The organism is Marinobacter sp. PE14 (assembly GCF_053566155.1).
This window is the reverse complement of the sequence record NZ_JBQXNY010000001.1, coordinates 1-230,686: the sequence shown is the minus strand read 5'-3', so window position 1 is coordinate 230,686 and position 230,686 is coordinate 1. Positions and strand designations below refer to the sequence as shown.

At 56.7% G+C, this 230,686-nt stretch carries 211 protein-coding genes, 2 tRNA genes and 1 pseudogene (1 of these 214 cut by a window edge); 103 read left to right on the top strand and 111 right to left on the bottom strand.

All coding sequences use genetic code 11. The annotated features are described in order from the left end of the window. The 4 genes in view from ACWJ62_RS01070 to ACWJ62_RS01055 are tightly spaced (at most 24 nt apart) and all read right to left on the bottom strand, a layout consistent with a single transcriptional unit that may run on beyond the window. Positions 1-1,283, bottom strand: partial view of a TonB-dependent receptor family protein gene (locus tag ACWJ62_RS01070; RefSeq protein ID WP_449284529.1) — the 5' portion only. It extends 793 nt beyond the left edge of the window; only the first 1,283 of its 2,076 coding nucleotides appear in the window; it begins with the start codon at positions 1,281-1,283; the stop codon falls past the left edge of the window. Positions 1,284-1,307: 24 nt separating this feature from the next. Next, on the bottom strand, positions 1,308-2,045 hold the full coding sequence (locus tag ACWJ62_RS01065) for an LrgB family protein (protein ID WP_349517658.1): 738 nt from the start codon (positions 2,043-2,045) through the stop codon (positions 1,308-1,310). Further along, the gene (locus ACWJ62_RS01060; protein ID WP_449284528.1) at positions 2,038-2,418 is read right to left on the bottom strand and encodes a CidA/LrgA family protein; all 381 of its coding nucleotides are present in this window, start codon (positions 2,416-2,418) and stop codon (positions 2,038-2,040) included. Before ACWJ62_RS01060 ends, ACWJ62_RS01065 begins: the two co-directional genes overlap by 8 nt. A gap of 15 nt (positions 2,419-2,433) precedes the next feature. Beyond that, positions 2,434-3,318 carry a bile acid:sodium symporter family protein gene (locus ACWJ62_RS01055; protein ID WP_449284527.1) on the bottom strand — a complete coding sequence of 295 codons (885 nt, stop codon included), beginning with the start codon at positions 3,316-3,318 and terminating at the stop codon, positions 2,434-2,436. Positions 3,319-3,534: 216 nt separating this feature from the next. Here ACWJ62_RS01055 and ACWJ62_RS01050 point away from each other — a divergent pair, with 216 nt between their 5' ends. Beyond that, positions 3,535-5,004, top strand: coding sequence for a WS/DGAT/MGAT family O-acyltransferase (locus ACWJ62_RS01050; protein ID WP_449284526.1), 1,470 nt, complete (start codon positions 3,535-3,537; stop codon positions 5,002-5,004). Positions 5,005-5,016: 12 nt separating this feature from the next. Here ACWJ62_RS01050 and ACWJ62_RS01045 read toward each other — a convergent pair whose 3' ends face one another. Beyond that, positions 5,017-5,643: a TetR family transcriptional regulator gene (locus ACWJ62_RS01045; RefSeq protein ID WP_449284525.1), complete on the bottom strand. Its 627-nt coding sequence runs from the start codon at positions 5,641-5,643 to the stop codon at positions 5,017-5,019. Between the two features lie 197 nt (positions 5,644-5,840). On the opposite strand from ACWJ62_RS01045, the gene ACWJ62_RS01040 reads away from it, so the two are divergent. Both ACWJ62_RS01040 and ACWJ62_RS01035 read left to right on the top strand, forming a co-directional pair. Then, a complete protein-coding gene (locus ACWJ62_RS01040; RefSeq protein WP_449284524.1) occupies positions 5,841-6,944 on the top strand; it encodes a ferredoxin reductase in 1,104 nt (367 codons plus the stop codon). A gap of 54 nt (positions 6,945-6,998) precedes the next feature. Beyond that, positions 6,999-8,072: a fatty acid desaturase family protein gene (locus ACWJ62_RS01035; RefSeq protein ID WP_449284523.1), complete on the top strand. Its 1,074-nt coding sequence runs from the start codon at positions 6,999-7,001 to the stop codon at positions 8,070-8,072. A gap of 42 nt (positions 8,073-8,114) precedes the next feature. Here the strand turns inward: ACWJ62_RS01035 and ACWJ62_RS01030 are convergent, their stop codons facing one another. The 3 genes from ACWJ62_RS01030 to ACWJ62_RS01020 are packed head-to-tail and all read right to left on the bottom strand — an operon-like array spanning position 8,115 to position 9,212. After that, positions 8,115-8,552 (bottom strand): RrF2 family transcriptional regulator, encoded by a 438-nt coding sequence (locus tag ACWJ62_RS01030; RefSeq protein ID WP_449284522.1) that lies wholly within the window; start codon positions 8,550-8,552, stop codon positions 8,115-8,117. Positions 8,553-8,580: 28 nt separating this feature from the next. Beyond that, a complete protein-coding gene (locus ACWJ62_RS01025) occupies positions 8,581-8,949 on the bottom strand; it encodes a YbaN family protein (protein WP_449285334.1) in 369 nt (122 codons plus the stop codon). Positions 8,950-8,996: 47 nt separating this feature from the next. Further along, positions 8,997-9,212 (bottom strand): hypothetical protein, encoded by a 216-nt coding sequence (locus ACWJ62_RS01020; protein WP_449284521.1) that lies wholly within the window; start codon positions 9,210-9,212, stop codon positions 8,997-8,999. A gap of 164 nt (positions 9,213-9,376) precedes the next feature. Here ACWJ62_RS01020 and ACWJ62_RS01015 point away from each other — a divergent pair, with 164 nt between their 5' ends. Both ACWJ62_RS01015 and moaA read left to right on the top strand, forming a co-directional pair. Next, entirely contained in the window at positions 9,377-9,868 is a 492-nt protein-coding gene (locus ACWJ62_RS01015) for a hemerythrin domain-containing protein (protein ID WP_449284520.1), read from the top strand. Positions 9,869-9,965: 97 nt separating this feature from the next. Then, a complete protein-coding gene (gene moaA / locus ACWJ62_RS01010; RefSeq protein ID WP_449284519.1) occupies positions 9,966-10,958 on the top strand; it encodes a GTP 3',8-cyclase MoaA in 993 nt (330 codons plus the stop codon). A 70-nt stretch (positions 10,959-11,028) separates the two neighbouring features. Here moaA and ACWJ62_RS01005 read toward each other — a convergent pair whose 3' ends face one another. From ACWJ62_RS01005 to ACWJ62_RS00935, 15 genes are all read right to left on the bottom strand, one after another. Next, positions 11,029-11,565, bottom strand: a complete 537-nt coding sequence (locus tag ACWJ62_RS01005; protein ID WP_449284518.1) for a nitrous oxide reductase accessory protein NosL — start codon at positions 11,563-11,565, stop codon at positions 11,029-11,031. Between the two features lie 14 nt (positions 11,566-11,579). Next, on the bottom strand, positions 11,580-12,410 hold the full coding sequence (locus ACWJ62_RS01000) for an ABC transporter permease (RefSeq protein ID WP_449284517.1): 831 nt from the start codon (positions 12,408-12,410) through the stop codon (positions 11,580-11,582). Further along, the gene (locus tag ACWJ62_RS00995) at positions 12,407-13,339 is read right to left on the bottom strand and encodes an ATP-binding cassette domain-containing protein (protein ID WP_449284516.1); all 933 of its coding nucleotides are present in this window, start codon (positions 13,337-13,339) and stop codon (positions 12,407-12,409) included. The genes ACWJ62_RS01000 and ACWJ62_RS00995 overlap by 4 nt, the downstream gene beginning before the upstream one ends. Then, positions 13,336-14,604 carry a nitrous oxide reductase family maturation protein NosD gene (locus ACWJ62_RS00990; RefSeq protein ID WP_449284515.1) on the bottom strand — a complete coding sequence of 423 codons (1,269 nt, stop codon included), beginning with the start codon at positions 14,602-14,604 and terminating at the stop codon, positions 13,336-13,338. Before ACWJ62_RS00990 ends, ACWJ62_RS00995 begins: the two co-directional genes overlap by 4 nt. 233 nt (positions 14,605-14,837) lie before the next feature. Beyond that, a complete protein-coding gene (gene nosZ / locus ACWJ62_RS00985) occupies positions 14,838-16,703 on the bottom strand; it encodes a TAT-dependent nitrous-oxide reductase (protein ID WP_449285333.1) in 1,866 nt (621 codons plus the stop codon). 94 nt (positions 16,704-16,797) lie between these two features. Then, entirely contained in the window at positions 16,798-18,897 is a 2,100-nt protein-coding gene (gene nosR / locus ACWJ62_RS00980) for a transcriptional regulator NosR (protein WP_449285332.1), read from the bottom strand. Between the two features lie 156 nt (positions 18,898-19,053). Then, positions 19,054-19,455: a ribonucleotide reductase subunit alpha gene (locus ACWJ62_RS00975; RefSeq protein ID WP_148609065.1), complete on the bottom strand. Its 402-nt coding sequence runs from the start codon at positions 19,453-19,455 to the stop codon at positions 19,054-19,056. A gap of 36 nt (positions 19,456-19,491) precedes the next feature. Continuing rightward, the gene (locus tag ACWJ62_RS00970; protein ID WP_421865454.1) at positions 19,492-19,878 is read right to left on the bottom strand and encodes a putative zinc-binding protein; all 387 of its coding nucleotides are present in this window, start codon (positions 19,876-19,878) and stop codon (positions 19,492-19,494) included. Between the two features lie 43 nt (positions 19,879-19,921). Further along, the gene (locus ACWJ62_RS00965; protein WP_449284514.1) at positions 19,922-20,671 is read right to left on the bottom strand and encodes a Crp/Fnr family transcriptional regulator; all 750 of its coding nucleotides are present in this window, start codon (positions 20,669-20,671) and stop codon (positions 19,922-19,924) included. A 238-nt stretch (positions 20,672-20,909) separates the two neighbouring features. Continuing rightward, positions 20,910-21,716: a peptidylprolyl isomerase gene (locus ACWJ62_RS00960; RefSeq protein WP_449284513.1), complete on the bottom strand. Its 807-nt coding sequence runs from the start codon at positions 21,714-21,716 to the stop codon at positions 20,910-20,912. 64 nt (positions 21,717-21,780) lie between these two features. Continuing rightward, positions 21,781-22,458 carry a respiratory nitrate reductase subunit gamma gene (narI, locus tag ACWJ62_RS00955; RefSeq protein ID WP_449285331.1) on the bottom strand — a complete coding sequence of 226 codons (678 nt, stop codon included), beginning with the start codon at positions 22,456-22,458 and terminating at the stop codon, positions 21,781-21,783. A 23-nt stretch (positions 22,459-22,481) separates the two neighbouring features. Then, positions 22,482-23,222, bottom strand: coding sequence for a nitrate reductase molybdenum cofactor assembly chaperone (gene narJ / locus ACWJ62_RS00950; RefSeq protein WP_449284512.1), 741 nt, complete (start codon positions 23,220-23,222; stop codon positions 22,482-22,484). Positions 23,223-23,232: 10 nt separating this feature from the next. Beyond that, positions 23,233-24,807: a nitrate reductase subunit beta gene (gene narH / locus ACWJ62_RS00945; RefSeq protein WP_148609060.1), complete on the bottom strand. Its 1,575-nt coding sequence runs from the start codon at positions 24,805-24,807 to the stop codon at positions 23,233-23,235. After that, positions 24,804-28,547 (bottom strand): nitrate reductase subunit alpha, encoded by a 3,744-nt coding sequence (locus ACWJ62_RS00940; protein ID WP_449284511.1) that lies wholly within the window; start codon positions 28,545-28,547, stop codon positions 24,804-24,806. The genes narH and ACWJ62_RS00940 overlap by 4 nt, the downstream gene beginning before the upstream one ends. A 130-nt stretch (positions 28,548-28,677) precedes the next feature. After that, a complete protein-coding gene (locus ACWJ62_RS00935) occupies positions 28,678-29,946 on the bottom strand; it encodes an MFS transporter (RefSeq protein ID WP_449284510.1) in 1,269 nt (422 codons plus the stop codon). A gap of 179 nt (positions 29,947-30,125) precedes the next feature. Between ACWJ62_RS00935 and ACWJ62_RS00930 the strand changes: the two genes are divergently transcribed. The 4 genes from ACWJ62_RS00930 to ACWJ62_RS00915 all read left to right on the top strand — a co-directional run bounded on the left by ACWJ62_RS00930 (position 30,126) and on the right by ACWJ62_RS00915 (position 33,673). Beyond that, a complete protein-coding gene (locus ACWJ62_RS00930; protein ID WP_449284509.1) occupies positions 30,126-31,985 on the top strand; it encodes a histidine kinase in 1,860 nt (619 codons plus the stop codon). Between the two features lie 17 nt (positions 31,986-32,002). Next, positions 32,003-32,662 carry a two-component system response regulator NarL gene (gene narL, locus ACWJ62_RS00925; RefSeq protein WP_449284508.1) on the top strand — a complete coding sequence of 220 codons (660 nt, stop codon included), beginning with the start codon at positions 32,003-32,005 and terminating at the stop codon, positions 32,660-32,662. 68 nt (positions 32,663-32,730) lie between these two features. Continuing rightward, a complete protein-coding gene (gene ubiT, locus ACWJ62_RS00920) occupies positions 32,731-33,204 on the top strand; it encodes a ubiquinone anaerobic biosynthesis accessory factor UbiT (protein WP_449284507.1) in 474 nt (157 codons plus the stop codon). A gap of 142 nt (positions 33,205-33,346) precedes the next feature. Beyond that, positions 33,347-33,673: a carboxymuconolactone decarboxylase family protein gene (locus ACWJ62_RS00915; protein ID WP_449284506.1), complete on the top strand. Its 327-nt coding sequence runs from the start codon at positions 33,347-33,349 to the stop codon at positions 33,671-33,673. Between the two features lie 77 nt (positions 33,674-33,750). On the opposite strand, the gene ACWJ62_RS00910 is transcribed toward ACWJ62_RS00915, so the two are convergent. Next, complete coding sequence (locus tag ACWJ62_RS00910) at positions 33,751-34,113, bottom strand: DUF488 domain-containing protein (protein WP_449284505.1); 363 nt, start codon at positions 34,111-34,113, stop codon at positions 33,751-33,753. Positions 34,114-34,280: 167 nt separating this feature from the next. Here ACWJ62_RS00910 and ACWJ62_RS00905 point away from each other — a divergent pair, with 167 nt between their 5' ends. Then, the gene (locus ACWJ62_RS00905) at positions 34,281-34,751 is read left to right on the top strand and encodes a cytochrome c (protein ID WP_449284504.1); all 471 of its coding nucleotides are present in this window, start codon (positions 34,281-34,283) and stop codon (positions 34,749-34,751) included. Between the two features lie 6 nt (positions 34,752-34,757). Here the strand turns inward: ACWJ62_RS00905 and ACWJ62_RS00900 are convergent, their stop codons facing one another. Both ACWJ62_RS00900 and ubiU read right to left on the bottom strand, forming a co-directional pair. Next, positions 34,758-35,648: a U32 family peptidase gene (locus ACWJ62_RS00900; protein WP_449284503.1), complete on the bottom strand. Its 891-nt coding sequence runs from the start codon at positions 35,646-35,648 to the stop codon at positions 34,758-34,760. Between the two features lie 13 nt (positions 35,649-35,661). Next, entirely contained in the window at positions 35,662-36,657 is a 996-nt protein-coding gene (gene ubiU, locus ACWJ62_RS00895; RefSeq protein WP_449284502.1) for a ubiquinone anaerobic biosynthesis protein UbiU, read from the bottom strand. Positions 36,658-36,950: 293 nt separating this feature from the next. On the opposite strand from ubiU, the gene ACWJ62_RS00890 reads away from it, so the two are divergent. After that, positions 36,951-38,966, top strand: a complete 2,016-nt coding sequence (locus ACWJ62_RS00890) for a methyl-accepting chemotaxis protein (RefSeq protein ID WP_449284501.1) — start codon at positions 36,951-36,953, stop codon at positions 38,964-38,966. A 128-nt stretch (positions 38,967-39,094) separates the two neighbouring features. Here ACWJ62_RS00890 and hemN read toward each other — a convergent pair whose 3' ends face one another. After that, positions 39,095-40,513 (bottom strand): oxygen-independent coproporphyrinogen III oxidase, encoded by a 1,419-nt coding sequence (gene hemN, locus ACWJ62_RS00885; RefSeq protein WP_449284500.1) that lies wholly within the window; start codon positions 40,511-40,513, stop codon positions 39,095-39,097. Between the two features lie 220 nt (positions 40,514-40,733). Here hemN and ACWJ62_RS00880 point away from each other — a divergent pair, with 220 nt between their 5' ends. Beyond that, positions 40,734-42,266, top strand: a complete 1,533-nt coding sequence (locus tag ACWJ62_RS00880; protein ID WP_449284499.1) for a cryptochrome/photolyase family protein — start codon at positions 40,734-40,736, stop codon at positions 42,264-42,266. Positions 42,267-42,281: 15 nt separating this feature from the next. Here the strand turns inward: ACWJ62_RS00880 and ACWJ62_RS00875 are convergent, their stop codons facing one another. The 7 genes from ACWJ62_RS00875 to ACWJ62_RS00845 form a co-directional block, all read right to left on the bottom strand. Continuing rightward, positions 42,282-43,400 carry an ABC transporter ATP-binding protein gene (locus ACWJ62_RS00875; RefSeq protein WP_449284498.1) on the bottom strand — a complete coding sequence of 373 codons (1,119 nt, stop codon included), beginning with the start codon at positions 43,398-43,400 and terminating at the stop codon, positions 42,282-42,284. A gap of 18 nt (positions 43,401-43,418) precedes the next feature. After that, on the bottom strand, positions 43,419-44,288 hold the full coding sequence (locus tag ACWJ62_RS00870; protein ID WP_014578203.1) for a carbohydrate ABC transporter permease: 870 nt from the start codon (positions 44,286-44,288) through the stop codon (positions 43,419-43,421). Beyond that, positions 44,281-45,207 carry a carbohydrate ABC transporter permease gene (locus ACWJ62_RS00865; RefSeq protein ID WP_449284497.1) on the bottom strand — a complete coding sequence of 309 codons (927 nt, stop codon included), beginning with the start codon at positions 45,205-45,207 and terminating at the stop codon, positions 44,281-44,283. The genes ACWJ62_RS00870 and ACWJ62_RS00865 overlap by 8 nt, the downstream gene beginning before the upstream one ends. Before the next feature lie 54 nt (positions 45,208-45,261). Beyond that, positions 45,262-46,521, bottom strand: coding sequence for an ABC transporter substrate-binding protein (locus ACWJ62_RS00860; RefSeq protein WP_449284496.1), 1,260 nt, complete (start codon positions 46,519-46,521; stop codon positions 45,262-45,264). Positions 46,522-46,557: 36 nt separating this feature from the next. Continuing rightward, positions 46,558-48,006, bottom strand: coding sequence for a carbohydrate porin (locus tag ACWJ62_RS00855; protein ID WP_449284495.1), 1,449 nt, complete (start codon positions 48,004-48,006; stop codon positions 46,558-46,560). 110 nt (positions 48,007-48,116) lie between these two features. Then, positions 48,117-49,583: an ATP-binding protein gene (locus ACWJ62_RS00850; protein ID WP_449284494.1), complete on the bottom strand. Its 1,467-nt coding sequence runs from the start codon at positions 49,581-49,583 to the stop codon at positions 48,117-48,119. Next, complete coding sequence (locus ACWJ62_RS00845; RefSeq protein WP_449284493.1) at positions 49,570-50,286, bottom strand: response regulator; 717 nt, start codon at positions 50,284-50,286, stop codon at positions 49,570-49,572. Before ACWJ62_RS00845 ends, ACWJ62_RS00850 begins: the two co-directional genes overlap by 14 nt. 120 nt (positions 50,287-50,406) lie before the next feature. Between ACWJ62_RS00845 and ACWJ62_RS00840 the strand changes: the two genes are divergently transcribed. Further along, complete coding sequence (locus ACWJ62_RS00840; RefSeq protein ID WP_449284492.1) at positions 50,407-51,651, top strand: substrate-binding periplasmic protein; 1,245 nt, start codon at positions 50,407-50,409, stop codon at positions 51,649-51,651. 33 nt (positions 51,652-51,684) lie between these two features. Here the strand turns inward: ACWJ62_RS00840 and ACWJ62_RS00835 are convergent, their stop codons facing one another. Next, a complete protein-coding gene (locus tag ACWJ62_RS00835; protein WP_449284491.1) occupies positions 51,685-53,373 on the bottom strand; it encodes an HAD family hydrolase in 1,689 nt (562 codons plus the stop codon). A 126-nt stretch (positions 53,374-53,499) separates the two neighbouring features. On the opposite strand from ACWJ62_RS00835, the gene ACWJ62_RS00830 reads away from it, so the two are divergent. The 5 genes from ACWJ62_RS00830 (at position 53,500) to ACWJ62_RS00810 (ending at position 57,633) form a co-directional block, all read left to right on the top strand. Further along, positions 53,500-54,339, top strand: coding sequence for a cytochrome c oxidase assembly protein (locus ACWJ62_RS00830; RefSeq protein ID WP_449284490.1), 840 nt, complete (start codon positions 53,500-53,502; stop codon positions 54,337-54,339). Next, complete coding sequence (locus ACWJ62_RS00825) at positions 54,336-54,929, top strand: SCO family protein (protein WP_449284489.1); 594 nt, start codon at positions 54,336-54,338, stop codon at positions 54,927-54,929. Before ACWJ62_RS00830 ends, ACWJ62_RS00825 begins: the two co-directional genes overlap by 4 nt. Before the next feature lie 74 nt (positions 54,930-55,003). Then, positions 55,004-55,918: a cation diffusion facilitator family transporter gene (locus tag ACWJ62_RS00820; RefSeq protein ID WP_449284488.1), complete on the top strand. Its 915-nt coding sequence runs from the start codon at positions 55,004-55,006 to the stop codon at positions 55,916-55,918. A 54-nt stretch (positions 55,919-55,972) separates the two neighbouring features. Further along, a complete protein-coding gene (locus tag ACWJ62_RS00815; RefSeq protein WP_449284487.1) occupies positions 55,973-56,119 on the top strand; it encodes a DUF2256 domain-containing protein in 147 nt (48 codons plus the stop codon). Next, entirely contained in the window at positions 56,116-57,633 is a 1,518-nt protein-coding gene (locus ACWJ62_RS00810) for an FAD-binding domain-containing protein (RefSeq protein WP_449284486.1), read from the top strand. The genes ACWJ62_RS00815 and ACWJ62_RS00810 overlap by 4 nt, the downstream gene beginning before the upstream one ends. A gap of 14 nt (positions 57,634-57,647) precedes the next feature. On the opposite strand, the gene ACWJ62_RS00805 is transcribed toward ACWJ62_RS00810, so the two are convergent. Then, the gene (locus ACWJ62_RS00805; protein WP_449284485.1) at positions 57,648-58,160 is read right to left on the bottom strand and encodes a hypothetical protein; all 513 of its coding nucleotides are present in this window, start codon (positions 58,158-58,160) and stop codon (positions 57,648-57,650) included. 237 nt (positions 58,161-58,397) lie between these two features. On the opposite strand from ACWJ62_RS00805, the gene cadR reads away from it, so the two are divergent. From cadR to ACWJ62_RS00785, 4 genes are all read left to right on the top strand, one after another. Then, complete coding sequence (cadR, locus tag ACWJ62_RS00800) at positions 58,398-58,856, top strand: Cd(II)/Pb(II)-responsive transcriptional regulator (protein ID WP_349517606.1); 459 nt, start codon at positions 58,398-58,400, stop codon at positions 58,854-58,856. Between the two features lie 237 nt (positions 58,857-59,093). Next, entirely contained in the window at positions 59,094-61,370 is a 2,277-nt protein-coding gene (locus ACWJ62_RS00795; protein WP_449284484.1) for a copper amine oxidase, read from the top strand. Between the two features lie 71 nt (positions 61,371-61,441). Then, a complete protein-coding gene (locus ACWJ62_RS00790; RefSeq protein ID WP_449284483.1) occupies positions 61,442-62,785 on the top strand; it encodes a hypothetical protein in 1,344 nt (447 codons plus the stop codon). Between the two features lie 108 nt (positions 62,786-62,893). Then, a complete protein-coding gene (locus tag ACWJ62_RS00785; protein ID WP_449284482.1) occupies positions 62,894-64,303 on the top strand; it encodes an aldehyde dehydrogenase family protein in 1,410 nt (469 codons plus the stop codon). 63 nt (positions 64,304-64,366) lie between these two features. Here ACWJ62_RS00785 and feaR read toward each other — a convergent pair whose 3' ends face one another. Then, complete coding sequence (feaR, locus tag ACWJ62_RS00780) at positions 64,367-65,281, bottom strand: transcriptional regulator FeaR (protein ID WP_449284481.1); 915 nt, start codon at positions 65,279-65,281, stop codon at positions 64,367-64,369. A 260-nt stretch (positions 65,282-65,541) separates the two neighbouring features. On the opposite strand from feaR, the gene ACWJ62_RS00775 reads away from it, so the two are divergent. Further along, on the top strand, positions 65,542-66,195 hold the full coding sequence (locus ACWJ62_RS00775; RefSeq protein WP_449284480.1) for a cation transporter: 654 nt from the start codon (positions 65,542-65,544) through the stop codon (positions 66,193-66,195). On the opposite strand, the gene ACWJ62_RS00770 is transcribed toward ACWJ62_RS00775, so the two are convergent. After that, a complete protein-coding gene (locus ACWJ62_RS00770) occupies positions 66,192-67,109 on the bottom strand; it encodes an AEC family transporter (RefSeq protein WP_449284479.1) in 918 nt (305 codons plus the stop codon). The genes ACWJ62_RS00775 and ACWJ62_RS00770 overlap by 4 nt on opposite strands. 194 nt (positions 67,110-67,303) lie before the next feature. Here ACWJ62_RS00770 and ACWJ62_RS00765 point away from each other — a divergent pair, with 194 nt between their 5' ends. The 6 genes from ACWJ62_RS00765 to ACWJ62_RS00740 are packed head-to-tail and all read left to right on the top strand — an operon-like array spanning position 67,304 to position 72,856. Further along, positions 67,304-67,753 (top strand): c-type cytochrome, encoded by a 450-nt coding sequence (locus tag ACWJ62_RS00765; RefSeq protein ID WP_064227586.1) that lies wholly within the window; start codon positions 67,304-67,306, stop codon positions 67,751-67,753. A gap of 10 nt (positions 67,754-67,763) precedes the next feature. After that, entirely contained in the window at positions 67,764-69,179 is a 1,416-nt protein-coding gene (locus ACWJ62_RS00760; RefSeq protein ID WP_449284478.1) for a cbb3-type cytochrome c oxidase subunit I, read from the top strand. A gap of 57 nt (positions 69,180-69,236) precedes the next feature. Next, positions 69,237-70,193: a 4Fe-4S binding protein gene (locus ACWJ62_RS00755; protein ID WP_449284477.1), complete on the top strand. Its 957-nt coding sequence runs from the start codon at positions 69,237-69,239 to the stop codon at positions 70,191-70,193. Positions 70,194-70,202: 9 nt separating this feature from the next. Further along, positions 70,203-72,026 carry a VWA domain-containing protein gene (locus ACWJ62_RS00750; RefSeq protein WP_449284476.1) on the top strand — a complete coding sequence of 608 codons (1,824 nt, stop codon included), beginning with the start codon at positions 70,203-70,205 and terminating at the stop codon, positions 72,024-72,026. A gap of 5 nt (positions 72,027-72,031) precedes the next feature. Then, complete coding sequence (locus tag ACWJ62_RS00745) at positions 72,032-72,604, top strand: cytochrome c oxidase subunit 3 (protein ID WP_449284475.1); 573 nt, start codon at positions 72,032-72,034, stop codon at positions 72,602-72,604. A 12-nt stretch (positions 72,605-72,616) separates the two neighbouring features. Beyond that, entirely contained in the window at positions 72,617-72,856 is a 240-nt protein-coding gene (locus tag ACWJ62_RS00740) for a cytochrome C oxidase subunit IV family protein (RefSeq protein WP_449284474.1), read from the top strand. A gap of 38 nt (positions 72,857-72,894) precedes the next feature. Here ACWJ62_RS00740 and ACWJ62_RS00735 read toward each other — a convergent pair whose 3' ends face one another. The 5 genes from ACWJ62_RS00735 to ACWJ62_RS00715 are packed head-to-tail and all read right to left on the bottom strand — an operon-like array spanning position 72,895 to position 76,359. Continuing rightward, positions 72,895-73,269, bottom strand: a complete 375-nt coding sequence (locus ACWJ62_RS00735) for a hypothetical protein (RefSeq protein ID WP_449284473.1) — start codon at positions 73,267-73,269, stop codon at positions 72,895-72,897. After that, positions 73,235-74,023, bottom strand: a complete 789-nt coding sequence (locus ACWJ62_RS00730) for an AAA family ATPase (RefSeq protein ID WP_449284472.1) — start codon at positions 74,021-74,023, stop codon at positions 73,235-73,237. Before ACWJ62_RS00730 ends, ACWJ62_RS00735 begins: the two co-directional genes overlap by 35 nt. Further along, positions 74,020-74,766 carry a PhnD/SsuA/transferrin family substrate-binding protein gene (locus tag ACWJ62_RS00725; RefSeq protein WP_449284471.1) on the bottom strand — a complete coding sequence of 249 codons (747 nt, stop codon included), beginning with the start codon at positions 74,764-74,766 and terminating at the stop codon, positions 74,020-74,022. The genes ACWJ62_RS00730 and ACWJ62_RS00725 overlap by 4 nt, the downstream gene beginning before the upstream one ends. A 1-nt stretch (position 74,767) precedes the next feature. Then, positions 74,768-75,994 carry a cytochrome D1 domain-containing protein gene (locus ACWJ62_RS00720; protein ID WP_449284470.1) on the bottom strand — a complete coding sequence of 409 codons (1,227 nt, stop codon included), beginning with the start codon at positions 75,992-75,994 and terminating at the stop codon, positions 74,768-74,770. Positions 75,995-76,020: 26 nt separating this feature from the next. Beyond that, a complete protein-coding gene (locus tag ACWJ62_RS00715; protein WP_449284469.1) occupies positions 76,021-76,359 on the bottom strand; it encodes a c-type cytochrome in 339 nt (112 codons plus the stop codon). Positions 76,360-76,601: 242 nt separating this feature from the next. On the opposite strand from ACWJ62_RS00715, the gene ACWJ62_RS00710 reads away from it, so the two are divergent. The 9 genes from ACWJ62_RS00710 (at position 76,602) to ACWJ62_RS00670 (ending at position 84,694) form a co-directional block, all read left to right on the top strand. Continuing rightward, positions 76,602-78,326, top strand: a complete 1,725-nt coding sequence (locus tag ACWJ62_RS00710; protein ID WP_449284468.1) for a cytochrome D1 domain-containing protein — start codon at positions 76,602-76,604, stop codon at positions 78,324-78,326. 27 nt (positions 78,327-78,353) lie between these two features. After that, positions 78,354-78,818 carry an AsnC family transcriptional regulator gene (locus ACWJ62_RS00705; RefSeq protein WP_449284467.1) on the top strand — a complete coding sequence of 155 codons (465 nt, stop codon included), beginning with the start codon at positions 78,354-78,356 and terminating at the stop codon, positions 78,816-78,818. A gap of 29 nt (positions 78,819-78,847) precedes the next feature. Further along, on the top strand, positions 78,848-79,360 hold the full coding sequence (gene ahbB, locus ACWJ62_RS00700) for a siroheme decarboxylase subunit beta (RefSeq protein ID WP_449285330.1): 513 nt from the start codon (positions 78,848-78,850) through the stop codon (positions 79,358-79,360). Further along, complete coding sequence (locus ACWJ62_RS00695) at positions 79,344-79,826, top strand: Lrp/AsnC family transcriptional regulator (RefSeq protein ID WP_449284466.1); 483 nt, start codon at positions 79,344-79,346, stop codon at positions 79,824-79,826. Before ahbB (ACWJ62_RS00700) ends, ACWJ62_RS00695 begins: the two co-directional genes overlap by 17 nt. Further along, entirely contained in the window at positions 79,801-80,316 is a 516-nt protein-coding gene (ahbB, locus tag ACWJ62_RS00690) for a siroheme decarboxylase subunit beta (protein ID WP_449284465.1), read from the top strand. The genes ACWJ62_RS00695 and ahbB (ACWJ62_RS00690) overlap by 26 nt, the downstream gene beginning before the upstream one ends. A gap of 13 nt (positions 80,317-80,329) precedes the next feature. Next, positions 80,330-81,526: a heme d1 biosynthesis radical SAM protein NirJ gene (nirJ, locus tag ACWJ62_RS00685; RefSeq protein WP_449284464.1), complete on the top strand. Its 1,197-nt coding sequence runs from the start codon at positions 80,330-80,332 to the stop codon at positions 81,524-81,526. Positions 81,527-81,537: 11 nt separating this feature from the next. Beyond that, complete coding sequence (gene cobA, locus ACWJ62_RS00680; protein ID WP_449284463.1) at positions 81,538-82,398, top strand: uroporphyrinogen-III C-methyltransferase; 861 nt, start codon at positions 81,538-81,540, stop codon at positions 82,396-82,398. Next, positions 82,395-83,891 carry a cytochrome D1 domain-containing protein gene (locus tag ACWJ62_RS00675; protein WP_449284462.1) on the top strand — a complete coding sequence of 499 codons (1,497 nt, stop codon included), beginning with the start codon at positions 82,395-82,397 and terminating at the stop codon, positions 83,889-83,891. Before cobA ends, ACWJ62_RS00675 begins: the two co-directional genes overlap by 4 nt. A 101-nt stretch (positions 83,892-83,992) precedes the next feature. Beyond that, a complete protein-coding gene (locus ACWJ62_RS00670; RefSeq protein WP_449284461.1) occupies positions 83,993-84,694 on the top strand; it encodes a Crp/Fnr family transcriptional regulator in 702 nt (233 codons plus the stop codon). A gap of 98 nt (positions 84,695-84,792) precedes the next feature. On the opposite strand, the gene wrbA is transcribed toward ACWJ62_RS00670, so the two are convergent. Continuing rightward, positions 84,793-85,392, bottom strand: coding sequence for an NAD(P)H:quinone oxidoreductase (gene wrbA, locus ACWJ62_RS00665; RefSeq protein ID WP_449284460.1), 600 nt, complete (start codon positions 85,390-85,392; stop codon positions 84,793-84,795). 166 nt (positions 85,393-85,558) lie between these two features. On the opposite strand from wrbA, the gene trhA reads away from it, so the two are divergent. Continuing rightward, complete coding sequence (trhA, locus tag ACWJ62_RS00660) at positions 85,559-86,254, top strand: PAQR family membrane homeostasis protein TrhA (RefSeq protein WP_449284459.1); 696 nt, start codon at positions 85,559-85,561, stop codon at positions 86,252-86,254. On the opposite strand, the gene ACWJ62_RS00655 is transcribed toward trhA, so the two are convergent. Then, on the bottom strand, positions 86,255-86,818 hold the full coding sequence (locus tag ACWJ62_RS00655) for a Yip1 family protein (RefSeq protein WP_449284458.1): 564 nt from the start codon (positions 86,816-86,818) through the stop codon (positions 86,255-86,257). Between the two features lie 564 nt (positions 86,819-87,382). Between ACWJ62_RS00655 and ACWJ62_RS00650 the strand changes: the two genes are divergently transcribed. Continuing rightward, complete coding sequence (locus ACWJ62_RS00650) at positions 87,383-88,975, top strand: antiporter (RefSeq protein WP_449284457.1); 1,593 nt, start codon at positions 87,383-87,385, stop codon at positions 88,973-88,975. A 161-nt stretch (positions 88,976-89,136) separates the two neighbouring features. Next, entirely contained in the window at positions 89,137-89,553 is a 417-nt protein-coding gene (locus ACWJ62_RS00645; protein WP_424005630.1) for a globin, read from the top strand. 106 nt (positions 89,554-89,659) lie between these two features. Here the strand turns inward: ACWJ62_RS00645 and ACWJ62_RS00640 are convergent, their stop codons facing one another. Beyond that, a complete protein-coding gene (locus tag ACWJ62_RS00640; protein WP_449284456.1) occupies positions 89,660-91,159 on the bottom strand; it encodes an MFS transporter in 1,500 nt (499 codons plus the stop codon). A 46-nt stretch (positions 91,160-91,205) separates the two neighbouring features. Further along, positions 91,206-91,667 carry a universal stress protein gene (locus ACWJ62_RS00635; protein ID WP_449284455.1) on the bottom strand — a complete coding sequence of 154 codons (462 nt, stop codon included), beginning with the start codon at positions 91,665-91,667 and terminating at the stop codon, positions 91,206-91,208. A gap of 309 nt (positions 91,668-91,976) precedes the next feature. Between ACWJ62_RS00635 and ACWJ62_RS00630 the strand changes: the two genes are divergently transcribed. Then, positions 91,977-93,299, top strand: coding sequence for an MFS transporter (locus tag ACWJ62_RS00630; RefSeq protein WP_449284454.1), 1,323 nt, complete (start codon positions 91,977-91,979; stop codon positions 93,297-93,299). 88 nt (positions 93,300-93,387) lie between these two features. Further along, the gene (locus tag ACWJ62_RS00625; protein WP_449284453.1) at positions 93,388-93,846 is read left to right on the top strand and encodes an EVE domain-containing protein; all 459 of its coding nucleotides are present in this window, start codon (positions 93,388-93,390) and stop codon (positions 93,844-93,846) included. A 24-nt stretch (positions 93,847-93,870) separates the two neighbouring features. Here the strand turns inward: ACWJ62_RS00625 and ACWJ62_RS00620 are convergent, their stop codons facing one another. After that, positions 93,871-95,223: a hypothetical protein gene (locus ACWJ62_RS00620; protein WP_062781106.1), complete on the bottom strand. Its 1,353-nt coding sequence runs from the start codon at positions 95,221-95,223 to the stop codon at positions 93,871-93,873. A 219-nt stretch (positions 95,224-95,442) separates the two neighbouring features. On the opposite strand from ACWJ62_RS00620, the gene ACWJ62_RS00615 reads away from it, so the two are divergent. Continuing rightward, complete coding sequence (locus tag ACWJ62_RS00615) at positions 95,443-96,264, top strand: ion transporter (protein WP_449284452.1); 822 nt, start codon at positions 95,443-95,445, stop codon at positions 96,262-96,264. A 1-nt stretch (position 96,265) separates the two neighbouring features. Here ACWJ62_RS00615 and ACWJ62_RS00610 read toward each other — a convergent pair whose 3' ends face one another. After that, on the bottom strand, positions 96,266-96,637 hold the full coding sequence (locus ACWJ62_RS00610) for a SirB2 family protein (RefSeq protein WP_008169360.1): 372 nt from the start codon (positions 96,635-96,637) through the stop codon (positions 96,266-96,268). Between the two features lie 122 nt (positions 96,638-96,759). Between ACWJ62_RS00610 and ACWJ62_RS00605 the strand changes: the two genes are divergently transcribed. Beyond that, positions 96,760-97,944, top strand: coding sequence for an NnrS family protein (locus ACWJ62_RS00605; RefSeq protein ID WP_449284451.1), 1,185 nt, complete (start codon positions 96,760-96,762; stop codon positions 97,942-97,944). 8 nt (positions 97,945-97,952) lie between these two features. Here ACWJ62_RS00605 and ACWJ62_RS00600 read toward each other — a convergent pair whose 3' ends face one another. Further along, positions 97,953-98,468 carry an SRPBCC family protein gene (locus ACWJ62_RS00600; RefSeq protein WP_449284450.1) on the bottom strand — a complete coding sequence of 172 codons (516 nt, stop codon included), beginning with the start codon at positions 98,466-98,468 and terminating at the stop codon, positions 97,953-97,955. 219 nt (positions 98,469-98,687) lie between these two features. On the opposite strand from ACWJ62_RS00600, the gene fabA reads away from it, so the two are divergent. Together fabA and fabB are read left to right on the top strand one after the other, a co-directional pair. Further along, positions 98,688-99,197 (top strand): bifunctional 3-hydroxydecanoyl-ACP dehydratase/trans-2-decenoyl-ACP isomerase, encoded by a 510-nt coding sequence (fabA, locus tag ACWJ62_RS00595; protein ID WP_449284449.1) that lies wholly within the window; start codon positions 98,688-98,690, stop codon positions 99,195-99,197. Between the two features lie 11 nt (positions 99,198-99,208). Next, positions 99,209-100,420, top strand: coding sequence for a beta-ketoacyl-ACP synthase I (fabB, locus tag ACWJ62_RS00590; RefSeq protein ID WP_449284448.1), 1,212 nt, complete (start codon positions 99,209-99,211; stop codon positions 100,418-100,420). A 6-nt stretch (positions 100,421-100,426) separates the two neighbouring features. Here fabB and ACWJ62_RS00585 read toward each other — a convergent pair whose 3' ends face one another. Next, the gene (locus ACWJ62_RS00585; RefSeq protein ID WP_014578227.1) at positions 100,427-100,783 is read right to left on the bottom strand and encodes a helix-turn-helix transcriptional regulator; all 357 of its coding nucleotides are present in this window, start codon (positions 100,781-100,783) and stop codon (positions 100,427-100,429) included. A 158-nt stretch (positions 100,784-100,941) separates the two neighbouring features. Between ACWJ62_RS00585 and trhP the strand changes: the two genes are divergently transcribed. From trhP to ACWJ62_RS00545, 8 genes are all read left to right on the top strand, one after another. Beyond that, a complete protein-coding gene (gene trhP / locus ACWJ62_RS00580) occupies positions 100,942-102,261 on the top strand; it encodes a prephenate-dependent tRNA uridine(34) hydroxylase TrhP (protein ID WP_449284447.1) in 1,320 nt (439 codons plus the stop codon). A gap of 334 nt (positions 102,262-102,595) precedes the next feature. Then, on the top strand, positions 102,596-104,044 hold the full coding sequence (gene sufB, locus ACWJ62_RS00575; RefSeq protein WP_449284446.1) for a Fe-S cluster assembly protein SufB: 1,449 nt from the start codon (positions 102,596-102,598) through the stop codon (positions 104,042-104,044). 85 nt (positions 104,045-104,129) lie between these two features. After that, positions 104,130-104,903: a Fe-S cluster assembly ATPase SufC gene (sufC, locus tag ACWJ62_RS00570; RefSeq protein ID WP_449284445.1), complete on the top strand. Its 774-nt coding sequence runs from the start codon at positions 104,130-104,132 to the stop codon at positions 104,901-104,903. 12 nt (positions 104,904-104,915) lie between these two features. Then, the gene (gene sufD / locus ACWJ62_RS00565) at positions 104,916-106,202 is read left to right on the top strand and encodes a Fe-S cluster assembly protein SufD (protein WP_449284444.1); all 1,287 of its coding nucleotides are present in this window, start codon (positions 104,916-104,918) and stop codon (positions 106,200-106,202) included. 6 nt (positions 106,203-106,208) lie between these two features. Next, a complete protein-coding gene (locus ACWJ62_RS00560) occupies positions 106,209-107,462 on the top strand; it encodes an aminotransferase class V-fold PLP-dependent enzyme (protein ID WP_449284443.1) in 1,254 nt (417 codons plus the stop codon). A 13-nt stretch (positions 107,463-107,475) separates the two neighbouring features. Continuing rightward, the gene (locus ACWJ62_RS00555; RefSeq protein WP_148608981.1) at positions 107,476-107,829 is read left to right on the top strand and encodes a HesB/IscA family protein; all 354 of its coding nucleotides are present in this window, start codon (positions 107,476-107,478) and stop codon (positions 107,827-107,829) included. A gap of 79 nt (positions 107,830-107,908) precedes the next feature. Then, positions 107,909-108,451, top strand: a complete 543-nt coding sequence (gene sufT, locus ACWJ62_RS00550; RefSeq protein WP_088827054.1) for a putative Fe-S cluster assembly protein SufT — start codon at positions 107,909-107,911, stop codon at positions 108,449-108,451. Beyond that, positions 108,452-108,922, top strand: a complete 471-nt coding sequence (locus ACWJ62_RS00545; protein WP_449284442.1) for a SufE family protein — start codon at positions 108,452-108,454, stop codon at positions 108,920-108,922. It begins immediately after the preceding gene. Positions 108,923-108,934: 12 nt separating this feature from the next. Here the strand turns inward: ACWJ62_RS00545 and ACWJ62_RS00540 are convergent, their stop codons facing one another. Both ACWJ62_RS00540 and ACWJ62_RS00535 read right to left on the bottom strand, forming a co-directional pair. Next, positions 108,935-110,140, bottom strand: a complete 1,206-nt coding sequence (locus tag ACWJ62_RS00540) for a flagellar assembly protein T N-terminal domain-containing protein (protein ID WP_449284441.1) — start codon at positions 110,138-110,140, stop codon at positions 108,935-108,937. 36 nt (positions 110,141-110,176) lie between these two features. Continuing rightward, positions 110,177-110,725, bottom strand: a complete 549-nt coding sequence (locus tag ACWJ62_RS00535) for an LPP20 family lipoprotein (protein ID WP_449284440.1) — start codon at positions 110,723-110,725, stop codon at positions 110,177-110,179. Positions 110,726-110,973: 248 nt separating this feature from the next. Between ACWJ62_RS00535 and traF the strand changes: the two genes are divergently transcribed. The 5 genes from traF to trmL all read left to right on the top strand — a co-directional run bounded on the left by traF (position 110,974) and on the right by trmL (position 116,105). Further along, positions 110,974-112,278: a conjugal transfer protein TraF gene (gene traF, locus ACWJ62_RS00530; protein WP_449284439.1), complete on the top strand. Its 1,305-nt coding sequence runs from the start codon at positions 110,974-110,976 to the stop codon at positions 112,276-112,278. Between the two features lie 175 nt (positions 112,279-112,453). Next, positions 112,454-113,575 (top strand): multifunctional CCA tRNA nucleotidyl transferase/2'3'-cyclic phosphodiesterase/2'nucleotidase/phosphatase, encoded by a 1,122-nt coding sequence (locus tag ACWJ62_RS00525; protein WP_449284438.1) that lies wholly within the window; start codon positions 112,454-112,456, stop codon positions 113,573-113,575. Positions 113,576-113,584: 9 nt separating this feature from the next. Continuing rightward, a complete protein-coding gene (locus ACWJ62_RS00520) occupies positions 113,585-114,331 on the top strand; it encodes a pteridine reductase (protein WP_449284437.1) in 747 nt (248 codons plus the stop codon). A 125-nt stretch (positions 114,332-114,456) separates the two neighbouring features. Beyond that, complete coding sequence (locus ACWJ62_RS00515) at positions 114,457-115,635, top strand: acetyl-CoA C-acetyltransferase (protein ID WP_449284436.1); 1,179 nt, start codon at positions 114,457-114,459, stop codon at positions 115,633-115,635. A gap of 5 nt (positions 115,636-115,640) precedes the next feature. Then, entirely contained in the window at positions 115,641-116,105 is a 465-nt protein-coding gene (gene trmL / locus ACWJ62_RS00510) for a tRNA (uridine(34)/cytosine(34)/5-carboxymethylaminomethyluridine(34)-2'-O)-methyltransferase TrmL (protein WP_449284435.1), read from the top strand. 47 nt (positions 116,106-116,152) lie between these two features. Here trmL and secB read toward each other — a convergent pair whose 3' ends face one another. Together secB and ACWJ62_RS00500 are read right to left on the bottom strand one after the other, a co-directional pair. Then, positions 116,153-116,656 carry a protein-export chaperone SecB gene (gene secB, locus ACWJ62_RS00505; protein ID WP_405417116.1) on the bottom strand — a complete coding sequence of 168 codons (504 nt, stop codon included), beginning with the start codon at positions 116,654-116,656 and terminating at the stop codon, positions 116,153-116,155. 145 nt (positions 116,657-116,801) lie between these two features. Continuing rightward, on the bottom strand, positions 116,802-117,218 hold the full coding sequence (locus tag ACWJ62_RS00500) for a rhodanese-like domain-containing protein (RefSeq protein WP_008169323.1): 417 nt from the start codon (positions 117,216-117,218) through the stop codon (positions 116,802-116,804). A 147-nt stretch (positions 117,219-117,365) separates the two neighbouring features. Between ACWJ62_RS00500 and gpmM the strand changes: the two genes are divergently transcribed. The 4 genes from gpmM (at position 117,366) to ACWJ62_RS00480 (ending at position 122,383) form a co-directional block, all read left to right on the top strand. Beyond that, positions 117,366-118,913, top strand: coding sequence for a 2,3-bisphosphoglycerate-independent phosphoglycerate mutase (gene gpmM, locus ACWJ62_RS00495; RefSeq protein WP_449285329.1), 1,548 nt, complete (start codon positions 117,366-117,368; stop codon positions 118,911-118,913). A 20-nt stretch (positions 118,914-118,933) separates the two neighbouring features. Then, the gene (locus ACWJ62_RS00490) at positions 118,934-120,067 is read left to right on the top strand and encodes a murein hydrolase activator EnvC family protein (RefSeq protein ID WP_449284434.1); all 1,134 of its coding nucleotides are present in this window, start codon (positions 118,934-118,936) and stop codon (positions 120,065-120,067) included. A 97-nt stretch (positions 120,068-120,164) separates the two neighbouring features. Continuing rightward, on the top strand, positions 120,165-121,571 hold the full coding sequence (locus ACWJ62_RS00485) for a S41 family peptidase (protein WP_449284433.1): 1,407 nt from the start codon (positions 120,165-120,167) through the stop codon (positions 121,569-121,571). Beyond that, positions 121,568-122,383, top strand: a complete 816-nt coding sequence (locus ACWJ62_RS00480) for a divergent polysaccharide deacetylase family protein (RefSeq protein WP_449284432.1) — start codon at positions 121,568-121,570, stop codon at positions 122,381-122,383. The genes ACWJ62_RS00485 and ACWJ62_RS00480 overlap by 4 nt, the downstream gene beginning before the upstream one ends. Positions 122,384-122,490: 107 nt before the next feature. Here the strand turns inward: ACWJ62_RS00480 and hisF are convergent, their stop codons facing one another. The 5 genes from hisF to ACWJ62_RS00455 form a co-directional block, all read right to left on the bottom strand. Continuing rightward, complete coding sequence (hisF, locus tag ACWJ62_RS00475) at positions 122,491-123,264, bottom strand: imidazole glycerol phosphate synthase subunit HisF (RefSeq protein WP_449284431.1); 774 nt, start codon at positions 123,262-123,264, stop codon at positions 122,491-122,493. 9 nt (positions 123,265-123,273) lie between these two features. Next, positions 123,274-124,011 (bottom strand): 1-(5-phosphoribosyl)-5-[(5-phosphoribosylamino)methylideneamino]imidazole-4-carboxamide isomerase, encoded by a 738-nt coding sequence (gene hisA, locus ACWJ62_RS00470; protein ID WP_014578248.1) that lies wholly within the window; start codon positions 124,009-124,011, stop codon positions 123,274-123,276. Further along, positions 124,005-124,646 carry an imidazole glycerol phosphate synthase subunit HisH gene (gene hisH, locus ACWJ62_RS00465; RefSeq protein ID WP_449284430.1) on the bottom strand — a complete coding sequence of 214 codons (642 nt, stop codon included), beginning with the start codon at positions 124,644-124,646 and terminating at the stop codon, positions 124,005-124,007. The genes hisA and hisH overlap by 7 nt, the downstream gene beginning before the upstream one ends. 71 nt (positions 124,647-124,717) lie before the next feature. After that, positions 124,718-125,311: an imidazoleglycerol-phosphate dehydratase HisB gene (hisB, locus tag ACWJ62_RS00460; RefSeq protein ID WP_014578250.1), complete on the bottom strand. Its 594-nt coding sequence runs from the start codon at positions 125,309-125,311 to the stop codon at positions 124,718-124,720. A gap of 138 nt (positions 125,312-125,449) precedes the next feature. Next, the gene (locus ACWJ62_RS00455; protein ID WP_449284429.1) at positions 125,450-125,911 is read right to left on the bottom strand and encodes an SRPBCC family protein; all 462 of its coding nucleotides are present in this window, start codon (positions 125,909-125,911) and stop codon (positions 125,450-125,452) included. 193 nt (positions 125,912-126,104) lie between these two features. On the opposite strand from ACWJ62_RS00455, the gene ACWJ62_RS00450 reads away from it, so the two are divergent. The 4 genes from ACWJ62_RS00450 to ACWJ62_RS00435 all read left to right on the top strand — a co-directional run bounded on the left by ACWJ62_RS00450 (position 126,105) and on the right by ACWJ62_RS00435 (position 129,882). Beyond that, positions 126,105-128,270: an AsmA family protein gene (locus ACWJ62_RS00450; protein WP_449284428.1), complete on the top strand. Its 2,166-nt coding sequence runs from the start codon at positions 126,105-126,107 to the stop codon at positions 128,268-128,270. Then, complete coding sequence (gene mutY / locus ACWJ62_RS00445) at positions 128,270-129,337, top strand: A/G-specific adenine glycosylase (protein ID WP_449284427.1); 1,068 nt, start codon at positions 128,270-128,272, stop codon at positions 129,335-129,337. The genes ACWJ62_RS00450 and mutY overlap by 1 nt, the downstream gene beginning before the upstream one ends. Positions 129,338-129,412: 75 nt before the next feature. Next, positions 129,413-129,685, top strand: coding sequence for an oxidative damage protection protein (locus ACWJ62_RS00440; RefSeq protein ID WP_008169302.1), 273 nt, complete (start codon positions 129,413-129,415; stop codon positions 129,683-129,685). A gap of 121 nt (positions 129,686-129,806) precedes the next feature. After that, a tRNA-Phe gene (locus ACWJ62_RS00435) sits at positions 129,807-129,882 on the top strand. Positions 129,883-130,193: 311 nt separating this feature from the next. On the opposite strand, the gene ACWJ62_RS00430 is transcribed toward ACWJ62_RS00435, so the two are convergent. Together ACWJ62_RS00430 and ACWJ62_RS00425 are read right to left on the bottom strand one after the other, a co-directional pair. Then, entirely contained in the window at positions 130,194-131,036 is an 843-nt protein-coding gene (locus tag ACWJ62_RS00430) for a hypothetical protein (protein WP_449284426.1), read from the bottom strand. Then, positions 131,029-132,684, bottom strand: a complete 1,656-nt coding sequence (locus ACWJ62_RS00425; RefSeq protein WP_449284425.1) for an AAA family ATPase — start codon at positions 132,682-132,684, stop codon at positions 131,029-131,031. Before ACWJ62_RS00425 ends, ACWJ62_RS00430 begins: the two co-directional genes overlap by 8 nt. A gap of 859 nt (positions 132,685-133,543) precedes the next feature. On the opposite strand from ACWJ62_RS00425, the gene ACWJ62_RS00420 reads away from it, so the two are divergent. Next, complete coding sequence (locus ACWJ62_RS00420; RefSeq protein ID WP_449284424.1) at positions 133,544-133,675, top strand: hypothetical protein; 132 nt, start codon at positions 133,544-133,546, stop codon at positions 133,673-133,675. Positions 133,676-133,727: 52 nt separating this feature from the next. On the opposite strand, the gene ACWJ62_RS00415 is transcribed toward ACWJ62_RS00420, so the two are convergent. Beyond that, positions 133,728-134,954, bottom strand: a complete 1,227-nt coding sequence (locus tag ACWJ62_RS00415; protein ID WP_449284423.1) for a hypothetical protein — start codon at positions 134,952-134,954, stop codon at positions 133,728-133,730. Between the two features lie 639 nt (positions 134,955-135,593). On the opposite strand from ACWJ62_RS00415, the gene ACWJ62_RS00410 reads away from it, so the two are divergent. Both ACWJ62_RS00410 and ACWJ62_RS00405 read left to right on the top strand, forming a co-directional pair. Continuing rightward, positions 135,594-135,959 carry a nucleotide pyrophosphohydrolase gene (locus ACWJ62_RS00410; protein ID WP_449284422.1) on the top strand — a complete coding sequence of 122 codons (366 nt, stop codon included), beginning with the start codon at positions 135,594-135,596 and terminating at the stop codon, positions 135,957-135,959. Beyond that, positions 135,959-136,933: a hypothetical protein gene (locus ACWJ62_RS00405; RefSeq protein ID WP_449284421.1), complete on the top strand. Its 975-nt coding sequence runs from the start codon at positions 135,959-135,961 to the stop codon at positions 136,931-136,933. Before ACWJ62_RS00410 ends, ACWJ62_RS00405 begins: the two co-directional genes overlap by 1 nt. A 123-nt stretch (positions 136,934-137,056) precedes the next feature. Here the strand turns inward: ACWJ62_RS00405 and ACWJ62_RS00400 are convergent, their stop codons facing one another. Further along, a complete protein-coding gene (locus tag ACWJ62_RS00400; protein ID WP_449284420.1) occupies positions 137,057-137,902 on the bottom strand; it encodes a hypothetical protein in 846 nt (281 codons plus the stop codon). A gap of 974 nt (positions 137,903-138,876) precedes the next feature. Here ACWJ62_RS00400 and ACWJ62_RS00395 point away from each other — a divergent pair. Together ACWJ62_RS00395 and ACWJ62_RS00390 are read left to right on the top strand one after the other, a co-directional pair. After that, complete coding sequence (locus ACWJ62_RS00395) at positions 138,877-139,296, top strand: HNH endonuclease family protein (protein ID WP_449284419.1); 420 nt, start codon at positions 138,877-138,879, stop codon at positions 139,294-139,296. Positions 139,297-139,462: 166 nt separating this feature from the next. Next, positions 139,463-140,497: a beta family protein gene (locus tag ACWJ62_RS00390; RefSeq protein WP_449284418.1), complete on the top strand. Its 1,035-nt coding sequence runs from the start codon at positions 139,463-139,465 to the stop codon at positions 140,495-140,497. Between the two features lies 1 nt (position 140,498). Here ACWJ62_RS00390 and ACWJ62_RS00385 read toward each other — a convergent pair whose 3' ends face one another. Next, positions 140,499-141,056: a sce7726 family protein gene (locus tag ACWJ62_RS00385; protein ID WP_449284417.1), complete on the bottom strand. Its 558-nt coding sequence runs from the start codon at positions 141,054-141,056 to the stop codon at positions 140,499-140,501. Positions 141,057-141,249: 193 nt separating this feature from the next. On the opposite strand from ACWJ62_RS00385, the gene ACWJ62_RS00380 reads away from it, so the two are divergent. Together ACWJ62_RS00380 and ACWJ62_RS00375 are read left to right on the top strand one after the other, a co-directional pair. After that, positions 141,250-142,287, top strand: coding sequence for an ImmA/IrrE family metallo-endopeptidase (locus tag ACWJ62_RS00380; protein WP_449284416.1), 1,038 nt, complete (start codon positions 141,250-141,252; stop codon positions 142,285-142,287). Between the two features lie 10 nt (positions 142,288-142,297). Next, a complete protein-coding gene (locus ACWJ62_RS00375) occupies positions 142,298-142,948 on the top strand; it encodes a hypothetical protein (RefSeq protein WP_449284415.1) in 651 nt (216 codons plus the stop codon). A 307-nt stretch (positions 142,949-143,255) separates the two neighbouring features. On the opposite strand, the gene ACWJ62_RS00370 is transcribed toward ACWJ62_RS00375, so the two are convergent. From ACWJ62_RS00370 to ACWJ62_RS00350, 5 genes are all read right to left on the bottom strand, one after another. Continuing rightward, positions 143,256-145,235 (bottom strand): hypothetical protein, encoded by a 1,980-nt coding sequence (locus ACWJ62_RS00370; RefSeq protein WP_449284414.1) that lies wholly within the window; start codon positions 145,233-145,235, stop codon positions 143,256-143,258. Further along, a complete protein-coding gene (locus ACWJ62_RS00365) occupies positions 145,216-145,566 on the bottom strand; it encodes a hypothetical protein (protein WP_449284413.1) in 351 nt (116 codons plus the stop codon). Before ACWJ62_RS00365 ends, ACWJ62_RS00370 begins: the two co-directional genes overlap by 20 nt. Positions 145,567-145,857: 291 nt before the next feature. Beyond that, on the bottom strand, positions 145,858-146,520 hold the full coding sequence (locus ACWJ62_RS00360; protein ID WP_449284412.1) for a hypothetical protein: 663 nt from the start codon (positions 146,518-146,520) through the stop codon (positions 145,858-145,860). A gap of 3 nt (positions 146,521-146,523) precedes the next feature. After that, positions 146,524-146,787 carry a hypothetical protein gene (locus ACWJ62_RS00355; RefSeq protein WP_449284411.1) on the bottom strand — a complete coding sequence of 88 codons (264 nt, stop codon included), beginning with the start codon at positions 146,785-146,787 and terminating at the stop codon, positions 146,524-146,526. 35 nt (positions 146,788-146,822) lie between these two features. After that, positions 146,823-148,115 (bottom strand): tyrosine-type recombinase/integrase, encoded by a 1,293-nt coding sequence (locus ACWJ62_RS00350; RefSeq protein WP_449284410.1) that lies wholly within the window; start codon positions 148,113-148,115, stop codon positions 146,823-146,825. 436 nt (positions 148,116-148,551) lie between these two features. On the opposite strand from ACWJ62_RS00350, the gene ACWJ62_RS00345 reads away from it, so the two are divergent. After that, entirely contained in the window at positions 148,552-148,917 is a 366-nt protein-coding gene (locus ACWJ62_RS00345) for a hypothetical protein (protein ID WP_449284409.1), read from the top strand. 125 nt (positions 148,918-149,042) lie between these two features. Here ACWJ62_RS00345 and ACWJ62_RS00340 read toward each other — a convergent pair whose 3' ends face one another. After that, complete coding sequence (locus ACWJ62_RS00340) at positions 149,043-149,231, bottom strand: hypothetical protein (protein ID WP_449284408.1); 189 nt, start codon at positions 149,229-149,231, stop codon at positions 149,043-149,045. A 273-nt stretch (positions 149,232-149,504) separates the two neighbouring features. Here ACWJ62_RS00340 and ACWJ62_RS00335 point away from each other — a divergent pair, with 273 nt between their 5' ends. Together ACWJ62_RS00335 and ACWJ62_RS00330 are read left to right on the top strand one after the other, a co-directional pair. Beyond that, a complete protein-coding gene (locus tag ACWJ62_RS00335; RefSeq protein ID WP_449284407.1) occupies positions 149,505-151,313 on the top strand; it encodes a Na/Pi cotransporter family protein in 1,809 nt (602 codons plus the stop codon). A 62-nt stretch (positions 151,314-151,375) separates the two neighbouring features. Continuing rightward, the gene (locus ACWJ62_RS00330) at positions 151,376-151,621 is read left to right on the top strand and encodes a hypothetical protein (protein WP_449284406.1); all 246 of its coding nucleotides are present in this window, start codon (positions 151,376-151,378) and stop codon (positions 151,619-151,621) included. Here the strand turns inward: ACWJ62_RS00330 and ACWJ62_RS00325 are convergent. Together ACWJ62_RS00325 and ACWJ62_RS00320 are read right to left on the bottom strand one after the other, a co-directional pair. Continuing rightward, on the bottom strand, positions 151,599-153,170 hold the full coding sequence (locus ACWJ62_RS00325; RefSeq protein WP_449284405.1) for an inorganic phosphate transporter: 1,572 nt from the start codon (positions 153,168-153,170) through the stop codon (positions 151,599-151,601). The two genes, ACWJ62_RS00330 and ACWJ62_RS00325, sit on opposite strands and share 23 nt — an antisense overlap. Positions 153,171-153,261: 91 nt before the next feature. Further along, positions 153,262-153,702, bottom strand: a complete 441-nt coding sequence (locus ACWJ62_RS00320; protein ID WP_449284404.1) for a universal stress protein — start codon at positions 153,700-153,702, stop codon at positions 153,262-153,264. A 188-nt stretch (positions 153,703-153,890) separates the two neighbouring features. Between ACWJ62_RS00320 and ACWJ62_RS00315 the strand changes: the two genes are divergently transcribed. Both ACWJ62_RS00315 and rhtB read left to right on the top strand, forming a co-directional pair. Then, complete coding sequence (locus ACWJ62_RS00315; protein ID WP_449284403.1) at positions 153,891-154,853, top strand: calcium/sodium antiporter; 963 nt, start codon at positions 153,891-153,893, stop codon at positions 154,851-154,853. Between the two features lie 3 nt (positions 154,854-154,856). Then, positions 154,857-155,477 (top strand): homoserine/homoserine lactone efflux protein, encoded by a 621-nt coding sequence (gene rhtB, locus ACWJ62_RS00310; RefSeq protein ID WP_449284402.1) that lies wholly within the window; start codon positions 154,857-154,859, stop codon positions 155,475-155,477. A 12-nt stretch (positions 155,478-155,489) separates the two neighbouring features. Here the strand turns inward: rhtB and ACWJ62_RS00305 are convergent, their stop codons facing one another. From ACWJ62_RS00305 to dctP, 8 genes are all read right to left on the bottom strand, one after another. Then, the gene (locus tag ACWJ62_RS00305) at positions 155,490-155,930 is read right to left on the bottom strand and encodes a DUF4124 domain-containing protein (protein WP_449284401.1); all 441 of its coding nucleotides are present in this window, start codon (positions 155,928-155,930) and stop codon (positions 155,490-155,492) included. A gap of 103 nt (positions 155,931-156,033) precedes the next feature. Continuing rightward, on the bottom strand, positions 156,034-157,242 hold the full coding sequence (gene glcF / locus ACWJ62_RS00300) for a glycolate oxidase subunit GlcF (protein WP_449284400.1): 1,209 nt from the start codon (positions 157,240-157,242) through the stop codon (positions 156,034-156,036). A 2-nt stretch (positions 157,243-157,244) separates the two neighbouring features. Beyond that, on the bottom strand, positions 157,245-158,312 hold the full coding sequence (gene glcE, locus ACWJ62_RS00295; RefSeq protein ID WP_449284399.1) for a glycolate oxidase subunit GlcE: 1,068 nt from the start codon (positions 158,310-158,312) through the stop codon (positions 157,245-157,247). Continuing rightward, a complete protein-coding gene (locus tag ACWJ62_RS00290) occupies positions 158,305-159,777 on the bottom strand; it encodes an FAD-linked oxidase C-terminal domain-containing protein (protein ID WP_449284398.1) in 1,473 nt (490 codons plus the stop codon). The genes glcE and ACWJ62_RS00290 overlap by 8 nt, the downstream gene beginning before the upstream one ends. Positions 159,778-159,816: 39 nt before the next feature. Continuing rightward, positions 159,817-160,242: a GlcG/HbpS family heme-binding protein gene (locus ACWJ62_RS00285; protein WP_008169282.1), complete on the bottom strand. Its 426-nt coding sequence runs from the start codon at positions 160,240-160,242 to the stop codon at positions 159,817-159,819. A 22-nt stretch (positions 160,243-160,264) separates the two neighbouring features. Then, positions 160,265-161,797, bottom strand: coding sequence for a TRAP transporter large permease (locus ACWJ62_RS00280; RefSeq protein ID WP_449284397.1), 1,533 nt, complete (start codon positions 161,795-161,797; stop codon positions 160,265-160,267). Further along, the gene (locus ACWJ62_RS00275) at positions 161,794-162,498 is read right to left on the bottom strand and encodes a TRAP transporter small permease subunit (RefSeq protein WP_449284396.1); all 705 of its coding nucleotides are present in this window, start codon (positions 162,496-162,498) and stop codon (positions 161,794-161,796) included. Before ACWJ62_RS00275 ends, ACWJ62_RS00280 begins: the two co-directional genes overlap by 4 nt. 100 nt (positions 162,499-162,598) lie before the next feature. Next, positions 162,599-163,645 carry a TRAP transporter substrate-binding protein DctP gene (gene dctP, locus ACWJ62_RS00270; protein WP_449285328.1) on the bottom strand — a complete coding sequence of 349 codons (1,047 nt, stop codon included), beginning with the start codon at positions 163,643-163,645 and terminating at the stop codon, positions 162,599-162,601. 344 nt (positions 163,646-163,989) lie between these two features. Between dctP and ACWJ62_RS00265 the strand changes: the two genes are divergently transcribed. The 6 genes from ACWJ62_RS00265 (at position 163,990) to astE (ending at position 169,220) form a co-directional block, all read left to right on the top strand. Continuing rightward, positions 163,990-164,748: an FCD domain-containing protein gene (locus ACWJ62_RS00265; protein WP_449284395.1), complete on the top strand. Its 759-nt coding sequence runs from the start codon at positions 163,990-163,992 to the stop codon at positions 164,746-164,748. A 155-nt stretch (positions 164,749-164,903) separates the two neighbouring features. Beyond that, entirely contained in the window at positions 164,904-165,674 is a 771-nt protein-coding gene (locus ACWJ62_RS00260) for an ABC transporter ATP-binding protein (RefSeq protein ID WP_449284394.1), read from the top strand. Positions 165,675-165,774: 100 nt separating this feature from the next. Next, on the top strand, positions 165,775-166,527 hold the full coding sequence (locus ACWJ62_RS00255; protein WP_449284393.1) for a transporter substrate-binding domain-containing protein: 753 nt from the start codon (positions 165,775-165,777) through the stop codon (positions 166,525-166,527). Positions 166,528-166,578: 51 nt separating this feature from the next. After that, positions 166,579-167,283, top strand: a complete 705-nt coding sequence (locus tag ACWJ62_RS00250; RefSeq protein WP_148608940.1) for an ABC transporter permease — start codon at positions 166,579-166,581, stop codon at positions 167,281-167,283. Between the two features lie 3 nt (positions 167,284-167,286). Beyond that, entirely contained in the window at positions 167,287-168,009 is a 723-nt protein-coding gene (locus ACWJ62_RS00245) for an ABC transporter permease (RefSeq protein ID WP_449284392.1), read from the top strand. A 158-nt stretch (positions 168,010-168,167) separates the two neighbouring features. Then, on the top strand, positions 168,168-169,220 hold the full coding sequence (gene astE, locus ACWJ62_RS00240; RefSeq protein WP_449284391.1) for a succinylglutamate desuccinylase: 1,053 nt from the start codon (positions 168,168-168,170) through the stop codon (positions 169,218-169,220). On the opposite strand, the gene ACWJ62_RS00235 is transcribed toward astE, so the two are convergent. Continuing rightward, a complete protein-coding gene (locus tag ACWJ62_RS00235) occupies positions 169,186-172,212 on the bottom strand; it encodes an efflux RND transporter permease subunit (RefSeq protein WP_449284390.1) in 3,027 nt (1,008 codons plus the stop codon). The two genes, astE and ACWJ62_RS00235, sit on opposite strands and share 35 nt — an antisense overlap. Next, positions 172,212-173,291 carry an efflux RND transporter periplasmic adaptor subunit gene (locus tag ACWJ62_RS00230; protein WP_449284389.1) on the bottom strand — a complete coding sequence of 360 codons (1,080 nt, stop codon included), beginning with the start codon at positions 173,289-173,291 and terminating at the stop codon, positions 172,212-172,214. The genes ACWJ62_RS00235 and ACWJ62_RS00230 overlap by 1 nt, the downstream gene beginning before the upstream one ends. 166 nt (positions 173,292-173,457) lie before the next feature. On the opposite strand from ACWJ62_RS00230, the gene ACWJ62_RS00225 reads away from it, so the two are divergent. Next, the gene (locus ACWJ62_RS00225; RefSeq protein ID WP_449284388.1) at positions 173,458-174,093 is read left to right on the top strand and encodes a TetR/AcrR family transcriptional regulator; all 636 of its coding nucleotides are present in this window, start codon (positions 173,458-173,460) and stop codon (positions 174,091-174,093) included. Between the two features lie 15 nt (positions 174,094-174,108). Here the strand turns inward: ACWJ62_RS00225 and astB are convergent, their stop codons facing one another. The 6 genes from astB to ACWJ62_RS00195 form a co-directional block, all read right to left on the bottom strand. Beyond that, positions 174,109-175,449 (bottom strand): N-succinylarginine dihydrolase, encoded by a 1,341-nt coding sequence (gene astB, locus ACWJ62_RS00220; protein ID WP_449284387.1) that lies wholly within the window; start codon positions 175,447-175,449, stop codon positions 174,109-174,111. Positions 175,450-175,463: 14 nt separating this feature from the next. Continuing rightward, positions 175,464-176,939 (bottom strand): succinylglutamate-semialdehyde dehydrogenase, encoded by a 1,476-nt coding sequence (gene astD / locus ACWJ62_RS00215; RefSeq protein WP_449284386.1) that lies wholly within the window; start codon positions 176,937-176,939, stop codon positions 175,464-175,466. Then, positions 176,927-178,027: an arginine N-succinyltransferase gene (gene astA, locus ACWJ62_RS00210; RefSeq protein ID WP_449284385.1), complete on the bottom strand. Its 1,101-nt coding sequence runs from the start codon at positions 178,025-178,027 to the stop codon at positions 176,927-176,929. Before astA ends, astD begins: the two co-directional genes overlap by 13 nt. Positions 178,028-178,088: 61 nt before the next feature. Beyond that, complete coding sequence (locus tag ACWJ62_RS00205; RefSeq protein WP_449284384.1) at positions 178,089-179,108, bottom strand: arginine N-succinyltransferase; 1,020 nt, start codon at positions 179,106-179,108, stop codon at positions 178,089-178,091. A 9-nt stretch (positions 179,109-179,117) separates the two neighbouring features. Further along, the gene (locus ACWJ62_RS00200; protein WP_449284383.1) at positions 179,118-180,332 is read right to left on the bottom strand and encodes an aspartate aminotransferase family protein; all 1,215 of its coding nucleotides are present in this window, start codon (positions 180,330-180,332) and stop codon (positions 179,118-179,120) included. Positions 180,333-180,431: 99 nt separating this feature from the next. Then, positions 180,432-181,892: an exonuclease domain-containing protein gene (locus ACWJ62_RS00195; protein WP_449284382.1), complete on the bottom strand. Its 1,461-nt coding sequence runs from the start codon at positions 181,890-181,892 to the stop codon at positions 180,432-180,434. Between the two features lie 162 nt (positions 181,893-182,054). Here ACWJ62_RS00195 and ACWJ62_RS00190 point away from each other — a divergent pair, with 162 nt between their 5' ends. Next, entirely contained in the window at positions 182,055-183,194 is a 1,140-nt protein-coding gene (locus ACWJ62_RS00190; protein WP_449284381.1) for a DcaP family trimeric outer membrane transporter, read from the top strand. A 331-nt stretch (positions 183,195-183,525) separates the two neighbouring features. Here the strand turns inward: ACWJ62_RS00190 and aceF are convergent, their stop codons facing one another. Together aceF and aceE are read right to left on the bottom strand one after the other, a co-directional pair. Next, a complete protein-coding gene (aceF, locus tag ACWJ62_RS00185) occupies positions 183,526-185,187 on the bottom strand; it encodes a dihydrolipoyllysine-residue acetyltransferase (RefSeq protein WP_449284380.1) in 1,662 nt (553 codons plus the stop codon). A 10-nt stretch (positions 185,188-185,197) separates the two neighbouring features. Next, positions 185,198-187,861 (bottom strand): pyruvate dehydrogenase (acetyl-transferring), homodimeric type, encoded by a 2,664-nt coding sequence (gene aceE, locus ACWJ62_RS00180; protein ID WP_148608926.1) that lies wholly within the window; start codon positions 187,859-187,861, stop codon positions 185,198-185,200. Positions 187,862-188,522: 661 nt separating this feature from the next. Between aceE and ACWJ62_RS00175 the strand changes: the two genes are divergently transcribed. The 4 genes from ACWJ62_RS00175 (at position 188,523) to ACWJ62_RS00160 (ending at position 195,963) form a co-directional block, all read left to right on the top strand. Further along, complete coding sequence (locus tag ACWJ62_RS00175; protein WP_449284379.1) at positions 188,523-189,887, top strand: KamA family radical SAM protein; 1,365 nt, start codon at positions 188,523-188,525, stop codon at positions 189,885-189,887. A gap of 96 nt (positions 189,888-189,983) precedes the next feature. Beyond that, on the top strand, positions 189,984-193,856 hold the full coding sequence (locus ACWJ62_RS00170) for a hypothetical protein (protein ID WP_449284378.1): 3,873 nt from the start codon (positions 189,984-189,986) through the stop codon (positions 193,854-193,856). Positions 193,857-193,991: 135 nt separating this feature from the next. Continuing rightward, positions 193,992-195,113 carry a helix-turn-helix transcriptional regulator gene (locus ACWJ62_RS00165; protein WP_449284377.1) on the top strand — a complete coding sequence of 374 codons (1,122 nt, stop codon included), beginning with the start codon at positions 193,992-193,994 and terminating at the stop codon, positions 195,111-195,113. Position 195,114: 1 nt separating this feature from the next. Then, positions 195,115-195,963 carry an alpha/beta fold hydrolase gene (locus ACWJ62_RS00160; RefSeq protein ID WP_449284376.1) on the top strand — a complete coding sequence of 283 codons (849 nt, stop codon included), beginning with the start codon at positions 195,115-195,117 and terminating at the stop codon, positions 195,961-195,963. Positions 195,964-195,996: 33 nt separating this feature from the next. Here the strand turns inward: ACWJ62_RS00160 and ACWJ62_RS00155 are convergent, their stop codons facing one another. From ACWJ62_RS00155 to trxA, 4 genes are all read right to left on the bottom strand, one after another. Continuing rightward, a complete protein-coding gene (locus ACWJ62_RS00155; RefSeq protein WP_449284375.1) occupies positions 195,997-197,091 on the bottom strand; it encodes a hypothetical protein in 1,095 nt (364 codons plus the stop codon). Then, positions 197,091-199,523, bottom strand: a complete 2,433-nt coding sequence (locus ACWJ62_RS00150; RefSeq protein WP_449284374.1) for a hypothetical protein — start codon at positions 199,521-199,523, stop codon at positions 197,091-197,093. Before ACWJ62_RS00150 ends, ACWJ62_RS00155 begins: the two co-directional genes overlap by 1 nt. A 421-nt stretch (positions 199,524-199,944) precedes the next feature. Next, complete coding sequence (locus tag ACWJ62_RS00145; protein WP_449284373.1) at positions 199,945-200,259, bottom strand: hypothetical protein; 315 nt, start codon at positions 200,257-200,259, stop codon at positions 199,945-199,947. Between the two features lie 70 nt (positions 200,260-200,329). Then, the gene (trxA, locus tag ACWJ62_RS00140) at positions 200,330-201,193 is read right to left on the bottom strand and encodes a thioredoxin (protein ID WP_449284372.1); all 864 of its coding nucleotides are present in this window, start codon (positions 201,191-201,193) and stop codon (positions 200,330-200,332) included. A gap of 207 nt (positions 201,194-201,400) precedes the next feature. Between trxA and lon the strand changes: the two genes are divergently transcribed. Then, positions 201,401-203,854: an endopeptidase La gene (gene lon, locus ACWJ62_RS00135; RefSeq protein ID WP_449284371.1), complete on the top strand. Its 2,454-nt coding sequence runs from the start codon at positions 201,401-201,403 to the stop codon at positions 203,852-203,854. Between the two features lie 105 nt (positions 203,855-203,959). On the opposite strand, the gene ACWJ62_RS00130 is transcribed toward lon, so the two are convergent. Further along, on the bottom strand, positions 203,960-204,454 hold the full coding sequence (locus ACWJ62_RS00130) for a MarR family winged helix-turn-helix transcriptional regulator (protein ID WP_430415568.1): 495 nt from the start codon (positions 204,452-204,454) through the stop codon (positions 203,960-203,962). 166 nt (positions 204,455-204,620) lie between these two features. Here ACWJ62_RS00130 and ACWJ62_RS00125 point away from each other — a divergent pair, with 166 nt between their 5' ends. The 9 genes from ACWJ62_RS00125 (at position 204,621) to ACWJ62_RS00085 (ending at position 214,124) form a co-directional block, all read left to right on the top strand. Next, positions 204,621-205,529 carry a TPR end-of-group domain-containing protein gene (locus ACWJ62_RS00125; RefSeq protein ID WP_449284370.1) on the top strand — a complete coding sequence of 303 codons (909 nt, stop codon included), beginning with the start codon at positions 204,621-204,623 and terminating at the stop codon, positions 205,527-205,529. Positions 205,530-205,683: 154 nt separating this feature from the next. Further along, entirely contained in the window at positions 205,684-206,796 is a 1,113-nt protein-coding gene (locus tag ACWJ62_RS00120; protein WP_449284369.1) for a branched-chain amino acid ABC transporter substrate-binding protein, read from the top strand. Positions 206,797-206,958: 162 nt separating this feature from the next. Then, a complete protein-coding gene (livH, locus tag ACWJ62_RS00115) occupies positions 206,959-207,882 on the top strand; it encodes a high-affinity branched-chain amino acid ABC transporter permease LivH (protein WP_449284368.1) in 924 nt (307 codons plus the stop codon). Beyond that, positions 207,882-209,153 carry a high-affinity branched-chain amino acid ABC transporter permease LivM gene (locus ACWJ62_RS00110; protein WP_449284367.1) on the top strand — a complete coding sequence of 424 codons (1,272 nt, stop codon included), beginning with the start codon at positions 207,882-207,884 and terminating at the stop codon, positions 209,151-209,153. Before livH ends, ACWJ62_RS00110 begins: the two co-directional genes overlap by 1 nt. Before the next feature lie 6 nt (positions 209,154-209,159). Next, complete coding sequence (gene livG, locus ACWJ62_RS00105) at positions 209,160-209,915, top strand: high-affinity branched-chain amino acid ABC transporter ATP-binding protein LivG (RefSeq protein ID WP_062781018.1); 756 nt, start codon at positions 209,160-209,162, stop codon at positions 209,913-209,915. A gap of 9 nt (positions 209,916-209,924) precedes the next feature. After that, positions 209,925-210,626, top strand: a complete 702-nt coding sequence (locus tag ACWJ62_RS00100; RefSeq protein WP_449284366.1) for an ABC transporter ATP-binding protein — start codon at positions 209,925-209,927, stop codon at positions 210,624-210,626. 239 nt (positions 210,627-210,865) lie between these two features. Further along, complete coding sequence (locus ACWJ62_RS00095) at positions 210,866-211,330, top strand: DUF3015 domain-containing protein (protein WP_449284365.1); 465 nt, start codon at positions 210,866-210,868, stop codon at positions 211,328-211,330. An 89-nt stretch (positions 211,331-211,419) separates the two neighbouring features. Beyond that, positions 211,420-213,285: an Lnb N-terminal periplasmic domain-containing protein gene (locus ACWJ62_RS00090; protein WP_449284364.1), complete on the top strand. Its 1,866-nt coding sequence runs from the start codon at positions 211,420-211,422 to the stop codon at positions 213,283-213,285. After that, positions 213,255-214,124, top strand: a complete 870-nt coding sequence (locus tag ACWJ62_RS00085; protein ID WP_449284363.1) for an alpha/beta hydrolase — start codon at positions 213,255-213,257, stop codon at positions 214,122-214,124. The genes ACWJ62_RS00090 and ACWJ62_RS00085 overlap by 31 nt, the downstream gene beginning before the upstream one ends. A gap of 87 nt (positions 214,125-214,211) precedes the next feature. On the opposite strand, the gene pnp is transcribed toward ACWJ62_RS00085, so the two are convergent. The 13 genes from pnp to ftsH all read right to left on the bottom strand — a co-directional run bounded on the left by pnp (position 214,212) and on the right by ftsH (position 228,847). Then, the gene (gene pnp / locus ACWJ62_RS00080) at positions 214,212-216,326 is read right to left on the bottom strand and encodes a polyribonucleotide nucleotidyltransferase (protein ID WP_449285327.1); all 2,115 of its coding nucleotides are present in this window, start codon (positions 216,324-216,326) and stop codon (positions 214,212-214,214) included. Positions 216,327-216,683: 357 nt separating this feature from the next. Next, positions 216,684-216,953 carry a 30S ribosomal protein S15 gene (gene rpsO / locus ACWJ62_RS00075; protein WP_064230008.1) on the bottom strand — a complete coding sequence of 90 codons (270 nt, stop codon included), beginning with the start codon at positions 216,951-216,953 and terminating at the stop codon, positions 216,684-216,686. 78 nt (positions 216,954-217,031) lie between these two features. Further along, positions 217,032-217,973: a tRNA pseudouridine(55) synthase TruB gene (truB, locus tag ACWJ62_RS00070; RefSeq protein WP_449284362.1), complete on the bottom strand. Its 942-nt coding sequence runs from the start codon at positions 217,971-217,973 to the stop codon at positions 217,032-217,034. Next, complete coding sequence (rbfA, locus tag ACWJ62_RS00065) at positions 217,970-218,392, bottom strand: 30S ribosome-binding factor RbfA (RefSeq protein ID WP_449284361.1); 423 nt, start codon at positions 218,390-218,392, stop codon at positions 217,970-217,972. The genes truB and rbfA overlap by 4 nt, the downstream gene beginning before the upstream one ends. A gap of 25 nt (positions 218,393-218,417) precedes the next feature. After that, positions 218,418-220,955, bottom strand: coding sequence for a translation initiation factor IF-2 (gene infB, locus ACWJ62_RS00060; protein WP_449284360.1), 2,538 nt, complete (start codon positions 220,953-220,955; stop codon positions 218,418-218,420). A gap of 18 nt (positions 220,956-220,973) precedes the next feature. Further along, entirely contained in the window at positions 220,974-222,467 is a 1,494-nt protein-coding gene (gene nusA, locus ACWJ62_RS00055) for a transcription termination factor NusA (RefSeq protein ID WP_449284359.1), read from the bottom strand. Positions 222,468-222,522: 55 nt separating this feature from the next. Then, the gene (rimP, locus tag ACWJ62_RS00050; RefSeq protein ID WP_088559066.1) at positions 222,523-222,984 is read right to left on the bottom strand and encodes a ribosome maturation factor RimP; all 462 of its coding nucleotides are present in this window, start codon (positions 222,982-222,984) and stop codon (positions 222,523-222,525) included. A 320-nt stretch (positions 222,985-223,304) separates the two neighbouring features. Continuing rightward, a tRNA-Leu gene (locus ACWJ62_RS00045) sits at positions 223,305-223,389 on the bottom strand. Positions 223,390-223,396: 7 nt separating this feature from the next. Then, on the bottom strand, positions 223,397-223,777 hold the full coding sequence (gene secG / locus ACWJ62_RS00040; protein WP_008171532.1) for a preprotein translocase subunit SecG: 381 nt from the start codon (positions 223,775-223,777) through the stop codon (positions 223,397-223,399). Positions 223,778-223,801: 24 nt separating this feature from the next. Beyond that, positions 223,802-224,560, bottom strand: a complete 759-nt coding sequence (gene tpiA / locus ACWJ62_RS00035) for a triose-phosphate isomerase (protein ID WP_449284358.1) — start codon at positions 224,558-224,560, stop codon at positions 223,802-223,804. Between the two features lie 75 nt (positions 224,561-224,635). Continuing rightward, positions 224,636-225,979, bottom strand: a complete 1,344-nt coding sequence (glmM, locus tag ACWJ62_RS00030) for a phosphoglucosamine mutase (RefSeq protein WP_449284357.1) — start codon at positions 225,977-225,979, stop codon at positions 224,636-224,638. Further along, complete coding sequence (gene folP, locus ACWJ62_RS00025) at positions 225,979-226,809, bottom strand: dihydropteroate synthase (protein ID WP_449284356.1); 831 nt, start codon at positions 226,807-226,809, stop codon at positions 225,979-225,981. The genes glmM and folP overlap by 1 nt, the downstream gene beginning before the upstream one ends. A gap of 94 nt (positions 226,810-226,903) precedes the next feature. Continuing rightward, positions 226,904-228,847: an ATP-dependent zinc metalloprotease FtsH gene (gene ftsH, locus ACWJ62_RS00020; RefSeq protein WP_449284355.1), complete on the bottom strand. Its 1,944-nt coding sequence runs from the start codon at positions 228,845-228,847 to the stop codon at positions 226,904-226,906. Positions 228,848-229,233: 386 nt separating this feature from the next. On the opposite strand from ftsH, the gene yhbY reads away from it, so the two are divergent. After that, positions 229,234-229,545: a ribosome assembly RNA-binding protein YhbY gene (gene yhbY / locus ACWJ62_RS00015; protein WP_148608902.1), complete on the top strand. Its 312-nt coding sequence runs from the start codon at positions 229,234-229,236 to the stop codon at positions 229,543-229,545. A gap of 75 nt (positions 229,546-229,620) precedes the next feature. On the opposite strand, the gene greA is transcribed toward yhbY, so the two are convergent. Continuing rightward, complete coding sequence (greA, locus tag ACWJ62_RS00010; RefSeq protein ID WP_449284354.1) at positions 229,621-230,100, bottom strand: transcription elongation factor GreA; 480 nt, start codon at positions 230,098-230,100, stop codon at positions 229,621-229,623. A 4-nt stretch (positions 230,101-230,104) separates the two neighbouring features. Beyond that, positions 230,105-230,686 (bottom strand): annotated as a pseudogene (carB, locus tag ACWJ62_RS00005) (carbamoyl-phosphate synthase large subunit); the annotation flags it as partial.

The window sequence follows — 230,686 nt, the reverse complement described above, 5'->3', positions numbered from 1 at the left end:
GAATCATCGTTACCGTCTTGCAGCCAGTCGTCGTCAATGGCCAGACGCAACCGGTCGAACCGCACGCCAAGGGAGACGTTGAGTGCGTCGCTCAACGCCAGGTCGCCCTGGCCAAACACCGCCACATTGGTAGCACTCTGGTTTTCCGCCTGGGTCTGGCCGGTGATATCGCCATCGATAGACACCGAATAGCGGCGCCGGTCGTCGGACTGATGGTGAACATCCAGGCCGGTAACCCACACCAGGGGCAATCCGGCCAGAGTCGATTCCTGCTGGTACTGGGAACTGATGCCGTAAAAGTGCCGGTCGTAGGCTATGCGGCTGCTTCCGGGGAACGGCAACTGCTGCGCGAAATCCCGGTGAGTGTAGAAGGTATCGAGGGTGAGTTGGCCGGGAAGGACGCCCGAGTCTTCAAATCTTACACCCAGGGTCTGCTGGTTCACGGTCTGGCCACTGTCCAGCCTCTTGGCCAATGCGGTGGCCTGCTCCGGATCTTCTTCGGCCTGGGCCAGGGTGAGCCCACCCGGATCTTCGGATTTGGGGTTATGCAGCGCGTTGAATGTGGCGGTTACCCGCCGTCCAGAATCCAGATCCCTTGCCACACGGGCGTTGAACAGGGCTTTCTCTGCCTTGCTCTGTTCCCGGTGGCCATCAAACGTCAGCCAGGAAAGCGTTGCGATACCGCTGGTATCCCCATCAACGCCATTTCCCTGTATCGCGGCCTTGCGATAATCGTCACTGCCGCCATCGAGCCGCAGCCGACCGCCCTGGGGTAGCTCATTACCCAGCGCAGTGGAAATATCGATCACACCGCCCGCGGCATTCCCATACTGAACCGAGGCAGGCCCCCGAATGACCTCGATTCGCTGGGCGGAATCCAGATCAATGGCATCAATCTGGGACTGGCCATCGGGCAGCGTGTAGGGGATGCCATCCACCTGAATCCGGATACCCCGAATACCGAAGGGCGCTCTGGCACCAAACCCGCGAGTCGACAATCTTAGATTCTGGGCGAAGTTGTAGCGGTTCTGGAAAAACAGGCCGGGGACCGTATCCAGCGATTCATCCAATTGCAGGCGTTGCTGACCCTTGCGGATGTCTGGAGCGTTCACCACAGAGACCGCCGCAGGCGTTTCATAGAGGTCCCGAACCAGCCTCGGAGAGGTCACCTCAAGTACCAGCTCCTCGTCCGAGCCCCCTGATGACTGAGCCAGCACTGCGGAAGGCGTGGAAAACAAGATAGGCGACATCGCCATCGCTGCAAGGTACTTATTGCTGTTCAAAGGGTCTCCTCAGGGTTGGCAGGCTCACGCGGGGATCCAGGCCTCAAGCAGATCAACCAGCCAGGGCACAAGCAAGGCGGTGGCGAAGGCGGAGAGCGCCATCGCCAGGCCGGAAAAAGCGCCCATCTGCGAACTTACCTGAAACGCCCGGGCCGTCCCGATGCCGTGTGCCGCGACACCCATGGCAATGCCCTTGGCTGTGTCATCCCGAACCCGGATCCACTCGAACAGCTTGGTGCCCAGAACGGCACCGGTAATGCCCGTGATGACCACCAGCACGGCAGTCAGTGACGGAAGCCCGCCTATTTTTTCAGAAATACCCATGGCCACCGGCGCCGTTGCCGATTTCGGTGCCAGGGACATCTGGATCTCCGTGGAGCCGCCCAGAAGACGGGCCAGGCCAATGGAGCTGCCAGCGGCGATCACCACGCCGCAAAAGAGCGAAATGGTCACCGGCAACCACAGCTGTCTAAGCCTGGAAAACTGCTGATACAGGGGAACGGCCAACGCCACCGTCGCCGGCCCCAGCAGAAAGTGAACAAACTGGCCGCCTTCAAAATAATCACTGTAGGAGGTACCTGTCGCAAGCAGCAGGATAATGAGCATGGCGACGGACGTGACCACCGGGTTGGCCAGAGGGTTGGAGTTGGTTTTCAGATATAGCCGGTAGGCCAGGCCATAGGCCACCAGGGTGATCGTGAGCCCCAATAGCGGTGATGCGGAGAGATATACCCAGATATCTTGCAGGCCCGGCTCATTCATCGCCGCCCTCCTTTTCAGCAAGCGGCTTGGCAAACCAGCGGGTGGTCACCTGCATAATCAGGGCGGTGGCGACCATAGTAATTACCGTGCTCAACAGCAGCGCCAGGGTTATCGGAACCCACTCGTCGGCGATGCGGCCAAAATGCGCCATCATGCCCACGCCGGCGGGAACAAACAGAAGCGAGAGATGGCTGAGCAAGGCCGTGGATGCCTGATCCACAGATTCGGGCGCCTTGCCACGGATCATCAGAGTCACGAACAGCATCACCATGCCAAGCACCGGCCCGGGGATAGGCAGGCCCAGCAATCGGACGGTAATCTCCCCCACCAGTTGATAAACCAACAGCAGGGTAATGCCGTTCAAGAACTGCATAACGCAGGACTCCAGTCAGTTTTTGCTCTGTACCGTCGAAATGGGAATGATGCTCCGGCCATACATGGCGAGAACAAACCCGATCGGGAACATCAGCACCCCGTATACCGCAGCCGGGATCGACATGGCGCTGGACTCCAGCAGCGTCAGGGTGACCATGAGGGCAATGGTGCCGTTCTTTACACCCAGCTCCACCGCCACTGCCAGGGATTCCCGCTGGGTCAGGCCCGCCATACGGCCCGCCGCAAGACCCAGGCCGATACCGGCCACATTCAACAGAATGGTCGCCGGCCCGGCCTGTTTCAGAAGCTCCCAGATCTGGTCACGAACCCCATAAACCAGGGCCACAATCAGCAACGCCAGAACAATGCCGCCGAAGATACTCACAATGCCCTCGGCCTTGCGGGCAACTTCCGGCTTACGGGTACGAACCACCATCCCGATGGCTACCGGGAAGAGCACGATGCCAATCAGCATGCCCACGGTTTTCCATACCGGCAACACAATGTTTTCCTCGGTTCCCATGTAGTGCTGAAGGGCAATATTGGTAAACAACGGCAGGGTAAGAATGGTGATCAGGCTGGCGCTGACGGTCAGTACTATGGAGAGGGCAATGTTACCCCGCGAGAGCAGCACGAACAGATTCGAGGTGGTCCCTCCAGGGCAGGCGGCGATGATCACCAGTCCGACCGCTATGGCCGGCGGAACCGCCAGCAACGTGGCCAGCATGAAGGCGATGAGCGGCATGACAAGAATCTGGGCAATGGTGCCTACGATCATCCCTTTCGGATACACCGCCACCTGGCGGAAGTCTCGTATCGTCAGGGTCATGCCGATACCGATCATAATGATGAACAGAGCAATCGGCAGACCTGCCGAGATAAGCGGGCTGGATTCCACAACGCCTCCGGATGTTTTTGTTTTTACTGCAACCAACCGATGAAAAGTAGCACACACTCGCCTCTTTCGGGAGACTAAAACGGCAAACGTTTGAGGCGATAAAGCACTGCAAAACCGGGGAACTTTATGACCTGAAACATCGTGTCACGAAGCAGTTGCAAGTATACTTGCCTTAGATAACTAAAATACGTGGATACTGGTGGAGACACACAAGGAATGAAACGCCTGGGAACGCTGGATGCCTCTTGGCTGGCCGTAGAATCTGAAGACACCCCCATGCACGTGGGAAACCTGCAGATCTTTTCGCTACCGGAGGGCGCCCCTGAAACCTTCCTCCGGGACATGGTGACCCGCATGAAGGAAACCGGCGATGTCGCACCTCCCTGGGGTTTAAAGCTTGCCTGGTCCGGGCTGTTGGGTCGGGTGCTGGCGCCGGGCTGGAAAGTCGACAAGAAAATCGATCTGGATTACCACGTGCGTCACTCGGCACTGCCGCGCCCCGGCGGTGAACGGGAACTGGGTATACTGGTATCGCGCCTGCACTCCAACCCCCTGGATTTTGCCCGCCCGCTCTGGGAATGCCACGTTATCGAGGGCCTCGAGAACAACCGTTTTGCACTCTATACCAAGATGCATCATTCCATGATTGATGGCATCAGCGGTGTGCGCCTGATGCAACGGGTACTGACAACCGATCCCGACAAACGGGACATGCCGCCACCCTGGTCGGTTCGGCCGGAGCGCAGGCGCGGCAGCAAATCCGATTCCGAGGCCAGCGTGCCCGGCGCGGTCTCACAGGCCATGGAGGCACTGAAACTGCAGGCGGATATGGCGCCACGTTTGTTACAAGCAGGCAACAGGCTGGTGCATTCGGTCCGTCACCCCGAGGATGGCCTCACGGCACCGTTTACCGGGCCCGTGTCCAAGATCAATCACCGGGTTACCGGCCAGCGCCGGTTTGCCACCCAGCATTATCAGCTCGACAGGATCAAGGAGCTTGCCCACGTTTCCGGCGCTTCCCTTAACGATATCGTTCTGTACCTGTGCGGAACTGCCCTCAGGCGTTTTCTGCTGGAACAGGATGAACTGCCGGACGCTCCCCTCACCGCTGGCATACCGGTCAACATCCGGCCGTCCGATGACGAAGGGACAGGCACCCAGATCAGTTTCATGATCTCTTCGCTTGCGACCGACGAAGCCGATCCACTGACCCGCCTGCAAAACATCAAAGCATCAACGCGAAGGGCCAAAGAGCATTTGCAGAAGCTGCCCAAGAGCGCACTCACCCAGTACACCATGCTCCTGATGTCGCCCTACATACTGCAACTGATGTCCGGCCTTGGCGGTCGGATGCGTCCGGTATTTAACGTCACGATTTCCAATGTGCCGGGGCCCCAGAGAACGCTTTACTACGAGGGCGCGAAACTGGAAGCCATGTACCCTGTATCGCTGATTACTCACGGTGGCGCTTTGAACATCACCTGCCTGAGCTATGATGGATCACTGAACTTCGGCTACACGGGCTGCAGGGATACCCTGCCAAGCATGCAGAGACTTGCGGTTTACACGGGTGAAGCACTGGACGAACTGGAAAGCCTGATTCTGCCGCCAAAGGCCAAACCGAAAGCTGCTACCAAGCCCGGAGCGCCGCGCAAACAGGCGACGAAAAAGAGTAAAGCGGACTGATACAACGGACAATCAGCCCGCGCTTTGCCAGTGGGCCGCGCCCACGAAAATCAATTGCAGGAAGCGGGTGGTCCGCTTCCTGATCTGCTCGATCTGGTAGTCGTCGTCGGCGGATACGCCGAGCAGATCGGTCAGGCTGAAGGCGACACTTCGCACCACCAGATCACTGGTCATGTCCAGATCCTGGTCGGTCAGATGGTCCACCAGCCTCAGCCTGCGCAAATCGTTGGCAAGCTCACTGGCAAAGAAACGCATCTCGCTCCGGATACCTTCCTGCACCGCCCTGCTCTCACCGGCCAGCCCCTGAGCCATGAACAGAAAAAAACTCCGGTTGGCCTGGGCGTGGCTAATAAAGATGGCCACCGATTCCTCGATCAGTTTGTCCGCCTGCAGCACGTTCGCCCGGGCTTCTCGCATCATCCTGCGCAGCACCAGCCCCAGCTCATCCACGAGCTGAAGCCCCAGATCGTCCATATTGCGGAAATGCCGGTAAAACGAGGTTGGCACCACGCCTGCCTGACGTGTCACTTCCCGGATACCAAGGCTGGCAAAATGCCGGCCCTTGCCAACCAGGGTTAACGCCGCGGTCATCAGTTTCTCACGGGTTTCACCGGGCTTTCTTCGCTGTTTTTCCGCCATCTTGGGTCCGTACTGCCTGCCATTAGCCAATGGTTCACAAGTGTACACAGTCGTAAAAATAAAAGTACAGAATGCTTGTCATTTTGAGCCATTACGAGCTCAGCCGTTGTCAGCCCCCCGTAGTCGTGTGTACATTCGTACACATTAGTGAACACTTGTACACACGGACAGAAGGAAGCCTCAGGGAGGCAATGATCATGTTAGTGAAACAGACCCAGCAAAAAGCCCTTCACTGGCTCGGCAGGCAGCTATTCAACCGGGATGACCCGCAAGCGTTTTTTGACCCACTGCTGGAACGCATCAACCCCATGTGGGTACAAGAGTACACACCAGCCAGAGTGGAGCAGATCCTTTCTGAAACTCGGGACACCAAAACCCTGGTATTGAAACCCGCCAGACGCTGGTCGGGTTTCAGCGCGGGCCAACATGTGAACATCTGCGTTGAAATTGATGGAATCCGCCGAAACCGTACGTTCAGTCTCTCGAGCTCACCCCTGCTCTGGCAGGAACAGGGGTTGGTCACGCTGACCATCAAACGCCTTCCCGGCGGCCTGGTGACCAACTGGCTCCACGATCACCTGCACACGGGTGCGGTCATCGGGCTAGGTGAGGCCTTTGGCGAGTTTCAGATACCCGAACCGGCCCAACCGGTGCTGTTCATTGCCGGTGGCAGCGGCATCACGCCAGTGCTGAGCCAGCTTGAGACCATGGCGGCCCGGGATTACCGGGCACCGGTTACATTGCTGTATTTCGTTAGAACCCGTGATGACGTTATCGCCCGGGAGAAACTGCTGGCCCTGGAGGCACGTTATAGCGCCCTCACGCTTAACATCATCGCCACCAACGAGTCCAAGGAACCTCGCTACCTGCGTGGCCGGGATCTGGACGCAGTGCCGGGTATCAAGGCCCGACAGATCTATCTCTGCGGCCCCAAAGGCCTGATGGATCTGGCTCAGGGCCTTCTCTCCGAGAGAGGCTTTGCTGACGCGGATATCCACAGCACTTTCTTCTCCGTGCCAAGTGCCGATCTGGGAAACGAGACGCTCGGTGGTGAGGTTCAGTTTGAAGGCAGCCAGATGATGGTCGGTTCCGAGGGCGATGCCACCTTGCTGGAAATCGCAGAGGCCGCCGGACTGACCCCGCGCCACGGATGCCGCATGGGCATCTGCCACCAGTGCAGTTGCCGGAAAACCACGGGTACCGTCATCAACCGTCTGACCGGCCAGGCTTCCGGCCCCGGCGAGGAGACTGTCCAACTTTGTATCTCCGTTCCCCGCGGCCCGGTCTCACTCGACCTTTAAGAACCCACACCCGATTTTATCGCGGGGCCTAGGTGCACCGCAGGGAGTATGACCATGAAAAAGATGACCGAAGCGCAACTCGCAGAACTTGAAACAGATCTGAACGCAATCAGGGATGAGGTACTGGCGGATCTCGGAGAACGGGACGCACGTTACATCCGGAGGATGGTCCGGCTGCACCGGAGTCTCGAAGCCGGTGGCCGGATCATGATGCCGTTCGGCTTCCTACCGCCGGTGTTCGTTGCCGCCACGGCAACCCTGGGCATTGCCAAAATTCTGGAAAATATGGAGATCGGCCACAATGTCATGCACGGCCAGTATGACTGGATGAACGACCCGAGCCTGCACTCTCAGACCTACGAGTGGGATACGGTCTGCACAGGTGATTCCTGGCGCCGCACCCATAACTATGAACATCACACCTACACCAACATCATCGGCAAGGACCGTGACTATGGCTACGCCGTGTTACGACTGACCGATGACGAACCCTGGAAACCCTGGCACACGCTGCAGTTCATCAATTACATCCTGCTGAGCGTGTTCTTCCAGTGGGGCGTGGGCCTGCACGAACTTGAAACCGAGAAGCTGCGGAGCCGGGAAATAAGTTGGCGAGAAAAACTGCCGTTTCTGAAGGAATTCGCCCGCAAGGGTGGCCGCCAGGCCTTCAAGGATTACGTGTTCTTTCCGCTGCTCACCTTACCGGTGGCGCCCATTGTTCTGGCGGGAAATGTTGGCGCCAACCTGATCCGCAACCTTTGGTCATCCACCGTGATTTTCTGCGGCCATTTCACACAGGATGCGGAAACCTTTACCGAGGAGGAGTGTGAGGGCGAGAGCAAAGGCCACTGGTATTTGCGACAGCTCACCGGGTCCTCAAACTTCACCGGGGGCCGCTGGCTGCATATTCTGAGCGGCCATCTGAGCTATCAGGTGGAGCATCACGTGTTTCCGGACCTGCCCGCCCACCGCTATCCGGAGATTTCCGGGAAGGTGCAGGCGGTCTGTCGAAAGCACGGTATTCACTACAACACCGGGAGTTTTGCGAAGCAGTACGGCACGGTGGTTAAGCGGGTCCTGCGGTATTCGCTGCCGGAGAAGTTGATGGGAATAGCCAGAGCGGCATGACAGGGCCCGACCGGCCAGGCGCCTTTTCGGCGCCTGGCCGCGTCAGGCTATCTGAAGCAACCTCAAGAGCTGTGGCCGGTGCTGGTCCTGGATAACATCGGCCAGAGTGTACGTGTCTAGCACCTCCAGGAACGCTTTCAACGCCTCACCAAACATCGATTTCAGGCCACACACCGGCGTTATCTTGCAGGCATTCTTGGAAGAAAAACACTCGACGATACTCAGGTCCTGTTCGGTTTCCCGCACCAGGATGCCAACGTTTATATCCGAGGGTGCGCGATGCAGACGCATCCCCCCTTTCTTGCCCCGGATGGTTTCGATATAGCCTTTTTTGTTCAGCTGATGCACCACCTTCATAAGGTGGTTTTTGGAGATATCATAGCTGTCGGCGATTTCCTGAATGGTCGCCAGACGATCACCCTGCACTGCCAGATATATCAGTACGCGAAGTGAATAATCCGTGTAACGGGTGATGTGCATTCAAAACTCCAGTCGTTATGACAATCGTTCAATAAGAAGGTCGTGTTACCAGGTAACAGGCGGTGCCGCACAAAAATACGCCAGAAATGCCCAAAACCATCCCCGACGCTCCCAGCGCAAACAGCATCCCCCAACTCAGCGCCATCATGCTGCACGCCAGAATCTTCGCCCGTGCCGGCACTGCCCTCCGTGTGCGCCATTGATCAATGGCAGGGCCGAATCTGGGATGGTCTTCAAGCCACTGAGCAAAGGCCGGAGACCCCTTGCTGGCAAAAAATGCGGCCAGCAGAACAAAGGGTGTTGTGGGCAACAACGGCAGGACAACTCCTGCAGCCGCCAGCGTAATTGAGATATACGCAAGAATACGAAATCCGGTTTTCCCAAAAAGATCGCCCATCACGGGGTTCTCACCAAGGTTCATATCTGCATCTATTCTACCGAGAATCAATGAACAGGTCTGCCCAAACGGCTGAGAAATACGAGTCGTGCCACGTAGGCCACTTTGATACCCACGGCGAACAACAAAGTTCCCACATGAGCCAGAATCTGAACGGCCATCGAAAAATGTTGCGCCAGCGGATAAGCAACCAGGACTGTTACGACCAGCCCCAGCAGTGACCAGACCATCGCGCTGTTTGCCCTGAAAAGCAGAATTTCCATTTGAAACCTCCAAAATACATCTTTAATATGTATTTTATAGACTTCTTTTTGTCGGCTTTCAACCCTGAATTCTTTCTATCATTGATCTAAACAAGGATATGAGCTGAGAACCGAAAAAGATCAATCGAAAATATACATATATTTAAAATGTTTTGGAGAAAACTATGTCTGAGCAAATCTGGCTTGAAAAAGCGTCCGACCAGGAACTGATCGAACACATCCTCACCAGATATCACGATACTCACCGGGACCAGCTCCCCGAGCTGATCCGGATGGCACAGAGGGTGGAACGGGTTCATGGCGGTCATCCTGCCTGCCCCTCGGGCCTGAGCGCGCATCTCGAGACCATGCATAGGGAGCTCGAGAATCATATGGCCAAGGAGGAGCAGATCCTGTTTCCGATGATCTCCCGCGGCATATCGGGCATGGCCCTTGGCCCCATATCAGTTATGCGGGCAGAGCATGAGGGACATGATTCCGCCCTCGCCCACCTTGACGCTCTCACTAACAAACTGAGCTTACCAGACGGTGCCTGCAACACCTGGTGCAAGCTCTATGACCAGATTGGCGTTTTTCGCGAAGACCTGAAGGAGCACATTGCTCTGGAAAACTCGGTGCTGTTTGCCCGGATAGACGGCCTGACTGCCCAAGGGTAGTGGGCTTACCTCCCGAGGGGTATCGGAATTGGTGATCCAATCTGCAATACTTGGGCTATACTCAGGTTAAAAAACAATCGGCAACAGGACCAACCCGATGCCCCAGAGCAAGCTGACAGACCGTTTTGGTCGGACCGTCAATTACGTGCGCCTGTCCGTCACTGACCGGTGCGACTTCCGCTGCGTGTACTGTATGGCTGAAGACATGACGTTTCTGCCCCGTCAGCAGGTTCTCACTCTTGAGGAAATCGCCCGGGTTGCCCGCAATTTTGTTGATCTGGGTACGGAAAAAATCCGCCTGACTGGCGGCGAGCCGCTGGTACGCAAGGACATTCTGGAGCTGGTAAAGGAAATCGGCACCTACGGGCTGCGCGACTTTGCCATGACCACCAATGGCAGCCAGCTCACCACCATGGCCGAGCCCCTGCGCAAGGCCGGCATGCATCGCCTGAACATCAGCCTGGATTCCCTGGACGCCGAGAAATTCCGCAACATTACCCGCACTGGCAAACTCAGCCATGTGCTGGATGGTATTGACGCCGCCCGCGAGGCCGGCTTCCGGGGCATCAAGATCAATACGGTGGTGATGAAGGGCCGCAACGACGAAGAGATTCCCGAGCTGATCGAGTTCGCCCGCAAGAAAAAGGTGGATATCAGCTTTATCGAAGAGATGCCCCTTGGTGAGATTTCCGAGCACGACCGGGGCCTGGCGCTGTGTACCAGCGAAGAGGTGCGGGACATTATCCGCAAGCACCATGAGCTGATACCCGCTACCGAAGATTCCGGCGGTCCCGCCCGGTATTACCGGATGGAGGATAGCGAGACCCGGGTCGGTTTCATTTCTCCCCATTCCCACAACTTCTGCTCTACCTGCAATCGGGTGAGGGTAACCGTTGAAGGTCGATTGCTCCTTTGTCTCGGTAACGAGCATTCAGTCGATCTGATGCGCGTCTTGCGTGGCAACCCGGTGACCGATGACAAGCTCCGGGAAACCATCATCAATGCCATGGACCTGAAGCCGGAGCGGCATCACTTCTCCACCAATGGGGATGTGCAGATCCTTCGGTTCATGAATATGACCGGCGGCTAAGCGGCCGGCACAACAACTAACACAACAAAAGGGGTCAGATGAAAGCTTTCGTCTGACCCCTTTTTCATTTCTAGTGGTCCATTCCATCCATACTATGCATCGCCATGCCCGTATTCAGCTGATCCATGGTGATTTCGCTGTAAGCCATTACCTCACCACCATTTTCGTTGGCAAAATTTTCTGCATTACTCTGACTGGCAAATGATGCCAGAGTCGGGCCCATGGCGCCTTTTCGGCTGGAACCGACTACGTAGAATGCCTCGCGGGCATCAATCAGTGCAGCGTCGTTCGGGCTTTCCCATTCGGTCTGGGCCATGTCGTGGACGTACAGGGTGTGATCCCGGTTCACGTTCTCTGGCTGAAGGGTCCAGGCGAACATGTCCCGGGTGGAGCAGAATTTTCGGACGTGCTGGTCTTTTTCGGTGATGGCTTCGCCTTTCGGGCCCGGGAAGCCTACGATGACCATGCCGCAGACGTGGCATTCGTCGCCGCTTTCGAAATGGATCGGGTCGGGTTTGGCGGTGGTTTGTTCCTCGTTGCCCGAGCAGGCTGTCAGTGTGACGGCTGCAAGGGCGGCGAAGAGCCAGTTGAGTTTGTTTCTGTTCATCGGGACAACTCCGTTCAGATACGGCGGTTTCGGAAAAGTAACAAGGCGCCTGCCAGCGGAATGACAAACCACAACACCAGTCCAGCCCATAGGCCGGCTGCGCCGATAGGGAGGTCGGCTCCCAGGCTAAGAACGCCACTGAGCTGCGCGCTGTCGCCAAAGGCAACAATATTGAGCAGGCGATAGATGTCGGTGGGATTGAGCATCAACAACCAGGGCAGGAGCTCCGCGCTGAACTGGCCTTCGCTGGCCACGAGGGTGCCCAGTAGCATCAGGTCGAAGATCAGCACAAAGAAAAACCAGATCGCCAGGGCCAGGCCGGCGGCAATGGGTTTTTCGCTGACCCGGACGCTGATCACATAGGCAAGGGCAATAAAGCCCCATCCCAACAGCACGGTGGAGGCGATAAAACGGAACATCGCAGTGGCAAGGCTTACAATGGCCACGTCTTCCACAAGCAGCGCGATCGCCACACCGGCAACTCCGAAGCCGATCAGCGTAGCCAGGGCCAGGGTCAGGCCGTGGCCCAGGAACTTACCCAGCAGCAATTGGCTGCGACTGATCGGATAGGTCATCAGCAACAGCAGGGTGCCGCCCTCCTCTTCGCCAACGATCGCGTCGTAGGCCAGCAACAGAGCAATCAGCGGGATCAGGAAAATCCCCAGGCTCGCGAGGCTGGCAATGGTGGCCGGCGTGGAGGCATAGCCTACCTGACCCGAGGCTGCGGCGCCGAACCAGGCAATGCCCAGTGCCAGGGTGGCAAAGACCAGGGAAATGGCCATCAGCCAACGGTTGCGCAGACTATCGCTGAGTTCTTTACGGGCAATGGTCCAGATACTGTTCATTGACTGCCTCCCCGGTGAGCCAGACCACCCGAACCGATGAAGTGTACGTAGATGTCTTCCAGGCTGGGCTGGTGGATGCTGACATCCGCCAGCTCGCCCGACGCCATCACCGCGTTCAGCAAGGCCATTTTCTCCCTTGGTTGCACGTCGACCTTCAGTCGGCCGCTCTCGGTCTTGATGATCAGGCCACCATTGTTCGACGCCCGGTCGATCACTTGTTCCAGCGCCGAGATACTGTTGGCCGGATCCAGAGACAGGGTCACCGGCATATTGGCCTGCCGCCTTAGTGCGGCCAGATCTCCGGCGGCCTTCAGTGCGCCATCGGTGAGGATGGCTGCACGATCAATGTAGGGTTCAACACCGGGCAGGACATGGGAACACAACACAATGCCCGCCCCCCCATCTCGCAGCTCCCGGAGAAGCCGGTAAAGGTCTGCCGTGGCAACCGGATCCAGGCCTACGGTAGGCTCATCCAACATCAGCAGCTTCGGCTTGCCCAACAACGCCTGGGCCAACCCTAGACGCTGGCGCATGCCTTTTGAGTAAGTCTTGGTGCGCGAATCCATTGCGTCGCTAAGGCCAACCTGTTCGAGCAGCGGAGACACCTGTTGCAGGGACGCCCCCTTCAGACGCGCAAAATGGCTCAGAATCTCCCGCCCGGTCAGTTGGGGGTAAAACATCACGTTTTCCGGCAGGTAACCAATGTGCTGGGTTACCTGAGGGTCCCCCGCGTGACCGCCGAGCACAGACAACGCGCCCTGATTGGGCTGCATCAGCCCCAGGATCAGCTTGATACAGGTCGTCTTACCGGCCCCGTTGTGGCCGAACAACCCCAGAATCTCACCGGGCTCCAGGCTCAGATCAATGCCCTGCAGCACCGGGCTCTTGTCGTACCGGTAACTCACATTCTCAAGACGAAAACAGCTCATCGGTTCTCCGGTTTCAGATCAGAGGGAAGTCGCATAAGGGGGTGGGAATCGGCAACCCCGGCGGCCTTGATCACCGGAAACGCATCCTGGACCCAACGCAGGGTATCCACCGCCGGACTGAACATCAGCACCTTGGCTTCCGGGTACTTCCAGAGCAGTCGATCAACATTGTCATTGGGCTCGTACGGCACATCTCCAATACCGTCCTGGTTCCGGTCCCATCCAAGGTAGTCACTCCAGTAATTGCCCTTACCATCACTGGACCACTCCTGAGTGCGGGTTGCCACATACTTCACCTGTCGCTGGTTATTCACGAAGGCGTTCCCGAATACCTCGTTATCTTCAGAACCGGCCGTCAGGTGAATACCAATATTGCTATCCGCAAACAGATTGCCTTCAAAAATGTTGTACAGGGAGTTATAGATAAACACCGCCTTCCCTTCGGCTCCCTCAATCGTCACCCCGCCGGTGCGGCCCTGGGACACCCCGGTCACCACATTACCCCGCAGCTCCGACTGGGTAATGAAATTCATCAGAATCCCGTAGTTCTCATCATTCACCGACCGGTTATTGATCACCTTCAGGCGCTTGCTCTGCATCAGCGCATAACCGGTCCGAGTATTACGGGTGACATTGTTCTCCAGCAGATTGTTCATCGAGTACATGTAATGGATGCCATAACGCAGATCCGCCATCTCATTACCCCGGATCGTATTGTTATTTGCCGTCTCGATATAGATCGCATCCCGGGTCTGACGAATGTCATTGCCCTCAATCAGCGCCCCGGTGGTATTGAACAGGTGAATCCCATTGCCCCGGTCATTCGGACGCAGACTGTCATCACCGCGAATTGTATTATTTCGGACCGTCACATCCGGCGTTGCATCCAACCAGACCCCGAACGCAGGCCCCTGCAAACGGTTGTTCTCAACCACCGCGCCCCTGGCCTCCCTAGCCACAAAAATCCCCGCATCCAGCTCGTTCAGGTCTCGGCCCCAGTTGCGAACGGCACAGCCGGAAAACGTCACCCCCTCGGCAGCGATATCCACTGCATTACCCTGCCCGCCCGGGTCTATCACCGTCTCTTCATGGCAAGACACAGACACCCTGGGCACCCGGATAGCCAGAGACGAAATCTGCTCAGGGGGAAGCTCGAAGCTCGCGCCCGGTTCCAGGGCATCAAGCTGTTCTTGCAGGTCCGCTTGCACGGTCAGCGATAACAGAGCGACTGTCAGGGCCACTCCATAACGCAAAAGTGAATACATCAATGTCTCTCTAGAAAGCGATAAAGTTGCAGAGGCCTGCACTCAAGCTTGGCGAACCAAGAGGGAAGGCCTTTCCAAAACTGTGCGGAGCCATGGATGGCGGAGCCCAAGCGTCACATGGACGTGCCGCAAGGAGCGTGTTTTGGAAAGGCCTTCCCTCTTGGTTTGCTTCTCCGAAATCGGTAAAAGGAACACCGGGACCCACACACGGGTCCCGGTGAAAGAACGACCTATCAGGCCTTCTCTACAATCATGCGACCCCGCATCTCCATATGCAGCGCATGACAGAACCAGTTGCAGTAGTACCAATGCACCCCGGGACGATCCGCCTTGAAGGTCACAGAAGACGTCTGCTGTGGACTGACCTCCATGCTCACACCATGGTTGACCATACAGAAACCATGGGTCACATCCTCAATGGTGTCGAGGTTGGTCACGTAAACCGTCACCTCATCGCCCTGCTTCACCTTGAACTCGGTCATCCCGTACTGTGGCGCAATCGACGTCATATAGACGCGAACCTTGTTGCCGTCCCGGATCACCTTGTTGTCAGCTTCAAGCGTGACACCATCCTTTTCCGCCTGCTCTCGGGCAGATGCGAAGAACGGATCGTTGCGATCGTAGATTTTCTTGGTCTTGATCTGATCACGGCGGACCAGAATACAGTCGTGGGGCTCAGCAAAGGTCGGGCCATCGTGAACCAGCTTCATCTCCTCACCGGAGATATCGATCAGCTGGTCGTTCTCTGCGTGCAACGGCCCAACCGGCAGGAACCGGTCCTTGGAGAACTTGGACAGCACCACCAGCCATTTGCCATCAGCATCCCGCGATTCGGTCAGGGACGCGTGGTTGTGTCCAGGCTGATAATGCACGTCGAGCTTCTGACGGATGTAGTTCACATCCTCGCCGTTGTAGTGCTTGATGGCATCCGCGATGTTCCACTTCGCCACCTGGCTGTCGATAAACAGAGTGGTATAGGCATTGCCACGGCCATCGAAGGTTGTGTGCAGGGGCCCAAGGCCCAGTTCCGGTTCGCCTACCACCGTATCGCGCGGCTCAATCTTGCCATCGAACAGATCATCCAGCTTGTCGATGGCAATAATGGTGGCCGTTGGTGACAGCTTGCCATTGGCAATAAAGTACTTGCCGTCCGGGGAGGTATTCAGACCATGCGGATTTTTCGGAACCGGGATGTAACGGGTCAGTTCCGAGCCGGCACGACCGTCTACCACAGGCACCTTGGAGTCACCCAGGGTCTTGTAGTTGCCATTCTTGACCGCCTGCTCAATGCGCTCGATGTTGAACACCACCGCCCAGTCGCGATCGTTGCGCATGGTGCCGGCCAGATCCAGCGCCTTCTCCGAGTTGTAGCAGGTGGAGCAGGCGTACTTGCCGGTGTAGTCCGCATCGGTGTTGTCCAGGTTGCCATCAACAATCACCTGAAAGGCCACCTCCATGGTTTCCGCGTCTACCGCGTTAAACATGGTGAAGCTGCTTTCAAGGCTGGTGTCGCTGCCATCGTTCGGATGGGGAATGACATACTCGGCGTTGCAGAACACGTACTTGGTTTTGGGCACCTTCTGAAGACGCAGGCCGTGAATGGCCTGAACATTCGGAATGGTGGTGATCTTGTCACACTTCATGATGTCCAGGCGGATCCGTGCCACCCGGGTATTGGCCTTGTCGTTAATGAACAGGTACTTGCCATCGTAACGACCATCCGTCATGGAAATATGGGGATGGTGAGAGTCGCCGTTCAGATGGGTGTTGTCATGACCCAGCACGTCTTTGCTCTCGTTGCTAATGCCCCACCCGGTTGCAGAGTCCACGTTGAACACAGGGATACGCATAAGCTCCCGCATGGAAGGCACACCCAGAACCCGTACTTCACCGGAGTGACCACCGCTCCAGAAACCGTAGTACTCGTCCAGCTCACCGGGGTGCACGACGAATTTGTTACGGGCCTCCTCGGCGGCCGCGGCAAACGACTCCCGCGACATCACCGCGGTGCCCAGGCCAGTTGCACCAGCAACACCGGCGAGTGCCGCGGCACCCATAAACCGACGGCGGCTCCGGCCACTTTCCGGAAGCTCCGGCATGTCGTTGGTCAGATCATCTCTTTTTTTCATAACATCCAACTCCGTTATTGGTAATGGCGGTTTTGCTTCTCATTCTTTCTTTTTATGGGACTACTCATGACACCTGAACCACAGGTATTTCCTCCGGGTGGCCCGGTGCGTTATGCCCACGGCGCTTGCCGCGTCGCTTGACGATCAGCGGCGGGCACTTGTGGTCATCGAAATACGTCATCTGGCAATCCAGGCAGTAATGACACTCCATATAGTTGATGTGGCCGTCCGGATGGATCGCCTGAACTTCACATTCGTGATCACACAACCGACAGGGATTGCCACATTCTTTGCGCCGCTTGAGCCAGTCGAACACTCGTAATTTGGTCGGCAACGCCAGTGCCGCCCCCAGCGGGCACATGTAACGACAGAAAACTTTGCGGGTGAACAGGTTGACCACTAGCAACAGGACGGCGTAGGTCACGAAAGGCCAGCTGCGATCAAACTTGAGCGTAATCGCGGTCTTGAACGGCTCCACCTCGGCAAGCCGTTCAGCGGTTGCCATGGAATCCAGCGACACCCCGAACAGCACCAGCAGAACGATGTATTTGATGGCCCAGAGCCGCTCATGCACAGCAAAGGGAACGGTGTATTGGGGCACCTTCAGCTTGCGGGCAATTTCATTCAGCAGCTCCTGCAGGGCGCCGAATGGGCACAGCCATCCACAGTAGACCGCCCTTCCCCACAGAAGAACGATGCCGGCCACCACGGCCCAGAGAATGAAAATCACCGGGTCAATCAGGAAGGTGTTCCAGCTGAAGCCACTGATAAGACTGTTGGCAAACGTCAGCACGTTGACAATCGACAGCTGACCCATGGCATACCAGCCAATGAAAACAAGGGTGTAGGTGAGAAACGCGTGGCGGATCCAACGCATCATTTTTGGCTTTTTGACCAGCCAGTCCTGGAAAAACAGAATGAACAGCAGCACACCAATGCCTATGCCCAATACCGTGATCTGGAACTCCCGCTGGTACCATACCTGCACCCACATGGGCTGGCTCTCCAGCCATTCTTCCTCGGAAACGACGAGCTCCGGACGGGTGTAATACTGTTCCGGCAACTGATACTCCAGCGGAAACACCTGGAATTCGCTGTCCAGAGGGCCGGTCTGGCGCTTGACCGTGAGCTCGAGTGTCCAGGGAGTGCCGGGATCGAAGTTGTACTGCTGGCGAATAATGAATATCGCCATCTCAGTGAATTCCGGCATGCCTTCGGCATAGACGTCGCTCAGCCGGTAGAAATCCAGGTCCCGGAAATTGAAAGTGTCTCCGAACTGACGAATCTGGATGCGATCGAAAATGCCGCCGCGAACATAACCCGAGCCCTTGAAGGAGTATTCACCGTTGGCCATCACGGCAATGGCATGCTCACCCTCCTGCAGCTCGGACGTCAGCCACTGGTACTGACTCTCTCCCAGCAGATTCCGGCCAATGGTGGGCACATCCAGGTAGGCGGCATACAGTTCAATCAGCGGCTCATTTCGCTCTTCCGGGCCTGCGGTATCAACACCCTCGGCTTCAGTGCCTTTGAATGAATCATCTACCTGGCCCTTGGTGAGCAGTAACCGGCGGACAGAACCGTCACCGGTCAGTTCCTGCCAGGATTTCTGCTCATAAGCCTGTTTGTTCACCGTGGCCAGCGGCGGACGGGTTCCGTCCTCGCCCTCGACCATTCCCAGTTCCACGGCCACCCGGTGGGCGGTGCGCATAATCACTTCGTTGATCACCATCACGGTAACCGTGGCCCCGGACAAACCATCAACGGCAACCTTGCGTTCGGAGGACGTTCCGCCAACGGTTACCCGTTGATCTGCTTTCAGGCCCGTGTACTGATCGGTAAACGCGTGCATCTTGCTTTCGGGAATACCCACCAGAAGAATGGGCTCATCGTGATGGATCACCTTGGCGGCCTTGATAGTGCCTTCGGTATCCAGCACAACCATGGCGTTGACGGGTTTGCCCGAATAAGCGGGCGTCTGGACAAAATCCAGGGACTGATAGGCGTAGCCCACCAGTTCCTTACGGGCATAGAGCTCCTGGATGGCTCGATTGCCTTTCCGATGCTTTACCCTGGTGACATCCGGAAACGTCTGCTTGATGACCTGACGACCGGCAACAGGCTCATACTTGGCCAGAGGCGCTGCATTCAGGGCCATGGCCATGATCGATGCGAAAAAGAAAAAAGTGAAGCGGGAAAAAACGGACACAGAAGACTCCCTGAGAAAAGCGCCTTATTGCTCTAGCCTAGGCAAATTAGAGGAAAATCAAATACCTCTTATTGAATACACCTGGCGGAGGAACTGATCGGATTCTCGCTGTCAGCCCAGGCTGACAGCGTTTCCTTGTGAATCGAGCGGGAGGTAATTACTGATATGACCGAGGCGGATGGACTCCACCATCATGGTCAGCGGCTGCTGCGCCTCATCGGTGGATGGGGGCGTGCCGCCGCGGCCGGACATGGCGGCAACGAAAACAACGTCCCAGGGTTGGCCAGTGGCCCGGGATTCTTCGGCAAGCGCCTCAAAATCCGGCGCTTCATCCGGCGTCTTGTCCACACAGATCACTGGTGTCAACGCGCCGCCCTCACCCCGTTCAAAGGCCGCTCTTTCTTCGGCTGAAGCATCATCGGGCAGTTCCGCCCGGCAAAATACGAATAACAGGCGCTGGGCTTCCTGCTGACTGCGGGAGGCCTGAATCAGGTCACTGTAACTGCTGATCATTTTGATAAATCCTTACTGATACGGGACCGCTGCGATTTACGCCTTGCGGGCAATGAGCTGATCGGACGAGGTGAGCCTGCGAACTTCGTCGCAAACGTCTTCCACGGCGTCTTCGCCGTAGCTCTGTCCATAGTGTTTCTTGAAGCCGAATTCGTAGAGCCGGACATGCTCATCGGGCTCGACACCGATGTTCTCAAGGCATGCCCGGGCACAATGCAGGGGGCAGCCATCAATCACGGTGATCGGGCGACCGGATCTGGCGGTTTTCAACAGTGACGGCACCTTGCCGCCAACACCGGAGATGCAGGACATTTCGAATTCACCGGCGTGATCCAGCCGCACGGCTACATTGTTGGCCAGCTGCGCCACATCGGAACAGCCGGAACATGAATAGATCAGCGGTCGTTGCTTTCTTGCTGTCACGCTTCCTCCTTGTCCGGGAGCCTGGAGGCCTGAGTGTGGGCTGCTACTGGCTGATTTCGATCAACCGACGGGGATCCGAAATGAACAGCCGGCTGCGGTTGACCCGCACCAGACCGTTGGCCTTCAGATCCGCCAGAATTCGGGAGAAGGTTTCCGGCTGCATGGCCAGCCTGGAGGCCACCAGGCACTTGGGTAGCGGCAACTCTACTTCTCCACCCTCCTCTGCACCGTTGGGCAACAGATCGATCAGGTAACGGATCAGCCGGTCACGGGCGTTCTGGACGGTCATGATTTCCAGGTCGTGAAACCGGGAGACGGCCCGTTTGGCGTAATGCCGCAGGGCTGCCTGGGCGTATCCAGGATTGCTTTCCAGCATGTCCTGGTAGGCTTTGACTGGGATCATCAGCACTTCGCTGGACTTCAGGGCTTCTGCATAGCAGGCATACCGGGGCGGATCGGCGTAGATCATGACTTCGGCGAAACAGTCACCGGGGGCGATGCTGTCGAGGGTTCGATCAATGCCGGAGGAGTCCAGGCGGTAAAGACGCAGGCGGCCGGAGATCACGAAGAAGAAGTGGTGCGCGGGCATATCCTGGCGGTACAGCAACTGGTGATGGCCAAGCCGGATTCTTCGGGATTGCTGGATCAGGTGCTGCAGGTCTTTGCCATTGAGTTCCGAGAACAGTGGATGGCTGCGCAGGGCCTGGAGGCCGTCCTCGTCGTCAAAGGGTTTGTTGATGGCGACGAGCACGGGTTTGGTGTAGCGGGTTTCGGCCGTTTGGGTCAGTGCCATTGGTGTATCCTCTCTGCATATTCATGCATTCGAAATCATGTTTTAAATGATAGAAGGATACGGGGTGAAAATCGCTCCCCCCATGGGGGTAGTTGGGGGGTTATTCGGGAGTAATTGATCTAACTCAAAGTGTTTTGTTACTAACTATTTCGAGTCAAAAAGGCTGCAGCCATCCATGGCTGCAGACAGTTTTGGAAGGGGTGTTCCCGCCAGTCTCCAGGCTTTGGTCGCGCGCCTTTTACTGCATTAGTGGCGAGTCGGGCAGCTCGAGATCTACTCCTGCTACGCCAGTTTCCGCCGCCAGAACCTGCAGGTACTGACGGAATGCCCGGCGGGTTACACTCTCGCTCAGGTACTGTCGGATCTGGGGTTTGACGTGTTCATACGGGAGCTGCTGGCCGTCGATTCGCTGGTCAACGCGGACTATGTGCCAGCCGTAGCGGGTTTCGATCAGTTCCGGGTTCAGGCCTTCTTCCAGGGACAGGACGGGGCGCTCGAACTCTTCCACTGTCTGGCCCTTGCTGATCTGGCCGAGGCTGCCGCCCTGATGCCGGGATTCGCAGGCGGAGTATTGTTTGGCCAGTTGCGCGAACTGGGAGCGGCCGTCGATCAGAGATGACAGCAGCTGGTGGCCGGCTTCTTCCTGGCGGATGCGTTCCTGGACGTCGTCCGGGGCGGCGGCGAGGAGGATGTGGCTGACGGCCATCAGCGTTGGGCTGCGGAAGCGGGCCGGGTTGGCGTTATAGAAGCGTTCGCAGTCTTCCTCTGTGGGATCCGGGACGTTGAGCTCGAGTTCCAGTACCCGCGCGATGCGGTCTTCTTCATCAGCGATGTCATCGAGTTTCAGGCGACTGGCCTGTTGCAGGAGCAACTCGCGGATAACGAGGCTTGTGGCGGCTTCGTGCCAGGCTTCGGCGACTTCTTCGGCCGGGTGGTGCTGCATTTCCCGGGCGATGTCGTCTTCGCCGATGAGGGTGTCACCCACGGTGACCGGCGGGAACTGGTTTCTGGGTTTTTCGGCTTCGCCGACGGGAATGAGTTGCATAGCAATAACCTCAGTGAACATGGGGTCAGATGAACGCTTTCATCTGACCCCGTTTTCATTTACATCAAGCGCGCTTGCGAACCACCTGGTACTTCCGCCCAAAATACTCCACCGGCACGCTGAGCATGTGCACCAAGCGGGTGAACGGGAAGAGTACAAAGATGGTCAGGCCCAGGAAGATGTGGGTCTTGTAGATCCAGTGCACGTCGTCAATGTAGCCGGCCACGCCGCCCTGGAGGGTAACAATACCCTGAGCCCAGGCAGAGAACTTGAGCATGGTGCTACCGTCCAGGTGACCCATGGTAGGCAGGATAGTGAGCATGCCCAATGCCAGCTGGACGACCAGGATGATAATAATCATGTTGTCGGCAAAGGTACTGCTGGCCTTCACACGCGGGTCCGTGAGCCGACGCCAAGCGAGCATGCCACCGCCGATGATGGCCATGATTCCAGCAATACCACCCACCACGATCGCCATGACCTGCTTGGTGCCGGGGGTCATGAACGGCTCGTAGAACGCGTGCGGAGTCAAGAGCCCGACCAGGTGGCCGAAGAAGATCACCAGTACGCCAACATGGAACAGCACGCTGGCCATGACCATGTTTTTCTTGCGCAGCATCTGGCTGGAATGGGCTTTCCAGGTGAACTGGCCCTGGTCATAGCGGGCCCAGGTGCCAATCACGAGGATCGCGATGGCGATGTAGGGATAAACCCCAAACAGCAATGTATTCAGATAGGACATCATTTCCGTTTCCTCCTGCGCCCTCAGGCGCGCCCTGCCTGACGGGGTGTTGCGTCCGTCATCAGCTGATCACTCAGGTGAATGGTCTGGGTCTGTTCCAGTTCGCGGCGGCGCTGGCCTACAACGCTTCCGGTACTGCAGGAGCTGCCCTGATCATCAACAAACTTCACCATTTCCTCTTCCCAGACTTTGTCCAGTGCCTCCGGGGTGTCGTCGCGTTCTTCCGAGGCGACGATCTGGGCCAGCTCCTGGCGGTTTGCCGCGCGTCCGGACAGATTAAGCAGCGAATCCATCACCACGTGATAGAAGCTTTCCCGCTGGTACAAGCGTTCACCCAGCAAGCCCAGGATATGGTGGATGTCCTCCAGCCAGTTCTGGATCTCGTCCCAGGGGCGGGTGGAGAGGTATTCCAGGAACAGGGGTAGGTAATCCGGCAGTTCCCGGGCGTCGATTTCCAGACCGTTGGTGCGATATTCCTCCATCAGGTCCACCATGGCCTGGCCACGATCCCGGGACTCGCCGTGCACGTGCTCGAACAGCAGCAGGGACGTGGCCCGGCCTTTGTCGAACATGCCGACGTAGTTTTCCTGAATGTCCAGGAGGTCGCCATCGCACAGCATCTCCACACAGCGCAGCAGTTGCTCCTTGTTCTGCCTCGGCAGCCGGCTGTCCTCGAGGACAGCGGCAATCAGGGCGTCTTTGGAGGCCTGAAGTTCTTCGGTCGGGTACTCAAGCACCCGTGCCAGTACTTTTAAAAGTTGCATCTCCGCCTCCTTATTCCTGCAGCTGTTTCGGGTCAACCTGCTTCACGGTCGACAGCTTCTGGACCATGCTGGTGGTCTGTTTGCGGCCACCGAACATGTTGAATTTGCTGTCGCCGTTGCAGCCTTCACCAAAGCTGAAGCCGCAGCCGTTGCGCTCGCCATGAGCGGTGGCATCAGGGAAGGCTTCTTTCGCCAGCTCGCGGTGGCTGGTGGGAATCACGAAGCGATCCTCGTAGTTGGCGATGGCCAGGTAGCGATACATTTCGTCCGCCTGGGCCTTGGTCAAACCGGCTTCCTCAAGGGCGCGCAGGTCTTCCTTGCCTTCAACGGTCTCGGCACGCTTGTAAAGGCGCATGGCCATAATCCGCTTGAGGGCCCGGACAATCGGCTTCTCGTCACCTGCGGTGAGCAGGTTGGCCAGGTACTTCACCGGGATCCGCAGGCTTTCGATCTTCGGCAGTATGCCGTCGAATTCGACCTTGCCGGCTTCCGCCGCGGACTGGATCGGGCTCAGGGGCGGCACGTACCAGACCATGGGCAGGGTGCGGTATTCCGGGTGCAGAGGCAGGGCCAGTTTCCAGTCCACCGCCATCTTGTACACCGGGCTCTGCTGGGCGGCTTCGATCACATTCATCGGAATGCCGTCTTTCTTCGCCTGCTCGATCACTTTCGGATCGAACGGGTCCAGGAAGATTTCCAGCTGCTTCTCGTACAGCTCGTGCTCGCCCGGGGCGCTGGCCACTTCCTCGATGCGGTCTGCGTCATACAGCAGCACACCCAGATAGCGAATCCGGCCGACGCAGGTCTCCGAGCACACAGTGGGCATGCCGGCTTCGATCCGCGGGTAGCAGAAAATGCATTTCTCGGACTTACCGGTTTTCCAGTTGAAGTAGATCTTCTTGTACGGGCAGCCGGAGACACACATCCGCCAGCCACGGCACTTGTCCTGGTCGATCAGGACGATGCCGTCTTCCTCACGCTTGTAGATGGCACCACTCGGGCAGCTGGCAACACACGCCGGGTTCAGGCAGTGCTCGCACAGGCGCGGCAGGTACATCATGAAGGTGTTTTCGAACTGGCCGTAGATATCCGCCTGCACCTGGTCAAAGTTCTTGTCCTTGCGACGCTTGGCGAACTCGGTACCGAGAATCTCTTCCCAGTTCGGGCCCCATTCGATTTTCTGCATGCGCTGGCCGGAGATCAGCGAGCGCGGCCGTGCAACCGGCTGGTGCTTGGTATCGCCGGCGGTGTGCAGGTGCTGGTAATCGAAATCAAACGGCTCATAGTAGTCGTCGATCTGGGGCAGATCGGGGTTGGCGAAGATGTTCGCCAGCACCCGGAAACGGCCACCGATCTTCGGACGGATCTTGCCGGAGCTGTCACGCATCCAGCCGCCCTTCCACTTGTCCTGGTTCTCCCACTCTTTCGGGTAGCCGATACCAGGTTTGGTCTCGACGTTGTTAAACCAGGCGTATTCCATGCCTTCACGGCTGGTCCATACGTTTTTGCAGGTTACTGAACATGTGTGGCAACCGATGCACTTGTCCAGGTTCAGCACCATGCCGACTTGGGAACGGATTTTCATTTTACAGCCTCCTGAACAGTGTCATTGCCTTCACCGTCGAGCCAGTCGACGTTGTGCATCTTGCGAACCACCACGAATTCGTCGCGGTTGGAACCTACGGTGCCGTAGTAGTTGAAGCCGTAGGAATACTGGGCGTAACCGCCGATCATGTGGGTCGGCTTCGGGCACACCCGGGTGACCGAGTTGTGGATCCCACCCCGGGTACCGGTGATTTCTGACCCCGGAATGTTCACGATCCGCTCCTGGGCGTGGTACATCATCACCATGCCGGGCATCACGCGCTGACTCACAACCGCCCGGGCTGCAATGGCGCCATTGGCGTTGAACAGCTCGATCCAGTCGTTGTCCTCGATGGCCAGTTCTTTGGCGTCGTCTTCACTCAGCCACACGATTGGCCCACCGCGGGACAGGGTCAGCATCAGCAGGTTGTCACTGTAGGTGCTGTGAATACCCCACTTCTGGTGCGGTGTGATCCAGTTCAGCGCTTTCTCGGCATTGCCGTTGCTGCGCTGGTTCAGCATGCTGCTGACCGTCTTGGTGTTAATGGGCGGACGGTAGACCAGCAGGCTTTCACCGAAGGCGCGCATCCACTCGTGATCCTGGTAGAACTGCTGCCGCCCGGTGAGGGTGCGCCATGGGATCAGCTCGTGAACGTTGGTGTAGCCCGCGTTGTAGGACACATGTTCGTCTTCCAGACCAGACCAGGTCGGGCTGGAGATGATCTTGCGCGGCTGAGCCACAACGTCCCGGAAGCGGATTTTTTCCTCTTCCTTGTTCTTCGCCAGATGGGTGTGATCCAGCCCGGTAAACTCGGACAGGGCCGCCCAGGCTTTTACCGCCACCTGGCCATTGGTTTCCGGCGCCAGGGTCAGAATCACTTCCGCGGCATCAATAGCACTCTCAATCTTCGGACGGCCTGCATTGGCTCCGTCAATGTGCTTGTAGTTCAGCTCACCCAGGAACTTCACTTCTTTCTCGGTATTCCAGTTGATGCCCTTGCCACCGTTACCCAGCTTGTCGAGCAGCGGCCCGAGCGAGGTGAAACGTGCGTAGGTGTTCGGGTAATCCCGCTCAACGGTGATGAAGTTGGGCGCGGTCTTGCCCGGGATCAGGTCACACTCACCGCGCTTCCAGTCCTTCACATCGAACGGCTGGCCCAGCTCGGCCGGCGCGTCGTGCAGCAGCGGCAGGGTGACCACGTCTTTCTCGACACCCAAGTGGCCCTCGGTGGCCTTTGAGAACGCCTTGGCAATGCCCTTGTAGATTTCCCAGTCACTGCGCGCTTCCCAGGCCGGATCGGTGGCTGCGGTCAGTGGGTGGATGAACGGGTGCATGTCCGATGTGTTCAGGTCGTTCTTCTCGTACCAGGTGGCCGTCGGCAGAACGATGTCGGAATACAGACAGGTGGTGGACATGCGGAAGTCCAGGGTCACCAGCAGGTCGAGCTTGCCTTCCGGCGCTTCGTCATGCCATTTGACCTCTTTCGGTTTTGCACCACCCTCGTGGCCGAGATCCTTGCCCTGCAGGCCACTCTTGGTGCCCAGCAGGTACTTGAGCATGTACTCGTGGCCCTTGCCGGAGGAGCCCAGAAGGTTGGAGCGCCAGATAAACATATTGCGCGGATGGTTCTGGGGCGCTTCAGGATCCTCGGCGGCGAAGGCCAGGGAGCCGTCTTTCATGGACTGCGCCACGTAGTCCGACACTTCCATGCCCGCTTTTTCAGCTTCTGCGGCAATACCCAGGGGGTTGCGGTTCAGCTGGGGGGCAGACGGCAACCAGCCCATGCGCTCTGCACGAACGTTGTAATCGATCAGGCTGCCACTGAATTTGGACTTGTCCGCCAACGGCGACAGGATCTCGTCAACACCCAACTTCTCATAGCGCCACTGGCCGGAGTGGGCATAAAAGAAGGAGGTGGAGTTCATGTGCCGGGGCGGACGCTGCCAGTCCAGACCAAAGGCCAGGGGCTGCCAGCCGGTCTGCGGACGCAGCTTTTCCTGGCCAACATAGTGGGCCCAGCCGCCACCGCTCTGGCCGATACAGCCACACATGATCAGCATGTTGATCAGACCGCGGTAGTTCATGTCCATGTGGTACCAGTGGTTCATACCGGCACCGACGATGACCATGGAACGGCCTTTGGTCTTGTCAGCGTTGTCCGCGAACTCGCGGGCAATGCGGATTACTTTGTCTGCAGGAACACCAGTGATCTTTTCCTGCCACGCCGGTGTGTACGGCTTCACTTCATCGTATGACGTAGCGCCGTCATCCTCGCCCAGACCTCGGCTGATGCCGTAGTTGGCAACCATCAGGTCATAGACGGTAACCACGCGACCTTCAGAGCCATCCGCCAGTTGCACCTTGCGGGTACCCAGTTTGTGCTTGAGGATGTCCTTGATTTCCACGTGCTGGAAGTGGTCGTGCTCGATGCCACCGAAGTACGGGAAGGCGACATCGACAACATCATCGTGCTTTTCGACCATGGACAGCTGCAGGTTTACATCGGAGCCCTTGGCGGTCTGCTTCAGGTTCCACTTGCCCTTCTCACCCCAACGATAGCCAATAGAGCCGTTAGGCGCAGTCAGCTCACCGGAGGCTTCATCAATGGCGATGGTTTTCCACTCGGGGTTGTTTTCTTCACCCAGTCCATCCACCAGGTCACTGGCGCGCAGGAAGCGGCCCGGCACGAAGCTGCCGTCATCCTTCTCTTCCAGCATGACCAGGTAAGGCATGTCGGTGTAGCGACGTACGTAGTCAGTGAAGTACTCGCTCGGCTTGTCGACATGGAACTCTTTCAGGATCACGTGACCCATGGCCATGCCCAGAGCGGCATCGGTACCCTGCTTGGGGTTCATCCACTCGTCGGACAGCTTGGAGACTTCGGCGTAATCCGGAGTAATGGCGACGGTTTTGGTGCCCTTGTAGCGAACTTCCGTAAAGAAGTGGGCGTCCGGGGTACGGGTCTGGGGTACGTTGGAGCCCCAGGCAATAATGTAGCCGGAGTTGTACCAGTCGGCGGATTCCGGCACGTCGGTCTGCTCACCCCAGGTTTGCGGGGAGGCCGGCGGCAGGTCGCAGTACCAGTCATAGAAGCTCATGCAGACGCCGCCGATCATGGACAGGTAACGGCTGCCGGCCGCGTAGGACACCATGGACATGGCGGGAATCGGCGAGAAGCCAATGATGCGGTCCGGGCCATGCTTTTTGGCGGTGTAGACGTTCGAGGCGCCAATCAGCTCGTTGACTTCGTCCCAGCTGGAGCGCACGAATCCGCCCATACCACGGCGGGGCTTGTACTCAGCGGTTTTCTTGGGGTCTTCCACGATAGAAGCCCAGGCTTCCACCGGGTCATTGAACTGCATGCGCGCGGCACGCCAAAGCTTCATCAGATGCTTGCGCATCAACGGGTACTTCAGGCGGTTAGCACTGTACATATACCAGGAGTAGCTGGCGCCACGGGGGCAGCCACGGGGTTCGTGGTTGGGCAGATCCGGACGGGTACGGGGGTAATCGGTTTGCTGGGTTTCCCAGGTAACCAGGCCGTTCTTGACGTAAATTTTCCAGCTGCAGGAGCCGGTGCAGTTTACGCCGTGGGTGGAACGCACGATCTTGTCGTGCTGCCAGCGCTGGCGATAGCTGTCTTCCCACTCGCGACTGACTTCGTGGGTTTCGCCATGGCCGTTGGCGAACGGCTCGCGCTTCTTCCTGAAGTAATTCAGTTTATCGATCAAATGACTCATGGTCTCTTTCTCCATCAACCCGTCTGCTGGATCGTTGCTCCGATTTGAGACCATTGTGTTTGAGAAAAACCGCAAAATCTGCGTGGTTACTACCTCATAACCCGCTTCTACCACCCAGGGGGTAGGCGGCTTATATCCCCGGGTGGAGAAGGTGCTCACGCTCGTGCCGACGACTTTCCCTGGCAAACAGGAAAAGACAGCCCACAAGCAACAGGAATAGAATCATGAAGACCGCACTGCGGATGCCCAGCCAGTGGTTGACGCTGCTGAAAATCACCGGCAGCACGAAAGCCACAGAACAGGCGCTCACCAGAAGCAGCCCGGCGACAAACGCCGCCACCGAACGATTTTCCACAATAACCAGCCGCTGGAGGCTACCCATGGTGCAGCCCATGGCCAGCCCGAGGGTGACGACAAACACACCCTCGACTTGCATGGGCAAGGCAAATTCAACGCGGATTGTGGCGTCAACGCCCTGGATAAACAGCGTCATGGGTGGGTAGGACAAAACAAACAGTGCGATCAGACAGACCATCAGTGCCCGGGTGACAACCCTTGCACTGCCGAATCGATCGGAAAACCCGCCTCCCACAATCTGGGCCAGGGCTCCGGGAATAACAAACCATTGCGCCAGGCGCGCACCGGAATCCACTGACAAATCGAACTGTGACGACAGATAATCCGGCAGCCACAAAGCCAACGCAAAGAAGCTGCCGGCGACAACGCCAAAATAGCCACAAAGCTGACCGGCCCGCTTCGTCTGCATGCGGTGCAGCAGCACCCGGACTGACGTTTCGGCGGTCGGGTCCGCCTCGGCGTCTTCCGGATCGGTGAGCATGACCAGCAGCGCAAGCACCAGGACCAGCACGATCAGATAGGCCAGCGGAACCCCGTGCCAGGAAAAGGCCTCATGGAAAAGTGGTACCAGGTAGTAGTTGAATCCCGCGCCGGTCACACCCGCGCCAAAGACACCCAGCACAAGGCCCAGGCGCCTGGATTCACAGTGCCCCGTCACGAACTGCAGCCCGGCACTGTAGAAACCGCCAGCCAGGCCGAGGCCGCCGGCGGCAATCAGGTACCCGGGGAAGGTATCAGTGGTCAGAAGTATCACCATGCAGCCTGCCAGCCCGGCCAGACAGCTCAGCATGATCCGGCGGGCACCGAATTTCTGTGCCGCCAGGCCCGCTGGAACTGCCAGGACCGCGCCTACCGCCATCGGCATCGCCAGCAGGAACCCAAACTGCAAGTCGCTGAGATCCAGTTCCGAACGCAGATGGACCCCGGCCACCGCAAACAGGGTCCAGCAGCCGGCGGCGACAACAAAGCCCGCCACCGCCAACGGCAATACCACTGCCAATGACGCCAGCCGGTCATCTGCACGATCCGTTTCGGACTTCATTACTGTCGCTCTTCTGGAAACCTGCTTTTCAGTTTCATCTTTTGATCATAAAAGGGTCAAAGATTATGATGGGTTACCAACCATTGGGGTAATTGACTATCCTCAAGGAGGTATCACGGAATCCCGGTGCGGGGCATAATTCCCAGCCCCGCCACACGCATTGATGCGCAAGAGACTGAATGAAATCCAGAAGCCCGCTTGTAAACCGAATCGCCCTCGTTGTTGGCGCCGTGGTGGTGACAGCCCTTGTCAGCATGGCGACCACGCTTGCGGTTTCCAAAAGCATCGAAGGCAATGCCACCGCGATCAATCTGGCGGGCGCCCTGCGCATGGGGGCCTTTCAGCTGCTTGCCCGGAGCGCGGGGCCTGTTGCGCCAGAATCCGGAGAGGACTCAATCGGGCAGATGCTGGAGCGCTACGATACCAAGTTGGGTGACGCCAGCATTACCAATGCCATACCCGAGAGCCGCGACCATCCACTGGCCGCCCAGTACCAGACCATTCTTCAGTCCTGGGAAACCATGCTCCGGCCTGCCCTGCAGGAACACGACCAGAGCACCCCGGTTTCCGCGTCCATGCTCGCTTCAACGCAGCAATACGTTGATAACGTAGACCAGCTGGTGAAGATGCTGGAACAGCGAACCGAAGCCCGGATTGACCTGCTGCACCTGATCCAGATCATCAGCCTGGCTTTCTCCATCCTGATCATCGTGGCGCTGTTCATCGATCTGAAAAACCGTATTTTGCGGCCATTGCGCAAGCTGGTCAGTATCGCCATCGCGGTGGGCGATCAGGACTTTTCCCGTAAGGCCAACCTGAGCGGCTCCGACGAACTGGCACAGCTGGGCCAGGCCTTTGACCAGATGACCAGCGAGCTGGCTCTGACCTACTACGAGCTGGAAGAAAGGGCCCGCCTGAAAACGGAAGAGCTCGAAAAAAGCCATGCAGCCCTTCAGCTGCTGCACTCCGCGAGCCGCGACCTGTTCGCCAACCACGATCTGTGCAATGGGGCGATTCCCATGCTTCAGGAGCTTGAGCAGCTACTGGGCATTGGCCCGATCCGCCTCTATCTCCACGACAAACAATCCGCGGAGCCAGTACAGGCGATCACGACAGCCACCCGGGAGCGGCCATTTTACTGCCGTGATCATCACTGCAATGCCTGCCTGGTGACGCCGGAGGCCTATGACGAACTGCCCGTGGAATCCAACGACGGGCGTCGGCTGCTGCTTCCGATCCGGACCCCCGGGCAGCTGCTGGGCACGCTGGAAGTCTGGTACCCGGCCGAAGAAGGCCTGTCGAAAACTTCTCGTCGGCTGCTGGAAACCCTCAGCGACCAGTTGGCCACCGCCATTTTCCTGGAACGACAGATTACCGAGGAGCAACAGCAGACCCTTGCTGAAGAACGCACCGTGATTGCCCGGGAACTCCATGATTCTCTGGCCCAGTCACTTTCATACCTGAAAATGCAGGTTGCCCGGCTGCGACGCCTCAACATCGACGGCGAGCAACAAAAAACTCACGAGGCAATTCTCGACGAACTCAGTACCGGCCTGAACAGTGCCTATCGCCAGTTGCGGGAGCTGCTGGCGACGTTCAGGCTGAAGCTGGACACGCCGGATCTTGCTACTGCCCTGCAAAAGACCATTGAAGAGTTTTCCGAGCGGCTGGGTAAGCCGGTTGGGCTGCAGTACAATCTGCCGCCCCAGACCCTGTCGCCGAATGAAGAGATCCATACCCTGCAGATTGTGAGGGAAGGCCTTGCCAACGCGGTCAAGCATGCGGATGCCACGGACATAACCGTGGATGTCCTGTTCGAATCACCGCAGGTACGGGTGCGGATCCGGGATAATGGCAAGGGCCTGCCCGGTAGCGACCAGCCCGTCAATCATTATGGCCTGATCATCATGCAGGACCGCGCCCGGACCCTCGGCGGCAAGGTCGAAGTAATCAACCGGGATGAAGGGGGCGTGGAAGTCACTTTGGGCTTTGTCCCCAAAAGCCGAAACCTGATTCCCACAGAAGCATCAAATGCCTGACAACAAGAGAGAACCCGATGTCTGAGTCACCCGCAAGTATTCTGTTGATCGACGATCACCCGCTTCTTCGCCAGGGCATCAAACAGCTGATCGACATGGAAGACGATATGGTTGTTGCCGGGGAGGCCAGCAACGCCGCCGACGGCATTCGGCTGGCCACTGAACTGGAGCCCGACCTGATCCTGATGGACCTGAACATGCCCGAGATGGACGGCATTGAGGCCCTGAGGAAACTGCGGGAACAGAACATCAGCTCCCGTATTGTGATGTTCACCGTGTCGGACCAGGAAGACGACGTTGTGGCGGCACTGCGGGCCGGTGCAGACGGCTACCTGCTGAAGGACATGGAACCGGAAGACATGATCAACCAGCTCCATCAGGCGGCGGTCGGCAAAATGGTGATCAGTGACCGACTGACCACCCTGTTGGCAGAGGCATTGCGCTCCAACAAACCCCAGCAGGCATCACGCCCCGATTTCGACAGTCTGACACCCCGGGAAAAGGATATTCTGCGCCTGATTGCCGAAGGCCTCTCCAACAAAATGATTGGTCGCAAACTCGACATCAGCGACGGCACCGTAAAAGTCCACGTGAAACACCTGCTGAAGAAACTGAACCTGCGCTCCCGGGTGGAAGTGGCCGTTTGGGCGGTGGAAGAAGGCCTGCACAAGGGCTGAGTTATATCAAATCGTTCCAGAGCCCTTTGCTTTACTCTAGGCCGGTTACTGACCGCCCGGAGTAAAGCATGGCTTTTCCACTAGCTTCCATCACCTCCCTGAACTCTCCCCTCGTGGGGCAAACGCTTTCGGTCCTTCGGGAGTACCTGCCCTCCCCCGTGCCCATGCTAGGCGCTATTGATCGCCGAATCCCGGTGCCCCTGAAGCAGCTGGCTGCAGAAGCGCCGCTTAATAGCATTTTTGCCCAGGCAATCGATGACGGAGAATTCGATGACTTCGAAGGCCGCCGTATTCGCCTGGAGGTAAACGGCGGACAACCCGGTATCACCATTGGCTTCTGGGCCCGCCGGCTCCGGGTCATTGACGGACCGGGAGAGGCCACCATCCGGGGTTCCCTGTTCGCATTCAGAACTCTCGCCAGGCGCGAGCAGGATCCGGACCAGTTATTCTTCCAGAGAAAACTCGTGATTGAGGGCGATACGGAACTCGGCCTGGGGCTGAAAAACCTGCTGGACAGCCTTGAATGGCAACGTCCGTTTTAGCCCCCAACCGGCTGATTTTCCTGCATGCACCGATTCTATAATCCGGCTATGTGGACTAAGGTTTATGTGAAAGATCAAAACCTGTCCACCACTCTCAAAACGACCCTTGAGACAGGGCGCAACTCACAAGCGAGGAAATCCAATGGATAAACATGACAGCGAACTACCCAAAACCTTCGTTGACTTCAGCGAACGGTTTCCAGAGCTGCAACAAGCGCACAAACAGCTTGGTAAAGCCCTCGCCGATGCCGGCCCTCTGGATGAAAAAAAGCGCGCTTTGGTAAAGCTGGGCGTTTGCGTGGGCGCCGGGCGCGAATCCGCGTTGAAATCCCACATTCGTCGCAGTCTGGAACTGGGCATTACACGTGAGGAAATTGAACACGCGCTGGTGCTGGGCATGAATTCAATAGGCTTTCCGGCGACGGTTGCCGCCTGGCAGTGGGCTCAGGAAGCACTCAGCCAAGAATAAGGTTCGCCGACAGATCAAGAAGGTGCGAGCGTTTTCAGCAATCTGGGCGGCCCAGAAGGCCGCCATCCTCCAATGATTCAGAGTTGGTCGTTCAGAATATAATCCCGGAGCGCCACAGCATTGTTGTGCTCGGTGTCCTTCGCGGCAAACACGAGCGTTATTCGCTCATGCTCATCAAGCAGCTTCTTCAGTGCCTCAAGATCCTTGCTGGCATCACCTGATGTCAGCTCTTCAAGGTACCGCTCCCGAAACTCCGGCCATTTTTCCGGATCGTGACCGAACCACTTTCGCAGTTCAGTTGACGGCGACAGGTCCTTCAGCCAGTGGGCTATGTTCGCATCTTCTTTGGCCACTCCCCGAGGCCAGACACGATCCACAAGCACCCGTGGGCCATCTGAGCGTGAGGGTTCTGCATAAGCGCGTTTCAGTCGGATATCCATGACTGATCACCTCTTCAGCGGACTTATGAAATTTGCTCGGCTCACAATCGGGTGCCTACACATCATCGGATGCCAGTGTTGAACAATTAACATATCTCAACAGGCACACCACCCAAGAGTGATAGCCTGAATGATGCTCACCATTCATCGTTAGAGGGGGCATCCTCATGATAAAAACAAACAGCTCGCTTCTGAGCATCGTCATCCTGAGCATCACTGTATCATTCACTGCCGCTGCCGCTGAACCGGTCACTCCCAAGCTGACCGACAAGCTGGATCGTCTGCTGCGCGAAGAGATGCGGTCTATTCAGGCGGCCATGGGTCAGATTCATTCGGCCATCGTTATGGGGCAGCATGACAAGGTTGCAGAGCAGGCCCAGAACATCCACGACAGTTTCATCCTGCAGCAGTCCCTCACTGAACAGGATCGTAAGGACCTGATGTCGGCAGTACCAAAAGGCTTTATCAAGCTGGACAAGGAATTCCACCAGCTTTCTGCATCGCTGGCTGATGCGGGCAGGAATGACGACACCAGGAAGCAACACAAGCTATTCGGCAAAATGACCAACAGCTGCATTCAGTGCCACAGCACGTATGTGTCTGACCGTTTTCCTGGCGTCAAACCTGTCAGAGACTGATCGGAGTCAGCCGATCAGGTCCATCCCCGGCTGGCCATACCAGTATCCGTTGCAGGGTGGTGCCTCAACCAACTGCAGAGGGTCGGTGGCCGGCAGTTCGCCCCGGCGTATCTGGTCAAAGCGTCTGACCACCTCCTCCATGCCCATATGTTCCGGGCTCAGGCGTACGGTGCTTACCCCCATACGCTCCATCTCCGGTAACTCCCGCATCAGGTCGTAACGGGAGCCAGACAAGGTGGAAATGCCGTTAACGCGGAACAGCTCCTGGCTTTCCCGGGAGCGCAACTCCATGCCATCCGGATGCTGCAGGCAGCGGAACTCGCAGTTGTCTTTGGGCAGGTTGTAATGCCGGGCGGTAAAGCATCGGGAGGACCAGGCCAGGGGCAGGAAACCCCAGGAAAACACTTCGGCAGGAAGATCCAGTCCTTCCTGCTGCAGCTCCTTGATTAGCTGCTCGAGGGTTTCCTTGCCCAGTTCCACCGGCAGGTTCCATTCTTTCAGGCCCTGCCTGGCGAGGATCTTCAGAGTGGCTGTGTTGTAGATGTTCATTGAGGGACCGGTGACAAACGGAATCCTGTTCCGAATGGCTACCTGCAGGGCGCTCTGATCGTTGGCCTCTACCAGGAATTCATCCTGCTCACAGAACCGGCGCAAGCGACGCAAATCAGCCTCCGACTCAATCAGCGTGAGCGTGGAGAGCACCACATTCTTGCCACAGGCTTTCAGATCACGAGCGAGATCAAGCCAGTCATCCGGTTTCAGTTCCCGCCGACGAGAACACACCACCTCGCCCAGATAGATGGTATCCACCGGCCACTCGGCGGCATTGGCGTAGAAATCGAAAACGGTCTGCCTGGACCAGAACCATAGGATCGGCCCCAAGGATAACTTCAGCATGGATGGTGAAACCTTATTTCCATTTGCGATGGTAGGCGCCTAGCGTTGTCAGGCCGCCCTCGGAAAGCCCCGCCAGTGTCTGCTGCCATTGAGGTTCAACAGTAAAGCCGTCGGTGTCGGCTTCAAGATTGTCCAGGGCATGGCGCCAGGTTCTGGCTACGTCTGCGATGTAGGCCGGGCTTCGTTGGCGCCCCTCAATCTTCACGGCACTGATACCCAGCGCCTGAAGCTCCGGCAACAGGTCCAGGGTGTTCAGGCTGACCGGCTCCTCAATGGCGTGATAAACATTACCCTCAACCTCAAAACGGCCTTTGCACAGAGTCGGGTAGCCGGCGGATTCGCCCTGGCCATAACGGTCAATCAGGACATCGTTGAGGCGGGACTCAAGCCCCTGCGGGGTTTCCTGCCAACGCACAGCTTTGGCCGGGGAACAGGCGCCCCGGGTATTCGGGGACTCATCGGTCAGGTAGGAAGACAGGTAGCAGCGGCCCTCAGCCATGATGCACAGGCTACCGAAGGCAAACACTTCCAGTTCCACCGGGCTGTGTTTGGCCACACCACGAACCTGGTCCAGCGACAGAACCCGGGGCAGCACGGCCCGGCGAATATCGAAGTTGTCCTTATAAAAGGAGAGCGCTTCGTGGCTGGTGGCAGACCCCTGAACCGACAGATGCCGGGGGATGTGCGGATATCGGTTGGCGGCATAATCCAGCAGGCCCATGTCGGCCAGGATAATGGCATCCACGCCAAGACTCGCAGCGCGGTCTACCGCCCCCTTCCATTGCTCCCAACCGTCTGGCTGCGGGTAGGTATTGATGGCACAGAAAACTCTCGCGCCCCGGAGGTGGGCGTATTCAATCCCTTCAGCGGCGCGTTTGTCATTGAAGTTCAGGCCGGCAAACTGACGAGCGTTGGTGCTGTCTTTAAAACCGAAATACACGGCGTTGGCGCCGTTATCAACGGCGGTTTTCAGGGCCGGGAGGCTGCCGGCCGGGCACACAAGTTCCATGGTTTTCTCCGCCTTGGATTAACGGCATCGACCATATCGGACACATCACCCGGGTACCTTGACCTTTGTCAGCAGGATAACCGCAGTCTGCTGAATACCTCTGTGGTAGTACTCTACGCGGTATTACGGATGCCACAGTTAATTGATAATTATCAGAAAGTTAACAAGCAGAAACATAAGCTTACCTGCCCGTAACTACCTCCACTGCTACTCCTTCACGCTGATAGAGAGCGACCTTGCTATGCCGGGATAATAGCGGCATATCCCGACACGGACAGCCAAGGCAGAACGCTATGAAATTTATCAACAATCTCTCCATGCGGGGCAAACTGATCACTCTGGTGGTGCCGGCCCTGCTTGTTATCCTGTTTTTCGCGGCAGAAAGCGTCGTTCTGAATCAAGGCGAATTGGATGACATGCGACAACTGCTCTCAAAGATCGAACTGGCTGAAGCCGGTGATCCTCTCACCGAAGCCCTTCAGAAAGAGCGTGGTCGCTCCGCGGTTTTCCTTGCCAGCAGCCCGGGAAGCGATGCCGCCCGGCAGGCCGAAAGAGATCTTGCGGAACAGCGGCGACAAACCGACACTCGGATTTCAGACTATCAGCGCCACATCAATGCCCTGATGACAGATGCATCGTTTGACAGGACGGTTGAAACGAGCATTCAGACGGTTCGCCAAGGACTCGACAACATAGACGCCCTGCGCCGCTCCGTTGACAACCGCAGCGATGCCAGCAGGGGCTACACGACGCTGATTACGGGTTTGATAGAGCGCATCGGCCTTATTGTCCGGCGCTCAACCGATCCGGAATTGACCCGCGAGGTTAATGGCTATTATGCCCTTGCAAAAGTCGCCGAGATGGCCGGCCGCGAAAGAGCCGCAGGCGCCTCCATGATTCGCGGCGGTGACTTCGATCTGCCCACCATGGCCCGAATTGCGGGTCTCGGCGGGCAGCAGGAAGCCTTTCTCAACGAAGCCATAACAATGCTGGCCGCTGACAATGAGATCCGGGCAACCCTGGAAAACCAGAGCCTCAGCGTTGCAAGCCAGGCGCTGGCGCAGCGTCGTGAAACGCTGTTCAGCAGCCCGTCAGGCATGTATGCACTGGACGCTTCTGACTGGTTCACAACCACCACCCAGCGAATCGGCAACCTCAATCAGGCGAGAAAGGATATGCTATCCGACGTGATGAGCCTGGCATCAGACGGTGTTGCCGATGCCCGTAACGACCTGATGCTGGCCTCCGGCATTTCCGCAGGTGCCGTTCTGGCTGTACTGGTTCTGATGCTGGTGATTATCCGTGCCATCAATCTCCAGGTCGGCCGCCTGCTCGATGGCGTTCGGTTTGCCATGGACAACAAGGACCTGACCCGCGAGATTGAAATCTCCAGCCGTGATGAGGTGGGCACCATTGGCAAGGCCATTAACGAGCTGTTCGGACGCTTCGGCAATGCCCTGCTCCACATCGACAAATCCAGCGTCCAGCTGGCCACCGCCACGGAAGAGACCAGCTCTACGGCCGGTCAGAACGCCAGCCAGGTGAAAAACCAGCAGCAACAGATTGAGCAGGTGGCTGCGGCGACCGAAGAAATGTCGGCCACCTCCGAGGAAATCTCCCGGAACACCCAGCAGGTGGCCGATGCTGCCCGCAGCGCCATGGAGAAAAGCCGCAGTGGCGAGCAGGTGCTGCACGGCAGCGTGAAGAGTATTCGCTCCCTGGCCAAATCGGTTCAGAAGGTGAACGAGGTAATCGAAGAGCTGGAAAGCCGCAGCTCAACCATCGCGGATGTGGTCGATGTGATCCGGAAGGTTGCCGACCAGACCAACCTGCTGGCGCTGAACGCGGCCATTGAAGCCGCCCGCGCCGGCGAGCACGGTCGCGGATTTGCCGTAGTTGCCGACGAGGTCCGGACCCTGGCACAACAGACTCACGAGTCTACGACTCAGATTGAGGACATTATCAACAGTTTCCAGACCATTACCGACAATGCCAGCCGCTCGATTGTCGAAAGCCATAAGTTGGCCCACGCCACAAGCGAACAGGCCTCAGAGCTGGAGCAGACCTTCGCGGATATCCTGACCGACGTGAACAGCATCTCCGATATGGCCGGCCAGATTGCTACCGCTTCTGAAGAGCAGGTGGCGGTTACGCGGGAGCTGGCGGGCAGCATGGAATCGGTCAGTGAAGCCGCTATCCTGACCCTGACCGGCTCCCAGGAAATCACCCAGGTGACCGGCGAGCAGGCACGGCTGGCGAGGGTCCTGCAGGACCTTGCCAACGAATTCAAGGTGCCGGCCTACAGCTGATGCCAGCAAAACGCAAAAGGGGCTATCCGGAAACGGACAGCCCCTTTTTTGGCTCTGACAACGAACATGGGGTCACGAACATGGGGTCAGAAGAAAGCGTTCTTCTGACCCCGACTTCGCCGCTGCTCTCAGATAATCCGGGAAAACCGCTGGCTGGCGCCCTCTTTGCGATACAGGTCGAAGATCTGGCAGATGGCCCGGATCAGCAGCCGACCGGCAGGCTGAACCTGAAGCAAGTAACCGTCATCGGCGATCAGCTCGTCCTGAACCATGGGCTTCAGACGGCTGAGCTCATCGGCAAAATAACGGTCCAGATCTTCGTTCCAGACTGCTGCGAACTGCTGACGATCCAGCCGGAACTGGCAGATCAGTTGGCCGATTACCCAGCGGCGGATTCGGTCGTCGCGAGTCAGGTTCACGCCCTTGGTGATGGCCAGCTGACCGGCATCGATGGCCGCTTCCCAGGAGGGCAGGTCGTGATTGTTCTGGAAATAGGCGTCGTCGGTCTGGCCGATGGCCGATACCCCGAGGGAAACCAGGTCGCATTCGGAGTGGGTGGTGTAGCCCTGGAAATTCCGGTGCAGACGACCTTCCCGCTGGGCCACGGCCAGGCTGTCGTCCGGCTTGGCAAAGTGGTCCATGCCGATGTACTCGTAGCCGGCTTCCAGAAGACGGTTGATGGTGTTGTGCAGGATGGTCAGTTTCTGCTGCGGACTGGGCAATGTGTCGCCCTGAATCCGTGTCTGTGGATAGAACCGATCCGGCAGATGCGCGTAGCTGAACACAGAGAGCCGGTCCGGCGACATTTCAATCACCGTTTCCAGTGTTTCAGCAAAGCTTTCCGGGGTCTGGTACGGCAGGCCGTAGATCAGGTCCAGGTTGATGGACCGGAAGCCGATGCGCCGCGCCTCGTTGAGCACGGCTTCGGTCATGGCCCGGGGCTGGATGCGGTTGACTGCTTTCTGCACCTCCGGGTTTACATCCTGCACCCCCAGACTGATCCGGTTAAACCCGAGGTTCCACAGGGTTGGCAGGGTATCCTGATCCACTTCCCGCGGGTCAATCTCCACACTGTAATCCCGCTCCTCACCGGTTTGCAGGTTGAACAGCTCCCCGTAACCCGCCATCAGGTGTTCCATCACATCTTTTGGTAAAAACGTGGGGGTACCGCCACCCCAATGCAGCTGGGTCACCGGTCGGTCGGCCCCGAACAGTTTTGACTGGATGGCCGCCTCTTTCAGCACCCGCTCTACGTAAGGCATGGCCTTGTCACGCTTTTTGGTGATCACCTTGTTGCAGGCGCAGTAGTAGCAAAGGTGCGCGCAGAACGGCAGGTGTGTGTACAGCGACAGCGGCCGGCCACTGGCCTTGCTGCGGGCTGCCGCTTTGACCATGTCTTCAATCGGGTAGTTCTGGTTGAACTCGACAGCCGTGGGATAGGACGTGTACCTCGGGCCGCTAAGGTCGTAGCGGCGGATCAGGGCGTCATCCCAGATGAACTCTGGCAGTGTTGAGTCTTGGGCTTTGAGTGCGGGGTTGGAAGTCATAATAAGCGCTCTGGGATAAAACGGGGCATCCAGGATTTGCCGGCATTTTAGGGCAATCCCTTGGCTGGCTTTTTGATTCGGGTCAGGTGACTGATGGTTTCAGTTTACCAGTCCGGTTACTGAACCACCCTTGGGCTCTTGGCGTACTTGGTTTACCCCTTTGTGGGCATTGGCTGATGTCATTGCTCCTGCAACCTGATCGACTGGAGAAATCTTCACCATGGCTAACCTGATTCTGATCCTCGGCGATCAACTAACGAGAGACATCAGCGCCCTCGAAGACGCCGACCGCAACCGGGATCTGGTGGTGATGGCCGAAGTCCATGAGGAAGCGAGCTACACCAATCACCACAAGAAGAAGATCGTGCTGCTGTTCAGCGCCATGCGTCACTTCGCCCGACAGCTTGAGAGCGATGGCTGGCAGGTTCACTACCAGGCCTATCACCCGGACAACGAGCATCAGAGCCTCGAGGCAGTGGTTGGAGAGCAGGTTAAGCGGATCAATGCCGAGAGAGTGATCACCACAGAGTGCGGCGAATGGCGGCTGCATGAGCAGATCTGTGGCTGGCATGAACGCCTTGGGGTGCCGGTGGAAATCCGGCCGGATTCACGGTTCATTGCCACCAAGAAGGAATTTGCAGACTGGGCCGAGGGCCGCAAGCAATTGCGGATGGAGTTCTTCTACCGCGAGATGCGGCGCAAGACCGGTTTGTTGATGACCCCCGAGGGCGAACCGGAGGGCGGACAGTGGAATTTTGATGCGGACAACCGGAAGAAATGGACCGGGAAGCCGCCGGCCCCCGCACAATTCCGGATAGAGCCGGATGCCATTACCCGGGATGTGATCGCCTTGGTGGATGAGCACTTCAGCGATCATTTCGGCACCACCGACGACTTTCATTTTGCCGTTACCGCCGAGGACGCGCAGGGAGCGCTCGAGCACTTCATCGATTATGCCCTGCCCTGCTTCGGCGATTATCAGGACGCGATTTCCGACACCGAGGACTGGCTGTTTCATTCCATCCTGTCGCCCTATATCAATTCCGGGCTTCTGGATCCGGTGGCGGTTTGCGAGGCGGCGGCCCAGGCGTGGTATTCAGGCCGTGCACCGATCAACGCGGTGGAGGGATTTATCCGTCAGATATTGGGCTGGCGCGAATTCGTGCGGGGCATTTACTCGATGAACATGCCGGGATATGCCAAAGAAAACCGTCTGGGCAACACCCGCGCCCTGCCCTGGTTCTACTGGACCGGCGACACCAGGATGCGCTGCATGCACAAGGCCATTGATGCCACCCGCCGCAACGCGTACGCCCACCACATTCAGCGCCTGATGGTTACCGGCAACTTCGCGTTGCTGGCGGGCATCAAGCCGGAGGAAATCTGTGACTGGTACCTGGCGGTGTACGCCGATGCCTATGACTGGGTGGAACTGCCCAACGTGCTGGGGATGGTCATGCACGCGGATGGCGGCTATCTGGGCTCAAAGCCCTACGCCGCCAGCGGCAAGTATATTCAGCGGATGTCGGACCACTGCGCCAACTGCCATTACAAGGTAAACAAGGCCACTGAAGATGATGCGTGCCCGTTCAACGCCCTGTACTGGCATTTCATCGATCGCCATCGGGACGACTTCGCCAAGAACCCGCGTATGGGCATGATGTACCGGAACTGGGACAAGCAGAAGCCGGAGCGGCGGGAAGCGCTGCTCCGGCGCGCCGAGCATCTGCTGGCGAACCTGGAGCAGCTGTAAAGCCGAAACAGCGAATCAGTGCGGGGCGATCCGCTTTTCAGTGTCCGGATCGAAGAACACGACCTTCTTCATATCGAACATCAACTCGGCAGTCTCGCCCCAGGTCACCGGGTGTTCCGGATCAATCCGGCAATGAACGTTGGTATCGTTCAGCTGAATCAGAGCAATCACATCCGGGCCGGTGGGCTCGGTCACTTCAATCGTGAACTCGCCCTTCGCCACCAGGGTCTGGTCGTTTTTCTGATCCTGGGGCTGGGTGATGTGCTCCGGTCGGATGCCCAGAATAACTTTTTTACCCACCCGGTCGGCCAGGAATTCCGGCACCGGCAACTTCACGGCTCGGCCATCATTGCCACGCACTTCCGCCTGCAGACCGCCTTCACCCTGTTCCACAGTCACCGACACAAAGCTCATGGCTGGTGAGCCCATGAAACCGGCCACAAACAGGTTTTCCGGCCGGTCGTACACTTCTTTCGGTGTGCCCAGCTGTTGCAACTCACCATCCTTGAGCACGGCAATCCGGTCCGCCAGAGTCATGGCCTCGATCTGGTCGTGGGTTACGTACACGATGGTGGTTTTCAGGCGTTGGTGCAGTTTCTTTATCTCGGTGCGCATCTCCACCCTCAGCTTGGCATCCAGGTTGGAGAGCGGCTCGTCAAACAGGTAAATACGTGGCCGGCGGGCCAACGCTCGGCCCATGGCTACCCGCTGCTGCTGACCGCCGGAAAGGTTTGCAGGCTTCTTGCTGAGCAGTGGGGAGATTTGCAGCAAATCGGCCACCCGCTCTACTTCCTGATCAATCTCGTGCTTTGGCAGACCGCGGATCTTCAGGCCGAATGCGATGTTCTCGCGCACGGACATGGTCGGGTAAAGAGCGTAGGACTGGAACACCATGGCAATGTCCCGGTCTTTCGGCTCCATGGTGGAGATGTCCTTGCCGTCCAGGACTATCGAGCCATCGGTGATGGTTTCCAGGCCGGCGATGGTATTCATCAGGGTGGATTTACCACAGCCGGATGGGCCCACGAGTATCAGGAATTCACCGGAAGCGATGTCGATGTCGATGCCCTTGAGGGTTTCCTCGGCAACGCCCGGATAGGTTTTGCGGATGCTCCGCAGTTCCAGTTGAGACATTATTGTTATCCTCTCAGGTCAACCTTTGACAGATCCGGCGGTCAGGCCCCGGATGAAGTATTTGCCGGCGACGATATAGACCACCAGGGTTGGCAGCGCCGCGATCATCGCCGCAGCCATATCCACGTTGTATTCCTTCACCCCGGTGCTGGTGTTCACCAGATTGTTGAGCGCCACGGTGATGGGCTGGCTATCTCCGCTGGCGAACACCACACCGAACAGGAAGTCGTTCCAGATCTGGGTGAACTGCCAGATCAGCGACACCATGAAAATGGGTGTGGACATGGGCAGCAGGATGCGGAAGAAGATCGTGAAGAAGCCGGCGCCATCGAGCCGCGCTGCCTTGATGAGCGCATCCGGAATGGCCACGTAGTAGTTCCTGAAGAACAGCGTGGTGAAGGCCACCCCGTAAATCACATGTACCAGCACCAGGCCGCTGGTGGTATTGGCCAGGCCAAGTTTTCCGAGGGTTGCGGCCATAGGCAACAGGACCACCTGGAACGGGACAAAGCAGCCGAACAACAGCATTCCGAAAAACAGGTCAGAGCCCTTGAACTTCCACTTGGACAGCACGTAGCCGTTGAAGGCACCCAGCAACGTGGAAATCAATACCGCGGGCACGGTCATCTTGAACGAGTTCCAGAAATAACCGCTGATCCCCTCACACTGAACACCGGTGCAGGCCTCGGACCAGGCTTTGGTCCAGCCAATGGTGGTCCAGTCCGTGGGCAGGGCCATCAGGTTGCCGGTTCGGATGTCCATGGGTGTCTTGAAGCTGGTCACCAGCATGATGAACAGCGGAATCAGGTAGACCAGGGCGGCCAGGAGCAAAAGCCCGTAGATGGCCACGCGGCTGGGACGAAAGCCCGTGCGAACCACATCAGTCATGGCGCTTCTCCCTCAGTTCCGAATACAGATAAGGCACGATCAGGGCCAGAATGGCGCCCAGCATGAGCATGGCACTGGCGGACCCCAGGCCCATCTGACCCCGGGTGAAGGTGTGGGCATACATGAATACCGCCGGCAGGTCGGTGGAGTAGCCCGGACCACCGGCGGTCATGGCCATCACCAGATCAAAGCTCTTGATGGCTATGTGAGCCAGAACCATCACTGCGCTGAAGAATACCGGCCGCAGGGAAGGTAGGATGATTTTCCAGTAGATCAGCGGCAGGCTGGCGCCATCGACCCGGGCGGCCCGGATGATGGAGGAATCCACACCGCGTAGCCCCGCCAGAAACAGAGCCATGACGAAGCCGGAGGCCTGCCAGACCGCGGCCATCACGATGGTATAGATAGCCATGTCCGAGCTTACCAACCAGTCGAAACTGAACGACGTCCAACCCCAGTCGTGCATCAGTTTCTCCAACCCAAGACTGGGATTCAGGATCCACTTCCATACGGTGCCGGTAACAATCATCGACAGGGCCATGGGGTAGAGATAGATGGTACGGATAGCACCTTCCTGGCGAATCCGCTGATCCAGGAAAATCGCCAGTATCACGCCAATAACCAGGCAACTGAGAATGAAAAGACCGCCAAAGATGCCCAGATTGATCGAGGCGGTCAGCCAGCGGTCATTGGCCATCAGCTTGGCGTACTGATCGAAGCCGACAAAGTCATACACCGGCAGGAAGCTGGAGCTGGTAAACGACAGCACACCGGTCCAGAGCATGTAGCCGTATATACCGACACCGATGAGGACAAATGTGGGCGCCACAACCAGCTTAGGCAGCCAGCGCTGCAACGCATCGAGAAAGCGGGACGGCGCCCTGGCCACCCTGGCGGGGTGACGTTGAATGTGTTCCATGATGAGTCTCCCGAGAGGATCGGAGGCCACCCTGACGGGGTGGCCCCTACCGGATCAGAGTGCCGCCTGAATAGCTGCTGCCAGCTGGTCAGTGGCCCGGACCGGATCCTTGTTATCGGAGTTCACGAAGTTGGTGACAACATCAAAAATCTGGCCCTGAACATAACTGGTGGTGGCCAGGCCGTGGGCAAAGCTGGGCACCAGGCCACCGTCGTCAGCGCTACTTTTGAACGTCTTCATGGACGCCTGGGCACAGGAATCAAAACCGGACATGTCCATGTCGGTACGAACCGGGATCGAGCCTTTTGCCTTGTTGAACACGGTCTGGAATTCCGGTTCCATGATCGTTCGGGCCAGGTCTTTCTGTGCCTTTGTGTTGTCCTCATCGCTCAGGCTGAACATGGCGAAAGAGTCCACGTTGAAGGTGAACTGACCACCGGTACCCGGTGCCGCGGCACACACATAATCCTCACCCGGCGTCAGGCCGGCGGCAGTGAACTCACCCTTGGCCCAGTCGCCCATGATCTGCATGGCGGCTTCGCCCCGAATAACCATGCCGGTGGCGGTGTTCCAGTCACGTCCAGCGGCGTTGTCATCCACGTAACTCATCACCTTGGCAAATTCGGCGAAGACCTCTTCCATCTGTGCGCTGTTGATCACATCCATGTCGTGTTCCACAAAGGCACTGGCAAAGTCTTCCGGCCCCATTACCGCCAGAGCCACAGCTTCGAAAACCGTTGCGTCCTGCCAGGGCTGGCCGCCGTGGGCCAGGGGAATAATGCCTGCCGCCTTCAGCTTCTCAGCGGCCTGATAGAATTCCTCCAGGGTCTTGGGCACACCCACACCGACGTTGTCCAGGGTCTCAGGATTGGCCCACAGCCAGTTAACCCGGTGCACATTCACTGGCACGGCGACATAGCTGTCCTCGTATTGCATGACATCGGCAATAACCGGCGGAATCAGCTGGTCCCAGTTGTTGGCCTCCGCCACGTCATCCAGACTGGTTAGAAACCCAAGCTTGGCCCATTCCCGGATATCCAGCCCCTTGATCTGGGCGGCAGCCGGAGGATTGCCGGAAACAGCGCGGGTCTTGAGCACGGTCATGGCAGCTTCACCGCCACCGCCGGCCACGGCAAAGTCCTTCCAGGTATGGCCCTGCTCTTCCATCATTTCTTTCAGTGCGACCGCCGCGCGGGCTTCCCCGCCAGCTGTCCACCAGTGCAGAACTTCAACCTCCCCGGCCTGGAGCGCCTGGGCCGGAAGCAATGCCGCAGATACGGCTGCAGCGGTGAGAGTCTTCTTGAGCGTAGTCATGGTCAATTCCTTCCTGTTTTATTGTCTTGGTCAGGTTCAGAACCAGATTTCCATCTGGGTGCCAAAGGTCCACTGACTGCTTTCGAAATCGCTGTCGGCGCCCAGGGCGTCGCCAGCCGTGTAGGTTTCAAGCTCGTCATCCCAGGTTGAGTAACTCACGAACACGCGAATTTCCGGGCGGTTCCAGAAACCGCCAACCTGAGGCTTGAAGGTAGGTGCGACGGTAAAGCGGCTATAGTCGCCATCCACAGCACTTCGGCCCTGGTAGCCCAGGGTAGTGAGATCCATGGTCTGCCAGGAGGCCTCATACTGCATTTCAAAGTTCGCACTCAGCTCCTGAGCAACACGGGCATTGAAGGTCAGCCACTGGTATTCGTCGCCCTTGATGTAACGATCCTCACTGGTTTCCGCCAGAATCGCCGGCGCGAAACGCCAGGTTTCGCTGAGGTAGGTGGTGCCATATACGGCTACACGGGTGCTGACCGCATCTTCGTGGAGGTCGCCATCGGCGCCAATGTTCTTGGTTTCGGCGCCCAGGCCGTTACCGTGAATTATCGCGGCCTTGAAGCTACCGTCTGAGATTCCGAAGAAACTGTCCCCGTGGTACGCCAGCATGGTGTGCAGGCCGGTCTCGGCGGCTTCGGTCACACCACCGACTACCCGCAAATCGTTCTCCTGGGCCTTCATACCATTGACCAACCACTGGACGTTACCGAAGTAGTTATTGGCAGTGAGGATCAGATTGTCTGTGTCTGCGGTGATGTCCTGATCCTGGATATCGGAAGGGAATTCCAGAAAGCTTCGGCCATAGAGGGAGAAGTTGGATTTCACGCTGTCCGAAAACGTCACGTCGTAAACACCCGCGCCCAGGCCACCCAGGAAAACGATGTCACTGTCGAGCCAGTGGATATCGAAGTTCAGATCCCGGTCAAAACGCTTGCCCGCCCAGATCGCGGCGTCGTCAAAAATACCGGAAAAGCTCGCCAGGTTACTGAATTCCACATAGGCCTGACGGACGTTCAGGGCACCGTCACCGGCCGTCCAGTCGTTCGAGGACGTGGTGGAGTCGGCAATCATCAGCCTGTAGTGGGATTTGGTCCCGTTCTCGGCCACCTGCTTGTAGTTCAGGATAGCCTCAAGATAGGTATCAGGCTCATTGCCGAGTCGACCGACTGCACCGCCAACCGAACCGGCGGGGGTCAGGTAGGGACCGCCCGGGGCACTTTGCAGATCGCCGTTCAGAAGCAGACCGGAGCGCGCGTAGGTGTTGAAGGAAAAGCCCTCCAGACCATTGGCCTTCGGTTCAACCTCGGCCAGCTTTGCCTCCAGAGTCGCGAGCCGTTCTTCTACGGTCTGGTCCTGAGCCTGTGCCTGTCCGGTCATCAGGCCAAGCGATATCAGGCCAACGGCAGCGGGTAACAGACGTACGTTGGGTGTTCTTTTTGCAGGGTTTTCAGGGGTAGTGCCATAGGTAACATTGAGCATTCTTGACTCCTTGTTTTTGTTTTATTGGCAACGATGGAGTCTATGGCAAGAAACGAACACGCTACGTATCAAAGGGAAATGCCCATGTAACAAGCTTGTTACATGGGCTATCAGTGGCGGGGCAAGGTCAGTTCTACATGCAGCCCACCGGCGGAACGGTTACTGATGTGCAGCTCACCGCCGTGGCTTTGCGCAATGTTGCGGGCTATCCCCAGACCGAGACCAAAACCCTGGTGCTGATTTTTGTCCAACCGGTAATAGGGTTCGAAAATGCGGGACAACTGGTCCTCGGAAACACCGGGGCCCTCATCCTCCACGTGGATCACCAGTTGGCCCGCCATGTCCTCAATTCGCACCATGGCTTTGTCGCCATACTTGACGGCGTTGTCCACCAGGTTTCCAAGACATCGTTTCAGAGCCAGAGGCTTGCCCCGGTATGGCCGGCAATGGCCCTGCACGGTCACCCGGTCAGGCCCATCTCCTTGGTAGGCTTCCGCCATTCCCCCAAGCATACGCTCCACATCCACGGGCTCGGCGTTCTCGTGTATATCGGTGTCTTTCATGGACTGAAGGGCATTTTTCGCCAGCAATTCCAGTTCATGGAGGTCCGCCTCCAGGCGTTCCCGCATAACATCGTCGTCAATCAGATCCACGCGCAAACGCAAGCGTGTGATCGGGGTTTTGAGGTCGTGGGAAATGGCACGGAATAGCTGGTTCCGGTCGCTGATGTAACTCTGCAATCGGCGACGCATGGTATTAAAGCTTCGGGTCACCGCCAGAATCTCTGCACTGCCCTTCTCAACCAAAGGTGGCTGATCATCCTCCAGGGGCAGATCCCGGGCGGCCTTGGCCAGTTTGCGCAACGGCCGCGTCTGTTGTCGGATAAGCCACGCAAGTACCGGAAACAGTATGGCGATCATCACCACCAGAAACAGGATCTGTTGCCCTGGTATGCCCTCATCCTCAAGTGACACGTAGGGGGCTGGCAGTGCCGCCGCCAGGTACAGCCACTCACCGTCTGTAACTTCAACCTGGGTAACCAGAACCGGCGGGTTCAACGGCTCCAGGGTCAGCGCATAGTGGGCCCAGGATTGCGGCAGGGCATCCAGCGGCAATTCACTGTTGAGAATCCGTAAACTGCCGGGATCCACAAATTCAACATGCAGATTGATCCGGTTTCCCAGCCGTTTGCGCAACACCAGCTCAACTTCTTCGGTAACCAGCCGCTTACGCTCGCTGTCCGGTAGCGGCTCCATGTTGATACGCTTGTCATTGAGCGAAACAAAAAACCGTGTTCCCCCCATATCGCGCAGTTGATCCAGCACAATGTGCCGGTATTCCAGCGGGAGCGAGTTGAAGAATTGCGCGGTTGCCGCAGCCGACTGCGCCAGGTTACGAGTGGTAGCCACCAGTCCCTCAACCTGCTGGGCCCGGAATGTGGCGATCCAGGCGGCGCTGGAAATGATCTGGGCACTCGCCATTGCCAACAGTGTCAGCAGTAATACCCGCCCGAGAAGTGAGGAGGGAAACCAGCGCCAGCTTTTCTTCTCCGATTCACCCGCGCTACTCCGAGACATGGGTCACCGTTGCTGCCAGCAGGTAGCCGGCGCCCCGCACAGTCTTGATCAGCCTCGGGTTACGACCCTGATCTCCCAGCCGTTGCCTTAAACGGCTCACCGCCACATCCACCACTCGATCCAGGGGCATGGACTCCCGGCCACGCGTAACGTCGGATATGGTGTCACGATCCAGCACCTCATTGGGGTGACGGAGAAACAGCTGGAGCAGAGCGAAGTCTGCACCGGAAAGTGCCGTGCCCTGCTGGTTCTCGTCGATCAGTTCATGGGCCAGGGTATCCAACCGCCAGCGATCAAAGACGACGTAGCGAGGGTTGTCGGATCGACTGAAACTCGCCCTTCGAAGAAGGGCTTTGACTCGGGCCTGAAGTTCCCGGGCACTGAAGGGTTTGGCGAGGTAGTCATCGGCGCCCAGTTCCAGCCCCACAACCCGATCGGTTTCGTCGGAACTCGCCGTGAGCATAATGATCGGCACCCGACTGTGTTCACGAATCTGTCGGCACAGAGTGAAACCGTCATCTCCGGGCAACATGACATCCAGAACAATCAGGTCAACGTGGGCCGAGTCCAGTTGCAGGCGCATCTGGTCGCCGTCTTTCGCGGTCATGACCTCGTACCCTACCCGGGTCAGATGCTCCTGTAACAGCTCACGGATAGCTGCGTCGTCATCCACTACCAGTATTGATGCTTTTCTTTCATTCATGGGTTGGTCTTTGTTGTTATTCATGCCTATCAGAATATGTCCTAACGTTGTGCAGCAAAAGCCCCATATTGGTGCTAGCCTGATATCAGGATTGTTAACAACACGGACGTGGCCTCCACTATGAACTTCCAACTGGTCGTGGGCCTGACGGCGATACTGACCTCTGCCGTGTGCCAGGCCCAGGCTCCGACTCTGAATCTCTACACCTTTGACAGCGCGCCTTATCAGATGGCGGGCACGGAAAAGGGTGGAACCGATCAGATCTCCGGCGAAACCGTGGCCACCGTGGTTTGCGCCGCGAACCGGGCCGGCTGGTCAACCCGCATCCGGATTACGCCCCAGAACCGAGCCATACATTCGCTGGAACGCAATATGATTGATGGCTATTTTGCCATTGATCCTTCTGCAGAACTCGACACCATTGCCACACGTAGCGATCCGGTGGCGCTTGAGAAGTGGTACTTTTTCACTCGGGACAATAAAGCGTTTACCGAAGACCTTCGAATAGGCGTTGTCGCCGGCAGCAACGAAGAAGCCTGGCTGAGCGCTAAAGGCTATGCGATTTTCCTGAGCGTATCCTCCCCCTCCCAGCTGTTGGCCCTGCTCAAGCGGGGCCGGATCGATACCGCTCTGATGGATGAGCGAGTCATGGATCGTCTGCGCCAGGCCAAAGAATTAGCCGGCACGCCGCTCCGTGCGCACTTCGTTCGCTATGCCCCGCTTTATCTGTATCTGGGCGAAGCCTTTACCTCAGACAACCCCGAATTTCTTGGCACATTCAACCGCACGCTGAACAGCTGTATGGCCGGGCAACTTGCGCTGTCAGACGAGGAAGATCGACGCATCTCAGAGCTGTCGAGCCGGCTGTTCAAAGAAATGAACAGCATCCTCGATGTTCGCCAGATCATCGAGGAAGGACCCAGGCAGGAGAGCTTTACTGACGTAATGACCATCGACAGCCAATGGAGTGCGCTGTCACCACTTGCAGTGCCAGATCTGGCAGCGGGTATCCTCGCACTTCCGGGCTCCAAAGCGCTACAGGCGTGGCAACGTTCCCATCGAGGTCTTATCACCGAGGTAATGCTGATCAATGACATGGGAACCCTTGCAGCAATGAGCCAGCTCACCTCGGACTACTGGCAAGGTGACGAGCCCAAATTCCAGAAAGTCATTGAAAATCGGGCGGCGCAGCCCGGCGGCGATCCACCGATATATCTCTCACACATTCGGTACGACAAGTCCGCGGCCAGATTCCAGGTGACCGCCAGCAGGCCGGTTTTGTCTCATCAGGGGGAGCCCGCCATCGGCGTGATCGTGATCGGACTCAGTGTCGAGGAAGCACTGAGCGACTCTGAACAATACTGACTGATCCAATCGTCCTCCCGGCACAGCAGAAGCTCAGGGCGGCCCGACTTCACAGGCCAACACCAGCGCCCAGAACTCCGAGAAATCATTGACCACCACATCCGGCTTGTCGGGGTGCTTGTGGGTGCCCGGAAAAATCTTGTTCAGCCAGGGCAGATCCCACTGGGCCCCGTTGAAGAATACGGAGGTCAGGCCCGCGCGCTTGGCGGCAATGACGTCAGTCGTGCTATCGCCCACGTACCAGACACTCGGGTCCGGCGGATAATCCAGCTTCTGAACCGCCAGCAGTAATTGATCCGGGTGGGGCTTTCGCAGGGGCGTGTCATCGCCGCAGACGTCGACATCAAAAAGATGGTTCCAGCCGGTGTCCTCCACCGCCGCCAGTTCGTGCTCGAAAAATTCGCGGTCCCGGTTGGTAATCACGCCCACCTGGATGCCCATCCGCCGCAATCCATCCAGAACCTCCCGCACCTTCGGCTCAAACGCTTTAACCGTGCCATAGTGCTTTCGGTAATGATGATTAAACGCCTGGTGGGCGATCTGTTTGGCCTCCTGATCGTCGCCGAACAGCACCTCGAAAATGTCGGTTCGGGAGATCTTCCGGTCTGCCTTCACCTTCGGATGCAGCTTTGCAAATTCCCGGACATAGGCAACCAGCTTCACATCTTCCGGGGTTTTGCTGTCTTCCGGCGCCACCATACGGTCCATAAGCTGCAGCTTGTGGAAATCCGGTAGCATGTCATCCACCGCGTGGTACATGGCGTCGAGGGTATCTACCAGGGTGGCGTGCCAGTCGAACAGGATGACTGCCGGGCGGATGAGCTTGACCACCGCCGGGTGCCAGTCCGGCTCAATTCTCGGCTCGGGGCGCTGTGGCGGCGGAAACGGCCGGGGGCGAACCTCAGCAGGCGTCTGCTCGAAGGCTTCCGGCTGGCTCCGCTCAAGCAGGGCTAAAAGGTCCATGAGATCCTCAAAGCTGTCCAGAATGGCCGCGGGGGCATCCCGGTGCGAGAACCAGCTGTCGATCCGGCCGGATTCCCAGCAGGCGCCGTTGTAGAACACGCCCGACACGCCAGCCTTGTTGGCGGTGAGCATATCGACGTAGCTGTCGCCCACATACCAGGCCTTTCCATCCGCTGGCAGACCGAGCTTTTCAAGCGCCTTGAGAATCACCTCGGGGTCGGGCTTGTACTCGGTTACGTCGTCGGCACATACCGTGGCATCAAACAGGTTCCGCCATCGGCCTTCGTCTACTGTCTTTAATTCCCGGTCTAGGAACTCGCGGTTCCGGTTGGTCGACACCGCCAGGCGGATCCCCATCGCTTTCAGGGCGCAGAGGTACTCATACGCGCCGGGTTGAAACGGTTTTACCTGCCCGAAATAACGGCGGTAGGCCTCGTTATAGGCCTTGTGGGCAATCAGTTTGGCTTCTTTGTCGTTGCCAAAGATGGCATTGAAAATGTCCGTTCTTGAAACCCGCCGCTCTGCCAGAATACGCGGATGCAGGCGCCGGAAGATCCGGATGTAGCGCACCAGGCGCGCGTCATCTCCGGTGCGGCATTTATCCTCTGGCAGCAGCCGCTCCACAAGCCCCAGCTCTTCCAATTGCGGCAGCATATCTTCCATGGCACTGAACATGGCGTCGTGGGTGTCGACGAGGGTGCCGTGCCAGTCAAAGATCAACACCGACGGTGTTGAAATGGAATCGCAGAATCGGGCCATGCCCCGCCTCCATCAGAAGTTTCCTGAAGCCAGCCTTGAAATCCGCCGCCGGGCCGGCAAAACTCAGCGGTACTGATAAGAAAGATAAACCCGGTTTCCACTGCGTGCACGTATCGAGTCTGATCCATGCCAGTATCGAGCTACCTGCTGCCCTACGATTTTTCACCGCTGACCCTGCTCAGTTATATACTGGTGCTCGGGTTTTACGGTGTCGGGCTACTGCAGATGCCGGAGCAGGAACGGCCGGGGCCGGGTCGGATCGTCACGTTCACGCTCGGGGTCATGCTCTGTTACGCGGTGATGCAGACCCGATTTGATTACTACTCGCAGTACATGTTTTTCGTCCACCGGGGACAACACCTGATTCTTCACCACCTGGGGCCGATTCTGATTGCGCTATCCAATCCACTGCCCGTGATGCGATTCTGGTATCAGAGGATTTCCCCGTCTGTGCGTTATTGGCTGAAACCTCTGGGGTGGCTTTACCGGCTACTGCAACAACCCCTCATCGCCTCGGTTCTGTTCGTGGGACTGATCTACTTCTGGCTCTGGCCGCCCATCCATTTTGACGCCATGCTCAGCCGGCAGCTCTACTGGATCATGAACTGGAGCATGCTGCTGGACGGTCTGCTGTTCTGGTGGCTGATCTTTGATCCCCGTAGTCCTGCAGTCACCAATGCGCTTGGCTACGGAAAACGCATCCTGCTGCTGGCGCTGGTAGCGATACCCCAGATGATTCTTGGCGCCTGGATCGTGTTTTCCAGGGGCATGGTGTATGACGTCTACGAAGTCTGCGGCCGGGCATGGCCGATGCCTCCGGAAACCGACCAGTTGCTGGGCGGCCTGCTGACCTGGATTCCCCCGGCCATGATGAGCATCATAGGCATCCTGATTGTGCTCCGCCGGGCCATGCATGAAGATGGCAAATTCCCTAAAAGCCGCTCTCTGGCGGGAGGAAACGCATGAAAAGAATGCTGCCACTGTGGCCGGTTCTCGTCGCACTGATGCTCGCGGGCTGTGCCGGCAATGAAGAAAGCTGGCATGGCAAGGACATCTCCGGCCTGATGCCGGAACTGGAGTTCCAGCTTCAGGGCACCAACGGTCAGCCCGTCACCGAAGCTGCTTCGGAGGGCACGATCCGTATGCTGTATTTCGGCTTCACCTCCTGCCCGGATGTCTGCCCGACCACGCTGACTGATCTACGTCGGTCGGTTCGCCAACTGCCAGAAGAGTACCGGGACGATGTAACAACTCTGTTCGTCAGCGTTGACCCGCGCAGGGATACCCCGGAACGCCTCGCCAGCTACGTGGATTTTTTCGGTGATCGGGTTGTTGGCATGACAGCGGAAGAACCCGCGCTTAGAGAGCTTACCAAACGCTATCGAACAACCTTCGGTTACGACAAGCCCGACGCCAGTGGCAACTACAACGTCTCCCACAGCAGCGCCGTTTACGTGTTCGATCGCAGTGGCAACGCCCGGCTGCTGCTACGCCCCGGCCTGTCGCCCGAGCAGATCAGTGACGATCTGGCCCAGCTGGCCCGGGAGTCGGGTTAACCTTACCCTTGACCCTGTAGCAACTACAGGGTTTTGAATGCTCCCCAGAATCATCAATAAACGGAGAGCAGAGAATGCACAGCCACCACGATCACAGCCACGGGCACGGCCATGCGCAGCATTTCGACACGCATAATCGCTCGTTTGCGCTGGCCGTCGTGCTCAACGTGGTCTTTGTTGCCATTGAGGCGGTCTACGGTGTCCTGTCCGGATCCCTGGCCCTGCTGGCCGATGCCGGCCATAACCTGAGCGATGTGCTGGGGCTTGTTATGGCCTGGGTTGCTAGCTGGCTTGCCACCCAGAAAGCCACCGACCGGAACACCTACGGACTGAAAAAATCCACTATCCTGGCAGCTCTGTTCAACGCGCTTTTTCTGATTGCGGCCGTTGGCGGCATTGCCTGGGAGGCCATTGGCCGTTTCAGCGAACCGGCGGAGGTTACCGGTTTGACCGTCATCGTGGTCGCAGGCATAGGAGTCATTATCAACGGCCTCACGATGCTACTGTTCATGAAAGGCCAGGAGGGCGATCTCAACATCCGTGGGGCGTTCCTGCATATGGCTGCAGACACGGCGGTATCCATAGGAGTGGTGGTTGCCGGGCTTGTGATCCTGTTTACCGGCCTTGACTGGATAGATCCGCTCGTAAGTCTGGTGATCGCAGCCGTGATCTTTATGGGAACCTGGCAGTTGCTCAAGGATTCGCTCAATCTTGCGGTAGACGCGGTACCCAGGGACATCAACCCGCAGGAAGTCCTCGATAGCCTGAAAGAACTGCCCGGCGTTCAATCGGTTCATCATCTCCACATCTGGGGGCTCAGCACAACGGAAAACGCTCTCACAGTCCATCTGGTAAAGCCTGACCCGGCCAGTGACGATCAGATCATCGAGCAGGCTACCCGAATGCTGGCAAGTGACTTCAACATCCAGCATGTGACCATTCAATGGGAGCGCGAGGCCAGCAGTTGCCCGACACTTGCCTACTGCTGATCCCCGGGCAAAAGCCGGACGTACTATGGCCAGAAACCTGAACGGAGTTCGCTAGTGCCCCACAAAAAGCCCAATCTCCCTGAAAAGACCTGCCCGGTCTGTCAGCGGCCTTTTGCCTGGCGGAAAAAGTGGGCCAAAGACTGGGAAAATGTCCGCTACTGCAGCGAACGTTGCCGGCGAGAGAGGAACGCCCCCTCATGACCACCGTGGTCTGGTTCAAGCGCGATCTGCGTACACGGGATCATGCCCCTCTGGTGGCGGCAGCCAGCCTGGGAGAGCCGGTCATACCGTTGTATGTCATCGAAGATGACTACTGGCAACTGCCGGACACCAGCGGCCGGCAGTGGGCGTTTATCCGGGATTCTCTGGACGATCTGGAGCGACAGCTACGAAAGGCCGGCAGCCAGTTGCTGGTGATCCGAGGGTCGGTGACTGATGCGTTGAAGCAGCTTCAGGCCCGCCTGGGCATCAACCGCATCTTCTGCCATCAGGAAACCGGCGGACACTGGACCTTCGAGCGTGACAGGGCGGTGATTGGCTGGTGCTCGGAAAACCAGGTGGAATTCCGCGAGTGGAACCAGTTCGGTGTGGTTCGACGCCTGAGCGACCGGGATGTCTGGGACAGGGCGTGGACCGAGCTGATGCGGCAGCCAGTGCTGGAGGCTCCGACTGCAATACCGACATCGGATACCCTGAAGGCCGTTTACGCTGGCGACAATGGCCAGGGTTTCGAAGTGCCTGACACGTGCCCGGACCGCCAGATTGGCGGCAGCGCGAAAGGCGAAAAGCTTCTCGGCTCTTTCCTGGATCGCCGCTGCGTCGGTTACCAGTACAACATTTCCAGCCCGAACACCGCCGTGAGGGCCTGCTCGCGCCTGAGTCCGCATATTGCCTACGGCACCGTCAGCCTGCGGGAGATCTATCAGGAGGCCAAGGCCACCGGCAACCACCGCAATACCCTGCCCCGAAAAAAGAAAAGCCTGACCAGCTTCCGCTCCCGATTGCACTGGCATTGCCATTTCATCCAGAAACTGGAAGACGAGCCGGAGCTGGAGTTCCGGGCCATGCACCGGGAAATGGAGGCGTTGAAAACCGGGCCCAATGATTCCGAGCGACTGCAATGCTGGCAGGAAGGCCAGACCGGATGGCCCCTGGTGGATGCGAGCATGCGCGCACTGAATCACACCGGCTGGATCAACTTTCGTATGCGGGCCATGCTGATGGCAATCGCCAGCTACCAGCTGTGGCTGCACTGGCGCGATCCGGCCTTACATCTGGCCCGGTTGTTTACCGATTTCGAGCCGGGCATACACTACTCACAGACCCAGATGCAATCTGGCCTCACCGGTATTAACGCCCTACGAATATACAACCCGGTTTTACAGAGCCAGAAACTGGATCCGGAGGGCGAGTTCATCCGGCGGTGGATTCCCGAGCTGGCCGGCGTCCCCAGCGAAATGATACACACCCCCTGGTTAATGACGCCGGTGCAGAAGGTCCGATACGGCGGCAACACGTACATCACGCCAGTCTGTGATCACGAGCAGGCCGCACGGGTCGCTCGCAAGGCGGTGGGCGACTTCAGAAAACAGAGCGTCAGCCGGGCAGAGACAGATCGGGTACTGCAGCGTCATGGTAGCCGCAAGGGCCCCGTGCAGAAGCGACCCGACCTGCCATCGAAGGGCCAATCAGATCAGCTATCCCTGTTTGACTAGACGGCACTGGAACCTCAGTTGCGGTACATCTGCCGCTGATGCTCCAGCATCTGCTCCATCATGAGCTGCATCTGATTCATCCGGTTTTCCATCATCTCCAGACGCTGCTCGTTATCTATCCCGGGGCCACCAGACCGATTTCCCTGGGCATTGCCAGGCTGTTTATTGCCCTGGCCCTGATTGTTCATCATTCCCTGGTTGTTGCCCATCATGCCCTGGCCATTCATCATTCCCTGACTGTTACCCATCATTCCAGGGCCCATCATGCCGCCGCGCATCATCTGCATCTGCTCCTGCATGTACTCCATATGCTGCTCCTGCAGGCGCTGACGCTCAGCATTGGAATTAGTACCACGCATCTCCTGCATCATTTCCTGCATGCGAGCCATGTTTTCATTCATCTGCTGTATTTGTTCCTGACTCATCATGCCGCCACGAGGCATTTGCCCGGAGTTGCTCTGGGCAAAGGCGAATACAGGCAACGCGACAATAATGGAATAGGCCACCAAACGGCTTAATCTGTTCATGAGATCCTCCTTATAGGCTGCAACTTTGTGCATCCTTATCAGTAAAGACCATGAAACTGAATTGAGGCTGAAAAAGGCCCCTTGAACCCCGTTTAAGTCCTCTCAGGTTGATCTGTGTCATCCAAACGCCCGGGGAGATCATAACTGGCATTGTGATATCCTGAATTCAGGCTCTGCCTTGATGACAGGACTTAAGGCAACCGTCCATTTTCCAGGTCGTGTCTGGGGTATCATGCGATGAAAATCGGTGAACTGGCGAAAGTCACAAACATTCCCGTTGAAACCATCCGCTACTATGAAAAGATCGGCCTGCTGCCGGAACCGAATCGAGACAGCAGCGGCTACCGCTCCTACCGAAATGCTCACCTGGACCGCCTGTTGTTTATCAAACGCTGCCGCAACCTGGATATGGCCCAGGAAGAGATCCGCGAACTTATACGCCTGGCCGAGCAGCCGGAAGCGGACTGCAGCGAAGTGGACGCGCTGCTGGCACGCCATCTGAATCATGTTCGTGAGCGGCTGAAGGAACTGGCGAGCCTGGAAGAAACCCTGGAGCAGCTTCAGCAAGCCTGCACGGATGGCCGCACTGTGCGGGAGTGCGGCATTCTGGGCGGGTTGAGCTCGGAGCTTCAGACACCGGAACCGGAGGATCGCCACAACCACGTTCCCGGTACCCATGGCCCGGGCAACCACTGAAACCTTCCTCGCCCTCAGCCTCATCCTCGTCTGACGAATAAACCCTACCTCATTTCAACCGGCACGATTCGAAAAGACTCTGGCAGTCATTCAAAAGCCTCCGCGCCACTAAAATGCTATTTCTATGCCTTACAGATGCACGGTTAGGTTCGCCCGCCCCTGGAACAGCCGGGCTGGCATTAACTAGCTCGGCTGAACTGTTTCTCATGCACAAAGCAAACATTGTCAGGAGTCATTATGTACAAAAATAAACTCGCACTCTCGGTCGCCCTGGCCTCGTCGTTGTTCGTTGCCAGTCCAGCGGCTCTGGCTCACGGCGGTTCGGCAGATTATATGCCGATCGCAAAAGCACTGAATTCCTCGGGTGCCAGCTATCAACTCAGTGAAGACAAAAGCGAACTGCTGGTTGTGTCTGGAGACACAAAAATCCGGGTGCCTCTGGGAGAGACAAGGGCGTATTTCAATGGCGATGAGATTGAGCTGTCAGCCCCTGCAAAACTGCACGATGGTGAAGTCCTCGTAGAGCGGAGCTTTGCCCACGATCTTTTCTCAGGTCAGGTTTCCCAAAACATCAGCATTGGTAATAAAGCCCATCCACTGGACCCATTATCCGCTGAAGAAATCACCACAGCTGCGAACGCAGTCAAGTCCTCCAAGCACTGGAAGGACACTATCCGTTTCACCCAAATCCGACTCGCCGACCCCAGCAAAGAAAAAGTCTGGGAATGGTCCTTTGGTGAAGGCCACGACTTTTCACGTCAGGCCATTTTTACGGTCGTGGATGGCCGGAAGGTCTACGAAGGCACCGTCGATCTCGACTCTGAGTCCGTTGTTGGCTGGGAACACATTGAAGACGCCCATGGCATGGTGACCTTCGACGACTTCCTGGCAGTTCAGGAAATCGTCTCAAACAGTGACGCCTATAAAGAAGCCCTGAAAAAGCGCGGTATCGACAATGTGGAGAATGTGGTCGCAACACCACTCACCGTGGGGTACTTCGGGGGAGACGACGGCCTTGAGCACGATTTGAAACTCTTGAAAGTGGTGTCTTACCTGGACATCGGTGACGGTAACTACTGGGCGCACCCTATCGAAAACCTCGTGGCAGTCGTGGACCTGGAAAAAAAGAGCATTCTCAAGATCGAGGACGACGGCGTTATCCCGGTACCGATGGCTCCCCGCCCCTACGATGGACGTGATCAGGAAAACATTGCGGATGTGAAACCGCTGATGGTGGTGCAGCCGGAAGGCTCCAACATCTCGATGTCTGGCCATACCATTCAATGGCAGAACTGGAATTTCCATCTCAAGCTGAATTCTCGCGTTGGCCCTGTCATTTCCACACTGACCTACGACGACCAGGGTGAAAAACGGAAAGTCATGTACGAGGGGTCGCTGGGCGGGATGATCGTACCCTACGGCGATCCTGACGTAGGCTGGTACTTCAAGTCCTACCTCGACTCCGGCGATTACGGAATGGGGAACCTGACCTCGCCCCTGGAAGGCGGCGTCGATACCCCCAACAACGCGACATTATTGCCGGCAACATTGGTCGATAACGGCGGCGCACCCTTTACCATTCCCAATGCCATTGCCGTTTTTGAGCGCTACGCTGGCCCGGAATTCAAGCACACGGAAATGCTGGGCAGCAGCCCGGGCAATGAGAGCCGCGAACGAAGGGAACTGGTTGTCCGCTGGGTGAGCACCATCGGTAACTACGACTACATGTTCGACTGGGTGTTCATGGCGAATGGCAATATCAGGCTGACCGTCGGAGCCTCGGGCATTGAAGCGGTCAAAGCCGTGAAGTCCCGCACTGTTCACGATGAAACCGCCGAAGAAGATACCCGCTATGGCACCCTGATCGACCACAACATCGTGGGCACCACCCACCAGCATATCTACAACTTCCGGCTGGACCTGGATGTTGACGGCGAGCAGAACAGCCTCAAAGAAATCGATCCCGTGGTCGCGGAAAACACGGCCGGTGGCCCTCGTAAGAGTGTGATGATCACCAAAGAGCGGGTCGTAGAAACGGAACAGGACGCGGTTCAGAAGTTCGACCCGTCAACCGTACGTTTGATGACCAACCCCAACAAAGAAAACCGCATGGGCTACCCGGTTGGTTACCAGATCATCCCGTTTGCCGGTGGTACTCACCCCATCGCCAAGGGTGCGTTGTTCAGCGACGACGAGTGGTTGTATAAGCGGGTCAACTTCATGGATAAGCAGATCTGGGTCACACAATACAAACCAGAAGAACGCTTTCCGGAAGGCAAATACCCGAACCGGGCGAAAACCGATACGGGCCTGAAAACCTTTGTCGAGGACAACGAGTCCATTAAGAACGTCGACACCGTGCTCTGGATGACCACCGGGGCGACCCACGTCGCCCGGGCGGAGGAGTGGCCCATGATGCCCACGGAGTATGTCCACTCCTTGCTCAAGCCCTGGAACTTCTTTGACCAGACACCCACTCTGAATCTGCCCGAGCAACAGACGCCGGAGAACTGATTCGCAGGGAACGGTGAGCTATCCGGGCAGGGAAGCCCGGTCATAAAAAAACAGATATACGGGAATCAGAAATGATGAAAAATCAGCGTTTCATAAAAAGCATTATTTGCCTGGCCGTGGCCGGATTATCGGCACCCGCTTCGGCCTACAATTTTTACGACCAGAACGGTACGGAACTGAACGTCGATATAGAAGCGGCTGTGGGTGTTTTTTCCAGTGCAGAGACCTACAACCTTGGTGCCAAGTCCCAAGCCGGTGATTCAGATTGGCAGGAGGGTTACATCAAGTACGGATTGTCGGGAAGCCAGAGTGTCGGCTCGGGCAGCCGACTTTACGGAGCGGTTAACCTGGTCTCATCCGGCACTTGGGGGGACGGCGATGCCGCGGGGATTACTTCAGGCAACGAACGGGAAACCGACCTTGAGGATGCCTACCTCGGCTGGCGCTCAGGCAATCTGATTCCGGCGCTTGGAGAGGATGGCCTTGATCTTTCCGTTGGTCGCCAGCAGTTCACTATCGGCGACGGCTTCCTGATTAACAGCGATGCCCTGAACTTTGGCGATGCCCTTAATGGTGGCGGACTGGACTTTGATCGGGGCGGCGCGTACTGGCTTGCAGCCCGCAAGGCATTTGACCAGACCGCCATTGCCCGTATTGGAGGCTCAGACGGATTGCGCGCCGACCTGTTCTGGCTGGCCTCTGACAATAAAGCCCAGGCTGAAATGGAACTGGCAGGCCTGAATACCGAGTATGTGACCTCGCAAGGTACATTTGGTCTGACTTATATCGAAGGGCTGGACGTTGATGACACCTTTGCCCCGATTCTGGGGTACGGTTCAAGAGACGGGCAAAAAACCACGAGTTTCCGCTACCAGGGAAATGCGGGTGTCGACAATCTGTTCCTGTCCGCTGAATTCGTCAACCAGGAAGCCGGAGAGGGCTCTGACGAAAATTCCAAGGCATGGTATGCCGAAGCCGGTTGGACCTTCAGCGAAACGCCCTGGTCACCCAGCGTCAACTATCGCTACTCGAGCTTTGATGAGGGTTTCGATCCGCTGTTCTTCGGTTTCAACCGTGGCTATGGCACCTGGTTCCAGGGTGAGGTCGCAGCCAACTACGCAGGACCCTTCAACTCTGATGCCTCCGTGCATCACCTGAGCTTCAAGGCTACCCCCTCAGAAACACTCAGTATCGGTGCTCTCTTCTTTGATTTCACTGACACCGCAGGCGGCACAGGGAACCTGAACGCCCAGGAAGTGGATCTTTATGCCGAATGGGTGGCAGCACCGCATCTGATTATCAGCCCTCTGGTTGGCCTCTATATGCCAGACAACAGCGCTGCCGAAGGCGGCAGCCAGATCGGCAGTGACGAGACCAATACCTATGCGCAGATCATTGCCATTGTTCCGTTCTAACCCGTTGCCATCCGCCGACCAAGTACAAGCCGCCCATAGGCAAAGCCGTGGGTGGCTTCAGCGGACTTTCAGCCTAACTCTAACGAACACCCGCAGGAGAGCATTGTCATGCAAACCTACAGCAACCTGGTGAATGGGAAACCGGTTGAGGCAACCAGTCACCAGGAGATTCTCAATCCCGCAACCGGTGATTCCCTGGGGCTCGCGGCCATCAGCAGCGAGCAGGACGTAAACGACGCCGTCATTGCCGCACGCAACGCACAGAAGGACTGGTCCAGAGTCAGTGATCAGGAGCGACAGGAAACAGTCGCCCGCGTGGCTCAGGTACTGCAGGATAACTCGGAATACCTGGCCGAACTGATCACCCGTGAGCAGGGTAAACCTCTGTCTGGCCCCGGCTCCCGTTTCGAGATGCAGGCCTGCGTGGGCTGGACACAGGTACCGGCAGCACTGGCACTGGCCCCGGAAACCGTCCACGAGGACGAGGAACGCAAGGACGTACTGCACCGGGTACCACTGGGCGTGGTGGCAGCGATTGCTCCCTGGAACTGGCCCCTGATGATTGCCATCTGGCAAATTATTCCTGCCATCCGCATGGGCAATACGGTGGTTCTCAAACCCTCCGAATACACCCCGATCGCAACACTGGAAATGGTTCGGCTGATCAATCAGGTACTGCCCCCGGGTGTTCTCAACACCATCTCCGGGGACGGCCGTATCGGGGCCGCGCTGACCAGCCATCCCGACATCGATAAGATCATGTTCACGGGCAGCGAGGCGACCGGCCGGCGTATTATCGAAGCCTCGTCACGAAACCTCGCGCCGATCACGCTGGAGCTTGGCGGCAATGATCCCGCCATCGTCGTTCCTGGCACTGATGCCACCGCCATTGCAGAGGGGCTTTTCTGGGGCGCATTCCTGAACATGGGTCAGACCTGCGCGTGCATCAAGCGCTTGTATGTGCACGAAAACGACTACGACTCGGTGATTGCCGCCCTCAGTGATCTTGCCCGCCAGATGCCCATTGGCGACGGCATGAACGAGAACAACCTGATTGGTCCGCTCCAGAACAAGATGCAGTACAACAAGGTGAAGGAGCTGGTCGGCGATGCCCGGTCCAACGGCTGCGATGTCATGGAATTCGGCGATGTGCCTGACACCGGCTACTTCCTGCCTGTAACCCTCGTGGGCAACATTCAGGATGGGCAGAGGCTGGTGGATGAGGAGCAGTTCGGCCCGGCTTTGCCTATCGTCCGTTATAAAAACCTGGACGACGCAGTCGCTTCTGCCAACAGCCTGTCAGCAGCCCTTGGCGCCTCGGTCTGGGCCAACAGCCCGGAAGAAGCTGAGCCGGTTGCCATGAGACTCGAAGCTGGAACCGTCTGGATCAACCAGCACGGGGCAATTCACCCCATGGTGCCTTTTGGTGGCAATAAAGCGTCCGGCTATGGGGTCGAGTTTGGCCTGGAAGGACTGAAAGCGGTCACTCAGCCAAGAGTTATCAGCATCAAGAAATAAAGCGTCGGCGACACTGCCCCTTTAGGGAGCTGCCAGAATCAACGGCCTGGCAGCTCCCCTTTTTCAGGAAATACGGTCCTGGCAAAAACTCGAAGGTGTCACCCCGAAATGCTGCCTGAAAGCCGTTGAAAAAGCACTGGGGCTGACAAAACCGAAACGGTATCCGACTTCCGTCAGGTTCACCTTGCCTTTGGACTTCTTCAGGTAATCGGCGCACATCTCCAGCCGCTGGGCTTTGATATACCCCGACACGGTCAACGAGCGGGCAGAAAACGCCCGGTAGAGGCCGCGAACCGAGGTTCCGGTGGTATTTGCCACCATCCGCGCGCTCAATTCAGACTCCCCGATGTTTTCCCGAATAAATGAGGCAGCTTGCAGAAACACGCGCTCACTTGGGCTGTGCTGCCCAACACTTCGGATGACAGAGGGTTTGATCAGCATGATCAATGAGTCAATGATCGCTGCGCCTTCTTCCTCATCAAGACTGTCGTAATTTGCCGCTCCGCCAATCAATAAATTCGCTACGCGGGCAATATGGCTATCGGAGGGAATCCGGACACCAAGCTCGATCCCTGACAGATTCAGAGTTCGCTCTATGATTGGGCGCGGCAGAATCAACGAAATCTGCTCCGACTCATTGTCGTAGGTAAAGCTGAAGGGAAGAGCCGAATCAACCAGAACAATGTCCCCTGTCTCAAGAATAGACCTGTTCCCAGCTTGCTCTACCCTCGACTTTCCTCGGAGCTGGAATACACAAAAGAACTCTGGAGTAACACAACGACGGATATCGCTTCGGCCCCGCACAAGCTGAGCGCCACGAATGGTAACGTGGGACATATCCAGGGCACTGGATCCCATTTTACTTATGTTTCCGGAGAACTCCTGTTCGAGAGGCTCTGCCGAAAAAGGTCCGCAGATCTGATTTACATCACTGATCCAGCGGTCGAACCCTGCCGTTGCGAAGGCGTTTCCAAGCATAACTGACCCACCGAAATCGGCTTTATGATTATTTGTACAGAGATTGGCCAGTTCCTTTGTATATGTCAAGCGCCCCGGATTTGGGACACTGCGAGCATTCAGGATTAGTTTCGATACTGAACTGAAGCCCCAAATCTTTATTTAGAATCACTTGATTGCCATTGAATAATTGATGCTCTCCAGCGAAGAGCCTCAAAGAAACTTGACCCTGTAGCAACTACAGGGTTTTTAATAAAGACATTCGATTAGAGGAGGTCTTTATGGCGTGCAGTTGCTCCGCCCCCGAACCCAAATCCCCTGCTCCCGGCTTTCGTAAGGCCTTATGGATTGCGCTTTGGGTAAACTTGGTCATGTTCTTTGTGGAGGGCATCGCCAGCCTTTCATCTGGCTCGGTGTCGTTGATGGCGGATGCCATCGATTTCTTCGGCGACAGCGCCAACTACATTCTGTCCCTGACGGTCCTCTCAATGGGCATGCTCTGGCGCGGACGCGCGGCCATGGTTAAAGGGATCACCATGACGGTGTTCGGCCTGGTGGTCTGGGCCCGGGCGGTCTGGGTGGTACAGGAGGGCATTACGCCGGAGCCGCTGACCATGGGGGCCGTCGGCCTGCTGGCCCTTGCCGCCAACGTCAGCGTTGCCGTGATGCTGTTCAGGTTTCGTGAAGGCGACTCCGACATGCGCTCGGTCTGGCTTTGCAGCCGCAACGATGCCATCAGCAACGTCGCCGTCATGGTGGCCGCTCTCGGGGTGTTCGGCACCGGAACAGCCTGGCCGGACCTGATCGTTGCCGCGATCATGGGCACACTGGCAATCACCGCCGGTATAAGTGTCGTCCGCCATGCCCGGAGCGACATCGCGGAAGCCAGAGCGAGCGAAGGCGAGCCGGCGGCGGCAGGGTCACAGAATCATTAGAACGCCAACGAAATCATCACCGGGATAAACGCCAGGGCAAACAGCGTGGTCAGCAGTACCGTCCCCGCTGCCTGTCTTGGCGAGGTATCCAGCAGGGTGGCGATGACCACGGTATTGGCGGCAATGGGCGTGATTGAGATCAGGAACATGGCCTTGTGCACCGCTGGTTGATAGATCCCCAGAAGCGTTGAATCGACCCACCAGAACACAATAGCCACCAGTGGCCAGATCACAAACTTCCCGAAAAACGCCAACGCCGTAAACCGGACGTTGCCCGCCAGCCCGCGAAAACTGGTGATGCTCATACCGATGATCATCATCCCGAGAATGCTGTAAGCCCCCCGCAGGTTATCAAACAGGGGCACGAAGATATCCGGAATTCCGACCCCCGCCAGATTCAGGAAAACAGCCGCCAAAAAGGCGTACACAGAGGGAAGCCTCAGTACCCGCCAGAGCGCATCTCTGATGCTGTACCGCCCCCTCGCGGCCAGATAGAAACCCACGGAGTTCTCAAACAGTGTGGTGCCCAGCATGCACACGATGTAGAGCCCAAGCCCCTCTTCCCCGAACAGCAACAGGGCCACCGGAACACCGAAATACCCGGTATTCCCGGAGCCTACGCACAGGGGAATGATGTTGGCACTGCCGTCGGTAAGAACCTTTTTCGCCAGCTTGAGCTGCACGATGCCCAGAACAGATGAGATGCCAAAAACAATAAACGGCAACAGGATGACTTCCGGAGACAGGGGCGCCGCCATTACCCCTGAAAACACCACCGACGGTGTCACGATGTAGAGCATGATGCCGGCAATGTGGCGGCCGCTCGCCTCAAGGTAGCGACCGGCAACCCAGCCCAGGGCGACCGTTACATAGAGCGGAATAAGCTTGAAAAAAAGCGCAAATGCGGCGGCCATCGGCACTCCGTGGGCAAGAAAACGAATCCGGACATGCCGGGCGCGCAGTTTACCACCTACCCCTCCAGAGGTAACTCCCCGGCGCAATGGTGAAATATCCGGGCATGCTTGATAATCATCAACAGCATTTAGGATGCATCTTTATATCCTAGTGGCGCAGTCAGGTATTCCACAAAGACCAAGGAGAGAGACCTATGGCCGAGCGCTTTACCAAAAGCATGGCCAGGAACATATACCTGGGAGGAAGTGCTTTCTTCGTCCTGTTGTTTCTGGCGCTGACTTTTGACACCCAGATTCGGGCGATGCCCGAGCGGGACAACCGCGACCAACTCACCGACCAGGTGGTTCGTGGCAAACATGTATGGGAAAACAACAACTGTGTGGGTTGTCACTCCCTGATGGGTGAAGGCGCGTACTTTGCGCCGGAACTTGCCAACGTATTCGACCGCCGCGGCGCAGGGAACAGCGAAGTCTTCCAGGCGTACATGAACGCCTGGATGAACGCGATGCCCACCAATGTGCCCGGCCGCCGCCAAATGCCCCAGTTCAATCTGACCGATCAGGAAATCGAGGATCTCGCTGCCTTCCTGGAGTGGACTTCAAAGATTGACGATAACGACTGGCCACCCAACATCGAAGGCTAAGGGAACAGACATGAAATACGAATCTCAAAGGGTAGCAATGCCCTACTTCATCTTTGCCCTGGTTCTGTTTGCCGGCCAGATTCTGTTCGGCCTGATCCTTGGTCTCCAGTACGTGGTGGGTGATTTCCTGTTTCCGGAAATCCCCTTCAACGTTGCCAGGATGGTGCATACCAACCTGCTGATTGTATGGTTACTGTTCGGCTTTATGGGGGCAACCTACTACCTGGTTCCGGAAGAGGCACAGACCGAGCTGCACAGCCCGCTGCTGGCCTGGATTCTGTTCTGGGTATTCGCCGCTGCCGGCACCCTGACCATTCTTGGCTACCTGTTTGTCGACTACGCCACCCTGGCGGATGTCACCATGAACAAGCTCTTGCCCACCATGGGGCGGGAATTTCTTGAACAGCCCACCATCACCAAGATAGGCATAGCGCTGGTTGTTGTCGGCTTTCTCTACAACATCATGATGACTGCCCTGAAGGGCCGCAAGACTGTGGTCAACATCGTGTTGATTACCGGCCTGATCGGCCTGGCAGTGCTCTGGCTGTTCTCCTTCTACAACCCGGGCAACCTTACTCAGGACAAGTACTTCTGGTGGTTCGTGGTGCACTTGTGGGTTGAAGGCGTCTGGGAACTGATCATGGGCGCGATCCTGGCCTATGTTCTGATCAAGCTCACCGGTGTTGACCGGGAAGTCATCGAGAAGTGGCTGTACGTGATCATCGCCATGGCGCTGATTACCGGCATCATTGGCACCGGGCACCACTTCTTCTGGATCGGGCCGCCCGAGTACTGGTTGTGGCTGGGTTCCGTATTCTCCGCCCTTGAACCGCTGCCGTTCTTCATGATGGTGATCTTCGCCTTCAACATGATTAACCGGCGTCGTCGCAACCACCCCAACAAGGCCGCCATGCTGTGGGCCATGGGCACTGCGGTGATGGCCTTCCTGGGGGCCGGTGTGTGGGGCTTCCTGCATACCCTCGCGCCGGTCAACTACTACACTCACGGCAGCCAGATCACCGCAGCCCATGGGCACATGGCGTTCTACGGCGCCTACGTGATGATTGTGCTGACCATCATTTCCTACGCAGTTCCCATTATGCGGGGACGGCCTTACGGCAATAGCAATACCGCGCAGATAGTCGAGATGTGGGGCTTCTGGCTGATGACCATTTCCATGGTGTTCATCACGCTGTTCCTGACCGGTGCCGGTGTGTTGCAAGTGTGGCTACAGCGGCTTCCGGAGAGCGGTGAAGCACTGTCGTTCATGGCAACCCAGGACAACATTTCACTGTTCTACTGGATGCGTCTGGTCGCCGGCTGCTTCTTCATGGCCGGTCTGGTGGTGTACTTCGGCAGCTTCTTCATCAAGGGCCAGGCATCACCGGCTGAAGAAGTCCGTGGACCTGCCACTCAGGAAGCATGATACCCGCAGGCCGGAGCGATCAGCTCCGGCCTGCCCAACCAAAAACGGATGTTTGCCGTGCATGCGCAGAGTCTTCCAGAAAAGGACACCCTCCAAAGAAAACGGTTACTGACCCGCACCGCATTCTTCGGGCTGTTTCTGCTTGCGCCGGTACTTAACATTTTTCGCTACGATCTTACGGAAACCCACTTCGTACTTTTCGGGTTTCCCCTCTCATTCAATCTTGAGCTGGCCTGGGTCAGCCAGAGCTCGCCGGCGGAAGTGGCCGGGCAGATCCTCGTCTGGTTCATACTTCCCATAACGCTACTGGTACCGCTGGTGCTCTGGATTGCCTGGAAATGGGGGCGAATCTACTGCGGCTGGTTGTGCCCGCACTTTTCAGTAGTGGAAACCATTAACCATCTGATGACCCGGGTAACCGGCCGACCAACCCTTTACGAGGCAATGCGCAAGGGCAGACTCGGCAAGGCCGTTCACTGGGCCGGTCTGGCAGCGGTTTGCGGGTTGATTGGCTTCTCCTGGGCACTGGCCATGCTGTCTTACCTGTTACCGCCCATACCGCTATACAGCGATCTGGTTACCGGCAATCTGACGTTTTACCCGTCGATTTTTCTGGCTGTGGCCACCTCCTTCTTTGCCCTGGACTTCCTCTTCGCCCGGCACCTGTTCTGCAAGTATGGCTGCGCTTTCGGTGTGGTTCAGAGCATCGCCTGGATGACCAACGGCAAAGGCAGGGTTGTCACTTTTGATACAAAAAGGGCGGCCGCGTGCCGAGATTGCACCAAAGCCTGCGATGAAGCCTGCCCAATGCGTTTACCAACCCGCAGTCACAAGCGGGCAAAGTTCACCTGTACCCAATGCCTGCAGTGTGTCAGCGCCTGCCGGGAGGTGCAGAAGAACAATCCGGAAGGGTCCCTGCTCAGCTGGGAACCCGGTGAGCCTGGCAAACAGACCGTTCTTATTCCGGTACGCCAGATTGATCCATCAACACGCCGACAAAAGGCCGGAACCTGAGGAGCTGAAATGGAAGAGTGGGTAGGCTTCAAATGGCACGAATACATCACCCGCCAGGCCATGGGTGAGTTTCCGGAGCATGCGGTGCACCTCAAAGACGAGGCACGAACTCTGGGTGTTCTGTTCCGGGCGCTCGGTGGCGACCCGGCACTCAGCCTGGTCACAGCGGAACCCCGACATTTCCAGACCCGGCGGCGCTTCCTGCAGAAGCTGGCCGGCACCCACAAGAAATTTGAACTGGCCTGGCGCGACGAGCAAAGCCTGAGGCTGCCCGAACGCCTCGCACTCTTCCCCTCAAAACGAACAAACCGGGATCTTTATCTCTGGCTAGCGGCACTGGCCTCCCTTGGTGAACTGACGGATTCCGACTGGCTGACTGGCAACCAGATCATGGTTCAGACCCTCCTGGCCAAATGGCCGGGATTGGAGCCGGTTTACCAGCGTCTGGTGCGCCATACCCTTCAATGGCGACCAGACCCCAAAACTTTGCCAACATCCGAAAGCCGTCGTGAGAAGGCAATCCGACAGGCCCTGATTGATCCGGGCGGCGTCGAATCCCTGCCAAGGGCTGAGTCCGATCCCTGGCCAGTAGTTATCTGGCTCTACCCCACCCTGGCCCAGGGCAAGGTTACCGGGCAGATCATCGGTGATGACAATCTGAACTCGACACCGGGCGGACTGGCCAAAAAGCGTAAGCGCCGGCGTGCTGAACGGGTGGATGCATTCGATAAAGATCAGGGCCTGATGCTGTTCCGACTGGAAAACCTGTTCTCCTGGAGCGAGTTTATTCCTGTAGACCGGGCCGGCGACGATACCCAGGAAGACGATGCCGACGCCGTGGCCGATGACATGGACATGATTTCTGTCTCCAAGGACCGGCGCGAAGCCTCTTCAGCCATCAAGTTCGACCTTGACCTGCCTTCGGAAGAAAACGACGACCTGCACCTGGGGCCCGGCATCCATCTGCCGGAATGGGACTGGCGTAGCCAGAGCTACCGGGAAAAATTCTGTTGCCTGCAGCCGATGCTAAGCAAGGAGTCTGTGCCCACGCGGCTCCCGGACCACCTGTCCCGATCCGCCATGAGGTTGCGTCGACAGTTCAGCGCCCTGAAACCGCTACGGCAATGGGAGCGCAGACAGACCGAAGGCGAGGAGCTCGATCTGGACGCCTGCATGGAACGCGAAGTCCAGCATCGCCGGGGCTCCGGCGTTATCGACCAGAAGCTGTTTCGCCGCTGCAAACAGAACCAGAGAGACCTGGCATGCCTGATTCTGGCGGACGTCTCCATGTCCACAGACACGTTCATCAATAACAGCCAGCGGGTGATCGACATCGCCCGGGACGGCTTACAGCTACTCAGCGAAGCGTTGCAAGCGAGCCGAGACCCCTTTGCGATTTTTGCCTTCTCTTCTCGCCGGCGGGACCACGTACGGTTCCATCACATCAAGTCCTTCGACGAACCCTACAATGACATCAGCCGTGGCCGAATCCAGGCACTGGAACCGGGCTACTACACCCGCATGGGTGCCGCGATACGCCAGGCGACCCGTTTGCTGCAGGGGCGCCACGAACACCAGAAAATCCTGCTCCTGCTCACCGATGGTAAACCTAACGACCTGGACCTGTACGAGGGCCGCTACGGCGTGGAGGACACCCGAATGGCGGTGCAGGAAGCCCACAAGGCTGGCCTGACGCCCTTCTGCGTCACCATCGACGACGATGCCAATGAATACCTACCCTATGTTTTCGGCAGCAATCATTTCGTGGTCATCAAGGACCCGACACAGTTGCCGCTTCAGCTACCGAAACTCTACATGAACCTGACACGCTGACGCCCATGCACGCACCCGCCCCAACACGCCGCCACCTCCCCGGCGATCTGGCCGTCTGGTTCTTCATATTCGCGGAACTGGCGGTCTTCGGCATTCTGTTCATTGGCTTCGGCGTCGCCCGCAGCCTCGACCCGGACACGTTCAGCGCCGGCCGACAGGCATTGCACCCCTGGACCGGCCTGATCAACACGATCGGCCTGATCACCGCCAGCTATCTGGTGGCCGTCGCCGTTCACCGGCTGCGCCATCGCCAGCCTGGCGTTACCCCGCTGCTTTGGGGTGCCATCGCCGCGTCCTCCATTTACTCCTTCGGCAAGCTCTGGGAGTACGCAGACCTATACAGCAACGGGTACAACCTGGGCACCGACACCTTCTTCATGTTCTATTTCTTCCTCACCTTCTTCCACTTTATGCACGTAGTCCTGGGCCAGATCATCCTGGTTGTTCTAGCCATGAAGGTCAGCAGAGGCGAGTACAACGGCGACGACATGAACGGTATGGAATCCGGCGCATCCTACTGGCACATGGTGGATCTGGTGTGGCTGGTCTTGTTCCCGATGCTTTACGTTCTGGCGTAAGGAGGAGTCTCCATGCTAGCGGTTTACATCGCCTTGATGGTTTGCACCATCACGCCCCTGATTGTCATGAAGGCCGGCGCAGATGCTTCCGTTCTCGTGTGGCTGGTTTTTGCACTGGTGATCGTGAAAGCGGTTCTGCTGGTCGATCATTTCATGGAAATGCGGAAGGCACCGACAGGCTGGCGCGTCGCCGCCCAGGCATGGGCGCCGATAGTGGTGGCGACAGTTGCAGGATTTCACGCCATGAATTGAACATGGGGTCAGGTGAAAGCGTTCATCTGACCCCGCCTTCACAGAAAACGTCGTGGAAAATAAGGAGGCTTGTCACCAATAGCCTGAGCCAGGGCGATCATCCCCCACAATACGAACGACGTGTGCAGAACAATTGCCCAGACAATGGCGCCGGTCCAGAAGTTGCCCGTGTTGCCAAACAGCAGCCAGAACATCCCCACGCCGGAAAAGATCAGCGTGGCGCCTATTATCGACATGAAAAACGACGCCCGGATATGGCCCCGCCGCAAAGCAGGTACCTGCTCCGACCCAATAAACAGCCACGCCAGCACCGCGAATCCGATAGCCGGCAGGGCCAACAGGTTCAAAAGGTACCAGACAACCGGAACCACGGCCCCACTACTGGCCTTCGTCTGACCTCCCGAATACGGCATAGACCACCTCCATGAGTGCACTTACTGTTGCCTCATCGTCCGACAACGGCTCTATCATCCCGGCGCGGCAGGCTTCGGTAACGGGCATACCCGCCCGCACCAGATGGGCGGTATGAATCAACAGGCGTGTCGACGCTGCCTCTTCCAGATCGTGATCCTTAAGGTTGCGAACCGATCGCGCCAGGTTCACCAGTTGCTCCGCCAGGTCCCGGTTGCATCCGGATTCTTCCATCACAATGGTCTGTTCCGCCTCTGCGTCCGGGTAGTCAAAGCTCATTGATACAAAGCGCTGGCGGGTACTGGGCTTCATGCCCTTCAAAAGGCTCTGATAGCCGGGATTATAAGAAACCACGAGCATAAAACCGGGAGCCGCCTTCAGTACCTCGCCGGTGCGTTCTATCGGCAATTCGCGGCGATCATCCGCCAGCGGGTGAAGAACCACTGTGGTGTCCTTGCGGGCTTCCACCACCTCATCAAGGTAGCAGATGCCACCTTCACGCACCGCCCGGGTCAATGGCCCATCCTGCCAGTAGGTGCCTTCCGGCCCGATCAGGTGGCGGCCTACCAGGTCGGCGGCGGTCAGATCATCATGGCAGGCAACGGTATACACTGGCCGTCCGAGCTTCTCGGCCATGAACCGGACGAAACGGGTCTTGCCGCAGCCTGTCGGGCCTTTGATGAGCACGGGCAAGCCGTTGGTTGCCGCCGCCTGAAACAGCTCTATTTCGTTACCAACCGATTGGTAAAACGTCATTGCATTGAATCCTCTGAATACTGTCTTTCGGGCAAGGCAAAGCCAAAAACCCATTCAGGGAAGATGACGAATATCTGCGAATCATCTTCCCGCTGTAACCTTAGCAAGGCCTGCTCACAGGCCAACGCCGCCTGGCTCCAGGCAGCCTGACGGTACCAGGCTGCTGCGGCTACCGGTTTGCCCTGCCAGCTCACCACCAGGTTGTTCCCGTCCAGAAACGGCCTCACAAACCCCAACTCTGAAACCGACGCGTGAGTGTTGTTGTGAAGCAGCAAGCCCAGAGCAGAGCTGTAGTCTCCCGCTTCGTACAACTGCTCCGCCGCAGGGATGAAGCCTTGTTTTTTCAGTTCCGCCAGCGGCAAGCTGGCACCCAACAGATCTCTGTCGGCAACCGTCGCAAGATCACGACCCTGCAGATCCCGAATATGCCTCACACCGGCCGTTCTTCGCGTAACCCAGACAGGAACCGGAAGCTGTCCGTTCCGGTTAACCGCCTCCAGAATCGGCGGTCGCCCGGCCGGAATACCGGACAAGAACGCCAGAGCAAAGTCTCCGATCTCCGTGTTAAACCTGAGGTCGGCCCGGCAGCCATGATCAAGCAGATACTCCGTCAGCCGGTAGCGAGCCACATCGGTAACGCTGGTCGCAGACTCAACCCCGATCACAATCCGTGCGCCCCCGTCGCTCGCATGCACGGTAGACAAAAGGCCAGCCAGCGCCGCGCCAGGCACTATCCGCCACATTTTAGAGGCCCAGGGCATGGGCCCGACTGGTAAAAAAGATGCCACTGGGTTTTTCGCCACTCAGCATTGCAACGGGCTCCAGCGAGCGAGTGTTGTATACGGTGACCCGATTACTGTCCCTGGCAGATACCCAAACCTCTTCGCCGCGTGGCGTGAATTCCATGTGCAGAACTGCGTCACCGGGCTCCAGAGTACGGATAATTTCATGGGTCTGTGAGTCGATCACCTGCACCACATCGTTGTTCGGGTGGGCAAAGCTCACCCAGATCTGGCGATTGTCCGGACTGGCCATAACAAATACCGGCTGACCCTGTACGGGAATACGATCGCTCAGAGACCAGTCACTGGTATCCGCCACCAGTACCTGATGGTGACCAACGGCCGGAACAAAGGCCCGCCCATCGGCGATAGCCCAGCCCTCCAGATGAGGCATCTTGTAAACCGGCAACTTTTGCTCACCCTTGCCATAACCCGGAAGGATTTCTGTCGCCCCCTGCCCCGGATTCCACAGATCCAGCATCGACAATCCGTCCTCACCAAACAGACCAGCAATGTAGTAACGGCCATCCGGAGTGATCAGGGCGTCATAGGGCGCATTGCCGGCCTTGAAGCGGCTGATTTCAGGCGACTCACCGCTCATGTCGAGGGTCCATATTTCTCCGGCCTCGAACAGGCTGAACACGAACAGGTTGCCCGGTGCATCCACCAGCCCCACCGTTTTTGATCGACCAGGTTCTCCGTCTTCGCCGGTATAGCTGGCGGAGACCTCTGCCACCAGCTCCAGGGTCTGGCTGTCAAACACCTTCACACCACCCGGCTCGTAATTGGATACCGCAACGTAGCGGCCATCCTGAGAAATTGCGCCACCAATACTGTTACCCGACTGGATAACTCGATCGGCAATGGACCGGCTTAACAGATCCACTTTCGTAAGTCCGCCATCGCGCCCGAATACATAGCCATACCGTGCGTCTCTGGAGTAAACAACCGACGCATGGGACAGATCTCCCAACCCTTCGACTCGCCCAAGAACCTGGTGGCGGGAAGTATTAATGACCAATACTGAACCAGAAGCACGCTCAATGACCAGGCCCAGATCACCCGTCCCCATGAGCTCAGGATGAGACTCTGCCTCCGCCGATACCTGGAACGCCTGACACCCGGCCAGGCTCACGATCAGGAACAGCGCCAGGATCAGTTTTTCGGGCAGCTTAGATGTTGGACTCATACTTGATCATTCCTCCAGGTTGGCCTTCAGGGCGACACCAGTGCACCGGATTTCAATCGCTTGCTGATCCAGTAGATCTCTTCCGGCGATAACAGAGGCTTCCAGGGTGGCATCGCTGTACCCGGCACACCCTCCCGGATAATGGCGGCAATGGCCTCGACCGGAAGGTGGTCGAGATTCTCTGGCCGCAAGGGTGGTCCCAGACCGCCTCTCAGGGTCAGCCCATGACAAGAGCCACAATCCTGGACCACAAGATTTGCAAGACGGGCACGGCTCTCATTCCGGTCTGGGTTGTCGTCGCCCAGAACGGTGACTGACATCATGCTTAACCCGAAAAACAGGAGTGCCGAAATCAGCATTCGCATCTGCGCTTCCCGCCAAAAGCCATTCACACGCCACATCCTCCCAAGTCTTGGCCACATCGTGAAGACAGCAATAACACTCATCCTTGATATTGGTTAATAGGGAACTTCAGATCCAGGACTATTTTGGCTTACCTATCATTGGGTATAGCGCAACGCCATAACATATATCTGATATTAATCAATGACCATGAGGACAAAGAAGCGAAACCTACAGGGACTCTTAAATCCAAGGAGAGAACCTGATGAGAGTAACAAACCTGCTGTTCAAACCATTGGCTCTGGCCGTCGCCGTTGCCTCCTTCGGAGTGATGACTGTCCAGGCAACGCCCAAGGATCCCGATCCTTCGACAACCGCTTATGAGGGCACCGCCAGCGCGGTCGACCCTGAATCCGCGAAAGTGGTTCGCACGCCAGGCGCCCCGGACCTGACCGATGCCGAGTTCGAAAAAGCAAAGCAGATCTATTTCGAGCGTTGTGCAGGGTGTCATGGCGTTCTGCGCAAAGGCGCAACCGGCAAGCCACTGACCACTGACATCACCCAGGAAAGAGGCATCGATTACCTCAAGGCCTTTATCAGCTATGGCTCACCAGCGGGCATGCCGAACTGGCTGACCTCCGGCGACCTGACCGAGGACGAAGTGGAGCTGATGGCCAAGTATGTGATGCACGAGCCGCCCCAGCCGCCGGAATACGGTCTTGAAGAAATGAAGGCCACCTGGGAAGTGGTTGTTCCTCCGGAGGACCGCCCCTCCAAGCAGATGAACGATCTCAATCTGAAGAACCTGTTCAGTGTGACCCTTCGGGATGCTGGCCAGATCGCCCTTATTGATGGCGATACCCATGAGATTGCACACATCATCAGTACCGGCTACGCCGTGCATATATCACGGATGTCCGCTTCCGGACGGTACCTGTTTGTCATAGGTCGGGACGCTCTGGTGAACATGGTCGACCTGTGGATGGAAGAGCCGGATACCGTGGCCAAGATCAAGGTTGGCATGGAAGCCCGGTCAGTCGAGACCTCGAAATACAAGGGTTACGAAGACAAGTTCGCCATCGCGGGCACTTACTGGCCGCCCCAGTTCGTGATCATGGACGGCGAAACCCTGGAACCGAAGAAAATCGTCGGCACTCGAGGGATGACTGTGGGCACCCAGGAATACCATCCTGAACCACGGGTCGCCGCCATCGTCGCCTCTCACAAGCATCCGGAATTCATCGTCAACGTGAAGGAAACTGGCAAGATCATGCTGGTGAACTACGAGGATCTGGACAACCTCTCAATCACCAATATTGATGCAGCGCGATTCCTGCATGACGGCGGATGGGACAGCAGCATGCGCTACTTCATGACCGCCGCCAACCAGTCCGACAAGATCGCCGTAGTCGATTCCCAGGACCGCAACCTCGAAGCCCTGGTGGACGTGGGCAAGATTCCCCACCCCGGCCGCGGCGCCAACTTTGTGGATCCGGAGCATGGACCGGTCTGGGCGACCAGCCACCTGGGCGATCCGACCATCCAGTTGATCGGCACCGACCCCGAAGGTCATCCGGACAAGGCCTGGAAAGTGGTCAGAACGCTGAACGGACAGGGCGGCGGATCGCTGTTCATCAAGACCCACCCGAAATCCACCAACCTTTGGGTAGATACCGCCCTGAACCCGGCCGAGACCGTTAGCCAGAGCATTGCGGTATTTGACATCAATAACCTGGATGACGGCTATGACGTGCTCCCGATCGCCGAATGGGCAGACCTGGGTGAGGGGGCCAAACGTGTCGTGCAGCCGGAGTATAACGTTGAGGGTGATGAGGTCTGGTTCTCGGTCTGGAACGCTCAGGACAAGAAATCCGCCCTGGTGGTCGTCGACGACAAGTCTCGCGAGCTGAAGAAGGTGATCACCGATGAGCGGCTGATAACACCCACCGGCAAGTTCAACGTCTACAACACCCAGCACGACGTGTACTGACCGATTCCGGCCCGGAGGAGAATGAAAATGAGACTGGACAGCACTGACAGGCAATTGATCAACCTTTTTCAGCGGGATTTGCCCGTGTGTGAAAGGCCCTATCAGGCAATGTCCCGACAACTGGGCATTGCCGAGGAGGACGTCATTGAACGACTGCAGTCGCTTCAGGCTAGCCAGGTTCTCAGCCGGGTCGGACCGGTTTTCGAACACAGCCGGGCGGGCGCCAGCCTGCTGGCTGCCGTGGAGGCACCAGAGGAACAGCTGGATCTGGTCGCTGCCCGGGTAAACCGTGCTCCCGGCGTGAATCACAACTACGCCCGCGAGCACACCTACAACCTCTGGTTTGTCATGACCGCACCTGACGAAGAGACCCTGGAAGAACGGCTCGACGAACTGGAACACCAACTCAGACTTCCCATGCTTCGCTTACCCATGGTCGAGGCCTACCACATCGATCTTGGCTTTCAGATTGACTGGGAGGCACTGCCGTGACCCTTCACCACTGCCCGGAAAGTCTGGCAATGGTGCCGGAAGTCGCCTCAGCCGGTCCTGTTAGTGCCTGGGGTTTGTTGCGGCTTCGGCGGCAGCTGGAACTCGGCCTTCCACTGACACCAAAGCCCTATGAGATTCTGGCTGAAAAGACCGGTTTGTCAGAGCACGAGGTGATGACCGCAATCAGACAGTGGCAGGCCCACGGGCTCATCAAACGATTCGGGCTGGTTGTCCGGCACCGGACGCTCGGTTACACCGCCAATGCCATGGTGGTGTGGGATGTGCCTGACGACCACGTACAGGCGCTGGGCCAGGCAATGGCTCACACATCGTATATCACGCTCTGCTACCAGCGCCCTCGCCGGCTCCCTGACTGGCCCTACAACCTGTTTTGCATGATCCACGGCGTTGACCGGCAACGGGTAATGAACCAGCTGGCAACACTGATTGCCGAGCAGGGGCTGGAACAGATACCCCATGCCGTGCTGTTCAGTACCAAAGCCTACCGGCAGAGAGGAGGCCGTTATGTCAGCCATGACTGAGAGCCTGGCCACAACGCCCGAATTTACTGAGGTGGAGCGAGCTGTGATTAACCGGCTGCAAACGGGGCTGCCTCTGGTTCATTCCCCTTATGCAGCAGTAGCCGATGAGCTGGGCGTGACCGAGGGAGAGGTTCTGAACACCCTGCAGGACCTGCTGGACCGAAACATACTCAGACGCTTCGGCCCCATGTTCCACGCCGGCGAAATGGGGGGCGGGCTGACTCTGGCTGCCATGCGCGTTCCCCAACAGGACTTTGACCGCATCACCGCGAAGGTTAACGCCTTTGAGGAAGTGGCCCACAACTACCGCAGAGAGCATGAACTGAACATGTGGTTTGTCCTGGCAACGGAAGCGCCGGACGACATAGCCCGGGTTATCGCCGCAATTGAATCCGCTACGGGCTATCGCGTTTACAACATGCCCAAGGAGGAAGAGTTCCATGTCCATCTCCACTTCCCGGTCTGACCACAGCTACGTGCTCTGCGCGCTGGACCGGAAACTGATCCTGGCCACCCAGAGCGGTTTGCCTCTGGTACCGGACCCCTGGGGAACTCTGGGCGAAGAACTGGGATTACCCGCAGACGAGGTTCTGGCCCGTTTTCAACGCATGCAGACTGCCGGCGTTATCCGGCGGGTGGCCGCGGTGCCCGACCACTACCGGCTGGGTTACCGCTTCAACGGCATGACGGTCTGGGATGTCCGCGACGACGCCATCACCGACATGGGCCGGCAAGTGGGCGAACTGCCCTTTGTCAGCCACTGCTACCGACGGCCGCGGAACCTGCCCTACTGGAACTACAACCTGTTTGCCATGGTTCACGGTACCAGCCGTGAAGAAGTCGAAGACAAGGCTTCGCAGATTCACGACTTGCTCGGAGACACCTGCGAAGGCCACACCATTCTTTACAGCTCGGCCATCCTTAAAAAAACCGGTCTGCGGCTGCGGAAATCATAAGAGAGGGAGCACCATGTTCAGAATGACCCGCTACATTAAGAGCCTGATGAATCCGGCTCCTGTGCGCCCGGTTCCGAAACCGACAGGCCCGGTCGTAATCTGGAATCTGATTCGCCGCTGCAACCTGACTTGCAAACACTGCTATTCCATTTCCGCTGATGTGGATTTCAAGGGCGAATTGAGTACCGATGAGGTCTACACCGTGATGGACGACCTGAAGGCCTTCGGCGTGCCGGTGCTGATCCTGTCTGGCGGCGAGCCGCTGATGCGCCCGGATATCTTCGACATCTCTCACCGCGCCAAAGCTTTGGGCTTCTATGTTGGCCTTTCCACCAATGGCACGTTGATCACGGAAGATAATATCCAGCAGATCGCCGAGGCCGGCTACGACTACGTGGGCATCAGTATTGATGGACTTGAACAGACCCACGACGAGTTCCGCCAGAAAAAAGGCGCCTTCGCGGCTTCCATGAAAGCGGTGGAACTTTGCAAGAAGGTGGGAATCAAGGTTGGCCTGCGTTTTACCCTGACTCAGGACAATTACCTCCAGTTGCCGGACATACTCAGGCTTCTGGACGAGCACGACATCGACAAGTTTTATCTATCGCATCTGAACTACTCTGGCCGCGGCGGGCGCAACCGAAAGCGGGACGCCTGGTACGACATGACCCGCGACGCCATGACTCTTCTGTTCAACCATTGCCACGACGAACTCGAGCGCGGCATAGAACGGGAATACGTCACCGGCAACAACGACGCCGATGCCCCATTCCTTCTGCAGTGGGCCCAGGAAAACTACCCAGATCAGGCTCCCGCCCTGGAACAGCGGCTGAGGTATTGGGGGGGCAACGCCTCCGGCGTGAACATTTCCAACATTGACAACCTGGGCGAGGTTCACCCCGACACTTTCTGGTGGGACTACAACCTGGGCAATGTCCGCAACACACCGTTCTCCCGGATCTGGTCCGAAGCCAGTGACTCACTGATGACAGGCTTTCGCCAGAACCCACGCCCCGTCAAGGGACGCTGCGCCGACTGCCGGTACCTGGCCATCTGCAATGGCAACACCCGGGTTCGGGCCTACAACATTTCCGGTGACTTCTGGGAAGAGGACCCTGGCTGTTACCTCACTAACGAAGAAATCGGTGTGCTCGACATGCCCCGGCGGGTTGCCGCGCCAGTCATCGAGATTCCGGTTCATAACCTGTAAGGACAAGCATCATGACAACCAGCCAAAGGAAGAAGTGCCTGGTGGAGTTCCAGTTGGCGGAACAACCCTTACGGGCAGGAGAGGTAGCCATCGTTGGAGCAGGTCCGGGAGACCCCGGACTTCTGACTCTGCGGGCCCTGATGCTGATACAGCAAGCCGATGCCATTGTGTACGACCGCCTGGTTTCGCCCCAGATCATGGAACTGGTGAGCCCGGCGGCCGAACGCATTCACGTTGGCAAGGCGAGCGGGTGCCATTACGTTCCACAGGAAGACACCAATGAATTACTGGTGCAGCTGGCAGTCAAACAACGCCGGGTGGTTCGGCTGAAAGGCGGGGACCCTTACATCTTCGGCCGTGGTGGCGAGGAAGCGGAGTTCCTGGTGGATAACCACATCGACTTCCAGGTGGCACCCGGCATAACCTCCGCCGCCGGTTGCGCCTCATACTGCGGCATACCGCTGACGCACCGGGAATACTCCCAGAGCGTCACCTTCGTAACCGGCCACCGCAAGGCCGACCAGTCCCTGGAACTGAACTGGCGTGTACTGGCGGCGCCAGGCCAGACCCGGGTGTTCTACATGGGGCTTCACAACGCGCCGACTATTGTCCGGGAGCTCACTGCCCATGGTCTGCCTGGAGACTGTCCTGTTGCCCTGGTTGAGCGCGGAACCACCCCGCAACAACACATGGCCGTCACGACCCTGGCACAACTTGAACACACCATTCGCCGTGAGGGCTTCCAGCCACCAACACTGATCATTGTTGGTGAGGTTGTCCGACTGGCAGAAAAACTGGCGCACCCCACAGCCGGCTGGCATTCCGAACAAATGGACGCAGCTGCAGCTATCGCAGGGAGCCAGGCCGTATGATCGACAGCAAAAACACTCTGCTGATTCTTGCCACCAGTCTGCTGATTACCACGTCCCTCCAGGCCAGCCCGGCTGTGAAAACCGAAACGCTGTACCAGCAACACTGTGCCAGCTGCCATGGCACCAATCGCCTGGGAGGAATGGGCCCGGCACTGCTGCCGGAAAACCTCTCGCGGTTGAAAAAGCCTCAGGCAGAAACAGCCATCCGCCACGGCCGGCCGGCAACCCAGATGCCAGCCTTTGCCGATGTTCTCGATAGTGACTCCATCACAGCGCTGGCAGAGTATATCTACCAACCTCCCGCCGACAGTCCAACCTGGGGCCGGGCCGAAATCCTGGGCAGCCATCTGCTGCCTTACCCACAGGGTACCCTTCCCGATCAGCCCGTTTACCAAGCCGATATGATGAACCTGTTCCTGGTGGTGGAAATCGGCGACCACCACGTCACCCTGCTCGACGGGGACAGGATGGAACCCATCCACCGATTTCCGAGCCGCTACGCCCTTCATGGCGGCCCGAAGTACAGCCCGGACGGTCGTTACGTCTACTTTGGATCCCGGGATGGCTGGATCACCAAATACGACCTGTACAACCTGAAAGTAGTGGCGGAAGTGCGCGCCGGCATCAACATGCGTAACATCGCCGTCTCCGCTGACGGCAACTACGTAATGGCCGCCAACTATCTGCCCCATACCCTGGCACTGTTCGATGCTGACAATCTCGAACTCATGGACCTCATCCCGGTAGAAAACGATGCCGGTGAAAGCTCCAGAGTCAGCGCCGTGTACGCGGCCCCGCCAAGGAACAGCTTCATCGCCGCCCTGAAGGACATTCCCGAAGCCTGGGAAATCAACGTTGACGATGGCGAGGCCAACGTTCGCCGGATGCAAACCGATACCTGGCTGGATGATTTCTTCTTTGACCCAGGCTACGAACACCTCATCGGCGCCGCCCGGGATGGCAAGCACGGTTACGTGATCAATCTCGATACCGGCAAAACAGTCGCCGAACTCCCTCTTCCCGGCATGCCCCACCTGGGTTCCGGCATTACCTGGGAGTACCAGGGCCACCGCGTGATCGCGACCCCACACTTTCGTACCGGGGCCGTCTCCATCATCGATATGGACACCTGGGAAGTCATCAAGACCCTCAAAACCGATGGACCGGGATTCTTCATGCGCAGCCACGAAAACTCCCGCTACGCCTGGGTGGATGTGTTCTTCGGCCCTAACAAGGACAAGGTCCACGTGATCGACAAGCAAACCCTGGAAATCGTCAAAACTTTGCAACCCGCTCCAGGCAAAGTCGCCGCCCATTTGGAGTTTGACCGTTACGGTGAAAAGCTGCTGCTGAGCGTATGGGACAAGGACGGCGCCGTTATCGTCTACAACGCAGAAACCCTGGAGGAAGAAAAGCGCCTTCCCATGAACAAACCGTCCGGCAAATACAACGTCTGGAACAAGATCAATTATGAAGAGGGGACCAGTCACTAATCGTTATCGATTCAGTGAAAAAGCCTTAATGATTTAAGTCATTTCAAAAGATGCTTTCCTGATACCATAATTGACCTGACACTCATAACAGGGTCAATGCCATGAACAGTATTTTCAGGCCAGACGTCTCCTCCGCTCCATGCATGTTGGGAGAAAACAACCCGGATATTGTTGAGCAGGATGCCGCGCCAGAGTCGGCAGCCCTCCTGCATGGCCTGAGCCGGGTATTCGGTATTCGTTTGACAGGCCATGAAAATCACCCGGACGCCCAGTTTCTGGCAGACCTCGCACGCCTGTTCCACATCAGACGGGTAGACCCCGAAACTGCACTGGAGAAACACGATAAACCCTGGGCAAACGTTTACCTGATTCAGTACGGCATACTCCGGCTGTTCCGGGAAGCGCCAAGTGGCAAGGTGTCGGTGCACCATTTCTTCTCCGAAGGCGATATGGTCTGGCCGGTTTTTGGCCGAACCCGCACAGTACGCAATACCCTTTGCCTGACTACGGTCACGCCGGTGACCACCTGGGTGGCCGACTTCTCGGCTTTCCGGTCGGCGATCCAGTCTCATGGAGAGGGGCTCTGGCCCCAGTTCGCTCTGGCACTGACAGAAGAAATCGCAGAGCTCACCAGCATGAGGGAATTCCGAAAGCACACAATGCCGGCCCGTGATCGATATCGGTTATTGCTCGAGGAATATCCGGAGCTGGTCAAACGGGTGCCGGACAATCAGCTGGCGTCATGGCTCGGTGTTGTGCCGGCGACTTTTTCCCGTCTCAAAACCGGAGCCGCAAGAACCTAGCTGTGAAGGTGAGGCACCCGGAGCGCTGCATAAAAAGGGGCAGCAAGCTCTCGCCTGCCGCCCTGAAAAACGCTCAACGCTTTGCTAAAACCTCAGTATCATCCGTGCAGCTTTACTGCCAGTTCGGCAACGTGCTTGCCCTGGAAGCGGGCAATGGCCAGTTCCTTTTCACTCGGTTGCCTGGAGCCATCGCCACCCGCGATGGTTGAAGCGCCGTAGGGCGTTCCGCCATTCACTTCAGAGATATCGAAGAACTCGGGAATGCCGTAACCAAGGGGCACAATCACCATGCCGTGGTGAGCCAGGGTGGTCCAGAAAGAGCTTATAGTGTGCTCCTGCCCGCCCCCGGTACCGGTCGACGTGAACACGCTGGCTAGTTTGCCGTGGAGCTTGCCTTCAGCCCACAAGCCACCCGTTTGGTCCATAAAGGTACGCATCTGGCCAGCCATGTTGCCGAAACGAGTGGGCGTGCCGAAAATCACCGCATCGTATTCTGCCAGTTCTTTAGGATCAGCCACTGGCGCTTCCTGATCCGCCTTTCCGCCAGCACTGACAAATGCTTCGTCGCCCATCGTCTCGGGCACGCGCTTGATCGTCACATCGGCACCGACGACGCCTTTAGCGCCGTCGGCAATGGTGTTTGCCATCGTCTCGATATGGCCATACATGGAGTAATAGAGCACAAGCACTTTTGCCATGAGAAAAACCTCCCGTGTCTTTAAATCGTTATACGGATGCTAACCAGAGGCAGACTCGAGAGAAATCGGAAGTTTTCCGACAGGTTATTCAGTTTTTCTGAACAGCCTCACAGGATGGTCACTCTCGGCCATTGCGTACACGTGTACGCTCAAGTATTTTATTGCCATGACAAATCAGGAAGACCACTCAGTGACAGTGACAGCAACTCCATCCCCAGCACCAAATATCCATCACCGCATTGAGGAATGGCTGAACAGTGCGACCCACGGGCTCGGCGCCATCCTGAGCGTTATCGGCACCGCGGCCTTGATCATTGGCGCCAGCCAGTTCGGGGATATCTGGAGGATTGTCAGCTTCAGTATTTTTGGCGCTTCGCTGATCCTGCTATACCTGGCCTCCGCCCTGTATCACAGTGCCAGGCGGCCGGAACTTAAAAGCGCCTTCAAGACCCTGGATCATTGCGCCATTTTTCTGCTGATCGCCGGTACCTACACGCCGTTCCTCCTGGTAAACATGCGCGGAACGGTCGGCTGGACGCTGTTCGCCGTGATCTGGTCATTGGCGATTACCGGGGTGGTGTTGAAGGTTATTTTCAAGAACCGGTTCAAACTGGCGAGGGTCGGCATCTATATCGCCATGGGGTGGCTGATCACTTTCGCCTCTTCCGATCTCGTGGCCAACCTGAGTGAGACCGCCCTGAACCTGACGATTGCCGGCGGCGTTGTCTACACCGCCGGTGTCGCCTTTTATCTGGCGGATCGCATACCCTACATGCACGCTGTCTGGCACCTGTTCGTTATAGGCGGAAGCGCCTGCCATTTCAGCGCCATCTATTTCGGCGTTTTGCCCTACACGGCCTGATCAGAACCCCCATACCATGGCCATCAGCAGGCCCCAGGCCAACAGGGACGCCGCAATAACGGTGTAGGTAGCAGACATGGCGACCACATCGTTATCCGTTCGCTCACACAGGGAGCGAACGCCCTGATACACCAGCGCACAGGACAGAAATAGTCCAGCAAACACGGCAACCACGCTCACCGCCAGAGCCGGTACCAGTAACGCCAGTGACGAAAGCCAAAGCGGTAGCGGAGCAATAGCGGCCAGCAGATAGGCATCCTTGTAACCCATCTTCAATTCATGGCTATTCATCACGGCGTGAATCAGCCATCCCATGACGAAAAACGTGAGCAATTCGGCCAGAAACAGAATGGTGGTGATAAACCGCCATTGCTTGTCGCCGAACCCCTGAATAAAACCATCCCCGTATTGCGTGCCCGCGTAGTACAGCAGCACCGGCGGCAGGAACGACAAAGGGACAACAACGACCCATGCCAGGAACGGAATGGACAGATCAAGGCGCCGAAGCTCTGACCAGGCGCCATTGCCGGAAAAGGGTAGACGGGCAAGCTGTGAAATATTCATGATGCACCTTTTAAAATGTATCCGGTGTTAGTTTCATTGATAGTGTCAGGACGCCGACCGGTCAAGGAGACCAGATGACTTCGGACAACTCGGAAAGGTCGCGGAAAAAACGTCCTGCATTCTGGGTATTCTTTCCAGCGGCAGCGCTTCTCGCGGCATTGGCCCGGCTTAGTGCGGGGACTAATCCTTTCGCGAATCCCGGCCTGCTCTGGCTGTCAGCCGCGAGCTGGTCGTGCATCTATTTGCTCGTCACCCCCCCCCCAGCTTTTTGTCCTGTTCCGGCGTAGCCAGAACCGTCGGAAATGATTGGCTACCTCCACTGCGCCGACCACCGAATTGCCTACCCATTTTGGATTATTACCATCGTATCTATCTGAATTAAATGGATTTTTAAGGCCAAAAATGCGGAGGAAATAGCACCAAAAAACAGGTAAGAGCTGACACCTTTTTGTCCTTGAGAAATATCAAGAATCCCTCCCCACCTCGCTTTGCACAATGGACTCGAGAAACCCGGATGCCACCAGAAATGGGGCCAGGGGCACGTTAACCGAGGGAGTCAAAATCATGGCCAAAACCAACGCCGACATCGAACACTGGGATGTCGAAAGTGAAGAATTCTGGGAACGGGAAGGCAAGCGCATCGCCTCCCGAAACCTGTGGATTTCCATACCCAGCCTGCTGATGGGCTTCGCCGTCTGGCTGATGTGGGGGATGATCACCACCCAGATGAAGAATCTGGGTTTTCCATTCACCATTGATCAGCTGTTTACCCTGTCTGCGATTGCCGGCTTGTCCGGCGCAACCCTGCGGATCCCGGCCTCGTTCATGATCAAGATTGCCGGCGGACGAAACACTGTCTTCCTGACTACCGCCCTGCTGATGATTCCTGCGGCCGGTACCGGCATCGCCCTGATGAACCCCGACACACCGTTTATCGTGTTCCAGGCCCTGGCGCTACTCTCCGGTATCGGTGGCGGTAACTTTGCCTGCTCCATGAGCAACATCAGCACCTTCTACCCGAAAAGCAAACAGGGCTATGGCCTGGGCATGAACGCCGGTCTCGGTAACTTCGGCGTCACTACCATGCAAGTGGTCATCCCGCTGGTAATGACCGTGGGTATCTTCGGCGCCCTCGCCGGCGACCCGATGCAATTGCAAAGCCCGAGCGGCACCCTGATTGGCCGCATCGAAGCGGGCACCGACACCTGGATCCAGAACGCCGGGTTTATCTGGTTGGTGTTTCTGATTCCCCTGGCGTTTGCCGGCTGGTTTGGCATGAATAACCTGAAAGTGGTTACTCCCAATCCGGGCAACCCGCTCTCGGCCTTCGGCAAGATTCTGGGACTCTATGGTGTAGGCATTCTCGCCTCTATCGCAGGCGTCTGGGCCCTCAGCGTACTGAACATGTGGCTGGCCCTCCCCCTGACCATCGTGCTCACGCTGATTCTTCTGCGACTGATCCCGGGCGACATCAAGCCCAATATCCAGAACCAGTTTGCCATCTTCAGCAACAAGCACACCTGGTCCATGACCGTGCTTTACATCCTGACCTTCGGCTCTTTCATCGGCTTCTCCGCTGCCCTGCCGCTGTCTATCAGCGTTATCTTCGGCAACATGATGGAAGTGGCGGCCGATGGCACCGTAACCCGTGTGGTTAACCCGGATGCGCCGAGCGCACTTACCTGGGCCTGGATGGGACCGTTTGTGGGCGCCCTGATTCGTCCCGTGGGCGGCTGGATTTCCGACAAGGTGGGCGGATCCATCGTTACCCAGATCATCTCGGTTGTGATGGTCGCGGCCTCCGTGGCCACCGGCTATGTGATGATGCTGGCCTACAACTCCACCGACCCAAACACCTACTTTGCGCCGTTCCTGATCCTGTTCATCGTTATGTTTGCGGCCAGTGGTATCGGTAACGGCTCCACCTTCCGCAGCATCGGCTTCATCTTCAACCAGCAGCAGAAAGGCCCGGTTCTGGGCTGGACCTCCGCGGTTGCCGCCTACGGTGCGTTTATCGCCCCTCGGGTGATGGGCCAGGAAATCCAGGCCGGCACTCCGGAAGTGGCCATGTACGGGTTTGCGGTGTTCTACGCGCTCTGCCTGGTAGTTAACTGGTGGTTCTACCTGCGCAAGAATGCATACATTAAAAATCCCTGATACTGGGTTCATACGACAGCCGGCGTCCGTTCAGGACGCCGGCTTTTTTGTGCCTGCTCCTCATCAAAGGCTTCTCCCTACCTATCGCGAATGACGCACTCGCCGGCAAATGCTAGATTTAAAATAATTGATTCAAACCTGACAGAATCAGGGAGCCTGCCATGTCCTTCGAAGAGCTCTTTGACGCAAGCTACGAACGCGTCCTTCAGACCCCATCCGAACTCCCTGACTTCTTTGAAGCCTTCTACCGCCGGTTCCTCATGTCTTCACCGGAGGTACGGGCACTGTTTCGCAACACAGATATGGCAGTTCAGCGAAGTATGCTGAAGAAATCCTTTTTTAGCCTCGTGGCGTTTTACGCCAGCGGCAACGTTGACGATGTCCTCCATCGAATTGCATGCCTGCACAGTGCCCGCCATCTCAGTATCAAGCCCCACCTATACGATCTCTGGCTCGACTGCCTGACGGACACTGTAAGAACCTATGACTGGGAGTGCAGCGATGATATCGAACTGGCCTGGAGGTTGGTGCTGAGCCCTGGAATCACCTATATGAAATTCGGCTACGATCACTTCTGATCTGAGGTGAGCATCAGATCAGAAGTGATCCCCGAAAGACTTCCCTTACAAACGAAAAAAGGCCGCCGGGCTATGCCTCGGCGGCCTTCTCGTCAACGTCGGTGGATCAGCTGGTAGCAGCCTGCCGGCGACGCTCTTCCTCTTCGATCTGGAGGTCCACAGAGGATACCTGGTATTCGTCAGCAAACCCTGATTCCGGCTCTTTCAGCCACATGATGCACAGCAGCCAGCTGATAAACGCCCCGCCGGCAATGATATAGAAGAACTGGGTTGGGGTTACAAAGGTGAAGATGGTGAGGTACACCACCGCGCCCACGTTGCCATAAGCCCCAGCCATACCGGAGATCTGCCCGGTAAGACGCCGCTTGATAGAGGGGATAATGCCAAAGGTTGCGCCCTCGGCACCCTGCACGAAGAACGAGGTGAATACAGTAATGCCCACGGCGATAATCAGCGGCCAGTTGGAGTTCATCAGGCCCATGAGCGCGAAGCCGACGGAGATACCGAACATGTAGCTGAGCATCACAAACCGGCGGTTGCCCATGCGGTCTGAAACCAGGCCACCCATCGGGCGCGCCACCAGGTTCACGAAGGCGAAAGAAGCCGCAATAAGGCCGGCGGCGGTCGCGCTCAGGCTCCAGGTTTCCTCGAAGAACATCGGCAGCATGGACACCACTGCAAGCTCGGCACCAAAGTTGGCGAAGTAAGTGCTGTTCAACGCTGCCACGCTGTTAAACGGGTATTTGTCGTCTTCCGGCACGCCCTGTTTCAGCAAGGGAACGTTTACCCTGAGAATCTGGATAATCTGGTAACACACGATGGCGACAATCACGGCGTAGCAAATCGTCGCTCCGGTGGCACTCAGGTACCCCATGTTCTCGATACGCCATACCAGAATACCCAGAACGCCCACCAGCGGGATGGTCCAGAGGATAAGTTTGATCATATCGACCCAGCTGCTGACTTCCAGCGCCACGGCCTTGCGGGGCTTGCGGTGGACCGTGCCTGCGGGGCCATCGGTAATCGCAAACCAGTAGTAGACACCATAGGCCGCCATCACGATCGCGCTCTGGGCAATCGCCCAGCGCCAGCCATCTTCACCACCGTACATTTGCAGTGCAATGGTCGGGAGAGTAATCGCCGCAGCAGCGGAACCGAAGTTGCCCCAACCGGCATAAAAACCCTCGGCAAAGCCTATGTCTCTGGGCTTGAACCACATGGCAGTCATATGGATGCCGACCACAAAGCTGGCACCGATGGAGCTGAGCACCAGACGGCTAACGAGGAGCTGGGTCATGGTGTTACCGAACGCAAACACCAGCGCCGGGATGGACATCAGCACCATAAGCACCGAGAACACACGCCGTGGCCCGAAACGGTCCAGAGCCATACCTACAATAATCCGGGCAGGTATGGTCAGTGCCACGTTGCAGATGGCGAACAGGCGAAGATCATCTGTGGTAAGCCAATTGACGCTCTTGAGCATGCTGGATGCCAGCGGCGCCATGTTGAACCACACGTAGAAGGTTATAAAGAATGCGATCCAGGTCAGGTGCAGCGCCCTGACTTCCGGATTCTTGACGCGGAAAACGTCTGCGACTTTCATGTCAGCCTCCCTGGGCTTTCAGGTACAGAAACGGTTATGGCCAGACTCAACGGCTGGGCAGAATAAGAAGCGGGCACTGGATGCGGCGGGCGAGGAAGGAACTCACGCTGCCGAAGGTCATGTAATCCAGCTCGTCCACGAAATAAGTCAGTGAGCGGGCAATGAAGCCACCGTCCGGCTCGTGGCTGTGGCGGGCGATAACCAGCATGTCCGGATGAACTTTCTTTTCGGCTGCAAACAGCAGCATCTTTCTGGGGTCACCTTCCAGAAGCATGTTTTCGGCGGAGACCTGTTCCTGTTCACACACCGCCATGGCTTCAGCGATGTGTTTTTTCAGATCGGCCAGCTCTTCCTGGAACATTTCCTCGTTTCCGGAGGTGATATCGCGGGGATTTTCGGCAACGGCCACGAGGGTAATAACGGGTTTCAGGTCGCGAAACATGGTGATGGTCTGGGCCAGAGCCAACCTGGCATTTCGCGAACCATCGTAGGCAATCATGATTTTCATTTCTTGGGTTCTCCCGAAGGCGTTTTGGCGCCCCTTGTGGGGGCATTTCAAGGGACATCCATTGATATCTGTCAGCATTAGCCCACACTCCGGTGCCGCCCATAATTGATGAATATCAATGCTGATGACGGGTACCCCACGAGAGAAATCAAGGATCTATCCCTTGAGCCTTAAAAGCCCTGGATTGCCTACCACCGCTGCACCCAGCAGGAGGTACCTCCAATGCCCCGCATGGAAAAACCCTGATTTTGGTAAGGTTTAAGAGGTGTTTTCAGACCTCATTTGATGAACGTCCGGAGGGAAAGGAGCATGGCCAATACCCCATCCAAGCCGGCGCAATACCGCGCGCTCGGTTTATCCACATTTGCCTTCACCCTGTGTTTTGCGGTGTGGACCATTTTCTCCATCATCGGGATCCGTATCAGCGAAGATCTCGGGCTTTCCGATACCCAGCTCGGCCTGCTGATGGCAACTCCGATTCTTACCGGCTCCATCAGCCGACTGTTCCTTGGCATCTGGACGGACCGTTACGGTGGTCGTTGGGTATTCGGCATCCTGATGCTCACCACCGCTGCCTGCGTTTACCTGCTCACCTTCGCCACCACGTACATCATGCTTCTGGTGGGTGCCCTGGGCGTGGGCCTTGCGGGCGGCGCCTTTATTGTCGGGGTGGCCTACACAGCGGCCTGGTTTGAGCCGGCACGGCAGGGAACGGCGCTGGGGATTTTTGGTGCAGGTAACGTGGGTGCGGCGGTGACCAATTTCGGAGCGCCATTCCTGCTGGTCGCATTCGGCTGGGAAAGCACTGCCCAGATCTACGCCACAGTGCTGGCGATCATGGGTGTTGTTTTCATCGTGTTGGCCAAGGAAGACCCAATGGCCGCCGAGCGCGCGGGCGAAAAGGCAAAGTCCTTCATGGAGCAGATGGAGCCGCTGCGGGAATTAAGGGTCTGGCGGTTTGCCCTGTACTATTTTTTCGTTTTTGGCGCGTTCGTGGCCCTGGCGCTCTGGCTGCCGCACTTCCTGATCGGCGTTTACGGCCTGGACATCAAAACCGCCGGCATCATTGCGGCGCTCTACACCATCCCCGCTTCCCTGTTCCGGATTCTCGGTGGCTGGATGTCGGACCGTTTCGGCGCCCGCCGGGTGATGTACTGGACCTTCGGTGCCTCGGTTCTGTGCACGTTTTTGTTGAGCTACCCGCCCACCGATTACGTGGTCCAGGGCATTGATGGCGATATCCGCTTTACCCTGGCCATGAACCTGCCCATGTTCGTAGCCCTGATTTTTGTCCTCGGCTTTTTCATGTCCCTGGGCAAGGCCGCCGTCTACAAACACATTCCGGTTTACTACCCCATGCACGTCGGCGCAGTGGGTGGTGTGGTAGGCATGATTGGCGGTCTTGGCGGATTCATCCTGCCGCTGACATTCGGCGTGCTCAACGATCTCACCGGGATCTGGCAAAGCTGTTTCATGCTGATGTTCGTGATCGTCGCCGCTGCCCTGGTGTGGATGCACTACGCGATCCGGTCTGCCGAGCGGGTGGAGTGGGCCGCCAACGAGGAAAGGACGGATTTGCCGGAACTGGCCTCGCCACAGCTGTTTTATCCGCTCAACCGGAAAAAGCCATAACCGGGAGTTACCCTGCGCCTCTCTGCCCCCGTCTTCGGGGGTTTTTTTGGCTTATAATCGTGATTTTTATCACTAACCGGAGGGCGCAATGGCCAAGTGGCTGGTTAAATCAGAACCCGCGGAATGCGGCATCGAGGATTTTGCCAAAGCCTCGAACGGTGTGATTCCGTGGGATGGCGTGCGCAACTACCAGGCCCGCAATTTTCTGGCGCGCATGGCAGAGGGTGACGAGGTCTTTCTTTACCACTCCAGCTGCAAACACATCGGGATAGCCGGCATCGTAACGGTCGTTCGCAGCGCCTATCCCGATCCAACCCAGTTTGATCCTGAATCGCCCTATTTTGATGCCAAGAGCACGGCTGAGAAGCCTCGCTGGCAAGCCGTGGACATGGAGTACGTTCGCACGCTGTCGAGACTGATCCCGCTGGATGAGCTGAAATCCATTGCCGGGCTCGAAGACCTGCCTTTGGTCCGCAAGGGTAACCGGCTCTCGGTGATGCCCGTGAGCGAGGAGGAATGGCAGATCATCCTAGGCCAGGCTGGCTGACACCAGGGATCTGCCATCGGCTCGTCACTCGTCGTGGGGAATCGGATCCGGGCTGCGATCCCAGCCCACCAGAGCAAGGGTTGCCACCACCCCGATCAACAAGCCCATCCAGGGTTCAAAGAACGCAAGAGCAGCCCCGATCAGAACCACGGTACCCCGGGACGCGTTATCCCTCGGGATCGACATGGCAATGTAGGCGCAGGCAAAGCCGGTCAGCACGAGAGTCAGCGACAGCGCAACACCCAGCAGCGGTTTGAGCCCTGTCAGCAGCGGCAACAGGAAGAAGATGAACGGCAGGCCCATCAGGTAGTAGGAGGCCAGTCCGCTGTGGAGACTGTTCATGGCTTTCGGCCCTTGCTTCCAGCGCTGGACCACAATGACGTGGACGCCGGTCCAGACCGCGCCCTGGGTGGGGAAGAATGGCGCAACAATGCCCATGATGGCGTTGCGGATCGACAACGAGAAATGGGTGCGGTTCAGGTTGATATCCACGTGCTCGTCCTTGCGCACCTTCAAGCCGTCCCGCAACACTTCATTCCCGGTGACCAGATCGCCAAACAGGATGATGTAGGCAATCAGTGCCAGCGGAATACTCTGGAGAATCATCTCCTGGGAGGGCCAGCCTATGGCCAACGGCGAAACCTTCGCCAATGCCTCGCCCAGTGGTGGCACCAGGATTCCCCATTGGATATCGAAATTCACCTCACCAACCAAGGGCCCGACGATGGCCGCGGCCAGAAAGCCCGGCAGCAGGCCTAGAGCTCCCAGCATAAAGAAGAACCGGCTGCGCTCCTTGAGCTTCTGCATCGGAATGGAGAAGGTGAATATCAGGCAGATGGCGCAGGCAAGACCCGTGGCGATGGGCTGCTCGAGCAGAAAGCGCTCCGCATCGTCCACGAACACCCGCTTGAGCGCAGCTATCGAGGCCCCGAGAATAATGCCGGCCTTGAGCGTGTCGGGCAGCCAGATCACGAAGCGACGACCCAGGCCGGTTATACCGAGAAACAGGACAAGCGAGGCAAACACCAGACTCAGCGCGGTCATCGCCTGGAACCGGCTGACCGGGTCCTCGTAGCCCCCTATCACAAACGCCAGAATCAGGGGCAACGCGGGGGTAATCCAGCCGCCAGCGTAGGGCTCGCCGAAAACGATCACCGCCGAGGCAATCAGGGAGGCATGGATCATCGATAATGCGACGGCTTCTTCGAAACTGAGGCCAAAGAAGGCGGTCATTACGGGGATCAACGCCAGGCCTGTGGCGGCTGAAACAAACAGCCCCTGCAGGAACTCGGACCAACACAGGCGCGTGTGGTAAAAGGGCACGCGGAAAGTGAACGGCCCCCAGCGCCAGCCGGCTAACTCCGGTCTATCTTCCATGGATTGTCACTCGCTTTTTGGTTTTATTGTTTGCGACTTGATTATGGGAAGGGTTTGCGGATCGCACGAATGAATATTTCTGATCAGGCTGAATAAATCCTGCTAATTACACACCGCCGCGCACTTTGCAAAACGAACGACTCTTGTTGAGGCTATCCAATTCTGTCCCGGCCCTTTAGAATTCGGCCTTCCCCGAATCTTCTGGAGCCGTCGCCTGCCATGCCGTCCCAACTGAACCCCGCCTCCGGTTTCGAGAAACTCCGCCGCATTGAGTCCAGCAAGGTTTTCCAGGGCGCAGTCATCACCATCATCATTCTGTCTGCACTGACCATTGGCGCCAAAACCTATGATCTGCCTCCCTTGGTGGAGAAGTCGCTCATCGTGATGGACAACGGCATTACGCTGTTCTTCCTGATGGAGATCCTGTTCCGTTTTAGTGTATGCGCCAATAAGAAACGCTTTCTGTTCGACGGCTGGAACCTGTTCGATACCCTGGTGGTGATCGGCAGTCTGATTCCTCTGGATAATTCTGAAGCGGTGTTGCTGGGGCGTCTGTTGCGGGTGTTCCGGGTCTTGCGCCTGGTATCCGTGGTTCCGGAACTCCGGTTCCTGATCAACTCGCTGCTAAAAGCGATTCCGCGCATGGGCTACATCGCCCTGCTGATGTTTATCATTTTCTACATCTACGCGGCCATGGGTTCGATGTTCTTCGCCAGCGTGGACGAGGAGCTCTGGGGCGACGTGGCCATTGCCATGCTGACACTCTTCCGGGTGGCTACCTTCGAGGACTGGACAGATGTGATGTACGCCACCATGGAACAGTATCCGCTGAGCTGGGTTTTCTACATCACCTTCATATTCCTCACGGCGTTTGTTTTCCTGAATATGATGATCGGGGCAATCCTGGAGGTCATGAGCGAAGAGCAGAACGCCAAGCAGGCCCAGAAGGCCCACGATGAACGGGACGAAATTGCCCGCCAGCTCCAGGCCGTTCAGGTACAACTGGCGGAGCTGACGAAGCAGATCAGCGAAAAGCGCTGACTCAGAATGGCTTTGTCATTGCCAGATGCAGGATGGCGCTCACCTGAACCAGGGCCAGCACCGCAGCGGAAATTCGAACGGGCTTTCCGAGGGTGGTTTTCAGGGCGAATACGCCAGCAATGATGTAGCCGACCAGCAATACAATTTTGGCAATCAGCCACCCGGGCATGGCCGACGCGTACCCGGCCACAAAAACCAGCGAGATAGCCGCCACCAGCAGAATGGTGTCGTTGATGTGGGGGATGAACCGCAGCGGGGTCTGGCGCCAGCCCGGTCTTCCGACGGCGTCCAGAAGCAGGCGCAGGGCAAACAGGGTGATAGTGAGGTACGCGGTGGTCACGTGCAGGTGCTTCAGAATCATGTACGCGGTCATGAAAGTTCCTTTGTTAACAGGCATTTTGCCGCATTGTACGCAATCTACCTACAAGCAGGTATGGTTAAGACGGATGTCAGGGTTTAACATATACACAGAATACATGTATATGGGAGACACCTATGCGGGCCATTCCAACTTCCCCTGAACGGGCGTCGGTCAGCGTCAGCCAATTATTTTCCTACCCCTTCCGGATTTTCTTTCTGTCCATGACCGTCCTGGCCCTTTCCGCCATTCCACTCTGGGTAATGCAGGTCAATGGCGTCATCAGCCTGCCCCTCGCCATGCCTGGCTTGTTCTGGCATCAGCACGAGATGCTGTTCGGGTTTCTGTCGGCAGCAATCGCGGGTTTTCTGCTGACCGCAGTGTGCGTGTGGACCCAGACAGAACGAACTCACGGATTCAGATTGGTGCTGCTCTGGGGTGTCTGGCTGGCTGGTCGTCTACTACTGGCAACCGGTGCTGACCTGCCCTTTTGGCTGGTTCAGGGCGTGAACCTGGCGTTCCTGCCCCTGGTCATGGTGGATGCCGGCTGGCGCATCTGGCACGCCCGGCAAAAACGGCAACTGATGATCATGGTGGTACTCGGCCTGCTCTGGCTGATGCAAATCGGCTTTGTCACCCGCCTCGACATGGCCTTCAGCTATGGCGCCTTGATCATGGCCATGGCACTGATCAGCATCATCGGTGGCCGCATCACTCCGGCGTTTTCCACCGGCTGGTTGCGCCAGAGGGGACTCGACAGCAACGCTGTAAAGACCATTCCTGCGCTGGATATGGCAACTGTATTCAGCCTGATTCTGCTGATGGCATCTCTGGTGACTGGCTGGCAAACCGTTACCGGTTTGCTGGCGCTGCTGTCTGGTGCACTTATGCTGGTGCGTCTGGCGGGATGGAAGGGCTGGCTCGTTCGCCAGGAACCCCTGCTCTGGATTCTGCACCTTTCCATATTGTGGGTGCCGGTGGCCCTGTTCCTGCTGGCCGGCACACTGTTCGCAGGTTGGCCTTCCAACGCCTGGAGTCACGCAGCCGGAACCGGCGCGGTGGCATGCCTGATTCTCGGGGTCATTGCCCGGGTCGCCCTCGGACACAGCGGCAGACCACTGGAGCTGCCCAAAGGCATGGTGCTTGCGTTCTTTGCGATTCATCTGGCGGCGCTGATTCGAGTACTTACCGCCTTTGGAGTTATCCCCTGGCACCCCGGCATTGGCAGCAGCACTATGCTCTGGCTTTTTGCCTTCGGTATGTTCCTGTACCGCTACACCGCCATCCTGGCCAGCCCCAGACCGGATGGCAGAGAAGGCTGACCCGTTGGTCAGGCAGCCAACTCCTGCCTGACCAGAAACTCGAACCTTGCTCTTGCCTGGCGGAACCGGCTGGCCGGGAAGTGAATACTGATTCCTTCCAGTGCCGCCAGCAGCATCTCGAGATGAGCATCCCAGCCCGCACAGGCAATGGGCACCACTTCATCATCAGGCAGCAATAATGTGAGCGACAGGCGGGTGCCCCCATCGATCGGATCAAGCTCCCATATCAACGGACGCTCGGGGGAATCACCCGAACTCCAGGAATAGGCCAGGCGACGATTGGGCTGGCAATCCGTGACCCGACAATCGATCGGCATGCCACTGTTACCGAAATCCAGCTGAACCCGACCGCCCGGCCTTGCATCCAGCGTACCAGGAGCCAGCCACTCAGCCAGACACACGGAATCTGTCAGCATCTCCCAGACTCGTTCCGGCAAGTGCCCGGTTTCTCTTTCAAGGCGGACCATAACCCGGTCACCCTGGCGCCGGACCTTGCCTGCAATAATTTCCTCATTCCCGGACATACGCCCTCCTTGCCAGTTTCGAATCTCCGGATGTCACAGAACGGACTTCTGATGATTGTATTCGCGGGGTCGGACAAGCACCTTGATGACCATCAAACGGGGTAAACAGACAAATTCCGGGAACTTCAAACCGGCAATCATCCACTAAAGGTCAATAGCAGCTCCCGAAATTCGAGCTAAAGTATGAGGAAATCATTTTGTAACAGAGATACTGGCACTATGAACCCGGATCATTTTGATAAAGAAGACCTGATCAAATGCGGCCATGGCGAGCTCTTCCCCGGCTCCATGCGCCTGCCCATCAGCGAGATGCTCATGTTTGACCGCGTCACGCACATTGCGGACGACGACGGGCTCTACGGCAAGGGCAGTCTGGTAGCGGAGCTCGACATCAATCCGGACCTGTGGTTCTTCAAGGTGCACTTCGTTGATGATCCCGTGATGCCGGGCTGCCTCGGCCTCGATGCCATGTGGCAGCTGGTAGGCTTCTTCCTGGCGTGGGGTGGCGGTGAAGGCAAGGGGCGCGCATTGGGCGCCGGTGAAGTGAAGTTTACCGGTCAGGTGTTGCCCACAGCCAAGAAGGTCACTTACCGTCTGGATCTCAAGCGCGTGATCAGACGCAAGCTGACCATGGCGATTGCTGATGGCCGGATGGAAGTAGACGGCCGGGAAATCTACACTGCCAAAGACCTGCGGGTTGGCATGTTCACCTCGACCGATGATTTTTAGGAGTTAACAGGATGCGTCGTGTTGTAATCACCGGTATGGGCATTGTTTCCAGCCTTGGTACCAACCAGAAGGAAGTTGCCCAGTCACTCAGGGACTCACGTCCCGGTATCGGCTTCAGCGAAGAGGCCCGGGATAATGGTCTGCGCAGCCACATCTGCGGCCAGATCAACCTGAACCTGCCCGAACTGATTGATCGGAAACTGTGGCGCTTCATGTGCCCGGCGTCCGGCTATACCTATCTGGCGATGCTCGAAGCCATCGAGCAGGCCGGGCTGACCGACGAGCACATCAAGGCCGACACCACCGGCATTATCTTCGGCCAGGGTGGCGCATCAACGGTTGAGCTGCTCGATTCCATCGATACACACCGCGACCGCGGCATTCGCCGGGTCGGCCCCTATCGCGTTCCCCGCACCATGGGCAGCGCCATTAACGCCTCTCTGGCTACCGGCTTTGGTATTCGCGGCATCAACTACGGCATCACCTCCGCCTGCGCCACCAGCGCACATTCCATCGGCCATGCCGCGGATCTGATCGCTCTCGGGCGCCAGGATGTGATGTTTGCCGGCGGCGGCGAGGATATCCACTGGACCCTGAGCCTGCTGTTCGATGCCATGGGCGCCCTGTCCACCAAATACAACGACACGCCGGAACTGGCTTCGCGCACCTACGACGCGAACCGGGACGGCTTCGTAATTTCAGGAGGTGGCGGTGTTTTGGCCCTTGAAGCGCTGGAGCACGCAGAAGCGCGGGGCGCAAACATACTGGCAGAGCTCGTCGGCTTCGGTGCAACTTCCGATGGCGCCGACATGGTTGCTCCGAGTGGCGAGGGCGCAGTGCGCTGCATGAAGCAGGCAATGAAGAATCTGGATGGCGAAATCAGCTACGTGAACACTCACGGCACCAGCACCCCGGCCGGGGATATCACCGAGCTTAAAGCCCTGAAAGAGACGTTTGGCGACAAGATCCCGCCGTTGAGCTCCACCAAACCCCTTTGCGGCCATGCCCTGGGCGCGGCGGGCGTGCATGAGGCCATCTACAGCCTGATCATGCTGCGTGACGGCTTTATTGCTCCGTCGGCAAATATCCAGACCCTCGACGAGGGAGCCGAAGGCTACCCGATCGTGCGGGAACGCATGGATAACCAGAAACTGGACCTGGTGATGAGCAACAGCTTTGGCTTTGGCGGCACCAATGCCTCTCTGGTGTTCAAAAAAGCCTGATCCGGATCAGGACAGCCTGACCGAGCGGTATTCAGCCGGGGATGTTCCCATCCAGCGCTTGAAAGCCCGGCTGAATGCGCTCAACTCCGAAAAACCGAGCTGCTCTGCAATCTCCACCAGCGGTTTGGTCCTGTCCTGCATGTAGGTCAGCGCTTGCCTGCGGCGAACATCCTCCAGCAAACGGGCGAATGTCAGCCCTTCACGCTTCAGTTTCTTGTGCAACGTGTAGCGGCTCATATGCAGCTGCGACGCCACGACTTCCACACCAACTTTGCCACGAGCAAGCTGTACACTGATCAGGGAACTGACCCTGACACTCAGCGAAGCCCGCGCCACCTCTGGCGTCAGAGGCTTTGATGCCATCTGGAACTCCTCCTTTGCAACGCTTCGGCCCGAAAAGCCCGAACTGTGAGCGTACACATGTTAGCCGAAAACAATCAATAAGACCTTTGAGCAGGATCAAGGGAACGGCCGACGGCATACGGCAAAATGCTCCGCTTTCAGAATCTCCCGGAGCCATTATGAACACCCCGGAACTGCTAGCCCCCGCGGGCACCCCTGAACATCTTGAGACCGCCTTTGCCTATGGCGCCGATGCGGTCTACGCCGGCCAGCCCCGCTATTCGCTGAGAGTAAGAAACAACAGTTTCAAAGACGTTGCAGCGCTTGGCGCAGGCATTGAACGGGCCCACGAACTGGGCAAACAGTTCTACCTTGTCTCCAACATAGCACCTCACAACGATAAGGTGCGGTCCTATCTAAGAGATCTGGCTCCAGTACTGGAACAAAAACCCGACGCACTGATTATGTCGGATCCCGGCCTGATCATGCTGGTGCGCGAAAAATGGCCAGACCAGCCCATCCATCTCTCAGTGCAGGCCAACGCGGTAAACTGGGCCACGGTGGAGTTCTGGCGGCGTCAGGGAATCAGCCGGGTCATCCTCTCCCGGGAACTGGCATTAAACGAGATTCGCGAGATCCGCGACCGGGTTCCGGAGATGGAGCTCGAAGTCTTCGTCCACGGCGCGCTGTGCATGGCTTACTCCGGTCGCTGCCTGCTCTCGGGTTACATGAACCACCGGGACGCCAACCAGGGCGCCTGCACCAACGCCTGCCGCTGGAGCTACAAGCAAGTCCAGCACGACCACGACCAGACCGGCGACCTGATCGCCACCTGTGGGAGCGGCGAAGTACAGGAAGTGGCGCCAAAAGAAATCCTGCTGGAAGAGCCCAACCGTCCAGGGGGGTTCATCCCCGCCTATGAAGACGAGCACGGCACCTACATCATGAACTCGAAGGATTTGAGAGCCGTTCAGCATGTCGCCGAACTGGCAAAGTTGGGGGTGCACTCTCTGAAAATCGAAGGGCGAACAAAGAGTACCTACTACGTGGCCCGCACCACCCAGGTCTACCGCCGAGCTATCGACGAGGCGGTGCAGGGCAAGCCTTTCGACATGGGCCTGATGAACGAACTGGAAGCCCTCTCCAACCGGGGCTACACCGAAGGCTTCCTCCGCCGCCACCTGCCCCGGGAGTACCAGACCTACGAACAGGGCTCCTCATTCCTCGGCACCCAGCAGGTGGTTGGCACCATTACCGACACGGATGACCAGTGGCTGACCATCGACGTGAAAAACAAATTCGCTCCCGGCGATCAACTGGAACTGATCAGCCCGGCCGGCAACATCCGGTTCTCGGCAGATATCATGGAAAACCGAAACGGCCAGGCCATGGACTATGCGCCTGGCAGCGGGCATATCGTGCGAATTCCGATACCGGCTGATCTTCCACAAACTCTGGAGCACAGCTACCTCACCAGAATCCTGACCACCGGCGACTAGCGATTAGTCTGACTATCAGCCCCATTGCCAGCCCCTTAGTGCCCCAACGGCCGATTAAGGTATAATCACGCCACGCCCAAATTAATACCTGACTATTTTACTCTGGTATTGTATAATCGCTGGCCAGAAGCGATGGATTCAGGCTGCTTTTCTGCTTATTTATCAGCATCAGCTTTGAAAATCCGTCATCCAAAAAGCGATTGCAGGGCGTACTCACAGGATGTGCGACCATTGCAACACCCGAACTGATGACATCCGATCGACAGCCCATTCATGAGGCTGCCGGCGACACTAAGGGCGCAAGCCCGCGATGAGAGAATACGGAGCGACGATCATGGCGACCACCGACACCGAGGTGAACGAGCTGATCAAACGGGAATACGAGTACGGATTTGTAACAGACATTGAATCCGACACGTTCGAACCCGGCCTTAATGAAGACGTTATCGCCCGCCTTTCCGGCCTCAAGAAAGAACCGGAATGGATGCTGGAGTGGCGGCTGAAAGCCTACCGTCGCTGGCTCGAAATGGACGAGCCGGATTGGGCCCATGTGGGCTACCCGAAAATCGACTATAACTCGATTTCCTACTACTCCGCGCCCAAGCGTCCGGAAGACATGCCCCAGAGCCTGGACGAAGTGGATCCGGAACTGCTGAAAACCTACGAAAAGCTGGGCATCCCCCTGCACGAGCGCGAAAAGTTGGCGGGCGTGGCTGTTGATGCCGTATTCGATTCGGTTTCCGTAGCAACAACGTTCAAGGAACCACTGGCCAAGGCCGGCGTGATCTTCTGCTCCATCTCCGAAGCGATCCAGGATTATCCGGAGCTGGTCAAAAAATACCTGGGCTCGGTAGTGCCGGCTGGTGACAACTTTTTCGCCGGGCTGAACTCCGCGGTCTTCTCCGATGGTACCTTTGTTTACGTACCCAAGGGCGTTCGCTGCCCCATGGAGCTGTCCACCTATTTCCGCATCAACGCGGCCAACACTGGCCAGTTTGAGCGTACCCTCATTATTGCCGAAGACAGCAGCTACGTGAGCTATCTTGAAGGTTGCACCGCGCCCATGCGGGACGAGAACCAGCTGCACGCGGCGGTCGTCGAGCTGGTGGCTCTGGACGACGCCCAGATCAAGTACTCCACGGTACAGAACTGGTACCCGGGTGATGAAGAAGGCAAAGGCGGCATCTTCAACTTCGTCACCAAGCGTGGCGCCGCCATCGGCAAGAACTCCAAGATTTCCTGGACCCAGGTCGAAACCGGCTCCGCGGTCACCTGGAAGTATCCGAGCTGCGTCCTGCGGGGCGAAAACAGCGTTGGTGAGTTCTATTCCGTAGCACTGACCAACAACTACCAGCAAGCCGACACCGGCACCAAGATGATTCACCTGGGCAAGAACACCTCCAGCACGATCATCTCCAAGGGTATTTCCGCCGGTAAGAGCTCCAACGCATACCGCGGCCTGGTGAAATTCGGTCCCGGGGCGGAAGGTGCACGTAACTTTACCCAGTGCGATTCGCTGCTGATCGGCGACCGCTGCGGCGCGCACACCTTCCCCTACATCGAGAGCAAGAACAAGTCGGCCATCGTTGAGCACGAGGCAACCACCTCGAAGGTCAGCGACGAGCAGATGTTCCTTTGCCGCCAGCGCGGTATCGACACGGAACAGGCGGTCTCCATGATCGTGAACGGCTTCTGTAAGGAAGTGTTCAAGGAGCTGCCCATGGAGTTCGCCGTCGAAGCCGGCAAACTGCTCGAAGTAAGCCTCGAAGGGTCCGTTGGTTAAACACCTTTGTCCTGCTGGCCTCGAAGAGGTCAGCAGGCGAGTCTAATTTTACAGACAGAATTTCGGAATAGAGAGACGTCTACAAATGCTGAGCATCAAGAACCTGCACGCATCCGTTGAGGGCAAAGAAATCCTCAAGGGCATCAACCTGGAAATCAAGGCCGGGGAAGTTCACGCCATCATGGGCCCCAACGGCTCTGGTAAGAGCACCCTGTCGCAGGTGCTGGCAGGCAACGACGCATTTGAAGTTACCGAGGGTGAAATCACCCTGAACGGCGAGAACCTGCTGGAACTTGAAACCGAAGAACGCGCTCGCGAAGGCATCTTCCTGGCGTTCCAGTACCCGGTGGAGATCCCCGGGGTGAGCAACCTGCAGTTCCTGCGCACCGCCGTGAACGCCATGCGCCAGCACAAAGGCCAGGACGAGATGAACGCGGCCGAGTTCATGAAGCTCGCCAGAGAAATCTCCAAGCAGGTGGATCTGGATCCGGCGTTCCTCAAGCGGGGTGTCAACGAAGGCTTCTCTGGTGGTGAGAAGAAGCGTAACGAGATCATGCAGGCACTGCTGCTGCAGCCAAAGCTGGCGATTCTCGACGAGACCGATTCCGGCCTCGACATCGACGCCCTGAAGGTTGTTTCTGACGGCGTGAACGCTCTGCGTGCGGAAGACCGCGCCATCCTGATGGTGACCCACTACCAGCGTCTGCTGAACCACATTGTGCCGGATTACGTGCACGTGCTGGCAGGCGGCAAGATCATCAAATCCGGTGGCCGCGAGCTGGCGCTGGAGCTGGAAGAACGCGGCTACGGCTGGCTGGGCATCAAGGATGAAGAAACTGCCGACAGTTCAGCTAACTAAGGAGGTCGCGGAATGAAACCAGCACCCACGCTTTCCACCGCGTTCCTGCATCCGGCCGGTCAGTCATTGCCGGAACCCCTGCTTGCCCTGCGCAAGCAGCGTGGAACCGCTCTGGTCGACATGCCGTTGCCGACCCGGAAAACCGAAAACTGGAAATACTCCAGCAAGTACCTGAAGCTGACCGACGACATGGCCATCTCCCTGCCGGCGGAAGGCAAGACCGGCAGCAGCCTGGCAGTGCCGGGCTACAAGGTTGCGTTCCTTAACGGCGTGATGATGCCGGAGGCCTGTGAATATCCGGATCTGGACGGCATCAGCATCAAGAGCTTCGGCGATCTGAGCGATGACGAAGCCAGCGATCTGGCGGATCGCCTGGACAGCACCCTGGATAACAAGGCGGTCCAAATGGCCCGGCTGAATTCCGCCCGCTTTGAAGACGGCCTGCTGATTCGCCTGAAGCCAGACGCCGTGCTCGACCAGCCGCTGTTCATTGTTCACGAGGTAACGGCCGAGGCCAGTGGTTCGGCTTTCCCGCGCATTTTCGTGGATGCCGGCCGTCACAGCCAGATTACCCTCGTGGAGGAGTACATCTCCAGTGGCTCGGCCCCAGTGATGGTCAACACAGTCACTGAATTTAACGTAGCCGACGGCGCAAACATCACCAGCATTCGCCTCAACATGGAAGGCGAGAATGTCCAGCACATTGGCTCTACCGGCGTTCTGCAGCAACGCAGCTCACGGTTTGAAAGCCACACCGTTGGCTTTGGTGGTCCCCTGCGCCGGCACGATCTTCAGGTTCGCCTGGAGGGCGAAGGTGCCGAGTGCAAGCTCAACGGCGTGGTTGTTACCCAGGGCAAACAGCACTACGACAACCACACCACCATCGAGCACGTGGCTGCCCACTGCAACAGCGAAGAGACCTACCGCAATATCGCAGCGGACCAGTCCCATGCCGTGTTCAATGGCCGGATTCATATCCATCAGGACGCCCAGAAGTCCAATGCGGATATGAACAACAAGAACCTGCTGCTGTCCAACGGGGCAGAGATCGATACCAAGCCGGAGCTGGAAATCTACGCCGACGACGTAAAATGTGCCCATGGCGCAACCATCGGCCAGCTTGATGAAATCTCACTGTTTTATCTGGTTTCACGGGGCATCGGCCGGCGTGAGGCGAACGTTCTGCTCACCATGGCCTTCATCAACGAGCTGGTAGAGCAGATTCCGATTGAAGCAGTGCGGGAAACGGTCCAGGGCCGGCTGAATCACTTCTTCGAACAGGCATTCCAGGAGGCGTAACCGGTTATGACCGATCTGTCCGTGGCAAGCACCGCCAAGCGCACCACCTTCGATGTGGACGCGATTCGCCGGGATTTCCCGATCCTGTCTCAGCAGGTGAACGGAAAGCCCCTGGTGTACCTGGACAATGGTGCGTCAGCCCAGAAGCCTGAAGCTGTGCTGAATGCCATGGATCGGTATTATCGGGAAATGCACTCCAACGTTCATCGTGGCGCCCATACGCTTGGAGATCGGGCCACTGCCGCCTTCGAAGGTGCCCGCGAGACGGTCCGCAACTTCCTGAATGCCGAGAGCACCAAAGAAATCATCTGGACCCGCGGCACCACCGAAGCCATCAACCTGGTTGCCAACGGCCTGGCACCGCGCCTGAAGGCCGGCGACGAGATCCTGGTGAGTCACATGGAGCATCACGCCAACATTGTGCCCTGGCAGATGATTGCCGAGCGCACTGGGGCGAAAGTGGTTCCGATTCAGGTGACACCGGACGGCGAGCTGGATCTCGAATCTTTCACCAGCCTGCTCAATGAGAAAACCCGGGTGCTGGCCATCACTCACGTCTCTAACGTGCTTGGCACCGTAAACCCGGTGGCGGCCCTGATTGAACAGGCCAAGGCCCACGGCATTATTACCCTGGTGGACGGCGCCCAGGCGGTGCCGCACTACCAGCCGGATGTGCAGGCACTGGGCTGCGACTTTTACGTGTTCTCCTCTCACAAGCTGTTTGGACCCACCGGTATTGGTGTGCTTTACGGCAAGGCCCAGTTGCTGGAGGAAATGCCTCCTTACCAGGGCGGCGGAGAGATGATCGAACGGGTTTCTTTTGAACGGACCACGTGGAATACCCTGCCCTACAAATTCGAGGCAGGCACCCCGGCCATTGCCGAGGCGGTCGGACTGGGAGCCGCCATCGACTACCTGAACAGCCTGGATCGTTCCGCCATGGAAGCGGCCGAGACCGCCCTGCTAGAGCGGGCCAACCAGTTGGTGGAAACCGTACCCGGCATGGAGATCATCGGTACGGCAAAACACAAAGTGCCGGTTATGTCCTTTAAAATTACCGGCCTGCACCCCAGTGATATAGGCACGCTGCTGGATCAGCAGGGTATTGCGATCCGCACCGGCCATCATTGCGCCATGCCGTTGATGGATTTCTATGGAGTTCCCGGTACAGCCCGGGCCTCATTCGCGTTCTACAATACACTGGACGAGGTGGATACATTGTTTACCGCCCTGCAGAAAGTCCAGCGTCTGTTTGCCTGATGGAGGTGGAATTATGACAGCCGAAGTCTTCACCCCGACCGTTGCCGTCACCATGACGCCCAGCGCGGTCAAGCACGTACGCAAACAGCTGGAGAAAAAGCCGGAAGCCAAAGGCATTCGGCTGGCTATCAAAAAGAGTGGCTGCTCCGGCTTCAAGTACGAAACCCAATGGGTGGAAGATGTCGCAGCCGACGACAAGGTTTTCCACATTGATGGCGTCGACGTCTTCGTTAAAGAGGAGCACCTGCCTCTGGTGAATGGCATTGAGATCGACTTCATCACCGAGGGCGTGAACTCCATGTTTCACTTCCGCAATCCGAACGCCACTGCAGAATGCGGATGCGGCGAGAGCTTTACCGTAGCGTAGTCCCTCACTGAACGTGTAGGTCGGATTAGCAAAGCGTAATCCGACACCAGAGATTGATAAAAGCGAGGCCCGAACAGGCATGCAAGAACGGGAAGTGGTCCTGACCAAACGCGAGGTGGAAGCCCGCCTTGTTCCTTCCGGAACCGAAATCATGATTCCGTCGGACACTTTTGTGACCATCACACAGTCACTGGGTGGCACCTTTACGGTCGCCGTTAACGGTAACCTTGCCCGGATTGAAGGCCACAATGCCGACGCGCTCGGCAAGAAACCCCTGGAAAGCAGCTTCGAAACGCCGGAAGACGGTACCGTCAACGAAAATCAGGTCTGGGAAGCCATGCAGAACTGCTACGATCCGGAAATTCCGGTGAACGTGGTGGATCTGGGCCTGATTTACGAGTGCAAGATTGAAAATGGCACCGAAGACGGCAACCATGTATACGTGCTGATGACCCTGACTGCCGCCGGCTGCGGCATGGGCCCGGTGATTACCGAGGATGTGAAAACCAAGCTCGAGCACGTGCCCAATGTGGACAAGGTGACCGTTGAACTGACCTTCGATCCGCCCTGGAGCAACGATATGCTCACTGACGAAGCCAAACTCGAACTGGGAATGCTGTAAATGACTGCCAGTGAACAGGACTTTCTGAACAACCCCTTGGGCAAAGACACCACCCTCGAAGATGTTCTGGATGGCTTCGAGCTGCTGGACGACTGGGAAGAGCGCTACGCCTTTATCATTGATCTGGGCAAGCAGCTTTCTGCGTTTCCTGAAGAATCCCGCGTTGAAGAAAACTATGTTCACGGCTGCCAGAGCCAGGTCTGGCTGATTCATCACTACGATGAAGGCAGCGGCCGGCTTTACCTGCTGATTGACTCGGACGCCATGATTGTTCGAGGACTCGCCGCCATCATTCTGGTCGCCCTTAACGGCAAAACCCCGAGGGACCTGCTGGCCACAGACATTGATGAGTTGTTCGAGCAGCTGGACCTGTTCCGGCACATTTCCCCGACCCGCGGCAACGGGCTCAGGGCGATGGTTGGCAAGATCCGCGACATTGCGGCCGCCGAGGTGGCCAACGCCAGCAATTGATGCCCGTCAGCCCTACCAGATAATCGCTATATCATCTCTCTGGATATTCACGATGCCGCCCAGTTGCGGCATCGTACCCCGGCTGAAATGCGGCTGAACTTTTTCGAGCGTCACTGACAAGTCGCTGTCCTGCAACTCTGGTGAGTCATCTGGTGATTCCAGGTAGCGCTTGCTGCGATAGATCTTTAACTCATCACCCGGCCTAAGGCCTGCTGTGGCCCCGGATTCCAGCGTTACAGAAAAGTCGTCTACCCGCGCAATTCTGGTCATGAAGGGCTGACACGCCAATGCATCCGTTACTGCCATCGCCATGTCTGCGATAACATCCTCGACAGCCTGACCGTAGGCGGTTTTCTGGAAGCCGGCAGAACCGAACCCTACTGCACTGCCAGGCCCGGCATCCCAATCGGCAGCGGCTTCAAATCTCTGACGATAGACCGGCGCGCCGCTGAAGCCATCGAAGATAACGAGATCAGCCGCAAACCGGCGCCGTTGATCCACCACCCCGATGCCCCGCTGCATTTTATCCAGCACGGAGGTGCCCCACGCTGAAGGGTCCGCAACGCCAAGATCCCGGATAACGCCTGTCACTACGAACTGAACGCCCATTTCACGGGCCAGTTCCAGCACGTTGGTCAATCGATTGTCGCCCTGTTGTACCGTCGGCGCGTTCAGCAGATCCGTGAACATCCGTGAGGTTGTTGCACCGAAAACCTGCAATCCGCCCTGAGCCACAAGACGCTGCTGGAGTTGTTGCGGCAAGATTTCGCCGGCGTCATCAATTCGCCCCACCCTGGCCTGGTCCGGATACAGCATAGGAAATCCGGTCACTGCAACACGCTTTTTCAAGCGCCCGGCATTCCCCGCCCCGCATTGGCTGCGACTCTCGCTGATATCGCCCCGAACAATCACCCGCAACAGGTTGCCGCTCTGGTACTCGTCGACTATTCGCACATTCCGGGCCCTGGCGCTTGAGGCGAGATCCATCCGTGACTCGGTGATCACGCCGTTTTTCATGGTGTCGTGCGTGCTTACCCTGGCTTCATACTGCAGGGAAAGGTCCCGGATCGCCGCCTTTCGTGCTTCCACCCGGGCGGCATCCAGATTCCCATTGTGGATATTGGCGTGACCCACGCCCTCCAGAACCACCGCATGGGCGCCAGAAACCACGAAGAGCGCCAGAGCTCCGAGCACAGCCAGTGACAGCAAGCGTTTCATAATTCTCGATACTCCCTACACTCTCTATACTCTCGATCAATCAAGGTAATACAGGGAATCCACGCCTTTGCTCTGCACATCGCCCACGCTGTCATTTTCCTGCGGCATGGGAATCGGGCAGAGATCCTGCACCTGATCATCAGCAACCTCAGCCACACAGGCCCGGAAACGTGGCTCAAGCTTCAGTTCCATCACGGTCTCGAACACGCCGTCGCTGTGTTCGTTGACGGCGACAAGCTTGGCGCCGCGAATATAGCTGTCGACGTAGGTTCTGAACATGTCATTGCGCAGCACAAAATCATTGACGGTGGAACTGCCGTACACGACGGTACCGTAGACCCGTTCAACGAGATTCCGGTAGGCGTCCAGCTGGGAGGCCCGGCGGGCCATCAGACGTTTGCGGGTATCCGAACGGTCGGCCGCAACATCCTCATAGGTACCCAGACCGCTCACCCGCACAGTGATTGGCTCCAGCATCGTATCCTGACGGGACTGGCTGCCGTTATCCCCCTGGTAACTGCCAACCGGCGCACAGGCAGCCACCGTTGTTGCCAGCAGAGGCATAAGTATCCAGCGAAGGTTCATTGCGTGTCTCCAGAAAACGTCATTTCCGGTTTACTATGAAAAAACTACGCCAGTTTTTCTAACTGCCTGATATTCCGACCAACAACTCCCAGCCGCATTGTTTTGCAATCCCTATGCGGCAAAAAACTGCCTCTGTTTACACATCAAAAACAAACCGTTACCCCATCCGTCATGAGCTGGATAAGGTTCTGCATTAACCTTTCATTTACGTAATATCTATTTTGCCTTTTTACTCGACAGGATTATTCATGAGCGGAAATCGTCTGACCAAACTTTCTGTAGCCATTGGCCTATCCATTGCCACCTCCTCTGCTCTGGCCAGCCCACAGTCTTTTATGTCTGCCCGCTCTTTCGCCATGGGCGGCACTGGGGTCGCGGTTGCAACACCATCATCAGCAGCGATGGATAACCCGGCGATGATGGCCTCCGATCACCATAGTTGGAACGATGATTTCGGGTTGATGCTGCCTTCAGTAAATGCGCGGGCTGCGGATGAGGAGGAAACGGTTGACCAGGTGGACGATATCCAGGATGTGATCACTGATCTGGAATCACTGGTATCCGGTTTTGATCCCAATACCGACGACCCACAAAGCATTCAGGACGGTGCCGCCGATCTCAGCGACCGTTTGACCGAATTCGACAGGGACACCATGCGAGTGAACGCAGGTCTGGGGCTGGGCCTGGCTGTGCCTGGACAATCTCTGGCTGTCGGCGTGTTCACCAATGCAAACCTGACAGCAACCGTTCGTGGAGACGTGTCCGATCAGGATATTACCGCTCTGGATACGATTGCCAATGCCGCAACGGCCCAGGACGTAAGCGATGCCATTGATCAGATCACAAATCCTGACGATACCCTCAACCTGAGCTCTCAGGGGCAGATTCTGGCATCCGCCGTCGGCGAAGTGGGTATCAGCTTTGCACGGGCTTTTGAACTGCAGAATGGCAACCGATTCCAACTTGGCCTGTCGCCGAAATACGTAGAGCTGCGCACCTTCCAGTACACCGAGGCCGTTTCCGGTTTCGAAGATGACGAATTCGACGATGACCAGTATCAGACTGAAAAGAGCGGCTTCAACCTCGACGTGGGCGCAGCCTACAGCTTCGGTGATTCCAACCAGTGGAACACCGGCATTGTCGTTAAAAACCTGATCCCCATGGAACTCGACTCCGCTGCCAGCCGGCCTTTGCTCGGAGAGGAAGTTCGCACATTAAAGCTGGACCCGATGGTTACAGCGGGCATTGCCCACAAGAGCGAATACCACGTTATCACCGCCGAAGTGGACCTGACCAAAAAGGAAGCCTTTGGCTTTGAGGACGACACCCAGTGGGCGGCTCTTGGCGCCGAATTCGACGCCTTCCGTTACGCCCAGCTGCGGGTGGGTGTTCGCCACAACCTGGCCAGCAATGATGACAACGACGGCATTGAAGAGAAAACCCAGTTCACTGCTGGTCTCGGACTGAACATTGTCGGCGTCCGCCTCGATATCGGTGCCCTGTACAGCGATGCCGATGTCGGTGCGGCTCTTGAGCTTGGCACCGCGTTCTGACGAAGAGCTGAAAGTGGGGTCAGATGAAGATTTCATCTGACCCCAACCCCCGATCAAAGCCCGCCCGGGCAATCCCGGGCGGGCTTTTTTGTGACCAGCCGCATCACAGGTTTGCCTGCCCTGCCCGGGAACCGGATAATCCACCGATACACTCCCGAAAGGAATCAGAGATTTCATGCAGGCCTATCTGGTTGGCGGTGCCGTTCGTGACGAATTACTCGGCCTTGAGGTCAAGGACCGGGATTGGGTGGTGGTCGGCGCAACTCCAAAGGAAATGCTAGCCAACGGCTTCAAGCAGGTGGGCGCGGACTTCCCGGTATTTCTGCATCCCCGAACCCGGGAAGAATATGCCCTGGCTCGCACCGAGCGGAAACAGGGGCGCGGCTACCACGGCTTCACTGTTTACAGCGCGCCCGACGTCACCCTTGAGCAGGATTTGAAGCGCCGGGACCTGACCATCAATGCGATGGCAAAGGCTGAAAACGGCGATCTGGTCGACCCCTTTGAAGGCCGCAGAGATATTGAAGATCGCAAGCTTCGGCATGTCTCGGAAGCTTTCGCGGAGGACCCCCTGAGAATTCTGCGCACCGCCCGGTTCGCAGCCCGCTTTCAACCGCTGGGATTTTCCGTGTGCGACCAGACCATGGCTCTGATGAAGCGCATGGTGGATAGCGGAGAAGTGGACCATCTGGTTCCCGAAAGGGTCTGGCAGGAATTCCAGCGGGCACTGGATGAACAGGCGTCCGAGGCCTTTTTTGACGTTCTCCGTGACTGCGGGGCCCTGGAGGTTCTTATTCCGGAGTTAGCTCCAGCAAAGGTTTTTCAACTCGCAATGGCGGCACTTGGCTGCGTCCACGACCAGTCCCACGCCGAGACGGAGGAGCGTTTTGCGGCCCTGCTCTCCCCCCTGGATGCCTCTGTAGCGATGGAAAGGGCCAAAGCCCTGAAGGCACCCAATGACTGTCAGAATCTGGCGCGACTGGTTACTGCCTTCACACCCCCGATCCAGGACATTGACGCCCAACGCCCTGAAGCCGAAGCGCTCCTGGATCTGCTCGACCAGGCGGACTTCTGGCGCCGCCCGGAACGTTTTTCGCAACTCCTGAACGTGCTTGAGTGCGCCCTGCCGAGCGATTCCCGCACACTGAACCTGCTTCGAACTGCCTCGGAAGCGGCTACCGGCGTTGAGCCGAGAACCCTCCTGGAGCAAGGTTATAAAGGCAAGGAACTGGGCAGCGCAATCCGGACTGAACGCCTGAAACGCATCGGCGACGCCGTCGCCCCGACCAACCACTGAGGAGCCACCATGCCGTCCACAACGCCCGTTGCCCTGGTCACCGGCGCAGCCCACCGTCTTGGCGAACAGACTGCCCGGACACTCCACGCAAGAGGCTGGAACCTGGTGATTCACTACCGGAGCCGGGAAGAGCAGGCGAACTCACTGATTGCGCAGATGAACCGCCAACGCCCAGACTCCGCCTGCGCCCTCAAGGCGGATCTGAGCCAGACAGCTGGGGTGGACCGGTTGGCCAGTGACGCCGTCGCACAGTGGGGCCGACTGGACGCACTGGTAAACAATGCGTCGGTCTTCTACCCTACCCCGACCGCAGACGCCACCGAAGAAGACTGGGACACCATCCTGAACACCAACCTCAGGGCCCCATTTTTCCTGCTGCAGGGGTGTCTGGCCGAACTTCGGCGAAACCGCGGCAGCGTCGTAAACCTGATCGATATTTACAGCGAAAGGCCCATCGATGATCACCCGCTGTACTGCGCCACCAAGGCCGGCCTGGCTGCCCTGACACGTTCCTGGGCAAAAGACCTGGCGCCGGACGTGCGCGTGAACGGCGTATCGCCAGGCGCAATCCTCTGGCCAGAGGGCGAAGCCGAGATGGATCAATCCGCCCAGCAGGCAATTCTCCAGAAGACCCCACTGGCCCGCACCGGCAACCCCGATGATATCGCCGAAACCATCGCGTTCCTGATCTGCGATGCGCCCTTTATCACCGGGCAGATCATCTCTGTTGATGGCGGCCGAAGCCTGAATATGTAGCGATACCTGCGCGCTCAGGGCCTGTTCTTTGGCCGCGCACCGCTTTCCGGATACAATGCAAGCAGTTTTCAATCCTGCACGCGCCGGCCCCAGTCCCGCGCGCGCCACTGATCCGGAGAATCCCCATGCGTGATGTCGTTATTGTTGCCGCCCGCCGTACTGCTATCGGAACCTTTGGCGGAGGTCTTTCCAGCCTGAGCGCAGACCAGCTGGGAACCGCCGTCATCAAGGCATTAATGGAAGAAACCGGCGTCGCCGGTGACCAGATCAACGAGGTGGTGCTGGGTCAGGTTCTTACCGCCGGTGTTGGCCAGAATCCGGCTCGCCAGTCTGCCATTAACGCCGGCCTTCCTGCCTCCGTGCCCGCCATGACGATCAACAAGGTCTGCGGCTCCGGTCTGAAAGCGGTTCACATGGCGGTGCAGGCCATCCGCTGTGGCGACGCCGAGATGATGATCGCCGGTGGCCAGGAGAGCATGAGCCAGGCGCCCCATGTGCTGCCCAACAGCCGAAATGGCCAGCGGATGGGCAACTGGTCCATGGTCGACACCATGATCAAGGACGGCCTGTGGGATGCCTTCAACGATTACCATATGGGTATCACCGCCGAGAACATCGTCGAGAAATACGGCATTAGCCGCGACGAGCAGGACGAATTTGCAGCTGCGTCCCAGCAGAAGGCCGCCGCCGCTCGCGAAGCCGGTTATTTCGATGGCCAGATTGTTCCGGTCTCCATTCCCCAGCGCAAGGGCGACCCGATTGTCGTTCACCGCGACGAAGGCCCCCGCGACGGCGTCACTGCCGAGGGGCTTGGCAAACTGCGTGCAGCCTTCAAGAAGGACGGTACCGTTACCGCCGGCAACGCCTCATCCCTGAACGATGGCGCGGCTGCCGTGATGGTCTGCAGTGCCGAGAAAGCCAAAGAACTGGGGCTGACTCCGATCGCCACCATCAAGGCTTACGCCAACGCCGGCGTGGACCCGACGATTATGGGCACCGGCCCAATTCCCGCCAGTCAACGCTGCCTGAAGCTTGCCGGCTGGAGCACGGATGATCTGGACCTGGTGGAAGCCAACGAAGCCTTCGCAGCCCAGGCCATTTCTGTAAATCGCGACATGGGCTGGGACACTGGAAAGGTTAACGTGAACGGCGGCGCCATTGCCCTGGGCCATCCCATCGGCGCATCCGGCTGCCGCATTCTGGTTTCCCTGCTGCATGAAATGGTTCGCCGTGATGTTCACAAGGGCCTGGCCACGCTGTGCATCGGTGGCGGAATGGGCGTTGCCCTGGCCGTTGAGCGCTAAGTTTCATGCTCCACGTTGTGCTGTACGAGCCGGAGATACCGCCGAACACCGGCAATATCATCCGGCTGTGCGCCAACACCGGTTGCCAGCTGCATCTCATTGAACCGCTGGGTTTTAACCTGGAAGACAAACAGATGCGACGGGCCGGGCTGGATTACAGCGAGTACGCCACGGTCAAGATCCACAAGAATTACCAGGGCTTCCTAGACAGCGAGCAGCCCGCACGCCTGTTCGGGCTGACCACCAAAGGCATCGCCCATTACCATGAAGTGAGCTATCAGGATGGCGACTACCTGATGTTCGGCCCGGAAACCCGCGGCCTGCCAGCTGATGTCCGCGAGGGGTTGCTGCCTGAGCATTGCCTGCGGGTTCCCATGCAACCGCATAGCCGCAGCCTGAATCTCTCCAACACCGCGGCCCTGGTGGTTTACGAGGCCTGGCGGCAGCTGGGGTTTAACGGAGCGACATAAAAAAACCGGCCTGAGCCGGTTTTTTTGTCTGATCCCAGTAGTGCAAATCAGTGAGTCTGCTGCTCTTCGCTTGCCTCGCCAGCAGCTTCTTCCTGCTTGCGCTTGAGCGCCTGGGCATAGATGGCGTCGAAGTTCACCGGCGCCAGCATCAGGGCCGGGAAGCTGCCCTTGCTCACAATACCGTCGATCGCTTCACGCGCATACGGGAACAGGATCGTCGGGCAGTAGGCGCCCAACATCTGGCCCAACTGCTGGCCTTCGATGCCCTGAACCAGGAACACGCCGCCCTGCTGGATCTCGACGATGTAAGCCACCTTCTCGCCCACTTTTGCGGTGACGGTCAGGGAAAGCACAACCTCATACTGGTTGTCGCTGACCTTGTTGTGGGAAGTATTCAGATCCAGGTTAACCTGCGGCTTCCACTGCTCCTGAAACACGGTGGGAGAGTTGGGCGACTCAAAAGACAGGTCCTTCACATAGATGCGCTGAAGGGCAAACTGGGGTTGGTTCTGGTTGTCACTGCCTGCTGCGGCTTGCTGATTCTCAGCCATTTTCAGTCCTTTCGTTCTCGATCATGGGCTCGGGGGCCCGTTATTATGGAATGCTATGGAGCGTGATGCCGGGACATTTTACGTTTAGGCTGGGCCGGCTTATGTGAAACAGTGCGGCAGAATGATCTTCAGATCAAGGGCCGCCCTATTTCTTCACCAGCGGCAGATTGCTGGCCTTCCAGTCGGCAACGCCGCCGTTCAGGCGAACCACATTGCTGAAGCCTTCCGCGTTCAGCTGCTTGACCGCCATGGCGGAATGCTGGCCCATCTTGTCGGCAACGATGATCTGCTTGTCCTTGAACTTGCTCAGCTCGCCAACCCGGCTCTTCAGGCTGTTCAGGGGAATGTTGATCGAGCCGGTAATGCGGCCCTCACCAAACTCCTTGCGGTCCCGGATGTCAACTACAACGGCTTCATCCTTGTTGATCAGATTGACCGCACCCTGGGCCGAGATCTTGGCACCGCCACGACGGGACTCCAGAATAAGGATGGCAACCAGGAATGCCACGAACAGCGACACAAGAATGTAGTGGTTAACGACAAATTCAAACAACCGGTCCATGAATTTACCCTGATAATGAGTTTGGCGGGATTATACACAGCCTGCTCCCCGGACAGAAGGTGACGAAAGTGGCCAGTAAATGCGAAAATAGATAAACTCCATTTTCGTTTTAGTAAATTTACTAACATTTTACTTCCGGACTGAATGATGACTGCAATGCGCAAGCCGACTGCACTGATTATCCTGGACGGCTGGGGCTACCGCGACCCGGCTGAAGACAACGCCATCAGCAACGCCAGCACCCCGTTCTGGGACAAACTCTGGCAAAACCAGCCCAAAACCCTGATTAACACCTCGGGCATGTTTGTTGGGCTGCCGCAGGGGCAAATGGGTAACTCGGAAGTTGGCCACATGAACCTGGGTGCAGGGCGCGTGGTCTATCAAAGCCTTACTCGTATCGACAAGGATCTCGAAGAAGGCACTTTCCAGGAAAACGAAGTGCTATGCTCAGCGATCGACAAGGCTGTCCAGAGCGGGCGAGCCGTTCATCTCATGGGCCTGATGTCTCCCGGTGGTGTTCACAGCCACGAAGACCATATTATTGCCGCTGCCGAACTTGCCGCCGCACGTGGCGCCAAGGAAGTCTACATCCACGCCTTCCTCGATGGCCGTGACATGCCACCCCGCAGCGCAAAACCATCACTGGAGAAGGCCGCAGCCAAATTGAAGAGCCTGGGAGTCGGCCGCGTTGCCTCGATTGTGGGCCGCTACTATGCCATGGATCGCGACAACCGCTGGGACCGCGTGGAAGCTGCCTACAATCTGATGACCCAGGGCACTGCGGAGTTCACTGCGGCAGATCCGGTATCCGGACTGGAACAGGCCTACGAGCGCGGGGAGAACGACGAGTTTGTAACCCCAACCCGAATCCACGCTCCGGGCGAGCCCGAGGGAACGATCAACGATGGTGACACGGTTCTGTTCATGAATTTCCGTGCCGACCGTGCCCGGGAAATGACCCGCACCTTTGTGGAGAAAGACTTCGACGGATTCGAGCGCAAGAAGCACCCGGAACTGGCCGACTTTGTGATGCTGACCGAGTACGCGGCGGACATCAAAACCTCCTGCGCTTACCCGCCCGAGCAGCTTACCAATGGCCTTGGCGAGTATATGGCGAAGCAGGGCAAGACCCAATTGCGCATCGCCGAAACCGAGAAATACGCCCACGTAACCTTCTTTTTTAATGGCGGCCTGGAAACACCGTTCGATGGTGAAGAGCGTATTCTTGTGCCCTCTCCCAAGGTGGCGACCTACGACCTGCAGCCGGAAATGAGCGCACCAGAGGTAACCGACAAACTGGTGGAAGCGATCAAGAGCGGCAAGTACGATCTGGTGATTTGCAATTATGCCAACGGCGACATGGTTGGTCACACCGGCAAACTGGATGCGGCGATCAAGGCGGCCGAATGCCTGGACGTATGCGTGAAGCGCGTTGTCGAGGCCCTGGATGAAGTGGGCGGCGAAGCTCTGATCACGGCAGACCACGGCAACTGCGAACAGATGACCGATCCGAATTCAGGCCAGGTTCACACCGCCCACACCATTGGCCCGGTGCCGCTGGTATATACCGGCCACCGCAATGTTGTGTTGAACAACGACGGCAGCCTGAGCGACGTTGCACCCTCTCTGCTCGCCCTGATGGGAATGGAGCAACCGGAGGAAATGACCGGGCACAGCCTGGTTGAGATCGGCTGATCCGGGAACGGAACCAACCCTTGCAACTCCACGCAATCCTGGCGCTAGCCCTCCTTTTGGGCGCAGCGCCGGCACTCGCCCAGCAGGATGTCACCCCGGCCCAGATCGAAGAACTCAAGGAACGCATTGAGGACATCGACGACTGGCTGGAGGACGCCGAAGAGGACCGCTCCTCCCTGGAGCGGCAACTTGCCGCGACCGAAAAGAATATCAGCCGTCTGACCCGTGAACGCCGCTCCCTGCGCCAGCAGGCGGAACAGCAGCAGCATAGGCTCCGGGAACTGGAAAGCGAGGCGCAAGAACTCACCCGAACCCTCGATCGCCAGCGGGACAGCCTGAAGAAGCAGATCCGTGCGGCCTGGATGGAAGGGGATGCGCCAGCGGTAAAGGTACTGCTCAATGAAATTGATCCGGACAAGATTGCCCGGACCATGACCTACTACGAATACCTCAGCAAGGACACGGTCGACCGTCTGGAGGCGTTCAGGCAAAGCCTGCAAGAGCTGAGAAGCACACAGGCTGCCGTGCAATCAACACGGGTCGAACTGGCCAGAACCGAGGAAAACGTCGCCAAACGCCAGCAGGAACTGACAGCATCCAGAAAGGAGCGCCAACAGACACTGGCCGCTCTCAATGCCGATATCCAGAACCGGCGCAGCGAGCGGGAAGAACTGGAATCCGACCGCAAACGGCTTGAAAAACTGCTGGCGGAAGTGCAGCAGGCGATCAACAACATCCCCTCACCCAATGAATCCCAGCCCTTCGCTTCACTACGTAACAAGCTGCCCTGGCCTGTAAAGGGACGGGTCCTGAGCCATTACGGAGAGCGCTATGCCGACGGCAAACTCCGTCGCAATGGCCTGCTGATCGGCACCGGGAACGAAGCAGAGATCCGCGCCATACACTATGGCCGGGTCGTTTTTGCCAACTGGCTTCGGGGCTTTGGCCTGATTACCATCATTGACCACGGCGATGGCTACATGACACTTTACGGGCACAGCAGCAGCCTGTTCACCAGCCCCGGAGACTGGGTGGCCGCCGGCGAACCCATTGCACAGGCAGGCCGTACCGGTGGCACAGATTCCCCGGCGCTCTACTTTGAAGTCCGGCACAACGGAAAACCGGACAATCCTGGCCGATGGCTGGCAAACTGAGAGCCTCCGGGAGGGCTGACAAACGCCGCAGGTAACGCCATACTGTCCGGAGTCAGGGAAACCAGTCCAACTATCGGAATAAAAACGGGATATGTGAATGAAACGGGTCAGAAGTACACTCCACGCCTTGCCATTACGCAGCATTGCTCTCGCTACCTGTTTCGCAACCGCTTCCGGACTGGCCTGGGCCCAGGAAGAAGACGCCACTACCGAACAGCTACTGGAAGGCATCCAGAACGGCGAACGTGTGGAAATCAGCCTCCCGGATCCCGAAAAGCAACTGCCACTGGAAGACCTTCGCAAGTTCACCGAGGTATTCAGCCGCATCAAGGATGCCTATGTCGAGGAAGTTAGCGATCGCAAACTCCTCGAAAGCGCCATTAAAGGCATGTTGTCAGACCTCGATCCTCACTCCACCTACCTGGCACCCAAGGACTACGAAGAGCTCGAAGAGAGCACCTCCGGCGAGTTCGGCGGGCTGGGCATTGAAGTGGGCATGGAAAACGGTTTTGTGAAAGTAATCGCGCCCATCGACGACACGCCGGCGCAGAAGGCAGGTGTCCAGGCCGGAGACCTGATCATCAAGCTGGATGAGAAGCCCGTTAAGGGCATGAGCCTGGAAGAGGCCGTTCAGCTAATGCGTGGCAAACCCGGATCGATCCTGACGCTCACCATTATGCGTGAGGGCGAAAGCGCCCCCATCGAAATCGAAGTGGAACGTGACGTCATCAAGGTCACCAGCGTGAAATCCCGAATGCTGGAAAATGGCTACGGTTATGTTCGCATTACCCAGTTCCAGGCGGATACCGGCTCGCAGTTCAAGGATGCCCTTAACGGACTGGAGGAAAAACTCGGGCGCGATCTTGACGGCCTTGTTATCGACCTGCGCAACAATCCGGGCGGAGTGCTGCAAGCGGCGGTCGAGACTGCTGATGCCCTACTTGATGAAGGACTGATTGTCTATACCGAAGGCCGCATCCAGAGTTCCCGCCTGCGCTTCAGCGCACGGTCGGGCGACATCATGGAAGGCACGCCCATTGTAGTACTGATCAACGGCGGCTCCGCCTCCGCTTCAGAAATCCTCGCCGGCGCACTTCAGGACCATGAGCGTGCTGTGGTGATGGGCACCAAATCCTTCGGCAAGGGCAGTGTCCAGACGGTCATTCCGCTGGATGAGACCCACGCCATCAAGATGACTACCGCGCGCTATTACACACCGGATGGCCGCTCCATCCAGGCCACCGGCATCAAACCCGATATTGAAGTACGACCGGCGGAACTCAAGGAGCTCGACAGCAAGCCGTTCTTCACCGAAGCGGATCTGAGCGGGCACCTTGAAGGCCAGAACGAGGGGCAGGACCAGGATGGAAACAATGACGCCCAGAACGAAACCGGCTCTCTCGCCGACCGTGATTATCAGCTACGCTCGGCACTGAACCTGCTCAAGGGAATCCGGATCCTGAACCCGAACAACAAAACCAAGGCAGAAGGAAACGATCAGTGAGAGTAGTCAGTACTCTGCTGGCCGTGGCATTTTGTTTTACCGCCGGCGCGGCGGCCGCGGAGCCGGCAAGAAAGGCTCTGCCGCCCACCATTGCCATCATTATTGATGACATGGGCCACAGTCTTGTCGAAGGTGAGCGACTGGCAAACCTGGATCAGCCGCTGACACTCGCTTTTCTGCCCTACCGTCCACACACGGACAGCCTGGCCCGGCTCGCCTACAAACAGCACAAAGAAATCATGCTGCACGCCCCCATGGCCAACACCCGCAACTATGGCCTGGGCCCGGGCGGCCTGACACCTGACATGGACGAACAGAGCATGGTGACCACCCTTCGCCGTGCTCTGCAGTCGATTCCCCATGTGCAGGGCGTGAACAACCACATGGGCAGCCTGCTGACCCAGCAACTGCAACCCATGGACTGGGTGATGAAAGAGCTGTTCCGCTACCCGGTGTACTTTATCGACAGCCGCACCATCGCCTCATCCGTAGCCGGTGATGTCGCAGCGGCCTACCGCATTCCGACCATGACCCGGGACGTGTTTCTCGACCACGAACAGACAGAGGAGTTTGTGGACCGCCAGTTCAAACTGCTGATCAAGCGCGCCAAAGAAAACGGCAGCGCCATTGGCATCGGCCATCCTCACAAGGTCACCGTGGATTATCTGGAGAAGCACCTGCCAAAACTGGATGAGCAAGGTATCGCCATTGCCACCGTCAGCGGCCTTTGGGCCATGCGCAATGGCAATCGGGAGATGTTTGCGGAAGGAGAAAAGCAGGCCATTCGACCTGCTTTTGCACAGAAAAAGTAATCTGGGCTGTCGGATTACGGCTTTGCCTAATCCGACCTACGATAGGAATGCACGCGGATAACAGTAGGTCGGATTAGACGACGTCGTAATCCGACAAACCATCCACCCTATTCGCGAACTTCTATGCCCTGAGCCTTCATAAAGGCCTTCGCTTCAGGAATGGTGTGTTGTCCGAAGTGAAAGATTGACGCCGCCAATACCGCATCGGCACCGCCCTGGGTCACGCCATCGGCCAGGTGCTGCAGCTCTCCGACACCACCGGAGGCAATCACCGGCACAATCACAGCATCGCTGATGGCTTTGGTCAGCCCGAGATCAAATCCGATTTTGGTGCCGTCCCGGTCCATGCTGGTCAGCAGTAACTCACCAGCCCCCATTTCCACCATCTTGCGGGCCCATTCCACGGCATCCAGTCCGGTAGGCTTTCGGCCACCGTGGGTAAAGATTTCCCACCTAGGCTCCTCGCCCTCAGCACTCACCCGCTTGGCATCAATGGCCACCACGATGCACTGGCTACCGAAGCGATCCGCCGCTTCCCGAACAAACTCGGGGCTGAACACAGCTGCAGTGTTGATCGACACCTTGTCTGCACCGGCATTCAGCAGTTTGCGTATGTCATCCACAGTACGCACGCCACCGCCGACAGTGAGGGGAATGAAAACTTCCGCCGCCATTCGCTCAACGGTCTCGTAGGTGGTGTCACGGCTTTCATGACTGGCCGTGATGTCGAGGAAGGTGATTTCGTCGGCACCCTGCTCGTTGTAACGACGGGCCACTTCCACCGGGTCGCCGGCATCACGGATATCAACGAAATTGACGCCCTTCACCACGCGGCCTTTGTCGACATCGAGGCAGGGAATGATGCGTTTCGCCAGAGCCATAAGCCGCCCTTACCCCTTCAGACCGTCGCAGAAAGCCTGCGCTTCAGCGACATCCAGGGTGCCTTCATAGATGGCACGGCCTGTGATGGCACCAAGAATGCCCTTGTCCGCCACGGTAGCCAGGCGCTTGAGATCATCCATATTGGTCACGCCGCCAGAGGCGATGACGGGAATCCCGCCTTCTTCCGCCAGCGCAGCCGTAGCCTCCACGTTCACGCCCTGCATCATGCCGTCGCGGCTGATGTCGGTGTAAACAATGGCGTCCACACCGTCGTTGGCAAACCGTTTGGCAAGATCGGTGGCCATCACTTCCGAGACCTCCGCCCAGCCATCGGTGGCCACGCGGCCGTCTTTGGCGTCCAGCCCAACGATGATGTGGCCCGGGAATTTCTTGCACATCTCGGTGACAAATTCCGGCTCTTTCACCGCCTTGGTGCCGATGATGACCCACTGCACACCGGCCTTCAGGTAAGCCTCGATGGTTTCTGCCGACCGGATACCGCCACCGATCTGGATGGGCAGATCCGGGTATTTGCGGGCAATGGCCTGGACAATCTCGCCGTTGACTGGCTCTCCGGCAAAGGCGCCGTTCAGGTCAACCAGGTGCAGACGGCGGGCGCCGGCTTCCACCCAGCGTGTGGCCATATCGACAGGATCGTCACCAAAAACCGTGGAGTCGTCCATCCGGCCCTGACGCAGGCGTACACATTTGCCGTCTTTCAGATCGATTGCGGGAATTATCAGCATTTTCCAGTCCAGTTTGTAAAATTCTCGAGCAACTGCAAGCCCGCCCGGGCACTTTTCTCCGGGTGGAATTGCACTGCAAAAATATTGTTCCGCGCTACTGCTGCCGCAAGATCCACCCCATAGTGGGTGCGGCCTGCCATATCAGCGTTGCCCTCGGCTTCTGCGTAGAAGCTGTGCACGAAGTAGAAACGGTCGCCTTCGGGAATGTTATGCCAAAGGGGATGATCAATGGTCTGCTGCACCTGGTTCCAACCCATGTGGGGCACTTTCAGGCGCTCACTGTTTTCCGTGAGGTGGTCACCGAAATAGCGCACTTCCGAAGGGAACAGGCCGATGCAGTCAACGCCGCCGTTTTCTTCACTGCGGGACATCAGGGCCTGCATGCCCACGCAGATGCCAAGAAACGGGCGATCCTGAGAGACCTCACGAACCAGATCCACTACTCCGAGACGATGCATTTCGGCCATACAATCGCGAATCGCGCCAACGCCAGGGAGGATGACACGATCGGCTTCACGGATTTTTTCGGCGTTGTCGGTGACCAGTACGGTGGTGTTCGGGGCAACGTGCTCAACTGCTTTTTTGGCAGAGTGAAGATTGCCCATGCCGTAGTCGATTATGGCAACGGTTTTCATGGTTGTTGCGATGTCCTTGATTGACCGGAGAAAAATGACCGGTTAAAGCGAGCCTTCTGACAACGAGGCGTTTACAGCGAGCCCTTAGTGGACGGTGTAATGCCGGCCATCCGCTCGTCCATTTCAATCGCCATACGCAGGGCACGACCGAAGGCCTTGAACACGGTTTCAATCTGATGGTGGGTGTTTTTACCCTTCAGATTGTCGATGTGCAGGGTCACCATGGAGTGGTTCACAAAGCCGTGGAAGAACTCCTCGAACAGATCAACGTCAAAGCCACCCACGGCACCGCGAGTGTACGGCACATCCATCATCAGGCCCGGGCGGCCAGACAGATCGATAACCACACGCGAGAGGGCTTCATCCAGAGGCACATAGGCGTGGCCGTAACGACGAATGCCCTTCTTGTCGCCAACGGCCTGCTTGAATGCCTGGCCAAGGGTGATGCCGATGTCTTCCACGGTGTGGTGGTCGTCAATGTGCAGATCGCCCCTGGAAACGATGTTCAGATCCACCAGACCGTGGCGGGCGATCTGGTCCATCATGTGCTCCAGAAACGGCACGCCGGTATCGAAACTGGATTTGCCGGTGCCGTCGAGATCAATCTCAACGGTGATCTGGGTTTCAAGGGTATTTCTTTCTACCCGAGCCTTACGTTCGGCCATGGGGACTCCGTGACAATTGAGCGGCATAACGCCGGGAAAATTCTATCCGGCGATTATACCTTTTATGTCCGCTAGAGTCCCACAACCGGTTTAATCGCTACGATAGCGAAGTGCGGGTAAATGGCAGAAAGGGCTGTGTCAGAAAGCCTTCTTAAGGTTGCTCATATAAGTGTCCACGAGACTGTTGAACTCGTGCTTGATAACCGGGCTGATGGCCAGCTTCAGTAGGCTGGGCAGGGGCACGGTCAACTCTGCGCTGGTCTGGAACTTCACGGCGGTGGCATTGTCGCCCTTGGACTTGATGGTCCATGAACCGCTCACGACGCCATTGCCCTCGCCCTTCACCGGCTCCCAGGTAATCTTGCCGGCATCTTTGTCCGAGTGGTATTTGCAAGCGTAAACCGACTGGATGGCGTGTTTGTCGACGCCCACTTTTTCCATTTCCCAGCGGTAGGCGTTATCGCCCAAGTCGGTCAGTTTGTGAACTTTCGGGAAGTGACTGGCTGAACGTGGCACATCCGCCAGCAGATCGAACACTTCATCATAACTGCCCGGAATCTCAAGTTCGCGGTTCAGCTCAATCGAAACGGTAATAGCCACGGCCAACTCCTTCTTGTGTTTATAGGTATCAATGTAGTCGGAAAATCAGGGTCGTGTATTTTGGCCCAACACTACCGCATTGTCATACTCCCGCGCTGTTAATTTGTTAACCCTGCGTTATCCTTTGGGTCATTAGCGTCGGTATTCACAGCGAATACTGCAAGCTCCTAACAATAGGAAGGAAGCCTGAATCATGAAAGCCGTCCGTTATGTGCTGATTGCCATCGTTGCACTGATCGTTCTTGCCGTGGCTGCCGTTGCCATCGCCATGGCCGTGATCAACCCCAACGATTACAAGCCGCAGATTGAACAGGCCGTTGAGGATGCAACGAACCTGGATCTGGTCCTTGAAGGCGAAATCGGCTGGTCTTTTATCCCACTTGGCCTTGAGCTGAATTCCGTAGAGGCCACACTGGAAGGAGACCGCTTCGTTGCCCTTGAGCAACTGGTGGCCCAGATTGATTTCTGGTCACTGATTGCCATGTCCCCGAGGGTTAACACCTTCGTACTGGACGGGCTGGACGCCCGACTCGAAGTGGACGAACAGGGCAACGGCAACTGGACCCGCATCATGCCCGAGAAGGCCGCAGGAGCGGCAACGGAGGAAACAGCCGGAACTCAGGATGAACAGGCACAGGAAAGCGAGGGCGCCGGCGGCGAGCCTCTGAACTTCAACGTTGAAAACGTTCAGATCAGCAACGCCCAGGTGCACTACACCGATAAGAGCACCGGCCAGTCCGTCACGCTGGAGAACTTCACCGTCAACGCCAGCAACATCACTCTGGGCTCCGAGTTCCCGCTGGAGATCGGGTTCCGGGTAGCCACCACCCAGCCCACGTTTGAAGTAGATGGCAATATCAGCGCCCGCCTCGCCGCCAACGAGGCGCTCAACGAGTTCGCCGTATCCGGCCTGAATGCCGTGTTCGACATGACCGGCGAGCCGTTCGGTGGCAAAGAGGTCACGGCTGAACTTGCGGGCTCTGCCAGAGCGAACCTGGAAAACGAGACAGCTAACCTTAGCGACTTTACCGCCAGCCTGGCCAACCTGAACCTGTCTACCGATCTGGATGTTACCGGATTCGGCGACAAGCCAACCCTGAGCGGCGAGATATCCATCCCCGAGTTCTCGCTGAAAGATCTTCTGAACAACCTCGGCCAGCCCCCAGTGGAAACCAGCGATCCGGACGTACTTGAAGCCATCGCCTTCTCCACCGGCATTGGCGGTCCGGCTGGAAAGGTGGAACTCACCGACCTGACCATCAAACTGGATGACACCACCTTCAATGGCTCCGGCAGTTACAACCTCGCCGACACAGGCCTTGTCTTCCAGCTCCAGGGCGACCAGTTGAATGCCGACCGGTACCTGCCACCTAAAGCTGAAGAAGATGCAGAGGAAGCACCAGCATCCGGGGAAACGGCGGCAGCCGGACCGGAGGGCGATCTGCTGCCTCTGGAAACTATTCGCAGCCTGTTGCTGGATATTGATCTGGGCCTTGGCCAGCTGATCGTCAGCAACCTGACCATCAACGAAATCAAGGCCAGTGCCACCGCGAAAAACGGCCTGCTCAAGGTTGATGAGTTCAGCGGTAAACTTTACGAGGGCAGCTTTGGCGCCAACGTGACCATCGACGCCCGCAGCGACAATCCGAAATGGACTGTGGGCTCTGACGTCACCAACGTACAGACGCTACCTCTGCTCACTGATCTGGCGGAAGTGGATATGCTCGCCGGCGGCGCGAACCTCAAAGTGAACGCCAACACCTCTGGCAACCGGATCTCGGCACTGCGCAGCAATGCTGACGGACAGGTCAGCTTCAACCTCGCAGAGGGCGAGTTCCGCCGCATGAACCTCACCCGCATGGCCTGCCAGGGCATCGCTCTGGTCAACCAGGATGAGCTGACGACGACAGACTGGGGCACTACCACCCCTTTCAACGACATGCGTGGCACCCTCGACATCAACGGCAACACCCTCAACAACACCGATCTGGTGGCGGCGCTGGCCGGCATGCGTCTTGAGGGCAATGGCACCGTAGACCTGGCCCAGAGCCAGCTGGATTATGAGGTTGGGCTGAGAGTCGTTGGTGAGATCCACCGGGACAACGCCTGCCGAGTCACCGAGTATGTAGAAAACGCGGTTATTCCCGTGGAGTGCCGCGGCAACTTCGCCGAGGACCCGGCAGGGCTTTGCTCCTTTGACGGCTCCCGCTTCCGGGACACCCTGAAAACCATCGCCGAAAATGCCGCCAAGGCAAAAGCACGCGAGGAAGTAGACAAGGCAAAAACCAAGGCGGAGGAGAAGGTTAAAGAAAAGGTCCAGGAACAGATCGGCGACAAACTCAAAGGACTGTTCAACTAATGCCGGACAGCTTCGCCAACATACTGCTGCAATGGTACGACAACCACGGCCGGCATGACCTGCCGTGGCACCACAACAGGAACGCCTACCGTGTGTGGGTCTCGGAAATCATGCTGCAGCAGACACAGGTAACCACCGTTATCCCCTACTTCGAGGCGTTCATGGAACGCTTCCCGGACGTCCACTCCCTGGCCAAAGCACCCGTGGATGACGTGCTCAGCCACTGGTCCGGTCTTGGTTACTACGCCCGGGCACGCAACCTGCAGAAAGCGGCGCAAACGGTGGTGCGCGAGTTCGATGGTGAGTTCCCCCAAACCCAGGAGGAGCTTGAATCCCTGACCGGCATCGGCCGCTCAACAGCCGCCGCCATTCTGGCCCAGGCCTTTGGCATTCGCGCTGCCATTCTGGACGGCAACGTGAAACGGGTGCTGGCGCGCTACCATGCAATTTCCGGCTGGCCCGGCCAGACTGCCGTGCTCAACCAACTCTGGCAACGGGCCGAAGCGCACACTCCGGAACAGCGGGTGCGTGACTACACCCAGGGCATTATGGATCTCGGCGCCATGGTGTGCACCCGCGGCCGACCGGCCTGCGAGAGCTGCCCGCTGCAAGAGGGCTGTAAAGCCTACGCCCAGGGTGAAACTTCTCTTTACCCCGGCTCCAAACCGAAAAAGGCCAAGCCGGAGAAATCCACCTGGATGGTGATTCTTGAGGACGGCGAGGGTCGCATTCTGCTGGAGCGTCGCCCACCCAGTGGTATCTGGGGCGGCCTCTGGAGCCTGCCGGAACTGGACCCGGCCTATGGCGCCGAAGAGCTCCAGGAAGCCTGCGAACAGAGCCTGGGGCTGGATTGCGCAGAACCAGAGCTGATCAGCGGCTTCCGACATACCTTCTCTCATTACCACCTGCATATACAGCCCGCCCGGTTGAACGTCACCGGCGGCGCCAACACCGTGGCAGACAAGGATCATCTGAGATGGCTACACCGCCACGAAGCCCTTAACCTCGGTCTGCCGGCACCGATCCGGTCGCTGCTTACCGAACCGGAGCAAGCGGCCCTGCTTTGATCCGGTCCGGTAACGCCTTCGCCCGCAACGATCTGTTATCATCACCGCCAGCAACATTTGCCAACAGGAGCCACCATGAGCCGTACCGTTTTCTGCCGCAAATACCAGAAAGAACTGGAAGGCCTGGATTTTCCGCCCATGCCCGGCGCCAAGGGCCAGGATATCTTCGAGAATATTTCGAAACAGGCGTGGGAAGAATGGCAGGCCCAGCAGACCATGCTGATCAACGAAAAACACCTGAGCCTGATGGACCCGAACACCCGCAAGTACCTGCAGGCGCAGATGGAACATTTCTTCAACAACGAGCCGTTCGACAAGGCCGAAGGCTACGTTCCACCGGAACAATAACCCCGGATTGGTCAAAGCCTGAGCATGCCTGAAAAGATTCAGAAATTTTTCCGGCTCAGCCTTGACTCAAAACAGCGAAACCGGTTTAATAGCGCCCCGTTGCACAGCAGTAGCGCAACATGCCCGGATAGCTCAGTTGGTAGAGCAGGGGATTGAAAATCCCCGTGTCGGTGGTTCGATTCCGCCTCCGGGCACCATCAGATTCAATGACTTAGCCCGCCTTGTGCGGGCTTTGTTGTTCTTGGCTCCCAATTTGTAAGCAATATGTAAGCAATTATCCGACACCCTCTCAACCAAGGGCGCAGAGATCGGATCTTGGAATAATGAACGCTGGGGAGGTATACCTGCCGAATACGCGCCTAAAACTCATTTTTTCCTGTGACTCAATAGATCGAAACACACCTAGTGCGAAACTGCCGAACTGTACACATGAACCCACCCGCTACAGTTCTCACCCCAAATACAGAACCCCATCATTCTTAACACCATCGCTTAAGTCCCAGCAGGCCTAAAACAAGCGCCCCCTCTCTTTCCACATCCAATCTATCAAATCTCTTTCAAGCAACCCACACACGAAAATCGATCTCCAGTTGTTTTTGCTTTCATGATCCTCATCCTCTGTCTCAAGTTGTCCTTCGATAAGCTCAATGAGATCTTCTTTATTTCTTGGCGTTTTCCATTTAAGGCCACTCAATATCGCTTTCGGTTTAATTAATAGCTTCCTCCACCGCTTATTAAGGTATTCATATAGCCTGCTACTTTCTACAATATTTTTGGCATGATACTGAATCTCTGTGTAGTTTGGATGCGCTACAGAGACACAAATTTCAACACTAATACTGGGCGTATCTCCAAGATCTTTAAATCTTGCTTTCAAAAGCCTTTCGGACAAACAAGCATCAAAATAAGGATGAAGAACGCGCTCACTCGGAGCTTTACCCTTGAGCTTGGTTTGTCGCAAAATATTGCATTTGCAAGCGGGAACCAAATTCAAAGAGAACAAAGAAAACTCGGGGTAATCGGCCTGAGGAAAGAAGTGATCCAAAGTCCCCCTATGAAGAGATCCGCACATCGGACAAACATCTGTCTCATCATTCGCTCTAATATCATTTATATACGCAAGTTTTTTCGTTGGATTTTTATAATAGTAAGCGAGCGACCTCTTCTGATCTTCATTCAAATTTATCGGATTAATACTCCATGGATTCCCGAGATGCTTTTCGTAATTTAAATATTGTTGGACTATATTATTTTCTACCGACTGGAGCGGTGATGCGTATTTACCACGGCCGTGAGCCAGATCCTTTAATCCTGCTGAATCATCTTCCTTTGGGGCAAGGAGCTTATTCATAAGAGCCACCATCATCGTGATTGGCTTTTCCTTCCATCTCCAATCTTATCTGCCCTAAAAACTCATTAGAAAGTTCATTCTTATACTTCTCCATCACCTCTTGCCATGAACTAAATCGACTGACTATATCGGATCTTACCTGTTCAGCGACCTCAGAAATTTTGTCCTCTCCAAATACAAAATATGAAATTTCTCCGACATCCGCCCCAAATGTTTTCAACCTAGGACGTTCAATGGATATTCGTCCATCAACCGCCCTTAGAACATTGACTTGTTCACGGAACACTTCTTGTACTAAGTAAGCCGAGTGCGTCGCTATTATCGCAATAGAGCCAGTCTTCGATAAAAGCTCATTTAATAGAGCTGAAAACTTACTGATAAAGTTAGGATGAAGGTGGGTTTCCGGCTCATCAAGAAGAAGCAGCGAACCACTATCGATGTGAAGACAGGCCTGGGCAGCAAAACGAACAAATGAAATCTCCCCGCTACTCAACGGAAAGCATTCACCCTCAATTAACCACCGAGGTTCCGACTTGTAATCAATTGCCTTTGATCTCTTGAGTACTCGCTCCTCATTTGAGAGTGGCAGATCAGACAAGGTGATCCATGATTCAAACTCATCTTTAGTTGGAATTACTAAATCTCTTCCGGCTCTTATTCCTTCCACCACGTCGCAAAAGATATCCCACCGCTTTCTGCTCAGAATCACCTGCTCTGAACGAGCGATCTGAACAATCAGGTCGTTGAGATATTCATTTCTTCTGGATCTCCGGGATCGATTAAGTGAAAAGCTCTTATACCAGACCGTTACATTCTTTAAGCGTCCGTCGGGAAATACATGGCCCGCCTCATTGGTGGGCGAAAAGGCTAACAATCGGTTAAATGTTGGACGCTCGCCAGTAACGCCATCGACAAGGGTACCATCCCCTTTTATTGCCGCGCGTACAATTCTTGACAGAGTTTGACTTTTCCCTGTTCCATTCTTTCCTATTACTATTGAGGTTCGTTTTGGAAGAAGGCCGTCATCATCGAACTTAAAGTTTATTTTGTGGCGATTTTCATAACCACTGAGCTTGAAATCTATTATCAGATCTTTACTAACCTCTATTATTTTTTCTTCTTCCAACCCTTTGAGGACTGTCCCTGCATTTTTATATGCGTAGAAAGTTTCAGCCCTTCTCATAAACGACATATTAAAAATTTCCATTTCTCGCACTTTATCAACCATTTTATTTGATTGATCATATTCACCAATTGAAACTAGGTCATTGATCGCAAGAAGGGTATCGCGCGTTTTTTCGACGCCTAGGAAGTTTACGATTTCCCGGTAGACCTCAATACTTTGCGCCATTGAGAAAAGCTTAAGGTCACGAGCATCGACAACTTTACTCTCCGAACTCCCCAATAAGTTCCAGAGGAAATTTATACCGTTTACATCTGGATCATCTGGTTGATCAAAAAATCCGACATAGCCCTCATATGAGTACCTATTTCCGTTGAGATAAATAGAAAAATCAGCGAAAGTTCGAAACTTGAAATCGTTATACTTATCGCGCGAGGGACAAATAACTACGGAGAGACCTGTATTAGGATCCATGGATACAGGATCGTCTGAGAATAATACCCTAACCTTTCCCTTTTCAACCATATCTAACTTCCTAAAAAATGGCCGTGAATGTCCTTAGTAGAAGCACTATTATCGCTCCAAGTGAAATCGAGTTTAGAACCTATGCTTGTACAATTCGAAAATCCCAGTCACAAAAACCTACGCGCAATTAGCGTATCTGACCGGAACTAGAAAATCAGCCCTCTGTCGGCTATTCGCTGAAGAGTCACCTTGGCGCAACGTGATCAGACGAGGATGTTTTACAGATGGGAATCGGCTCGTTACGAGCCAAAGATGGATATAATTTTGTCAGTCCATGGTATGAAAGAGCGTTGATCAACTGCTCCAACTTCGCCCCTCTTTCTACCGCACAACCGTTAGCCTTAGAGTAAACAAGCGCACTTGCCCATAGAGATTCAGCAAGAATGACCTGCCCAAAATCACCGAGCCGTGCACTGCTTAGTCATGTCGGTTAATTTCGACCCTTTTCCGGAAGTCCGGTAGTCAGCGGCAAACTTCAGTGGTGTCCGATAGCTGAAAGCTGAATGGGGCCGAGTCTAATTATAATCTCTTCGCCAGTTACCAATTGAGCTCAGTTCGATTCCAGACTCAGCACGCCCGAAAGTCGGGCTGGACCTTACCACACCGTCCCACCATAGAATTGAGAAGAACACCAATCGTGCTTCCTCTAGTGGGAAGCAATGACGAAAGCTGTTCCACTTTCCAACTCTGGATGAGCCGAATACCAGGCCAGGTTCAATGGAACGCAATTGCGTCGCAGCAGGCAGACGGTTCGCGAGAAAAAAACGAAAGGTGGAATTTCCCTCTCAGGGTTACCTTCATCCAATCCCCTCGGTGTAAGACCATGGCCTTGTCGTTCACACTGAAAAGGAGAAAGTCTATGAACACTGACGACATGAGCAAAGATGAGCTAGACCTTTGGTCCGACGTTAATAACCCAAACAATGACGCAGACATGGACGATTGGGCTGACGCCCACAACCCGAATAACGAGGATTATCTAGGCGATTAACCGATCCTGAGCCGGCGCACTCCCAGAGCCTGCGCCGGTTTTCCCAACTCAACTATGTAGTAACTGGAGCGCCGAAGCGTAACCAGTACCGATCGTAAGATTCGAAGACAGACACCACTTCAGTGGCAGAAAGCCATTGTTCATTCCTAATTCTCTCCGACTCAATCAGCCGTCCAAGTGCATTTGCCCAATAAAAGCGCAAACAAGCCCACCAATCGTCATAGCCCGCTGGGACAAGGTTTCTAACAAAAACGTCTGCTTGTTCCTTGGTAGGCCTTTTCTCACCTCGGCGCCAAGCGTATAACCGACTCTTTCTGATTTCATTAACCTCTTTGATGGCATCCTCGACACAGGCAAAATCGGCTCGTTTCTCAGGAGGAACCCCAAAAGGATAAGGTAGCTTTTGATACATCTCAGCCCAACTCAACCTTTCCCCAGGCGATGTTGCAAAAACAGTCCGCCATTCGTCGAGAAGTATGTCGATGGGCTGCCTGAAGTTTTGAGCAGAGTTCGTGGGGACCAATGTCCCGAATAGACCGACATCCCACAAACGTTTATCTGCAACTTCTTGCTCTCGAAGTGGATTGCTTAGATCATAGTCCAAACAAGCGACTACAGAATAATAGAAATCAACAGTCAATCTCAGAAATAACCGATTTAGCTTCAAGAGCTCCAAGTCTTCCAGGGATTCGCCAGTGCACCATTGGACCAGAGCGGGCAATCCATCTGCTATTTCGTTTTCGGCAATCTCGGTTGTACTTGTTAGAAATTCGTACCAAGTTATTTCGACATCCCGTCGGGCAGTCCTCTGCCCCTCCATCTCTTTCAAAGCTCCCAGTATTTCCAGCTCTTGTTCGCAGCGACTCTCAATAAACCGAAGAAATCGAGTGAGATCATAATCGGCACCGACTTTTAACTTTTTAATCGGATAAAGAACCCCAGCATGCCATGAGTAACCATTGTTTAGCGCCCTCACGGATTGCCATGGCTCATGAAGGCAATCCACCTCATCTTGGTCAGTTTGATAGGGCAACTTGCCGAGCAAAAACTTACCAATTTTTTCTGCGGTGGCATGAGTTACGGGCGAAACGCTCGCTTTCCTTAGGGTTTTCTCTGAAACAGGTAAGTCTTCCTGATGCTTTCTCGAGAGATGGTTTACAGCCCCACTCAAACTTGAGGGGACACCAAGGAGTTTAACTGCTTCTCCAAATGGTGGAATGAATGGTAAAGGAGAGGGCTTGAGCAGCAAATTTGAGCGCCCTTTCTTGGGCTTGATCATGTCACTCCTTCTTTTACAAATGCATTAGTGCCTGGTTTGGAAAACAGCAACGCTCTCAACGGAGCATAAAATAAAGCATCAAGACTGCACAATTTTACGAGGACTGTAGGCAGTTTGCAGTCAGGGCGAATATAGGCGCAATGAGCACCACTCGACACTTCGCGAACAGCGACAAACCTTTATGATCCGACATGCAGCCCGCACGAGGTTTTAGTCTCAGGCACGCGCAACCTCCATTTTTAGCGATCTAATCTTAGCGCTAGCCTACTATCAAGAACCCCACCTCCCTCCGGAGAATGCTCAAATGCAGGAGGCTCCCATCAAGAAAAGGGAGGCTTGAGGGCAAGCTTTTAGCACGGGGAAGAGAGGTTTTTGGTGCCAGACCTATCCCCAACCAGTCACACCACTATGCAGCCGACTACGAGAGATATACGCCAAATAACCGTGTAAACGCCGGCATCCGAACTCGCTCAATTACTGCACTAGGCTCTCTGTCGTGATGACGTATTCCAATAAAAGCAATTTGAAGTTTGCCGTGTCAAAATGCGCTGAGAAAGGGCGAGTGGAGAAAAAGGAACCCAGAGCTCAGCCCGCTGGCAGCATCGTCATAAAATGTTCATTTGATAAAGGCAGAACAAAATGGACGCTATCAAGCAGCTACAGGAAAAGTTATCCAGATTCGCAGAAGACCGGGAGTGGAATCAGTTCCATAGTCCCAAGAATCTAGCTATCGCTTTATCCGTTGAATGCTCTGAACTTCTAGAACACTTTCAATGGCTTGACCAAGAGGCTTCCGAAACTAAAAACCTGTCTTCGGGGACGAAAGAAGAGATCGAACTAGAAATGGCTGACGTCTTTCTATATCTGCTGAGACTCGCTGACAGGCTCGAGGTTGACTTAGTAGAGACAGCGGAGCGGAAAATAGAAATAAACGGCGAGAAGTACCCCGTTTCGCTCTCCAAGGGAAACTCAATCAAGTATTCGAAGCGCGATAAGGAAGTGTAATGGCAAGAGTTGCTTACCAGCCCTGCTCAGACAGAGATTCTCAACGAAACTTGATAAAGACAATCCACAAACCGGTGCCAATCGATTACCTCTCGTATTTTTTGGACGCCGAGGCCATCAAACGCTTACGGAATCTTTATCCTTCAGGCGAAGCCCACATCTGGGGCGTTTCGATTAATCAAAACACCAGAAATAGCTACCGCGATCTCGCAGCGGGCGACATCGCCATCTTCAATATCAAGACCCTAATGTCGATCACCGGGGTCGTCACCCATAAGCTTTTGAATGCCAAGCTAGCCGCCAGCCTCTGGGGATGGAAAGACGAGAAAGCAGGTGTCACTTGGGAGGGCATATACTTTCTAGACCAAGTCTCGCGTATCTCAGTTCCTTACGACGTGGCGTTCGAGAATTCTTCCAAGAAACCGCGGATACCCTTCACGTTATTAAGCCAACGAGACAGTGAGCAAATTCTTGAAAACATCAACATCGAAGACGTAATCCCCGGAGCCTCACCTGTTCCTTCATTGGAAGAAACCCAAGAGGAAATCAGGAAAGGATCACCTGACGGCAGAACGGAAACCCCCACCAGAAAAGAGCACCACTTTATTGTGAACCATTTGTTTGGGAACAGAACCGCAGCCGAGTGCTGTATCTGTGGTAAAACCTATCCCCGTGCCTACCTGGTAGCGGCACACATCAAGAAGCGATCTCGCTGCGAAACAAAAGAAAAACTGGATGTGCAAAATATTGCATTACCCATGTGCGTTTTCGGCTGTGACAAACTATTCGAGAATGGCGTGATAAGCGTCGACGCCCAAGGCATTGTCATTGGCAAGCATGTAGGTGACCAGCACCAACCGATTAAGACCTATGTTAATCAGGTTTTGGGTACAAAGTGCGCCGCCTTAAGCAGGAAAAACGACAAGTACTTTAGATGGCACCGAATGGAGCACGGGTTTGAGGAGATCGGGTAAAAAGAGAGTTAGCAGTTTAAGGCTACTATTTTGCTCAGCTATCAACACTCCGAGGGTGTAAAGAAATCTTGCCCTTCTCCCTTCAGCTCGTACTTAGAAACTTGAAAACCTGGGGAGAGTTTTTCAAGCTCCTCTTTTTCGCTGAGACAGAATGCTGAATTTCTTGCCTAGTGAGACAGGGTAATAATGCTGATGCTCACGAAAAAGCTTTTTCGATAAGGTGTTTCGGGCGTGATAATTATGGAAGACAAAGAGCTCTGGCCGAACACCCAAAGCAAAATCCGAGATGTTAGCGTCGCATAAAATCACCGCGGCTATGTCGCGGAACGCTTTTGTCCCAAGAAAGTAGTTCGTTTGAACAGAGCCTTTCCCCGGCTGCAAAATCTCTGGACGTAGCTCAAATTTTCGTTGAAGGCTATTTCCCTTTTCTTCCCAAACGAAGCACTCCTGTCCTAGCCCGTACAATGCCTTGATCCCCACCTCTTCGATCTCAAAATGCTCGATTTTCCGAATCTGACTGACATCGATCACAATCACGCAGTGATCACCTTTACTAACTTTGCCTCTCTTGACACGTCTGTCCAGCTGAGAAGCTTTGGCTACAAACGATGTTGTGATGCGCTTTATGATCAGATCTAGTTCAAATTGCGTTCTGAAGCTCTCTTCATCGGAGGTAGAGTTCCATGTTTTTTGAACACCGTCAGCTAGGTCCGGAGCGCTTATAACTCTCCTGTGAACGACTTTATGCGGATGGTTATCCTCGCCAACAGTAGGAGATACATTTTCAAACTGAATCTTTCGGCCTCTCCACGCAATTTCCGAATCAGATCCCCCCTGACGGCTATTCGTCGGCTGATATCCATTCACATCAAGGAAATACCAGAAATACATTTCAAACCAGCTCTTCCAGAAATGCTCCTCTCTTTGCATCTCATTAATGTAGCCCTGACTTATCTCAGAGCTTTTCATGAACGACTGCCAGACTTTATCGAATGCCTGCCTAAGACGTCTTTCGTGCAGGCTCCCGGCAACATTTGCACTCGCTATTCGTCGAAATGTCGGGGACAGCCTTTTGTCGCTCACGTCTAGTGTCAACTCACAAGGAGCCAAATCAGATTTTTCTACCATCTCTGTATAAATACCATGCGCCTTCGTAGGGAAACCGTAACATTACGTTCTGTCTTAAACGACGTTTGGCTTCTGAGCAGTTTTGAGGGGCCAAATTACCATTCAGATTACATCAGAGAGATGGGTAACAAGCCCCAGCTGAGTATCGATCGGGAAATCGAGGAATTCCACGAGGACAAGAGCAGTGGGGAAATCTAGCGATGTCAGACCTCTCCCTGACCAGTCACACCACTATGCAGGTGTCGCGCTTGCCAGGCATCCATGCCGGCTTTGAACCATGTCGGTGTTAAACAAATAGTTCACCTCTAGTCTAACCATTCCAGGAGACATCAACACCAGCTAAGTCTTAATTGCGCGTATGAGATTTCTCACAAAACGCCTCCAAACTCACGGCCCATCCTCTCCAGGCAAAGAATCGAATGGAACCCTTAGCAAAGGCAAAATCAATCCCGCTACCTTCTGCTCACACCAGTTTCAATAAGCACCAACTGAATCTCAATGACTTCACCATGCCCAGCCTAAAAGATCATTTAAAACAATCTCTTATCGGCTTACTGCTAATAGTTGCGCCGTTGACTGCAACACCCCTACCGGTGAAGCAGTCATCTTCGGGGTTTTGCCATACGGAGCAAAGCCCCTATTACGAGCGAACTTCCAACTTTTTATCATACGAAAACCTTGAAAGCTGTCTAGATGATGGCGGTAAAGCTCGGTCGGAGCGAAAGTTCACACCAGCCTCAGACGAGACTGATTACGAGCGCTCTAACTTTGGTCCAGGCTGAAACGATGAAGATGGCGACTGCCAGAATAGCCGCATGGAGGCTTTGATCTCACAATCGACTCGCCGCCCTATGTTTGCTTCGGCCGATCGCTGCCGGGTGATCAGTGGACGGTGGGTATCACCTTATACTGGCAACGTAATTCAAGATGCCTCGCAAATTGACGTCGACCATATCGTTCCCCTCAAGTTCGCATGGGAACATGGCGCAGACTCTTGGAGCCAACAAAAAAGGGAGCAATTCAGCAATAATCCAGTAAACCTCTGGAGCGTGGAAGCCGGCCTAAATAGGAGCAAGGGCGCGCAGAGTCCGACCGAATGGCTGCCTCCCTCCGGTCAATGTCAGTACATTAGCCGCTTCCTGCGGATCATTAAGCTGTATAACTTGCAACTTGGAGCAGAGGAAACCCCACAATATGAGACTCTGAAAGGCGGCTGCGAATACCGGAGCAGATAGGCGGAAATTACTAAAAGTAATCCTTACCCTCCTCCCAGACCCATTCGTTCAATTTCGCTGACTCAATTGCTCGACGCAAACTGATATCTTGTGTACAGTTTTTGAGTTTCGAAAGCGTGCTAATCATATTTCTTGAGTACGCAAATATGATCCAAGGAAGGCAACCATGGCTTCAAATTATCCAAACCACCCTCCCTATATTCCGGTCATAAAGTGGCAGCAATATGAGCAACTAGCACTTTCCAATCTAGATTCATACGTGCAACAGCGAATCACACCTTGTATAGAGATAAGAACATCCCAGCAGCATACTAACCTCATTGCAAACTATCAGTTAGTGCGAGGGGCGCACGTCACCTTAGTCGATTACTCAGATCCAAAAGGACGTTTGAGTGGAGTAAGGCTAAGTGAGTTTCGGACCTTCTTACAGATAGCGAGGCAGAATAATTACTCTGTCGTTCCTACACTCTCTCCTGAGGACCTTAATAACCTCGCCGCCAGCGATCTAGCCCTAGTGCTTAGTTTTGGGGAAGTGACATTGAGAGAGAAGTTTTCAGAACTCAGGCTTCTTGATGGTCAGTTGGCGTTAATCAGGGCTGCACTTCAAAAGATTAATATCAACAACCCACATTGCTTCGTAGACTTACTCCTCGATATGGGCCAAACACCGGAAACTTGGCCAATCTCCGACTGTCGCCAACTAGCCCTGGCCATTGATCTGGTCGGAACCATTGGAATAAAAAGCGTGCACTTGCTATCGGGGGCCTACCCTGAAAGCTTAGCTTCAGTCCAAACGGGCATGGCAGAATTCAAGAGAAATGACTGGCTACTATGGAAACAAATCGATGGCCTCTGCCAAGCCACTGTTGGTTTCGGCGATTACGGAATTCTCAATCCCTACTGGACGGAAGAAAACCTCACAAGGCGAGGTCGGCGACTAGCAATAAGATACACCCGAGACGACGATTGGCTGATACTTAGAGCAGGGGGGAACACACGAAATGACTCTATCGCAATCAGCTCGATTCTTGTGAACCTGTACGCGTCGCACTTCAAAGGCGCGGCCTATTCTTTCGGTGACAAACTCTTAGAGGAAAGAGCAGACCCAAACTTTCCCGACAAACAAAAAAAGTGTGGCCATTACCACATCACCGAAGGATGGAATCATCACATAACATTTGTAGTTCGAGAACAATACTAGCCTAAATATCAATTGGTGTTCGTCTCGACAGACAATCTCGAACTTCCTGCTTGAGGGATTCAACCGAGATGGAGTTTGCTAGCTCTTGGTGCAAAATATATAGGCTCTTGCTTTTCCAACCGCGAGTGCCCTTGGTTCGGCCGAGCACATCTAGAGCCTCTTGCTTGTCGAGTACAGAGACTATGGCAAATGCATCGATTCTCGAATTCAATCGAGCATACCTAACTCTTCTAAAGAGCTTTTTCCCAGACTGTGGGATAAGCATGACCCCCCACCAAGTGGGGACCATTGCCAGAGCTTTTTCAAGGTGGCGCTCAGAAGTCACTAAAGTTACTTTATCGAATATTTTTCCGTATCTACTTCCCTGCGAATGGAGCCTGGCCAAAGTATCGAGGTCACTTTTGATCTCGTAGCAGTGCATCGACTGGACGTCTACTAAATCTGCCCTTACTTCACCCCCATTAATTTGTAGCTCTTCTAGGTATGGGAAGTCGTTCTGATTTTTCCGGTAACGATCTAAATGTGAAATTAAAGCTCGTTTTATTTCTCTCTCGCGCATCGCAATCTCATGAGTCGGCACGTGTCCCAAGTTTACGCGGAATTCTATCAGAGGCAGTGCTCCAGTTCCGTGGATAGTAGATATCTATTCACAGCTCTGTGAGCAGTCTTTTGGCCGAGGCCTACGAATACACTGGAAGCCACCAATATCAACATGCGAGAATGCAGCCGTTGACCAATTCAGGGAGGAGCCAGTGAACAAAATCACGACTCCGATAACCGCAGAAGCAGCGTTTCGGCAACTCGGACAAGCTGGTTACCCGCGGAATTACATTAAAAAATTCTTACCGGAGTGGTGGGATAACAGCCTAATTCGGACTAGCGCTGGATCCCTACAGTTCGCTCTAATCTTACGCCAGCGTCTCGGGCTCAGCGTGGAATTCAACCCTGACGGAACCATTGAGATAGCGTCAGTGGCTCCTACGGCGAGGTTTAAGCATCGAGTTGACACGGAGGAGTCCGAGCTTACAGTGGCCGCAAACCTTGGCCTAGCTTTGGCTAAGACTTCAATTTTTTCTGTTAAGCCTCCCTACCGGGCATTACCCGAAGATCCGCTTGCTGTTAGAGACCAGTGCCTCAGCCTTTCCGAAGATAACACCGTTAGCTTCCAATCACTTCTTGATCTCTGCTGGAACCATGGCATTCCCGTTCTGTTTCTTAATTATCTACCCAGAGGCTCAAAACGAGTTACTGGCATGGCAATTTCCGTTGCAGATAGACCTGCAATAATCTTGGGTTTCAGCCACAAACAGTCCGCTCGGCAGCTCTTTGTTCTAGCACATGAGCTCGGACACATATTGCTCGGGCATATAGGTACCGATTCTGTTCTACTAGACGAAGAGCTGGCAGAAGTGCAAGGAAATTTAGAGGGTAGCCCTGAAGTTCCAAAAGACCAGCAGGAGCTAGAAGCTGATGCATTTGCTCTTAAATTGATTAGGGGGCAGATTGATGACCCTCTTGAACTAATTGGCTCCCAAAAATCTGCAGCAGAACTTCTTGCAACTACAATCCCAGTCGCAAAAAAGTACGGAATAGATCCCGGACATCTCATTCTTTCTTACGCTAAAAGTCACGATGAATGGGTACTCGCCAATCAAGCCCTAAATTTCCTCCCCCGAGAGATCAACCCTCTGAATTTGTTGGAAAAACGATTCAAGGAAAACACCGACTTAGGCGACTTAAGCGAGGAACATGCGGATTATGTTCTTCTAACCCAAGGGTACGATAGATAGGGAAGTGGTTTTGTTACTACTCGATAGCGATGCAGCAAGAAAACTGTGTCAGTTCGATCTAGTGGAGTTTCTACTGGCCTCAATAGAACTTGAAGCATCGGACCTGGGAGTCCTTCCTCAGCTCAAATTCCAACTCCATCTCAACAACGAGGAAAAAGCGATTCGGAAACTGGAATCTAGGGTTGCCATGGAAAATGCAAGGACGCTAGTTTCATCAGCGTCCGAAGTCGAGATTTCCGCAGATAGTGCGAACCCTATTCTTACTTTGGATCGACCAGACTTAGACACCGGAGAATTAACACTATTTGCAGCATTGTCAGAGATCGAAAACGGCCAACTTCTTAGCGGAGATAAACGTGCCTACATTGCCTTATCAAAGGTAGAACCGATACAAGAGCTCCAAGATCTCTGGATAAGGTTTCTGTGTCTTGAGGAAGCTATCCTCATAATCCTATCCCGTAGTGATTTCACCGCAGTCTCTCAGCGCATTCGGAGCAACCCAAACGTCGACAAGGCGGTTGCATTAACTTTCGGAGCAAGCACTCCAAGCCCAAAAGACAGTGTTGAAGAGGCGCTCAAGAGTTACGTGAACCATTTGGAACAAACCACGGCGGGAAAGTACGTCCCGATCATGAAGGCCGAGAAATCCTTCACGCTCTGATCACGGGTCCTTCCCAAGAGGGATTTATCACCGCGGGGATCGCGGAGCGTGGTTTGTGGGCATCTTCAAATTTTCTCTAGCTCCACAATTTAAAGAATTCATCACCGGAGGATGTCCCCTGAAAAAGTAATAACTGATAAAACGATAAAAACCGGTAAAAGTGATCAAACCCCACAGCCCCAACGGCCTCCACCGGTGACATCTCCCATTTGAGGCAGAATCAGGTTTCACTTTTACCAGCTTTTCCACTTTTCCCGGCTTGTTCGTTATTCACTTTTTCAGGGGGCGGACTTGTGCCACACGCGCTCTATGCGGGCACCTCGTCGAAAACGTCTACCAGACGATAAATTTTCGCATTGTTTGTTTCTCCCTCAGATTCCCACCACAGTACGGTGCTAATCGCCTGATCCTTTTGGGAGTATCTTTGAATGCACCTCCGGGCCCGTCTCCAAGAGATCCCACCTTCCTTACAATGACTGACTAGTTCAGATTGTTTAGCCTCGCCTTGCTGCAACCGCTCCTCGATCCTTTCGATAACATCTTGATCCTCTGCCACTCGCTCCCGCTCTCTCCGGCGCGTCAGCACGTCTTCATATTCTTCATGCAATCGTACATTTCGTTGCTGGTCAATTTCCCAGGTGATCTCATCTATTGCAGCCCTTGTCTTATCGGGAAGCGTTGAAACAATCATGGAGCCGTCAGACCGTTTTTCCGGCAATAAGTAGATCAGTTCATCACAGTCATTCCTCAAGTCCACGGTGCCTTCATACACCGGCATTCCGTCGTCCCCTTTGTATTTGTTCGTGTGGGCCAGGAGAATGATTGTCATCCCTCTCGCTGTGAGCGCTCTCAACGTCATAAATACGTTCTTTGCATCGCGTTTGCTGAGAACATCACACATTTTCTTCCACGTATCGAAAATGAACACGTAGTCGGAATAATCGCCCTCCGCCAGTCGCATTTTCTCAAGCATTTTCACTACACCATCCATGGACTTGCCGACCTTCATGTCTGGCAGCAACAACCGAATACCCTTTTCTTTCGCCATAGCGTGATAGGGTTTGGCATCGCCACCCGATACGTCAGCATTCACGTAAACCACGGTGTAACCTTTCTCGACCATCTCCCCGGCGAGATGGAAAAATATAGTGGTCTTCCCGCCGTTGGCCTCCGCCACCACTGCTACCAAATGGCCGCGCACGATTAGCCCATCAGCAATAAACTCAGAATTCTGAATCTCGTCCATTTCGTCATCACTCACCTCGAAGCCTCCTATCCAACCCAACGGATCATCACCAGAAACCGCAACGTCATCATCGAACTCATCAGCAAGACCCCGATTCTTGGCCAGCACTTTTGCGAGGGTGTACTTCCACAACCACTGCATGCCTGATTTCTGATTCCCTCTACGGTCCAGTGCAGCCCCGGCCAAAAAGTATTTCTCTTCAGTGAGCGTTGTCAGAATAGATTCAATATTCACCCCAGCACTGACCATTTCCTGACACACCGCGAACAATGCACTGGAGCGGTCAGGATTTCCCTCTGAATCGGTGTATTTGTCCAACCCTTCACCGACCCTGATCAGGGATTTCCAGTCGTCCCCTATTCGCATATCATCCAATGGCACCAACGGTGCTTCAGGGTCCCAATCCAGATCACCTACGGTGTGACTTGCATCAGTGCTGTCGGATTGTCCGAACCAATCCGAATACAGCGTTTCTAGGCCGGCACCGCCTGCCTTAACGGTGCCCAACCCTTCCACTACATCAGCCGTTATCGTGAAAAACCGACCTTCCTGATACATTTCCCGACCTGCCTTGTTGTCGCAATGACCTGTGCCGGGTAGCTTCCCTTTGCAGATAATATGCAGCCCTTTGCCGGATGGTGATCTTTCGGTGAATGACTGCAATTCATCCACTGCACGCCGGGCGTCACCCCGCAGTTTCCCAGAATCATCAAAGCAGTTATCCAGGTCTACACCCACGAACGGATCATCGGCGGTGAAGACGAACCCGATTCCTGTGTAACCTTCCAGAAGATACGCTTCGTAGACATCATCAAAGGTTGCCCAGGTTTCCGGTCTACGTGAACTGGCCTTCTTTCCGGTTTTCGGGCTGTAGGGGACCTTGGTCATTTTGACCGTTCCATTCCGCTTTCTGATCGGAACTGCTTTCCAGACTACCCATTGCCGGTATTGCTGTAGCTCTTCCGGCACTGCTTCCAGGTTCGGCTGTATTAGCCCCGGTGGTATATCCGAGGCTGTTTGTTCAGTGCTTTTTACTGCCATTCCCCAGCACTCCAAAAAGTTGATCAAATGTCCGCACCAGTTCCCCCGGCTGCCCCAAAGCGACTTTCTCCAGCTTTGTCTGCAAACGCTTGGCACCGGTGAAGTCCGATATCGTTTCCAGCCAATCGAGGCGATGGAACGCTTGTTCGTCATCTATGATTGGCGACTGGCCTTCTGTTGTAGCCCGCTCAAGTGCAAATGCCCTGTCCACCTGAATCATCAGCGGGTCGATCCACACGCCCCAGTCCTGATCCAAGTAGAAATGATTTGCGACTCCCTCGCCGGACTTCACCGGGAATCTCCAATACTCGCGCACGATAAAAACAGACATGATCAAACCTCCCTTATGCTTGCTGGCTTTCGGTGCTGTTTTGTGACTGAGCCAATAGCCGTTCAACGGCATCATCAGGCCAGGCCAGAAAACGGTTAGGAAGGCGAACGGGGCGCAACCCACACCAGTGCCCTTTTCGGCATAGTGAGGTGCGAATAGTGTTCGGTTTGACGTGGAATTTTTCGGCTAACTGCTCAGTGGTAAGCATGGTTGTACCCTCCGCTTATGTGCTTATTAAGATCGCGGTTACAGAGTACTGACCTGTATTACTCGGATTGGGACAAAAAAGATTTAGGCGTCAGACCTGTCTCTAGTGACTCTTTTCCTTAGACGCTCCAGTCCTTGTGGGGTATCAGGCGTTGCACCGTCGGTAGTCCAACTATCAGGCCAAGGAATCACGCCATCATCTGGCAGCAAGACCGGGTAGCGAAAATACTCAGTTCCATCTTTAATGGCATCTACGACCATTCCAACCGCAGTCCTGATAGACATTTCCTTGCCTTCTCGCTCAGAGAGATATAGGCAGCCGTGGACAAGATTTACCAGGCAGACTATCGAATCAGCGTCGGCGCGTCCTTCTCCGCGGCCCCCCTGCTTCTTGCGCGGCTTGAATACCATCAACGCCAAAATTAAACCCAGGGTAACTTCTCGACCAGTGTACGGCCTATTTTCAAGACCGAGCCTCTTCCAAGCCGAATCCAAATATTGCGGAGGAAAATCCAGCACCATCCCCGGGAACTCCATACTGATTCCTTTCTCACGGGTTACTTCAATATCCGATGCAACAAGTTTTCCGTCTTCTCTTTGACCCAATAACGCTCCCTGCGACTCTATTAGACCGTGCAAGGAGCTTTCAAAAGACAACGGGAATTCCAGCGGATGATGCTGATCAGCCCACTCCTCGGACATAACGATGAAAACTGGAGTGTGCTTAAACTCAAGCCGAATACGCACGCTTTACCTCCACGTACCTGCCAGACGGTTAACCACTGTTTCCATCAGGCCTGTTACCCTCCGTTGCGCTCGCAGGGCTTCCCGCAAATCTGCCAGCGAGTCGGAGGCATAAAGCGGGTCATGCTTGATTACTTCCTGTATGTCACTGTCTGTTTGCATCATCACGGTGAAAGCACCGAGCCTGCCGTACTGACTATTCAGCAATAATTGTTCAAGCTGACGAGCCTCCCATTCGGTGATAACTCCGAGTTGGCTGTTGTGCATCATGGCTAAATTCTCTTATTGTTCCCGGCTGGCGGGGCTTACTGTTTCACGGCTTTCAGGCGCTTGCCTGCCACCGGTGGTTCAAACTTGATTCCGGCCTGTTCCAGAACCCAGCTTTCTATTTTCACGTGCCACTGTTTCAGAAGGCCTAACGGGCGCTGGCGGTAGTGCTTTTCAACGGTGGCACTGGGCTTGTGACCTTGGATTTGAGCGACAATACCTGCGGGCACTTCTACCCACTCCGACAGGGTGCCGAATGACCGCCTCAGACCGTGCAGAGTAAGCCCTTCGATACCGGCTACTTTCAAGGCGCGGGTATGCTGAGCTCGGGGCTCTACCAAGTGGCCGCTTTTAGCGGTGGGGCTGGAAAATACCCATTCATTCCGGCGCGGCAATGAATCAATGAGAGAGGCAACATATGGGGTCAGGGGTATAACCCGCTCTCCATCAACCTTGTCATGGATTGCCAAGCTTCCCCACCGGTTATCAACGTCTGACCATTGCAAGGTTGATAACTCACCCCGCCGGGCACCGGTGAGCAGAAGTATTTGCAGATAAGCTGAAATCACGGGGTTGTGGATTTGCTGCACCGCTGAGAACCAGGCGGCCAACTGCTCCCGTTGCAAGCAATCGGCTTTAACCCCTTTGCGAGGCAGGCTTTGCTTCGCTAGCCGGTTAGAACAGGCATCAGGGCTTGCCAGCCCATGGAAGCGGGGTTGATCGTCGCACCAGTGCAGGAATGCCCGCAGAAGGGCAAACGCTAGCCGCGCTTGTGTGGGGCGATCTTTCGCTTCCTTCTGCAACCATTGCCCCACGGTGTGGCTGTCTATGTCCGCCAGCTTTAACGAGAGTAGCGGGGTCAGTACACCGGGTTGGGTCTTACCCTTTCCACGCTTGCGGGGTTCACCACCCGCCTTGCTGATTTTCAGGTGATCTTTCAGGTGGTGATCACCCCAACGTGGCGTCCGGGCTTCAATATAATCTGACCAGGCATCACCCACGGTGGCATCAGCCCGCTTTGCTTCTTTCTGAGCCTCCCTGACTTCCGCTAGCCGTTGTTTCTTTTCCAGGCGGGGGTCGATTCCCTGATCAACAAGGGTGCCAAGCCTGCGGGCTTCAGCGCGGGCCTCATCAATGCCCCACGTTTTCACGTCACCGATAGTTACTCGCAGGGCTTTACGGTCCAACCGGTTCTGGTAGATGAATGCTTTGCTCTTTGCGGTGGCGCGAACTCCCAATCCCGGCACCGTGGAATCCCATAGAAAGGCTTGCTTCCCATCGGCCCCGGCCTTGAATCCATCCACCCTGCCCGCTGTCAGGTTTACTTTCACCCCTGTCACTCCTCGAAAACGTGTAAGCAATATGTAAGCAATTTTCGAGAATACGGGTAAATTCCGATCAACTCAACAGGAAGCAAAAAAGTCAACTAATAGTTGATAATAAACGATTTTATAGTATTTATTGAGTTATCGATCAACGCGGGGAAATGTCAATTTTTAGGGATTGAAAATCCCCGTGTCGGTGGTTCGATTCCGCCTCCGGGCACCATTAAGAATTCAGACAAGACCCGCCTCGTGCGGGTTTTGTTGTTTCTAGGCCGCCCTAAGGGACATCCGCCACAAACACTTCGCAACTCTCCCTGCCAACCCCTTGGTCTCTCAGCCCGGAAGTTGCAGCACAGGAATGTCTGGCGACCCTAGCGACATTGGCATATCCTTTGTTTTTGGCTCCCAAAACCAGTAATGCAAAGTTTCAGAGGGCATTACCATGAGAAATCTCCACCTAACCCTATCTTTAGCGGTTTCTCTTTTGGTAGCTGGATGCGTCAATAACAACGTCGAACCAACGCTTAAAACTTCCAGCGCATCTGTGAGCTCCAAAGGGCTGTTTGAATGCATTAACCGCAATGGTAACGGTTACATCGACCGTTCTGAACACGTTTACCTGCGCCCATGCGGAATCACCGAAGACCTCGCCTGCGGTAATGTTCCAGACTCATTTGACGAAAGCTCTAACACTGACACCGTACAATTCGGATCGAGATTTCTTCAACTTGCCGATGCAGATGGTGATGGGAGGATAAGCAGTCTGGAGCTCCGCGCCCACTGCAATAACATGACCGTGAAGAAATAGATCCTGGGTTCGCCTGGGCGCAATTTGATGAGACATGAAAGTGGTGCCCGCCGGGCACCACTATGAATCCAGACAGAACCCGCCTTGTGAGGGTTCTGTCGTTTCTGAGGCCCAAGAAGAACGACTCACCCTGCAACCCTTTGGGAATAACTCGCCCTGGGCTCAACGCGCTCCTCCATCAGCCGTCGCTCACACATGGCTTTTTTCAGTTCTGTGTAGTTCGTGGGGCTCGGATCCTCTTCGTAACGTTCCTGAGCCAGTCTCGCCAGGTCACATTTATCGAGCCACTTCTCGATCAACTCTGTAGTCTTCATAGCCACCTCGTCTGCTTGAATTCACTGAGTCAGCATAACGATCTGGCCCCCGCTCTATCCCGGTTGTTTTTCGCATGAATTGTGGCAAATGATGGCACTCGTTGCTGACCAACACTGAGGATTGCATCCGTTCGCGCAGCAAAAACGACTGCGGGCGATTTCTACAGCTTGACTGTACAGGCCCGGAAGTATTCAGCTTACTTCCATTACATAAATGTGACAGAGTAGTGTAGTGGGAGCCAAACCCGAGCCAATTGCGGGAAAAATGAACCAATGAACTACCGCCAATTCGTCCTCGCCGGAATACTCGGACTTCTGGCTTTTGCGCTCTGGGCGAGTCCCGAGTTCAAACAGATTGCCGCCGGGGTTGCGATCTTCCTGTTTGGCATGCTCTCGCTCGAGAACGGGTTTCGCCGATTTACCGGCGGATTCCTGGAGAGGGTGTTGCGCCGGACCACGGACACGATTCCCAAGAGTCTGGGTTTTGGCATCGTCAGCACCGCCATTATGCAATCCAGCTCTCTGGTATCGATCATTACCATATCCTTCCTGAGCGCCGGCCTGCTTCCGCTGATCACAGGCATTGGCATCATTTTCGGAGCCAACCTTGGCACCACAACCGGTGCCTGGCTGTTCGCGACTATCGGCATGAAGATGAGTCTCTCGTCCTTTGCTTTGCCGATGCTTGTTTTCGGCGTGGTGCTGAACTTCCAGCAATCCCGCGTGCTCAAGGCCTTTGGCGCGATTCTGGCCGGCCTGGGATTTCTGTTTCTCGGCATAGATTTCATGAAGGAAGGATTCGAGAGCTACCAGTCGGCGGTCGATCTGCGCGACTATGCAATGACGGGCGTAACCGGACTGCTCGTTTACACAGGGCTCGGAATTCTGGCGACCGTCGTCATGCAGTCGAGCCACGCGACACTGGCCCTGACCCTGGCCGGCCTGGCCACAGGCCAGGTAACCTACGAGAATGCTCTGGCACTGGCGATCGGTGCCAATATTGGCACCACAGTGACCGCGCTGATCGGCGGCCTCGGCGCGAATATCGCCGGCAAGCGGCTGGCAGGCGCCCACCTCTTGTTCAATATAGCAACGGCAGCAATCGCCCTGGTGCTGATCGAACCGCTACGCTGGTCCGTCGATAGCCTGTCAGCGCTCATGTCGATCGCAGAGGATGATTACACAGTCAAGCTCGCCGTATTCCACACCCTGTTCAACTGCCTGGGTGTAGCCGTAATGTTGCCTTTAATTTCCCGGATGGCGAACGCGCTGGAACACTGGCTGCCAGAACGTGAGGAAGAGGCCGAAGCCCAGCCCAAGTACCTGAATCCGGCCGCAATGGACTTCCCCGATAGCGCAAATGCCGCTGTCCGCCGTGAGGTCTGGCACCTCTTCGATCAAGCCTTCGTTATCCTGGCCCACGGTCTCCACCTGCACCGTGAGAAGATCCGCAACTGCGATGACCTGGCATGGATGATCAATCATAGCCGGGAACGCATCGACATCGACATCGATCTGGTCTATCGACAGCGCGTCAAGCGACTTTATAACGCCATCCTCGATTTTATCTCTGGGCGAATGGCGCGCATGTCCCCGGCGAGCTCCACCGACTCCCTCTATCGTCTGCAGCATGCTGCCGCCGAGATGGTGGAAGCCATCAAGCACGTCAAACATCTGCGCAAGAATCTCACGATCTACATGGTTGCAGATAACACCGCGATCCGTAATGAGTACAACGATCTCCGGCTGCGGGTCGCGATGGTGCTCCGCGAAACCCACCGGTTTTACGAGGGCAAATTTGACGATGCCAGCACGGCAATACTTGAGCTGGACGAGATCGCCGTACGCGCCCGGGTAGACCGTGAATCCATGGTCGCGCGCGTGACGCGGCTCCTCGGGGCAAAGCGGATCGATTCAGCAATGGCCACTTCCCTGCTTAACGATTCCGCCTATGCCAGCGAGACAGTGGATGCTATTTTGGCTGGGACGCGTGCGCTTCTTACAGCCACAGATGTGGAAGCGGCCCGGACAACGGAGGCAGTGTCGGTGAGTGATGAGGGCCAGGCAGAGATCACTCTCTGAGACGTCAAAGGCTCGTGACGACGTCCGGGCAGACCAATCTTCGATCACGGCGGAGTCGGACAATGGGTTTCAAGGATTTGGTGGCCAAGCTTGACGATGTCCTGCGTGAACACGACAAGGGCAGGTCCCTCAAACGTAAGGAACTGAAGCGTCTGCAGCAGGAGCTTGAAAAAAAACAGGCAAAATACCGCGATCAGCTAAAGTCCGGCTCTTCCCGGGAAACACCCGCTCAGACCGAGGTCCGCCTACGCGTGGTCGAGGCGCAACTCGCTAAACTGCGAGAGCTTATGGAAGAAGCATCCCTCTGATGGTGAAGAACAATACAGCCGCCAGCAGCCCCGATAACGGTACCGTAATCAACCAGGCAGCCACGATCCTGAATACCGCCGATCGCTTGACGAGCTCCTGACGGTACACCTTTTTCAGGCTCTTTCGGTCGCTTTTCGAGATCGGCGCAGTGCCACCATTTTGCCTTTTAAGATTCTTGAGAATGTCTCCCTTCTCTTCGAACGAGGCCTCATCAAACTCCTTGAGCAGACGCTCTACTACTGCCCGATCCTCTCCGGCATGGTGGGCCTCAATCTCCTCGATCTTCTGGCGATAGGTAGTTTTGAGATGCTCGCGCAGAAAGCCAACTCCGAACACACCCCCAATGGCAATGTGAGTGGAGCTCACGGGAAGGCCGAGCTGGCTTGCGATGATCACGGTAATCGCCGCGGCCATAGCCACGCAGAAGGCACGCATGCGGTCGAGCTCTGTGATCTCCGATCCGACGGTGCGTATGAGCTTGGGGCCGTACAATGCCAGACCGAGGGCAATCCCGAGTGCCCCTACCAGCAACACCCAGCTGGGGATCGCCGCCTTTGCCGCGACACCGCCTTGCAGTACGGCTTCATTGATCGCGGCCAGAGGACCCACCGCGTTCGCCACATCATTCGCCCCGTGCGCGAAACTCAGAAGCGCAGCTGAAAAAATTAACGGGTAGGTGAACAGGCCATCAACCCCCGCTTTACTGTTTTCCACTTCCTCAGAAGAACGGGCAATAAGCCATTTCGTGATCCACCATACGATGCCGCCAGCAACCGCGCCGATGCCGATAGCGGGAAGAAACCCGATGTCGACAATCTTGCCTAGCCCCTTGATCACAAGATACGTGGCAAAGGCCCAGGCCATTATTGCGACAAACAGCGGAACGTTGTATCTGGCGGCCTGAGCAATGTCCCGTTTGTAGGTGATCCGGCGCTTGATCAGGTACAGGGAAAGTGCTGCGATGGCCCCACCCAGCACTGGCGATATAACCCAGCTCGCGGCAATCTGACCAAACTGGTGCCAATCCACGATATCGACCCCGCCCGCCGCTATGCCCGCGCCCATGACACCGCCGACGATGGAGTGGGTCGTGGAGACGGGTGCCCCGATATAGGTGGCTGTATTCAACCAAAGCGACGCAGCAAGCAAGGCCGCCATCATAAGCCAGATGAAGGTGTCGGGATCTCCGATCAGCGCAGGATCGATAATCCCCTTTTTGATTGTGCCTACGACATCGCCGCCGGCAATCAGCGCGCCACTGGCCTCAAAAATTGCCGCTATTGCGATTGCCCCCGCCAGTGTCAATGCTTTGGAACCGACCGCGGGACCCACGTTATTGGCGACATCGTTCGCACCGATATTCATCGCCATGTATCCGCCGATCATCGCCGCTATTACCAACATGACCATATTCGGAGCGTCAGCCCCTATCGAACGCACGTACAACATGATCCCGGCAAGGAATATCACCGCCAGACCGATACGAAAAACCTCAGCACGGCCGTAACGGGTCGCCTTTTCTATGGCATTGATTTGTTCCAGCTCCATATTTGCGCCGCCATCTGTCGATAACTAGTGCAGGCCTCTGAGCCAAAAAAACCGCGATCAGAATCGCGGTTTTTTGGCAATTGAACCGTTGCTATTCGCTTACAACGGTTACTGGCCCGTGAGCATGCCTGACTACCTTCTCGCTAACACTACCCAGCGTGAGGCTTCTCACAAGCGAGTCGCCGCGCCGCCCCAGAAACATGTGGGTGCCCGGATTATCGTCCAGATACTCAATGATTTCCTTGGCGGGGTCACCTTTGAGCAGGACTTCGTCAGTGGGTTCAACGACCCCACTTACGGCCTTTTTCGCAGTATCAAACGCTTTGCGCCCGTACTCATTGGCTTCTTCATCAATGTCGCTCTGCAACACACCACTCACAATTAATCTCTCAACCCTGGTGCCAGGGAATACAGCGAGCAGTTTGAGTGGTTGACCGAGGGCCTTTGAAAGCTCCGCTGCCATTTTTGCTGCGTGTGACGAATGCTCTGATCCATCACAGGCCACGACGATGCTCTGAGTTCCTTGTGCCATGACGCCTCTCCTTATCTGATCAATGTTTAACCAAACTAACATTGCTGCGACCTTAGAAGGGTTGACTGAAATCAATTACCGCAGGATCGGTTTTATGATCGAAGCGCATTTGTACCTATTGCCGGAATCTCTGGCACCATTGATTCTTGCGCTGCCGAGACGGCAATTGACGACAAGGAGTGATTGAAATGCTGATGGCCATTGGGGCGATCATCGCGGGTCTGATTCTGTTGGTGTGGAGTGCGGATAAATTTGTGGAAGGCTCGGCCACCACGGCCAGCTATTTCGGAATGCCGCCGCTGCTCATCGGCATGGTCGTGGTCGGTTTCGGCACGTCTGCGCCGGAGATGGCGGTGTCTGCCCTGGCCGCCTCGCAGGGCAATCCCGGGCTGGCTCTGGGCAACGCCTATGGCTCGAATATCACCAACATTGCGCTGATTCTCGGCATCACAGCCCTGCTGGCGCCGATCGCCGTGCATTCCCAGGTCATGCGAAAGGAGCTGCCCATTCTGATTCTGGTCACCGCCTTTGCCGGCTGGCAACTGTGGGATGGGGATCTGAGCCGGATGGATGCCATCGGCCTGATGCTGGCTTTCGTTGTATTGATTAGCTGGAGCATCTACCAGGGCCTTCGGCAGCCAGACGATGCTCTCGCTACAGAGATGACCGAAGAAGTGCACGCAATGCCACTGCGCAAAGCACTTTTATGGCTGGTGGTCGGACTGCTTCTGTTGATTGTCAGCTCCCGAATACTGGTGTGGGGTGCTGTTGATCTGGCAACCGCCTTTGGCATCAGCGATCTGGTTATCGGCCTGACCATCGTGGCCGTTGGCACATCACTTCCGGAACTGGCCTCATCCATCATTGCCGCCCGCAAAGGGGAACACGATCTGGCCCTGGGCAACATTCTGGGTTCCAACCTGTTTAACACCCTGGCCGTTGTGGGGATTGCCGGACTGATTGCCCCCATGCCGGTGGCGCCAGAAGTGCTCACCCGTGACTTCCCGGTTATGGCTGCCCTCACCCTGTTTCTGTTTGTCATGTGCTATGGCTTCCGCGGGCCCGGACGCATCAACCGGTTTGAAGGGAGCGCCCTGTTGCTTGCCTTCGTGGCTTATACCGTGTATCTGTTGGCTTTTTCGGGAGCGTAAATCATGTCACTTGCAGCCTGGCTAACCTTCCTTGTTGCGGCCGTTCTGATCAGTGTTTCCCCGGGTGCCGGGGCGATCAATACCATGAGTAATGGTATGCGTTACGGCGTTCGCCGATCGCTGCCGGCCATCATGGGGCTGCAGCTAGGTTTCGGGATCCAGATTCTGCTGGTGGGTGCCGGGCTGGGTGCCATCATTGCCTCCTCGAACATCGCCCTGTCCGTTATCAAATGGCTGGGTGTTGCCTACCTGATCTGGCTGGGCATTTCCAAATGGCGAGAGCCGGTGATGGAATCCATGGACGATGACCGTCAGCCCGTTAGCGGGTACAAGCGGTTCTGGAATGCCGTGTTCGTGAACCTCACCAACCCCAAGGCCACAGTCTTTCTGGTGGCTCTGTTTCCGCAGTTTCTGGTAGCAGGCGCGCCCCATGGGCCGCAGTTGCTAACCATGGGAGTCACACTGATTCTGGTGGATTGTTTGGTGATGCTCGGTTACGCCCTGCTGGCCAGCCAGCTGTTCCGGTTTATGACTACAGCCCGGCGCCAACGGCAGATGAACCGCGTTTTTGGCAGCCTGTTTGTGACCGCCGCTGTCGCCCTGGCCAGCTTCAAGCGCGCCTGAGACGAATCCGAGTCAGCGCAAGATACATTCCCGGCTCAGCTTCCGGCTGAGCGTCCTGCGCTGCTGCCGGAGAGTATTGCCCCGATCGTTGCTGTAGCCCGCCCGCAGTCTGGACTGAATCCGCCCCAGTTTGCTTCTGTAAGTCGCGCAGGTCTTCTCAAGCTCGGCCTCGGCCTTTTCTTTCTCGGTGATTCCAGAGCCTTCCCGGCGGCCTGAGGCAAGCAGGCCTTCAACGTCTTTGCGAATTCCGGACACCCGCTTTCCTTGGCTGAGGTTCTCAGACATCGGCACTGTGACAGGCGCCTGCACCTGCAACTGTTTGTGCGGAATGTCACCCGGAGGGTAATCGGAGAAGTGCGCTACACCACGGCTGTCTATCCAGGTATAGACCTCGGCGTTAGCTACTGAGACAAGCGAAAAAGACAAAACAAGACCGGCCATCATCCTTGGCATACGGTTCCACTCCCTGTGGTTCGGTAACTTGGCGGCGCAGTATAGCGAAAAAAGCCAGGGACTTGGGGTCAGATGGAAATTTCATCTGACCCCAACCTAGGTTCTACTGATCCAGAAGCTCGATCCAGTGCTGGACTGGCACCGGTGATTTAGTCTCCAGGTGCATCTGGCAACCGATGTTGGCGGTCACGATGCGATCCGGATTGTCGACGGTCAAAGCCTTCAGCTTGTTACCCAGCAGCTTCTGGCTCATCTCCGGCTGAGTGACTGAATAGGTGCCAGCAGAGCCGCAGCAAAGGTGCTTGTCCTTGGTGGCAGCGAGGTTAACACCGGCACGGGTCAGAACCTGCTCCACCACACCGTTCTGCTTCATGGCGTGCTGCAGGGTGCAGGGGCAATGGAACGCCACCTTGCCCGCGTCCTGCCGGACCTTGAGCTTTTCCAGGTCCTGTTTCAGCAAAAAGGCGCCGAGATCGGTGCACAGCTCGCTCACCTTCTGTGCTTTGGCGGCATAGACCGGATCATCTTTCAACAGATGACCGTAGTCCTGAACCATGGCGCCGCAGCCGGAGGCCGTCATGACGATCGCTTCCGCACCCGCTTCGATCGCTGGCCACCAGGCATCGATGTTCTGGCGCATTCTTTCCAGGCCTTTCTCATGTTCAGAAAGGTGGTAGTTCACGGCACCACAGCAGCCAGCCTCGGGTGCTTCCACCATGGTAATACCGAGCCGGTCCAGAACCCGGGCGGCGGCCGCATTTGTGTTCGGCGTGGCGGAAGGCTGCACGCAGCCCGCCAGTGCCAGCACGATACGGCTGTGGCTGGCCGCAGGCCAGGGGCTCGCCTGCTTTCTGGGCGGCACCTTTGTGCGCAGTTTTTCCGGCAATACCGGGCGGAAAACCTGCCCCAGGCGAAGCAGTAAGCCGAACAACTGGCGGTTGGGAATCACCCGCGCCAGGGCCCAGCGCAACCACTTGTCTTTTGGCTCCCTGGGCATCTCCTTTTCCATCAGGCCGCGGCTGATGTCCACCAGGCGGCCGTACTGGACACCGGAAGGGCAGGTAGTCTCACAGCTGCGACAAGTAAGGCAACGGTCCAGGTGCTCGCGGGTTTTCTCTGTAACTTCCGCCCCTTCAAGGAACATCTTCATCAGGTAGATCCGGCCCCGGGGGCCGTCACGCTCGTCGTTCAGCTCCTGATAGGTCGGGCAGGTAGCGGTGCAAAAGCCACAATGCACACAGGCCCGAAGGATGGACTCGGCTTCCTGGCCTTCCTTGGTGTTGGCAAATTGTTGAACCAGATTCGTTTGCATAATTACAACCAGCTGTATAAACGTCCGGGATTGAAGATATTGTCCGGATCAAAGGCATTCTTGATGCGGCGCTGGATGCCCTTCAGGGCCTCCGGCTGGTGATGCATCACCTCACCGGTGCGATCGCCACCACGGAACAGGCTGACCTGGCCACCGGCAGCACGGGCCGCAGGCTCCAGATCTTTTAGCTCACCGGCGCCACGGAACCAACGCTGGGAACCGGCCCAGTCGATAAACCAGTTGCCTTCGAGATTCGGTGTAGCAGCCGTCGAGCCAACGGAGAAGCGCCACAAAGGCACGTCGTTACCGGCAAAAAATTCGTGGTGCATATCCTGCACCTGTCGCCAGAAGTGGTCGCCCTGCTCCATCACCTCGCCGGACCACTTTTCAGCGGTGGCTTCGACACCGGATTTCGCACCGGCCAGGCGCAAATAAACCTTGCCGTCCACCCAGCAGGCGGCAGTGATGGGCTTGGGCTCGGCCGCCCGGCTGTTCATATAGTGAACCACCTCATCCATGCCCATTTCCTGAACCAGCGTCAGGGAGGCGGCCGGTTTCGGCATCACTTTCATGCTGATTTCGGTGATCGCGCCCAGGGTTCCCAGGGCACCGGCCTGAAGACGTGATACGTCATAGCCAGCCACGTTTTTCATTACCTGACCGCCAAAGCGAAGATGTTCGCCCTTGCCATTGAGCAGCCGGATACCCAGAACCTGGTCTCGCACCGAGCCGGCCCAGGGGCGTCCCGGACCGGAAAGGTTGCAGGCCAGGGTGCCGCCGATGGTAGAGGCGGCACCAAAATGGAGTGGCTCAAAATGCAGGCACTGACCTTCTTCCGCCAGAGTCGCCTCGATTTCGCTCAGCGGCGTGCCGGCACGGACAGTCAAAACCAGCTCCACCGGGTGGTAGTCGACGATACCGGTGTGCTCGCCCACGTTGAGGGTTCCGGCATCGGTATCGGCTTCTCGGCCCATAAAAGCCTTGGTTCCACCACCGACAATGTTCAGTTTGTGCCCGCTGTCCCGGGCCTGGAGCACCTGCTCCTTCAACTGTTGGGAAATATCAGCCATGGGCGGCTTCCGTATGCTCGTGCGTGTGTTGTTTGTGCTCAAGGGAGCGGTATTCCTGACAGAACCGCAGGGCCGGTACGCCCTTGCCCGGGTTCAGGATACCGGCGGGATCAAACGCGGCCTTTACGTCGTGGAACTGCTGGAGTTCCTCATCGTTGAACTGGACCGCCATTTGGCGAATCTTTTCAACGCCAACGCCGTGTTCGCCGGTAATGCACCCACCCACCTCCACACACATTTCCAGAATGCGTGAGCCGAAGGCCTCCGTACGTTCAAATTCGCCGGGCACGTTGGCATCAAACAGAATCAACGGGTGCAGGTTGCCATCGCCGGCGTGGAACACGTTCGCGACGCGCAGACCAAACTCCTCGGACATCTTCTCCATTTCCGTCAGAACATAGGCGATCTCACGACGGGGAATGGTACCGTCCATGCAATAGTAGTCCGGTGAAATCCGGCCAACGGCCGGGAACGCAGACTTACGGCCTTTCCACAGGAGGGCGCGCTCTTCCTCGCTCTGAGAGGTCCGAACCGAAGTGGCACCCAGCTTGCGAAAAACTTCTTCGGCCTGCGCAATGTGTTCGTGAACTTCCTCCTCGGTACCGTCCACTTCACAGAGCAACAACGCCTTGGCGTCCCGTGGGTAGCCGGCCTGCGCGAAGTCATCCGCCGCGACGATGGCGTGGCCGTCCATCATTTCCAGACCACCAGGGATGATGCCGTGGGAAATAATACCGCCCACGGCGTCACCGCCTTTCTGAACGTCATCAAACCCGGCCATGACCACCTGGGCCACTTCCGGCTTCGGCAGCAGCTTCACTTTGACTTCCGTCACCACACCCAGAAGACCTTCAGAGCCGGTCATCAGCGCCAGCAGATCCATGCCGCAGCCGTCCAGACCATCACTGCCCACGGTCACGACATCACCCTCTGCCGTGACTATCTCCACACTCAGGATGTTGTGAACGGTCAGACCGTACTTGAGGCAATGCACGCCGCCGGAGTTCTCGGCGACATTACCACCAATGGTGCAGGCGATCTGGGACGAGGGATCCGGCCCGTAATACAGACCGTACTGTGCCGCTTCCTCGCTGATGGCGAGGTTACGCACCCCGGGCTGCAGTCTCGCCGTTCGGGCCAGCGGATCGATCTCCACGATGCGATTGAACTTGGCCAGCGACAGCACCACGCCCTCCTTGTTGGGCATGGCACCGGCACTGAGCCCGGTTCCGGCTCCACGGGCCACCACAGGTACCGCGTTCTCGTTACAGATGCGCATCACCCGCTGCACCTGTTCAACGGTTTCCGGCAGCACCACCAGCAACGGCATTTCGCAATACATGGACATGCCGTCGCATTCGTAGGGCTTCATGGTCTCGTCATCAGTGATAACGAAGTCCGGGTCGATAAACGCCCGGAACTGCTCTGCCAGCTCGGCTTTGCTGACTTTCGGCTTGGTAGTCATAGCACTCTCTGGGTTTGAATTACGTCAGTGTGACAGTCATCAACCGCGCTTTGTTTCAAAGTGGTCAAGACCGGCCTGGGCGCAGTCCATATCCTGTTGGGGGGTACCGGAACTGATTCCGATACCACCCACTACTTCGCCGTCGACGATCACCGGCAGACCACCACCAACAGAGCTGATGCGCCCGCCAACCTCGGTATGAATCCCGAAGGCCAGACTGCCGGGCACGTTCACCTTGTTGTAGTCATGGGTGGCTTTCTTGGCTGCAGCCGCCGTGAAGGCCTTGTCCTGGGCAATGGTCACACTTGTGATCTTGCCGCCGTCCATACGCTCGAAGGCCACCAGGTTGCCGGATTCGTCCACCACCGCGATACACATGGGCACGCCGATTTCGCGAGCCTTTTCCGCGGCGCCCTCGATGAGGATGCGCGCCTCGGCAAGATCCAGTCGTTTGATCGTCAACATAAAGCATTACTCCTTGATTTGATTAACCGTAAACCAGCCCTGGCAGCCAGGTTACGATGCCGGGGATCAGGATACACATGAACAGCCCGAACGCCTGAATCGCCAGGAACACCAGGGAAGACTTGAAGATGGTACCCATGGAGATTTCCGGAGGACAAACGCCGCGGATGTAGAACAACGCGTAACCAAACGGCGGACTCAGGAAAGACATCTGCATGTTCACCAGGTACAGCACACCGAACCAGAGCACCACGTCGTCACCGGCAACCGGCGGGAAGCCGAACAAGCCAGGGAACTCCAGCGCTTTCACGATCGGAATGAAGATGGGCACTGCCAGCAACAGGATACCCACCCAGTCAAGGAACATACCCAGGACCACCAGCAAGACCATCAGCAACAACAGGATCCCGTACGCCGACATACCCGTTCCAAGGATTGCGTCCGTTACAAACTGCTGGCCACCCTGCAGGATGTAGAAGCCGACGAATACCGATGCGCCAAACATGATCCACAGAACCATGGCAGATGCCTTGGCCGTGGTCACCGATGCTTCGCGGAGACCGGCAATCGAGAACTTCTTGTGCATCATCGCAACGATAATGGCACCGAAGGAGCCGATACCAGCAGCTTCAACCGGCGTGGCAATTCCACCGAACAGCAGGCCCAGAACCAGACCAACCAGCGCAAGCGGAGCGATCAGGTTGCCAAGAAGCCTGAGCTTTTCTTTCAGACTGATCCGGTCTTCCACCGGAATGGGCGGGCCCAACTTTGGATTCAGCCAACTGCGAATCAGAACGTAGCTCAGGTAGAGACCGGAAAGCATGAGACCCGGCAACAGAGAACCGAGGTAGAGTTCACCGACGGACTGCTGCGCAACTACCGCGTAGAGAATGGCCAGAATAGAAGGCGGAATGAGGATACCCAGGGTGCCGCCCGCCATGATGGAGCCAATCGCAATCTTGTGATCATAGTGCCTCTTCAACATGGCCGGCAGCGCGATGATGCCCATGGTCACGACCGCGGCACCGATAACACCGACCATCGCCGCAAGAATGGTTGAGGCGACAATCGTTGCCGCAGCGAGACCGCCGCTGAGGCCACCCATCCACTTGTAAACCACACTGAACATTTCTTCGATAAGGCCTGCACGTTCCAGCATGGAGGCCATGAAGATAAACAGAGGAATCGCCGCGATGTCCGGGTTAGACATGAGCGGGAAGATCCGGCCGGGTACGATGTTCAACATCATGGCGTCACCCACCAGATAGATGAACATGACACCAAGGCCACCGGTCACGAAGGCAAGCGGCAGCCCCATCATCAGGGCCACAGCCAGAGATCCAAACATCAGATAGGTCAGCGGCCCGATTTCGACACCGGACAAGCTACCCGAGAGTTTGAAAAGGAATTTCTCATCACTCCATGGGTCGTAAAAGAGAATGTTGATCAGTTCAACACAGATGACAAACGCCAGACCCACGGTGGCGATGATCATTAACCATGTACCCAGTTTACCGGCCATACCGTTGCTGGGCGCTGCAGTTGTTGTACTCATGATGTGCGCTCCTGACCGAGACGGATAAACAGTACGATGTCTTTAAGCAGCTTCGAAAAGCCGGCGAGCAGCAACAGGATTGCGCCCAAGAACATCACGCCTTTCACGGGGTAATACTGGATACCCCAGGTCTCGACAGTGGTCTCTTGCATCATCAGAGAGTCCTGGAAGAAGGTCCAGGATGTAGTAGCCAGAACGGCCGCAAATATGAAGAAGAACATGGAGGTGAAAATATCCATACCCACCCGTCCGCGAACCGGCAGGAAGTTATACACGACGTCTACCCGCACGTGCGCACCGTGCAACAGCGCAAAGGCACCGGCCAGAATGTACTGCATGCCGAAGATCAGGAAGCTGGCCTCATGCACCCAGATCGTTGGCATATTGAAGATGTATCGCATCACCACTTCAAAGAAATAGAAAAATACTGCGTTGATTGTCCAGAACGCAACGAAAAGGCCTGACTTCTCGCACATCCAGTCAACGATTTTCGTAAACCAGTTACCCTCGTACTCAAAGTGAGCAAGAGGATCATCTTCTTCAGACTGCAGCTCGGAAACCGTTTTCTCTGGCTCGGCGTCATCTCCGCCGTGCTTACTGCTCCACTTATCCCAAGCCATCATGAGCAATGGCATTACCGCAAGCCAGCCCCAGTAGAACCAGTGCGGCAAAACAAAGCCAAAGGAACTCAGATCAGACATGTTGTTACCACCCAGATCAAAGATCGAGGAAGGGAGGGTTAATCCTTAGCCGGCTAACCCTGCCTTCCTCGTTTATCGTTTTTTGTTTGAGCTTTAGAACTCAGAAGCCCTTGATGTCTTCCTCGGTAATATAACCAACCGTGTCGTTCATCATGTACTCCAGCTGGATGTCGAGGATGGCTCGTGCGTCCTCGTTCTTATTGGCCCAGTTGAACCAGATGGGAATGGCGGCCTTACGCCAGGTTTCCACATCTTCCTGGCTCAGACGGGTAACGGTGTCACCATCTGCCTTGAACTTTTCCATCGCCTCGATGTTTCGAGCCTGAATAGCAAGGTAGTGCTTCTGGGAGTATATGCGCACCTCGTCCTCAACCAGCTGTTGAAGCTCAGGCGAGATAGAGTTCCAGGCACGCAGGCTGACGGTCAGATCCATAAGGTCTACCGGCTGGTAGATGGACATGACACCGGGAGGTCCGAAGATGATGTAGTCGGTCACCTGGGAGAAGCCCAGTTCGTAGTTAACCGCAGGACCTACGAAGTCTGCCGCATCAATGGTGCCCTTCTCGAGCGCCGGGAAGATATCTGAGCCCGGCAGACTGACGGTAGAAACGCCAAACTGCTGGAAAACCTCGGCAACCATGCCACCCGGAACACGGATCTTCATGCCTTTCAGGTCTTCAAGGCTGTTTACCGGCTGCTTGGAATGGATGATGTTGGCGTCGTGCTGGATTGGGCCAACGTAGAACAGGCCAAATTTCTTATAGATTTCCCGGGTCTTTTCCAGCATGCCCATCGAGTAAAACATGGTGTCCCACTGGTGAGGCTGGTCAGGTCCGGCGGGATAAGATGACAGGAACACGGAGGCAGGAATCTTACCGGCCCAGTACAGAGTGAACGGATTCATACCCTGAAGAACGCCATTACGGACCGCATCGAACAGCGCGTTGTTGTCGGCAGCAACCGCCTTGGCCGGGAAGCACTGGAACTTCAGCTCTCCGCCGGACTTGGCTTCAATACTCTTACACCACTCCTCGAAGAGCGTGTAGCCAACCGTACCCGCGTCCCAGGTGGACTGGATTTTCCACGTAGTAGCAGCTTGGGCCTGACCTGCGCCCATGAGCATTGCGCCTGCCAGAGTGGCGCCCATGGCGATTGTCTTGAGGAAACTTCTGCGAGGTGGGGTCTCGCCAGTGTCACAGCTATTTCGGATGTTATTCTTCGAATTCATCGAAACGTCTCCGTTGGCTTTGTTTTTATCAGCGTCTATGGCAACGCCGGCTCAGGCCGACATTAGAACGATATTCGTAGCCAATCCGGGTTTAGTCCAGTTCGGTGTGCACTGGTCTGACCAGTTTTTGAAGTATTAAAAATGGACGAAATACTCTGAATCGGCCATATTTAATGGGCTCGGACGCACATCAGGTGAGAACGGAAACACCAACAATCAGAAGCATTCACTGGTCAGACCAGAGACCATAAACAGGCCCCAAAATGGCAATCTCCCAGGAAATCTCATACCGGCTGGAACGCCTTATTCTCGACGGCGGGCTGGCTCCGGAGCAGAAGATACCGTCCGAACGCCAGCTGGCGACCCGACTGGGCGTTTCCCGCGCGGTCATTCGGGAAGCCCTGCATGAGCTTCAGGGCCGCGGCGTTATCGAGACCCGCCACGGCAAGGGGTCGTTTGTGGCAAGCATGGTGCCCGGCGCCAGCGAGCTGGGGGAACAGAGTCCGCTGATGCATCTTTTCGAGGGACACCCCCGCACACTTTTCGACCTTCTTGAAGTACGCGAACAACTGGAAGGCCAGGCCGCCTATCTCGCTGCCCTGCGGGCAACCCGGCTCGACCGGCATCGGATCACAAAAGCGTTCCGGACACTTGAGGATACCGACCCGCTTCGCAACGCCCGGCTTGACCATGGTTTCCATCTTGCGATTGTCGAAGCATCCCATAATCCGGTACTGGTGCATGTGCTCAACAGCCTGAAAAACATGATGTTGTTGACTGTTCAGGCCTCGGTTGCCAACCTGAACCCGAGAGAAGAAATGCGGAAGAAAATCGTCCGCCAGCACCGGCAGCTTTATGAGGCCGTCATCGCTGGCAAGCCGGTCAACGCCCAGAAAGTGGCGATGGCCCACGTACGGTTTGTCAGTGAGGCCATGAGAGACATGGAGAAAGACGGAGGCAAACTGATCAGGCTGCCCATTGAACAGGACAAAGCGAACGATCATTTGCGGGCAGAAGCCTGAGCATGGCAAAAAGCTTGCATTGATCAATCATTCGACCACAATGTCAAGCAGCGAACGGCGGTGAAATTCGGTAAAACGCTCCCTATAAGGGATTGATTTCCGCATCCACAGTCCGTAAAACATGCGCCTTTGAATTACAGCCCCAGGAGTCACCCATGGCGGACCAAGCGCCTTTGATCTGCAGGGACATTTACAAGACCTTTGACCAGCTTGAGGTGCTCAAAGGTATTTCACTGGAGACCCGCAAAGGCGACGTGGTTTCCCTCATCGGCAGCTCCGGCTCCGGCAAGAGTACTTTCCTGCGTTGCATCAACCTGCTGGAAACACCCACCTCCGGCGACATTATCGTGCACGGCGACCCAATAAGGTTCACAGACAACCGCAAGGGCGAACGTATTCCGGCCGATAACAAACAGGTTGAACTGATCCGCGCCAAACTTTCCATGGTGTTCCAGAGCTTCAATCTTTGGTCCCACATGACCGTGCTGGAGAACATCATTGAAGCTCCGATCCACGTGCTCAAGGTTCCCAAGAAGGAAGCCATCGAGCGCGCCGAAGCCTATCTGAACAAGGTGGGCATCTACGAGCGCAAGGACTACTATCCGGCCCAGATGTCCGGCGGCCAGCAGCAACGGGCGGCCATTGCCCGGGCACTGGCCATGGAACCTGAAGTCATGCTGTTTGATGAACCCACTTCAGCGCTGGACCCTGAGCTGGTGGGTGAAGTGTTGAAGGTTATGCAAGGCCTGGCTGAGGAAGGCCGAACCATGATCGTGGTCACCCACGAGATGGCATTCGCAAGGGATGTGTCGAGTCAGGTCCTGTTTTTGCATCAGGGCGTGATCGAGGAACAGGGTACCCCCGAGAAAGTGTTTGATCATCCGGATTCGGAACGAATGAAGCAGTTCCTGACTCCCAACTTCTGACACTCGGTGCTATCTTGAACCGGTGAAGAAATAAAATGTTGGAACCAAAAACTTCCATCAAAAATAAAGCCCACAAGGCAAACCACTGGAGAAGTGACACATGAAAAAAATGATTTTTGCAGCAAGCTGCGCCCTCGCCCTGATTGCTGGTGGCGCACAGGCCCAGGATCGGGATCTCCGCATCGCGTTCGATGTGCCTTACGAGCCGTTCGAGTACAAGGACGAAAATGGTGAGCTGACCGGTTTCGAAGTGGAACTGGCTGAAGCGATGTGTGAAGAAATGAACGCCAACTGCGAATTCGTGATCCAGGCATGGGACGGAATGATTCCGGGCCTGCTGGCGCGTAAATTCGATCTGATCATGTCTTCCATGTCCATCACGCCGGAGCGCGCAGAGCGGGTTCTGTTCTCCGAGCCGTACTACAACACCCCGGGTGGCTGGTTCGGCCCTGAGAGCTTCAACACCGACGTCACTGACATGAGTGCGATGGAAGGCAAGACCGTTGGCGTTCAGCGCGGCACCACCATGGACACCTACGTGACTGAAAACATGGGTGGCATTGTCACCATCAAGCGCTACACCACCGCGGACGACATGGTTCTGGACCTTGAGGGCCAGCGCCTGGATGTCGTTTTCGTAGACTATCCGGTGGGCGAGCAGACCGTTCTCACCAAGGAAGGCTTTAAGGAAGTCGGTGAAGCGGTCAAGCTGGGCGAAGGCGTGGGTGTTGCCATGCGCCAGCGCGATACCGAGATTGCAGAAGAAGTGAATGCGGCCCTTCGTACCCTGAAGGAAGATGGTACCTACGACACCATCATGCAGAAGTACTTCGCTTACGACATCAAGATGTAAATCTGCCGAGGGGTGGCCCGTCAGGGCCGTCCCTGCTTACCGGACATTCCCATGCTTGATCTGAAAGGCTATGGCCCGGCCCTGCTGGATGGGGCAATAGTCACCATTGAACTGGCCTTCCTGTCTCTTGCCCTCTCGGTTGCCCTGGGACTGGTTGGAGCGTCTGCCAAACTGTCGCAAAGCCGGGTTGCCAAAGGTATCGCTACTACCTACACAACGCTGATTCGCGGCGTGCCAGACCTGGTCATGATGCTGCTGTTCTACTATGGCGGCCAGGTGGCAGTGAATATGCTCTCGGATTACATCTGGGAAGCTTACGAAATCGACTTTTTCTTTCAGTTCGACCCGTTTATCTCCGGCGTAGTAACAATCGGGCTCATTTTCGGCGCCTACATGACCGAAACCTTCCGCGGCGCTTTCCTGGCGGTTGAAACCGGCCAGATCGAGGCTGCCCGCGCCTACGGCTTTACCCGTTTTCATACCTTTCGCAGAATCATGCTGCCACAAATGATGCGCCATGCCCTGCCCGGCCTGGGCAACAACTGGCAGGTTCTGCTGAAGACCACCGCCCTGGTTTCTATTATCGGCCTGACGGACATGGTTCGTGTGGCGGAAGAAGCTGCCAAGGCGGAGCGCATGCCGTTCCACTTTTTCATTCCGGTGGCGTTTGTTTACCTGGCCCTCACGGCAGGGTCTGAATTGTTTATCAAGTGGCTCGATAAACGAGCCAATGTCGGCGTGGTTCAGGGGAGTTAACGGATGCCTGATTTCATTGCCGAGTGGCTGAACCAGAACGAAATCTTTACCGCCATGACCATTATGGAATACTGGGATGGCGCAGTGACTACCGTGCATCTGGTGTTTCTGTCCCTGGTTATCGGTTTGCTGGTGGCGGTTCCGCTGGCCATCCTCCGGACGGTTCGAAACCCGTTTGTCTCCGGCCCGGTATGGCTTTACACCTATCTGTTCCGCGGCACACCGTTGCTGATCCAGCTTTATATCATCTATTACGGGCTGGCCCAGATTGAGGGCATCCAGGAAACCTTCTGGTGGGAGATTTTCCGCGAGCCTTTCTACCCGGCCCTGCTGGCTTTCACACTGAACACGGCGGCCTACACCACGGAGATTATCCGCGGTGCGATTGTGTCGACGCCCAATGGTGAGATTGAGGCAGCCAAGGCCTATGGCATGAACTGGTTTATGCGGATGCGGCGGATTGTGCTGCCAAGTGCAGCGCGGCGGGCGGTGCAGGCCTACTCCAACGAGGTAATCTTCATGCTGCACGCCAGTGCGATTGCCAGTGTGGTGACCATCGTGGATCTGACCGGGGCGGCTCGTAACATATACTCCCGGTTCTATGCTCCGTTTGATGCGTTTATCTTTGTGGCGTTTTGCTACATGGCGCTGACCTTTATTCTGGTGTTCGCTTTCCGCAAACTCGAAAATCATCTGCTGAAGCATCAGCGGCCTGTAAACGGCTGACCCTGCTGATTCTGACTTGAGTGCCCGGGCAGGCAGGGTATTGCCTCCCGGGAACCGCTACGAGCACATTCATGTGCGCTTGACTGAAGCCATCCATGGCTTCAGACATTCCCGGGAGGCAATACCCTGCCCGCCCCCAGACCTGGTTCGGGGATTCTATGTCGGCAAAACAAGACCTGTTCGGAACGAATTCTGACTGGCTTTCCCACACCCTCGACAGCGCGGAAGCGTCACTTCCCGAAACCAAAACCTTCCTCCCCGATGGTACCCGTATCAGCCGCAAGGCCGTTGGTGTCCTGGACATTGTTCCGCCCGCTGACCGACACAATCCGAATGCCGAAGCCATCATTGTTTCTGCCGGTGTTCACGGGAACGAGACGGCACCCATTGAGGTTCTGAACGGACTGGTTTCCGAGCTGATTGATGGCAGGTGGGAACTGGCCTGCCCGGTTCTGCTGATTCTGGGTAATCCGCCGGCGATGGTGGCTGGAAAACGCTTTCTGGAAGTAAACCTTAACCGACTGTTCGATGGCGCTCATACGCGGAGCGAGTATGAGGGGCTGGCCGAGGCCGCTCGGGCGCAGGAGCTTGAAGAGGCTTGCCGGCAGTTTGCCATGGCTAACCCCCAGGCGCTTTATCACTACGATCTGCACACGGCCATTCGTCCTTCTCACCGTGAGCGTTTTGCGCTGTATCCGTTTGTTGAAGGTCGGACCGTTTCGATAGACCAGTGTGATTTTCTGCTGGAGGCGGAGGTGGAAACGCTTCTGCTGCAGCATAAGGCAGGCACGACATTTTCGTCGTTTTCCTCGTCGCTGCTGAAGGCCGAGAGTTTTACTGTGGAACTGGGTAAGGTTCGGCCGTTTGGTCAGAATGATCTGGGGCGTTTTTCCGGTATACAGGATGCCTTGCGACGGCGGTTCCGGGGGCAACCCTCACCTGTTCCACAGCCACCGTTTGATCACCTGACGGTGTTCGAGGTGGTGCATGAGATTCTGAACACCGGGAAAAACTTCCGGTTCCATATTCCGGACGATGTCGCCAATTTCACCGAGTACCAGCCCGGCACGGTCATCTGGAAGGATGATGAAACCAGCTACCGGGTGGGGCATTCGCCAGAGGCGATTATTTTCCCCAACCCGGATGTTCCTGTGGGGCACCGGGTGGGGTTGATGGTCAGGCCGGGGCGTTTTCAGGTTCCGGCACGCTGACTTTGATCAACTGGGTGCAAACAGCCGGGATAACCAGCAGCGTCAGCATCGTTGAGGCCAGCAGGCCGGAGATGATGGCCCAGGCCATGGGTGGCCAGAGCGTGGAGCTTGAGAACGCCAATGGCAGCAGGCCGGCCACGGTGGTTGCTGTGGTCAGCAGGATCGGGCGGGTGCGCTGCTCTACCGCGTTGCGCATGGCGTCGCGGATGTCTTTTCCTTTCTCCAGTTCCCGATCCATCACGTCCAGCAGAACGATGGCGTTATTCACCACGATTCCCACCAGGGCGATCACGCCGAGCAAAGACTGGAAACCGAAGGGTGAGCCAGACAGCACCAATCCTGGGAAAATACCGACGGTAGCCAGCGGCACCGTCAGAAGAATAATGCCGACCCGGCGGAAGGAGTTGAACTGCAGTAGCAGGAAGAACAGCAGCAACAGCATCCCGATGGGGGCTGCGGTGAGCAATGCGGTATTGGCTTCACCGGAGCCTTCGGCATCACCGCCCATGGCCATGCGGGTACCCGGTGGTAACGGGTTTTTCGCAAGCCCTGCGTAAAGCCCATCCAGAGCCTGGCTGAAACTGTAGCCGGTTTCCAGGTTTGCCGTGACGGTGTTCATCCGAACGCCATCACGCAGGTATCGGGCCGCCGGTTCCCAGGTGGTATCCACTGTAGCCACTGCTGAAAGTGGGACGGCGTCGCCCCGGTCGTTGTAGATATTCACTGACAGCAACCGCGACAGCGACAGGGCCGTGCCCTCGCGGGAACGCAGCACCAGGGGAATGGGATCCTCTTCCTGGCGATAGCGCTCAGCCACCACACCAAAGCTCTGGCCATAGAGGCTCTGGGCCACATCGGCACGGGTAAGGCCATAGCGGGCCGCCGTGGCATCGTCGACGTTGATCGCAATGCTGGGCACGCCAATATCGAGATCATGGCGGACATCAACGGTGCCCTCAACGCCCCGCAGGATGCTGAAAATCTGTTCCACCGCTTCGATACGTGTGCCATCGTTGGCGTGATAGACACGGATTTCCACCGGTGCAGCCCTTGGTGGCCCCTGCCCGAGGATACCGACGGTCACATCCAGTTCCGGCATCTGGTCTTTCACGTGTGCGCGAATCCAGCGGATCATGCCGGTGGTGTCTTCCAGTGTGGGCGTGGTAACCACCAGCCGTGCCCGGTTCGGTGCCTGGGGGGCGCGCTGCAGGTTGTAATAAAATGAAGGTCCGGTGAAGCCTACGAACCGGTGAACCTCCAGGGCATCCGGCTGAGAACGGATGATTCGCTCCAGACTTTCCGTGGCCTCTGCCGTGCGAGCCTGGTCGGTGCCTTCGGGCATGTAGACTTCGACAATCACCCTCGGGCGATCAGCATTCGGAAAGAACTGCTGGGCCATGAAGGGGGTCATCGCGAGGCTGATGACCACAAGTATGGCGCCGGCGGTAATCAGCCGTCCGGGGTAACGGGACACCAGGCCACCCAGGAAGCGGGCTACGCCGATCAATCGGTCCTGGCCGGCCTTGCGGCGGGGTTTCAGGAACCTGGCCGCCAGCAGGGGAACGGCCGAGATAGCGAGCAGGTAGCTGACGGACAGCGTCAGCATGATCATCACCGGCACGCCACGGGTGAAATCCGCTGCGCCGCCCTTGGCCAGGAGCAGGGGCGCAAAAGCTGCCAGCGTGGTTCCCGTTGAGGCACCCAGCGGGCCGGCCAGCTCGCTGACGGCCTGGCGCAGGGCATCCAGCCGGCGCATGCCTTCATCCAGATGACCCTGGATGTTTTCAACAATTACGATGGCGTTGTCGATCAGGATGCCCAATGAGATCACCATGCCGATGACGGCAATCTGATGCAGTACGCCCCCGCCGAGGTCATAGAGCCCGACACTGATCAGGGCAACCATGGGCAGAATGGACGCGACCAGCAGCCCCATACGAATGCCCATGCCGGTAAAGACTACCGCCACGATGATCAGCACTGAAAGCACCAGGCTCCAGGCCAGGTTATCGAGCCGTTCCTGCACCTTGTCCGGCTGGAAGAACATCTCCCGGATTTCATAAGGCTCAAAGTCTCCGCGAATCTGCTCCATGCGCTCGCGCACCCGCTCGCCGAAACGGATCGCATCGGTGGTGCCCTCTTCCATAATGATGGAGACCAGCACCACCCGCTCGCCGTCGTACCAGGTTTCCGGCTGTCTGGGTTCTACGGGGCCGCGCCAGACATCCGCCGCCGCGGCCAAGGGCACCTGGGAGCCATCCGGAAGTTCAATGGGCGTGGCGCGGATGGCGTCAATATCGGCAAACTCGCTATTGGGAAGGACCGACAGGCGGCGGCCATTGACCACGACGAAGCCGCCGGGAATGGTCTGGTTTCTCCGCGCCAGAGTGTCCAGCACCCGCGCAGGGGAGATACCAAGCCGGAAGAGCGCGGCATCGTCCAGGGCCAGGGTAATCTGTTCGTCGGCATCGCCTTCCAGCTCAATCCGGGAAACCCCCGGCAAATCCGAGAGGTTCTGCTTCAGCCGTTCAGCGACATCGGACAATTCCGTGACCGACGGCGAGCCACCCACGGCCATGACAATGGCCGGAATATCAATCAGGCGATCATCGAGCACCATCCGGCCCACATCGTCCGGGAAGTCCTGCTTGGCCCGCTCCATGGCCTGTCGCACACGGTCCCAGGCGGGATCGGTGTCGTAGATGTCGTCATTCAGGCGCAGGCGCACGATGGCAACGCCGGTGCGGGCGGTGGACTGGGTATAATCCACCTCCTCCACCTGCCGAAGTTCATCCACCAGGGGCCGGAGTACGAGCCTTTCAACGGCCTCGGCGCTGGCGCCCGGATAGTTGATGCTGATCAGGCCGGCCCGGTAGGGAAACGACGGGTCTTCCTGGCGCGGCATGGTGCTGTAGGCGGCGATACCCAGCAGGCAGAGCATGGTAACCACCATGCCCAGCAGGCGCTGGCAGTTCAGAAGCCGACGGGTCATCAGCGCACCTCCACGGCATCACCGTCCACCAGCCGTGTCATGCCGGCGTAAACCACTTGGTCACCGGGGGACAGATCGCCGGAGATAACCACCACCCGCTCGCCAATGACCCGGTCGACTTCTACCGCAACACGGGAGGCCACATTATCCCGGACCCGGAACACGGTGACTCCCTCAGCGTTGCGGATCACCGACAGCAAGGGCACCGTGAGCGCCGACTCCCGAACCGGCGTAATACCAACCTCGACTGGCTCGCCAGGCTCCAGCGTATTAACCGGCAGACTCACCAGAACCGGATGCAGCTCGCCGCGAATGGCACTGGCCTGGGCAATCTCGACCACCGAACCGGATTGCGGCGGCTGACTGCGATCCTGCACGGACCACACGGGCAACGTCTGCTCAAGCGCCACATGATCCAGCAGATACGCCGGCACGCGCACCTCTACCTCACGACCCTCGGGTGAGGAAAGCCGCATCACCGGCTGACCGGCCGCCACGAATTCGTCCCGCTCGACCAGCAGGGCTTCCACCCGCCCGGAAAAGGGCGCCCGAAGCGTACTCTCTTCGAGCAGCTGGGCTGCCTCCGCCAGGGACGCCCGCGCCGTTGCTACGCTGGCTTCCAGGGAATCCCGCCGAGCTGCAAGCTGCTCCAGCGTCTGCTCGGACACCACACCGCGCTCGTGCAATCGGCTGGAGCGCTCCCACTCCCGCTGAGCCTGCTGATACTGGGTTCTCAACTCTTCCAGCCGGGCCCTGGCAGAATCCCGGGCCGGCTCCAGGCCGGGATTGTAGACCCGGGCAAGCAGATCACCGGCCTGCACCTTCTGCCCGAGCTCCACCGCCTGCTCCTTGAGGGTGCCACTGACCTGGAATGTCAGTGTCGCTCGCTGGGTAGCACGAACAATTCCGGAAAACCGCAGCGGCATATCCTGGCTCTCGCCGCCGGCAACTTCAGACACACGCACTGAAACCTTCTGCTGCCCGGACTCCTGGGCTACGTCACTGGCTTTGCAGCCCGACAGAAACAGTGAAAAAACCGCAAGAGAAACGATGGCAACGGGGATTCGAAGTGGTGTCATGACTCTTCCTTTCATCCTTGCTTGTGTAGTTGGCGGGGTCCTGTCCCTGGAGAAACCCGATGGTTGATTTAGACATCATGTCATTCTTTGACATTTTGTCAATAATCGGGTTTGATTCGATTTCAGGTATCCTATGCGTGCTGTTGCCAACTAACCGGATGATTGAATGAGCGAACCGCTGAAAACCCGTCGCGAGCGTGAGAAACAGGCCCGTTACGACACTATTCTGGACGCCGCCGAACTGGTGTTCTCGGAAAAGGGCTACGAACGCACGTCCATGGACGACATCGCCCGTACCGCCAGCCTCAGCCGGGCCCTGCTGTACGTGTACTTCAAGGACAAGGCTGCGATACAAAGGGGCATTATGCTCAGGGCGGGCCATAGCCTGTTCCGTCGATTTGAAGAGGCAAGACAGACCGCGGATAACGGCCTGGGCCAGATCCGGGCGATGGGAGAATCCTACTATCGCTTCTATCTTGAGGAACCGGATTACTTCTCGGCGCTTACCAAGGCATCTACCGCCATGGCCGAGGCAGACGAAAGCCAGGCAGAGGAAATGTTGTGCTCCAAATCAGACCTGATGGAGCTGATGGTAGGAGCCATCGAACTGGGCCTCCGGGACGGCACCATGAACCGCGACCGGATTAACGACCCCGTTCAGACCGCACTGTACCTGCGCGGGGCCCTGCACGGGGTGATCCTGCTCTGTCAGTCGGAAATGGGCGAGGGTAACCCGGAATTTCCTGCCGGGCAGCTGATCCGGCATACCATGGATATGCTGACGTCGTCGATTTCCGCCTGACAGGCCGGCAGGCCGCTAGAGCTGAAAATCGTAGATCGAGCCGAGCCCCATGATCCCGGTGAGTTCATCCAGGGCTTTGCGAACCTCTTCCAGCAACATCGGATCGCCAAGCTCGTTCTGGCTGAGTTCATCCCGGTAATGGGCTTCCACCCAGGTGGTCAGGCGTTCATAGAGTTCATCGGTGAGCAGCACACCCCGGTTGATGGCCTTCAGCTCATCGTCGTTGAGCACCACCCTCAACCGCAGACAGGCCGGGCCACCGCCATTGCGCATGGACTGCTTGACGTCGAACACTTCCACCGCTGTGATCGGCCCGCCAGACTTCACGAGGCCATCCAGATAACGGCTGACGGAAGCCACTTCACGGCACTCGCCGGGCACCGCCAGCAGCATGCCGTCCGGTGTATTCAGTAGTTGGCTGTTGAACAGGTAGGAGGCCACCGCATCTTCCAGCGGCACATCGGCACTGCTGACCCGGACCGCTTCCAGCTCCGCACCGGTGAGTCGCTCCCTGATGTCCGCCAGCACCTGCGCTTCGTTGAGAAACGCCATTTCATGGTAGAAAAGGGTATTACCGTTGCCCACCGCTATCACGTCGTTGTGGAAAACGCCGCCATCAATGGCGTCCGGATTCTGTTGGGCAAACACCGCATTCTGGTCCCTGAGACCATGCAGCCGTGCCACTGCCTGGGATGCCTCAAGCGTCTGTCGTGCCGGGTATCTCTTCGGAGCCGGAGCCTGCTCATTGAATGCCATCTGGCCATACACAAACAGTTCCACGCCTGGCTCACCATAACCAGCACACAACCGGGTGTGGTTGGCCGCGCCCTCATCGCCAAAGTGGCTCACTGATGGCAGCGCCGGATGGTGCGCAAAATAGCTCTCGTCGGCAAAAATAGATCTCAGAGCCCGTCCGGTCACCGCGTGTTCTATGGAACGGTGGAACTTGGCGCTCAGGTTGGCCGGGGTGAAATGCACACGGTGGTCAGAGGTGTCGGCACTGGGCGATACCGTGGCCGCATTGGCCGTCCACATCGGCGAAGCAGAAGAAACCGCTGCCAGTATCGACGGACTGGATTTGGCCGCCTGCTCCAGAACACGAGCATCCGTACCTTCGAACCCCAGGGCCCGAAGTGTTGGAATATGCGGCCGCTCATGGGGAGGCAGGACGCCCTGCACATAGCCCCGGTCCGCAAGGCGCTTCATTTTGGCCAGGCCCTGCAGTGCCGCCTCTTTCGGATTCGAGACGGAACTGACATTGGATTTGGAGGCTACATTACCCCAGGACAGTCCCGCGTAATTGTGGGTGGGACCAACCAGACCATCGAAGTTTGCTTCTACCGCGTGTTTTACCATGGCACTGGGTTCCGTTAATCGAAATTGAGACCGGGTGCCAGAGACTCTGGCATTTCACTCTTGCCGGCCTCCAGAGAAGCCATGGGCCAGGCACAGTAGTCGGCAGCGTAGTAGGCGCTCGGGCGATGATTGCCACTGGCACCAACACCGCCGAAGGGTGCCGCGCTGCTGGCGCCGGTCAGAGGCCGGTTCCAGTTCACGATACCGGCGCGCACTTCTTCCACCAGCCGCTCGTAGAGTTTCCGGTCGTCCGTCAGGATGCCTGCTGACAGCCCGTAGTGGGTATCGTTGGCCAGCGCCAGTGCATCATCAAAGCTCTTGTAGCGATACACCTTTAGCAAGGGACCAAAGAACTCCTCGTCGGTCACATCCAGACCTGTGGCATCCACGATACCCGGTGACAGCAGGCCGGTTCCCGACTTCAGGGACTTCATCTCCAGCAGGGATCTACCGCCCTTTTCAAGCAGGCTGGCCTGGGCCGCCAGAAGTTTTTCGGCGGCTTCCGCGGAAATCACAGAGCCCATGAACGGCTGTGGATCGGCATCGAACTCACCGACCTTGATGCGGGCGGAGACTTCCACCAGACGGTCGAGGAAGGCGTCGCCTTTCTTGCCCTTGGGTACCAGCAGTCGACGTGCACAGGTACAGCGCTGGCCGGCCGACAGGAAGGCCGACTGCAGGGCATGATGCACTGCACCATCCACATCAGCCACGTCCTGAACGATCAGCGGATTGTTACCGCCCATCTCCAGGGCCAGGATTTTCTCCGGCTGGCCACCAAACTGTTTGTGCAACAGATGACCCACGGTGGAACTGCCGGTAAAGAACAGGCCGTCAATTAACGGGTGGCCGGCCAGGGATTTGCCCGTGGCTGAGGCGCCCTGAACGAGGTTGATCACTCCATCGGGAATGCCGGCCTTCTCCCAGAGTTTTACCGTCAGCTCGGCGACCCCCGGGGTCAGCTCGCTGGGTTTGAACACCACGGTGTTACCGGCCAGCAAAGCCGGCACTATGTGGCCATTCGGCAAATGCCCCGGGAAATTGTAGGGGCCGAACACCGCCACCACGCCATGGGGCCGATGCCTCAGCACGGCATGGCCGCCGGCAACATCGGATTCGGACGTCCCGGTACGGTCGTTGTAGGCTTTCACGGAAATACCGATCTTGCCGATCATCGCCGCCACTTCCGTGCGGGATTCCCACAGGGGTTTGCCGGTCTCCAGGCCAATCTGGTGTGCCAGTTCTTCCTTATGAGCTTCAAGCAGCTCACCAAAGGCTTCAACAACAGCCTGACGCTCGGCAAAGCTTTTACGCTGCCACTTCAGAAACGCGTTTCTAGCCTCACGAACGGCCGCATCCACATCTTCCAGATTGGCGCTTTCACCATCCCAGAGTGTTTCACCGGTCACCGGCTGGACAGACTCGAATACCGGCCCATGGCCCGGTAGCCAGAGCCCGTCGATAAACAGTTCACCCGTCAGCTTTGCCATTTTGATGCACCTCCCGGTACTGAGCTTATATAACTATGTTTGGTCAGCAACGCCGAATCTTTCAAGGGGGCCAGACGAACCGGATCGCCAGATTCAATCTGCAATGCTTCGGCCACTTCAGGTGGCAGGCTGACGGTATCAGGTCCGATGCAATCTATCGGCACGGTAGTTACCCGGAAATCCCGGAATGAGCGGTTCGAAACCATTACCCGCTCACCGGAGGGCACGTCCAGGTTGACCGGTTTGCGAGTTATCATGGCGTGCCGGTTCATGCCTTCCCGGACCGTCCGGACATTGTGAACGAAAGCTTCAACCACGGGCCCGCCATCAAAGATGTCTACCAGTCCGTTGAAGTTGAACCCCTCGGACTGAAGCATCCGAAGCGCCGGAGCGGTGTTGTCATGGACCCGGCCGATCACGGCACGGGCGGAATCCGGCAACATGGACAGGTATATCGGATACTTGGGCATCAACTCGGCGATAAACGACTTGTTGCCCAGCCCCGAGAGCATGTCCGCCTCGCTGAACTCCATGTCGAAGAACTTGGTTCCCAGGGCGTCCCACAGAGGGCTCCGGCCCTTGGCATCCGACACGCCGCGCATTTCCGCGAAGATTTTTTCAGAAAAGTGTTTCCGGAATTCATCCAGGTACATGAACCGGCAGCGGGAAAGCAGCAGGCCGCTGCCTCCGCCCTTGTACTCATCGGAGAGAAGCAAGGAGCAGATTTCGCTGGTATCGGTCATGTCATTGGACAGATGTAGCGTTGGGGTCCGCACGTGAACACCCAGCTCTTTGGAGGCATTGACGGTAACGCTCAGGCGGTAATTGTAGAACACTTCATCCAGACCAACGCGAGCCTGGATACCGCTGATTCCGACCGTTTTCTTGCGCTCGGTATCCTCCAGAGCGAAGAGATAGAGCCCAGCTTCCGGCGCAATGCGTTGGTTAAAGGTCTCCCGGGCGTGGTTGATCTTCTTCTGCAGAAGCTCCCGGTCCGCAGGCAGAGTGGTCAGCCCCTTCCCGGCGCTTTGGGCCATGGCATACAGGTCGTCCAGATCGTTTTCCTGCAACGGGCGAATTACCAGCATGGTGTCGCCTCCGTGATCCCGGCGGGTTGATACTTTACTGCTTCCTCGGTTCCCGAATCTGTCATAGCGGCGCGATCCTCACCCGGTCACCCGCGGTCCGGTTCAGCGTATTCCAGGTCGAGACCGGCACCTTGAGTTTGTCGTCCAGTGTTTCGGCGACCGGTGTCAGGGTGCAGCGAAACTGTTCACCCTCGCCGGCAGCAATCAGACAGGTTTCGCCGGTATCCTCGTTGGTCCCATGAAGTTCCTTCGGGTGACTGGTCACAAGGGTTTTCAGGCTGTCGGTACGAGCTTCAAGGACCGGACCGGCATCAAAAATGTCCAGATAGCTTCCCGGCTGGAACCCTTCCCGCTGGAGCAGCTCAAAGTTAGGCACGGTAATCTGGTGCGGCTGCCCCATCGCCTTCTGGGCCGCTTCACTCAGCAGCGTCACATAAATGGGATTGGGGGGCATGAGCTCGGCAATGAAGGTTTTGCTGAGCTGGCCGGAGTACTGGTCCGCCGTTTCAAAATCCATATCAAAGAAATGCCGGCCAAGGCTGTCCCAAAAGGGCACGCTCCCGTCTTCCACCTGAACACCCTGGATTTCCACGGCCATACGCTGGGTAAACCATTCCCGGTGATCGGCGATAAACAGAATCCGGGCCCGCGACAGCAACTCGAACGCATCCGTGCCCTGCAGCTCCGGGCGGATCGAGAAAGAACAGAGCAGCGATACATCGGTCAGCGAGTGGGAGGGGTACAACACCTCCACACGGCGCGACACTCCCAGTTCATGGGAGGCATGGATCAGGGCATCCCGCCGGTAACTGTAAAAAGGCTGGCCATTGCCCGCATGGGCATCGATACCGGCCGTGCCGGCAATGTCTCCGGTCTCGGTGTCTTCGAGCACGAACAAGAACCTGGGAGGATCATCCTCTGCGCTGATCCGGCCGGCAAAAGACGCCAGGGACTGCTCGATCTTGTAGGCCAGGGCGTCGCCCTGTTTGGGCAGGGTGGAAGAAAGACGGGCACTCTGGGTGCCCGCGATGGCGAGAATCTGGTCCAGATCATCCGGCTCAGCCGGACGTACCAGCCACATAAGATCTCCTTAGGCCGTCAGTTTTTTCACTGCCGCTTCGAAACGCTCGAGGGCTAATTCGATGTCCGGTTCCGGAATAATCAGTGATGGCGCCAGACGAATCACATTTGCGCCGGCCACCAGCACCATCACGCCTTCTTCCAGACCGGCGTTCAGGAAGTCCTTGGCCTTGCCCTGCCATTTATCGGTAAGCACACAACCAAGCAGCAGGCCGGCACCGCGCACTTCGGTGAATACGCCGTAGCGTTCGCCAATATCCATCATGCCCTTTCGAAGCTTGTCAGAGCGCGCTTTCACGCCCTTGAGAATCTCTGGCTGACTGACGGTATCCACTACCCTTTGCGCCACGGCGCAGGCCAGTGCGTTACCGCCATACGTGCTGCCGTGAGTACCCACGCCCAGGCTGGCTGCAACCTTGGCCGTGGTCAGCATGGCTGCCACCGGAAAACCACCGCCAAGCCCCTTGGCACTGGAGAGAATATCCGGCACCACGCCGTACATCTGATAGGCGTAGAAGTGGCCACTTCGGCCAACGCCGGACTGAACCTCATCAAACACCAGCAACGCGTCATTTTCGTCGCACAACTCGCGCAGCCCCTGGAGGAAGGCCTGATCCCCGGGCATAACACCGCCCTCACCCTGGATCGGCTCCACCACAATGGCGCAGGTTTTCTCTTTGGATATCAGCTTCTTAACCGACTCCAGATCGTTGAAATCGGCATGATGAATGCCTCCCGGTGCCGGCTCGAAACCTTCCAGGTATTTTGGCTGACCACCAACGCTCACGGTGAACAAAGTGCGCCCGTGGAAAGAGTTTTTGAAGGAAATAATCTCGTTCTTCTCTTTACCATGATGCTCCCAGGCGTACCGACGGGCCAGCTTGAACGCCGCTTCATTGGCCTCGGCTCCGGAGTTGGCGAAGAACACCCGTTCGGCAAAGCTGAGGTCACAGAGGGTTTTCGCCAGACGCAGGGCGGGTTCGTTGGTCATCACGTTGGACAGGTGCCAGATTTTCTCAGCCTGGTCGTGCAACGCGCCCACCAGCCCCGGATGGCAATGGCCCAGGCAAGTCACTGCGATTCCACCCTGGAGATCGATAAACTCGCGGCCTTCCTGATCCCAGATCCGGGAGCCCTCTCCTCGCACCGGAATGATGGAACCGGGAGCGTAGTTGGGCACCATGACTTCATCGAAGAGTTCGCGGCTGACGGGTTCTTTATTCATAAATCTCTCTCGGGAAAGCGGCTAAGCAATTAAAAATAGTAGAGTGGCCGCACCAAACAAGTAAGTAGGTGTGCGGACTCTTGCACCATAATACGCCACTCACGGCATAAGAACATCCGGTTCCCCGATGGCAGGCAATTCGATCACCCGCTGCTGTTCGTGCCCGCCCTTTTTTCTGTCCATGAGGGCGCCGATCAGAAGTTTGTAGGAATCCAGGTCAAAGGTGACAGCCTGGCCGCTGAGTGAGAGATCCGCCAGCTCCTCCTCTTCATGGAGGGTGGCTACATGCATCCAGTTATAAACCACCAGGATGTCCGTGCGCCCGGACCGCTCATCCCGCTCAACGATCCCGACCGGCCCTTTCCAGGGCCAGGTTTTCAGTCGCAGGCCGTGGAAGGCAATCTGCACCCTGAGGTTATAGCGCTCGACATTCTCGAGTTCCTCACAGGCGCCCTTGCAGCGCCCCAGCGCGCGCTGGAAACAAGGACCCTCGTGCTCGGGCTCCAGGCCGAGCAGCCGGTTGCACAGTTCATTCTTGGCCGCGATGCCGCTCAATGCCCGCTCGGCATCCCGTTTGCTGCGGAACAACCCGAAATAATCCCCCAACCGATGGGGCTCGATTTCACGAACCAGGCGCGCCTGGAGATACCCCGCCTCGTTTTTCGACAGCTCGATGCTCACCAGATTCTTCGCCGCCCGGGAGCGGCGGTTGAACATGGGCTTCAGGGTCTTGATCTGCTTGAGCTCCAGCAGAAGCGCGCCCAGCTCGCCGGCAGTTTCTGTCCAGTCGACCCGACGCAGGCTCTCGGACATCCGCACGCCCTTGGCGGAGTTGTGATCACCAGAGAAGTGGGAAGCTACCCGCTGGGCAATGTTAGTGCTCTTGCCCACATATAAAAGCACATCGTTCTCACCATAAAAGCGGTATACCCCAGGCCCCCTGGGCAGATCCTGAAGCGTATCCGACGGAAGGTGGGAAGGAATGCTCGGGCGTTGCAGCAGTTCCCGCAACGCGGGTTCAAATGCCCCATCGCCCTTTTCCGCCCGGGCATGCTCGAAAAACGCCAACATCGCGGACACATCGCCCATGGCCCGATGGCGTTGAACCCGGGCAAGGTTATGGCGGGCAATCAGTGCATCCATGTTATGGCGCCGGAATTCCGGATACAGCCTCCGGGAAAGCTTTACCGTGCAAAGCACCTTCGCCGAGAACAGGCGCCCCAGTCTGCGAAACTCGGATTTAATAAAACCGTAATCAAAGCGGGCGTTGTGAGCGACAAACACCTTGCCCTTCAGCTGCTCCTCCAGCTCATCCGCCACCTCTTCAAACAACGGCGCGTCGGCAACCATCTCATTGGAAATGCCGGTAAAGTTCTCGATAAACGGAGATATCCGCGTTTCCGGATTCAGCAGCGTCTGCCACTCACCCACGACATCGCCGGCCCGCCAGAACCGGATACCAATCTCGGTAATCCGGTCCCGGGCTGAATTACCGCCGGTGGTTTCAATATCAAGAAACGCGAACGTGGCTGACTCAATAACTGTACTTTCGGACGTCATGGAACAACTTTACGCCTCATTGGCAACTGCAGATGTCTGTATATGAACGAAAAGCTGTTATAGACATTCGTCTAATTTCTGCATGAATTTATTTGAATTGTCACGAATTCGTAACTACCTTGTTTTTGGGTCCAACAACAAAAATGTGTGGAGACAACAACGATGCAAAGCAACAAACTGAGATTGGCAATTCGTGCGACGGCAGCAGCTGCAGTATTCGGCGTGGCTGGCCAGGCTGGCGCGGTAGAACTGAACACTGGTGACTACAAGACAAACCTTTACGGTTTTGCTCGAGTAGTTGCTGCTTACGATATCGACGAAGAAATTTCTAACGGCGGTCGCGCCGGCAATTTCAGCAAAATCACAAAAGGTGATGCCGACACGGCCGACGGCCACTTTGGTATGGACGCAAACACCAGCCGCGTTGGTCTTTCTGTGGTTAATCCGGAAGGTGTAAAAGTTGTTGTCGAATTCGACTTCGACAATAGCGCTAGCCTTGATCCGCGTCTGCGCCACGCTTATGGCGAGTATAACAATGTCAGGATTGGCCGGTACTGGTCCAACTATAACTCTTGGGTCGGCAACACTGCCAACGTAGACTTCGATGGCGTTCCGGGTACTGCTGGTGCACAAGACCGTACTGAGCAAATCACCTACATGAGCGGCCCGCTCTCCTTCTCTCTCGAGAATCCTATCGATTATGGCGGAATCGAAGGCACCGCCGATGAAATCACAAGCTCCCCTGCACTGACTGCAAAGTTTGAGGATTCACAGGGTGGATTTTCTTACGCGGCAGCTGTCATGGCAAAGCAAACAGGTTACGACACAGGCACAGCTGACGACTCATCTATCGGTTATGCTGCATTCCTTGCCGGTAAGGTTGCCATTACCGACATGATCTCCATCCAAGGTGCTATCAACTTTGCAGACGGCGCCAATGCTTATATATATCGCCCGGGCAGCAACTTTGGTGGACCAGATGCGTACCTGGACGCTAACGGCGATGTAGAGACCATTGAAGCAGTGGGCGGTGCACTGGGTGCTAGCTTTGGCCTGGGTAATGGCCGCTCGGTCAACGTAGGCTACGGCACAGCAATGCTAGACTTGGATGACGCCGTTCAAAGCGGAGCAGTTGCAGCATCCGCGACAGAACAGAACACGTCTATGTATATCAACTACATGTGGAGCCCGGTTGATAGCGTTAGCATGGGTGTACAGTTCGAAAATCTGGAAACCGAAGCCCAAGGCGGAGCCGACGGCGACGCAAATCGTCTCATGTACATAGCGCAATACAACTTCTAATCCTGCCGTTAGAAGTTAGTTAACTCAGCAGAAACCCCGGCTCCGGCCGGGGTTTTTGTTTGTGCCGAATTTATAACGGACCTCTCTGAACATTGTTGCCCCAGAGGGCTAGTGAATGGCAATCATTGGAAGACCATTGTCCGCACTGAAGGAAAGAGAAGAAATAGGAAGGAGCTAAAACGAGAGAGGCGGGCAATACGATTCAGGACTGTAGAGGGCCAGGGATGGCCCGAAACAAGCCCCCATGGATGGGCTCGTAGCGTGTCCTGAATCGTAGTGCCCGCCTCTCTCCGCCCCCAACCTCAAAGGCTGGGAGCGGACCTACCGGCTGTCAAAGAAGAAGGGTACGAATATCCCCAAGAAGCTGACTGAGCACCGTGGTAAACCGGGCAGCATCGGCCCCATTCACCGCGCGGTGATCATAAGACAGCGACAACGGCAGCATCAGGCGGGGCTGGAACTCCTTGCCATCCCAAACCGGCTTCATCGCCGCCTTGGAAACCCCGAGAATCGCCACCTCCGGCGTATTCACGATCGGCGTAAATGCCGTGCCGCCGATACCACCCAGACTGGTGATGGTAAAACAGGCACCCTGCATCTCTGCCGGCTTCAGCTGCTTGTCCCGGGCCTTCTGGGCAAGCTCGGCGCTCTCCGCAGCAAGCTCCCACAAACCCTTCTTGTCCACATCCTTAATCACCGGCACCATCAGCCCGTTCGGCGTATCCACCGCGATCCCGATGTGAATATACTGCTTGCGAACCACCTCCTTGCGCTCCATGTCCAGAGACACGTTGAACTGTGGCAGTTCCGCCAGCGCCGTGGCACAGGCCTTCAGCAGGAACGGCAGCGGCGTCATCTTCACGCCCTTCTTCTCGCCGGCGGCCTTCTGGGCCTTGCGGAAATCCTCCATATCGGTGATATCCGCATCCTCGAACTGGGTTACGTGAGGCACGTTCAGCCAGCTGCGCTGCATGTTGTTGGCCGTGGCGAACATCATCCGCGACATGGCCTCGCGCTTCACTTCACCAAACTGGCTGAAGTCTGGCAGCTTGACCCCGGGGATACCGGAGCCGGTGGCAACACCGCCACCCTGCTGAGCCTGCTTGAGCTGGCTCTTCACATAGGCATGAACATCGTCCTTGATGATCCGGCCCTTGGGGCCAGAGCCCTTGATGCGGGCCAGATCGGCACCCAGCTCCCGAGCCAGCTTACGCACGGCCGGGCCAGCGTGGACCTTCGCACCAGGCGTGGGCGGCTCATAGGTCGCGCCCTGAGGCTCAGGGGCAGACTCTGCTTGCTGCTTTGGCTTCTCTTCGGACTTCGGCTCGGACTTTTCTTCCTTAGCCGGTTCTTCAGACGCCGCCTCAGAGGCCTCCTCATCACCGCCTTCTTCCTGAACGGTCATCTCAAGCAGTTCATGACCCTCGGAGAGCTTGTCACCCTCGGACACCAGGATCTTGCCCACCTTGCCCGAGTAGGGAGAGGGAATCTCCATCGTGGCCTTGTCCGATTCCACGGTAACCAGGGGATCATCAGCCTCAATGGTATCGCCTTCTGCGACGTTGATTTCGATAACCGGAACATTGTCGAAGCCATCCAGCGCGGGAACCTTCACAGTTTCCTTGCGGGAGCCACCGGAAGCCTTCTTCGGCGCCGGCTTGCTCTCTTCGGACTTCTCTTCCTGCTTGGCTTCGCTCTTTTCCTCGGCTTTTCCTTCCGGCTTTTCCTCGGAATCGTCAGAGCCACCGCTATCGGCGCTGGCTTCCATCATCCCGACGACGTCGCCTTCCTTGACCTTGTCACCCACCTTGACGGTGATCTTGGTGATCTTGCCGGCACCGGGAGACGGCAATTCAACAGACGCTTTGTCTGACTCTACGGTCAGGATCGGATCTTCTGCTTCAACCGAATCCCCTGCACTGACGGTGATTTCGATAACCTCGACCTCATCCGCACCGCCGAGATCCGGAACCTTGATTTCCTGTTCACTCATGGCGGTCTCCTTAGCTCAGCACCGGGTTCGTTTTGTTGCGATCGATTCCGTACTTGCGCATGGCTTCGAGAACCACATCGTTCTTCACCTCACCGTCCTTGGCCAGAGCTGACAGCGCCGTGACTGTTACGTAGTAACGGTCGACTTCAAAGAAGCTGCGAAGCTTTTCCCGGGTGTCACTGCGGCCAAAGCCGTCGGTGCCGAGGGTCAGGTAGGTTTTCGGGATGAACGCCCGGAGCTGCTCGGAGTGCAGCTTGATGTAATCGGTGGACGACACCACCGGCCCGCTCTGCTTCTCCAGGCACTGGGTTACGTAGGCCTTCTTGGGCTTGTCATCCGGGTGCAGACGGTTCCAGCGCTCTACGTGCAGGCCTTCACGGGCAAGCTCATTGAAGCTGGTGACACTCCACACATCGGAGGCAACCCCCCAGTCGTCTTTCAGCATCTGGGCCGCTTCGCGCACTTCGTTGAGGATCGCGCCGGCACCAAGCAGCTGAACCCGAGGCGTCTTCTTGTTGCCTTTGGTTTCAACAGACTCGAACTTGTACATACCCTTGATGATGCCGTCCTCACAATCCTTGGGCATTGCCGGCTGTTCGTAGTTCTCGTTCTCGATGGTCAGGTAGTAGAAGACGTTCTGGTTGTCCTCGAACATCTCCTTCATACCCTTGCGGAGCACGACCGCCATTTCATAACCGTAAGCCGGATCGTAGGCTTTACAGTTCGGAATGGTGTTAGCCAGCACATGGCTGTGGCCGTCCTGGTGCTGCAGGCCTTCGCCATTCAGGGTGGTCCGCCCGGCGGTACCGCCGATCAGGAAACCACGGGCCTGGATGTCGCCGGAGGCCCACGCCAGATCGCCAACGCGCTGGAAGCCGAACATCGAGTAGAAGATGTAGAACGGGATCAGCGGGAAGTTGTTGGTGCTATATGACGTTGCTGCTGCCATCCAGGCCGCCATGGAGCCATCCTCGTTGATACCTTCCTCAAGGATCTGACCCTTCTTGTCTTCCCGGTAATACATGATCTGATCACGGTCTTCTGGCACATACTTCTGACCCTCGGCTGTGTAGATACCCAGCTGACGGAACATGCCTTCCATACCAAAGGTACGGGCTTCGTCGGGTACGATCGGTACCACGCGCTTGCCGATACGCTTGTCTTTTGTCAGAGCGGTCAGGATACGAACGAAGGCCATGGTGGTGGAGATCTTCCGATCGCCGGAACCCTCCAGTACCGCCTTGAAGATGTCCAGATCAGGAATCTGCAGCGGCTGGCAATCTTTGCGCCGCTTGGGATAGAACCCACCCAGCTCCTGCCGGCGCTTCTTCATGTAGACGATTTCCGGGCTATCCGGCGCTGGCCGGTAGTAGGGAACGTCCTTGAGCTCCTCGTCCTTCAGCGGCACTGCAAAGCGGTCGCGGAACGACTTCAGTTGCTCAATATCAAGCTTTTTCAGAGAGTGGGCTGTATTCTGCGCCTCGCCGGCTTCACCGAAGCCATAGCCCTTGATGGTGTGAGCCAGGATGACGGTCGGGCGCCCACCGTTCTTGTTGATAGCATGGTGGAAGGCTGCATAGATCTTGTACGGATCATGGCCACCCCGGTTGAGCTTGTTGATCTCCTCATCCGACAAATCCTCAACCAACTTGGCGGTTTCGGGATACTTGCCGAAGAAATTCTTACGGGTATAGGCCGGGCCATTGCTCTTGAAGTTCTGCAGGTCGCCGTCGCAGACCTCGTCCATGACGTGCTGCATCTTTCCTTCCTTGTCCCTCTCGAATAGGGGATCCCAGTGGCGACCCCAGACAACTTTCAGCACGTTCCAACCGGCACCACGGAAGACGCCCTCAAGCTCCTGGATAATCTTGCCATTACCACGGACCGGACCATCCAGACGCTGAAGGTTGCAGTTAACCACAAAGATAAGGTTGCTGAGGTTTTCACGGCCAGCCATGGAAATGGAACCCAGGGTTTCCGGCTCGTCGCACTCGCCGTCACCGACAAAGCACCACACCTTGCGATCACCCATCTCGATGAGCTCCCGGCTATCCAGGTATTTCATCACGTGAGCCTGATAAATGGCCTGGATCGGGCCCAGTCCCATGGAAACCGTGGGGAACTGCCAGTAATCCGGCATCAGCCAGGGGTGTGGGTAGGACGAGAGGCCGGTGCCGTCTACCTCTTCGCGATACTTGTCGAGGTCTTTTTCGTCGAACCGGCCTTCAAGGAAGGAGCGTGCATAGATGCCCGGGGATGAGTGCCCCTGGAAATAAACCAGATCGGATTCGCGCTTTTCGTCGCCGCCGTGGAAGAAGTAGTTGAAGCCAACATCGTAGAGCGTCGCAGCCGACGAGAACGAAGAAACATGGCCACCAAGATCTCCGGGGCGCTGGTTGGCACGCATGACCATGGCCATCGCATTCCAGCGGATAAGGGAGCGAATACGGCGCTCCATGAAGAGGTCGCCGGGCATCGGCGCCTGCTGGGACACAGGAATACTGTTCCGGAATGGCGTGGTAATGGAATAAGGCAGCTCGGTTCCATCGCGACTCGCCCGTTCGGAGAGCCTCTCAAGAATGTATTTGGCCCGGTCTACGCCTTCGTTCTCGATCAGAGATTCCAGCGCGTCCAGCCATTCACTGGTTTCAATGGGATCATCGTCCTGGTACATCAAACCCTCCCCTTGGCATCAAAAAGTGCAGCGCCGCCACGATCAGCAGCCGGGCGCGTTGCGGTGTCGATAAGCTGCGATGGAATGCAGTGTTTTGTTGTGGGTATGTCAGCCTGACAGGTGTACCGGCTCCCAGTACACAGAACCTGTACAAAGCATAGAACAGCTTTCACACTTTTCCTGCCTGATCGCCCCCGATTTACGGGCTTTTGGCCCCACGGATGATCGGCGTGCCGATGAAGTGTGCGGATCAGCCCACCCGTTTAGTCGTATTTTTACTACATTTTGGCCGCTATATTCAATTTAGGCCCTATCCAGTTCCTTTTTCGGGGCACTGTTTGCGGTTACTTACGGAAGAATGACCGTTTTTGGACCAGCAGACAACCAGACTGCGACCAATGTCGTAGCATTCTTATCAACCGGAAAATTGATTACCACGCTAAACGATATCGTCGCCGCCATTCGCTGCTTATTCGCTGCAGTTATTGATTTTTATTGAATTTTATCGACCTTCAACTACGGCACTTACCTGATTTACCGTAACTTTTTAATTAGACCTGAAAATAACCCCCCATTTATGTATACTCGCCTGCCTGATTTTTAACCACCAAAAAGTGGTCCGACCACTTTTTCTGTCATTAACACCAACAGAGGGCGATCTATGAACTCCATCGTCACCTTTCCGAACCGGATTCCCACCACGGAGTTCGAGGAACGGCGTTTCAAGGTCTACACGGACCGCCAGCTCGACAAGATTGAAATCATTCAGAATCTCCCTGAGGAGACGCTGTTTGAAATGAAGGTAGTCGCCAGCGTGCTGCCGTTCCGGGTCAACGAATACGTGATCAATGAACTGATCAACTGGGACAAAGTTCCCAACGACCCGATCTATCAGCTTGTCTTCCCCCAAAAAGGCATGCTGAAAGAAGAGCATTACGAGCGCATGGCAACAATGCACCGGGAAGGTGCCGACAAAAAAGAGATCCAGGCGGTTGCCAAGGAAATCCGGGATGAACTGAACCCGCACCCGGCAGGCCAGATGGAAATGAACATGCCCGAGCTGGACGGCGAGGTGCTGGACGGTGTTCAGCACAAGTACCGCGAGACAGTGCTGTTTTTCCCGGCCCAGGGCCAGACCTGCCACTCTTACTGCACCTTCTGTTTCCGCTGGGCACAGTTTGTCGGTGACAAGGACCTGAAAATGGCCAGCACCGAAGCCGAGAAGCTCCACGGCTACCTGCAGGAGCACACCGAGGTAACCGACCTGCTGGTGACCGGTGGTGATCCCATGGTCATGAAAACCAAGAACCTGGTTCAGTACCTTGAGCCGCTGCTGGAGCCCGAGTTCGACCACATCCAGACCATTCGCATCGGCACCAAGGCCCTCACCTTCTGGCCATACCGTTTTGTGACGGACAAGGATGCCGATGAACTAATCGACCTGTTCGCCCGTCTCGTAGACGCCGGCAAGCACGTGGCCATCATGGCCCACTACAACCACTGGCAGGAAATCACCACCGAGATTGCCGAAGAGGCCATCCGCCGTATCCGCGCCACCGGCGCCGAGATCCGCGCCCAGGGCCCGCTGATCAAGCACGTCAACGACGATGCCGACGCCTGGGCAAAACTGTGGAAGAAAGAAGTACAGCTGGGCATCATCCCCTACTACATGTTTGTAGAGCGGGACACCGGCGCGAAGAACTACTTCGAAGTGCCCCTTGTCGAGGCTTTCCACATCTATCGGGAAGCCATGAAGAAGGTCAGTGGCCTGGCCCGCACCGCCCGCGGCCCCTCCATGAGCGCCGGCCCCGGCAAGGTGGAGATCCAGGGCATCACCGAAATACACGGTGAGAAGGTCTTCGTGCTGCGCTTCCTGCAGGGTCGCAATCCGGATTGGGTTCAGCGCCCATTCTTCGCCAAGTACAGCGAGACGGCCACCTGGCTGCACGAGCTGGAACCGGCCTTCGGAGAAGAGAAGTTCTTCTTTGAGGATGAATATGAGGAAATGAAGAAGGGCAACGGCTAACGCCTCATACACCATATGGGTGATGCCTGGTTTTTGTGGATCTTCTAGCTTTGGTTTGTCGGAAACCGATAAAAACCAAGAATGAGGAATCACCAAATGATCAGGCAACATACCCTTCGTCTATGGCTGTTGCTGTGCACCATGGCAGCAGCACTCATTATCAGTGGTTGCGGGGGCGGCAGCAGCTCCGGCTCCGGAACCACGCCCACCACCAATGACTCTGCGACTATCTCCGGCACAGCGGCTGCCGGTGCCCCAGTTTCAGGCTTTGTTGGTGCACGCGATGCGACCGGCCAAACCCTGAACACCAATATAGAAGCAGATGGCTCATTCCAGCTGGACCTTTCCGGTCTCGACACACCGGTTCTGCTCTATGCCAGCGGCATCGCAGGCGGCAACGCCTATCAGATGCTGTCTGTGGCATTTGCCGATGACCTGAATGGCACCACAAACATCACACCATTGACCGACCTGATCGTGGGCAACGCGGTCGGCCGAAGCCCACAGGAGTTCTTCAACAACCCGGACTTCGACCTGATCCAACAAGCAGCCATCGAAACCCAGGAAGAAGCGCTGAAGACGCGCCTGAAGCCCCTGCTCGATGCTCTGGGAGTGGACGAAGACTTTGATCTGCGCAACTCACCGTTTACCGCCAACCGCACAGGATTCGATGCTGCCCTCGATGTCATTGAGGTTCAGATTAACCCCGACACCAACACGGCGACCATTACTAACCGCGTTAATCCCACCCAGACCATAACCAACAATTTTGTTCAGCCGGAGAGCGAAGAAACCACGCTTGAAGTGAACGAAACAGAGATCAACGACGGCGTCACCACATTGCAGGCGTTGAACACCCTGGCCACATCTTTCGCCAACGCGCTTGAGGGCCAGGATGAAACAGCACTGGAGGCACTGACCACCACCGACTTCCTCAACAACGGCGAGTCCATCAGCGGCCTTGCAACTCGCTTTTCGGGCTCCCCCGAGGGCATTGAAGATGCTGGCGAACTGGCGAAAGACATTCGCAACTGGTCACTGGCAGAGCTCGGTGACGGCACCGCCAAGCTGAACTTTGGTACGGCCCAAGGACCATGGCAGGCGATCAATGACAACGGCGACTGGAAGCTCGAGGGCAACCAGCTGGAATTCTTCGTCTTTGTTGAGCCTACCCACCAATACGAGAATGGCGCTGACAGCCCGGTAATTGAAGGAGTTGGTACCCTGATTTATGCCGGCTTCCCCTCAGCCAATCTTGGCGCGGTGGCCGATTCCAACGTTACCGTTTCCGGTGATTTGCAGAGCTTTAACGGCGACCTGCCCATAGATTCCGAAAATAACCGCTTTGCTGATTTCCAGGTCCTGGCGGCGGACTCGCTCAGTTCAGGCGATCAGGTAACTTTTGCCTGGAATAACCCGGTCGAAGGTATTGTCGATTCCATAGCGACGTTCACCATCCGCCGTGGCAGTCCCGACTTCAGCAGTGGCGCGCCCGAAATCACTACTGCTTCAGCGGATCTGACAGCTGATGAGTACACCTTCCAGTGGACTCTGCCCCCGGGATACGACGCCGTGTCTGTTCGCAACAACTTTACCGGCCAGACCTCAGGCGGTCAGGGCGGTGGTTTCACTGGCAACCCTCTGGATAACGATTCCTTGAGTTTCACCGGTACGTTGCCAGAAACCTACGTGCCCGATGAAACAGATGAACTACGGTTGATTGCCCGTGATCCATTCGGCGTATTCGTCGCCGCAAGACTGTCAAATCCGTTCCCCGACCAGGCGCCACCGCCAATGGCAGAAGACGCCCTGATTGGCAGCTGGGTCGCCCGCAATAGCGATAGAGGGGATAACGCCCCATGGGTTCAGTTAACTTTCCTGGAAAGCGGCTATTACATGCACCAGGAGCTGGACCTGCCTTACCGTCCGGAAGCCGACGATGCCGGAAGCACTGGCCTGGAGTTCGGTCAGTACACCTGGAACAACCAGACTGGCGAACTGACCGTCACCAGCATATCGATTGATGACAACGGTGAATGGGGAGTCGCGGACGGCGCAAATCAGGTAGAGCCGCTTACCTTCCGTGTAGACGGCAACACTTTAAGCGTCTTCAATCCGGAGATTGGCCCTGCCCAGAACACCGAGTTCACCCGCGTACCGTTGAATCAGTCCGGCATTACCGGCAGTTGGGTAATTCAAGACAGTGCAGACCCAAGCAACGTGTCGGTCGCGACATTGCTTGACGATGGCTATTACTTTTTAGGCACCAGCCAGCCTGCAGACTCAGGCGGTCAGCCAGGGTTTGAATTCGGGACCTACACCTACGACAGCGAAACCACGGTTCTGGAGCCCTCTGTTGCGTCTGATAACAATGGACCGACCGACTACAACGGCGAATTCGGGCTTTCGGATCCAATCCAAGGCTTCGACTACGCCACAGTGATTGACGGCTTCCTGATCATCGATGATGGCGAAGCGTTCCAACTCAGTGAATTAGCTCCGGGCGTAACGCCTGTTAATGGCAACGTGACAGTGGACTATACCGCCCCGGATCCGGGCTCCGATCCAGAACTAACCCCCGGGCCCACGGTCACCGGAGATTTCCATTACCTGAGATCCGCTGTTGGCATTGAAAGTTCACGGGTGAACAATCCACCGACGGTGTTTCAGGCACACTACGCCCACATCGATGCCAGCATCGTCGATAACGCCGACGGCACCGGAACACTCAGCTGGTCAGATCTCTGTGTCGGCGACCTGCTGATCGACTCCGGTGCCAGCGAGGACGGGCGGGATGCAGTGTTCGGTTCCGTCAGTGAATGCCTCGGCCTGAGCAACAGCTTTGACCTGACCTTCACGGAAACCGGGCTCTTCGCATCAATCGCAGAGAGCACTACAACCGACCCCGAGGACGGCACTCAGATTATTAACGGTGCCACCGAAATCGACTTCCGGGCTCTTGATGCCGGGCGCAGCCTGTTCGTTGCCAGTGAGGCGAGTAGCTTCCAGTTTGAAGAGGGCGATGGAAGTTTCACCGAAGGCCGGGACATGAACACCCATGTGCTTAGCAAGAAAGATCCCTCGCAATCGATTGAAGCGCTGGCAGGTGACTGGGGTTTCGTCAGCTTGCGCATCAGCGAAACTCTTGACGAGGTCGGCGCGGTTGAACCCAATTTCATGGATTATGGTGCTAGCGCACTGAACATTTCGGTTGACGCGGCAGGAAATGCCACCCTGACGGACGAGATCCGGCTACTTCTTCTTCAGGGACTAAAGCCAATGGAGACTTCCGGTGTGTCAATTGATGCGAAAGTTGAAGAAACCGGCATCAGCGATAGCCTCGGTGCTTTCAGTCTCACACCTGATGGCACACTGAGCCTTCTGGGTGGTGAACTGGGAGGTTTTGCTTCCCAGGGTGCGGACGTTATCACGATGGCGCTCCCCAACCCGTTCACGCCTTACGCGGTGCAGACCAATGAATCCTCGTTGCTCACCGGTGTAAGACTGGACCCGAATTTCCAGGCCGCTGACCTTGCCGGCAAGTCCTACGATGTCATTCTGAAAGGCTACTTTGCCGGTCAGGATTATTTCGAGACGGACATCCACCTACCAGGAGCGACACTAAACTTTGACGGCAGCGGCATGGCCACTACGCAAAGAGGCCTTACCTACGCTTTCACGAACTTTGGACTGGACACTGAGGTTTTCGATACAACAAGACAATCAACTGGCCTTGCCGCCAACAGCTGGACCTATCAAGTCGACACTTCAACCGGGTTGATCAGCATGGAATCTCCACAGTTTATCTACTCTGGCGGAGGTATCGGCTTTGGTGAACAGATCGGTTATTCATCGGCGGATAACAAGCTGCTGGTTCTCGTGTCACGTTTTTACGACAACTCGGGCGGCACGCCAATGGGACCCGGCGGCGCCTATGTAGCGTATGCCATCTGCAACAATTGCGACTGAAACTTTAACTGGTTGTTTTCTTCTGCCCCGCCTCGCGCGGGGCTTTTTTATGGATTACTGGCACCCCCTCAAACCCTGTGCTTTACTTGCACTACGCAACCAATATGTACAAAAAAGCAACAGGGAGCGATTGCTTTGAAGGATCCGGGGTCTGAAGTCCCTCACTTGCTGGATGATCTTTATGAGCGAGCGACCACCCCGGACCAGTGGCCGGAGTTTCTTGCCAAGCTGATGGTTCTGTTCCGCGGAGAAACCGCTACCTTACGCCTGACAGACTTGGACAATCCGGTAGTTCACCAGTCCTACACCAGCGGCTTTAGACAGGAAATCAATCGAATCTACGAAGCTGAGGGCGTTGAGCGTGATCCCTTCAGGGAAGCCATGGCGGCTTTGCCGGTAGGCAAGGCGCTGGATAGTAGCGCGGTTATCGAAGACCGGGAGTTTGAGCGTTCCGTCCACTACCAATCCGTGTTTCGGCCCAACGGAAACTTTTATGCGTTGGGCACCCAGTTCGAGCGCCAGAACGGTCAGGCAATGCACGTGGGTATTCACCGACCAAAACACCGCGGCGCCTATAGTAACGAAGACCTCAGACTATTGGAGCTTTTCAGCCCCCACCTTCGACGAGTCGCCCGGTTATCCCGCTTGATGGCAGACCTGAACGATGCACTCTCTGTCGCCCGGCATGCCCTTGACCGATTACCGTTCGGTGTCTGGTACATGGACAATGAACTAAGGGTGCAGTGGCTGAATGCCAGCGCTGAAGAGGCCTTCGCTACCAACAGTTTTGGCCTTAAAATCCAATACCATCGTCTTCGAATGCTCGCCCCAGGCGCATCCACGACCCTACGCGCCATGGTGCGCCGTTTGATTGAGCATCGTTCACTTACGGAAACCGTGAAACTGGGCCAAAGTGGTGCCTGCCTGCTCATGCTGCCCACCTGCTCAGCCGGAACCAGCCTTCACATAACCCGCTCGCCGGCACCGAAGATTCTCTGTTTTCTGCTGGACACCACCCGACCGGCGGACCTGGACGAGAATCGGTTGACCACGATGTATCACCTCACGCCGGCGGAGTACCGGCTTGCAAACCTTCTGGTCACCGGGCTCGATGTTAACGAGGCCAGCGCAGTACTTGAGATTTCTCCCCATACCGGACGAACACAGCTCAAATCCATTATGCGCAAAACCGGCGTTCGCCGGCAGGCAAGCCTGCAAAGACTTCTCCTTCTATGCGCCGACACACTGAAAAATTGACATGATTGATACCGATAAAACCTACCTTTTGAGTCTTCCTGACGGTCGCACACTCAGCTACTCAGATATAGGCACCGGGGAAAACGGAACCTGGATTCACTGTCATGGGATTCCGGGGTCCCGCAAGGAAACTCACCATCTTCAGGACCAACTTAAACGTGCCGGCATGCGGCTTATCGTCCCGGACCGGCCGGGCTATGGGCAATCAACGCCTGCGGTGGATTATGGATTTTCGGAGCATTCCGATGATCTAAGACGGCTCGCAGATCACTTGACGCTGGCAACGTTCAGGTTATCCGGCTTTTCCGGAGGCGGGGTATTCGCTATGGCCGCCGCTCATGATCTGGGCAATCGGATCGAACAACTGGATATCGCTGCTACGCCGGCGGTTCCATTGATGGAAAATCCCTACGAATATGCTTCAGAACTCACCGTCAACACCTGGCGGGCGGCGCTGGAGGATCGGGGGGCACTCGCCAGGGAAATGGAAGCGCTTACCGGTTCGGTGGAGGCGTTATCGGAGGCACTGATGGGTGCTTCAGGTGATCAGGAAGGGCATTACCTGTCATCAGAGCCTGTTCGCACGGGCTTTATGAAGAGCCTTAACGCCGCGCTGGAGCAAGGCCCGGCAACGGCAGCCGATGCGCTAGCCAGAGATTCGTTCCTGATAGCTCATTCATGGCCTTTTGCGCCGGCGGACATCTGTCTTCCGGTGCGGGTAATTCATGGCTCGAGAGACAGCCTGGTATATAGAGATCACCAGACCACGCTGTCCAGGAAATTTCCAGACAGCACTCCCGAGATAATCAATGGCGCTCACTACGGTGCACTTTCAGCTATCTGGGGCTAATTTCTGCAAGGGGCCGACAGCAACCGGTTTGGCTCAATAGTTATAAGAAAGCCCCAGGCTAATCGCACGCACGCTTGACCACTCGACCTCGTCTGCGGATACCGTCGCCTGCCATTTTCCTCGGCCTATTTCCAGCTGGATTGACTCCAATTCTGGCCAGTAGCTGGCCAGAATTCTGGCACCACCCGCCAGCGTCCGCCCGAAGCCGACCCCATAAAGCCCGTACCCAAACTGGTATTGAGCATGCACCACTGTGAGCCAGGAGCCCTCCTGCCACTGAGCCGTGCCATAAAACCTGGGATCGAGATCCTGATAAAAAGTATCCCGATACCCTTCCGTGCCGGATATCGTTGGGGCAAATACAGCGTAGCCATCGTCATCGAAGGACTTATTGTCGGTGTTTGCCTGTGCTTGCGTGAAGGGCGCGTCCTTCCATCGAATCCGTGAGAAAAGATCCTCGGCACGAAAATTCAGATCAAGCTTTTCCATGGGTTTCCAGCTGGCAGCAATATCAAAAGCCCAACCGATGCCACTGGCTTTCTCTACATCCGGCCGATCAAAAATCACGTCCCGGTAGTAGACATAGTCAACGTCTGCGCTGAAGTCATAGTCATTCTCGGCGGCCGCCACAAACTCCCCATCAAGGGTGCCGCTCATCAAATGGCGGGTTTTGAATACAGAAATACCGCCGGAAACTGTCCAGGATTCGTCGCTATGTCGATAGCCAGATCGAATACCGGTTCCGGAGAAGCCATTAACTCGCAGAGCAACGGGAATCCGTTCACCTTCGTTCAGCGGCTCCTTGCGGGCAATCCGCCCATAAAAACTCACGGCCTGCGAATTCATCCTGAGATCCGCCAGTGCACGAGTGAAAACCGAAACCTCGACTCCTCGCTCCCGAAACCCGGCCTCCGCATGGCTGATCGCCCATTGGCGGCTACCTGAATCGAATTCACTGCCCCAATCACTCAGCGTGGTTTTAATTGGCTCCGGCTCGCTCACCAGTCGGGTCTCGAACCTGCCGAACATCTCCACGGCCAGAGCTGTATTGCCATTTACACTCGCTATAACGAAAAAAAAGGCGGGGCCGAAGCCCCACCTTTCTTTCCGGTTTCCCGGTACTTTCATCAGAACAATGTCTCGAAAACGGTTTCTTCGCCGTTCGGGTAGGTGATTACAGGAATGCCGTTTCGCAGCTCCACATCACCGATGTCCTCACCGTTGACGAAGACATTGCCGGTCAGACTCTGAACTCCGCTGGCCGTTTCCGAGCCAAGCGCTTCCAGGCGGAATCCTTGCGGGTTCCAGAATGCCAGGCTAACTTCCGGGTTTTCAGCATTCAGCTCATCGGTGCTGACCTTGAGGCTGTAGCTGCCGCCATCCCAGCTAACGTTCGCGAGTACGCTGCCACCGTTCAGAGTTGAACGGGTCAGGGTAACCACAGCCGTTGCTTTCGGCATGTCAACGAGAGAAACACCAGCTGCAATGTTGAACGACAGGTTCACGAAGTTGTTGGCAGTTTCCAGATCGGGGAAGGCGATATCAGCGTTCACCTCTGCCAGATCAGAAGTGCTGTTACCGTATACCCAGACATTATCGATACTTGACTCTCCGGCTACGTCAGCACCAGCGGCGGTTTCGAGCTTGCCGAGAATCAGCTGATCAAGGGCCTCGTTTTCGGCGCCGTCTAGGATGTTGCAGTTCTGGTCATAGAAGCCGAGATTGCTATCGTACCACCAAGAATATGCAACGCGAGCACCGTATAACTGTGTTCCTGAACCATCCTCGTCACAGTATCCATTAGAATAGATGTCGAAGTAATATTCTTCTGCGTCGATGTCAAACTCAACAAACTGCGCCACCTCGGCACGATCGACCTCGAAATCAAACGCAGCGGTTGTGTCGTTGTAATCGAGATAGGTGAACAGGTTGAAGCGCTGGGCACTGCTGCTGTTCAGGGATGTCGAGAGATTGAAAGTACGCCCGGACGTCGCTGTAAAGTCACCCGACAGGGCGAAGGACTCCGGCGAGAACGGCTCGTCCAGCTCGCCAAAACTGGAGCCTGTCATGTTTACAGCCTTCACCGAGATCTCACCGTCGAAGCTGGCCGCCTCTGGGTTGGCAAGAGCAATGGAACCGTTCAGGCCAATGGCACTGAATTTTTCCAGCACCGCATCAGCCGTAACCTCGCCTGCAATCGCTTCGGACAGCTCAAGGGTGGCAACCAGATCCAGCACTGCACGATCAAAGCCGGTGCCATCACCGATCGTACCGCTGACAGTGACATTGTTTTGTGCAAGCAGTGACAGAACCTTCTCGGCATCGTAGGTCAGGTCCAGATCGCTCTTAGAAAGGCTGGTACCGATAACCAGGTCAAACTCGCGGGTCTCTCCACCAGTCTGGGAAACACTGCCAGTGGCCGTAGCCTGGAGGCCAGATTCTGTGTCCTCAAAAACGAGCGTGGCGTCCATGGTACCGCTGGCAGTTGGATCTTCTTCATCAGTCCAGTCCTGCTGGGCTGTGAATGGCTCGCCGCTTTCCAGAGCGTTCAGTAGTGCCGCCCGTCCTTCGGTACCGGCCAGCTGTTGAGAGAAGGTGTCCAGCACCTTGCTTACCAGATCACCAGTAACGCCGGCCTGGGCGAATACGTCACTGACAGTTTCCGCGTCCGCATCCAGCGCAACGGAAACGGCAGACGTTTCGTCCTGCAGAGAGGCAGCCGTTTCATCAATAGAGCCGGCCCAGCTGCGGAACTGGGTAACGAACGACTGGAAGGCAGCAATTTTTTCTGCCTGAGTTGCGCCCTCATCAAGGTCCAGATCCTCGTCATAGCTGGTGTCGAGGCTATCTCCGGCGGCATCAAGCTGAGCAGTCTGATTATTCAGAGATTCCTGAGCTTCGTCATCCAGGCCTTCTGTTGTCTCGACCACTGTTTTCACAGCTGTAGATAGGCTTGCCGCTGTAAAAGCATCTTCGGTATTGATCGACCCGTCATTGAGTGCGTCGGAGAAACTGTCCAACGACGCGGCAGCACCTTCATCTCCACCTGCGAAGATCAACTCGGCAACGGCCGCGTTCATCACCGCGGCCTGAGCCTCAGCGGCACTGGCACCAGCCAGGTCGTTCACGTCCCGCGCCACAGTGTTTTCAATATCGAAGCCAGCCACCTGACTGACTTCCGCTTTGGCCTGCCTGGCTGCATCAGAGACACTCTTGCCGCCAGCAATGAGGGTCTTTGCACGTTTGGCTGCCATGGTTGACCAGGCGGTTACCGGAACGCTCACAGAGCTACCTGCCGAACTGGCTTTGCCAATGGCATTCAGCTTGAAGTCATCAGGCAAGGTGACATCGTCGCCCTTTGTTCCGCAGGCAGAGGCATCACAAACCATGCGGGTTTCAGAGCTCACGGTTATTTCGATCTCAACGAGTCCACCCTGGTAGTTGTCGCTAAGCTCAATACGGTATTGGCCTTTACTGTCTGTTGTAGTTGTGCCAACCGGTGCTTCCAACCGCTCACCGGAGTCATCCAGTTCATAAGCAGTTACAACAGCATTTTTCATCACGCCTTTAACTGCAGAACCAGATACAACAGAGGTATCACCTCCAGGAGGGGTGCCAGCTGACGGTGACGATGAACCGCCTCCACCGCAACCGGTTACAACCAGGCCTGAGGAAACTGCAACAGCAAGCGCTAACCTTTTGAACTTATCCAAAGCGTCTCTCCTTGAGATCCTTATTTCATGACGGTCGGCTCCGACGTGATTAACATCCAGCAATGTCGGAAGCCGTCAAAGAGGCTAATCCAAGGGAAGACCATTCGGTAGGCAAGGTTTTGATCACAAAATAGTCAAAGCAACAAAAAAAACCAAAAGACTCTGTTTTTATTGAATTTTTAAACTCGCCTCACAATGTAAAACATTATAAAAAGTCATTTCGTATATGACTTTATCAACTATGTAGGTCGCACAAATTTGAACCTTACTATTTCTTCGGCACAAACCCCTCCGGCTTGTCCTTGAGCCACTCAACAAACGTCCGCAATTCCTCCAGCTCCAACAACTTTTCCCGGGTGTTGAAGTACAGACCCAGCTCGTATTCCGAACGGGCTTTGTGAATAGCGTTGTGGCAGGGACGGCACACCCAGAGCGTTCGGGTGATCAGGTCTTCTTTGGCGAACAGTTTCTGGAAGCGTTTTTTGCGGTGCAGGTGTTTGGGAATGAGGTGATGGCGGGTGAGCCTGGCAACCGGGCGTTCGCAGAGTTCACAGTAGTCGGGCTGGGGTGGAAGTTTGAGCATTGCGGAAATACCAGTCGGGTTTCGCCGTTGGCTCTACCCGACCTACATTGTTTTGGCGAGCGCCAAACGATCAGTGCATCAGGGTATAAAGCTTTCGGCGATAGGTTCGTACGTCCGGGTTATTGTTGCCCAGCTTGTCGAACAGCTCGATCAGCGTTGTCTTGGCTACTTCGTCCTTGTATTTGCTGTCTACCTGCATCAGGCGGATCAGCAGGTCCATAGCCTCGGCGTTGTTTTCCTGTAATACGTGATGAAGTGCCAACTGGTGCAGTGCGTTCGGGTCTTTCGGGTCCTGTTCCAGAGCCATTTCAAGATCCTTGATTGGTGGCAGCTCGGCCGACTGCCTGAGAAACTTGATACGGGCCGCCAGCTGCTTGGCCTGGTGCTGCATTTTCTCTTCCGGAGGCAAGCTTTCCAGCACTTGCTCAGCCGTTTCAAGATCGCCCATCTCCGCCTTCAACTGGGCAAGATCGATCAGGACCTTCAGATTCTCGGGGTCTTCCTGGTTCATCTGCGACAGAATGGCCAGAGCCCCTTCTACATCACCCTCTTCCCAGATCCGGTGAGCCTTTTCGTAGGGATCCTCTTTGGGCGCTTCGACGTGCTTGTCGAGAACCTTGCGGATCTCGCTCTCCGGCAGAGCGCCGTTGAAGCCATCCACTGCCTGGCCGTTCTTGACCAGGATAATCGTGGGCAGGCTGCGCACGCCAAGGCTAGACGTAAGCTGCTCCTGCTCGTCGGCGTTCACCTTGGCCAGCATGAACGCGCCCTGGTAATCCTCAGCCAGTTTTTCCAGCAGAGGCGTCAACTGTTTGCAGGGCGCACACCACTCGGCCCAGACATCCACCAGAATGGGCGTACTGGCAGAGGCTTCCATAACCTTCTGCTGGAAGTTTTCCATTGTGGCATCAAAGATGTAGGGAGAGTTGCTCATGCAGGGCACCTGAAAAGTCGAATGAATCGTTGCGAACTGTCAGGGACATGGGGTCAACTCCCGGAAATTCAAGCGCCGACTGTCCAAAGCCAACTCCTTGAAATCACCGTATCTGCCGTTACATAGCTAGTAAGCAACACTCCGGGACAATTGCCCAATAGCCGGTCCCGGACTGACTCACAACCTTTCCGGATGGATACTCGCGGCATGAATGACGATGACACGCAAAACGATTCACTTGAGGAATTCGAAGAGGACGTGACCGAATACATCGGCAAGGACGAGCACAGCAAAAGCCTCGCCCTGCCCCAGCAGATGATGCCACGGCGCATGTACGTGCTGCCGGTTTCAAACCGCCCTTTCTTCCCGGCCCAGGTACAACCGATCGTGGTGAACCAGAACCCGTGGCAGGAAACCCTGAAGCGCGTCGGCGAGACCGATCACAAGGTCATGGGGATCTGCTTTGTGGAAGAGCAGGAAACCGAAGACGGGGTCCCTGCCAGCGAACAGCTGGAGACCGTCGGCTGCGCCGTGCGCGTGCATCAGGCCCAGAACGACAGCGGCAAGGTCCAGTTCATAGCCCAGGGTTTGCAGCGCTTCCGGATTGTCCAGTGGCTGCGCCGCAAGCCGCCGTACCTGGTGGAAGTTGAGTACCCGACGGAACCGGAAGAAGACGCAGACGAGCTCAAGGCCTACACCCTCGCCATCATCAGCTCGATCAAGGAATTGCTGCGTACCAACCCGCTCTATGGTGAAGACGTAAAACAGTACCTTTCCCGATTCGGGCCGGATGACAGCTCACCGCTGGCCGATTTCGGCGCCTCAATGACCAGCGCCCCGGGCAACGAGCTGCAGGATGTGCTGGACACCGTTCCCCTGCTCCGCCGCATGGAAAAAGTCCTGCTCCTGATGCGCAAGGAACAGGAGGTCGCCCGTCTGCAGTCGGAAATCAGTGAAGAGGTTAACGCCAAGGTTCAGAAGCATCAGCGCGATTTTTTCCTGAAGGAACAGCTCAAGGTTATCCAGCGCGAGCTGGGCATGGCCAAGGACGACAAGACCGCTGACGTGGAACGTTTCCAGAAGCGCATGGAAGAGCTCAACCCGCCTGAGGCGGTTCAGGATCGATTCAACGATGAAGTTGAAAAGCTGCAGGTATTGGAACAGGGCTCGCCGGAATACGGCGTCACCCGCAATTACCTGGACTGGCTGACCCAGGTTCCCTGGGGCGTCCACTCGGAGGATCACTTCGATCTGGCCGAAGCCCGCCGGATTCTCGACCGGGATCACGACGGCCTGGACGATGTAAAAGATCGCATCATCGAGTTCCTGGCCGAGGGCACCTTCAAAGGCGAAGTCAGCGGCTCAATCCTTCTGCTGGTGGGCCCGCCCGGCGTTGGCAAAACATCGATCGGCCATTCCGTGGCGGATGCACTGGGGCGGAAGTTCTATCGCTTCAGCGTTGGCGGCATGCGGGACGAAGCTGAAATCAAAGGCCATCGCCGCACTTACATCGGCGCCATGCCGGGCAAGTTTGTCCAGGCCCTGAAGGATTCCAAGGTGGCGAACCCGGTGATCATGCTGGATGAGATCGACAAGATCGGCGCCTCCTTCCAGGGTGATCCGGCATCCGCCCTGTTGGAAACCCTGGACCCGGAACAGAACCGAGACTTCCTTGATCACTATCTCGATGTTCGTATGGACCTCTCCAAGGTCCTTTTCATCTGCACCGCCAACCAGCTGGACACGATTCCGCGGCCGCTGCTCGACCGCATGGACGTGATTCGCCTGTCCGGGTATATCGCGGAAGAAAAGCTGGCCATCGCCAAACACTTCCTGCTGCCCAGACTTTTGAAGCGGGCCGGGCTGCTGAAAAAGCAGCTCAACATCACTGACGCAGCGATCAAGCAGGTTATTGAGGGCTACGCACGGGAAGCCGGTGTACGAAGCCTGGAAAAACTGCTGCACAAGATACTCCGCAAGGGCATCGTGAAGCTGCTTGAAAATCCGGACCAGCCGGTGAAGGTGGGCGTGTCGGATCTGCAGAGCTACCTCGGACAGCCCTCATTCAAGAAAGAGAAATCGCTTAAAGGCACCGGCGTTGTCACTGGCCTGGCCTGGACCGCCATGGGCGGGGCCACCCTGAGCATCGAGGCCTCAAGGATTCACAGTGCACAGCGCGGCTTTAAACTGACGGGCCAACTGGGTGATGTCATGAAGGAGTCCGCAGAAATCGCCTACAGCTATGTGTCCTCAAACCTCAAACGCTTCAAAGGCGACCCGACCTTCTTTGACAAGTCCTTCGTGCACTTGCACGTGCCCGAAGGCGCCACGCCCAAAGACGGCCCCAGCGCCGGTGTCACCATGGCAACCGCCCTGCTGTCGATCGCACGACGTGAAGCACCGCAGCAGAACATCGCCATGACCGGAGAGCTCACCCTGACCGGACAGGTTCTGCCGGTAGGCGGCATTCGAGAGAAGGTCATTGCGGCGCGTCGGCAGAAAATCAGTAACCTGATCCTGCCGGAAGCGAACCGGGGCGATTACGAGGAGCTGCCGGAGTACCTGAAGGAAGGCCTGGTGGTGAACTTCGCCAAGCATTACAGCGATGTTTTCCAGGTGTGCTTTGGGAACAAGCCCAGGAAGGGGTCTTTCGTGCATTAATGGAAGGCGAATTGTCGGATTACGCTTCGCTAATCCGACCTACGATCGAGATAGCTGATTTGTAGGTCGGATTAGACCCGAAGGGTCGTAATCCGACACCGTTATTCAGGCTTTCTCTTTCCACCCATCGTCCTTCAACACCGACCCAACGGTCAGCACCGGCGATGCATCAATATCATCGGCATCCATCATATTGGCCACCCGCTGAAGCGAGGCCAGAATCATGGTTTGCTCCCATTCCGCCAGGCTCTGGAATTTCTGAATGAAATCCTCCTGCAGCGGATTGGGCGCCCGTGCCAGAAGATCCGCGCCTTCCTCGGTCAGGTGCGCGTGTACCTTGCGTTTGTCCTGGGTGCTACGTACCCGATAGACCAGGTTTCGATGTTCCAGGCGATCCAGGATGGTCGTTACCGTCGCCTGGCTGAGACTGACCTTTTCCGCAATGGTGCCGATGGTCACTTCCCCCAGGTCCCGAATCGTTCTCATGATGAGCAGCTGTGGCCCGGTGAGCCCGGCATGCTTGCTAAGGCGTTTCGAATGAAGGTCCGTCGCCCGGATCACCCGCCTGAGAGCCACCAGTACATCTTCATAACTGTTCACAGCAATACTCCGATACGGTCATGGGAATTTTCTTTATACCCCTAACTATTAGAGGTCTTTGCACCCCGGATTGCAAGTCAGGGAGATTCCCGGCATTTTTTCGGCCATCCACTATGCTAAGGTTTGCCCCTTGTTCCACTTACGACCGACGGACGGAATGCGCCCGATGATCAAGTATTTCCTGCCTTTTCTTTTGATGACGGCATTCGCCGGCACCCTCCTCGCCCAGGATAAACTGGGGCCGGAGAAAGAGCTCACCGCAGAGGATCTGGAGGAGAGCATCAAGACCCTGGAAGAACCCATGTACACGCCCTTTGTGGAGCTGTACCTGCTGGAAGAGAGCAAAGCACTGCGCAAGGAAATGCAAAACACCCGGGCAGAGCTGATCGAAAAGGTGGTCGACAAGGAACTGTCAGTGGCAGACAAAACCATGTCCTATGCCACAGACACGGTCACCTACTTCTTCTACCTGATTGCTGGCGCCACCTCCATTCTCGTTGTTATTGGCTGGAACTCCATCCGGGATATGCGCAATCAGTTGACCAGCCTGGCGGAAAAACGGGTCAACGAGCTGGTGATCGAGTACGAGCAGCGCCTCGAGTTTATAGAAGACCAGCTCAAGCAAAAATCCGACATCATTCACCAGAACCAGGCCGAGATCGAGCGCACCAACGAAGTGCATTCCCTGTGGCTGAAAGCCAGCCAGGAAACCTCACAGCAGAACAAGATTTCCGCCTACGACCAGATTCTGGATCTTCGCCCGGATGATGTGGAAGCTCTGAGCTACAAGGCCGACGCCGTCCTGGAAATGCAGGAACCTCTGTGGGCCATCAGTCTGTGTCAGCGGGCGCTGAAGCTTGCACCGGATAATGGCCACGCGCACTATCAGTTGGCATGCGCCTATGCAGAAATCGGCCGCTGGGAAGACGCAGTCAGTACCTTGAAGAAAGCTATTGAAATTTCGGAGGCATACCGCGACGATGCTTCCGTAGACGTGAGTTTTGACCAGCTCCGTGAACATGAGAGCTTCCGGGCGCTGGTCTCAGAGGATGAAGAAGACAGCAGGGATGCGTGACACCGCTCAGAGCGGCACGGGTTTTGCCTTTTCAGACAGGCCCGTGTTCCGGAGCAAACTCCAGAGCCATCTGCTTGACAAGCAGTGAGGTGTGGTGTTTGTTTAACTCTCTGAGAACACAAGAATAACCCTGAAATAAAACAGGACAGACTCAATGAGAACTTCAGTAAAAAAACTCGTAACCGCTGTTAGTACTTCCGTAGCCCTGATGGGCGCCGGCCACGCCGCTGCAGAAATCCAGATCGGTATTGCCGGCCCCATGACTGGCCCCGTTGCCCAGTATGGTGACATGCAATTCTCCGGTGCCCGTATGGCGATCGAGCAGATCAACGCCAATGGCGGTGTCATGGGTGAAGAGCTGGTTGCCGTCGAGTACGACGACGTGTGTGACCCGAAGCAGGCCGTTACCGTTGCCAACAGTCTGGTCAACGATGGCGTCCGCTTCGTGATCGGCCACCTGTGCTCCAGTTCCACCCAGCCCGCCTCCGACATCTACGAAGATGAAGGTATCCTGATGGTGACCCCGGCTTCCACCAGCCCGGAAATCACCGAACGCGGCTATGAACTGGTGTTCCGTACCATCGGTCTCGACAGCATGCAGGGCCCGGTTGCTGCCAACTACATCGCCTCCCAGAATCCTGAACGCGTGGCCATTGTTCACGACAAGCAGCAGTACGGTGAAGGTATTGCCACTGCGGTTCGTGACACCCTGAAGGACGCTGGCGTTGAAATCTCCATGTTCGAAGGCATCACCGCCGGTGACAAGGACTTCTCATCACTGGTCACCAAGCTCAAGCAAGCTGATGTGGACTACGTCTATTACGGCGGTTACCACCCGGAGCTGGGTCTGATCCTGCGCCAGGCTAACTCCGCTGGCCTGGACGCCCGTTTCATGGGCCCCGAGGGCGTAGGCAACAAGGACATCAACACCATCGCCGGCGAAGCCGCCGAAGGCCTCCTGGTAACCCTGCCACCGGCATTCGACCAGAAAGCTGAAAACCAGGCGCTGGTGAAGGCATTCCAGGACAAGGGCGAGGATCCTTCCGGTCCGTTCGTTCTGACCTCCTACACCGCTGTTCAACTGGTTGCCGAAGGCATTGAAGCGGCTGATTCCACCGATCCGTTCGATGTTGCCGCTGCACTGCGCGAAGGCACCTTCCAGACCCCGATCGGCACCGTTGAATACGACAAGGCCGGCGACATGAAGTCATTCGAGTTTGTTGTGTACGAATGGCATTCAGATGGAAGCAAAACTCCGGTAAACTAAGCCAAAATCGTTAACAAACGGTAATCATGAGAACACCTTCTCACCGCGATCCGGGAGAAGGTGTTTTTCTAGGCTCCTGTTGATCCTCCCCCACTTCCTGCCCGGATATCCCGGACACGGGGTGTGGTAGCGGAGGGAGCAGGCTTTCGGAGTCCCATAACAATGCAAGACCTCCTTTATTTCTCGCAGCAGCTCATCAACGGGCTGACGATCGGGAGCACTTACGCCCTGATCGCCATCGGCTACACGATGGTTTACGGCATCATCGGCATGATCAACTTTGCCCATGGTGAAATCTATATGATCGGTGCCTACACGGCGCTGATTGCCATTACCGGTCTCGCCGCTCTCGGCGCTGCCTGGCTACCACTGATACTGATTGTCGCACTGCTCTGCGCCATGATCGTCTCCAGCTCCATGGGCTGGGCGGTGGAACGGGTGGCCTACCGGCCCGTGCGGGGGCGTCACCGCCTGATCCCGCTGATCTCCGCCATCGGCATGTCCATCTTCCTGCAGAACTACGTTCACTTGGCACAGGGGTCCCGCAACATCGGCTTCCCGGCCCTGATTGACGGTGGTTTCAACTTCGGTTCCGGTGACGGTTTCCAGATGTCCCTGTCCTACATGCAGATCACCATATTCATCACCACACTGATCTGTATGACAGCTCTATCGCTGTTCATATCCCGTTCACGGACTGGCCGTGCCTGCCGGGCGGTGTCACAGGACCTGGGCATGGCGAACCTGCTGGGCATCGACACCAACCGGATCATCTCGGCAACCTTTGTGATCGGTGCGGCACTGGCAGCCGTTGCCGGCCTTCTTCTGGGCATGTACTACGGCTCGGTTGATCCTCTGTTCGGCTTCATTGCCGGCTTGAAAGCCTTTACCGCAGCGGTACTTGGCGGCATTGGCAGCATACCCGGCGCGATGCTGGGCGGACTGATACTGGGCGTTGCTGAGAGCATGACCTCCGGCTACCTCAGCGGTGAGTACAAGGATGTTATCTCGTTCAGCCTGCTGATCCTGATTCTGCTGTTCAAACCCACCGGCCTGCTCGGCAAACCGGAGGTTGAGAAGATCTGATGGCTGCTAACAATTTCAGACACGCGCTCTTCTGCGCGTTCATTACACTGATCATTTCCTACCCGATCATCGGCTTCAATCTTGAAGCGCAGGGCATCAATGTGACCCTGACCGGCGCCGATGCCAGCACCATCGTGATGGTATTGCTCGCGGCAGTGATCGTATTCCTGTTCCAGATGTTCCGGGAACAGATCATGGGAGGCCTGAAAAGCATTCCCCATCCTTTGCCCCAATCCAACAAGGAGCCAATGGCGGAAAACCGCCGGGCAAAGATTGAGTCCTGGGTGCTGACCGGCCTCGTGGTTCTTGCCCTGTTCTGGCCCTTCTTCGTGTCCCGCGGTTCCGTCGATCTGGCCACACTGGTGCTGATCTATGTCATGCTGGCCCTTGGCCTGAACGTAGTGGTTGGTCTTGCAGGGCTTCTGGATCTTGGCTATGTGGCATTCTACGCCGTGGGCGCCTATACCTTTGCCCTGCTCTCCCAGTACACCGGCATTTCGTTCTGGCTGGCGCTGCCTATTGGTGCTCTGCTTGCTGCCCTGTTCGGTTTGGTGCTCGGCTTCCCGGTACTCCGGTTGCGGGGGGATTATCTGGCCATCGTAACCCTCGGGTTCGGCGAGATCATCCGGATATTGCTCAATAACTGGACGACTCTGACCGGCGGGCCCAATGGTATTGGTGGCATTCCGGATCCGACCCTGTTCGGCATGGAATTTGGTCGCCGGGTGAAGGAAGAAGGCAACACCTCGTTCCACGAAACCTTCGGTATCGCCTACAGCGGTGAGCACAAGGTCATCTTCCTGTACCTGATTGCCCTGGTTCTGGCGGTCTTCACCGCGCTCGTGATCCGTCGATTCATGCGGATGCCCGTGGGCCGGGCCTGGGAAGCACTGCGGGAAGATGAGATCGCTGCCCGCTCCCTGGGTCTGAGCCGCACGGCAGTGAAGCTGTCCGCCTTTACCATTGGCGCCTTCTTTGCCGGTTTCGCCGGCACGGTTTTCGCCTCCAAGCAGGGCTTTATCAGCCCGGAATCGTTTGTCTTCCTGGAGTCTGCCATCATCCTGGCGATCGTGGTTCTCGGGGGCATGGGGTCCCAGATCGGTGTGGTACTGGCGGCTATCGCTGTCACCATCCTGCCGGAACTGGCCCGTGAGTTCTCCGAGTACCGCATGCTGATCTTCGGTGCCGCCATGGTGCTGATGATGGTCTGGCGTCCGCAGGGCCTGATGCCCATGCGCCGCATTCATATTGAACTGAAAAGGCAGGAGTGACAGACGATGCTTGAAGTACAGAATCTGTCCATGCGCTTTGGCGGCCTGCTGGCGGTAGACGAAGTGTCTCTGGACGTTCAGGAACACGAGATTGTGTCCATCATCGGCCCCAACGGGGCTGGAAAAACCACCGTATTCAACTGCATGAGCGGTTTTTACAAGCCCACGGGCGGCAAGATCCTGTTCGAGGGCAAGGAAGTACAGGGCAAGCCGGACTACAAAATCTCCCGTCTGGGGATGGTTCGCACCTTCCAGCATGTCCGGTTGTTCAGCCAGATGACGGTGGTGGAAAACCTGCTGGTGGCACAACATCGCCACCTGAACACCAACCTGATTTCCGGCCTCATCCAGACACCCAGTTATCGGAAGAAAGAGCAGAAATCCCTGGACCGGGCCGCATACTGGCTGGACCGGGTAGGCCTGCTCGAGATGGCCAACCGGGAGGCAGGCAACCTGGCCTATGGCCAGCAACGGCGCCTTGAGATTGCCCGCTGCATGGTCACCGAGCCCAAGCTGTTAATGCTCGACGAGCCGGCAGCCGGCCTCAACCCGGCGGAAACAAAGGAACTCAACCAGCTGATCATCAGCCTGAAAGAGGACTACAACGTTTCCGTGGTGCTGATTGAGCACGACATGAGCCTGGTAATGGATATTTCCGACCGCATCAACGTGATCAACCAGGGCCGCCCCCTGGCCAGTGGCACACCGGAAGAAATCCGCCAGAACGACGACGTGATCAAAGCCTATCTGGGCGAGGCCTGAGGTAAACACATGCTAGTACTAGAAGATGTCCATACCCATTATGGCAAGATCGAGGCCTTGCACGGGGTGTCTGTCGAAGTCAAAAAGGGTGAGATCGTCTCGCTGATCGGCGCCAACGGCGCCGGTAAAACCACGCTGCTGATGACCGTGTGCGGTAACCCCCGGGCCAGTTCAGGACGCATTTTCCTCGAGGGTCGGGAAATTACCAACGAATCCACGGCGCAGATCATGCGCTCCGGCATCGCCATTGTTCCGGAGGGGCGTCGGGTATTCTCAGGCCTGACCGTGGAGGAAAACCTCCACATGGGTGGTTTCTTCAACACCAAGGCCGAGATCCGTGAGAGCCAGCAGCATGTCTACGAACTCTTCCCGCGCCTCAAGGAACGCGAGCATCAGCGCGCCGGCACCATGTCCGGCGGCGAGCAGCAAATGCTGGCTATCGGGCGGGCCCTGATGAGCAGACCAGAGATGATCATCCTTGATGAACCATCACTGGGCCTGGCACCGCTGATCATCAAGCAAATCTTCGAGATTATCGGCCAGCTTCGCGAGGAAGGCATTACTGTTTTCCTCGTCGAGCAGAACGCCCATCAGGCCCTCAACCTGGCAGACCGGGGCTACGTGCTGGAAACCGGAAAGATTCGCCTGCACGACACGGGCAAGAATCTGCTGAACAACCCGGATGTCCAGAACGCCTACCTGGGCGGTTGATCCTGGATCGTTGCCTGGAAACAAAAAAACCGGAGCACGCAACGTGTTCCGGTTTTTTTTGGCCAAATCAAATACTCACCCGTCTTTAAACTTGCGTTGGCTGGATATCAACTATACTCCAAACAACGGTCAACCTGTCTCCACAAGACCAGTCAGGGCCGTTTTCGCAATGCTGCTCCACGTCAGGGGCAGCATTGTGCATTGCGACGACAGCTTTAAACCACAGGAAGGAGTGGATAATGAAAAAACTGATCGCAGGTGCAATTCTTCTTGGTGCCTCTTCTATGGCCTTTGCTCAACCGGGCTGCGGTGTAGGTGCCATGATCTGGAAAGGACAGTCCGGCATTGCCCCCCACGTACTGGCTGCAACCACCAACGGAACCTTTGGTAACCAGACCTTTGGCATGACCACAGGCACCCTTGGCTGCCAGACCAATCAGGCTGTTCAGTCCATGGCCATGTACATGGACAGCAACATCGACAAGGTGGCCCGGGATATGTCCCGCGGTTCCGGTGAGAACCTGGACACCCTGGCGGTGCTTCTGGGCGTCGACGGAGCTGACCGAGACACCTTCCGCAAGGTGCTGAAGGATAACTTTGCCACCATTTTCCCGAGCTCTGACACCACCTCCGGCGAAGCCGTGAACGCCATCGTCGCGCTGCTGGAGCAAAATGAATCACTCAGCAAATACGTAGCAGCCTGATCCAGGCTCCTTGAAGGGACTCTCATGCGCCAGGGACGGCGCATCGTTCCATTCTCCACCCTGTTCAACCCCGGATGCAGCACCAACCCATGGGCAACATGCTTCGCATTGGGCCAGCCCTGATCTGGCTTGCAGTCAGCCTGCCGACCCAGGCCAAATCGCCTGAACACGCAACCGAGCTTCATCTCGATCCTGCCTGGCTCACACTCATTCATTATCAGCCCGACAGGTTTGGTAGCGGATTTACCAGCCAGGCCGACGATCCGGCCTTTTTTCTGAGTGAAACCGGTAAGCACTCGCCAAAGGCGGAGCTTAATGCAACCCTCGAAGCTATCCAGAAGCCCGGAGAAGGCAATGACCACGCCCGCTGCCGCTTCCCGGCCCGGGAAACCTGGCTGAGTCAGCAACTCGATCTGTCGTTACCGGAAATCGAGTGTCCCGGTTTCCAGGAATGGTCGGAAACATTGAACACTGAGACGGTGACCCTGGTTTTTGCGGCCTCCTACCTCAACAGTCCTTCATCCATGTTCGGCCACACGTTTCTGCGTCTTGACCCACCCCAGGATGACGACGAAACCAACCTGCTGTTGGCCAACACGATTTCCTATGCAGCTGATGCCGCCGCCCACGACAGCGAACTGCTGTTTGCCTACAAGGGCATTTTCGGCGGTTACCCCGGAATCACCTCGGTTCAGCCCTACTATGAAAAAATCCGGCTGTATTCGGACATCGAGCATCGCGACCTGTGGGAGTACAAACTGAACCTCACACAGGATGAAGTGGATCTGATGATTGCCCACGCCTGGGAAATACGTGACCGCAATTTTGATTACTACTTCTTCGATGAAAACTGTGCCTACCGCCTGCTGGCCCTGATAGACATCGCTCGCCCCGGCACCGACCTCCTGGGCGAAGTAAGCACTCATGCCATACCCTCCGACACCGTGCGCTGGGTAGTGGACAAGGATCTGGTCAGCGACGTGTATTACCGGCCTTCGGCGGCCACCTCCGTGGCTTACAGTCTCTCGACCCTTCCCGACGATCACCAGACTCTCGCGGCGGCGGTCGCCAATGGCTATGTCGACGCCGATGCCAATGAAGTGAGCTCACTGCCATCCAAACAGCGAGCCCATGTTCTGGACGCCACCTACGATTATGTTCGCTATAAGAGCGAGGCCGACGGCTGGCCCCGTGAAATCGCCGCACCGCTCTCCCATGACCTGTTAAGAGAACGCAGCCAGATCAATAACGTCGCTCCGCCGGAGGATCCGCCTGAACCGGCTGTCAGAGACGATCAGGGCCACGATACCTTCCGCCTGAGCCTCGGGGCAGGCCAGCAGGCGCACAGGGAATTCACCCAGTTGACCCTGCGCCCGGCCTACCACGACGTCCTGGACCCGCCGGCCGGCTACCGCACGGGGGCCCAGCTTCAGTTCCTCCGACTCGACGCGCGCCTTTACACCGACAACAACGAGCTTCAACTGGAACAGCTGACCGGCGTTGAAATTCGCTCGCTGAGCCCGCGGAACGCTTTTTTCTCGCCGCTGTCCTGGCAGGTAGGTTTTGGCGGCCGCCGCACTGATACTGGCAACGACCGGGTCCTGACGCCCTATCTTGAGGGCGGAGCAGGGGGCAGCTGGCGCCTTGGCAATCAGACCCAGGCCTTTGCCATCGCCACCGCCGACCTGGAGATCGACGACGACCTGCGCCGAGGCTACGATGCTGCACCGGGCGCCGATATCGGCCTGCTGCACCAGAACAACCAGTTCAGCCTGCTTGCGGGCGCCAAAACCAAGGCCTGGATCGTCAGCAGCCAACACCGCCAGGATCAGCTTTACGCCAAAGCCAACTGGCACATAGGCCGCGAGTTCAGTCTGTTTGCCGAGTTCACCCGGGAAGACCACTACGACAGGTATCAAAGCCTATGGCACGCCGGAATCCACGCCTACTTCTGACCAGCATTGCCCGGACAATCGGGCTGCTGTTTTTTCTTGCCCTGCTATCCGGTTGCAGCAGCGTATTCTTCTACCCGGATCGGGTGACTTACATCACCCCGGACCGGCTGAACCTCGAATACGAAGACATCTACCTCAACACAGCCGACGGCGAAACCCTCCATGGCTGGTGGCTGCCCGCAGAAGCTCCTGAGAACAACGCCAGAGGCACAGTCTACTTCCTCCACGGCAATGCCCAGAACGTCAGCAGCCACATCCTCAACGTAGCGTGGCTGCCCGAGAGAGGCTACAACGTTTTCACCATCGACTACCGGGGCTACGGCAAATCCACTGGCGACCCGGACATCGAAGGCGCGCTGCACGACGTGGAAACCGGCCTGCGTTGGCTCGCTGAAAAGCCCGAGATGAAGGGCCGACCGCTTTACATCCTCGGCCAGAGCCTCGGCGGTGGACTCGGCATCGCACTGGCCAGTGAATGGACTCAGAGGGAAGAGGAGCCACAACTGGATGGCGTCATTCTGGACGGCACATTCTCAGGCTTCCGTAGAATCGCCCGGGAGAAACTGGGCGAATTCTGGCTTACCTGGCCATTTCAGATTCCGCTGAGCTGGACGATTCCTGAGGACTACGAGGGCGTGGATCATATTCCCAGAATCAGCCCGGTGCCGGTAATGGTGATACACAGTGTGCGGGACGGGATTATTCCGTTTCATCATGGGAAGGCCCTGTACGAAGCTGCAGAGGAGCCCAAGGAGTTTTTGCAGACGGATACGCCGCACGGGGCGACGTTTGTTATTCCCGGGTATCGGAAGGAAATGATTCGGTTTATGGGGCAATAAAAAACCCGCCAATCCAGAGGACAGGCGGGTTTTCTTTGTCGGATTACGCCTTTGGCAAATCCGACCTACCGTTCAGGGAAAGCTCCCTCAGGCAGAGAAATCGGTCGGCTCATCGCCTTCCTTGATTTCCTTCATGGACAGCTTCACGCGACCACGGTTGTCCACATCCAGCACCTTCACCAGAACTTCCTGACCTTCGCTCAGCTCGTCAGTCACGTTCTCGATGCGGCGATCAGAGATCTGGGAAATGTGCACCAGACCATCCTTGCCAGGCAGGATGTTAACGAAGGCACCGAAGTCCACAATGCGCTCTACGCGGCCCTTGTAGATAGCACCCACTTCAATCTCAGCGGTGATTTCTTTAACCCGGTTCACCGCCGCCTGGGCAGCTTCCTGGTTATCCGCGTAGATCTTCACATTGCCGTCATCATCCAGATCGATGGAAGCGCCGGTCTCGTCACAGATGGAACGGATCACAGAACCGCCCTTACCGATAACGTCGCGAATCTTCTCAGGATTGATCTTGATCGTGGTGATGCTCGGGGCACGGGCAGACAGCTCGGCACGGGGGGTGGAGATCACCTTGTTCATCTCGCCCAGAATGTGCAGACGCGCTGCGTGGGCCTGCTCGAGAGCAAGTTCCATGATCTCGTCGGTGATGCCGTTGATCTTGATATCCATCTGCAGGGCGGTCACGCCCTCTTGGGTACCGGCAACCTTGAAGTCCATGTCGCCCAGGTGATCCTCGTCACCCAGGATGTCGGTCAGAACCGCGAACTTGTCGCCTTCCTTGACCAGACCCATGGCAATACCGGCAACCGGTGCCTTGATGGGCACACCCGCATCCATCAGCGCCAGGCTGGAACCACAGACAGAAGCCATGGAGCTGGAACCGTTGGATTCGGTGATCTCAGAAACCGCACGGATGGCGTACGGGAATTCTTCGAGGGTCGGCATAACCGCCAGAACACCACGCTTGGCCAGACGACCATGACCAACCTCACGGCGACCCGGTGTGCCCACACGACCAGCTTCGCCCACGGAGTACGGAGGGAAGTTGTAGTGGAACAGGAACGGATCCTTGCGCTCGCCTTCCAGGGCATCAATGATCTGCACATCACGGGACGTACCCAGAGTGGTGGTCACGATGGCCTGGGTCTCGCCACGGGTAAACAGAGCGGAACCGTGAACGCTGGGCAGAACGCCAACTTCAATTTCGATCGGACGAACAGTCTTGTTGTCACGACCATCGATCCGGGGTTTGCCATCAATAACCTGCTGGCGAACCACGCTCTTCTCGATCTTGCCGAAGTACTTCTTGACCTCGTCTTCGGACGGCTGGCCTTCCTCTTCACCGGCCAGCTTCTCGACAGCTGCGGCTTTTACTTCGCCCAGACGCTCGTAGCGGGCCATCTTGTCGCGGATGCCATAGGCTTCCTCGATAGCACCGGCAAAATCGGCCTTGATGGCATTGAGCAGCTCGGTGTTCTCGACCGCCGGCTGCCAGTCCCAACGGGGCTTGCCGATTTCAGCTGCGAATTCCTTGATAGCCGCTACGGCCACCTGCATTTCCTGATGAGCGTAAAGAACACCGCCCAGCATCTGGTCTTCGCTCAGGCCTTTCGCCTCGGACTCAACCATCAGAACCGCGTCTTCGGTGCCGGCAACAACCATGTCCAGCAGGGAGGTCTGCAGCTCTTCGAAGGTCGGGTTGAGGAAGTAGCCGCGCTCGTTGGTGTAACCCACACGGGACGCACCGATGGGGCCATCGAACGGGATACCGGAGATGGACAGCGCCGCAGAAGCCGCCAGCATCGCAGCGATATCAGGATCCTGGTTCTTGCTCGAGGACATAACCGTGGTGATGACCTGAACTTCGTTCATGAAGCCGTTCGGAAACAGCGGACGAATCGGACGGTCGATCAGGCGGGAGGTGAGGGTTTCCTTCTCGGAAGGACGACCTTCGCGCTTAAAGAAGCCACCGGGGATTTTGCCCACGGCGTAGGTCTTCTCGAAGTAGTTAACGGTCAGCGGGAAGAACGGCTGGCCGGGCTTGGCTTCCTTGGCGCCAACAACGGTACCGAGAACGGAAATATCATCCACGGTTACCAGCACGGAACCGGTGGCCTGACGGGCAATACGGCCGGTTTCCAGAGTGACGGTTTTGCCGCCAAGCTCAAATGATTTCTTGAAAGGTTTCAGATCCACAAAAAACTCCTGGTCTATCTGTTCCAGATTGATTCGTTCCGGGCGCCCCTGCGCTCGAAACCATAGTTCTGCAGATGATGTGCTGTGGTCTGAAGAGCAACCCGTCTGAAAGCTAACAGGCTGTTGCAAAACCCCGGTCTGAAGGGCGACAGTTCCAGAAGCCGCCGGGCCCGGGTTTTCAACAACCTGCTATCGATTTCGGCTTTCCATTACGACAGGGAATCCTTCGATAACACAGACAATCCAACTGCAGTGGGAGAAAAACACAACCAGTAGACCCGGTGAAGGGCCTGCTGGTTGACGGCTGCCACCGGAAACACCGGCGCAGCCCTCAGGTCGTAGAGACCCGGATCAGCGACGCAGACCCAGACGCTGGATGAGCTCCAGGTAACGGTCGGCGTTTTTGCGCTTGAGGTAGTCCAGCAGCTTACGACGCTGGTTAACCATCCGGATCAGGCCGCGGCGGGAATGGTGATCCTGCTTGTTGGCCTTGAAGTGATCCTGCAGCTTGTTGATGTTAGCGCTCAGCAGTGCCACCTGAACTTCAGGGGAACCGGTATCGCCATCACCTTGCTGAAAATCCTGAACGATCTGTGCTTTCTCGTTGGCAGAAAGTGCCATAACTCACCTCATTGTTTGCGATGCTTTCGAATACGGCCGAACCGCGCATCTCTACAGCCCGGCTAGACAGCGGCGCGCCTAACGCTTTCCGCTGCTCTTCACCAGTCGGCGTGGGACCAGATTGGTCTCCTCGCCTTCCGGGAATGCTTCTGCCAGCCCCACGAAGCTTTCGTTAGCGCTCTCATTCGCATAGAGACGCACAAACCCTTCATAGGCCTGGCCCGGTATTCTAACCGGTTGTCCGTTCAAGATCGATACCAGCGCCTGCCCCGCCAGACGATGCTCGGGGAACATGGACAGCGCGGCATCCGGTGCCACAAGGAGACCATCAAGGCTTTCACCCCGTTCGCGCATAGCTTCCAGGTCACTCACGGCATGGGCATTGGCCAGGGTGAAACCCGAGGCCATGGTACGGCGCAACGCCGTGACATGGGCGCCGCAACCCAGGGCTTCGCCAATATCCTCAACCAGTGAGCGAATATACGTACCCTTGGTGCAGCTGACCGCGATATCCAGTTCATTCTCGCGAATATCCAGCAGCGTCAGTTCGTAAATGGTCACCGGCCTTGCCGGACGTTCCACCTCGATCCCTTCGCGAGCATATTCGTACAGCGGGCGCCCCTTGTGCTTGAGCGCCGAGTACATGGAGGGAACCTGCTGGATATCACCCCGGAAGCCGTCCAGAACCGGCTCCAGTACATCCGCAGTCAAATCCGTGGGCACCGGTTTCTCGGCAACAACAGCGCCTTCGCTGTCACCAGTTTCGGTCTGAATTCCGAGCCGGGCGGTAGCAATGTAGGCTTTGTCGCTGTCGAGCATCATCTGGGAGAACTTGGTGGCCTCTCCGAAGCACAAAGGCAGCACGCCCGTGGCCAGGGGATCAAGAGCACCGGTATGGCCCGCCTTGGCAGCTCCGAACAGGCGCTTGACCTGCTGCAGGATACCGTTGGAGGTGACACCTATCGGCTTGTCGATAACGAGGATACCGTTAACGTCACGGCCTTTGCGTCTGCGGCTCAAGCGTTACGCTCCGGATCATCCTTATCGTCTTTGGTTCGATCCACGGCCGGCTGATCGCCGACCGCTTCCCGAATGAGGCTATCCATCTTGCGGCTGTAACCCTGCAGCGTGTCGAAGTGGAAACGCAACTGGGGCACAACCCTCAGCTTCATCGCACGACCCACCTGGCCGCGCAGAAAGCCCGAGGCCTTGTTGAGCACCGCAATCGATTCCCTGACCTCCGGAGACTCTTCTGTCAGTTCTTCGGTGGAAAGCAGGGATACATAGATATCGGCGTAGCCAAGATCACGACTGACCTTGACTGCGTTGACCGTGACCATACCCACCCGCGGGTCTTTGACTTCCCGCTGGATGAGCTGGGCCAGTTCCCGTTGCATCTGATCGCCGATGCGATCAATACGACTGAACTCTCTTGGCATTAGGCTTCCTTCAAACTCGGGCGCATCACGCGCCGGTGGACTCAAGCTTGCGCTCGACCCGGACGCGATCGAAGACCTCGATCTGATCACCGACTTTTACGTCGTAACCCTTAACGCCAATACCGCATTCCATGCCGTTACGGACTTCAGGCACGTCGTCCTTGAAGCGACGCAGGGATTCCAGCTCGCCTTCAAAGATAACCACGTTGTCCCGCAGAACCCGGATCGGCTTGTTACGGTATACCGTGCCTTCGGTGACCATACACCCGGCCACCTGGCCAAACTTCGGCGAACGGAACACGTCCCGCACGTCGGCGATGCCAACGATATCTTCGCGGAATTCCGGTGCCAGCATGCCGGTCAGGGCTGCTTTCACATCATCAATCAGGTTGTAGATGATGCTGTAGTAGCGCAGATCCAGACCTTCCTGCTCAACCAGGCGCTTGGACGCTGTGTCAGCACGCACGTTGAAGCCGAAGATAACCGCATTGGTTGCCATGGCCAGGCTGACGTCGGTCTCGGCGATACCACCGACACCGGACGATACGATCTTGACCTGGACTTCCTCGTTACCGAGATCCTGCAAGGCCTTGGTGATAGCTTCCAGCGAACCACGAACGTCGGTCTTGAGCACGACATTGAGGGTTTTGACCTCGTCCTTGCCCATGTTCTCGAACAGGTTCTCGAGTTTCGCTGCCTGCTGGCGCTGGAGACGCTGCTCCCGCTCACGGCTCTGACGGAATTCAGCCAGTTCTTTGGCCTTCTTCTCGTCGGCAACTGCGAAGAATTCGTCACCGGCGTCCGGCGTTCCGTTCAGACCGAGGATCTCGACCGGAATCGACGGGCCAGCTTCTTTGGCCTGCTTGCCGGCTTCGTCGGTCATCGCACGGACCTTACCGAAATAGGCACCGGCAACAACCATATCACCCTGGCGCAAGGTACCGTTCTGAACCAGAACGGTCGCCACGGAGCCACGTCCACGCTCAAGGCTGGATTCCACTACCACACCCTTGGCCGGTGCATCCGTAGAGGCCTCAAGCTCAAGGATCTCGGACTGCAGCAAGACGGCCTCAAGCAGCGCGTCGATGCCGTCACCGGTGTGAGCGGAAACGGGTACGAACTGAACGTCCCCGCCCCAGTCTTCCGGGACAACTTCCAGAGCAGCCAGCTCACTCTTGATTCGATCAGGGTCCGCCCCTTCCTTGTCCATCTTGTTGATGGCAACAACGATGGGCACACCGGCGGAACGGGCGTGCTGCACCGCTTCCTTGGTCTGCGGCATCACACCATCATCGGCGGCGACGACCAGGATAACGATATCGGTACACTGGGCACCACGGGCACGCATGGCGGTAAAGGCCGCGTGGCCCGGGGTATCCAGGAAGGAAACCATGCCGTGATCGGTTTCTACGTGGTAGGCACCAATATGCTGGGTAATACCACCAGATTCACCGGAGGCCACCTTGGTACGGCGGATGTAGTCCAGCAAGGAGGTCTTACCATGGTCAACGTGACCCATCACGCTCACAACCGGAGCCCGCTTGGTTTTCTCGCCACCCTCGAAGGAGAATTCGCTCAGAACCTCTTCCTCGAACGCATCCTCGCTGACGGTCTTGGCTTTATGACCCAGCTCCTCGGTCACCAGAACCGCAGTTTCCTGGTCCAGTGCCTGGTTGATGGTGGCCATGACGCCCATGCCCATCAGGGTCTTGATAACATCAGCCGACTTGACCGCCATACGCTGGGCAAGGTCGCCGACAGATATCGTTTCCGGAATCTCTACTTCTCTGACCATTGGTTTGGTCGGCCTCTCGAAAGCATGACGCTTCTCTTTGGGTTTCTTTTTCGCACGCAGCGGCTTGCGCAGCGTGGTCTCTTCCTCATCCTCGGAGATAACCAGCGGCTCTTCCACCGGACGACTGCGAGGACCACGATGGCCAGCCTGCTTCTTCTTCGGCTTGCCCTCTTCGATCTCGTCGCCGCGCTCGCGAACTTTCTCTTTCTTTTTCTTCGGCTTGCGATCTTTGCCATCGCCCTCAGGCGGCGGCATCGGAATATCTTCCGGAGCGGGAACCGGCTCGGGCTCTTTCTTCGGCTCGGCCTTCTCTGCCTGTTCCGGCTGCTCTGATGTCGCTGCCTCCGCAGGCTTCTCTGCTTCCGGCTGCGGCGCCTGCTCAGCTGCTACCTTTGGCGCCTCTTCCACCGGTGCTTGCTCCGGCTGCTGCTCAGCTACCGGCTCTTCCGGTTTCGGTGCTTCAGCCTCAGGCTGCAGTTCAGCCCGTTTGATATAGGTACGGCGCTTGCGAACCTCAACATTGACGGTCTTTGCCTTGCCGGCCTTGAGCGTGGTGGTGGTCTTACGCTTCAGGGTAATCTTCCGCGGTTCGGCGTCAGCCTCACCGTGAGTCTTTCTCAAATAGGCCAGCAACTGCTGCTTCTCATCGCTGGAGACAGAATCATTCTCGGAGCGGGCTTTCAGGCCAGCTTCCACAATCTGCTTCAGCAAACGATCCACGGGAGCGCCTACATCTTCGGCCAGTTGTTTTACCGTTACTTCAGCCATACTGGTCCTCCTCCCGAATTAAGCCTGGTCTTCAAACCAGGGGGCACGTGCGGTCATGATAAGCTGACCCGCACGCTCTTCATCCATACCTTCGATCTCGAGCAGGTCGCCGACCGACTGCTCTGCCAGATCTTCCATGGTGCGCACACCCATACCGGCCAGCTTGAAGGCGAGGCTACGGTCCATGCCATCCATTCCCAGAAGATCCTCTGCCGGCTCAGCACCCTCGAGCGCTTCCTCGCTTGCCAGGGCCTGGTTCAAAAGGACGTCCTTGGCACGACGGCGCAGCTCGGTGACAGTCTCTTCGTCAAAGCCTTCGATCGCCAACATCTCTTCCATCGGCACATAGGCCACCTCTTCAATAGAGGTAAAACCTTCCTCGATCAGCACACCGGCAAACTCTTCATCAACATCCAGATTGCCGATGAAATGCTCGACAAGCCGGCTGTACTCCTGCTCCTGACGCTCACCGGCTTCTTCCTCGGTCATCACGTTCAGGGTCCAACCTGTCAGGTCGGTGGCCAGGCGAACGTTCTGGCCGTTACGGCCGATTGCCTGGGCCAGGTTGTCTTCCGCCACAGCCACTTCCATGGTGTGCCGGTCTTCATCCATCACGATAGAAGCCACTTCCGCCGGCGCCATCGCGTTAATGACCAGCTGGGCCGGATTATCGTCCCACAGCACGATATCGACACGTTCACCGCCCAGTTCATTGGACACCGCCTGAACCCTGGAACCACGCATACCAACGCAGGCTCCAACGGGATCAATACGGCGATCGTTGGTCTTCACCGCAATCTTGGCCCTGGAACCCGGATCGCGGGCAGCACCGCGGATCTCGATCAGATCTTCCGCAATCTCCGGCACCTCGATGCGGAACAGCTCGATGAGCATCTGCGAGGAGGTACGGCTGAGAATCAACTGGGGACCGCGATGATCCGTGCGGATCTCGAGCAGAAGGGAGCGTACCCGGTCACCCATACGGAACGTCTCGCGCGGAATCAGGAATTCCCTCGGCAGCAACGCCTCAGCATTGGCGCCCAGATCAACAATCACGTTGTCGCGAGTGACCTTCTTGACGGTACCAGATACCAGCTCACCAACGCGGTCGCGGTAGCTGTCCACGATCTTGGTGCGCTCTGCCTCACGAACCTTCTGGAAGATAATCTGCTTGGCGGCCTGGGCGCCGATACGACCAAAGGCTTCGGATTCGATTTTCTCCTCGTGGATATCGCCAGGCTTCAGGGCCGTGTCAATCTCCTCGGCTTCCTGCAGGGTGAGCTCGGTGCCCAGTGCAGGAACGGCATCATTATCCACCACCAACCAGCGGCGGAAAGTTTCGTATTCGCCGGTTTTCCGGTCGATTGATACGCGGATATCCGCCTCTTCATCTTCAAAGCGTTTTTTGGCAGCGGTGGCCAGTGCCAGCTCGATCGCTTCAAAAATCACATCCTTCTCGACACCTTTCTCGTTCGAGACGGATTCAACCACCAGCAAGATCTCTTTACTCATTGGATTGCCCTGCCCTTAAAATCAACTGTGCGTCCACGGACTTTATTCAAATCGCTCACTCAAATACCGGCACGATGTGGGCTTTTTCAATGCTGTCGAATGGCAGCAGATACTCGTGATCATCAACGACCACAACCACATCATCACCTTCCACGCCTTTGATCAGCCCCTGAAACTTCCGGCGACCTTCAAATGCCATCCGGAGACGAATCTGAACCTGGTGACCAACAAAGGCCTCGTATTGCTCAAGACGAAACAGCGGGCGATCCATCCCCGGGGATGAGACCTCCAGTGTGTATTCGGTCTGGATGGGATCTTCAACATCCATCACACCGCTGATCTGACGACTGACTTTTTCACAGTCTTCGATGCCGATGCCGTTTTCAGCATCGTCAATAAACACCCGTAACAGGGAATGATGGCCCTGCGAGCGGAATTCAATGCCCCAGAACTCATACCCCAGACCTTCCACTACGGGCTGAAGAATGTCTTCCAGTTGCTTAAGCTTGGCTGACAAGTTGTGCCTTCTCCGTTATCAATTTACCGGCCTCAAAAACAAAAAAAGGGCTGTTTTATCAGCCCTTTTTATGCACCAGGGCCCTTTGCGCCAGGCCCCTTAATCAAAAAGCCCCTGACAATGGGGCCTTTTGTTGCAAGAACTCGCAGGAAGCAAACCGGTGTACCGCTTCCTGCTGACAGACACCTGGCCTGCCAGAAACCCGCCCATAACACGCTGCAGGTCCCAATATCCGCCGGAGTATAGAGACGCCGGACAGACTGGTCAAGGACTGACCAAAAAAAACGGCCTGGAAACTCCAAGCCGCTTTTCTTTAAATATGGTGCCCGGGGCCGGACTCGAACCGGCACAGCTTTCGCCACTACCCCCTCAAGATAGCGTGTCTACCAATTTCACCACCCGGGCAACATTCTTACTCGAGCTCAGGGAGATCAGACTCCCCACCCTCGGCTTCGCTGGCTGCGGCTTCGCCGTTGTCAGCAGCGGTATCAGCCGGGGCGGCACTGCTGGACTCCTGCACAACAGGAATACCAGCTTCGCCTGCCACTTCGGCACGCTGCTTGGCAAAAATCGCCAGCGAGAAACTTGTTACAAAAAATACCACTGCGAGCAGGGTCGTAAAGCGGGTCAGAAAGCTACCGCTGCCCTGGCTACCGAACACAGTCTGGGAGGCACCACCACCAAAGGCAGCGCCGGCATCTGCGCCCTTGCCCTGCTGGATCAGCACCAGACCCACCAGCGCCACCGCGATTACCACGTGCACAACGACTACCAGTGTCTCTACCCAATCCATAACGACTCTCGCGAACCTTTAAATTCAGGTACCCGCCGGAACACTCCGGCAAATACTTACAAAATCTTCTGCTTTGAGCGACGCTCCGCCAATCAAACCACCGTCAATATCCGGCTCGGCAAAAAGAGCGGCTGCATTATCCGCTTTTACACTGCCCCCGTAAAGCAGGGATATCTCATTGGCCGGCGCGCCCATCTCTGCGAGCACCTGCCGAATTGACGCATGCATCGCTTGCGCATCCTGTGCCGTAGCGGTTTTTCCGGTCCCGATAGCCCAGACCGGCTCATAGGCTACCACTACACGCTGCCACTGGTCGCTTGCGACCGTCGCCAGACCTACCTTTACCTGGTCGGCAACGACAGCTTCGGCCTCACCAGCCTCACGCTCTTCCAGGGTTTCACCAACACAAACCATGGCCTGAAGCCCGGAAGCGAGAATGCGACTGACCTTTTCGGCCACTGCAGCGTCTGTCTCAGCGAAGAGCTGGCGACGTTCGGAATGGCCAACCAAGACGTATTGACAGCCCTGGTCCAGCGCCATGTCCGCGGAGATCTCACCAGTGTAGGCTCCGTACGCCCACTGCCCCACGTTCTGAACACCAACCGACAGCGCATCACCTGCGCTGGCAACCACGTCCGGGACATAAATGGCGGGAGGAATGATAACAACCTCAACGCCATTATCAAGAGAGGCCGCCTGGGATCGCACATCGCCTACCAGCGTTTGTGCCAGGTCTTTCGACCCATTCATTTTCCAGTTTCCGGCTACAATCTTCCGACGCATAACAGTTCCCGAACTTGAGGGAGGGCGAACTATACAGCACTCCCTCCCCGCAGACAACCGCCTGAAAACACAAAATTAAGCGGTGGATTTCTCCACAACTTTTGCCAGTTCCTCGACTACCCGAAGAATCTCGCTGGCGTCCTGACCCTCCGCCATCACCCGGATCAGCGGTTCTGTGCCAGAGGCTCTCAACAGAATCCTGCCGGAGCTGCCCAGCTCGGTTTCGGCTTTACGCACCGCAGCCACGATATCGTCACGACTGAACGGATCGAAACGTTGCGCCACCCGAACATTGATCATTTTCTGGGGGAGCTTGCTCATCCCCTTCCGCAGATCCGCTAGCGTTTTGCCGGATTTCCACACTGATAGCAGGACCTGTAGCGCCGAAACAATACCATCGCCGGTACTTGTGCAGTCGCGGATAACCATGTGACCAGAGCCTTCGCCACCGAGAACCCAGTTGTTGGCGAGCAGCCGCTCCATCACATATCGGTCGCCGACTTTTGCACGCTCGAACTCGATACCGATCTCATTCAATGCAAGCTCAACACCCAGGTTGGTCATCAGCGTGCCAACAACCCCGCCTTTCAGGCGACCCTCTGCAAAGCGCTGGGAGGCAATCACGTAGAGCAGCTCATCGCCGTCCACCTCGGATCCGTCACGATCCACCATCAGAACCCGATCGCCATCCCCATCGAACGCGATCCCCAGATCAGCGCTTTTTTCAATCACTGCTGCCTTGAGAGCCTCCAGGTGCGTGGAGCCAACGTTGAGGTTGATATTGAGGCCATCGGGGTCGCCCCCGATTACCGAAACCTTGGCCCCAAGCTCACTAAACACTTTGGGCGCCACGTGATAGGTGGCCCCATGGGCACAGTCCAACACGATCTTCATGCCGTCGAGCGTAAACTCATTGGGCACGGTGCTTTTGCAGAATTCGACATACCGGCCCGGTGCGTCGTCAACGCGGGACGCCTTGCCCAGCTCAGTCGGGCCACAGACCTCAATTGGCTTGCCCAGCCATCGCTCAATCTCGGCTTCAAGAGCATCGTCCAGTTTGGTGCCGGCCGCAGAAAAGAACTTGATGCCGTTATCATGGTGGGGATTGTGGGAGGCGCTGATCACAATCCCGGCCGAAGCGCGGAAGGTGCGAGTCAGATAGGCGATCGCCGGCGTTGGCATCGGACCGAGCAATTTTACATCAACACCCGCCGCCGCAAGGCCAGCCTCCAGGGCCGACTCGAACATGTAACCGGACAGCCGGGTATCCTTGCCAATCAGTACGCTGTTGCGCTGACCATCGCGCTTGAAGGCCTGGCCCGCAGCCCAGCCGAGCTTCAGCATGAACTCCGGCGTTATCGGAAATTCACCTACGTGCCCGCGAATACCGTCCGTACCAAAGTACTTTCTCTCGGACATTAACCTGCCTCCTTCACTGCCGCCACCACGCGGATAGCGTCCACTGTTTCCCTGACATCGTGCACACGAATAATACTGGCACCCTTCATGGCCGCTATTGTCGCGGCCGCAAGGCTCGCAGGCAACCTTTCATTAACCTCACGGCCCGTGATGGTGCCCAGCATGGACTTCCTGGAGACGCCAACCAGCAAGGGATGCCCCAGGATATGCATCTGCTCAAGGGAGGCCAGCAACTGAAGGTTATGCTCAAGGCTTTTACCGAAACCGAAGCCAGGATCAAGCAGAATGTTTTCCGGCCGAATCCCGGCGTGCTCTGCAACACGGATGCGCTCGGTCAGAAAAGCACTGACTTCCCGACGCACATTCCGGTACTCGGGGCGATCCTGCATGGTATCCGGCTCCCCCTGGATATGCATAATGCACACCGGTATGCCCACTTTTGCAGCCACTTCCGGAGCACCGTCACGTTGCAGGGCCCGCACATCATTGATCAGGCCGGCCCCCAGTTTTGCCGTCTCAGCCATCACCTGCGGCGCACTGGTGTCTACCGAAATAACCGCATCGAGCTCCCGGGCTGCTGCCTCAACCACCGGGCACACCCGGTCCAGTTCTTCCTGCACCGACACGGGTGTCGCTCCCGGCCTCGTCGATTCGCCACCGACGTCGATAAACGTGGCGCCATCGGCAACCATCTGCCTTGCGCGGACGAGAGCTGAATCCGGCCGGTTGAATTTGCCGCCATCGGAAAACGAATCCGGTGTTACATTCAGAACGCCCATCACGTGGCAGCGGGACATATCCAGTTCTCGACCGGCAAAAGTCATTTTCATGGCAAACCTTTTTTTCAATGGCAAAAACAAACGCCGCCCGGAATCCGGGCGGCGCAGGGAACGACACTCTTTTATGACTAAAGGCCGCTAGCCGTTAGTGCTCTCCGGCCGGCCGACCAACACCGGGGTGATGACCGTCATCGGAAGCCTTTGGCTCCGGCGCTGCCTCAGGCTCGTCGGCCTTTACTCCGCCAGCGGGGCCACTGTCTCCCCAACCTTTCGGGGGACGAGGCGCGCGACCTTCCATGATGTCATCAATCTGGTGGCGGTCGATGGTTTCGTACTTCATCAACGCGTCGGCCATCATGTCGAGCTTGTCCCGGTTGTCGACCAGAATCTGCTTGGCTTTTTCATAGCAGCTGTCGATGATGTTGCGGACTTCCTCATCGATGCGCTGCGCCGTTTCTGGTGAGTACACAGTCTGGGACTGACCGGCAGACCGGCCGAGGAACGGCTCTTCGCTGTCGGTATCGTACTGCAGAGGCCCAAGCTTCTCGGACAGCCCCCAACGCGTCACCATGTTACGCGCAAGGCTGGTCGCACGTTCGATGTCGTTAGAAGCACCGGTGGTTACACCGTCAAAGCCAAGAGTAAGCTCTTCGGCAATACGGCCACCGAACAAGCTGCAGATGGAGCTGATCAGGAAGCGCTTGCTGTGGCTGTACTTGTCCTCTTCAGGGAGGAACATCGTGACACCCAAAGCGCGACCGCGCGGGATAATGCTCACCTTATAGACCGGGTCATGCTCCGGCATCAACCGGCCAACAATCGCGTGACCAGACTCGTGGTAAGCGGTGTTCCGCTTTTCTTTTTCGCTCATCACCATGGACTTGCGCTCGGCGCCCATCATGATTTTGTCTTTGGCAAGCTCGAACTCTTCCATCGACACGAGACGCTGGTTGCGACGGGCCGCGAAGAGCGCTGCCTCGTTCACCAGGTTGGCGAGGTCCGCACCGGAGAATCCGGGCGTGCCACGAGCAATCAGAACCGGCTCGACACCATCAGCCAGGGGCACTTTCTTCATGTGCACCTTGAGGATCTGCTCGCGACCAATGATATCTGGCAGGCCAACAACAACCTGGCGGTCGAACCGGCCCGGACGCAGCAATGCCGGGTCTAGGACGTCGGGGCGGTTAGTAGCGGCAATGACGATAACGCCTTCATTACCTTCAAAACCGTCCATCTCGACCAGCAGCTGGTTAAGAGTCTGCTCACGCTCGTCGTGACCGCCACCCATACCGGCGCCACGATGGCGACCGACAGCATCGATCTCGTCGATGAAGATAATGCAGGGGCTTTGCTTCTTGGCCTGTTCGAACATGTCACGAACACGGGATGCACCCACGCCCACAAACATTTCGACAAAGTCCGAACCCGAGATGGAGAAGAACGGCACCTTCGCCTCACCCGCAATGGCCTTGGCGAGCAGGGTCTTACCAGTACCCGGCTGGCCAACCATCAGGACACCCTTGGGGATGCTGCCGCCGAGACGCTGGAATTTGCTGGGATCCCTCAGGAAGTCCACCAGCTCCTTAACATCTTCTTTGGCTTCATCAACACCGGCCACATCCGCGAAGGTGGTCTTGATCTGATCTTCGCTCATCAGACGCGCTTTACTCTTGCCGAACGACATGGGGCCTTTGCCGCCACCGCCGCCCTGCATCTGGCGCATGAAGAACACAAACAGTGCGATGATGATCAATATCGGGAAAGCAGCTACCAGAAGCTGCGTCCACAGGCTCTGGCGCTCAGGCTCCTTACCGATAACCTCAACATTGTTCGCGAGCAGATCGTCCATCAGCTTGTTGTCAGACACCTGAGGACGGATTGTCTGGAACTGGGAGCCGTCACCACGGGTACCCTGAACCTGCAACCCATCGATTGTGACCTGACGGACCTGGCCTTCCTGGACCATCTCCACAAACTGGGAATAGTTGACTTGTTGGCCGGTGGTGGTGGGAGAAAAGTTCTGAAACACCATCAGCAGCACGGCGGCTATAATTAGCCAGAGAACCAGATTTTTTGCCATATCGTTCAAGGATCATCACCTGTGAATTGTAGGGTTAACCTTTCGCAAAGCACCCTTTTCTGACACCTTACACCAATTGTACGCCCGTCCACCAGAAACGGCCCATCCGTATCGGCCACACGCAGCACACAGTTTTTTAATGAAAAGTCGCCTTAACCTTCATATTGGGCGCCATATCTGAAATTACAACAGCAACACTCAATACAGCCCCAATTCCACGGACGTTTTGACCCCTGTCCCACCGGTTGGTTCCTTTTGCCTGCTGCCTCGACGTCGATACGTGTTAACGACCATTCTTACAGCAGAACGATCTGTTACAATTCGCCGATTATACGTTCAAGTCAGCCTATCCGCCGCTGACCTTTTGTTAATAGCACCAATAAAGAGATTACATCATGAGTCTTTCACCGGAACAGCGCCGGGAATACCGGGCGATTGCCCACAACCTCAAGCCGGTCATCATTGTTGGCGACAAAGGCCTTTCCGAGGGACTGCAGGAAGAACTTGAGCGCGCACTGAATGATCATGAGCTGATCAAGATCAAGGTGGCGAGCCAGGACCGTGACGCCAGACAGGAAGCTATCACTGCCCTGTGCGAATCTTCTGGCGCTGAACTGGTCCAGACCATCGGCAAGATCGCCGTCATTCTGCGTCGGGCCAAAAAGCCCAACCCCAAGCTCTCCAACCTGCTGCGCCACAAGCACTGATCCGAGGCCTGGAAATCAAAAACAAAAAGCCGGCTGGGAAAACCCCAGCCGGCTTTTTGTTTCCCGAATATGGGATCAGACGTATTCGACCTGTTCGATCTCATACTCCACGGTACCAGACGGCACACGAATCGCCACAACGTCGCCTTCGGTCTTGCCCACCAGTGCGCGGGCAATCGGAGAGGAAATCGACAGCTTGCCTGCCTTTATATCCGCCTCATCCTCGCCAACGATCTTGTAAGTCACCTGCTCATCGGTGTCCATGTTAAGCAGATACACCGTGGTACCGAAGATTACCCTGCCGGTGTTCTCCATGGTGGTCACATCGATAACCTGAGCGGCTGAAAGCTTGCCCTCGATTTCCTGGATCCGGCCCTCAATAAAGCTCTGCTGCTCGCGCGCAGCATGGTATTCGGCATTTTCTTTCAGGTCGCCATGTTCCCGGGCGTCTGCAATCGCAGCAATGACCCGGGGGCGATCTTCGGACTTCAGCTTCTGAAGCTCCTCGCGGAGACGGGTCTCGCCCGCCTTTGTCATCGGTACTCTGTCAGCCATAGTCTCACTTTCCTGCGTGAAGATCCTGGAGGCGGCGTACAGTGCGCTCCGGGCCGAACTTGATGGCCCGGCAGAAGGCTTCGCCGCCCGCCAGTGTTGTTGTATAGGTTACTTTGGTCTGCAATGCCGACTGGCGAATCTGGGCCGAGTCGGAAATCGCCTTGCGACCTTCAGTGGTATTGATGATCAGCTGAACCTGACCGTTCTTGATGGCATCTACAATATGCGGACGACCTTCACGGACCTTGTTCACCCGATCAACCTCGATTCCGGCCTCTTTCAGGGCCTTGGCCGTGCCAGTTGTGGCCACCAGTTTGAAACCGGCCTCAACCAGATCACGGGCGACTTTCGCCGCGCCGGGCTTGTCGACATCCCGCACTGACATGAACGCGGTACCTTTGGCCGGCAGGCGCTCACCAACAGCCAGAGCGGCCTTGGCAAAGGCCTCATCAAAGCTGTCACCCAGGCCCATGACCTCACCGGTAGACTTCATTTCCGGCCCCAGGATCGGATCTACTGCCGGGAACTTGTTGAACGGGAACACCGACTCTTTTACCGCGTAGTATCGCGGAATGATTTCCTGGGT

Coding starts and splice junctions, on each gene's coding strand:
- ACWJ62_RS01065 (WP_349517658.1), bottom strand. CDS start 2,045: ATGAATGAGCCGGGCCTGCAAGATATCTGGGTATATCTCTCCGCATCA.
- ACWJ62_RS01060 (WP_449284528.1), bottom strand. CDS start 2,418: ATGCAGTTCTTGAACGGCATTACCCTGCTGTTGGTTTATCAACTGGTG.
- ACWJ62_RS01050 (WP_449284526.1), top strand. CDS start 3,535: ATGAAACGCCTGGGAACGCTGGATGCCTCTTGGCTGGCCGTAGAATCT.
- ACWJ62_RS01045 (WP_449284525.1), bottom strand. CDS start 5,643: ATGGCGGAAAAACAGCGAAGAAAGCCCGGTGAAACCCGTGAGAAACTG.
- ACWJ62_RS01040 (WP_449284524.1), top strand. CDS start 5,841: ATGTTAGTGAAACAGACCCAGCAAAAAGCCCTTCACTGGCTCGGCAGG.
- ACWJ62_RS01035 (WP_449284523.1), top strand. CDS start 6,999: ATGAAAAAGATGACCGAAGCGCAACTCGCAGAACTTGAAACAGATCTG.
- ACWJ62_RS01030 (WP_449284522.1), bottom strand. CDS start 8,552: ATGCACATCACCCGTTACACGGATTATTCACTTCGCGTACTGATATAT.
- ACWJ62_RS01025 (WP_449285334.1), bottom strand. CDS start 8,949: ATGGGCGATCTTTTTGGGAAAACCGGATTTCGTATTCTTGCGTATATC.
- ACWJ62_RS01020 (WP_449284521.1), bottom strand. CDS start 9,212: ATGGAAATTCTGCTTTTCAGGGCAAACAGCGCGATGGTCTGGTCACTG.
- ACWJ62_RS01015 (WP_449284520.1), top strand. CDS start 9,377: ATGTCTGAGCAAATCTGGCTTGAAAAAGCGTCCGACCAGGAACTGATC.
- moaA (WP_449284519.1), top strand. CDS start 9,966: ATGCCCCAGAGCAAGCTGACAGACCGTTTTGGTCGGACCGTCAATTAC.
- ACWJ62_RS01005 (WP_449284518.1), bottom strand. CDS start 11,565: ATGAACAGAAACAAACTCAACTGGCTCTTCGCCGCCCTTGCAGCCGTC.
- ACWJ62_RS01000 (WP_449284517.1), bottom strand. CDS start 12,410: ATGAACAGTATCTGGACCATTGCCCGTAAAGAACTCAGCGATAGTCTG.
- ACWJ62_RS00995 (WP_449284516.1), bottom strand. CDS start 13,339: ATGAGCTGTTTTCGTCTTGAGAATGTGAGTTACCGGTACGACAAGAGC.
- ACWJ62_RS00990 (WP_449284515.1), bottom strand. CDS start 14,604: ATGTATTCACTTTTGCGTTATGGAGTGGCCCTGACAGTCGCTCTGTTA.
- nosZ (WP_449285333.1), bottom strand. CDS start 16,703: ATGCCGGAGCTTCCGGAAAGTGGCCGGAGCCGCCGTCGGTTTATGGGT.
- nosR (WP_449285332.1), bottom strand. CDS start 18,897: ATGGCCATGGCCCTGAATGCAGCGCCTCTGGCCAAGTATGAGCCTGTT.
- ACWJ62_RS00975 (WP_148609065.1), bottom strand. CDS start 19,455: ATGATCAGCAGTTACAGTGACCTGATTCAGGCCTCCCGCAGTCAGCAG.
- ACWJ62_RS00965 (WP_449284514.1), bottom strand. CDS start 20,671: ATGGCACTGACCCAAACGGCCGAAACCCGCTACACCAAACCCGTGCTC.
- ACWJ62_RS00960 (WP_449284513.1), bottom strand. CDS start 21,716: ATGCAACTCATTCCCGTCGGCGAAGCCGAAAAACCCAGAAACCAGTTC.
- narI (WP_449285331.1), bottom strand. CDS start 22,458: ATGTCCTATCTGAATACATTGCTGTTTGGGGTTTATCCCTACATCGCC.
- narJ (WP_449284512.1), bottom strand. CDS start 23,222: ATGCAACTTTTAAAAGTACTGGCACGGGTGCTTGAGTACCCGACCGAA.
- narH (WP_148609060.1), bottom strand. CDS start 24,807: ATGAAAATCCGTTCCCAAGTCGGCATGGTGCTGAACCTGGACAAGTGC.
- ACWJ62_RS00940 (WP_449284511.1), bottom strand. CDS start 28,547: ATGAGTCATTTGATCGATAAACTGAATTACTTCAGGAAGAAGCGCGAG.
- ACWJ62_RS00935 (WP_449284510.1), bottom strand. CDS start 29,946: ATGAAGTCCGAAACGGATCGTGCAGATGACCGGCTGGCGTCATTGGCA.
- ACWJ62_RS00930 (WP_449284509.1), top strand. CDS start 30,126: ATGAAATCCAGAAGCCCGCTTGTAAACCGAATCGCCCTCGTTGTTGGC.
- narL (WP_449284508.1), top strand. CDS start 32,003: ATGTCTGAGTCACCCGCAAGTATTCTGTTGATCGACGATCACCCGCTT.
- ubiT (WP_449284507.1), top strand. CDS start 32,731: ATGGCTTTTCCACTAGCTTCCATCACCTCCCTGAACTCTCCCCTCGTG.
- ACWJ62_RS00915 (WP_449284506.1), top strand. CDS start 33,347: ATGGATAAACATGACAGCGAACTACCCAAAACCTTCGTTGACTTCAGC.
- ACWJ62_RS00910 (WP_449284505.1), bottom strand. CDS start 34,113: ATGGATATCCGACTGAAACGCGCTTATGCAGAACCCTCACGCTCAGAT.
- ACWJ62_RS00905 (WP_449284504.1), top strand. CDS start 34,281: ATGATAAAAACAAACAGCTCGCTTCTGAGCATCGTCATCCTGAGCATC.
- ACWJ62_RS00900 (WP_449284503.1), bottom strand. CDS start 35,648: ATGCTGAAGTTATCCTTGGGGCCGATCCTATGGTTCTGGTCCAGGCAG.
- ubiU (WP_449284502.1), bottom strand. CDS start 36,657: ATGGAACTTGTGTGCCCGGCCGGCAGCCTCCCGGCCCTGAAAACCGCC.
- ACWJ62_RS00890 (WP_449284501.1), top strand. CDS start 36,951: ATGAAATTTATCAACAATCTCTCCATGCGGGGCAAACTGATCACTCTG.
- hemN (WP_449284500.1), bottom strand. CDS start 40,513: ATGACTTCCAACCCCGCACTCAAAGCCCAAGACTCAACACTGCCAGAG.
- ACWJ62_RS00880 (WP_449284499.1), top strand. CDS start 40,734: ATGGCTAACCTGATTCTGATCCTCGGCGATCAACTAACGAGAGACATC.
- ACWJ62_RS00875 (WP_449284498.1), bottom strand. CDS start 43,400: ATGTCTCAACTGGAACTGCGGAGCATCCGCAAAACCTATCCGGGCGTT.
- ACWJ62_RS00870 (WP_014578203.1), bottom strand. CDS start 44,288: ATGACTGATGTGGTTCGCACGGGCTTTCGTCCCAGCCGCGTGGCCATC.
- ACWJ62_RS00865 (WP_449284497.1), bottom strand. CDS start 45,207: ATGGAACACATTCAACGTCACCCCGCCAGGGTGGCCAGGGCGCCGTCC.
- ACWJ62_RS00860 (WP_449284496.1), bottom strand. CDS start 46,521: ATGACTACGCTCAAGAAGACTCTCACCGCTGCAGCCGTATCTGCGGCA.
- ACWJ62_RS00855 (WP_449284495.1), bottom strand. CDS start 48,006: ATGCTCAATGTTACCTATGGCACTACCCCTGAAAACCCTGCAAAAAGA.
- ACWJ62_RS00850 (WP_449284494.1), bottom strand. CDS start 49,583: ATGTCTCGGAGTAGCGCGGGTGAATCGGAGAAGAAAAGCTGGCGCTGG.
- ACWJ62_RS00845 (WP_449284493.1), bottom strand. CDS start 50,286: ATGAATGAAAGAAAAGCATCAATACTGGTAGTGGATGACGACGCAGCT.
- ACWJ62_RS00840 (WP_449284492.1), top strand. CDS start 50,407: ATGAACTTCCAACTGGTCGTGGGCCTGACGGCGATACTGACCTCTGCC.
- ACWJ62_RS00835 (WP_449284491.1), bottom strand. CDS start 53,373: ATGGCCCGATTCTGCGATTCCATTTCAACACCGTCGGTGTTGATCTTT.
- ACWJ62_RS00830 (WP_449284490.1), top strand. CDS start 53,500: ATGCCAGTATCGAGCTACCTGCTGCCCTACGATTTTTCACCGCTGACC.
- ACWJ62_RS00825 (WP_449284489.1), top strand. CDS start 54,336: ATGAAAAGAATGCTGCCACTGTGGCCGGTTCTCGTCGCACTGATGCTC.
- ACWJ62_RS00820 (WP_449284488.1), top strand. CDS start 55,004: ATGCACAGCCACCACGATCACAGCCACGGGCACGGCCATGCGCAGCAT.
- ACWJ62_RS00810 (WP_449284486.1), top strand. CDS start 56,116: ATGACCACCGTGGTCTGGTTCAAGCGCGATCTGCGTACACGGGATCAT.
- ACWJ62_RS00805 (WP_449284485.1), bottom strand. CDS start 58,160: ATGAACAGATTAAGCCGTTTGGTGGCCTATTCCATTATTGTCGCGTTG.
- cadR (WP_349517606.1), top strand. CDS start 58,398: ATGAAAATCGGTGAACTGGCGAAAGTCACAAACATTCCCGTTGAAACC.
- ACWJ62_RS00795 (WP_449284484.1), top strand. CDS start 59,094: ATGTACAAAAATAAACTCGCACTCTCGGTCGCCCTGGCCTCGTCGTTG.
- ACWJ62_RS00790 (WP_449284483.1), top strand. CDS start 61,442: ATGATGAAAAATCAGCGTTTCATAAAAAGCATTATTTGCCTGGCCGTG.
- ACWJ62_RS00785 (WP_449284482.1), top strand. CDS start 62,894: ATGCAAACCTACAGCAACCTGGTGAATGGGAAACCGGTTGAGGCAACC.
- feaR (WP_449284481.1), bottom strand. CDS start 65,281: ATGCTTGGAAACGCCTTCGCAACGGCAGGGTTCGACCGCTGGATCAGT.
- ACWJ62_RS00775 (WP_449284480.1), top strand. CDS start 65,542: ATGGCGTGCAGTTGCTCCGCCCCCGAACCCAAATCCCCTGCTCCCGGC.
- ACWJ62_RS00770 (WP_449284479.1), bottom strand. CDS start 67,109: ATGGCCGCCGCATTTGCGCTTTTTTTCAAGCTTATTCCGCTCTATGTA.
- ACWJ62_RS00765 (WP_064227586.1), top strand. CDS start 67,304: ATGGCCGAGCGCTTTACCAAAAGCATGGCCAGGAACATATACCTGGGA.
- ACWJ62_RS00760 (WP_449284478.1), top strand. CDS start 67,764: ATGAAATACGAATCTCAAAGGGTAGCAATGCCCTACTTCATCTTTGCC.
- ACWJ62_RS00750 (WP_449284476.1), top strand. CDS start 70,203: ATGGAAGAGTGGGTAGGCTTCAAATGGCACGAATACATCACCCGCCAG.
- ACWJ62_RS00745 (WP_449284475.1), top strand. CDS start 72,032: ATGCACGCACCCGCCCCAACACGCCGCCACCTCCCCGGCGATCTGGCC.
- ACWJ62_RS00740 (WP_449284474.1), top strand. CDS start 72,617: ATGCTAGCGGTTTACATCGCCTTGATGGTTTGCACCATCACGCCCCTG.
- ACWJ62_RS00735 (WP_449284473.1), bottom strand. CDS start 73,269: ATGCCGTATTCGGGAGGTCAGACGAAGGCCAGTAGTGGGGCCGTGGTT.
- ACWJ62_RS00730 (WP_449284472.1), bottom strand. CDS start 74,023: ATGACGTTTTACCAATCGGTTGGTAACGAAATAGAGCTGTTTCAGGCG.
- ACWJ62_RS00725 (WP_449284471.1), bottom strand. CDS start 74,766: ATGTGGCGGATAGTGCCTGGCGCGGCGCTGGCTGGCCTTTTGTCTACC.
- ACWJ62_RS00720 (WP_449284470.1), bottom strand. CDS start 75,994: ATGAGTCCAACATCTAAGCTGCCCGAAAAACTGATCCTGGCGCTGTTC.
- ACWJ62_RS00715 (WP_449284469.1), bottom strand. CDS start 76,359: ATGCGAATGCTGATTTCGGCACTCCTGTTTTTCGGGTTAAGCATGATG.
- ACWJ62_RS00710 (WP_449284468.1), top strand. CDS start 76,602: ATGAGAGTAACAAACCTGCTGTTCAAACCATTGGCTCTGGCCGTCGCC.
- ACWJ62_RS00705 (WP_449284467.1), top strand. CDS start 78,354: ATGAGACTGGACAGCACTGACAGGCAATTGATCAACCTTTTTCAGCGG.
- ahbB (WP_449285330.1), top strand. CDS start 78,848: ATGGTGCCGGAAGTCGCCTCAGCCGGTCCTGTTAGTGCCTGGGGTTTG.
- ACWJ62_RS00695 (WP_449284466.1), top strand. CDS start 79,344: ATGTCAGCCATGACTGAGAGCCTGGCCACAACGCCCGAATTTACTGAG.
- ahbB (WP_449284465.1), top strand. CDS start 79,801: ATGTCCATCTCCACTTCCCGGTCTGACCACAGCTACGTGCTCTGCGCG.
- nirJ (WP_449284464.1), top strand. CDS start 80,330: ATGTTCAGAATGACCCGCTACATTAAGAGCCTGATGAATCCGGCTCCT.
- cobA (WP_449284463.1), top strand. CDS start 81,538: ATGACAACCAGCCAAAGGAAGAAGTGCCTGGTGGAGTTCCAGTTGGCG.
- ACWJ62_RS00675 (WP_449284462.1), top strand. CDS start 82,395: ATGATCGACAGCAAAAACACTCTGCTGATTCTTGCCACCAGTCTGCTG.
- ACWJ62_RS00670 (WP_449284461.1), top strand. CDS start 83,993: ATGAACAGTATTTTCAGGCCAGACGTCTCCTCCGCTCCATGCATGTTG.
- wrbA (WP_449284460.1), bottom strand. CDS start 85,392: ATGGCAAAAGTGCTTGTGCTCTATTACTCCATGTATGGCCATATCGAG.
- trhA (WP_449284459.1), top strand. CDS start 85,559: ATGACAAATCAGGAAGACCACTCAGTGACAGTGACAGCAACTCCATCC.
- ACWJ62_RS00655 (WP_449284458.1), bottom strand. CDS start 86,818: ATGAATATTTCACAGCTTGCCCGTCTACCCTTTTCCGGCAATGGCGCC.
- ACWJ62_RS00650 (WP_449284457.1), top strand. CDS start 87,383: ATGGCCAAAACCAACGCCGACATCGAACACTGGGATGTCGAAAGTGAA.
- ACWJ62_RS00645 (WP_424005630.1), top strand. CDS start 89,137: ATGTCCTTCGAAGAGCTCTTTGACGCAAGCTACGAACGCGTCCTTCAG.
- ACWJ62_RS00640 (WP_449284456.1), bottom strand. CDS start 91,159: ATGAAAGTCGCAGACGTTTTCCGCGTCAAGAATCCGGAAGTCAGGGCG.
- ACWJ62_RS00635 (WP_449284455.1), bottom strand. CDS start 91,667: ATGAAAATCATGATTGCCTACGATGGTTCGCGAAATGCCAGGTTGGCT.
- ACWJ62_RS00630 (WP_449284454.1), top strand. CDS start 91,977: ATGGCCAATACCCCATCCAAGCCGGCGCAATACCGCGCGCTCGGTTTA.
- ACWJ62_RS00625 (WP_449284453.1), top strand. CDS start 93,388: ATGGCCAAGTGGCTGGTTAAATCAGAACCCGCGGAATGCGGCATCGAG.
- ACWJ62_RS00620 (WP_062781106.1), bottom strand. CDS start 95,223: ATGGAAGATAGACCGGAGTTAGCCGGCTGGCGCTGGGGGCCGTTCACT.
- ACWJ62_RS00615 (WP_449284452.1), top strand. CDS start 95,443: ATGCCGTCCCAACTGAACCCCGCCTCCGGTTTCGAGAAACTCCGCCGC.
- ACWJ62_RS00610 (WP_008169360.1), bottom strand. CDS start 96,637: ATGACCGCGTACATGATTCTGAAGCACCTGCACGTGACCACCGCGTAC.
- ACWJ62_RS00605 (WP_449284451.1), top strand. CDS start 96,760: ATGCGGGCCATTCCAACTTCCCCTGAACGGGCGTCGGTCAGCGTCAGC.
- ACWJ62_RS00600 (WP_449284450.1), bottom strand. CDS start 98,468: ATGTCCGGGAATGAGGAAATTATTGCAGGCAAGGTCCGGCGCCAGGGT.
- fabA (WP_449284449.1), top strand. CDS start 98,688: ATGAACCCGGATCATTTTGATAAAGAAGACCTGATCAAATGCGGCCAT.
- fabB (WP_449284448.1), top strand. CDS start 99,209: ATGCGTCGTGTTGTAATCACCGGTATGGGCATTGTTTCCAGCCTTGGT.
- ACWJ62_RS00585 (WP_014578227.1), bottom strand. CDS start 100,783: ATGGCATCAAAGCCTCTGACGCCAGAGGTGGCGCGGGCTTCGCTGAGT.
- trhP (WP_449284447.1), top strand. CDS start 100,942: ATGAACACCCCGGAACTGCTAGCCCCCGCGGGCACCCCTGAACATCTT.
- sufB (WP_449284446.1), top strand. CDS start 102,596: ATGGCGACCACCGACACCGAGGTGAACGAGCTGATCAAACGGGAATAC.
- sufC (WP_449284445.1), top strand. CDS start 104,130: ATGCTGAGCATCAAGAACCTGCACGCATCCGTTGAGGGCAAAGAAATC.
- sufD (WP_449284444.1), top strand. CDS start 104,916: ATGAAACCAGCACCCACGCTTTCCACCGCGTTCCTGCATCCGGCCGGT.
- ACWJ62_RS00560 (WP_449284443.1), top strand. CDS start 106,209: ATGACCGATCTGTCCGTGGCAAGCACCGCCAAGCGCACCACCTTCGAT.
- ACWJ62_RS00555 (WP_148608981.1), top strand. CDS start 107,476: ATGACAGCCGAAGTCTTCACCCCGACCGTTGCCGTCACCATGACGCCC.
- sufT (WP_088827054.1), top strand. CDS start 107,909: ATGCAAGAACGGGAAGTGGTCCTGACCAAACGCGAGGTGGAAGCCCGC.
- ACWJ62_RS00545 (WP_449284442.1), top strand. CDS start 108,452: ATGACTGCCAGTGAACAGGACTTTCTGAACAACCCCTTGGGCAAAGAC.
- ACWJ62_RS00540 (WP_449284441.1), bottom strand. CDS start 110,140: ATGAAACGCTTGCTGTCACTGGCTGTGCTCGGAGCTCTGGCGCTCTTC.
- ACWJ62_RS00535 (WP_449284440.1), bottom strand. CDS start 110,725: ATGAACCTTCGCTGGATACTTATGCCTCTGCTGGCAACAACGGTGGCT.
- traF (WP_449284439.1), top strand. CDS start 110,974: ATGAGCGGAAATCGTCTGACCAAACTTTCTGTAGCCATTGGCCTATCC.
- ACWJ62_RS00525 (WP_449284438.1), top strand. CDS start 112,454: ATGCAGGCCTATCTGGTTGGCGGTGCCGTTCGTGACGAATTACTCGGC.
- ACWJ62_RS00520 (WP_449284437.1), top strand. CDS start 113,585: ATGCCGTCCACAACGCCCGTTGCCCTGGTCACCGGCGCAGCCCACCGT.
- ACWJ62_RS00515 (WP_449284436.1), top strand. CDS start 114,457: ATGCGTGATGTCGTTATTGTTGCCGCCCGCCGTACTGCTATCGGAACC.
- trmL (WP_449284435.1), top strand. CDS start 115,641: ATGCTCCACGTTGTGCTGTACGAGCCGGAGATACCGCCGAACACCGGC.
- secB (WP_405417116.1), bottom strand. CDS start 116,656: ATGGCTGAGAATCAGCAAGCCGCAGCAGGCAGTGACAACCAGAACCAA.
- ACWJ62_RS00500 (WP_008169323.1), bottom strand. CDS start 117,218: ATGGACCGGTTGTTTGAATTTGTCGTTAACCACTACATTCTTGTGTCG.
- gpmM (WP_449285329.1), top strand. CDS start 117,366: ATGACTGCAATGCGCAAGCCGACTGCACTGATTATCCTGGACGGCTGG.
- ACWJ62_RS00485 (WP_449284433.1), top strand. CDS start 120,165: ATGAAACGGGTCAGAAGTACACTCCACGCCTTGCCATTACGCAGCATT.
- hisF (WP_449284431.1), bottom strand. CDS start 123,264: ATGGCTCTGGCGAAACGCATCATTCCCTGCCTCGATGTCGACAAAGGC.
- hisA (WP_014578248.1), bottom strand. CDS start 124,011: ATGCTGATAATTCCCGCAATCGATCTGAAAGACGGCAAATGTGTACGC.
- hisH (WP_449284430.1), bottom strand. CDS start 124,646: ATGAAAACCGTTGCCATAATCGACTACGGCATGGGCAATCTTCACTCT.
- hisB (WP_014578250.1), bottom strand. CDS start 125,311: ATGGCCGAACGTAAGGCTCGGGTAGAAAGAAATACCCTTGAAACCCAG.
- ACWJ62_RS00450 (WP_449284428.1), top strand. CDS start 126,105: ATGAAAGCCGTCCGTTATGTGCTGATTGCCATCGTTGCACTGATCGTT.
- mutY (WP_449284427.1), top strand. CDS start 128,270: ATGCCGGACAGCTTCGCCAACATACTGCTGCAATGGTACGACAACCAC.
- ACWJ62_RS00440 (WP_008169302.1), top strand. CDS start 129,413: ATGAGCCGTACCGTTTTCTGCCGCAAATACCAGAAAGAACTGGAAGGC.
- ACWJ62_RS00430 (WP_449284426.1), bottom strand. CDS start 131,036: ATGAATAAGCTCCTTGCCCCAAAGGAAGATGATTCAGCAGGATTAAAG.
- ACWJ62_RS00425 (WP_449284425.1), bottom strand. CDS start 132,684: ATGGTTGAAAAGGGAAAGGTTAGGGTATTATTCTCAGACGATCCTGTA.
- ACWJ62_RS00420 (WP_449284424.1), top strand. CDS start 133,544: ATGAACACTGACGACATGAGCAAAGATGAGCTAGACCTTTGGTCCGAC.
- ACWJ62_RS00415 (WP_449284423.1), bottom strand. CDS start 134,954: ATGATCAAGCCCAAGAAAGGGCGCTCAAATTTGCTGCTCAAGCCCTCT.
- ACWJ62_RS00410 (WP_449284422.1), top strand. CDS start 135,594: ATGGACGCTATCAAGCAGCTACAGGAAAAGTTATCCAGATTCGCAGAA.
- ACWJ62_RS00405 (WP_449284421.1), top strand. CDS start 135,959: ATGGCAAGAGTTGCTTACCAGCCCTGCTCAGACAGAGATTCTCAACGA.
- ACWJ62_RS00400 (WP_449284420.1), bottom strand. CDS start 137,902: ATGAAAAGCTCTGAGATAAGTCAGGGCTACATTAATGAGATGCAAAGA.
- ACWJ62_RS00395 (WP_449284419.1), top strand. CDS start 138,877: ATGGAGGCTTTGATCTCACAATCGACTCGCCGCCCTATGTTTGCTTCG.
- ACWJ62_RS00390 (WP_449284418.1), top strand. CDS start 139,463: ATGGCTTCAAATTATCCAAACCACCCTCCCTATATTCCGGTCATAAAG.
- ACWJ62_RS00385 (WP_449284417.1), bottom strand. CDS start 141,056: ATGCGCGAGAGAGAAATAAAACGAGCTTTAATTTCACATTTAGATCGT.
- ACWJ62_RS00370 (WP_449284414.1), bottom strand. CDS start 145,235: ATGGCAGTAAAAAGCACTGAACAAACAGCCTCGGATATACCACCGGGG.
- ACWJ62_RS00365 (WP_449284413.1), bottom strand. CDS start 145,566: ATGTCTGTTTTTATCGTGCGCGAGTATTGGAGATTCCCGGTGAAGTCC.
- ACWJ62_RS00355 (WP_449284411.1), bottom strand. CDS start 146,787: ATGATGCACAACAGCCAACTCGGAGTTATCACCGAATGGGAGGCTCGT.
- ACWJ62_RS00345 (WP_449284409.1), top strand. CDS start 148,552: ATGAGAAATCTCCACCTAACCCTATCTTTAGCGGTTTCTCTTTTGGTA.
- ACWJ62_RS00340 (WP_449284408.1), bottom strand. CDS start 149,231: ATGAAGACTACAGAGTTGATCGAGAAGTGGCTCGATAAATGTGACCTG.
- ACWJ62_RS00335 (WP_449284407.1), top strand. CDS start 149,505: ATGAACTACCGCCAATTCGTCCTCGCCGGAATACTCGGACTTCTGGCT.
- ACWJ62_RS00330 (WP_449284406.1), top strand. CDS start 151,376: ATGGGTTTCAAGGATTTGGTGGCCAAGCTTGACGATGTCCTGCGTGAA.
- ACWJ62_RS00325 (WP_449284405.1), bottom strand. CDS start 153,170: ATGGAGCTGGAACAAATCAATGCCATAGAAAAGGCGACCCGTTACGGC.
- ACWJ62_RS00320 (WP_449284404.1), bottom strand. CDS start 153,702: ATGGCACAAGGAACTCAGAGCATCGTCGTGGCCTGTGATGGATCAGAG.
- ACWJ62_RS00315 (WP_449284403.1), top strand. CDS start 153,891: ATGCTGATGGCCATTGGGGCGATCATCGCGGGTCTGATTCTGTTGGTG.
- rhtB (WP_449284402.1), top strand. CDS start 154,857: ATGTCACTTGCAGCCTGGCTAACCTTCCTTGTTGCGGCCGTTCTGATC.
- ACWJ62_RS00305 (WP_449284401.1), bottom strand. CDS start 155,930: ATGCCAAGGATGATGGCCGGTCTTGTTTTGTCTTTTTCGCTTGTCTCA.
- glcF (WP_449284400.1), bottom strand. CDS start 157,242: ATGCAAACGAATCTGGTTCAACAATTTGCCAACACCAAGGAAGGCCAG.
- glcE (WP_449284399.1), bottom strand. CDS start 158,312: ATGGCTGATATTTCCCAACAGTTGAAGGAGCAGGTGCTCCAGGCCCGG.
- ACWJ62_RS00290 (WP_449284398.1), bottom strand. CDS start 159,777: ATGACTACCAAGCCGAAAGTCAGCAAAGCCGAGCTGGCAGAGCAGTTC.
- ACWJ62_RS00285 (WP_008169282.1), bottom strand. CDS start 160,242: ATGTTGACGATCAAACGACTGGATCTTGCCGAGGCGCGCATCCTCATC.
- ACWJ62_RS00280 (WP_449284397.1), bottom strand. CDS start 161,797: ATGAGTACAACAACTGCAGCGCCCAGCAACGGTATGGCCGGTAAACTG.
- ACWJ62_RS00275 (WP_449284396.1), bottom strand. CDS start 162,498: ATGTCTGATCTGAGTTCCTTTGGCTTTGTTTTGCCGCACTGGTTCTAC.
- dctP (WP_449285328.1), bottom strand. CDS start 163,645: ATGGGCGCCACTCTGGCAGGCGCAATGCTCATGGGCGCAGGTCAGGCC.
- ACWJ62_RS00265 (WP_449284395.1), top strand. CDS start 163,990: ATGGCAATCTCCCAGGAAATCTCATACCGGCTGGAACGCCTTATTCTC.
- ACWJ62_RS00260 (WP_449284394.1), top strand. CDS start 164,904: ATGGCGGACCAAGCGCCTTTGATCTGCAGGGACATTTACAAGACCTTT.
- ACWJ62_RS00255 (WP_449284393.1), top strand. CDS start 165,775: ATGAAAAAAATGATTTTTGCAGCAAGCTGCGCCCTCGCCCTGATTGCT.
- ACWJ62_RS00250 (WP_148608940.1), top strand. CDS start 166,579: ATGCTTGATCTGAAAGGCTATGGCCCGGCCCTGCTGGATGGGGCAATA.
- ACWJ62_RS00245 (WP_449284392.1), top strand. CDS start 167,287: ATGCCTGATTTCATTGCCGAGTGGCTGAACCAGAACGAAATCTTTACC.
- astE (WP_449284391.1), top strand. CDS start 168,168: ATGTCGGCAAAACAAGACCTGTTCGGAACGAATTCTGACTGGCTTTCC.
- ACWJ62_RS00235 (WP_449284390.1), bottom strand. CDS start 172,212: ATGACCCGTCGGCTTCTGAACTGCCAGCGCCTGCTGGGCATGGTGGTT.
- ACWJ62_RS00230 (WP_449284389.1), bottom strand. CDS start 173,291: ATGACACCACTTCGAATCCCCGTTGCCATCGTTTCTCTTGCGGTTTTT.
- ACWJ62_RS00225 (WP_449284388.1), top strand. CDS start 173,458: ATGAGCGAACCGCTGAAAACCCGTCGCGAGCGTGAGAAACAGGCCCGT.
- astB (WP_449284387.1), bottom strand. CDS start 175,449: ATGGTAAAACACGCGGTAGAAGCAAACTTCGATGGTCTGGTTGGTCCC.
- astD (WP_449284386.1), bottom strand. CDS start 176,939: ATGGCAAAGCTGACGGGTGAACTGTTTATCGACGGGCTCTGGCTACCG.
- astA (WP_449284385.1), bottom strand. CDS start 178,027: ATGCTGGTAATTCGCCCGTTGCAGGAAAACGATCTGGACGACCTGTAT.
- ACWJ62_RS00205 (WP_449284384.1), bottom strand. CDS start 179,108: ATGTGGCTGGTACGTCCGGCTGAGCCGGATGATCTGGACCAGATTCTC.
- ACWJ62_RS00200 (WP_449284383.1), bottom strand. CDS start 180,332: ATGAATAAAGAACCCGTCAGCCGCGAACTCTTCGATGAAGTCATGGTG.
- ACWJ62_RS00195 (WP_449284382.1), bottom strand. CDS start 181,892: ATGACGTCCGAAAGTACAGTTATTGAGTCAGCCACGTTCGCGTTTCTT.
- ACWJ62_RS00190 (WP_449284381.1), top strand. CDS start 182,055: ATGCAAAGCAACAAACTGAGATTGGCAATTCGTGCGACGGCAGCAGCT.
- aceF (WP_449284380.1), bottom strand. CDS start 185,187: ATGAGTGAACAGGAAATCAAGGTTCCGGATCTCGGCGGTGCGGATGAG.
- aceE (WP_148608926.1), bottom strand. CDS start 187,861: ATGTACCAGGACGATGATCCCATTGAAACCAGTGAATGGCTGGACGCG.
- ACWJ62_RS00175 (WP_449284379.1), top strand. CDS start 188,523: ATGAACTCCATCGTCACCTTTCCGAACCGGATTCCCACCACGGAGTTC.
- ACWJ62_RS00170 (WP_449284378.1), top strand. CDS start 189,984: ATGATCAGGCAACATACCCTTCGTCTATGGCTGTTGCTGTGCACCATG.
- ACWJ62_RS00160 (WP_449284376.1), top strand. CDS start 195,115: ATGATTGATACCGATAAAACCTACCTTTTGAGTCTTCCTGACGGTCGC.
- ACWJ62_RS00155 (WP_449284375.1), bottom strand. CDS start 197,091: ATGAAAGTACCGGGAAACCGGAAAGAAAGGTGGGGCTTCGGCCCCGCC.
- ACWJ62_RS00150 (WP_449284374.1), bottom strand. CDS start 199,523: ATGAAAAATGCTGTTGTAACTGCTTATGAACTGGATGACTCCGGTGAG.
- ACWJ62_RS00145 (WP_449284373.1), bottom strand. CDS start 200,259: ATGCTCAAACTTCCACCCCAGCCCGACTACTGTGAACTCTGCGAACGC.
- trxA (WP_449284372.1), bottom strand. CDS start 201,193: ATGAGCAACTCTCCCTACATCTTTGATGCCACAATGGAAAACTTCCAG.
- lon (WP_449284371.1), top strand. CDS start 201,401: ATGAATGACGATGACACGCAAAACGATTCACTTGAGGAATTCGAAGAG.
- ACWJ62_RS00125 (WP_449284370.1), top strand. CDS start 204,621: ATGATCAAGTATTTCCTGCCTTTTCTTTTGATGACGGCATTCGCCGGC.
- ACWJ62_RS00120 (WP_449284369.1), top strand. CDS start 205,684: ATGAGAACTTCAGTAAAAAAACTCGTAACCGCTGTTAGTACTTCCGTA.
- livH (WP_449284368.1), top strand. CDS start 206,959: ATGCAAGACCTCCTTTATTTCTCGCAGCAGCTCATCAACGGGCTGACG.
- ACWJ62_RS00110 (WP_449284367.1), top strand. CDS start 207,882: ATGGCTGCTAACAATTTCAGACACGCGCTCTTCTGCGCGTTCATTACA.
- livG (WP_062781018.1), top strand. CDS start 209,160: ATGCTTGAAGTACAGAATCTGTCCATGCGCTTTGGCGGCCTGCTGGCG.
- ACWJ62_RS00100 (WP_449284366.1), top strand. CDS start 209,925: ATGCTAGTACTAGAAGATGTCCATACCCATTATGGCAAGATCGAGGCC.
- ACWJ62_RS00095 (WP_449284365.1), top strand. CDS start 210,866: ATGAAAAAACTGATCGCAGGTGCAATTCTTCTTGGTGCCTCTTCTATG.
- ACWJ62_RS00090 (WP_449284364.1), top strand. CDS start 211,420: ATGGGCAACATGCTTCGCATTGGGCCAGCCCTGATCTGGCTTGCAGTC.
- ACWJ62_RS00085 (WP_449284363.1), top strand. CDS start 213,255: ATGGCACGCCGGAATCCACGCCTACTTCTGACCAGCATTGCCCGGACA.
- rpsO (WP_064230008.1), bottom strand. CDS start 216,953: ATGGCACTTTCTGCCAACGAGAAAGCACAGATCGTTCAGGATTTTCAG.
- rbfA (WP_449284361.1), bottom strand. CDS start 218,392: ATGCCAAGAGAGTTCAGTCGTATTGATCGCATCGGCGATCAGATGCAA.
- infB (WP_449284360.1), bottom strand. CDS start 220,955: ATGGCTGAAGTAACGGTAAAACAACTGGCCGAAGATGTAGGCGCTCCC.
- nusA (WP_449284359.1), bottom strand. CDS start 222,467: ATGAGTAAAGAGATCTTGCTGGTGGTTGAATCCGTCTCGAACGAGAAA.
- secG (WP_008171532.1), bottom strand. CDS start 223,777: ATGGATTGGGTAGAGACACTGGTAGTCGTTGTGCACGTGGTAATCGCG.
- tpiA (WP_449284358.1), bottom strand. CDS start 224,560: ATGCGTCGGAAGATTGTAGCCGGAAACTGGAAAATGAATGGGTCGAAA.
- glmM (WP_449284357.1), bottom strand. CDS start 225,979: ATGTCCGAGAGAAAGTACTTTGGTACGGACGGTATTCGCGGGCACGTA.
- folP (WP_449284356.1), bottom strand. CDS start 226,809: ATGAAAATGACTTTTGCCGGTCGAGAACTGGATATGTCCCGCTGCCAC.
- yhbY (WP_148608902.1), top strand. CDS start 229,234: ATGAGTCTTTCACCGGAACAGCGCCGGGAATACCGGGCGATTGCCCAC.
- greA (WP_449284354.1), bottom strand. CDS start 230,100: ATGGCTGACAGAGTACCGATGACAAAGGCGGGCGAGACCCGTCTCCGC.